Origin of the sequence: Castellaniella sp., assembly GCF_049671645.1 — a bacterium.
Taxonomy (GTDB): Bacteria; Pseudomonadota; Gammaproteobacteria; order Burkholderiales; family Burkholderiaceae_B; genus Castellaniella.
Genome location: NZ_JBATVG010000015.1, coordinates 55,658 through 248,386 on the forward strand (window position 1 = coordinate 55,658; position 192,729 = coordinate 248,386).

Here is a 192,729-nt window from a genome sequence, read left to right on the forward strand (position 1 = left end):
TGCGCCCGGCGCACCAGCCGGCCAGGGCGGTTGCCAGCCCCAGGGCTCCGATCAGCCCGGTGGCCGCCCGGAAGCTGCCTGTCCAGGCAAACAGGATCCCGATCAATAAGGGCCCGCTGGCCGCCAGGACATAACCCGTGGTCTGCGCCATGCTGGACAGGTGGGCGGCGACGTGCGCATCGCGCGAGCGCAGCACGATCAGCATCAGGGCCAGGGCGAACAAGCCTCCCTGGCCGATTCCCTGGACCACGGCCAGAGGCCAGATTGCCCATGACGGCCCGAGCACCATGCCGATCAGGGCCAGCGTGGCGATAGCCGTCAGCCAGACTGCCAGGCCGCGCTGGTCGCGGCCGCGCGCGGCCAGCAACGGCGCCAGCAGGCAGGACACCACCTGCAGCAGAATCGATACCGACGTGATCAGGCCGGCCTCGGTGCCGCTCAGGCCCCGATCACGCAACATGGGCGCCATCCAGCCCAGCACGCAATAAGCCAGGGCGGACTGCAGGCCCATGAATAGCGTCACGGCCCAGGCTAGGCGATCGCGGCGCAGGCCCTGCACAGGAAGGATGTGAGGCCTGCCCGCCTGACGGGCGCCGGCTTTCCAGGCGACGGGCGTCCAGGCCAGCAGCGCCAGCAGGGCGGGAATGGCCCAGACGGCCAAGCCGCCAGCCCAGCGTCCGGGCAGCAGGTGGGCCAGCGGCAGCGTGCTGGCCGCCGCCAGGGCGGCCCCGCCCACCAGGCTCATGGTGTAAAGGCCGGTCATCAGGGCGGCGCGATCGGAAAAATCCCGCTTGACCAGGCTGGGCAGCAGCACATTGCCCAGGGCGATGCCCGCCCCGCCCAAGGCCGTTCCCAGAAACAGGCCCGTCGTGTCCAGCACGCCGCGCAGGGCGGTGCCGATCGTGATCAGCAGCAGCACCAGCAGCAGTGTGCGCTCCACCCCGATGCGCTGGGCGCAGCGCGGCGCCAACGGGGCGAAGAGGCCCATGCAGAGCACGGGCAGCGTGGTCAGGTAGCCCGCGGCAGCGGCCGACAACCCGAGACCCAGCTGGATGTCGGGCAACAGCACGGCCGTGCTGGGAAATAGCGGACGCAGATTGGCGGCCAGCAACAGCAGGCTGGCGGCCACCAGCCAGCGCCCCGGGGAGGCTGCGTTGCCGGGACTCATGCGGGTCGGCGCCGCATATCGGGCAGGAAGAAAGCGGCGATGCCCAGCAGGGGCAGGAAAGCGCACAAGTGATAGACGAATGCGATGCTGGTGGCATCGGCCAGTCTGCCCAGCACGGCGGCGCCGATGCCCGCCATGCCGAAGGCCAGGCCGAAGAACAGGCCCGAGACGGTTCCGGTCTTGCCCGGCATGAGTTCCTGGGCGTAGACGACGATGGCCGGGAAGGCGGATGCGATCATGACCCCGGCGCAGAACACCAGGATCAGCGTCCATTGCAGGTTGACATAGGGCAGGGCCAGGGAAAAGGGCGCCGTGCCCAGGATGGAGCCCCAGATCACGCGCTTTCTGCCGATGCGATCGCCCACCGGGCCGCCCACCAGCGTGCCGGTGGCCACGCCCACCAGGAAGATGAACAGGGAATACTGCGCCTGCTGGATGCCCAGGCCGAAGCGGTCTATCAGGAAGAAGGTGAAATAGCTGTTGAGGCCGGCCAGATAGAAATACTTGCTGAAGATCAGCAGCATCAGGACAATCAGCGCCGCGCGCACCTGCCGGTCCGAAAGACCGTTGTCGGTCTTGCCCAGGGACTTGCGCCCCCGGTTGCTGGTCAGATTGGCGGCATACCAGCGGCTGACGCCCAGCAGGATGCAGATGCCCAGCAGGGCGGCCAGAGAGACCCAGGCCACGCTGCCCTGGCCGTGAGGCACGATCAGCAACGCAGCCAGCAACGGTCCGATGGACGAGCCGATATTGCCGCCAACCTGGAAGATCGATTGGGCCAGGCCGTGATGCCCGGCCGATGCCATGCGGGCCACGCGCGAGGATTCCGGATGGAAGACCGAGGAACCCGCACCCACCAGCGTGGCCGCCAGGACCACCAGCGGGAAGCTCCAGGCCTGCGACAGCAACAACAAGCCGCAGCAGGTGAAGCCCATGCCGATCGGCAGGGAATACGGCAGCGGGCGCCGATCCGTGAAGCGCCCGATCAGGGGTTGCAGCAGGGAAGAGGAGAACTGGAAGGCCAGCGTGATGACGCCGACCTGCGCGAAACTGAGGTCGAAGCGCCCCTGCAGCACCGGATAGATGGCCAGCAGCACTGACTGCATCATGTCGTTGAGCAGATGGGTCAGGCTGATGGCGCCCAGAACCGGAAAGGCAACCCCCGGTTGGGCTGCCGGGGGTTCGGGGCGAATCAGGGGCGCGGAGGCGGGAGCAAGCGTGTTTTTCATGAAAGGGTCCGAGCGACCGGGCGAGGGCGCACCTGCCTGATTGTACGCCCGGAGAGCGTTGCCGCGAGGATGCCTGCGTAGGGCCGGCGCGCGCGGCATGGAAGGCGCACACGCGATGCAGCGGCTGGCCGGCGCGGCCCGCCATTGTAGAATCACGGTGACTGCCGCTGGCATCGATCATGGGTTTCAATATGCATATTCCCGATGGATATCTGAGTCCGCTGACGTGTGTCGTGGGCTACGCGGCGGTCATACCGTTCTGGTGGCTGGCGCTCAGGAAGGTACAGCGACGCCTGACGACGCGCCTGGTGCCGACCATGGCGGTCTTCACCGCTTTTTCCTTTGTCGTCATGATGTTCAATCTGCCGATTCCGGGCGGCACGACGGCGCATGCGATCGGCATCGGCATCGCAACCATCGTGCTCGGGCCGTGGGCGGCCATGCTGGCGGTTTCCATGGCGCTGCTGATCCAGGCGCTGTTTTTCGGAGATGGCGGCATCACCACGTTTGCCTTCAACAGCCTCAACATGGCCGTGATCGGCGCGGGTGTCGCCTGGGCCGCCTACCGGTTGGGCACGCGCGGCGCGGCTTCGAATGCGCGCCGTGTCGCCGCCGCCGCAGTCGCGGGCTATCTGGCCATCAATGCCGCCGGCCTTGCAACCGCTGTCGAACTGGGTCTGCAGCCCTTGCTGTTCCACACCGCCGACGGCACGCCGTTGTATGCGCCATATCCGCTGCATGTGGCCATCCCCGCGATGGCCATCGCCCATCTGACGCTGGCCGGCGTCGCGGAACTGGTGGCCACGGCCGGCATCCTGGCATGGCTGCAGAAATCCAATCCGGAATGGCTGGAACTTGGCCTGCGGGCGCCTCGGGCGCCGCGCCGCGTCACGGTGCGTCGGTTGTGGCTTGGCCTTGCCGTCATGATGATCCTGACCCCGCTCGGTTTATTGGCGACGGCGACCGCCTGGGGCGAATGGGCCCCCGGGGATTTCGCGACGGAGCATGCCCTGATCACGGCGCAGTCGCTGAACCATGCGGCCCCGACGGTCGCCCCGGCCGGCATGGCGCGGCTGGCCTCGGTGTGGACTTCGCCGATACCGGATTACGCACCCGCCTTCATGCGCAGCGAGATGTTCGGTTATATGCTGTCGGCCGTTGTCGGCACCGGCCTGATCGTTCTTGTGTGGCTGCTGCTGGCGGCCCTGCTGGGGCGGCAACGCCGGCCCGCTCGTGATTAATGCCGGTCGCGGCGGCGGCACGCGGTATCGGCGCGGCCGGCTGGAGCAGCTCGCCGCAGGCCTGCTGGCCGCGATGGACCATGCCCGGCGCGCGGATCGGACGACGGCGCGCCGCGGCTTGCTGCAGGCGCTCGATGCGCGCATCAAGCTGCTGACACTGACCCTCATCATGCTGGCAGCGCTCGTCGCGCATCGTCTGCTGCCGATCTATGCGCTGCTGGGCCTGACGGTGCTGCTTGCCATCGCCTCGCGCGTGAGCGTGCCGCGGACGCTGTTGCGCGTCTGGCTCGGCGTCTGCCTGTTCACCGGTTTCATCGTCCTGCCCGCTCTGGTGCTGGTGCCCGGCGAGCCGCTCTGGACCCTGCCGGTCGGGCACCTGACCGTCACCCGGCAGGGGGTCTCGAATGCCCTGTTCGTGATGGGGCGAGCGCTCACCGCCAGCAGCTGCATGAGCCTGCTGGTGCTGACCACGCCCTGGCCGCTGATTCTGAAAGCGCTGCGCAGCTTTCGCGTGCCCGCCGTGGCCGTGATGATGCTGGGCATGGCCTACCGCTATCTGTTTCTCTTGTTGCAGAGCGCCCAGGAACTCTTCGTGGCGCGTCGCAGCCGTCAACTGGCGCCGCTGGACAGGCGCCAGGCGCGGCATTCGGCGATCATGACCATGGCGGTGCTCTTTGACCGCAGCGCGCGGCTCAGCAACGAAGTCTACCTGGCCATGCTGGCGCGCGGCTACCGTGGCGAGGATCGCATACTGACGGATTTCCGCACCCGGCCGCTCGACTGGTGGGCTCTGCTGACCGGCATCGCCATCGTTGCGGCCGCTTTCTACTGGGGACGCTGAATGCCTGCTGCGGATCTCTTTTCCCTGACTGACGTGCATTATGCGTATCGTGGCGTGACCGCGCTGGATGGCATCAGCCTGACCATCCCGGAAGGCCGTCGCAGCGTGCTGCTGGGCGCCAACGGCTCGGGCAAGTCGACGTTGCTGCGCGTGCTGGCCGCGCTGTATTTTGCCGAGCGCGGCGAAGCGAGGGCGTTTGGCCAGCCGCTGACGGAGGCGGCGTTTGCCGACGATGCGCAGGCCCTGGCCTTCCGGCGCCGGGTCGGCCTGGTCTTCCAGAATCCGGAAGTGCAGCTGTTCAATCCCACGGTATTCGATGAACTGGCATTCGGGCCGCTGCAGCTGGGCTGGGAAAAGCAGCGGGTGCGCGATGCCGTGGCGCAGACCCTGCAGGTCATGGAACTCGAACCCTTGCGCGACCGCTCGCCGCATCATCTGTCGGGCGGCGAGAAAAAACGTGTCGCGCTGGCATCCGTGCTCATTACCGATCCGGACGTATTGCTGCTGGACGAACCGTTGGGCGGGCTCGATCCGAAAAGCCAGAGCCAGATCATCGACCTGCTGGTCGGTTGGCGCGGCGGCGGCAAGACCGTGATCACCGCCACGCATGAACTGGGCCTCATCACCGACATCGCCGATGAGGCCTATGTGCTGCATCAAGGCACGCTCCTGGCCCGCGCCGCGCCAGCGGACGTCCTGGCCGACATGCCGCTGCTGACGCTTGCCCGGCTCGTGCATGCGCATCGTCACATCCACGCCGACGGCAGCGTGCACGCGCATCCGCACATCCACGGGCGCGAACATCCGCACCCGCTTTCGTCCGACGGGGACCGGGCCGGCTGAGCCATGCGCTTCGATTCCGCTGTATAACATGAAGAATCGCTCTGAATGGGCCGGGTGCCGGTGCGCACACAAAGGAGAAAAGCGTGTTTCTGAGTCGACATGAACAGGAAAAGCTGATGATCTACATGGCCGGCAAACTGGCGCTGGAACGCAAGGAACGCGGCTTGAAGCTCAATCTGCCCGAAGCGACCGCATTCATCACGGCCTACCTGCTGGAAGGCGCGCGCGCCGGGCAGAGCGTGGCCGACCTGATGGAGGCCGGACGCCACGTGCTCTCGCGCGACGACGTCATGGAAGGCGTGCCGGAAATGCTGGCGCAGGTGCAGGTCGAGGCGACCTTTCCCGATGGCACCAAGCTGGTCACTGTGACGGAGCCCCTGCAATGAGCACCGATGACGACCCCAAGCGCGACGAACCCAAGAGCGGCGGAACCGGGAGCGACGATCCGATCGGCGAAAACCCGTTCGAGAATCCGGATCTGGGCCCCGGCGGCGACCGCCACCCCGCGCAGCACCAGACCGACGACCCGGGCAAGGATTACCCGATGCCCGATCCGGACGCGGAGAGCCATCCTTCGTCCGGCGTGAGCGGCCCGTCGGTGCCGCGCCAGCCCGGCACCGGCATGCGCCAACCCTTGCGGCGCGAAAGCGAAGATCCGCTCACGCGGCACGATCCGCTCATCCCGGGCGAAATCCTGTACGGTCCGGAAGACCTCCAGATCAACGCCGGCAGGGCGGTGACGACGATGCGCGTGGTCAATACCGGCGATCGACCCATCCAGGTCGGTTCGCATTTTCATTTCGCGGAAGTCAATGCCGCGCTTGAATTCAACCGCAAGGCTGCCTGGGGCAAGCACTTGAATATTCTGTCCGGCGGCTCCGTCCGGTTCGAGCCCGGGGCCGACATCGAGGTGGAATTGGTGCCCATCACGGGCGAACGCATCGTCCGCGGCTTGCGCGGCCTGTGCAAGGGGAAGCTGGATGCCTAAAATCTCACGCGCGGAATACGTTGCTTCCTATGGCCCCACCACGGGCGATCGCATCCGGCTGGCCGACACCAACCTGGTCATCGAGGTGGAAAAAGATCTCACTTTCGGCGGCGACGAAATCGTCTTCGGCGGGGGCAAGGCAGCGCGCGAATCGATGGGCCAATCGCACCGGCCGCGTTCGGCCGGCACGCCGGACCTGGTCATCACCGGCGCCATCATCCTCGATCATTGGGGCATCATCAAGGCCGACATCGGTGTGCGCGACGGCAAGTTCGTCGCCATCGGCAAGGCAGGCAATCCGGAAACCATGGATGGCGTGCATCCGGACCTCGTGATCGGCCCGTCGACGGAAATCATGTCCGGCAACGGCCTCATCATGACGCCCGGCGCCATCGATTCCCACGTGCATTTCGTCGGGCCGGATATGTTCGAAACCGCGCTCCAGACCGGCATCACCACCGTCATCGGCGGCGGTTCGGGGCCGTCGGAAGGCTCCAAGGCCACGTTGGCCACGCCGGGCGCCTGGTGGCTTGCGCGCATGCTCGAAGGCATGGAACCCTGGCCGGTCAATGTGCTCTTCCTGGGACGCGGCAATTCCATGAACAAGGAATCTCTCTGGGAGCAGTTGCGCGCCGGCGCCGGCGGCTTCAAGGTGCATGAAGACTGGGGGGCGACCCCGGCCGTCATCGACATGGCGCTGACGGTAGCCGAGGAATCCGGCACGCAGGTAGCCATCCACTCGGATACGCTGAATGAGGCGGGCTTCGTGGAAGATCTGCTGAAAGCCGTCAGGGGCCGCTGTTTCCACGCCTACCACACAGAAGGCGCCGGAGGCGGCCACGCGCCCGACATCATCAAGATTGCCGGCGAATCCTACGTGCTGCCGGCCTCGACCAACCCGACCCGGCCTTTCACCCGCAATACCGTGGACGAGCACCTGGACATGGTGATGGTGGCGCATCACCTGAATCCGCGGGTGCCCAACGACCTGGCCTTCGCGGAAAGCCGCATCCGGGCCGGCACCATCGCGGCCGAGGACGTGCTGCAGGATATGGGCGCGCTGTCGATCATGTCTTCCGATGCCCGCGCCATGGGCCGCATCGGCGAAGTCGTCATGCGCACCTGGCAGACCGCGCATCGCATGAAGGAAATCCGGGGCAGCCTGCCCGGCGACGATGACCGCGCCGACAACCACCGCGCCCGCCGCTACGTCGCCAAATATTCGATCTGCCCGGCGGTCACGCACGGCATCGACCGGTACGTGGGCTCCATCGCCGTCGGCAAAATGGCCGATTTCGTGCTCTGGCAGCCGTCGCTGTTCGGGGTCCGCCCCGCCGCCGTATTCAAGGGCGGCATGGCGGCCATGGCCGCGCTGGGGGATCCGAACGCGTCCATCCCGACGCCGCAGCCGGTGCTGGAGCGGCTCGGGTTCAACTATGCCTCGCGCGCCACGGCATCGACCGCGGTGGCTTTCGTCGCGCAGGCGGCCATCGACGACGGCTTGCAGGACAGACTCGACATCAAGCGCCGCCTGGTGCCGATCGACAACTGCCGTGGCCGGCGCAAACAGGATCTGCCGGAAAACACGGCGTTGCCGAAAATCGAGGTGGATCCCGATACCTACGCCGTGCGCGTGGACGGCGAACTCATCGACCACGGGCCCACCAGTACCGTGCCGATGGGGCAGCGCTACTTCCTGTTCTAGGGGCGGCGGCATGAGTGCGATCGGCAGCCACGAATACATTGCGACGCAGGCGCTGCCGGCGTTGCTGCAGCTTGTCGATGGCCGCTTTCCCACTGGCGCCCATTCCCATTCGGGCGGCTTCGAAGCAGCGGCGAAGTACCAGGGCGTGGACGACATTTCTTCGCTGGAACGTTTTCTCGAAGGCCGATTGCACTCGGTCGGCTGGGTCTCGGCCTGTTTCGCCGCGACTGCCTGCGCGCACTTCGGGCGGCACTTGCAGGCTCGCGCGGCATGGCCGCGGCCGGATTCTCCAGCATTCGTCCAGCCCTTGGACGATGAATTTTCGGCGCGCACGCCATCGCCGACGCTGCGGACCGTCTCGCGGCGTCTGGGTCGCCAGTTGTTGCGCGTCGGGGCGGAAGTCTGGCCCGACCCGCTGCTGGCCGGACTGGGCCGCCTGGCGCAGGGGCTGCATCAGCCGCTGGCGCTGGGCGCGATCGCGGCGGTCACGCATCAGCAGCCGGTCCATGCCGCGCTCATCTCGTTGACCGAAAACCTGAATGGTCCGGCGATCGCCGCCGTGCGGCTGTTGGGCCTGGACGTCTTTCAGGTCAATGCGGTCATCGCGCGTCTCGGTTGCGACGTGGTGATGCCATTGGCGCACGAGGCCGCGCGTTGCGATCCTGCCGATTTTGCCGCGCTACCCTCGGCTGCGGGGTATTTGCTTGATATTGAAGCCGAGTTTCATGCCACTTGGACCTCTCGATTGTTTGCCAGCTGATTTTCAGCTCAAGGAGAATCTCATGAACGAACATGTCCACGATCACGATCATGCCCACGGGCATGCCCATGACCACGCGCATGGCCATCCGCACGAACATGCGCATCATCACAACGACCGTGAGCACGCCTACTGGCTCGAAAGCAGCCAGGAGGGCGCCAACACCATCGTCGCCAATCCCTCGCATATCCACTACGACGAACATGCGCCGCTGGGCATGGGCGCCGGCGCGCTGCGCATCGGCATTGCCGGTCCCGTGGGGGCCGGCAAGACGGCGACCGTGGCGGCCCTGGCCAGGGCGCTCGGGCGAGAGCTGGAACTGGCGGTCATCACCAACGACATCTACACCACCGAGGATGCCGATTTTCTGCTCAGGAACGGCGTGGTGAGCAAGGACCGCATCATCGCGGTCGAGACCGGAGGCTGCCCGCACACGGCGATACGCGATGATATTTCAAGCAATCTGGAAGCTGTCGAGACGCTGGAAGCGAAATTCCCCAAGCTCGACCTCATCCTGATCGAGAGCGGCGGCGACAACCTGACGGCCACCTTCAGCCGCGGCCTGGTGCATCAGCAGATCTTCCTCATCGATGTGGCCGGCGGCGACAAAGTGCCGCGCAAAGGCGGCCCGGGCACGGCCACTTCGGATCTTCTGGTGATCAACAAGACGGATCTTGCGCCCCACGTGGGCGCCGACCTGGCCGTCATGGAACGCGATGCCCGCGCCAAGCGCGGGGATCTGCCATTCATCTTCACTTCCCTGCGGGAACAGACCGGTATCGATCCCCTGGTCAACTGGGTGCGCGACAAAGTCGTGGCGCATCGGCGCACGGCAAGCCACGCCGCCTGATGCAGTCGCATGCATGGGTCAGCGTCCGCGCGCGGACGCTGACCGACGGCACACGCCGCAGCTTCATCGAAAAACTTCATTCCCATCAAGCCCTGGTGATGCGCGCTACCACCGAGACGGCGCCGGCGTGGGCATCGCCCTGGGGACTCCAGGGCGCCGTCGCCGCGCGCCTGGTGGCCGGAGCCGCCGGCCCGGTGGGGGGGGACGGCTGGCGCTGGGATATCGACGTCGGCTCCGATGCCGCTTTCCTGTTGGGCGCGGCCGGCGGCACGCTGGTGCTGCCCGGACCGCGCGGCGAAACGTCGAGCAGCGTCGTGAACGTGCGCGTGGCCGGCGGCGGCACGCTGATCTGGGAACCCGGGGTGCAGATCGCGGCCGCGGGCTGCCGGCACCAGGGCTTCATTCATGTGATGCTGGAGCAGGGCGCGCGCTTGTATCTGCGGGACGATGTCGTGCTGGGGCGCCACGCGGAGGAGCCGGGCGACTACCGTCAGCGCCTGCGCATCACTGTCGCGGGCCGGGCGATTTACGACCAGACCCTGGCCGTGGGCGATGCCGCGCCGGGCTGGGCAAGCGGCGCCGTCATGGGCGGCTATCGCACGCTGGGCTCGCTCGTGGTCATCGACCCGGAACAGACCCTCATCCGCCGGGGCGGTGCAGCCGTCAGTGACGCCATCCCCCACACGGCCGTGATGCCGCTTGACGAGCTCGGCATCGTGATCAGCAGCGTGGACCACACGCTGGTCGATCTGTTGCGCAAGCTCGACCGCGCTTTCGCCCACTGCCGCGAACCTCGGCCATCTGCGGCGGCCTCCATCAGACCCTACCTGGTGCCCGATCCGGCCAGGACCCGTCGGACGCCGGGCGCTCAGCTTATTTAAAGCTTGAATCGTCATAATGTTGGGTTCCCCTGATTTTCAGCAGAATCCCACCGTTTGATGTCCGAACCATCCCCCCTCACACCCGATCCCGTCACGCCCCGGCTTCAGGAGCAGAGCCAGTCCGGCGGGTTGCCGCTGGCGCCTGATCTGGCTCCCAGCCTGGCCCAGGCGCGGATGCCGCGCGACGTGACGCGCATGGATTGGCGCTTGCTGCGCATGATCGCGGTGTCGATCGGCCTGGGTTTCATCGCGGCGCTGGTGGCATGGGGCCTGATGAAACTGATCGGCTTGATCACGAATCTCAGTTTCTACGGCACATGGTCCACGGCCTTTTCCTCTCCGGCGGGCGCCGTCCCGCATCTGGGGGCCTGGGTGATCCTCGTGCCGGTCGCCGGCGGCCTGGTCGCCGGCATCATGGCGCGCTGGGGGTCCAAGGCGATCCGGGGTCATGGCATTCCGGAAGCCATGGAGCAGGTTCTGTTGAATGAATCCCGGATTCCGTCCCGCATCACCTGGCTCAAGCCACTGTCTTCCGCCGTCGTGATCGGGACCGGCGGACCGTTCGGCGCCGAAGGCCCCATCATCGCCACGGGGGGCGCCCTGGGCTCGTTAATCGGCCAGTTGATGAAAGTCACGGCCAGCGAACGCAAGGTGCTGTTGGCGGCAGGCGCGGCGGCGGGCATGGCGGCGGTGTTCGCGGCGCCGATTTCCGCAGTGGCTCTGGCGGTCGAGCTGCTGCTGTTCGAATTGCGAGGCCGCTCCCTGATCCCCGTGGCGCTGGCCTGTGTCACGGCCACCGGCATGCGGGACCTGCTGATGGGCTCCACCCCGGTCTTTTTGATGGATACGGTGACGACCCCGGGCGGGGGCGCGTTGACGGCCTATGTCCTGATGGGCGCCTTGATCGGGATCGTCAGCGTGGCCGTGACGCATCTGGTGTATGCCATCGAGGATGGCTTCGAGCGCCTGCCGATCCACTGGATGTGGTGGCCCGCGCTGGGGGCCGTGGTGGTGGGCCTGGTGGGTTGGGTCGCGCCGCTGACGCTGGGGGTCGGCTATACCAATATCGAAGATATCCTCAACGGCCACCTGGCCATGGGGGCGCTGGCCTGGCTGTGCCTGATGAAGTTCATTTCCTGGTCGATCTGTCTGGGCAGCGGCACGTCGGGCGGCACCCTGGCGCCTTTGTTCACCATCGGCGGGTCTCTGGGGGCGATGTTCGGTCTGGCGCTGGCGCATACCATGCCCTGGCTGGGCGTGGACCCGCGCATCGCCGCTCTGATCGGCATGGCGGCGCTGTTCGCGGGGGCGTCGCGCGCGTTGTTGACGACCGTGATCTTCGCGCTCGAAACCACGGGCCAGCCCGCCGGCCTGCTGCCGCTGCTGGGCGCCTGCACGGCCGCCTACCTGATTTCCGCCCTGATGATGCGCAATACCATCATGACGGAAAAGATCGCCCGCCGGGGCGTGCGGGTGCCGTCCGAATACAAGGCGGATTATCTGGAACAGATTCTGGTGGGGGCCGCCTGTACGCGGGACATGGTCACTTTGCGGGCCGATCAGACCATCGGCGAGATCCGGCGCTGGATCGCCCTGGGCGGCATCGAGGCCCAGCATCAGGGCTATCCTGTGCTGGATGCGCGAGGCCGGCCGCTTGGGGTTCTGACCCGGCGGGCCTTTTTCGATGCCCAGTGGTCGGATCAGGCGCGGCTGGGGGATCTGATCGTGCGCCCGCCCATCGTGATTTCCCCGGCCCACACCCTGCGGCAGGCCGCGGACCACATGGCGATCGAGAACGTGGGCCGGCTTCTGGTAGTGGCCCCCGCCGACCCGTCCCGGCTGTTGGGCATGCTGACCCGCGGCGACGTGATCGCCGCGCATACGCGCCGCATCCGGGAAAACGGCCGCCTGCGCCGCCAGATCAGCCTGCGCACCTGGCGGCACATGCGGGCGCGTCGACGCCGCGTCTCCAAGTAACGCCTTATTCGATATTCTGCGCCTGAATGGAGAGTAAAAAATAAAAATCCATTAAAATCAATAAATTATAAATAATTTATCACTTTATTTCTGTCATTGCCCACCGATATGCCCACCGTTTGGCTTCGATGTGTGTCAGTGACTAGCCAGTAGCGCCAACTGAACAGCATTGAACGCGCTCAGAGTCAACTTCTGAGTATAGGTGAGGAACGGCCATGGCTGCTTGTCACTTCAATGAGATGTCCCATTGGCTAGTCTCTTAGGGGCATCCTTGGACAAGCCCTCGTGCCGCATGCGTCAGGAGATTCGGGCGGCCTGTGGCGTTGATCGTTCTCGCGATAGTTACAGCTATCGGTGCGGGCTTGCCCTTGCGTTCCATCCCGAGCGACAGCGCCCACATTCTGCCTGGTTTGCTCGAAGGCTCATTAGGGAGACTCGGTTGAGTCCTTGCTGTGAGCTTGGAAAATTAATTGCTCAATCACACCGGTTTTGGTTCTTCCTTGTGCTCTTGCCAGTTCATCAAGTTGAAGCCGGGCTTCGTCAGATAAAGAAATATTAGTTTGCTTCTTTCCTTGGCGGTTTGCATAGGTCTGTTGAGCTTTGTACTTTTTCTTGATTTGATTTAGGTGATGAAGCTTTGCATCTGGCTGAAGGTTAGTACCGTCAAGAAATACCAAGACATCCATCAACTTGGAAAACTCTAGGGTGCTTCTGCACAGCTCCTCATGGTTTTCTTGATACCACTGCCAAGCAAGCTGGCATTTTTGCTTTTCTTTTCCAGGATCGGCATACCAACTGAATTTTTTATCTTCACGCTGATGCTGAACCCACCTCTTTCTCAAAATATCCAACATCTCTGCCTTACGCGGCAAGCTCTCGTCCCATTTATCAAATAATAAGATTAGTGTTTCCTTTGGCGTTATGCTTTCAGGGTAAAGCAGTGGAACATTAGGGACTTGGTGGCCAAAAAGCCGTATCAACCAATTCGGCTGGCGGCCTTTTTTCTCAACCCAATCAAATCCGGATTCTGGTATAAAAATAGGGCGTTTTAAATCGATCAAGAAGCCAGCGCCCTTAAGGCTATCTATTGCCTGTTTTATATCGTGTCGTATGTTCGACATATGGAAATCGGATGACCGCAGAGTGGTCCCGGGATGGTAAAAAGCCATTGCCCAAAGCCATATCGCCGTGCGGTTATCTACACCCCAATCTGGAAAAACAAAATCCAAACTATCGGATTTTTTTAGGTCTTTAAATTCCATAGTTTCGAAGCTACAAGTAGAAAGCTATCCAAATGTCAATGTGTGAAATTAGGTAAAATCTGATTTGGTTCTTAGAAGACCAAAGAAAAAATCACTCATTAGAATATCATAAAAATAGGAACTATGCTCAAATATATATGAATTTATATAAGAACTATGTATGATATATAAAATAACTATACAGAAACTATATAGGAACTATATGAAATTATTATGAATATTTCTGCGAATTTCATACAAATAACGTTTAAAAACAGCATCTTATTTCATTGTGCGTGCATAAGGTAATGGTTGGACATAATTATGTTGATCATCATTTCCACTTCAGATCAAGTAAATAATAACAAATTTCCGTTTAAATTAAGAGCGATATTTTTCATTCTCAATTAATAATGCAAACCAAAGCGCCAACTAAATAAGGTGCAAGATTAATATTAATCAAACCACTTCGTGTTGGCTTAGTAATAAAGGAGTGAAGCAAGGATAAATAATAAAAACCCAAGTACATTAATTTTAGTAAAAAATAATCAAAACCCATCCTCCTATGTGATCTAAAACCATATAGGAGTGAGAGATGCTTCAGAACACTTACAATTTAGAGTACCAAGACATTATTTTCAAAACCATCCAGAAAGCCCTTGAGGTTCACCCGAGAGTGATGGCAGTACGCATTGATCTGCGTTTTCCAATGATAGAGACTCAAGCTGAAACAGAGTCCGACGTGATTACCAGATTCTTCGCCTCAATAAAAGCCAAGATCAAGGCTGATCTAAAGAGAAAAGAAAAATCCTGGGGAAGGAGAGTGTCTTGCAACGTGCGCTATGTATGGGCACGAGAATATGGAACTATCAATGGCCGGAAACACTACCATGTCCTTCTACTATTGAACAAGGACGCCTACCATCTGCTCGGCCCCTATAGCTCCACCAAAGACACCTTGAGCGCCATAATTAAGCAAGCTTGGTGCAGTGCAACTCGGCTCACTCATCCTGACTTTCTTTCACTGGTTAATTTTGGAAGGGTTTTTTATCTAAACAAAAACAACGCCGACATCACACAAAAAACTAAAGAGGTGATGACTCACGCCAGCTATCTAGCGAAAAATATAACTAAGCGATATGGCGATGGTGAACGTTCTATCGGAAGTAGTTTTTAATTTTTATGGAACTGATTCATGTTGTGGAAGAGATGTCCGCCGCGTTCGGCTTGCATCGACTTCCTGCCTTTCAACGAGACAGGAAAACAACATGTCTACACCCGCTATGGGCAATTATGATTGCATCACGCCCACATCCAACAGAAAGCCACTTATCGAAGACCAGTTTGTCAGTATGGGCTTCGTAACCAAATACACAGGCCTAACAGACAAATGGTTCTACAAACTGATTCAAGAGGGTAAGTTCCCTCCGCCAGTAAAGTTTGGACGCCGTTCTCGATGGCTGAAAAGCGAACTGGAAGCCTGGATACTGGCGCGTATCCAGGCTTCCCGAGCTGCGTAGGCGATAGCTGGACGCCTACTACCTTGCCAGGTTCTTATAAAAACTTCCCTCGGTCTGGTTTTTCTACCTTTTTTACAGGTTTTTTTGACTTTGATAATGCCTAAGCTATTGCTGTCAGAGATTTATAACATATTTGATCAAAAAACAGCTTAGGAATAGGATTAATAATATAAATTGCTTCGGTAGGTTTTGTTTTTAAAATGAGAAGACAAATTCCCCTACGTCTGTTTCCACTTCGATTTCCTTTACATCATCAACTTTACAGTTGATGCTAAATCCCTGGTAGCTCTGTCCAAATTTAAGCTTCACGGTTCGCTCTATGTCTTTAGCTGTTCCCGGAGGCAAATTGCAATTTCCACGATTGATGATTACATTTTTAACAACAACATCATCGCTCGTGGCCTGAATGAAGAAAGCTAGATTTCCCCAGGATCTGTTGGGTTGGATTGAGACCTCCACATTGGGTTTGGAGGAGCACCCTAAAAGCGATAAAGTTGCTAAAAAAATGATCGCCTTTATGTATGAGTTCATAGTTTAATTACTCCTGATATAGCTTTCTGGAAAAATCCATGTGTTTAAAAAATTAAGAAAATAAGCCTCAACTATTGCCATGAAGCAGGTTTGAGCGGGATATCCTCCATGTCTTGCTGTACGGTGTCATCCAAGCATGTGAGCGTAGCAACATGCTTGCCTGCAACTTCGACATTGATTCCTGAGACAATCTCATGCTCATTACTCATTCTGCTCATAGATGTGAACACCTCATAGACGGTATCTCCATTTGGAATTTGCACGCTGTAGGTAATCTCACTCCCTCGTCCGTCCCACTGGAAGGTGCTCGCTTCGGAGCGAGGTACTGACAGAGAGAGTTCAGGGTAATGACCTTTTGTGCCGAAGCTGTATTGCAGGATGTCATCAGAGTCGCAGATCTCGACCGCTTTACCCTTGGTGGTTGTGCAGGCAAAGACGAGTTTGCTATTGAGGCAAGCCGTTGGAGCCTCTGAAGCAGGAGTAGCGGCAAGGCTCTCTTGCGCGGCCTGAAGCTCCACGGTTTTATTCGCCTCGTCTAAAGCATCTTGAAACATCGAATTCAAATCTTCTTTAGACAATCCTAGAGCCACCCCGTCCGCATGTGCTTGCTTCCGATGCGTTTCTCTTTGCTCTTGGATTGAACCCAAAACGGCCAAGATGAAAATCCCCAGGAGGACAAATTTGTACCATTTTGGAAATGGCTTGAGTTCCCCTTTTTTTATGAAATAAAAATTTCCAAAAAAGGACATCAAAATGATGGCGGGCATGAAGATGATGGTGCCGAGAGCGGCAAACCACCATTTTCGGTACCAGGGAACTTGGTCGTAGGAAATGTATTGAGTAGCCATAGCCACATCAGGTCCTTAGGTGTGATGAGTGATGCTGAAAAGCGGTTGTGAGTCAATGTAACCACAGCTTTATACATCTTAAAAGGTTGATTAACAACCTATAAAGCCCTTCATCTTGAAAGGGTGATACCAGACCATTCCAGTCGGAGGTGGAGGTGGTATGCCTGAGGCTGAGATGAAAAATTTGGCTGGATTGGTTGGCCGTGCGATTGCAAAGCGGCGTGTGGCCTGCGAACTGACCCAGGAGCAGGTCGCAGAGCACCTGAAGATTGGGGTTGAAGCGGTGTCGCGGATTGAACGTGGCGTTGTCCTGCCGACCGTGATCCGTTTAGGGGAGTTTGCTCAAATCTTCCAATGCGGTGTAGCTGATTTGGTTACGGAGACCAGTTCGCGGCCTACGGATCAGGCTCGGCATATCGAACGTCTATTGTCCGGGTTGGGGCATGAGGACCGTGCCATGATCCTGGAGATTGTGGAACGCCTGGCTACTCGCCTGGGGTAGCACGGTCGCTGCCCGAGTTCCGGGCGAAACCAGTATCGAGTGCCATGATGGTCGTCATGGTCCGGTCGGCCTCCGTGATGATCCAAATTTCGATGTCTTGAGCCAACGTATGGCGTGAACAGACCCGCATGCCCAGAAGCAGCGCGATGTCGTTTTGTAGGGCGTCTTGGGCTGGGATGTCCCCCCAGTCTCCATGAAGGTGCCGGTGCAGCAGAAGAACACCTTCGGTTGTCGTCGCCTCCAAGGCCGCGATGGCTGCGGTGGTGATCCGTACTTTGCCCAGCGTGAGTCGAGGCGTCAGGATAGCGGGAGCCGCGTGGTGTGACATGGTGATGCTCCAAAAATAAAGCCCAGCGGGTTTAGGCGCTGGGCTGATAGTCGGGTGATTGGGAGATGTTCTAAGCGGCGGCTTTCTCAGTCCTGTCCTTGAGTTTGTCCGCCAGTGAGCGGGGTTGGGGCTGTTTGTCATGGGGGATGGAGGCCGGCTCATCGCCAGGGGAGCCAGGAAAGAACTCCTCCGCGACTGTCGGCAGATCATCCTCGGTTTCCTCGAACGATCCGTTGCCAAAGCCCAGCCGGGCCGCTTCATCCAAGGCCGCCTGGTCGAAGCCTTGCGCCTGGCGCTCCGCGTCAGCCCGTCGTGTTTCCTGGATCGCCTCGTGCAGCGTCATGCCGTCGCGGATGACCAGATCGACGTAGTAGATCGGTGTGCGATAGCTTTGCGTGGTGGACTTGCCGCGCAGCTTCAAGTCCAGTGGTAGGGTTGCCAGCCGTCCGCCTGAAACCGCTGCGTAGTAGCGTAGGCGGGCGGCCAGGGTTCGGATCGAGTTATAGGAGGTCGTGCGGAAGATGAACACGCCCAGATCGTCCTCACCACCGATCTTCACGTACAGCCGTCCGTAGGGCTTGGTGTTGGCCTGTCGGCGGCAGCAGTCCTGGGTGGCCGCGCAGGTGATGGTTTCCATCCCTTGCGTGGTGCGGCGCTGGCAGGTCGTGCCGTCGCTGATCGCCATGGGCCTGCCCGTCTCGCGGTCGAACTGGACGTATTCGGCCCGCAGGTTCAGGTCCGGGTCGTTGAAAGGCAGCATGATTTGGATGGCGCGCAGCTTGGCCGCCTGAGTGCGTTTCAACTCGGCCTCGTGGGCTGGGTGCAGCATCCAGCCATCGTGGTTCTGGACCTGGGTGGTGAGGGTGAACTGATCGTCCTTCTCCGGCAGGCGCTTGCCGTTCTTTTCGACGACACGGCCTATGGAGATGCGCCCAACGATGGGCGGGGTGATGGCAAAGCCTTTGAGCATAATGAGGCTCCTGTAAACGAAAACGCCCGCCAGGGGCGGGCATGCAGGGGGAGTGGGTGGAGCTTGGCTGACAGGCCTACATCCGGCCAGTTTCTGCCAGAGACGTGCAGCCGTCGCGCCCGACGACGATGTGATCCAGCACCCGTACATCGACCAGGGCCAGGGCATCCTTCAGCCGTTTGGTGGTGTCAATGTCTGCTTGGCTGGGAATGGAGACACCAGACGGGTGGTTGTGGGCGAAGACCGCTGCCACTGCGTTGTGTGTCAGAGCAAGTTTGACGACTTCTCGCGGATAGACGGTCGAGGTATTGACCGTGCCTCGGAACAGTTCATGAAAGCCAATAACCCGTTGCAGGGTATCGAGCAGGATCACGGCAAAGACTTCGTGCTCGTAGTCCTGCATCAGGTTTTGCAGATAGTCTTTGGTGGGGCCTGGCATAGTCAGAAACCGGCCCTTGCTCAGGCTGTCATGTGAAAGCTGCCGCGCCATCGCCAGGATGTCGCCTTCGCTCATCACGGTGGAATCGAGGATGTACAGGCCGGGGATGTCGCTGGCTCTGAACTTCGGGTAGCGCATAGGGCCACCTCCTTCTGAAAGTGGAATAGAAAATGCCGCCAACGAGGGCGGCATGTCGCGTGGGGAGCCTGCCAAGGCGGGAGAGGGGGGCGGTCAGGCCAGTACCCGAAAGCGCCGCGAGCCGGGCCGTGTGCCGGCGTACTGCGCCGCCAGTTCGGGGTGGGCGAGTCGCAGCCGGTCCACGTCCAGGGATGTCGTGTCCTTGCTGCGTTTGAAGCTGATCCGCCCTGTCTCGAATTGAGCCGATTCAGCATTGCCCATGGCTTGCAGCAGGATCTGCTTCAGCTTTTCGGCGTGTGCTGCTCGGTCCTTGATGTCGGCCTGCAACAGGACGAAATCAGCGAAGGTCGCGGACAGCGTGCGGTCGTCGCTGAAGTCCACCGTGCCACCGTGGCCGGGATACAGGCAGCGCAAGGCACGATCCGCCGATTCCGAGCCATCCGCTGGGGGCGGCGTGTCCCGCACGACGTGATCCCAGAACTGGGCTTCAAGCTGGATCAGGCGGGCGATCAGCTCGTCGTCGCGCTCAATGCGATGCACGTCAAGCCGTTGGCCGCACAGCAGCACGGCCACGTCGGCGGCCCGCTTGCCGGTGACGGCCAATTGGTGCTGGACTTGAAGCTGGACGTATTCTGGGACGCCATCGCGCCAGAGCCGTGCGCCGAATTCCCCGACGGTCTTGCATTCCAGGATTTGCACACCGACGCCGCCGATGACCTCCCGGTCCAGGTTCGCCAGCATCCAGGGGTGCTGCGGATGCTGAAGAACCGCATTGACCTTGCGCACCTTGCGTCCGGTCTGCTGGGTGTAGCTGGCGGCGACAATCGGCTCCAGGAGCGTGCCCCAATACACGGGTTCAGTCGTGTCCTGGGGATCAGGCTTAGAGAGCGTCGCATCTCGTCCTGTCTTCTCCAGCCAAAGTTCTAGCGGGCTTTTGTAGGGTGAAAGTCCCACGGCTGCCGCAGCGTCCGAGCCGCCGATGCCCGTCTTGCGCACTTCCAGCCATTCGGCCCGCTTGATCTTGCGCGTATCGACCAGACGTAGCGCCGGGCGGCTGTCCGGCTGACGATTGGGTAATACCATGATGAAAACCTCCAGAAAGAACAATGCCCGGCAGCGCATGAGCGTCAGCCGGGCATTTATGCCGTGAAAAAGAGGGGAGTGCTATGCCACCAATTTGAGGGCTTCATCCCAGGCTTTCTGCTTGATGCTGGCCCCCTGGCCGAACCACGCAGCGTCCAGCCGGTGATCTGCGCTGCGGGAACGGCGGTGGTGATCCACGAACTCGGTCACGGCACCCAGCAGGCCCCAGGCGGTGCCAGCGGACGATCCGAACTCCGCCCCCATACCGTGCCCGTTATAGAGGCCCTGAACACTCTTGAGCGCCCGATTGTTGATGGCGGGTTGACTGGTATCGGCATTGGCCGGATAGGTCAGCACACGGCGCAGGAACGCTTCGGCGGCGGTGTCCGTGACCTTGCAGTCGGCCAGGGCCTTCATACGGACCATGAAGCTGTCCCAACTGGAGACCGCAATGCCCAACTGACGCTTCACACTGTCGGGGTCAAAAACGCTGCGATGTGAGACGCGCACCGCGCCTGCCCCATCACCAAGAGCGATCGCCAGGGTGTTGTTGCAGACGACCCGCACGGACGTGAATTGGGCCGTGGTCGAGAGCGTGCCGTCGCAGGCGGTAGCCAGCAGCAGATAGCCGTTGACCTCATCCCGACCCTTGAGAACAGCCTTCTGGCCAGTGCGGGCCAGCGCCCAGAGTTTGCGTCCGCCCTTGAGCACACCAGCGGTTTCCAGCTCGTAGCCGCCCGCTTCGGTGAGATCCTTGTAGAAGGACAGGATTTCCTCGGGCTGCACGACCTGGAAGCGGTCAGACACCACCGACAGCGGGGCCTTGGTGTCCGAGCGGTACAGCACCTTCTGGCCGGGGAAGGCGTGAATGGAGCCGAGGTGTTCGCCTTGGGCGATGTAGCGCACGTCACCGGCTTCGATGTGCCAGTGCATGCCCGCCTGCTGCGCCCAGACTTCGAGCGGTTGGCGGCGGGCCAGTTCATTGCCCAGGCCATGCCAGGGCGTGTGGCCGATGTAGGCCATGGATTCAACGAGATGCATATTTTGATCCTTGAGCGAAAGCGCAAAAACGCCCATGCCGACAGCCGTTAAAGCTGATGGCATGGGCGTTATGCGGGAAATAAGGGGATAGGACTACTGAGCGACAGATACGTGGAACGTATGACCACAGTTCTGGCACTCGCGGTTGTCGAGCACCAAGTCATCGAGTTGGCGACCAAGGGTGTAGCCGGTTGCGCAACCAGTGGCGCCGCCCAGCAGCATGCCCATGAGGCCGTCAGCTAGGCCGCTGATGAGGGAACCGATAGGCCCAGCCGCCAAGCTCTGGGTTGTGCCGGTTTCGGCACTGGTGATTACCGCTGCGGCACCGCCTGCGGCGCCCGCGATAGCGCCTATGATGCTGCCGGTTTTGCTGCCGTAGTCGCGGGTGGTGATGTGTTCGGATTTGCAGCGAGGGCAGGAAAGGGAAGGGGACATGTCAGCCTCGGGATGGGGAGAGGCAGGCAGGTGGGGCTGCCTGGAGCATCCGTGGGGAAGCTCCTGAGAGTGATATGTGGACGAAAAAATTTAGAATAGTGGTTTATGGTGGACTGAAGTCGACCAGACGCAGTCACTTGATATCGGTTTCTATAGGTCGCCGTTGGTAAGCTGCCTGCGCAACAGACGCCCAGTGCTTTGTCTTTTTTTTGCAAATTACTTCAACAATTGATGTATTATTGAACAATGAAAGAAGAAAACGCCGTCCGCTCGCTCTCCGCTCTGGCTAACGAATCCCGTTTGCGTGTATTTCGCGCCCTCGTCGTGGCTGGTCCCGAGGGTCTGACACCCAGTGCATTAGCTGAGCAACTGAGCATTGCTCCGAACGCACTGTCTTTTCATCTGAAGGAGCTTTTTCATGCCAACTTGGTGAGCCAAGAGCGGCAAGGGCGCAACGTAGTCTATCGCGCGGCATTTCCCGTCATGAACGATCTGCTGACGTATCTCACTGAGAACTGTTGCCAAGGCGCAGTCTGCGCTGCTGACACAGCTATTTCATGTCATTGTTAATAGGAACAGCATCATGAAACGCTTTCATGTACACGTGCACGTTGAGGATTTGGACAAGAACATCACTTTCTATTCCAAGCTGTTCGGAACCGCACCTTCTCGGGTGGAAAGCGACTACGCAAAGTGGATGCTGGACGACCCACGCGTCAATTTCGCAATTTCTACGCGCGGCCACCAGGCAGCCGGGCTGGATCACCTCGGTTTCCAGGTGGATGAGGCGGACGAACTGTCTGAGTTGAAACAGCGAGCTCAAGCGGCTGACATGACACTGCTTGACGAAGGCGAAACCACATGCTGCTACGCTCGCAGCGAAAAGCACTGGATTACTGATCCTCAAGGCATTGCCTGGGAGCACTTCCACTCCCTGAAAAACATACCTGTTTTCAACGAAGCGATGCCAGCTTCAGTCTCTCAAAGCGTAGCCTGCTGCGCCACTGCTTCATCCTCTAAATCCTGCTGCTAAACACCATGTCTGACAACAAAGCTCCGCTGAACGTTTTGTTCCTGTGCACCCACAACTCAGCTCGTAGCATCTTGGCCGAGGCCTTGCTCAACGATATGGGACAAGGCCGTTTCAAGGCCTATTCGGCAGGCAGTAGCCCGCGAGAGAGCCAGCAGCCTAACCCGCTGGGACTGCAAGTGCTTCAAGAAGCAGGAGTCTCGGTGGAAGGTCTGCGCAGCAAGAGCTGGGATGAGTTTGCCGTGCCTGACGCACCACTCATGGACCTCATCATCACTGTCTGCGATAACGCTGCAGGAGAGGTTTGCCCATTTTGGCCTGGCCATCCTGCTACAGCACATTGGGGCTATCCAGACCCCTCAGTAGGCGATGCACCTGACGAAACAAAGCTAGAAGCCTTCCGCCAAACCATGCACATGATCCGGCGCCGCCTGGAGTTGTTGGTGAACCTTCCTGCACAAAAGCTTGAGCAGACCGTGCTCCAGTCCACGGCACGCGAACTCTCGTCGCACTGAACCCCAATCCCCCATTTGCAACACCTGCCAGGGCTCAGAGCCCAAGCCTGGTTTGTTGCGCCAGACTTCAGCGACGCCCGCTTGCTGCGTGCAGCCCTGACATCGTATCAAAATATTTCCTAGGACTTATGCGGCATGTTGACGGCCATCCTGATTTTTATCTTCACACTGACGCTGGTCATTTGGCAACCGCGCGGACTTGGCATTGGCTGGAGCGCCATGATCGGTGCTGCTATCGCGCTGTTGCTGGGAGTCGTGCACTGGGCTGACATCCCAGTCGTCTGGAATATTGTCTGGAATGCCACAGCGACCTTTGTCGCCGTCATCATCATCAGCCTTTTGTTGGACGAGGCCGGATTCTTTGAATGGGCCGCCCTGCACTTCGCCCGCAGGGGAGGCGGTAGCGGGATCAAGCTGTTTGCTTTCATCGTGCTGCTGGGTGCCGCTGTATCGGCCCTGTTCGCCAATGACGGAGCGGCCCTGATACTCACGCCCATCGTGATGGCCATGCTGGTTGCACTGGGCTTCTCTCCTGCTGCAACACTAGCATTTATCATGGCTGCTGGCTTTATTGCTGACACGGCAAGCTTGCCCCTGATCGTCTCCAATCTGGTAAATATCGTGTCTGCCGATTTTTTCAAGATCGGTTTCAACGAATATGCGTCTGTGATGGTGCCAGTCAACATTGCCTCGGTCTTGGCCAGTCTCTGCGTACTGCTGCTGTTTTACCGACGCGATATTCCTGCTTCATACAACATCACTCAGCTCAAACATCCCTCAGTCGCGATCAAAGACCTAGCCACCTTCCGAGCCGGTTGGGTCGTGCTGGCTTTGCTTCTGGTCGGATTCTTCGCTCTGGAGCCCCTGGGCGTACCCGTCAGCGCTGTGGCTGCCGTAGGGGCCGCAATCCTACTGGCTGTTGCTGCACGTGGCCATGTCATCAGCACCAAGAAGGTGTTGCACGGTGCCCCATGGCAAATTGTGGTGTTCTCACTGGGGATGTACCTGGTGGTCTATGGGCTGCGCAACGCGGGGTTGACGGACTACATCGCTGTCCTGCTGAATCAATTTGCAGCTGGCGGTGTGTGGACCGCATCACTCGGCACAGGTGTTCTTTTTGCTGTGTTGTCCTCGATCATGAACAACATGCCCACAGTGTTGATTGGAGCTTTATCCATCGATGCTTCCACGGCCAGTGGGGCAATCAAGGAGGCCATGGTGTACGCCAATGTGATTGGCTGCGACCTGGGGCCCAAGATCACACCTATTGGCAGTCTGGCCACGCTCCTCTGGCTGCATGTGCTCAGCAAGAAAGGCACAACGATTGGCTGGGGCTATTACTTCAAAGTCGGCACCGTACTGACCGCGCCCGTGCTACTTGTCACTCTTGCCGCCCTGGCCTTGCGGCTCAGCGTGGTGTCTTAAATCTTCGTTATGAAAATCTAGCGCTATGAGCAACATCACGATTTACCACAACCCTGATTGCGGCACGTCTCGCAACGTTCTGGCTTTGATCCGCAATAGCGGAGAAGAGCCCACAATCATCGAATATCTCAAAACCCCTCCTGATCACGCCACGTTGGTGGGCTTGATCGAAACGATGGGCATACCAGTGCGCGATGTGTTGCGCCAAAAAGGTACGCCATATGACGAGCTTGGCCTGGGTGACCCCAAATGGACAGACGCACAGTTGGTTGACTTCATGCTTCAACACCCCGTCCTGATCAACCGACCGATAGTGGTCACCCACCGGGGAACTCGCTTGTGCCGTCCTTCGGAGGCCGTGTTGGACATCCTGCCGCAACCTCAACAGGCCGCATTCTCCAAGGAAGACGGGGAACCCGTCATTGATTCGCAAGGAAATCGAATTGGCAAGCACTGATCTACCGAGCCTGGACGAACAAGTATTTGAAAAACCCAGCTTAGAGGGCCTGTTACCAGCCCAACGTGCGACACATGCACCACGTATTTTGCTGTTGTATGGGTCGGTTCGTGATCGCTCCTACAGCCGTCTGTTGACTGAAGAAGCAGCACGACTGTTGCGCAAGATGGGGGCTGAGACCCGGATCTTCGACCCGAGAGGTCTGCCGCTGCCGGATGGTGCGCCTGATGATCATCCGAAGGTCAAGGAACTGCGCGAGCTTACCCAATGGGCCGAGGGCATGGTCTGGACATCCCCAGAGCGCCACGGTGCGATGACCGGTATCCTCAAAGCGCAGATCGACTGGATTCCTTTGTCCGTCGGAGCTGTGCGACCGACACAGGGCAAGACACTGGCGGTAATGCAGGTCTCGGGCGGCTCCCAATCCTTCAATGCCGTCAATCAGATGCGAGTGCTGGGCCGCTGGATGCGTATGATCACTATCCCCAATCAGTCATCCGTTGCCAAGGCATTCTTGGAGTTTGACGATGCAGGCCGAATGAAACCCTCTTCGTATTTCGAACGGGTAGTGGATGTGATGGAAGAGCTGGTCAAGTTCACTCTGCTCACTCGAGACTGTTCGGACTACCTAGTAGACCGCTACAGCGAGCGCCGCGAAAGCGCCGAAGAACTGTCCAAACGGGTCAATCAGCGCAGCATCTAAGCGACACACATGGCACTGAACCGCACACAAGTCACAGTCATGCTTGGAATCGCCCAGACATTGTCCTGGGCCTCTTCGTACTACTTGCTTGCGGTGTTGGCCAAGCCCATCGGTCAGTCAACAAGCACTTCATACTCGCTAGTGTTCGGAGCTTTTTCTGCTGCCCTGCTGGTGGCTGCGGCAGCAGGGCCTGTGGCTGGGTACTTTATTGATCGCTTCGGTGGAAGGCCAGTGCTCATCGCAAGCAACCTGGCTTTTTCCTTTGGCCTGCTGATCTTGAGCCAGGCAACGCAAACCATGCATATCTTTGCAGCATGGGTGGTCATAGGACTGGCCATGGGAAGCGGGCTCTACGAGGCCGCATTTGCCAGCGTGGTCCACTTATATGGCCAGAGTTCGAGGCCTGCCATTACCGGAATCACGCTTTTTGCTGGCTTTGCCAGCACAGTGGGTTGGCCACTTTCCAGCTATCTGGAGGGCCTGTATGACTGGCGGGTCGTATGCATGTTCTGGGCCGCATTGCATCTGGTGCTGGGCCTTCCGCTCAACGCCTTGCTATCGCGTGCCAGGCAAGACATCGGAGGTGCGACCGACGAGCAAGAGCCGCTTGAATCTGTGTCTCAAGATGGGAGGCGCGGAAGTATGAACCTCCCGCGAACCGCCTACCTGATGGCCTACGTTTTTGCGGCGTCTTGGTTCATCAGCACCGCCATGGCATCACACCTGCCACAGATTTTTCAGGCTAGTGGCGCGACTCTAGCAGCCTCTATTGCTGCCGCTGCATTGGTAGGCCCAGCTCAAGTCGCTGGTCGGGTGATGGAATACAGCTTCCTCAAAAAGGCACATCCATTGCTCTCTGCGCGTCTGGCAATTCTGGCCCATCCACTGGCCGCTATCTGCCTAGGCCTCGCCGGTGCACCAGCAGCCAGCATTTTTGCCATCCTGCACGGTCTGGGTAATGGCATTTTGACCATTGCCATAGGCACGCTACCGCTCAAAGTGTTCGGGTCTCAAGGATATGGGCAACGCCAGGGCTGGCTCATGGTCCCAGCCCGTATCGTGCAAGCAGGTTCCCCGTTTCTATTTGGTTTGGCGGTCGCAAATTGGGGAAGCCAAGCTCTGTGGCTGTCTTCCCTGCTCGCCATCAGTGCATTTGCCGCACTGTGGTCGATGCACGTAAGTCCGCATCGATGACCTGCGTCGGTTTTAGTCACTGGTCGCCGTTGGCCGAGCGTCGCCTCCAAGCCTCCGTCGCCTTCTCCTTCGCATAGTCGTAATCCAGATGGTGCTGATGGGTCTTCGGCCCAGGTATGATGCAATCTGCTTCCAAAAGCCTTATATCAATGATGCCAGCCTTTGAGCAAGCAACTCAAAGGCATCTCTTCTTTCGTCGAAGTAGTCATGGCGGTTATAGATACCCTCTACGCCTTTGAGCTTATGGTTGAGGCAGCGTTCAGCCACATGCCCAGGAACGCCTAGCGAAGCCAATAAACTTCGGCAAGTGCGCCGGAGGTCATGGACAGTGAAATGTTCAAAGTCCCCCATCTTGTTTTCAGGCTGCACTGCTTTTCCAGGCTCCCTGCCAAACAGTTTAGAGATGGCTCGGTTCAACGTGTCCTTGCCCATGTGAGGCATTTTGCTCGATCTCCTGTTTGGGAAAACATAGGCGGAACCGAAGGCGCGCACCTTCAGTTCGTTTAGCCACTCGATCGCCAAGTCTGGTAATGGGATGTCGATGGCCACGCCGGACTTGCTGCGTTCCTGAGGTAGGTACCAAATTTTTTTGTCCAAATCGAATTCACTCCACATGGCTTCAGTGAGTTCGCCTTTCCTGACTCCCAGTAAGACCAAAAGGGCACAAGCCAAGTAGTTGTCGCGGGTGAAGCTATCGGCTTCTTCTCTAAATTTCTTGAAGACGAACGCAAGCTCTTCGACAGTCAGCGCTCTGTCCCTGCTTTTTTCTATGCCGCCGGCATCATCTACCGAGAAGGCAAAAGCGGGGTTATAAGAAATGATGTCTAGTTTGATGCCATGGTTGAACAACTGCTTGCAGTACAGCAAAGCATCATTGGCAATGGTCGGCCTATTGCTTTCCGTGATGTTTCGCAAAATCTGCCTGATGTCGCGCCCCGTGACCGTTGTGGGCGGCATCTGTCCTATGACGGGTGAAATGTCTTTGGTGTAAACCCGAAAGGGGATGTGGTGGTGTTTCAGGCGCTTTTTGTTGCCTTCATGCCAGTCGGTAAAAAGGTCGTCTACGCAGTTGATGGAGCCATAATCGGCTCTTTTTTTTGCGATCAAAGGGTCTAGACCTTCGCGAAGCTGCTTCATCTTCAGAGCAGCTTCTATCCGGGCATCGGCAAGCGAGAGGTCGTTCACCTTGCCGAGCGTCATTTCCTTGCGCCGTGCATTGGACGTGTAGCGCAGCATCCAGTACGCACGACCTCTTTTCGGCACGACCAGGTACAGCCCGTTGCCGTCGGCGAAGCGCCCAGGTTCCCCCCTGATCTTGGCGCTGACTGCTTTGCTTGTCAGTTCTGTCATCACATACTCCAAATGCACCCACCAGGTATCTCAGCAGGGGCAGTCACATACCCACCATTATACCCACCGATTTTTAGTAGATAGTGGTGGGTATCAGTTGAGCTGTGTGGAGTGGAATTCCTGTAAAAACGTTGATTTTATTGAGATAATTGAGTTTCATTGATCTCTGTTTACATCACTCGATGTTCTGCGCCTGTTCGCGCATCTGCTCGATCAGCAACTTCAGATCGATGGCAGCCTGGGTGACGGTCAGGGCCGCCGCCTTGGAACCCAGCGTGTTGGCCTCGCGATTCATTTCCTGGAACAGGAAGTCCAGCCGCTTGCCGCTGCCACGCCGGGCCGATGGATGGTCGCCGCTCAGGATGTCGCGCAATTCCTGCAGGTGGGAGCGCAGGCGGGTGAGCTCCTCGGCCACGTCCACGCGCAGCCCGAACAGGCTCGCTTCCTGGGCGATGCGGGCGGTCAGTTCGGCGCCGCTGATGGCGGAAAAGCCTTCCGGGCTGGCGGCCAGCAGCGCTTCGCGCAGCCGCTGGGCGATACGGTCCTGATGCTGGCGGACCAGGTCGGGCAGCTCGGCCTCGACCAGATCGACAATGCGGACGATGTCGTCGGCCATCTGCAGCATGGCCTGGGCCAGCCGGGCGCCTTCGCGTTCGCGGGCGGCCTGGAATTCCTGCAAGGCCTGGACGCAGGCCTGTTCGCATAAAGGCAGCCAGATGTCCGCATCCAGTCCGTTGCGGGCCAGCCCTTCGCGCGGCAGCTCGGCCAGCGCGGGAGCGGGCAGATCGGGGATGTGGCGACGCGCCCAGGCCAGTTGCTCAGCCAGCGCCCGGACGGCCGCTTCGTCAAAAGGGCGCGGCGCATTCTGTTCCGTCAGCCCGTAGCTGAGCTTGACTTCGACCTTGCCGCGCAGCGCATGGCGGCCGACCAGATCCCGGATCGCCCCTTCCGCGAAGCGCAGGTCCTCAGGGACGCGCAGGCTCAGGTCCAGGAAACGGTTGTTGACGCTGCGCACTTCGACGGCCAGGGCGCCCTGCTCGGCTTCCAGGCGGCTTGCGCCATAGGCAGTCATGCTACGGATCATCGGGAGCCCTCGGGATTCTCTACAATAAGGGCGTCATTGTAGTCTGCTCCCCAGTCTGGAACCTCATTCATGTCCGAATCTTCCCTGTCCCTTGCGGCCGCCCGGCCGTCCGGGCGCGCCGTCGATGCGCTGCGCCCCGTTCAATTATTGACCGGCTACACGCGCCACGCCGAAGGGTCCGTGCTGGCCTGCATGGGCGACACCCGTGTCCTGTGCACAGCCAGCGTGCTGGAAAAAGTTCCACCCTTCCTGAAGGGCAAGGGGCAAGGCTGGGTGACGGCGGAATATGGCATGCTGCCGCGTGCCACGCATACCCGCGGCGACCGCGAGGCCGCCCGGGGCAAGCAAAGCGGCCGCACCCAGGAAATCCAGCGCCTGATCGGCCGCAGTCTGCGGGCGGTCTTCGACATGGCCGCCCTGGGCGAACGCACCCTGCAACTGGATTGCGACGTGCTGCAAGCCGATGGCGGCACACGCTGCGCCAGCATCACCGGCGCCTGGGTGGCCGCGGCCCTGGCCGTGCGCGGCCTGCAGGCCCGGGGCTTGTTGAAGGCCGATCCCTTGCGCGGCCAGGTGGCGGCCGTGTCCGTGGGCTTGGTCGGGGGCGCGGCCGTCCTGGATCTGGATTACGCCGAAGACTCCGGCTGCGATACCGACATGAACGTCGTCATGACCGATGCGGGGGATTTTGTCGAGGTCCAGGGCACGGGTGAGGGCGGCAGTTTCCGGCGTCGGCAGCTCGACGCCTTGCTGGACCTGGCCGACGGCGGCATCCGCCAGCTGATCCAGGCTCAATCCGCCGCCCTGGAGGCCGCCCGATGAACCAGGTGGTGCTTGCCTCCAACAACTCCGGCAAACTCAAGGAGTTCTCCGCCAGCCTGGCGGCGGCGGGCATCGAGATGGTGCCCCAGGGAACCCTTGGGGTGCCCGAGGCCGAAGAGCCCTTTGGCACCTTCGTCGAGAACGCGCTGACCAAGGCGCGGCATGCCAGCCGGATCACCGGTCTGCCCGCCCTGGCGGACGATTCCGGGCTGTGCGTCCGCGCCCTGGGTGGCGCCCCGGGCGTGCATTCCGCCCGTTATGCCGTGATGGCCGATGGCGCGCGCTCGGACGCGGCCAACAATGCCCGGCTGGTGGCCGACATGCAGGGACGGACGGATCGACGGGGCTGCTACGTGGCGGTCCTGGTGTACATTCGCAGCGCCGATGACCCGCGCCCCATCGTGGTCGAGGGCAGCTGGGAGGGTGAAGTCCTGGCGGAGCCCCGAGGCGCCAATGGCTTTGGCTATGATCCTTATTTCTACCTGCCGGACCTGGGCATGAGCGCCGCCGAGCTGCCGCTGGAACAGAAGAACCAGCTCAGCCACCGCGCGCGTGCCTTGCGCCAGTTGCTGCAGGCGCTGCGCGGCGAATACGCCGGCCCGCGGCAATCCTGAAGGTCTAGCCATGAAGAAACTGGTGCGTGTGCCCCAAGCCGAACCGGAAAACGATGGCCGCCCCGGGGTGCGCGGCCGTCCCGGCTTGGCGGCTCTGCCGCCGCTATCCGTCTACGTGCACGTGCCCTGGTGTGTGCACAAGTGCCCATACTGCGACTTCAATTCCCACGAGCGCAGCGGCGAAATTCCCGAACAGGATTACCTGCAAGCCCTGCAGGCGGATCTGGAACAGGCCCTGCCGGATGTCTGGGGGCGGCCGGTGTCCACCGTGTTTTTTGGCGGGGGCACCCCCAGCCTGCTGTCAGCCGACGCCGTCGATCAGATCATCAGTCTGCTGCGGGCCACGCTCAGTTTGGCGCCGGACGCGGAAATCACCCTGGAAGCCAATCCAGGCACCGCCGAGGCGGCCCGTTTCCAGGGCTACGCGCAGGCGGGCGTCAACCGGATTTCGCTGGGGATCCAGAGCTTCGATGACGACAAGCTCAAGCGCCTGGGCCGCATCCATGACGCCGCCCAGGCCCGGGCGGCCATTGGCATGGCCCAGCACGCCGTCGATCGCGTGAACCTGGACCTGATGTTCGCCTTGCCGGAGCAGACCCTGGCCCAATGCGAGCAGGACCTGCGCGAAGCCCTGGCTTTCCAGACCGGCCATCTGTCGCTGTACCACCTGACGATGGAACCCAATACGGTGTTCGCCAAGTATCCGCCCCGCTTGCCGGATGACGAACAGAGCGCCGTCATGCAGGATCGCGTGGCGGAATTGGCGCAATCCGCCGGCTTCGACCGCTACGAGGTATCCGCCTACGCGCAGCCCGGCCAGGCCTGCCTGCACAATCTGAACTACTGGCAGTTCGGCGATTATCTGGGCATCGGTCCGGGAGCGCATTCCAAGATCTCCTTTCAGAACCGCATCATCCGCCAGGCGCGCGCCCGCATGCCCGATGCCTGGATGCGGCTTGCCCGGGAACGCTCGGGCAAACACATTGTCGAACAGCGCGAACTGGGCCATGCCGACCTGGGCTTCGAATTCATGCTCAATGCCTTGCGCCTGAAGGACGGGGTCGAAGGCGGCCTGTTCATCGAACGCACCGGTCTGTCGCTCATGTCCATTCTGCCGGCCATGCGCCGGGCCGTCGATCGCGGCCTGTTGCTGCCCGGCCTGGAACGGGTCCAGGCGACCCCGCAGGGCTGGCGCTTCCTGAACGATCTGCAAATGGAATTTTTGCCCTGAACTGGTGCATCGTGCTCTAAAATGTGCACCTGTTTGGTGCGTTCGCTGCGGCTGTGCCGGTGCTCTGCCAATGCGGCGGGGCTCAGTGCCGTCCCATTGCGCGGATTCACCAGGATCTCAAAACCTGGCACGGCATTTGCTTAACAGTAATCGGCGGCATGGATGCCGTCGCATATGACAAAGCCTCAGGCTTGATTTTCTTCTTATCCTTTTGGCGCAGGAGCCTGTATGTCCACCCCTGAACACGTCGTCCAGATGATTGCCGAACGCGAAGTGGCGTTCGTGGATTTCCGCTTTACCGACACCCTGGGTCGGGAACACCATCTGACGGTCCCCGCCAGCCAGGTGGATGAAGACCGCATGGAATCAGGCGTGGCCTTCGACGGTTCTTCCTTGCCCGGCTGGAAGGGCATCGAGGCCTCGGACATGATCCTGGTTCCGGATGCCGCCACGGCGCGGATGGATCCCTTCCGCGAGGAAAGCACGTTGATCCTGACCTGCGACGTGGTTGAGCCGTCCGACCTGAAAGGCTATGACCGCGATCCGCGATCCCTGGCGCGCCGCGCCGAGGCCTATCTGAAATCCAGCGGCCTGGGCGATACCGCGTATTTCGGTCCGGAACCCGAGTTTTTCGTCTTCGACGGCGTCAGCTGGAATTCGGACATGGCGGGCAGCTTCGTCAAGATCCGTTCCAACGAAGGCGCCTGGTCCAATGCCGATGATGCGAACGGCACCAACCAGGGCTACCGCCCGGCCGTCAAGGGCGGCTACGTGCCGGTTCCGCCGATCGATTCCTTCGCCGACATGCGCTCCGAAATGTGCCTGTTGATGGAACAGATGGGCGTGCCCGTCGAAGTCCACCACCACGAGGTCGCGAACTGCGGCCAGCTGGAGATCGGCACACGCTTTTCCACGCTGGTGCAGCGCGCCGACTGGACTCAGATCATGAAATACGTGATCCGCAACGTCGCCCATGTCTATGGCAAGACCGCCACCTTCATGCCGAAACCGGTCGTGGGCGACAACGGTTCGGGCATGCACGTGCACCAGTCGATCTGGAAGGATGGCCAGAACCTGTTCGCCGGCAACGGCTACGGCGGGCTGTCGGAATTCGCGCTGTATTACATCGGCGGCATCATTCATCACGCCCGCGCCCTGAACGCCATCACCAACCCCGGCACGAACTCCTACAAGCGCCTGGTGCCGCACTACGAGGCCCCGGTGAAACTGGCATATTCCGCCCGCAACCGCTCGGCGTCGATCCGCATCCCCTATGTCAGCAACCCGAAGGCCCGTCGGGTGGAATCCCGCTTTCCCGACCCTCTGGCCAACCCCTACCTGGCGTTTTCGGCGCTGATGATGGCGGGCCTGGATGGCGTGCAGAACAAGATCCATCCGGGCGATCCCGCCGACAAGAACCTGTACGACCTGCCGCCGGAAGAAGACGCCAAGATCCCCACCGTCTGCTCTTCGCTGGAACAGGCTCTGGAAGCCCTGGATCGCGACCGCGAATTCCTGACGCGCGGCGGCGTGTTCAGCAACGACTTGCTGGACGCTTATCTGAACCTGAAGGAAAACGAACTCAACCGCTTGCGCGTGACGCCGCACCCGGTCGAATTCGACATGTACTACACCCTGTAAGGGGTTTTGCGTAAGGGGCTTTGGCGATGGATTCGTCCGGTTTCGAACTGCTGCAGACTGCGGTCCTGCTGCTCGACGAGTCCGGACGGATCGCCTACGCCAACGGCGCGGCGGAAGAACTGCTGCGGTCATCCCGGCGGCAACTGACCGGCCAGGCGCTGGATCCGTATCTCGGCGGCCTGACCAGCGTGCTCAAGACGCCGCTGTCCGGGCAGCCCTGGGCCTGCCTGATTGAAATCCCCGTGCACCAGGGGGCTCGTCTCGATGATCAGCAGCAGGCCCTGGCGGGCCAGGCCGCGCAGCGTGAAACCCTGCGCAATCTGGCCCACGAAGTCCGCAACCCGCTGGCCGGCCTGCGGGCGGCCGCCCAGTTGCTGGATATGGAACTGCCGCGCGACGACCTGCGCGATTACACCCGGGTCATCATCGAAGAAGCCGACCGCCTGGCGGATCTGGTCGATCGGCTGGTCTCGCCGCAACGCCAGGATATCGAGCCGCAGCGCTTCAACATCCACGAGATCTGCGAGCGGGCGCTGGCCCTGGTGGGGCTGGAATTCGGCGATCGGCTGTCTCTGGTGCGCGACTACGATACTTCGGTGCCCGATATCACCGCCGATCGGGATCGCCTGCTGCAAGCCTTGCTGAACGTGGTGCGCAATGGGGCCCAGGCCCTGACCGAGGCGTCGGACATCGCGTCGCCCACGCTGCGGCTGCGCACGCGCATCGTCCACCAACCGGTATTCCTGCGAACCCGGCACCGCATGGGGCTGATGATCACGGTGGCCGACAACGGCCCCGGCGTACCGGCCGCCCTGCAGGACAAGCTCTTCCATCCGCTGGTCACGGGGCGCGCTCAAGGCACGGGGCTGGGTCTGAATCTGGCGCAGGCGTGCCTGCAACTGCATGGCGGCGTGCTTGAATTCGACTCCGAGCCGGGGCATACCGAATTCCGCTTGCTGCTGCCTCTGGAGGCCGCATGAAACCCATCTGGATCCTGGACGACGAGCCCGGCATGCGCTGGGTGCTGGAACGCGCCCTGGACAAGGCGGGCTGGGCAGTCCGCTGTTTCGCCGATGGCGTGGCTTTGCTGGCGGCCCTGGACGAACTGGAAGGCGCCGGCGACCCGCGAACTCCGGCGGTGCTGGTCTCCGATGTGCGCATGCCCGGCGTGGATGGCTTCGGCGTCCTGGCGCGGGTCCGCGTGATCTTGCCCGATCTGCCCGTCATCCTGATGACAGCCTATACCGACCTGGAAACCACGGTGGCGGCCTTCTCACAGGGCGCCTTCGATTATCTGACCAAACCCTTCGATATCCAGGCCGCGGTGGCGCTGGTCGCCCGCGCAGCCAAATCGGCGCAAGCCGCGCCGGACCCGTCCGCCGGCTCCGTCCCGGCACAGGCCGGGCAGCCGGCGGCCGTTGCGCCGGCGCCGACGGATCCCGCCTGGACGGATGAAGGCACCATGCTGCCTTCCCGCTCGCCCGCCATGCAGGAGGTCTTTCGCGCCATCGGGCGTCTGGCCCAATCCAGCGCCACCGTGCTCATCACGGGTGAATCGGGCACCGGCAAGGAACTGGTGGCGCGGGCGCTGCACCAGCATAGCCGCCGGGCGGCGGGGCCGTTCGTGGCCGTCAACGCCGCCGCCATCCCTCGCGACCTGCTGGAAGCCGAGTTGTTCGGACACGAGCGCGGCGCCTTCACCGGCGCCGTGCAGATGCGCCGAGGGCGTTTCGAGGAGGCCGACGGCGGCACGCTGTTTCTGGACGAGATCGGCGACATGCCGGCTGAGTTGCAGACGCGGTTGCTGCGCGTGCTGGCCGAGAACAGTTTTTACCGGGTGGGCGGCAGCCGCGCCGTGCAGGTCGACGTGCGGATCGTGGCGGCGACCCATCAGCCCCTTGAAGATCGCGTGCAGGCAGGCCTGTTTCGCGCCGACCTGTTTCACCGGCTGAATGTGATCCGCCTGCGTTTGCCGCCCTTGCGGGCGCGGCGCGAGGACATCGAACGCCTGGCGCATCACTTCCTGGCCCGCAGCGCCTCCCAACTGGGCGTGCAGGTCCGATCCCTGGGACCGGATGCCTTGCTGGCCCTGCGACAGTTCAGCTACCCCGGCAATATCCGGCAGTTGGAAAACATCTGCCAATGGCTGACGGTCATGACTGCCAGTCCTCAGGTGCAAGCCCAGGACCTGCCTCCCGAAATCATGGCGGACGGCGGGGGCGCCGCCACGGCGCCCCTGGCGGACGCGCCGGCTGACTGGCGCGCGGCGCTGGCCGAGCGCGTGTCGCGCGGCTTGCGGCAACGCGATCCCGACCTGATGGAATCCTTGCGCAAGGATTTCGAGCGTGTGCTGTTGCGCCAAGCCCTGGCGCAGGCGGGCGGCCAGCGGGGGCGTGCCGCGCTGATGCTGGGCATCGGCCGCAATACCCTGACGCGCAAGTGCCAGGAACTGGACCTGGATGACCCTCAGCACAAGGCGGGGGACGCCTGAGGCGGGCCTGCGGATACTCAGGCCGCGGCGGCGGGCGCGCCGCGCAGGCAAGCCTGGTTGCGTTGGGCCAGCAATGCCTCGCGACGGATGAAGGACGAGATCTCGGGCGTCGCCGGGTGATGGTACGTTTCGTAGGGGGTGGCCCATTGGATGAGCCGGCCTTCCTGCAGGATGCCGATTCTGTCGGCCACGGCGAAAGCCTCCGCCTGGTTGTGGGTCACGACCAGAGCCGTGTGTCCGGCAGCCTTCAGCAAATCGCGCAGTTCGAACGCCAGCCGCTCCCGCGCGTCCACGTCCAGATTCGAAAAAGGCTCATCCAGCAGGAGCAGGGCAGGTTCCGGGGCCAGCGCCCTGGCCAGGGCGACGCGTTGTTGCTGGCCGCCTGACAGCTCGTGGGGGTAGCGCTCGTCCAGGCCGCTCATGCCGACCAGCGCCAGCATTTCGAGCACCCGCTGACGGCGCCGGGCAGGCGGCTGCCGGCGCAGGCCGAAGCCCACATTGGCGGCAATGTCCAGGTGCGGGAACAGTGCATAGTCCTGGAACATCATGCCCACGCGGCGGCGCTCGGGTGCGACGCAGGTGTTCCTGTCGGACAACAGGCAGCCATCCAGGCGGATCGTTCCGCGGTCCAGCGGCTCGAAACCGGCGATGGCCCGCAGCACGCTGGTCTTGCCGCAGCCGGAGGCGCCCAGCAGACAGGCGATCTGGCCGGTCTCCAGCGAGAGATCCAGGTCTCGCAGAATCGTGTTCCGGCCATGATCGGCGGCGTAGCTGAGGGAAATGTGATTGAGTTCCAGCATATCGTGGGGTCTCAGGAAGTCGGGCGGTCAAGCAGCCGGGCCAGAATGAGCACGGGGATCAGGCCTGCGGCGACGATGCCCAGGGCGGCGATGGCGCCTTCTTCATAGGTGCCGCGGGCCGCTTCGCCATACAGCCACGTTGCCAGCGTGTCGAAATTCAGGGGCCGCAGCAACAAGGTGGCGGGCAGCTCTTTCATGGCGTCGACGAACACCAGCAGCGCCGAGGCGATCAGGGCGGGCCGCAACAGCGGCAGGTGGACGCGTCGCAGCGTCCCGTGGACGTTTTCCCCGAGCAGTCGGGCGGCCTGCTCGAAAGAGGCCGGAATCCGCTCGAGTCCCGATTCCAGCGTGCCCACCGGAATGGTCAGGAACCGGATAACGTAGGCTAGCGCCAATGCGGCCGGCGTGCCCAGCAGGATCAGGCCGGCGGGGTCCAGGCCGGCAGCGGCGCGCAGCCAGGCCAGACCGTGTTCGGCCGCCATGACCGGAAACAGCAGGCCGATGGCCAGGACGGTGCCGGGCAGGGCGTAGCCCAGGGTCGCCAGCCGGGGCACGGCCCGCAACCACGATGGCGCGCGGCGCATGACGCGGCTGCTCCAGACCACGATCAGCCCGATGGCCAAGGCTGCGACGGTAGCTGCGGCGGAGACGCTCAGCGTCTGCCAGGCGGCGCGCAGCAGGGCGGATGAAGGCCATAGCCCGGATCCCAGGCGCTCCAGCGTCAGGGCCAGCAGGTAGCCGGCCGGTGCGACGAAGCCGATCAGGATCGGCGCCAGGCACAGTACGGTCGCCAGCCATCCGGCCGCGCCCCGCAGGCGGCGGGGGTGGATGGGAACGCTGCGCCGGCTGTCCGTGTAGCGCAGGCGGCGGCGCCCGTGGCGTTCGATGGCGATCAGGGCCGTCACCAGCGCCAGCGCCACCAGGGCGATCTGCGCGGCGCCCGCCAAGTCCGAACGAGTGACCCAGGTGGTGTAGATGGCCACCGTCAGCGTCTGGACGCCCAGGAATTCAGAGGCGCCGATGTCGTTCAGGGTTTCCAGCAAGACCAGGCACAGGCCGACGGCGATGGCGGGCCTTGCCATCGGCAGGGCCACGCGCCGGAAGGCGGCCCAGGGTCCGTGGCCGAGCAGTCGGGCGGCTTCCATCAGGTGGGCGGCCTGGCTGGCGAACATGCTGCGAGTCGTCAGGTAGACGTAGGGGTACAGCACGAAGGCCAGCAGGACGATGGCCCCGGGCAGCCCGCGCGCGTCGGGCAGGCGGAATTCCCGGGGGCTCGAGTAGCCCAGCAGGGCGCGGATGAGCTCCTGGATCGGCCCGATCGGGTGCAGGATGTCCAGGTAGGCGTAGGCGACGATGTAGGTCGGCACGGCCAGCGGCAGCAGCAAGCCCCAGGACAGGACGGCGCGCCCTGGAAAATCATGGGCCGTCACCAGCCATGCCGCCCCCACGCCCAGCGCGGCGGCCAGCAGGCCCACGCCGGCCAGCAGCAGCAAGGTCTGTCCCAGCGCACCCGGGAGCACGAACTGCAGCAGATGGCTCCAGTGGTCGCCGCTGCCCTGGGCTGCCTGGCCGACCAGCGCCAGAATCGGGGCCAGAACCGCCAGCGCGGCCGCCGTCATGCCGGCGTGCCACGGCCAGGCCCGGAAATCCGGCGCCGACACCGCGTGCGCCTACTGGCTCAGGCCAGCGCGATCGACCAGTTCGCTGGCCTGCTTGCGGTGGCGGGCGATTTCCGTCAGCGGCAGGGCATCGATCCGCAACGGCCCGAAGCTTTCGACAGTCGGGTCCAGTTTCACGCCGGCCTTGACCGGATATTCGTAGTTGGCCTGCGCATACAGACTCTGGGCCTTGTCGGACACCAGGTATTCCAGCAACTGGACGGCTTGCTCGCGATGCGGCGCATGCCGCGCCACCGATGCGCCGGAGATATTGACGTGGGTGCCTTGGGAGCCCTTGAACGTCGGCCGGATGACGCGGATCGCATCGCCCCAGCGGCGGGCGTCGGTATCCGGGGCGGCGTTTTTCATGTGGCCGGCGTAGTAGGCGTTGGCAATGCCGATGTCGCAGATCCCGCCGAGGATGTCGCGCGCCACATCCCGGTCGCCGCCGGTCGCGGCGCGGCCCAGATTGGCCTTCACGCCCCGCAGCCACTGCTCGGTCGCTGCCGCGCCGTCGTGAGCTATCATGGCGGCGATCAGCGCCGTGTTGTACGGATGCTGGCCGGAACGGATGCAGACCTTGCCCTTCCACCGCGGATCGGCCAGGTCTTCATAGTTCAGCGTCCGGACATCCAGATCCTTGGCGACGTAGGCGACCCGGTCGCGCAGCGACAAGGTGAACCACTGGCCGTCCTCGCCCCGCAGATTGGCGGGGATGGCGGCTTCCAGGGGAGCGGACCGGACGGCTTGGGTCACGCCGCCGTCGACCAGATCCAGCAGATTGCCGATATCCACGGTCATGAGGACGTCGGCGGGCGACTGGGCGCCTTCGGTGCGCACCCGCTCCAGCAGGCCGTCCTTGATGAAGACCGTATTGACCTTGATGCCCGTATCCTTGGAGAAGGCGGCCAACAGCGGCTCGACCAGCTTGGGCTCGCGCGTCGTGTAGAGGTTGACTTCAGACGCCAGGGCGGCGCCCCCGACCAGCAAGGGGAGAGCGGCGGCCCACAGGCCCAGCCGGCGGGCCAGGGAAAAAGAGCTGGAACGAGGTTTCATGGTCGCTGGATTCCGTAGATGAGAGAAAATTTGCGAATGAATGATAATGATTATCAAAATTAGCACGGAAAATTAGCATGTCAGCTAATTTTAAGCAAGCGGGACGCGTTACAATACGGGCCTGATCGGCCCCTATCGCCCGCGGGCGGCGCATGATCTTGCGCCACATCAAGAAAACTCTTGAACCCGCCGGGGGGCGTCTTTGCTTTTCACGGCGCGCGCCGTACTATTTCCTTCATCTGATCACCGAATTTCAATCGACCTTCGTCATGGCCGCCTTCATTTCCGAACAAGTCCTCAGCGTGCATCACTGGAACGACACCTTGTTTTCCTTCAAGACCACGCGCGACCCGGGCCTGCGTTTCCACAATGGCCATTTCGTGATGATCGGCCTCGAAGTCGAAGGCAAACCCCTGATGCGCGCCTACAGCATCGCCAGCGCCAATCACGAAGAAAACCTGGAATTCTTCAGCATCAAGGTCCCCAACGGCCCCCTGACTTCCCGCTTGCAGCATCTGCAGCCGGGCGATGCGGTGCTGGTCAGCAAAAAACCGGTCGGCACCCTGGTCGTCGATGACTTGAAACCGGGACGCCATCTGTACCTGTTCGCCACGGGCACCGGCCTGGCCCCGTTCATGAGCATCGTCAAGGACCCGGACGTCTATGATCGCTTCGACAAGATCATCCTGATGCACGGGGTGCGCTTCATCAGCGAACTGGCCTATGCGGATTACCTTGCCCGCGATCTGCCTCAGGATGAATTCCTGGGCGAACTGGTGCGCGACAAGCTGATCTATTACCCGACCGTCACGCGCGAGCCCTTTGCCCATCAGGGGCGCCTGACGACGCTGGTGGAGAACGGCCGGATCTTCCAGGACATCGGCCTGCCGCCCCTGGACCCGGCCGTCGACCGCGCCATGATCTGCGGCAGCCCGGCCATGCTGACGGACATCCGCGCCATGCTGGATGCCCGGGGCTTTGTCGTGTCCCCCGGAGTGGGCGAGGCGGGCGACTACGTCTTTGAACGCGCCTTCGCCGAAAAATAAACCGCCTTTTATTTTTTGCTATTGATCGGTAAACTCTGATAGTTGTGAAATTCATTCAGGGAAGTCCATCATGAGCAAGGAAATCGTTCACTCCGACTCGGCTCCGGCCGCCGTGGGTCCTTATTCCCAGGCCGTAGCCACGACGTCGAACCGGCTGGTCTTCCTGTCGGGGCAGATCGGCCTGGAACCCGGCACGGGCGAACTGGTATCGGAAAATTTCGAAGGGCAGGTGCGCCAGTCCTTCGCCAATATGCAGGCTGTCATCGAGGCGGCCGGCGGCTCATTGGACAATATCGTCAAATTGACGCTGTTCCTGACGGACCTCAGCAAGTTCGCCAGCGCCAACGCCATCATGGCGGAAATCATTCCCCAACCTTATCCGGCCCGTTCCACCATCGGCGTCGCCAGCCTGCCCAAGGGCGCCCAGTTCGAGGTCGAAGCCGTCCTGGCGCTCTGATCGCGCCGCCTCCGATGGCCCCAAGACCCTCGGCGGGCGCCGCTCGCGCGTCCGGACGTCCAGGCAAGCCGGCCGCCGGCAGCCAGCAGGCGCGTCTGTTCGAGCGCCTGGGTTTGCGCACTCCGGCGGATTTCATCGTGCATCTGCCGCTGCGCTACGAAGACGAAACCCGCGTCACGCCCGTGGCGCAGGCCCGGCCGGGGGCGCATGCCCTGTTCGAAGGCGACATCATCGACAGCGACATCCGGCTGCGTCCGCGCCGCGAGCTTCAGGCCACGCTGTCGGACGACACAGGGCGCATGCAACTGCGCTGGCTGCACGTCTATCCCGGCCAGCAGGCACGCCTGAAGCCGGGGCGCCGGGTGCGCATCCGGGGGGAAGTCCGCATGGGCTATCAAGGCCTGGAAATGGTCCACCCCCTGGTATCCGAGCCCGGCATGCCGCTGCCGGATACCCTGACGCCGGTCTATCCCACGACCCAGGGCCTGTCGCAGGCCAGCCTGCGCAAGGCGATCGCCCAGGCGCTGGATCAGGCCGATTTGCGCGATACTCTGCCCGATGCCGTGCGCCAGTCCTATGGCCTGGCGGATTTCGAAACGTCGCTGCGGCTGCTGCACCACCCCGGCCCGGACATTTCCCTGGACTCCTTGGCCGAACATGAACATCCGGCCTGGCGGCGCATCAAATTCGACGAATTGCTGGCCCAGCAGCTGGCCCTGGCCGACGCCCGGGCCAGCCGCCGCGCGCAGCACAGCCTGCCCCTGCGCGGGGACGGGCAGCTGGGTCGGCTGCTGCTCGCGGCCTTGCCCTTCAGCCCCACCGCCGCCCAGAACCGCGCCATGGCCGACATCCAGGCGGATCTGCGCTGCGCCCATCCCATGCATCGCCTGCTGCAAGGCGACGTAGGCAGCGGCAAGACCCTGGTCGCGGCCTGGGCCGCCGCGCAGGCGATCGATGCCGGCGCTCAGGTGGCCGTCATGGCGCCGACGGAAATCCTGGCGGAACAGCTCTGGCGCAAATTTTCCGAGTGGTTCGAACCCCTGGGGGTGTCGATCGCCTGGTTGACGGGGGCGTTGCCGGCCGCCCGGCGTCGCCAGGCGCTGCAGGACATCGCTTCGGGCCAGGCGCGGCTGGCCGTGGGCACCCAGGCGCTGATCCAGGACAAGGTCCAGTTCCAGGCCCTGGGGCTGGTGATCAGCGATGAACAGCACCGCTTCGGCGTCGGCCAGCGGCTGGCCCTGAGCCGCAAGGGAGACCAGGCGACGCACGTCCCTCATCAGCTCAGCATGAGCGCCACACCGATCCCGCGCACGCTGGCCATGGCCTTTTTCGCCGACATGGACGTCTCCGTGCTGGATGAGCTGCCGCCGGGGCGCACCCCCGTGCGCACCCGCCTGTTCTCCGATCAGCGCCGCGATGAAGTGCTGATGCGCGCGGCCGCCGCCGTGCGCGAAGGGCAGCAGGCCTACTGGGTCTGCCCGCTGGTCGAGGAAAGCGAGGCCCTGCAGCTGCAGACGGCCGTCGACACCTGGGAGCACCTGCGGGCCGAACTGCCGGATCTGCGCATCGGCTTGATGCACGGACGGTTGGCCGCCCAGGAGAAAACCGACACCATGGCGGCCTTTCGCCGCAACGAGCTGGACCTGCTGGTCAGCACCACCGTCATCGAAGTCGGGGTGGACGTGCCCAATGCCAGCCTGATGATCATCGAGCATGCCGAGCGCTTCGGGCTGGCGCAGCTGCATCAGCTGCGCGGCCGGGTGGGGCGCGGCGCCCGCGAATCCACCTGCGTGCTGCTGTACCAGCCGCCGCTGTCGGCCCTGGCCCGCGAGCGCCTGCGGGCCTTGTACGAAACCACGGACGGCTTCGAGATCGCGCAGCGGGATCTGGCCCAGCGCGGGCCGGGCGAGTTGCTGGGCGTGCGTCAATCCGGCCAGGCGCTGCTGCGCTTCGCGGATCTGAACGCGGACGAAGACCTGCTGGAACAGGCGCGGGCGGCGGCCAACTGGCTGTCCGCGGATTTCCCGGATCACGCCCGGGCGCACCAGCAGCGCTGGATGGCCGGCGCCATTCAATATCTGCGCAGTTAGACCAAGAATACCAAGGGGATCTGATGACTTTGACCGAATTGAAGTACATCGTCGCGGTGGCGCGGGAACGCCATTTCGGCCGGGCCGCCGAAGCCTGCTTCGTCAGCCAGCCTACGCTGTCCGTGGCGATCCGCAAGCTGGAAGAAGAGCTGGGGGTGGTGCTGTTCGAGCGGGGCGGGGCCGAAGTCGGCATCACGCCCATCGGATTGCGGGTGGTGACGCAGGCGCAGAAAGTGCTGGAAGAGGGCGCCAACCTGCGCGAGATCGCCCGACAGGGCCATGACCCGCTGGAGGGGCCGCTGAGAGTCGGCGTCATCTATACGATCGGCCCGTATCTGCTGCCGCACCTGGTGCCCGAACAGATCCGTCGAACGCCCCAGATGCCGCTGCTGCTGCAGGAAAACTACACGACGCGCCTGCTGGAGCTGCTGCGCCAGGGCGAGATCGATTGCGCCATTGTCGCCTTGCCCTTGCCGGAAACGGGCCTGGCGCAGTGCGCCCTGTACGACGAGCCTTTCTATGTGGCTCTGCCGCACGATCACCTCTGGGCGCGCGAAAAACACATCGCCTCGCAACGCCTGAAAGAAGAAACCATGTTGCTGCTGGGGGCCGGGCACTGTTTTCGCGATCAGGTGCTGGAGGTCTGTCCGGAGCTGTCCCGCTACTCGGCGTCCAGCGAAGGCATCCAGCGCACGTTCGAGGGCTCGTCCCTGGAAACCATCCGGCATATGGTGGCTGCCGGCATCGGCATCACCGTGATGCCCGCCAGCGCCCTGGGCATGCAGGGGGCCGAAAGCAAATTGCTGCGCTTCATTCCTTTTGCCCCGCCCGCGCCGGACCGGCGAGTCGTCCTGGTCTGGCGCAAGAGCTTTCCCAGGCTGGCCGCCATCGAGGCATTGGCGCAGGCCGTGCGGGGCAGCGGCATGCCCGGCGTCACGATGCTGGAGGAGCCCATCGCCGCCGCCATGACCGCCGATTGACACTGCGCAAGACCCGGGTTCCCTGAGGGAGCCCGAGGTGTCTGACGGCCTGTCGGCCGTGCTATGCTGGAACGGTCTTGTCTTAACGGAGCATTTCATGGCAAAAGCCGTCAAAAAGACCTCTTCCCCCAAAGCCCAGACGATCTCTTCCGGTCTGCCGATCGATATCGGCATTTCCGACAAGGACCGCGCCAGCGTTGCGGCCGAGCTCGCACATACCCTGGCTGATACGTACACGCTGTACCTGATGACGCACAACTTCCACTGGAATGTGACCGGCCCCATGTTCAGCACCCTGCATCAGCTGTTCATGACGCAGTACACGGAAACCTGGCAGGCCCTGGATGCCATTGCCGAACGCATCCGCGCCCTGGGTCACTATGCGCCCGGCACCTACGCCGAATACGCCCGTCTCAGCTCCATCCAGGAGCCCGCTTCGGTGCCCTCGGCGGAAGACATGCTGCGCCTGCTGGTGGCCGGCAACGAAGCCGTCGCCAAGACCGCCCGCAAGGCTTTCAAGCGCGCCGATGCGGTCAACGATCAGCCGACCGCCGATCTGCTGACCCAGCGCCTGGATATCCACGAAAAGAACGCCTGGATGTTGCGCAGTCTGCTGGCCTGATGGCCTCGATCCTGCCGGCGCGCACGTGCCGGCAGGCCCGCCGGCACTGGAATATCGGGAAAACCCCCGTATGCGGCATGATCCGCCCTGCGGGGGTTTCGTGTATTCTTTCTGGGTCTTTTACAGGAGGTTGTATGAACATTCGCTTGACGCCGATGGTCGCTGCTCTGGGGCTGGCTGCCGGCATAATGATGTCTTCCGCGGCGAACGCTGACACGATCAAGATCGCCATTGCGGGGCCCTATACCGGGGCGCTGACGCAGTACGGCGATATGGTCAAAGAAGGCGTGGACACGGCAATCGAAACCATCAACGCCAATGGCGGCGTGCTGGGCAAAAAACTCGAAGCCGTGGTGATGGACGATGCCTGCGAACCCAAACAGGGTCCGGTCGTCGCCAATCGCGTCGTCAATGAAAAGATCCACTATGTGGTCGGGCACGTCTGCTCGGGCGCCACGATTGCCGCGGCTCCGGTCTACAACAACGAAGGCGTCGTGATGGTGTCCCCGTCCGCGACTTCGCCCGCCGTGACCGACGGCAAGAACTACGACATGATCTTCCGCACCATCGGCCGCGATGACCAGCAAGGTCCCGCCGCCGCCGAATTCATCGTGCAAAAGATCAAGCCGAAGGCCGTTGCCGTGCTGCACGACAAACAGTCGTACGGTCAGGGCATCGCCACTGCCGTGAAGAACGACCTGGAAAAGGCCGGTGTCAAGGTCGTGCTGTTCGAAGGCATCAATGCCGGTGACAGCGATTACTCCGCCGTGATCACCAAACTGAAATCCTCGGGCGCCGACTTCGTCTATTACGGCGGCTACCACCCCGAAATGGGCCTGCTGCTGCGCCAGGGCGCCGAACAGGGCCTGCAGGCCAAGTTCATGGGCCCGGAAGGCGTGGGCAATCCTGACATCAACGCCATCGCCGGCCCGGCCGTCGAAGGCATGCTGGTGACGCTGCCGGCCGACTTCACGACCGATCCCGCCAACGCATCGGTGGTCAAGGCCTTCAAGGACAAGGGCCGCAACGCAGGCGGCGCGTTCCAGCTGACCGCCTATTCCGCTCTGGAAGCCATTGCCGCAGGCATCAAGGGCGTGGGCAAGGATGATCCGACCAAGGTCGCCGCCTGGCTGCATGCCAATTCGGTCAAGACCCCGATCGGCAACATCGCCTGGAACAAGCAGGGCGACCTGAAGTCCTTCAAGTTCGACGTGTTCACGTGGCACGCGGACGGCTCCAAGACGGTCTTCAAATAAACCTGTCTGACCGCACGGCAAACGGGATCCCGATCGGGATCCCGTTTTTCTTTGCCGAAGCGCGCGCCCGGTGGCTTTCGGTGTCGGTGATGACCGAGCCTGCCCTGAGGCGCAATCGAAGCAGAAATCCGCTCGTGGCAATGAGCGCCGACCGTCATGCGCCGTCCGGATTCACCGAACGGCGCGCTAGGCCTCGATCCGCCGGCCGGTGTCCGCGTCGAACCAATGGGCCGGATGCCGGCCGTCGGGCCCCAGGGTGATGGCGTCGCCATGGGTCAGGGGGTGATCGCGGGTTTCCGTCACGGCGCAGCGCAGGATCAGGGGCTGGTCCCCCCAGCGGGCGTGAATCAACTGCTCCGACCCCAGGATTTCGACCGTTTCCACCTGCCCCTGCAGGCCCGGAGCGCCCAGGCGCAGGTGTTCTGGGCGCAAGCCCAGGATCAATTGGGACCCGTTGGCGGAGCCGGGGGCCTGCACGGGCAGCGCCTGACCGTCCGGTCCCCGCACGCAGCCCTGGGCATCCGCGTCCACCCGCAGCAGGTTCATGGGAGGCGAACCGATGAAGCTGGCGACAAAGGTCGTGGCAGGGCGCTCGAAGACCTCGGCGGGCGTGCCGATCTGTTCGGGAATGCCCTGGTTCATGACGATCATGCGGTGGGCCAAGGTCATGGCTTCGACCTGGTCGTGGGTCACGTACAGGCTGGTGGTTTTCAGCCGCTGGTGCAGCTTCTGGATTTCCAGCCGCATCTGCACGCGCAGCTTCGCATCCAGATTCGACAAGGGTTCGTCGAACAGGAAGACGGAAGGCTCGCGCACGATGGCGCGACCCATGGCGACGCGCTGGCGCTGACCGCCGGACAATTGGCGGGGCCGGCGGTCCAGCAGGTGCTCCAGTTCCAGGATGCGGGCCGCATCCTGGACCCGGCGCTGGATCTCGGCCTTGTCCATGCGGCGGATCTTCAGGCCATAGGCCATGTTGTCGAAGACGCTCATGTGGGGGTAGAGCGCGTAATTCTGGAACACCATGGCGATATTGCGTTCGGCGGGCTCCAGCGTATTCACGACCCGGTCGCCGATGGCGATGTCCCCGTCCGTGACGGACTCCAGTCCGGCGACCATGCGCATCAGGGTGGATTTGCCGCAGCCCGACGGACCGACGATGACCACGAATTCCCCATCCTGGACTTCCATGTCGATGCCGTGGATGACCGCGACTCCGCCTGGATAGGTCTTGCGCACATTGCGAAAACTCAAGGTTGCCATGTAAACGTTTATCCTATTTTTCTGTATCGACCAGGCCCTTGACGAACCATTTCTGCATCAGGATGACCACCGCCGCGGGCGGGATCATGGCCAGCAGCGCCGTGGCCATGACCAGATTCCATTCCGTCACGCTGTCGCCGCCGGCGATCATGCGGCGGATGCCGACGACCACCGGATACATGTTTTCCTGGGTGGTGATGATCAGCGGCCACAGATACTGGTTCCAGCCGTAGATGAACTGGATGACGAACAAGGCGGCGATGCTGGTGCGCGACAAAGGGAACAGAATGTCCTTGAAAAACCGCATGGGGCCGGCGCCATCGATGCGGGCCGCCTCGACCAGTTCGTCGGGCACGGTCAAAAAGAATTGCCGGAACAGGAAGGTGGCCGTGGCCGATGCGATCAGCGGCAGTGTGAGGCCTGCGTAGCTGTTGAGCATGCCCAGGTTGGCCACCACGGCATAGGTGGGGGCGATGCGCACCTCCACGGGCAGCATCAGGGTGACGAAAATCATCCAGAAGCACAGCATGCGCAGCGGAAAGCGGAAATACACGACGGCAAAGGCCGACAGCATGGAAATGACGATCTTGCCGATGGCGATGGCCAGCGCCATGAAAGTGCTGATCCACAGCATGCGGCCCACCGGCGGCGTATTGACGGCGCCGCCGGTCAGGACAGCCCAGTAATTGCTGAAAAAATGGCTGCCGGGGATCAATGACATGGGCGCCTGGGCGACTTCCTGAGCGGTCTGGGTCGAGGCGACGAACGCCACATAGAGCGGAAAGGCGATGACGGCCACGCCCAGGATCAGTACGGCATGAGAGACCAGGTCCAGCAGGGGACGACGTTCGACCATGATATTCGTCCTTGTCAGTAGTTGACCTTGCGGTCCACGTAGCGGAACTGGATGGCGGTCAACGCGATCACGATCAGCATCAGGATCACGGACTGGGCGGCCGAAGATCCCAGGTCCAACCCCTTGAAACCCGCGTTGTAGACCTTGTAGACCAGGATGTCGGTCGCGTGGCCGGGCCCTCCCTGGGTGACGACGTCGATCACCGCGAAGGTGTCGAAGAAGGCATAGATGAAATTGATCACCAACAGAAAGAAACTGGTGGGTGACAACAAGGGAAACACGATGGACCAGAACCGGCGCGCCGGCCCAGCGCCGTCGATGGCGGCGGCCTCGATGAGGGATCGGGGGATGGACTGCAGCCCGGCCAGGAAGAACAGGAAGTTGTAGGACACCTGCTTCCAGATCGAAGCGAAGACGATCAGGATCATGGCGTCCTCGCCGTCCAGGCGGGGATTCCAGTGCAACCCCATCTGCACCAAGGCCACGGCCAGGATGCCGACGGACGGCGAAAACAGGAACAGCCACAGCACCCCCGCCACGGCGGCCGCCACGGCGTAGGGCCAGATCAATAAGGTTTTATAGATCGCGGCGCCTCGCACCACCCGGTCGGCCATGACTGCCAGCAACAGTGAAATGGCCAGGCCGCCGACCGCCACCATGGCGGAAAATCCGGCCGTCGTGCGAAACGAGGCCAGATAGTCCGCGCTGGAGAACAGGTCGGCGAAATTGGCCAGCCCCACGAACTGCGAGGACAGGCCAAAGGGGTCTTCGATCCGGAACGCCTGCCACATGGCCTGGCCGGCCGGCCAGAAGAAAAACACCAGCGTGATGATCAGCTGGGGGGCCAGCAGCAGCCAGGGCAGGGTCCGGTGGTGGAAGACGACGCGTTTTTCCATTGCTTATTTCACGCTCTTTTCAAAGCGTTGCAGCAAGGCGTTGCCCTCGGTGGTCATTTTCTTCAGGCCGGCTTCCGGCGCCATCTTGCCGGCGAAGATCTGTTCCATCGTGGCGTCCTCGATGTCGCGGATCTGCGGCAGATAACCGAGACGAATCCCGCGAGAGTTGGCCGTGGTGTCGGCATTGAGCTGCTGGACGGCGACCTCGGTGCCCGGATTCTTGTCGTAGAAACCGGACTTCTTGGTCAGCTCGTAGCCCGCCTTGGTCACAGGCACATAGCCCGTGCCTTGATGCCAGGCGGCCGATTGTTCCGGGTTGGACAGGTATTTGAAGAACTTGATCACGCCTTTGTAGGTGGCGTCGGATTTGCCCGAGAAGACCCACAGCGAGGCCCCGCCGATGATGGAGTTCTGCGGAGCGCCCTTGACGTCGGGATAGTAGGGCAGGGTAGACGTCCCGAAGGCGAACTGGCCGGTCTTGATGACCGATGCGCGCATGCCGCTGGAACCGGTGTACATGCCGCATTTGCCCGACGTGAACAGGGCGTTGCCTGCGTCGCCGCGGCCGCCATACGTGAATTCGCCGGCCTTGGCCATGTCGGCCAGGAAGGTGATGTGTTTCTTGAATAGCGGGCTGTCGAGCAGCAGCCGGGCATCCAGGCCGCCGAAGCCGTTGTCCTTGGAGGCGTAGGGCACGTTATGCCAGGCGGCGAAGTTTTCCAGCAGGACCCAGGACGGCCAGGCGGTGGAATAGCCGCATTCCATGCCGGCGGCGCGCAGTTTCTTGGCGGCGTCGGCGACTTCGGGCCAGGTCTTGGGCGGCGCATCGGGGTTCAGGCCGGCTTTCTTGAAGGCGTCCTTGTTGTAGTACAGCACGGGCGTGGAACTATTGAAGGGCATGGACACCAGCTTGCCTTGCGGTGACGAGTAGTAGCCCGCGACGGCGCCCAGAAAATCCTTGGGATCGATCGGATCGCCGACCTTTTCGGAGAGTTCCTGCACCGGCTTGATGGCGCCCTTGGCGTACATCATGGTGGCGGTGCCGACTTCGAAGACCTGAAGGATGTCGGGGGCGTTTCCCGCCCGGAACGCCGCGATGCCGGCGTTCATGGATTCGCCGTACGCGCCTTTGTAGACCGGGTGCACCACATAGTCAGACTGGCTGGCGTTGAAGGCCTGGGCGATAGCGTCCACGCGTTCGCCCAACGGGCCTTCCATGGAATGCCAGAAGGTGATGTCGGTGGCTGCCTGGGCGGCGCCGGCGCTGGCCAGCATGGCGGCCAGCACGGTCATGCGGGAAAGAGAAAATGCCATCAGAGTCTCCTGTGAATGCCTCCCCGAAACCTGCCGAGGTGGCGGCGGGAGGATTGTAGGCAGGTATTGTGACGACTTCGTGTCGGCTTTGACAATCCTTGTTTGCCACAATAAGCCTCGCCCGAAAGCCGCGTCCGGCCGATCGGTTGCCGGCTCTCGTCATGGATTTCAGGACACGTTCACGCCGGATTCAATTTCTGGAAACATGATCGTACAATGGTCCGCTATGGAAAAAGGACTCTCACTTGCATTGATCGGCGGCGGCAATATGGCCAACGCCCTGGCCAGCGGCCTGATCGGCCGGCGTTGCGCGGCGGCCGATGTCCACGTCATCGATCCGGGCGACGACACGCGCGCGCGCTGGGAGGCCCTGGGCACGACGACCGCCACGGCGCCGGATGCCAGGCTTTCGGGGTGCCGGGTCTGGTTCTTCGCCGTCAAGCCCCAGGTCATGGCTCAGGTCGTCCGGCAGTGCCGGCCCTGGCTGCAGCCCGGCACCCTGATCATCAGCATCGCGGCCGGCATCCCCGGGGAAGCGATTGCCCGCTGGCTGGGCGATGACGCCGGTCCCTATACGCGGGTGGTGCGCTGCATGCCCAATACCCCGGCGCTGATTGCCTGCGGCATGACCGGCATGGCGGCCCTGTCCGGCGTCGATGCCCAGGATCGCGCTCTGGCCGAAGAGCTGCTGCGGGCGGTGGGCGACGTCCTGTGGGTGGCCGATGACGCCGCGATCGACGCGGTCACAGCGGTATCGGGCAGCGGGCCGGCCTACGTATTCCTGTTTCTTGAAGCTTTGATGGCCGCCGGCGTCGACCAGGGGCTCACGCCCGAACAAGCGCGTCGACTGGCGCTGGCGACCTTTCACGGGGCGACCCAGCTGGCTACGCTTTCACCCGATTCGCCCGCCGTGCTGCGCGAACGGGTGACCTCGAAAGGCGGCACGACGGCAGCCGCCCTGGCCGTGTTTCAACAGCGCGGGCAGACCGACATTCTGCGCGACGCCGTCGCCGCCGCCGCCCGGCGGGCGGGTGAACTGGCCCGCGAATTTTCAGACTGAGCGTTCGCGCCGCCCGCCGATGGATCAAAACGGCATGCGGTCTGCCGCGTACGGTCAATTACACCTGGTCATCAGGGATTAACCGTAGTGACACCTCCGGACCAAATCGGCAGAATACGCGTGCCGCTCAGGGCGGAAGCAAAAACCAAAGCTTGGCGTCCCTGGCCCAAATGCCGGATCCGGCATTATCGTAGCCAGTGGCGCCTCTACCGGAGACATTCTCAATGAAGTTCATGTTGCGCATCACCCCCGCCATTCTGGCATTCGGCGCTTTGTCGCTGGCTGCTGGCGCCCATGCCGATACGCTGAAGATCGGCATTCCCCAGCCAATGACCGGCCCCAACACCCAATATGGCGATCAGATCCAGGCTGGTGCGCTCACCGCCATCGATGCGCTCAATGCCGCAGGCGGCATCAAGGGCATGAAAATCGAACCCCTGCTGATCGACGACGGCTGCGAACCCAAGCAGGCAGTGCCCGCGGCCAACCGGGTGGTCAATTCCGGCGCCAAGTTCGCCATTGCCCACGCCTGCTCGGGCACGACGGTGCCTGCCGTCAACGTCTACGAACAGGAAGGCATCGTCGCCATCACCCCGGGCGCCACCTCGCCGCTGGTGACGGACACGATCAAGCCGCATTTCTTCTTCCGCACGATCGGGCGCGACGACCAGCAAGGCCCGTTCGCCGCCGAATACATCACCAAAGAACTCAAGCCCAAGAAAGTCGCCATCCTGCACGACAAACAGACCTATGGTTCGGGCGTGGCCACCCAGGTGCAGAAGACCCTGGAAAAGAACGGCGTGAACATCGCCATGTTCGAGGGCATCAACGTGGGTGACAGCGATTATTCCGCCGTCATCTCCAAACTGAAGGCTCTGGGGCCCGATCTGATCTACTTCGGCGGCTACCACCCCGAACTGGGTCTGCTGCTGCGCCAGGCCCGCGAACAGGGTCTGGACACGCAGTTCATGGGTCCTGAAGGCGTAGCCAACAAGGACCTGGCCGCCATCGCCGGCCCGGCCGTCGACAAGCTGCTGGTGACGCTGCCCGCCGACTTCACCAAACGCAAGGGCAACGAGCAGATCCTGGAGAACTTCAAGACCTACAAGCGCAGCCCCGATGGCGCCTTTACCATGACGGCCTATGCCGCCATGCAGGTGTTGGCCGACAGCATCAACGCCGTGGGCGCCGATCCGACCAAGGTGGCCGACTACATGCACAGCCACAGCTTCGACACCGGTATCGGCAAGGTCGATTACGATGCCAAGGGCGACCTGAAGCATTTCGAGTTTGCCGTCTTCCGCTGGGACGCCAACGGCAATCTGACCCAGATCCAGCCCTAAGGGCTCGGCAGGCCCCGGCGATTGCCGGGGCTGTTTTCCTGGCCAGGCCGTCAGGCCTGGCCGTCATCCTGCACATCCCCTGCCCATTATGTCCGACTTGCTCCCCTTACTGACACAACAGCTGTTCAACGGCTTGTCGCTGGGCGCTATCTACGCGCTGATCGCGATTGGCTACACCATGGTCTACGGCATCATCGGCATGATCAATTTCGCCCACGGCGAAATCTACATGATCGGCGCCTACGTCGGCCTGGTGACTCTCTCGGCCATCGGTGTCAACAGCGGCTTGCCGCTGCCCATCATGATTCTGATCATGCTGATCATGGCCATCCTGGTCACTGCCGTATACGGCTACGCGGTCGAAAAGATCGCTTATGCTCCCTTGCGCAACAGCCCCCGGCTGGTGCCTCTGATTTCCGCCATCGGGATGTCGATCTTCCTGCAGAACTGGGTGGCCACAGGGCAGGGCGCCCGCGACATGGCCGTCCCGGCCCTGATCAACGGATCGGTCGATTTCACGATCGGCCTCAGTGATTTCACGGTGACCGCGCCGTATTCCCGCATCCTGATCATCGTCGTGACCATCCTGATGATGCTGGGCCTGACCCTCTTCATCAAGTATTCGCGCACCGGCCAGGCCTCGCGCGCCTGCTCCCAGGACCTGCATATGGCCAACCTGCTGGGGATCGACACCAGCCGGATCATTTCCTATACCTTCATGATCGGCGCCATGATGGCGGCGGTGGGCGGGGTGCTGATCGCCCTGGCCATCGGCAAGCTGAACCCCTTCATCGGGTTCATCGCCGGCATCAAGGCCTTTACCGCCGCCGTGCTCGGCGGTATCGGCAGCATTCCCGGCGCCATGCTGGGCGGTGTCCTGCTGGGATTGGCGGAAACCTTTGCCGCCGCGTTCATTTCCTCGCAGTACAAGGACATTGTCGCCTTCCTGCTGCTGGTCTTCATCCTGATGTTCCGTCCGACGGGGCTGTTGGGTAAACCCGAGGTGGAAAAAGTCTGATGAAGCACAACCTCAAGAACTCGTTGATCGCCGCCATCATGGCCGGCGTCATCATCGCGCCGGTCTATGGCCTGCAGATCCTGCGCCGCGGCCAGGAAACCTACCTGCAGCCCGACTGGAAAATGATCATCGGCGGCATGCTGCTGGTCTTTCTGGTCCAGATGCTGCGCCCCCTGGTCAAATTCAAGAAATCCAGCGGCACGCCGCGTTTCACGCTGCCCACGTTTTCCGATAAATCGCGGCACAAGGCCATCATCGTGCTGGTCCTTTTCGCCGTGGTCTGGCCTTTCTTCACCGGCCGCGCCCAGGTGGACATCGCCACGCTGGTGCTGATCTACGTGATGCTGGGCCTGGGGCTGAACATCGTGGTCGGCTTCGCCGGTCTGCTGGATCTGGGTTTCGTGGGCTTTTACGCGACCGGGGCGTATACCTATGCGCTGCTGTATCACTGGGCGGGCTGGGGCTTCTGGGAAGCCTTGCCGTTCGCCGGCATGGTCTCGGCGCTGTTCGGCTTCATCCTGGGCTTTCCCGTGCTGCGCCTGCGCGGCGATTACCTGGCGATCGTCACGTTGGGGTTCGGTGAAATCATCCGGCTGATGCTGATCAACCTGTATACCTTCACAGGCGGCCCGGACGGTATTTCCGGCATCCCCAAGCCGTCTTTCTTCGGTTATCAGATGGTGCGCCGTTCGCTGGATGGGTCTCCCACCTTCCATGAACTGATGGGCTGGTCCTTCAACAGCCAGGACGTGGTGACCTATCTGTACCTGATGGCCTTGGTGCTGGTGCTGTTCACGCTGTATTTCACCAGCCGCCTGATCCGCATGCCGATCGGCCGCGCCTGGGAAGCCTTGCGTGAAGACGAGATCGCCTGCCGTTCGCTGGGCCTGAACCCGCGCAACATCAAACTGTCCGCCTTCACCATGGGCGCGATGTTCGCGGGGTTCGGCGGGGCGTTTTTCGCCGCCCGCCAAGGTCTGGTCAATCCCGAATCCTTCACCTTCATCGAATCGGCCCTGATCCTGGCGATCGTGGTGCTGGGCGGCATGGGCTCCCAGCTGGGGGTCATCCTGGCGGCCGTGCTGTTGACGGTCGTGCCTGAGATCGCCCGCGAATTCGCCGAGTATCGCATGCTGATCTTCGGCCTGGTGATGGTGGTCATGATGGTGTGGCGCCCGCAGGGCCTGCTGCCGGTGAAACGTCCGCAAGTGGAATTGGAATCATGAGTGAATCTTTGCTGGAAGTCAGCGGACTGACCATGCGCTTCGGCGGCCTGCTGGCCGTCGACCAGGTGGCATTCGAGGTCCGGAAAAACGAAGTCTTTGCCATCATCGGCCCCAACGGCGCCGGCAAGACCACGGTGTTCAACTGCGTGGGGGGGTTCTACAAGCCCACCACCGGAAGCATCACGATGGACGGCAAGCCCATCACGGGTCTGCCCAGCCACAAGGTTGCCCGCCACGGGCTGGTGCGCACGTTCCAGAACGTGCGTCTCTTCAAGAACCTGACGGTGCTGGAAAACCTGCTGGTGGCTCAGCACACCTTGATGCAGACCGGGTTGATCCACGGCTTGCTGAAATTGCCTTCTTTCCGGCACTCTGAAGCCGACGCCAAGAAACGCGCCGTCCAGTGGCTGGATTTCATGGACATCCGCCAGTATGCCAACCGGGAGGCCGGCAACCTGGCCTATGGGCACCAACGGCGCCTGGAAATCGCCCGCTGCATGATCACCCAGCCGCGTCTGCTGATGCTGGATGAGCCCGCAGCCGGCCTGAATCCCCAGGAAAAGCGCGATCTGTCGGCGCTGATCGATCAGTTGCGCCGCGAATACGGCGTGGCGGTGCTGTTGATCGAGCACGACATGAGCCTGATCATGGGGGTCTCGGATCGCATCCTGGTCATGGAACACGGCAAGCCCATCACCACCGGCCTGCCTCAGGAGGTCCGCACGGATCCCCGCGTCATCAAAGCTTATCTGGGGGAATGACCGTGCTCAAACTGGAAAATGTCAGCACGTTTTATGGCGCCATCCAGGCGCTGGACGACGTCTCCGTCGAAGTCAATCAAGGCGAAATCGTCACACTGATCGGCGCCAATGGCGCGGGCAAGACCACCTTGTTGATGACGGTGTGCGGCAATCCCCGGGCGCGGTCCGGGCGCATCAGCTTCCTGGGCGACGACATCACCGAGCAGCCCACGCATACCGTCATGCAGCGCGGCATCGCCATCTCCCCGGAAGGCCGCCGCGTGTTTCCCGACCTGACGGTCGCGGAGAACCTGAACATGGGGGCCTTCTTCCTGGACAAGACCCAGACGGAAGAGAGCATGGACCACGTCTTCGATCTGTTCCCGCGCCTGAAGGAACGCGCCAGCCAACGGGCGGGCACCATGTCCGGCGGCGAACAGCAGATGCTGGCCATCGGCCGGGCGCTGATGACGCGCCCGAAGCTGCTGCTGCTCGACGAACCCACCCTGGGCCTGGCGCCGCTGATCATCGCGCAGATCTTCGACATCATCCGCACGATCCGGGAAGAGGGCGTCACGGTGTTTCTGGTCGAACAGAACGCCAACAAGGCGCTGCAAGTGGCCGATCGGGGCTATGTGCTGGAAACCGGCAAGGTCGTGCTGGCCGACACCGGGGCGAACCTGCTCAGCAACGACGAGGTCCGCAAGGCGTATCTGGGGGCTTGATCGCCGTGCGCATCAGGATGGGAAATTGCCCGGCTTGGCCGGGCAATTTTTTGGGCGGCGAGGGATGGGAACGCTTCCTCGCGTTGCGGCTTGCAAGGCGCTCCGATTCGGCAGGCATGCAATGGTTCGCAAGGACTGATTCAGGCGAGAGATCCCCCCACCTCGCGGCCTGCAGGCCGCTCAGATTGATCTGTATACAAAATCAGTCCGCAGGGACTGATTTTGAATCAGATCAATCCCTGTGCCTTCAGGGCGGCCTGGACGCCGGGGTCGGCCTGCAGGCGTTGCTGGAATTTACGTAGCTCTTCCATGCCGGGCAGGGTGATCTGCTTCGCATCGGCCCACATCAGCATGACGAACAGATACGGGTCGGCCACCGAGCGTTGGCCGGTCAGCCAATCGCGGCCTTTCAGGCGGTCGTTGGCGATGGCGAACAAGCTCTTCAGCTTTTCGCCGGCCTTGGCGGCCAGGGTCTTGCCCATGGTTTCATCTCCGCCGCTGTAGTAGGGGGCGTTGAACACCAGGTTGAAGGTGCGATGGATATCGGAATTGCACAGGCTGAGCCAGCGGCGGGTTTCCGCGCGGTCGCGCGGCGTGTCGCCCAGCAGTTTGGCTTCGGGATGCAGCTCGGCCAGATAGTCCAGGATGGCGGCGCTTTGCGTGAGCACGAAGTCGCCGTCCACCAGGGTCGGCACGGCGCCTGCCGGATTCAGTTTCAGGTAGGCGGGTTCCTTGGTCTGCTCGCGGGTCAGGCGTTCGGTCTCGTAGGGCTTGCCGATCCATTCCAGCGCAATATGCGTCACCAGCGGGCAGGCACCCGGAAAATAATAGAGTTTCATGGCACTTCCGAGTAGAAATAGGGTTCAGGATGTCAGGGCTGTTATACCACCGCCGTCCCGGCTTGGGGGGCTGGCTTAGAGTAGACTAGGGTTCTCTCAGTACGGAACATTCATTCAAAGGCCCCCATGGACCCTCTGCGCATCGTTTTCCTGGATCGAGACACCCTGCCTGCCTCCATCGATATCCCGGCGCCGGCAGTTCCGCACGAATGGGTGGTCCATGGGCGGACGGGCCCGGAACAGGTGGCGGAACGCATCCGGGATGCAGATATCGTCGTCGCCAACAAGGTCGTCCTGAACGCGGCCGTGCTGCAGCAGGCGCCCCGGCTGCGCATGGTGGCGCTGACCGCCACCGGCACGGACAACGTGGATCTGGATTTCTGCAACCAGCGCCGCATCATCGTGTCCAATGTGCGCGATTATGCCGTCCATACCGTGCCTGAACATGCGTTCGCCCTGATGCTGGCTCTGCGGCGCAACTTGCTGGCTTACCGCCAATCGGTGGCCGATGGGCGCTGGCACGAGAGCGGCCAGTTCTGCTATTTCGATTTCCCCGTGCGAGACCTGGCCGGATCCACGCTGGGCATCATCGGCCGAGGCGCCTTGGGCGAGGCCGTGGCGGAAATCGCCCGGGCGTTCGACATGCGGGTGCAGTTTGCCGCGCGGCGCGACGCCGGGTCGCCGGCCGAAGACTACACATCGTTCACCCACGTGCTGCGCACCAGCGACGTCATCAGCCTGCATTGCCCGCTGAATGCCCAGACCCGCGGCATGATCGGCGCGGCCGAATTCGCCCTGATGGACCGCAAACCCCTGCTGATCAATACGGCCCGGGGCGGCCTGGTCGACGAACGGGCGCTGGAACACGCTTTGCAGACCGGCCAGATCAGCGGCGCGGGGTTCGACGTCGCAACACAGGAGCCTCCCGCCCCGGACCACCCGATCATGCAATTGCTGCGCTTCCCGAACTTCATCCTGACGCCGCACGTGGCCTGGGCCAGCGAAGAGGCCATCCGCGCCATGGCCCATCAGGTGCGCGACAACATCGAGGCCTTTTGCCGCGATGCGCCGCGTAACGTGGTGGCCGGTTTCCATGGCTGAAGCGCTCAATGGGGGGCTGCGCCCAGGCGCTCGCCCCGTTTGTTTCCAAGATTGAATCGAAATCCATGTCTTTGCCTCTACGACTGGCCATCAACGGTTATGGCCGCATCGGGCGCTGCGTCCTGCGGGCCTGGATGGAATCGGCCGACCCCCACGCGATCCAGGTCGTCGGCATCAACGAGCCGGCCGACCTCGAATCCATGGCCTACCTGACCCGCTTCGATTCCACGCATGGAGTATTTCCGGGCGAGGTGCGGGCGCTGGATGGCGGTTTGCGCGTGCAAGGGCGCGACATCCCGGTCTTTCATGCCCGGGAGCCTGCCGACGTCCCCTGGGATACCCTGGGCCTGGATCTGCTGCTGGAATGTTCCGGCACATACGGCACGCGCGAGCGCCTGCAGGGTTTCCTGGATGCGGGCTGTCCGCGCCTGCTGGTATCCAACCCGGGCCATAGCGCCGGCGACGTGGACGCCACCATCGTCCATGGCATCAATGACGCCGACCTGCGCGCCGACCAGCGGATCGTCTCGGCGGCATCCTGCACGACCAACGCCATTGTGCCGGTGCTGGACCTGCTGGACCGTGACCTGGGGGTGCAAAGCGCCTTTTTGACCACATTGCATTCGGTCATGAACGACCAGCCGATGATCGACGGCTACCATCATTCCGATCTGCGGCGCACCCGTTCGGCCATGCAATCCATCGTCCCGGTCACGACCGGCCTGGCCCAGGGCGTGGAGCGCCTCTTGCCGCAGCTGGCCGGCCGCATCCAGGCCAAGGCGGTCCGGGTGCCGATTCTGAATGTTTCGGCCATCGACCTGAGCGTCAATCTGGCGCAGGCGACGTCCGTGGATGCCTTGAATGCCTTGCTGACGCAAGCAGCCCGGGCCTGCCCCCATCTGCTGGCCTGCACCCGCCAGCCGCATGCCTCCATCGACTTCAACCACGACCCGCATTCCGCCATCCTGGACCTGGGGCAGACACGCGTGAACAATGGGCATTTTGCCAATCTGCTGGTCTGGTTCGACAATGAATGGGGCTTTGCCAACCGGATGCTGGACATTGCCCGGGGCTGGGCGGACCTCTTCAGACCCGTGCATCAGAATTGAACGACCGCCCCTGCAAGCAGGCCGCGACAATGTGGGCAGCAAGCAGGCGTCACCCGCGTAGCGTGGGGGCATTTCCAGCTTTTTTCATCGAAACGATACAGGAGTTCGACATCATGGCTGACAGCCGCACCGAAACCGATTCCATGGGGGCGATCGAAGTCCCCGCCGCGCATTACTGGGGCGCCCAGACGCAGCGGTCCATTCAGAACTTCCCGATCGGAGTGGAGCGCTTCCGCTGGCAGGCCCCCATCATCCACGCACTGGGCGTGCTCAAAAAGGCAGCGGCCCAGGCCAACGCCGAGCTGGGCGAACTGCCGGCCGACATCGGCAATCTGGTCGTGCGAGCCGCCGATGAAGTCATCGAAGGCAAACTGAATGCGGAATTCCCCCTGGTGGTCTTCCAGACCGGCTCGGGCACGCAGTCCAACATGAACGCCAACGAGGTCATCGCCAATCGCGCGATCGAACTGGCGGGCGGAGCCATCGGCAGCAAAGCCCCCGTGCATCCCAACGACCACGTCAATCGCGGCCAGTCGTCCAACGACACGTTCCCGACCGCCATGCACATCGCCGTGGCCACCGAGCTGGCCCGGCACTTCTTTCCGGCGGTCGGCAAGCTGCGCGCGACGCTCGATGCCAAGGCCAAGGCCTACCAGAACATCGTCAAGACCGGCCGCACCCACCTGCAGGATGCCACGCCCATCACGCTGGGGCAGGAAATCAGCGCCTGGGTGGCTCAGCTGGACTTCGGTCTGGATGCGGTGCAGGCAGCCTTGCCCGGCGTGTACGATCTGGCGATCGGCGGCACCGCCGTCGGCACCGGCCTCAATGCCCACCCGCGCTTTGGCGAGCTGGCCGCCGCCCGCATCGCCGATATCACGGGGCTGCCATTCCGCAGCGCCGACAATAAATTCTTCGCCCTGTCGGCCCACGACGCCCTGGTCAGCCTGTCGGCGGCGCTGCGCACGCTGGCCGGCGCTCTGATGAAGATCGCCAACGACGTGCGCTGGCTGGCCAGCGGCCCGCGCTGCGGCATCGGCGAGCTGGTCATTCCGGAAAACGAACCCGGATCGTCCATCATGCCGGGCAAAGTCAATCCGACCCAATGCGAGGCCATGACCATGGTCTGCGTCCAGGTCTACGGCAACGATGCCGCGGTGGCCTTCGCAGGTTCCCAGGGCAATTTCCAGTTGAACGTCTACAAACCCGTCATGGTGCACAACGTGCTGGAAAGCATCGGCCTGCTGGCCGATGCCTGCCTGTCTTTCGACGAGCACTGCGCGGCCGGCATCGAACCCAACGCCGAGCGCATCGAACAGAATCTGGAAAAGAACCTGATGCTGGTCACGGCCTTGAATCGCCACATCGGCTACGACAAGGCGGCCGCCATCGCCAAAAAGGCCCACAAGGAACACAGCACCTTGCGCCAGGCGGCCTTGGCGCTGGGCTTCCTGACGGATGCGCAGTACGATGAATGGATCGTCCCTCTGGATATGACCCATCCCAGCAAAGGCTGAACCATGACCATCCCTGTGCAGATCAAACGCGCCTACGAATCGCCGGCCGAGAGCGACGGCCTGCGTGTGCTGGTGGATCGTTTGTGGCCCAGGGGTTTGTCCAAAGCGTCGTTTCAGCACGATTTGTGGTGCAAGGACCTGGCCCCCAGCACGGATCTGCGCACTTGGTTCGGGCACAAGCCCGAACGCTGGGAACAGTTCCGCCGCGATTACACGGCGGAACTGCAGGCCGATGCCGCCGGGCGCTTGATGGATGACATCCTGTCGGCGGCCCAGGGGCGGACCGTCACGTTGCTGTACGGCGCCCGGGATACCGAACATAATCAGGCGGTCGTGCTGGCCCGGGTGCTGGCGGATCACGCCCGGCGCCATTAGGGCAAGGGCTCGCGCCGCTGCGGCGCGGCCGCCTCTCATCATCGACTGCCGCGCGGGCGAAGCGGGCAGGGCAGGAGAACACATGCTGCTGGTTTATTTCGGGGCGCAATCGGCCTGGGCGCTGGGCTTGCTGGGCCTGGTGCTGCTGCTGGCCGCGCTCATCGCCATCCAGGCCCATCGCAGCCGGGCGCAGGGCGGCAATGAAGAACTGCCCGGCATGCTGGGCGAAGTCACCGAGTCGTCCGACGCCCGAGGGAAGTCCTGGGCGCTGGTGCGGGGTGAAATCTGGCAAGTCCAGTGCGACGTCCCGTTGCACCCGGGGCAGACCGTGCGTGTCGTGCGGGTCCGGGGCCTGACGCTGCAGGTGGAATTGGTGGCGGACCGCGACGTTTCCTTAGGAGAATCCACATGATGTTTCTGGATCTGGGCTCGGGCGTCAGCCTGCTCGTACTGATTTTTTTGCTGCTGATGCTGTTCAAGCTCTTTCATATTCTGCGCGAATACGAACGGGCCGTCATCTTCACGCTGGGCCGCTTCACAGGGGCGAAAGGTCCGGGCCTGATCATCGTCATTCCGTTCCTGCAGCAGATCGTGCGGGTGGACATGCGCGTGATCACGTTGGACATCCCGCCCCAGGATGTGATTTCCCGCGACAACGTCTCGGTGCAGGTCAATGCCGTAGTGTATTTCCGGGTGGTGGACCCCGGCAAGGCGATCATTCAGGTCGAACATTTCCTGGAGGCCACTAGCCAGCTGGCGCAGACTACGCTGCGGGCGGTGCTGGGCAAGCATGAACTCGACGAGATGCTGACCGAACGCGAAAAACTGAACCTGGACGTGCAGACGATCCTGGATGCCCAGACCGACGGCTGGGGCATCAAAGTCACCAACGTCGAGATCAAGCACATCGATCTGAACGAAACCATGGTGCGGGCCATGGCGCGTCAAGCCGAGGCCGAGCGCGACCGGCGCGCCAAGGTCATTCACGCGGAAGGCGAACGCCAAGCCGCGCAAGCGCTGGCTGAAGCCGCCCGCACACTGGCCCAGGAACCTTCTTCCATGCAGCTGCGATATCTGGAAACCCTGACCCAGGTGGCCGGGGACAAGTCATCCACGTTGGTGTTCCCGGTTCCGATCGACCTGCTGGCAGGGTTCATGGGGCAGCCGCGTCCGCTTCCGCCAGCAGCTGGCCAATCACAGCGCCCACCCGCAGATCATCCAGTTGACCAAAGTGGTGCAGGCGGATCCGGCCCTGTTCATCCAGAATGAACAGGGTGGGGGTGCCCTGCATGTGCCAGGCTTGCATGGTCATCGGAATGGGGTTGCCGCGAGGGTCCGGGCGGTCGATTCCCACGGGAAAATGAATGCGGTATTCATGCAGAAAGGCGCGCAGGGCGATTTCGCCCATGGCGGCGTGATGCTCGAAGACCGTGTGCAGCCCGACGACCTGCACCCGGCCCGGGGGGAATGCCTGGTGGATGGCTTTCGCCTGGGGGATGCCGTGCGACACGCAGCCCGGGCACAGCATCTGGAAAGCATGCACGACGACGACAGACCCCCGCAGTTCCTCCAGGGACAGGGGATTGTCGGTGTTCAGCCAGCTGGCCACATCCCACTCGGGGGCCGTATCGCCCGTGATCATCGCCGTTTCCTTCCGTTCTCCAGCCTTCATGATAGGCCTGCCCGCCGGGACAAGGGAAGACCTACAATGTGTGGCGATATTCCCGCGTTCCACCCAAAGCCATGATGTAATGAAGCCCCGCCCCGGAAGAGGCCCGGCCGTCGCTGCGCGGCTGGCCGGCGCCGGCAGTCCGGCGTGGATATTCGAATCTCTTTTTCGCATACTGGAGACACCGACTCATGAAACTGTCCGCACTGATGCTGTGCATTCCTTTGCTGGCCCTGGGCCAGGCCGCCCAGGCTGCTCCCGACTTCGCTCAGGTCAAAGACATTCTCACGAAGAACGCCTGTCTGGCATGCCATGCCGTCGACAAAAAAGTCATCGGGCCGGGCTACGATGAAGTGGCCGCCAGGCACAAGGGCCAGGCGGACGCCGCCGCCATCCTGACCAAGCACATCAAGGAAGGCAGCACCGGCAACTACGGTCCGATCCCGATGCCGCCGAACGCCGGCATTTCCGACGCGGACATCCGGACCGTGGTCGAATGGCTGGTCGCCGGCGCACCTCACTGATCAGCACTGGAGCACATGGGTGAACCCACACTACGATGTACTGATCATCGGCAGCGGCCTGGCCGGCCTGACCGTCGCACTGCATCTGGCCGCCGATAAAAAGGTCGCCGTCCTGTCGAAGAAGGCCTTGCTGGATGGCGCCAGCAATTGGGCGCAGGGCGGAATCGCCGCCGTGCTGGATTCCCAGGACAGCCATGACAAGCACATGGCCGACACCCAGGTGGCCGGAGCCGGCCTGTGCGACGCGCAGGCGACGCGGCACATTGTCGAACAAGGGCCATCCGCGATCGATTGGCTCATCAAACTGGGCGTGCCGTTCACCCCCGACCAGGGCGCCGAACTGGGCTTTCACCTGACCCGAGAGGGCGGCCACAGCCAGCGGCGCATCATCCATGCCGCCGACGAGACCGGCCACCTGGTGCAACTGACGCTGGAGCAGCAGGTGCGGGCGCACCGCAACATCACGCTGCTGGAATACCACTCCGGGGTGGAACTCATCACCAGCCGCATCCTCGAACCCCATGCGCCGGCCCTGCCGGATGCGCCCGCCCGCTGCCTGGGCGCCTACGTCTACGACGAGCGCAGCGACCAGGTGCGCACGATCCTGGCCGGGCAGGTGGTGCTGGCCACGGGGGGCGCGGGCAAGGTCTATCTGCACACCAGCAACCCCGATACTTCGACGGGCGACGGCATCGCCATGGCCTGGCGCGCGGGTTGCCGGGTGGCCAATATGGAATTCATGCAGTTCCATCCCACATGCATGTATCACCCCCAGGCCAAGTCCTTCCTGATTTCCGAGGCCGTGCGCGGCGAGGGCGGGGTATTGCGCCTGCCGTCCAGCGCCGGCGCCCAGGCCGGCGAACGCTTCATGCAGTGGCACGACGAGCGCCTGGAACTGGCTCCGCGCGACGTGGTCGCCCGCGCCATCGATTTTGAAATCAAGAAGCGCGGGCTGACCCATGTGGAACTGGACATCAGTCACCGGCCGCCTGAATTCATCCGCGAGCACTTCCCCACGATTCATGCCCGCTGCCTGGAGTTCGGCATCGACATGACGCGCGAACCGATCCCGGTCGTGCCGGCCATGCACTTCACCTGTGGCGGCGTGGTGATCGACCTGAACGGCCGCACCGACATCCCGGGCCTGTACGCCGTCGGCGAAACCGCCTATACCGGTCTGCACGGCGCCAACCGCCTGGCCAGCAATTCCCTGCTGGAATGTCTCGTGATCGGCCGGAATGCGGCGCACGATATCGATGATCAACCCCTTGCGCCCGACGCCATGACCGAGCAGGTGCCCGACTGGGACGACAGCCGGGCCCGCGACGGGTCGGAAGCCGTCCTGGTCACGCACGCCTGGGACGAAGTCCGACGCCTCATGTCCAATTACGTGGGGATCGTGCGCACGCAAAAGCGCCTGAATCGCGCCCGCCAGCGCATCAGCCTGCTGGAGCAGGAAATCGAGGCGTACTACCAGGAATACCGCGTCACCAGCGATCTTCTGGAATGCCGCAACCTGATCCAGGTTGCCGCCCTCGTCGTGAGGGCCGCCTTGTCGCGCAAGGAAAGCCGGGGGCTGCACTATTGCCAGGATTTCCCCTGGACGCTGCCGCGCGCGCTGCCTACCGTCATGACGCCGGAAGAAGGGTTCCGATGAAAACGGCCAGGCCCGCTGGGATGAGCGGGCCTGGATGCATGGGCGGCAAGAGTCGCGGCGCGTCCGCTGTCCGGAGACAGCGTCGCCTTAGACGATTCGCATCGAATAATCCACGGCCTGGATGTCCTTGGTCAGGCTGCCGACGGAAATCCGATCCACTCCGGTCAGGGCGATGGCCCGCACGGAGTCGTGCGTGATGCCGCCGGAAGCTTCCAGCAAGGCCCGCCCCCCGGTCAAGGCGACCGCGGCGCGCAGATCGTCCAGGGTGAAATTATCCAGCAGGACCGAAGCGGCTCCGGCGTCCAGGGCCTGACGCAGCTCATCCAGGTTTTCGACTTCGATCTGCACCGGCACGTCGTAGGGCAGGGCTTGCGCCGCCTTCAGCGCGGGCTGGATGCCGCCGGCCGCGGCAATGTGGTTTTCCTTGATGAGGACACCGTCGTACAGCGCCAGCCTCTGATTCTGGCCGCCTCCCACCCGGACCGCGTACTTCTGCCCCAGGCGCAGGCCGGGCAGGGTCTTGCGGGTATCCAGGATGGCGGCGCGGGTGCCGCTGGTCAGGTCCGCATAGCGGCGGGTGGCCGTCGCCACGCCGGAAAAAAGCTGCAGGAAATTCAAGGCCGTGCGCTCCGCCGTCAGCAGCGCGCGCGCGGGGCCGTGCAGCCGGCAGACGACGGAGCCCGGTTCCATCCAGTCGCCTTCCGCATACGCCCAATCCAGCAGGATCCGGTCGTCGACCCGATGCATGACGGCTTCGAACCAGGGGGCGCCGCACAACACGGCGGATTGGCGCACGATGACGCGGGCGGCCTCGACCTGCTGGTCGGGGATGAGCAGGCCCGTGACGTCGCCTGTGCCGATGTCTTCGGCCAGGGCCTGATCGATGTGAGCGTCGAACGCGGCCTGCAGGGCGGGGGAGAACGGCGCATGGGGATTGCGCAGGGTCGAGGGCGGGCGGCTGCTCATGCGGGGCCGACCTTGGCGAACAGCGCCTGTTCCCCGGCCAGATCGGGGCCGGGGCGCACCTGGCGGCGGCGCTCGGCGGCGAAATCGAGCATCCGGTCGATGCAGACCTTGGCCCGAAGGCCCAGGGCGGCATCCAGATGGACTTCGTTGTGGCTGAATTCCAGCGCGTCGGCAATGCCTTTCAGGGAATTCATGGCCATCCAGGGACAGTGGGCGCAGCTTTTGCAGGTCGCTGATTCGCCCGCGGTGGGCGCGGCGATGAAGGTTTTTCCGGGGGCGGCCAGCCGCATTTTGTGCAACAACCCCTGGTCGGTGGCGACGATGAAGGTCGTGGCGGGAAATTCCGTGACGGCGGCCAGCAGGCGCGAGGTGGAGCCGACGACGTCGGCCAGGGCGACCACCGGCGCAGGCGATTCCGGATGCGCCAGGATCAGGGCGCCGGGATGCTCCTTGCGCATGAGATCCAGCTCGATGCCCTTGAATTCGTCGTGCACGGTGCACGAGCCCTGCCACAGCACCATGTCTGCGCCGGTCTGGCGCTGGATGTACGACCCCAGGTGGCGGTCCGGCGCCCAAAGGATCTTTTTCCCCTGGCGGTGCAGTTCGGCGACGATGTCCAGGCCGATCGAGGAAGTCACCATCCAGTCGGCCTGAGCCTTGACCGCCGCGCTGGTGTTTGCATACACGACGACGGTGCGATCGGGATGCCGCGCCCGGAACTGGGCGAAGGCGATCGGGTCGCAGCCCAGGTCCAGCGAACAGGTGGCGTCCAGATCCGGCATCAGAATGCGTTTTTCAGGGCTGAGGATCTTGGCGGTTTCGCCCATGAAGCGCACCCCCGACACCACCAGGGTCCGAGCGGCATGATCGCGCCCGAAGCGGGCCATTTCAAGGGAGTCCGATACGCAGCCGCCGGTTTCCTCGGCCAGATCCTGGATGTCGGCATCCACGTAGTAGTGCGCCACCAGCACGGCGTTGCGCGACGCCAGCAGGGCGCGGATGCGGGCTTTCTGGAATTCGCGTTCTTCGGTGGAAACGGGCGGGTTGACCCGGGCCCAGGCTTGCGCCGGGCTGAGGGTTCCCCCGACCATGTCCGGCTGATCGAATTCAACGATTCGTGTACCTGAAGACATGATGAATGAGAGCTTGAAAAGACGGGGTAAAGCTAGGAATCATACGACAAAGCGATGGTACATGCCGGTAATGTCCTTATGACTCGCACCGGCCCCGCACGCCATATCCTCTTGCGCATATCAAGGATTAGGGATTTCCCCAGGGGAGTGTCTATACTGGTGATAGTCAACCGAATGCGGGTTCGCCATGACACTCTTCAAGCTGGAACAGTCTCCTGTCTTGTATTTCGCGGACTTCGTCCTGTATCCGGCTGCGATCATCAGCGGGGTGGGGGTGCTGCTGTGGCGGGGCGCGGGCCCCGCCTGGGCCCTGCTGCTGGCGGCGGTCCTCGGCTTTCTGGCCTGGAGCCTGATCGAGTACGGGCTGCATCGGTTCGTGCTGCATGGCCTGCAACCGTTCAAGCGCTGGCACGAAGAGCATCACCAGCGCCCCTTCGCCCTGATCGGCACATCCACGCTGGTCAGCCTGTCCTTGCTGGGCCTGCTGGGCTTCTTGCCGCTGTCGCGGCTCCTGGGCCCCTGGATCGGTCTGTCGGCGACTCTGGGAGTCGGGACGGGGTACCTGCTCTACGTCCTGGTTCATCACGCCACGCACCATTGGAAAGCCGAGCCCGGTTCCTGGATGCACGCGCGCAAACGCGATCATGCGCTCCATCACCGGCCCGGCGCCCACGGCTGGTACGGGGTGACGACGTCATTCTGGGATCGGGTATTCTTGACCGACCGGAACCGCTGATGAAGATTCCGCCAAATCCTTCGCCCTCACTGACCAGGAGCACGTTTCATGTCTGATTCCCTGATGCTGTATACCGATTCCCGCTTCATCAGCCCCTATGCCATGTCGGTATTCGTCGCGCTGGCGGAAAAGGGGGTGCTGTTTGAAATGACGCCGGTCGACCTGGGGCGGGGCGATCAGCGCGCGCCCGGGTATGTCGAGCTTTCCCTGACCGGCAAAGTGCCTGCATTGGTTCAGGGGGATTTCGCCCTGGCCGAGTCATCAGCCATCGTCGAGTACGTCGACGAGGCCTTCCAGGGCCCCGCGCTGTACCCGCGCGATGCGCGCCAACGGGCTCGCGCCCGCCAGATCCAGGCCTGGGTGCGCACGGATTTGGCCGCGCTGCGCCAGGAACGCTCATCCGAGATCCTGTTCAGCCGGCCGGCCCAGCCGTTGCCGGCCCTGACTCCGGCCGCGTCGCAAGCGGCGGAAAAACTCCTGTCGGTGGCCGGGCGGCTGGTGCCGCAGGCCGGCAAGCACTTGTTCGGCGCCTGGTGCATCGCCGATTTCGAGCTGGCCTTCATGCTGAATCGCCTGGTTTCGGGCGGCGACCCCGTCCCCCGGGTCCTGGAGGATTACGTCCACGAGCAATGGGGCCGGTCTTCCGTCCAGCGCTGGGTCGGCTTCCATGAACGGCAGCAGGCCTGAACGCCGTCGTCCAGGCACGCGGTTGAAAGGGGCGCATGGTTCATGCGCCATGCCCCCCGAAGGTATATTGCTTTGCATATCAATAATAAGAATATTTCATCGATAAAAGCATACTTTCCCGTCTTTTTATCCCTAAACTATTCAGCAGTCCGATATCGCATGGCAGCGGCACGCCAAGGGCTCCGGCCCCTCGCGCTCCCCACCCCCGCTGCTCGATAACGAGCCAGGAGACTGCATGAAATACCATCACCATGAATACGTGTCCCGCGACCCGCGGATACAGGACCCGGCAGGGACCGGCATCAACCGGCCGGACGATCCGCCCGACGAGGTCGATGTGCTGATTGTCGGAGCGGGACCGGCCGGCATGATCGCCGCCGCCCAGCTGTCGCAGTTCTCCGGCGTCAACACGCGCATCGTCGATCGCAGGGCTTCCCGACTGGAAGTGGGGCTGGCCGATGGCATGCAGAAGCGCAGTCTGGAGACCTTCGATGCCTTCGGCTTCGCCGAACCGCTGATGGCGGAAGCCTGCCATGTGACGGAAACGGCCTTCTGGAAACCGGACCCGGCGTCTCCTGAGCACATACACCGCGTCTCCCGCCTGGACGAGGACCCCAACAAGGTCAGCGAATATCCGCACCTGACGGTCAATCACGCCCGCGTGCTGGATTATTTCGCCGAATTCATGGCGCATTCGCCTACTCGGATGAAACCGGATTACGGCCTGGAATTCCAGGGACTGACCATCGCGCCGTCGGGCGATCACCCGGTCGAGGTCAAGCTGGCATACAGCGCAGGTCCGAAAGCAGGGCAGGAGCGCACGATCCGCGCCAAATACGTGATCGGCTCGGACGGCGCCCACAGCGGCGTGCGCAAGGCTCTGGGATGGCGGCTGCAGGGAGAATCCGCCAATCATGCCTGGGGCGTGATGGATATCCTCGCCGACACGAACTTTCCGGACATCCGCGTGAAATGCGCCATCCAGTCCGAATCCCACGGCAATATTCTGCTCATTCCGCGCGAGGGCGGGTTTCTGTTCCGCCTGTATGTCGATCTCGGGGATGTGGGGGCCGGCGACCAGGGCGCAATCCGCCGCACGCCCGTCGAGCAGACCATCGCCCGGGCGCAACAGATCTTCCACCCCTATCGCCTGGACGTCCGCCATGTGGCCTGGTACAGCGTCTACGAAGTCGGACACAGGCTGTGCGAGCGTTTCGACGATGTGCCGCAGGATCAGGTCGGACGCCGGATGCCCCGGGTGTTCATCGCCGGCGACGCAGCCCACACCCATAGCGCCAAGGCCGGGCAGGGGACCAATGCCTCCATGCAGGACGGCTTCAACCTGGGCTGGAAGCTGGGTCACGTCCTGGAAGGCAGAAGCCCGGAGACGCTGCTGGCGACCTATTCGGCCGAGCGGCAGAAAATCGGCCGGGACCTGATCGATCAGGACAAGCACTGGGCCGCCCAGATGGCCAAGGCTCCGGAGGATTTCGCCAGCCAGGCCGAGTTCGAGGAAGCCTATTTGCGGATCAACGAGTTCGCGCAGGGTTTCATGACCCGATACGAATCCTCCATGATCACCGCGACGGCGCAAGACCAGGCCCTGGCCACGGGATTCCCCATCGGCAAGCGCTTCTGGTCGGCCGAGGTGATGCGGGTCGCGGATGCCAATCGCCGCCATCTGGGCCACGAAGCCAAGGCCGATGGACGCTGGCGTCTGTACGTCTTCGCCGACGGCGCATCGCCGGGAGAGGACTCGCCGGCAGCTGCGCTGGGGCGTTGGCTGGCGCAGTCCCCCGAATCGCCGATTCTCCGGTTCACGCCGGCGGGGGCGGACGAAAACGCCAGGTTCGACATCAAGATCATCTATCAGCAGAACCACACGCAGATCGACATCGGTCAAGTTCCGGCCGTTTTCACACCTCGCATGGGCCCCTATCGCCTGGCGGATTATGAAAATATCTACGCGGCTCTGCCGGAGACTGATATCTTTGATCTGCGCGGAATCGACCGGCGCGGCGCGCTGATCATCGTGCGCCCTGACCAGTACGTCGCCAACGTGCTTCCCTTGGGCGCGACGGAGCGCCTGGCGGCATTCATCCGGGCCATTGCTTTACCCCAACGTTAAAACCAGAAAACAGGAGACAAATCATGAAATTCGGCATGAAGCTGGGAGCCGTCGCACTATCCATGAGCGCGGCGCTGAGCGTCGGCGCTGCCCAGGCGAAAGACCTTACGGTGGGCCTGGTCCTGTCGGTGTCGGGGCCGTTCGCCGACTACGGCAGGCAGATCCAGAACGGCATCCACCTGTATATGGCGGAACACGGCGACACGGTGGCGGGCCGCAAGATCAAATTGATCGTCAAGGACGATACCGGCATCGCGCCGGCGGTGGCCAAGCGCCAGGCGCAGGAACTGCTGATCAAGGACAAAGTCGACATCCTGGCGGGATTCGATCTGACGCCGAATGCTTTTTCCGTCGCCCCGCTGGCGACCGAGGCCAAGGTGCCGATGATCGTCATGAACGCGGCCACCTCGTCCATCACCGAAAAGTCGCCCTACATCGCCCGCGTGTCGATGACCTTGCCGCAAAGCTCCTGGGCCATGGCCCAGTGGGCCTACAAGAACGGCATTCATTCGGCCTACATCCTGGTGGCGGATTACGGCCCCGGCCACGATGCGCAGGAACAATTCAAGAAGACGTTCACGGCGCTGGGCGGCAAGATCATGGGCGAAGTCCGCACGCCCGTCAGCACGGCGGATTACTCGCCCTTTCTGCAGCGCGTGAAAGACATCAAGCCGGCGGCGCTCTTCTTCTTCGTGCCGCCGGGCAGCTCCATGGTCTCGCTGATCAAGAACTTCCGGGAACTGGGGCTGGACAAACTGGGCATCAAAGCCATGGGGCCGGGCGACATGACGGATGAAAATTCCCTGCCGGCGCTGGGCGACGCAGCCCTGGGCATGATCACGGCCTTTCATTATTCGGCCGCCCACGATTCGCCGCAAAACAAGGCGTTCGTGGCCGCCTACGCCAAGAGCTTCCCGGGCGACGCCCCGAATTTCATGTCCATCGGCGGCTACGACGGCATGCAGCTGATCTACAAGGCCCTGGAAAAGACCAACGGGGACGCCGGCGGCGATGCCTTCATGGCAGCGGTCAAAGGCATGAAATGGGAAAGCCCGCGTGGTCCGGTGGAGATCGATCCCAATACCCGCGACATCATCCAGAACGAATACATCCGCAAGCTGGAACGCGTCGACGGCACGCTGCAGAACGTCGAATTCGACACCTTCAAAGCGGTGAAAGACCCGGGAAAGCAGGGCTGATGACAGCACTGGCGCTCCATCCGGGAACGCGCATGGATACGGTCGCGACGAGCCATGGGATCTGACTGGACCGACCGCGTCCGCCTGCGCCACCTGAGGTTCCTGCTGAGCCTGGCGCAGACGCGCAACCTGAGCCATTCGGCCTCGGCCCTGCACACCACGCAGCCAGCCCTGTCCAAATGGCTCAAGGACCTGGAAGCCGATATCGGCCTGACGCTGTTCGACAGACACGCCCGCGGCCTCACGCCCACGCCGCACGGCCAGACCCTGATCGATCACGCCCGGCGCATCGAGGCGCAGCTGGATCGCGCCGCCGCCGACATGAAGATCCTCAGCGAAGGCGGGGCGGGGCACGTCGCACTGGGAGCTTCGGGGGTGGCCGCCACGGAAGCCGGGCCGTTGTCGGTTCTTGAGATGGCCGCCCGCATGCCGGAATTGCGCATCGATCTGGTGGAAGGCTCCATGGACCTGCTCCTGGGGCAGTTGGCGCAGGGAGATCTGGATATTGTCCTTGGCCGCACGGTCGAGGTGCCCGAAGACCTTCCTGCCTTCAATACGGAAGTTCTTTACACGGAGCCCGTCGATCTGGTGACGCGGTGCGACCACCCTCTGCTGCGACAAGCCGAGATCGGCTGGGGCGACGTCCAGCAATACCAATGGATCGTCTGGCCCAAAGGTTCGCCGATCCGCAAGGCGCTCGAAGACGCGCTGGCGGCTGCGGACCGCAGGCTGCCGTCGAACTATATCGAATCCAATTCCGTGATCGCCAATGTGACCCTGTTGAACAACAGCGATGTGATTGGCACAGCCTCGCATCGGTCCGCATTGATCCTGTCCGACATGAACATGTTGCGGATTCTGCCGCTCAGGCCGCAAGGGACCGGTTCGGTCTCGCTGTACTGGCGCAAAAACGAACGATTGCCGAAATCCGTGGAGCAGGCGCTGGACTGCATCCGCTGGGTGATCGAAACGGGCGAAAGCACCGCCCGCACAACGCCGGATACCGGAAGCGCTTCCTGAGCCTGGTTTCGTCCGGGTAGCGTTGATGCATTTTAGACTTTACATAATACACATTATGCGAATTAAAGAGTGGACGGAGGCGGCGGGACTCTGACCATTTCCCAGCCCGGGAACAGCTCCCGGAATCTCCCATTGATCGACCACGACCTCCGAACGGATCAAGGTAAGATGCTAAGTCTCCCCGTCCTTCCGCCAACACCGTCCATCGTCATGCGCATGAATCCCTCGACCCTGATCGGCATTGTCGCCAGCATCCTGCTGCTGGCCGTGGTGCTGGTGTTTTCCGCCGAAGATCCGCAACTGTTCATCGATTTGCCTGGGCTGGGCATCGTGCTGCTGGGCACGGCCGCGGCCACCTTCATCGCTTATCCGCTGCGCGAGGTCATGCGCGTCTTCGGCCTGATCCGCAGCGTCGTGCATCACGAACAGCTCCATGTCGAGCGCGACCTCGAAGACCTGGTCCAGGTTTCCAAGATCTGGATGCAAAGCGATATCCGGGCCGTCGAGCAGGCGCTGGAAAAAGTCTCCAACCCCTTTCTGCGCAGCGGCGTCCAACTGGTCATCGACAATGTCCCGGAACCGGACATCATGGACCTGCTGCAATGGCGCATCGCCCGCATGAAAGCGAAGGAACACGCCGAAGCGCAGTTGTTTCGCGTCATGGCGGGCTTCGCCCCGGCGTTCGGCATGGTCGGCACGCTGGTAGGCCTGGTCAATCTGCTGTTCCTGCTGGGAGACGGCGACATCACGGCCATCGGTCGCCAGATGGCGCTGGCCCTGATGACCACGTTCTACGGGGTGCTGCTGGCCAACCTGCTGTTCAAGCCCATTGCCGTCAAGCTCGAGCGCCGCACGGAACAACGGCTGGTGCTGATGAACACCATCATGCAGGGCATTTCCATGATGAGCCAGAAGCGCAGTCCCGCCCTGATGCGCGAAACGCTCAAGGCCTTCGTGGCCGACGTGCGCGATGAAATCAAGGACAGCGAAGCCGCGCCTCGCGCGGAACAGGCTTCATGAGATCCGGCCCGCTTGAACTGCAGCCTGCCCGCGAGTTCGCGCAGCGCATGCACGAACTGGAAGCCGAGCTGCAACGGGCCCGCCGGGCCCAGCGCCGGCTGAAAGCCGATCCGGACGCCCCCTCGCGCTGGGGGCTGGAAAGCCGCGCCCCCGCTCAGCAGGAGGAAGGCTGGTTCCTGACCTACCTGGACATGATGACCCTGTTGCTGGTCGCCATGATCGTCATGCTGGCGTTTTCCGGGGGCATGATGCGGCACGGCGGGGAAGCCGCGGCAAAGCTGGCGCTTCATCCGCCGCTGGCCGCGCATCCGGCGCCGGACGCGGGCGCTCCCGCGCCCCCCGCTCCGGCGACGCCTCCGGGAGTCGAGGACCGCCCGGACGACATTCCGGCGCCGGAGGCCGCATTCCCCTACCCGGCGGCCCCGGCGGATGCATTCGAACAGTCCGCCTATCCGTCCAAGGCCGTGGCCGCCCTAGCCTCCGCCTATCCGACGCCGATGGATCTGGCCCCCAAGCGCCCTGTCGAAGCGGCTCCTGCTCCCGCAGCCGCCGCGGCACCGCCGCAAGCGGACGCCGGCGCAACGGTTCCCCCCACCCCTCCGGCACCGGCAAGCCCGCTCGTCGCGCCTGTCGTCACCGCCACGCCGGCGGCAGCGCCAGGCCCGGCGGTCGCTCCCGCGGCAGCCACGCATCCGGCGGAGCCGCCCCCGGCTCCGGCCGACAAGCCTGCCAATGCGCAATCGGAAGGCCAGTCGCTGGCAGCCGCCCTGCCTCTGGACGAACTGGGCAGCGAGGTCGAAGTCATCGTCAACAAACGGTCGGTCAGCTTGCGGATCAATAGCGAGATTCTCTTTGGCACAGGCCAGGCCGACCTGAGCCCGCACGGCCTGGCCGTGCTCAAGCGCATGGCGGAAGTCCTGGGCAAGGGAGGCTACGACATCATGGTCGAAGGCCATACGGATTCCGTCCCCGTGCGCAATAATGGCCGCTACCCGTCCAATTGGGAGTTGTCCAGCGCCCGGGCGGGCAGCGTGGTGCGTTATTTCCAGGCCAATGGCATCGACAAGGCGCACCTGAAGGCGGTCGGCTATGCCGATACCCGGCCGATCGCCAGCAACCGGGACGCCGAAGGCCGCGCCCGCAATCGCCGTGTGGAACTGGTGATCGAGAAGCCCGAGCCCGTAGCCGCCGGGGGGACGAAAAAAGCCGCGCAGACGGACGCGCCGCCTGCGGCTCCAAGGCCTTAAGTCACCGTTTGGCCAACCCGGGTACGGGCTGCCGCACCCCTCGGGAAAGACACAGGGGCTAATCCCTGGAAAAAGCCCGGCCCTGGAAATCGACCGTGATCAGATTGCCATCCAGGGCCCCCATCCCCGGCGCGTTCAGGGGCATGCCGGGAGCGGCGACCCCCGGCACGGAGGTGTCGGCCAACAGCTTGCGGACGACGGATGCCGGGACATGGCCTTCCACGATCTGGCCGCTGGATTCGACCCGGGCCGTATGGCAGGAAGCCAGGGCCATGGGCACGCCCAGACGGGACTTGACGGCCGCCATGTCGGCCGACGGGACCTCGCGCACCTCGAATCCCTCGGCGCGCATATGTTCGGCCCAGCCATGGCAGCAGCCGCAGTTCGGATCCTGGTAGACGGTGATGGCCTCGCCCGCCGTGGCATTCAGGCTCGACAGGGTGCCGGCGGCCAGCAGCCCGGCCAATACGAGTGATTTCATGCGCATGATTCCGTGTGTGATGAATAGTGCCTGCTTGGACGCGGGCAGGATGGATTTGGTTCCCAACGCCCGGACTCAGGTCTGCTCGAAGCGGTCGTAGCGGCGCTCGGTGCGGATTTCTTCATGCTGCACGCCCGTCACGTGGGCGGCAGGCGGCCCCTGCAGCAGCCAGGACAGCATCTGATCCACGGCGCCATGGGACCCTTGCAGCAATATCTCGACGCGGCCATCCGGCAGATTGCGGACCCAGCCGCCCAGTTTCAGTCCGTGCGCCTGACGCACGGTGGCGGCTCGGAACCCGACCCCCTGCACCTTGCCTTGAATGAAAACTGACAGGGTTTCGACGGTATCTGTAGGATGCAACGGTTTCATGAATGGCAGGGACAGGTTCGGAACATGCCAGTATCCCATATCCGGCATCGGCGGCAGGCCGACGCGCGCTTGACAGTCAGCGGATCGTGAAAGCTGGGGCGGGGAAAGCATGTTGATCTCCTGAAAGCCCGAGGACGCCGGCTCCTAGAATGTAACTGTTCATCGTGCCGGGCGGGCAACCTGCTTCGCGCCGCGGTCTGCCGGGCCAACCCTGCCGGGGCGTCCTATCCCGGGTTTCCTCACAGCAAAGGTACCGCCATGGGCATCCGTTCCTTATCCATCCGCGCCAAGGTCGTTCTGGCTTCCGCCCTGACAGTCGCCGTGGCCATGGTCCTGCTGGCGACAGCCAACGTCCTGTCGGCTCAGCGGACCGTCAAGGATCTGGTCGGGTCTCAGACCAACAGCCTGATCAAAAGCAATGCGCGGGAAATCGAAAGCTGGGCCCGCGACAAGACCGACATCCTGTCGTCCCTGGCGCCGGTCGCATTGTCGGACCAGCCCGAACCCTATCTCCAGCAGGCTCAGAAATCCGGCCGCTTCGTGCAGACTTACGTGGGGCGGCAGGACAAGCGGATGGTCACGAATGTGCCGCTGAACCTGCCCAAGGACTACGACCCGACCACCCGTCCCTGGTATGCCGATGCCGCCAAGGCCGGCACGCCCATCCTGACCGCGCCCTATCAGGATGCGGCATCGGGCTCCCTGGTGCTCAGCGTGGCGGTGCCGCTGCAAAAAGACGGCAAGACCCAGGCGGTCATCGCGGGCGACATCGGCCTGGACGACATCATCGCCAGCACACGGGCCTTGCGCCCCACCGAAAACAGCTTCGCCTACCTGGTAGCGGGCGACGGCAAGATCATCGCCCACCCCGACCCGCAGCTGACCCTCAAGCCGGCCACCGATGTTTTCCCGCGCTACGACGTCCAGCGCCTGCAGGGGCTCGCCGAGCATCCGGGGGAATTGGGCGACACCATCAAAGCCGGCCCCGCCTACTGGCTGTCGGCCACCCGCATCCAGGGCACCGATTGGACACTCGTAGTGGCGCTCAGTCAGGACGATGTGCTGGCCGGGGTGCGCCAGATGCGTTTGCAGGCCGTGGTCACCGGGGTGTTGATGATCCTGGTGGCGGCGGCAGTGCTGGCGGCCCTGATGCGCGCCCTGCTGCGCCGGCTGGGCAGCTTGAAAGACGCGCTCCAGGATATCGCATCGGGCGAAGGCGACCTGACGCGACGCCTGGATCAATCCGGGCACGATGAGCTCGCCCAGGTCGGGGCGTCCTTCAACCAGTTCGTGGACAAAATTGCCGGCACCTTGCGCAGCATCCGCCAGACCACGGATTCCGTGCACATCGCATCCGACGAAATTGCGGCGGGCAATACCGACCTGGCCCGGCGCACGGAAGGCGCGGCGGCCAGCCTGCAGGAGACCTCCAGTTCCATGGAGGAACTGTCCAGCACGGTCAAGCAGACGGCCGATGCCGGCAATGCGGCCGTCGCTCTGGCCAACAGCGCCCGAGACGCGGCCAATCAGGGGGGTGCCCTGATGGGACAGGTGGTCGAAACCATGCAGGCCATCAACGACAACGCCAGCAAGATCGGCGATATCATCGGCGTGATCGACAGCATTGCCTTCCAGACCAATATCCTGGCCTTGAACGCCGCCGTCGAAGCCGCCCGCGCCGGCGAGCACGGCAAGGGGTTCGCTGTGGTGGCGTCCGAAGTGCGCGCCCTGGCCCAGCGCAGCGCCCAGTCAGCCCGTGAAATCAAGGCGCTGATCGGCACCAATGTCACCCAGGTATCCCACGGCGGCGAACAGGTCCGCCAGGCGGGCGACGCAATGGACAAGATCGTGGCGGAGGTCCAGCGCGTCACGGACATCATCAACGAGATCAAGGTCGCCACCAGCGAACAAAGCCTGGGCATCAGCCAGATCGAAATCGCCGTCCAGCAGCTGGACGGGTCCACACAGCAAAACGCCGCGCTGGTGCAGGAATCGGCGGCGGCTGCCGACAGCCTGCGGGACCAGGCGCAGACGCTGGCGCGGGCGGTGGCGGGGTTCAAGCTGGATGCCGATACCCATGCCGTGGTCCAGGGAACAGCCGGCCGGCCAGCCCTGCCGGCGCCACGGCAATAGGCGCGATCCCCCTTTTTCCGGATGGGTTTTTGCCGAAATCGGTCATATCGACATAGCCCATCCATCGTTCTGTTTCATAGGCCCGCTACCTAGAATGACGTCATTGTCCACCGCCTGTCCGGCGGCGCCACTGACCCATTCGAGGCCCTCATGAGCAACCCCCAGCCGTCCATCCGCAAACATGCCGTGGTGATCATCGGCGCCGGCACAGGCGGCGCCGCCGTAGCCGCCCGCCTGCGCCGCAACCAGCCCGATCTGGATATCGCGGTGATCGAACCTTCCCGCCACCATGATTACCAGCCGGCCTGGACCCTGGTGGGAGGCGGCGCCTATCGGGCAGAAGACACACGCCGCAATCTGCACGATTGCCTGCCCGACGGCGTGCCCCACATCGCCCAGCGCGTGACCCGCCTGCTGCCCGACGAGCGCCAGGTCGAGCTGGACGACGACAGCCGGGTGGCTTACGACTATCTGGTGGTGGCCGCCGGCATCCAGGTCAACTGGAACGCCATCGACGGACTGGAGGAATCCCTGGGCAAGAATGGCGTGACCAGCAACTACCGCTACGACCTGGCTCCCTACACCTGGGAGCTGGTGCGTCAGTTCCAGGGGGGGGCGGCCATTTTCACGCAACCCGCCGGCGCGGTGAAATGCCCGGGCGCGCCGCAAAAGGCGCTGTATCTGGCAGCCGACCATTTCCGCCGCCACGGGATCAAACCAGCCAGCCTGCAATTCCGCTCCGGCGGCGCCTCCGTGTTCGGCATTCCGTTCTATGCCCAGGCTCTCGACAAAGTCATGGCGTCCTATGGGGCCGATCCGCATTACGGCCAGACACTGGTGCAGGTGCGCGGCCAGGATCGCATCGCCGTCTTCGAGTCGCTGGTCGATGGCCAGGCCGTGCGCGAGGAGGTTCCCTACGATATTTTGCACGTGGTGCCGCCGCAAAGCGCCCCCGACTTCATCCGTCAAAGTCCTCTGGCCGACGCCAACGGCTGGCTGGAAGTCGACAAACACACCCTGCGCCACCCCCGCTATCCGAATGTCTTCGGCCTGGGAGACTGCACCTCGACGCCCAACAGCAAGACGGCCGCCGCCATCAAGAGCCAGGCGCCGGTGCTGGCCAGCAATCTGCTCGGCGCCCTGCGCGGCGCCGGCAATGTGGAATCCTACGACGGCTATGCCGCCTGCCCCCTGACCACGTCGCGGGGCAAGGTCCTGCTGGCGGAATTCACGTACGGCGGCACGATCACGCCCAGCCTGCCGCTGGACCCGCGCGTGCCCCGGCGCTTCTACTGGTGGCTGAAGCGGTCGTTCCTGCCCTGGTTCTACTGGAACATCCTGATCAAGGGCCGGGGCTTGCCGGTCACGCATAAATCCCGGGCGTTCCCGGCCGGCGCGCCATCGGTCCAGCCCTGATGCACGGCGGACAGGATACCGGCCGCGGCATGGCGGCCGCCCTTTTCGCGCGGCGTTAATGGTATCGTTTCCAGAAGCTGCCCCAGGCCTCCAGGCCTGGGCCTCATTCACACGTCCTCAACTCAGAAACGGAGACCCCATGTCCGCATCCTCCCCTCGTCTGGCCTTGGTGACCGGCGCCTCCGCCGGATTCGGGCGAGCCATCGCCGCAGCCCTGTGCAGAGACGGCTGGACGGTCATCGGGGCGGCCCGCCGTGAAGACCGCCTGCGGGATGTGCGACAGGAACTGGGCGCAAGCTTCCATCCCCTGGAACTGGACGTCACCTCGCCGGCCAGCGTCGAACGCGCGGCGCTCCAGGTGGAAAAGGAATTTCCGTCCGGCCTGGACCTGCTGGTCAACAACGCAGGGCTTGCGCTGGGGGTCAAACCGGCCCAGCAGGCCGACGTGCAGGACTGGGAATCCATGATCCAGACCAACGTCATGGGCCTGAGCCGCATGGTCCATCGCTTCCTGCCGGACATGGTGGCTCGCGACCGGGGCCATGTGGTGAATATCGGCTCCGTCGCCGGCAACTACGCCTATCCGGGCGGCAACGTCTACGGCGCCACCAAAGCATTCGTCAAACAGCTCAGCCTGGGCCTGAGGGCCGACCTGCACGGCACGCGCGTGCGGGTCACGAATATCGAACCCGGCCTGGTCGGGGGGACCGAATTTTCCAGGGTCCGCCTGCATGGGGATCAGGCCCGCGCAGCGGCTGTGTACGAAAACGTCGAGGCCCTCCAGCCCGAGGACATCGCGGAAGCGGTCGTCTGGGCCGCCAATCAACCCGCCCGGGTCAATATCAACATCATCGAAATCATGCCGGTTGCGCAAAGCCTCGTCGGCACCCGGCTGCACCGGACGTCCTGAGATCGATCTGGACCCAGGCCAGACTGTTCAACAGGCATCAGCATTTACCCTTAAGGGCGTCTGGCCTATTGGGATCGTTTCAGGGCTCAAGCAATGGATATGCGGCTCTTGAACCATTTCGCTGCTTTATGGACAGTCCGCTGGTCCTAAAACTTCACTGCATCTGGACCTAGTCTCCCTGGGCAACTATGGGCACCATGAATGAACGCACGGCATGCCGGATCTAGCCACCAGCCCGGCGCCCTGCCCTTCAAAAATCAAGGAGACTACTGTGAACCCATTGTTTCGCCCCATCCGCAAACTAGCGGCACTCAGTATCCTGGCGGGCGCGCTGGGCCTGAGCGGCAACGCGCTGGCCGCCACCAAAGTGGTCGTCGGCTATCAACAGATCGTCGGCCCCTTCGTCAGCGCCATCGCCGACGGCAGTTTCGACAAGGCATTGAAGGAAGTCGGGTACGAGATCGACTGGCGCCAGTTCAGCTCGGCCGGCGACATTTCCAGCGCTTTCGCATCCCGTGACGTCCCCATCGGGGTGCTGGGATCGACCGGCATCACGGCCGCCGTCACGCGCGGCGTCAATATGGAGCTGTTCTGGATTCTGGACAATATCGGCAAGTCGGAGGCGCTGATCGCCCGCAACGGGTCGGGGATTGAAAAGCCCAAGGACCTGGTGGGCAAGAAAGTCGGCGTGCCGTTCGTCTCGACGTCCCACTTCCACCTGCTGGTGGCGATGAACGACATCTGGCGCATCAAGGCCGGTGACGTCCAGATACTGAACATGCAGCCGCCTCAGATCGTGGCCGCCTGGCAGCGTGGCGACATCGACGCCGCCTATGTCTGGCCCCCCGCACTGACCGAAATCGAAAAGACCGGCCACAAGATCACCGATTCCGAGGAAATCGGCAAGCAGAGCGTACCGACGTTCGACGGCATCGTGGCCGACAAGGACTGGGCCGCCAAGAACCCGAAGTTCATGGCGGCATTCACCAAGGTCCTGGCCCAGGCCTACCAGGGATTCGACGCCCGCAAAGGCTCTCTGACGGCCGATTCGCCTGAAATCAAGGGCATCGTCAAGATGATCGGCGGCGCACCGGCCGACATCGCCAGCGCCATGAACCTGCTGCTGTTCCCGGATGCCAAGGAACAGTCCTCGTCCATGTGGCTGGGGGGCGGCAAGGATGCCGGCGCCGTCAAGGCGCTGACCGCCAGCGCCGCATTCCTGAAAGCGCAGCGTCAGATCAACGCGCCTTTGGGCGATTATGCCCCGTTCGTGAACGCCACCTACGCCGAAGCTGCCGCCAAGGCCAGCCAGTAAACGGCGGGCCGCCCGCAGCGGCGGCCTGATCACCCATGAGGGCCGGCATTCGCATCCGCCCTCATCCGGAAGGCCCGCCGTGTCCGGCGGCGCCTTCCGGGCAGTACAAGGAGACATCATCATGACTGCGCCAATGGGCAATCTCAGTATCCGCAACGCCAGTGTCACCTACCCGTCCCAGAGATTCGGCGGCGCCGTCACTGCCTTGAAAAACGTCAATCTGGAAATCGCGCCCGGCGACTTCGTCGTCGCCCTGGGCGCATCCGGCTGCGGCAAGACCACCTTGCTGAGCGTGCTGGCGGGTTTCCTGACCCCCACCGAGGGCGAGATTCTGCTGGGCGGCCAACCGGTGCTGGGCCCCGGTTCGGACCGTGGCGTCGTCTTCCAGAAGCACGCGCTTTTGCCATGGCTCAACGTCATCGACAACACGGAATTCGGCCTCAAGCTGCAAGGCGTGTCCAAGGCCAAGCGCCACGAAATCGCCGCCCGCAACCTGGAACTGGTCGGTCTGGCGGATTTCCACAAACACATGATCTACCAGTTGTCGGGCGGCATGCAGCAGCGCGTGGGCATCGCCCGGGCGCTGACCTGCAACCCCGCCATGCTGCTGATGGACGAACCCATGGCGGCTCTGGACGCGCTGTCGCGCGAAACCATCCAGGAACTGCTGCTGGATGTCTGGGACCATACGCACAAGATGTTCTTCTTCATCACGCACAGCGTGGAAGAGGCTCTGTTCCTGGGCTCCAAGCTGGTCGTCATGTCCCCGCGCCCCGGGCGGATCACCAATACGTACGATCTGGATTTCAACAAGCGCTTCCTGGAAACCCGGAATGCGCGGGCCATCAAGTCCAGCCCGGATTTCATCAAGATGCGCGAAACCGTGCTGGACATCATTTACGGCGACGAACGCGAGGCGGGTGAGCCGGCGGAGTATCAACGTGCCTGAAACCACCCTGAAGCTCACCCAACGGAGCCCCATCATGTTTTCATCCAGAACAAAAAAGCGGCGCTCGGCGCAGCCCGGCAAGGTCTACGGCGCGCCCGGCGCCGGCTACAGCGGCCACATCAGCACGATGACGGCGCTGTTTCTGATCGGACTCTGGTTCCTGGTCACCGGCATGGGCTGGATCAAACCGATCTTCCTGCCCTCGCCCGTCGCCGTCTACGACAAGTTCGTCGAGGCCGTCACCATCGGCGTGGCCAATTCCACGCTGGCTCAACACACGATGGCCAGCCTGGGCCGCGTCATGGGCGCTTTCTTCCTGGCGCTGGTCACGGCGGTTCCCATCGGGATCCTGATGGGCGTGAACCGGGTGATGCGCGGGCTCTTCGACCCGATCATCGAGTTCTACCGCCCCCTGCCCCCGCTGGCCTACCTGCCGTTGGTCATCATCTGGTTCGGCATCGGCGAATTTCCCAAGATCTTCCTGATCTTCCTGGCCATCTTCGCACCGATGGCGATCGCCGCGCGCGCCGGGGTCAAATCCGTATCGATCGAACAGATCCACGCAGCCTACGCCATGGGCGGCAGCAGCCGGCAGATCATCTATCACGTCATCCTGAGAGCCGCTTTGCCCGAGATCTTCACCGGCATGCGCATCGGCATCGGGGTGGGCTGGACGACGCTGGTGGCGGCCGAAATGGTGGCCTCCGCGCGCGGCCTGGGTTTCATGGTGCTCAATGCCGCCCAGTACCTGGCCAGCGATACGGTCATCATGGGCATTATCGTCATCGGCTTTTTCGCCCTGGTCTTCGATATGCTGTTGCGCTACCTGGAGCGCGTTATGATCCCCTGGAAAGGAAAAGTCTAAAGGTTCGCACGCATGTCAGAGATCGGCCCCGTCAGTTCGGTTCAATGGTCGGCGTTATTCGAACGCGTCAACGATTACAACCTCAGCTTGCAGGGCCGCATCCGGCAGATGCTGGTGTCCGCCATCCTGGGCGGACACTTGCCGCCCGGCGCCGCGGTGCCGTCCAGCCGGGAACTTGGCCGCGCCCTGGGCGTGGCGCGCAACACCGTCGTTTTCGCCTACCAGCAACTGGTGGTCGAGGGCTACCTGGAATCCCGGGAACGCAGCGGCCATTTCATTGCCCAGGACCTGCCCACGAACCAGCCGCCACCGCCCGAACAGCCTGCCGGCGCTCCCTCGCGCAGCCAGACGGACTGGGACAGGCGCCTGGTCTTTCACCCATCCCGCCAGCGCAACATCATCAAGCCCGCCAATTGGCAGAGCATGCGCTACCCGTTCATCTACGCGCAATTCGACGCCAAGCAATTCCCCACGGCGGAATGGCGCGAATGCTGCATGCGTGCGCTCTCCGTGCTCGACATCCGCGTCTGGGCGCCGGATCTGATCACCCACGACGACCAGACCCTGGTCGACGCGATCCGCAACCAGGTCCTGCCGCGGCGGGGCATCTGGGCCGAAGCCGATGAAATCGTCGTCACCGTGGGAGCCCAGCACGCCCTGTACCTGGTGGCCAATCTCCTGATTCACAGCCACACCGTGGTCGGCATCGAAGACCCGGGCTACCCTGACGCCCGCAATATTTTCGCTCATCGCACGGAACGCCTGGTGCCGTTGCCCGTCGACGACGACGGCCTGTGCCTGTCGCCCATGCTGCAGCACTGCGACTATCTGTTCGTCACGCCCAGTCATCAGTGCCCCACCAATGCGACGCTGTCCATGGAGCGCCGAGTCGCCCTGCTGGAACTGGCCCGGCGCACCGACAGCATCCTGATCGAAGACGACTACGAGACCGAAAACAGTTATGACGGCCACCACTCGCCCGCTCTCAAAAGCCTCGACAAGCATGGCCGGGTCCTGTACATCGGCAGCTTGTCCAAAAGCTTCGCGCCCGGCCTGCGCCTGGGCTATATCGTGGCGCCCCGCGAACTGGTGGTGGAATTGCGCGCCTTGCGCCGGTTGATGCTGCGCCACCCGCCAGCCTATCTGCAGCGGGCCTTCGCCCTCTTCATCTCCCTGGGACACTATCACGCCCTGCTGCGCCGCTTATCGCTGGTCTATGCCGAGCGCGCCCAGGCGCTGCAGGCCGCCATGCGCGAATTCCTGCCGCAATTCCACGGCAAGCCCATTCATGGCGGCTCTTCCTGGTGGGTTCAAGGCCCGGACGATGTCGATACGGAACGCCTGGCCCAGGCTGCGTTGCAGGCGGGCATCGTCATCGAACCCGGCCACGTATTTCATCACCATGCGCATTCCAGCGACCGCAGCCATATCCGGCTGGGCTTTTCATGCATCGACAAGGACACCATCCCCGAAGGGATCCGCGCCTTGGCGGACGTCCTGAAAGCGATGAAATAACGCTGAAAAGCCGGCGGGCCTTGCCGCCGAAGAGATCGGGCGATCCAGCTCCCGCCTACCGGGAGCGTCGCCCATGACGCCTCCCGGCCAGGGACTCATGCCTATGCCGGCAAATGAGGGCGCTGCTTGCGAAAGGCGTTCTTGAGGATGATCTTGCCGTCCTTGAAGACCAGCAGATCCACCATATTGGCTTCGATGCGCGAGCCGTCTGTGGTGGTGCCCGTGAAAGTCGATTCCATGATGCCCTGATCGCCGCTGGCCCAGCACCGGGCGTTGCGCCATGCGGCATCCGGAATTGTCTGCCAGGCCGCTTCGAAGGCCTTGCGCACGGCGACCATGCCTTCATGGCGGGCGCCGCAGGCCAGGGGGCCCGCCACGCCCTCGAAGACGCACTCTTCATGCATGAATGACATCAGGGCCTCGATGTCGTGGCGGTTCCACGCATCGCCGAAGGCCTCGATGGTGCTTTGCAGGTCTTGCTGGGTCATGTCCGGGTCTCCTGTGTGCATCGGGATTGCGCCACGCGCGCGCCCCTGTCTGATACCCATACGGTAGGAGAGGATGCTCTGGAGGTCTAGGACCAGAAGAGACGTTTTCATGGCACCAGATCGGCCTCCGGATGTTTCTATGTCTGCCTAGACATGAAACGCTACGTTCCGATTTCAGAAATTTAATTTGACTTTTAAAAATCCATCAGTAGAATCTCAATTACGCAATAACGAGATCTGTCATCTCGATATTTGGAATCAAGAGATTCTTCGCCCCCCTTTTTGCATCCGCATACCAGGAGACAACACAATGACGACCGATACGCGCAAAGCCGTTCAAGGCCTGCAGGCCATGACCCCGTCCGAAGCTTTCGTCGAAACCATGGTGGCCAACGGCGTCACCGAAATTTTTGGCATCATGGGCTCCGCTTTCATGGATGCCATGGATATCTTCGCTCCCGCCGGCATCAAGCTGATCCCGGTGGTGCATGAACAGGGCGCGGGCCACATGGCCGACGGCTACGCCCGCGTCAGCGGCCGCCATGGTGTCGTGATCGGCCAGAACGGCCCCGGCATCAGCAACTGCGTGACCTCGATCGCCGCCGCCTACTGGGCCCACACCCCCGTCGTCATCGTGACGCCGGAAGCCGGCACGACCGGCATCGGCCTGGGCGGCTTCCAGGAAGCCAAGCAACTGCCGATGTTCCAGGAATTCACCAAATACCAGGGACACGTGACCCATCCGGCCCGCATGGCCGAATACACGGCCCGCTGCTTCGACCGCGCCAAATCCGAAATGGGTCCCACGCAGTTGAACATTCCGCGTGACTATTTCTACGGCCAGATCAAGGCCGAAATTCCCCAGCCCCAGGAACTGGATCGCGGCCCCGGCGGCGAACGTTCCTTGTCCGAAGCCGCCAAGCTGCTGTCCGAAGCCCGTTTCCCCGTGATCATTTCCGGCGGCGGCGTGGTGATGGCCGATGGCGTCGAGGCCTGCAAGGCCTTGGCCGAACGCCTGGGCGCGCCGGTGGTCAACAGCTACCTGCACAATGACTCGTTCCCCGCCAGCCACCCGCTGTGGTGCGGCCCTCTGGGTTACCAGGGTTCGAAGGCGGCCATGAAATTGATCCAGGACGCCGACGTGGTGCTGGCGCTGGGCACGCGACTCGGACCCTTTGGCACCCTGCCCCAGCACGGCATGGACTACTGGCCCAAGGAAGCCAAGATCATCCAGATCGACGCGGACAGCAAGATGCTGGGCCTGGTCAAGAAAATCACGGTGGGCATCTGCGGCGACGCCAAGGCCGCCGCCGAGGACCTGACCCGACGCCTGAAGGCGATGACGCTGGCCTGCGACGCGACCAAGGCCGAGCGGTCGGCGCGCATCCAGGCGGAAAAGGACGCCTGGGAACAGGAACTGGATTCCTGGGCCAATGAAAAGGATCCCTTCAGCCTGGACATGATCGACGAAGCCAAGGGCGAAACCCCCTTCTCCGGCGGCACCTACCTGCACCCGCGCCAAGTGCTGCGCGAACTGGAAAAAGCCATGCCGGAAGACGTGATGGTGTCCACCGACATCGGCAACATCAACTCGGTGGCCAACAGCTACCTGCGCTTTGAAAAACCGCGCAGCTTCTTCGCGGCCATGAGCTGGGGCAATTGCGGCTACGCCTTCCCGACGATCATCGGCGCCAAGGTCGCCGCCCCCCATCGTCCGGCCATTTCCTACGCGGGCGACGGCGCCTGGGGCATGAGCATGTCGGAACTCCTGACCTGCGTGCGCCACAACATCCCCGTGACGGCCGTGGTCTTCCACAACCGCCAGTGGGGCGCGGAAAAGAAGAACCAGGTGGACTTCTACAACCGCCGTTTCGTGGCCGGCGAGCTGGACAACCCCAGCTTCGCGGAAATCGCCCGCGCCATGGGCGCCGAGGGTGTCACCGTGGATCGCCTGGAAGATGTCGGCCCGGCCCTGAAAAAGGCCATCGACGCGCAGATGAACGACGGCAAGACCACGGTCATCGAGATCATGTGCACCCGTGAACTGGGCGACCCGTTCCGCCGCGATGCCTTGTCCAAGCCGGTCCGCCTGCTGGAAAAGTATCGGGACTACACCTGATCGCCGCCCCGGGAGCCGACTCATGCAAACACTGAATGCCCTGCTGGACGCCGCGCGGCGCCAACCCATGCGGATCGTTCTGTGCGAAGGAGACGACCCCCGGGTGCTGCAGGCCGCCCGGCGGGCGGCCGACGACGGCATTGCGCAAGTTCTGCTCGTGGGGGCCGATCCGGCCCAGGCGGGCGGCGCGGTGCGATGCATCGATCCGCAGGCTTCGGGATGGCTGGAGGCGTTCGCCGACACGCTGTTCCAGCTGCGTCGCCATCGCGGCATGACGCAGGATCAGGCCCGGGAGGCCGCGTGCCAGCCGCTGGTCTTTGCCGCCCTGATGGTCCAGGCGGGCCAGGCCGACGGATCCGTCGCCGGCGCGGTGCATACCACGGCGGACGTCGTGCGCACCGCCATGCAGGTGCTGGGCAAACGCCCCGGCGTGGAGACGGTATCCAGCTTTTTCATCATGATGCGCGATGAACCGTTTCCGTCCGGAAGCCAGGCCATGATCTTTTCCGATTGCGGGCTGGTCATCGAACCGTCATCCGAAGAGCTGGCGGAAATCGCGCTGGCGTCCGCCCATAGCGCCCGCGTCTTGCTGGACATCGAGCCGCGCGTGGCCATGCTGTCGTTTTCCACACGCGGCAGCGCCCACCATGCCGAAGTGGACAAAGTCCGGCGGGCGACCGAAATCGTGCGGGACCGCGCGCCCGATCTGGCGGTCGAAGGCGAAATGCAGCTCGACACGGCCATCGTGCCCGACATCGCCGCCCGCAAATGGCCCGGATCGTCCGTGGCCGGACAGGCGAACGTGCTGATCTTCCCCAATCTGGCCGCCGGCAACATCGGCTACAAGCTCAGCGAACGCCTGGGCCGCGTCACCGCCCTGGGGCCGCTGTTGCAAGGCCTGAGCAGGCCGGCCAACGACTTGTCGCGCGGCTGTTCGGCCGATGACATTTATCAGGTGATCGCGGTCACGGCCGTTCAGGCCCAACATCAAGCCGCGTGATCCCGCCCCCTACCCTCGCAGCAGCATCAGCGTCATCGACTCGGGTTCGATGACCGTCGCCCCGGTGAAGGGGCGATCGTAGGACGCGACCAGATACAGGGTTGCGCCGAAGCCCAACGAAAACAAGGCCATGGCCAGGATCATGGGGCGGCGCTGGGTAGCATGCAGTTCATAGATGACGCAAGCAGCCACGAACAACAGCACCAGCACGGCGGTCCATTTGGTCGGCATGACCCGGGTATTGGCGACCAGCAAACGCTGGTTGCGGGCGGATTCGACCTGTTGGGCATAGCGGCGCAGGTCCTTGGCGGCCTGCCCCATGCCGATCTGGTCCGCGCCGGCATCCCTGGCCTGCACGTCGATCTGGACCGACGTCTGTTCCAGCGCGTCCAGCAGGCTCTCGGCCTTGCCGCTGGCTTCCCCGCGAGCCATCAACGGCCATTCCTCTTCAACCACCTCGCGGATGTAATCGTTCGTCAGGCCGGTCACCTGCTCTCTGAGTTCGGCCGGCAAGTGCGCGGCGGTGCGCAACACGTCGGCCACCGCGATGGCCTCTTCTTCCACCGCCGTGCGCCCCTTGGTTTCCTGCCGCCAGACGTCGGACGCGACGAAGGCGATCACCAGGCCGGTGGGCAGCAGGATGCCCGACAGCATGGTGTTGACCATATTGGTCTTCTGGCGGTTCGGCCAGGCGATGCGTACCGCCACCATGCATACCGCGGCGGCGGCTGCCGTCAGGCCGACAATGAAGATACAGGCAATGAAAAGCGACCAGTCCTGCAGGTCATACATGAAATCAAACATCCCGGCCCCTTGTCCTGGTGCGTATGGTAGATTCTGTTCATGCGGCCTCGCGCGAGGGCAGGCCACATTATCACCGAATTCAGGCCGCTCCCCCAGGGGCTGTCCCCGAAGTTTGCCGATGGACGACACCATGCCGATAAAGCCTACTCTGCGCACCCGATCCCGCTGGACGATCCTGGCCGGCACGCTGGCGCTGGCCGCCTGCGCCAGCGGCCCGCAGGACAACCTGTCGTTGATACCCGCCCAGCTGGACCAGCAGACGCAACAGAGCGGCCTGTTCGCCCAGCCCGTGAAATGGACTGCGCAGCGTCCGGGGTGTTCGGGGGAATGCCCGAAGCTGGTCGTGGATTCCCTGGCGTTCCCAGGGCATCCGCGCCTGACGGACTTGGTGGACCATGCCCTGGCCGCCATGACCTGGCTCGACACCCAGCGCCCCGCCCCTTACGACACGATCCGCAGTTATCAGGATTACTTCTGGAAGACGGCCGGTCCGCGGGACGAAACGGATTTGACGGCCCGCGCCCGCTATCGCAACAACCGCCTGACAGTCGTCGAACTGGATGTGGGCCAATACCGCACGGGCATGGCGCATGGCATGTCGGGGTCGCAGTTCCTGAACTGGGACAATCAGACCGAAAAGGCGCTGACCATCGATAACCTGCTGGCATCAGGAGCTCGTCCGGCCTTTGATGAGGCCCTGAAAAAGGCCCATGACCGCTGGCTGCGGGACCACGGCGACGCCGTCCAGAGCCTGGACAATTTTTCCCGCATGTGGCCGTTCGTATCCAGCGACAACATCGGCCTGACGGATCAGGGCGTCGTCGTCAAATACCAGCCGTACGAAATCGCCCCCTATGCCTGGGGACAGCCCGAACTCCTGATCCCCTACCCGCAATTGCAAGGCATCCTGCGCCCGGCCTTCCTGCCGCCCCAGCCCTGATGTCCCGCCTTGCGGGGGCGCCCCCGCAAGGCATACGCATATATCAACGCTGCATTATGCGCATCCTTCATATCGTTTGACGAAACGATTCGTTCGGTCCCGGGAAAGAACTCTTTAAGCTGAGGTCTCGATTCACCTGACGACGAGGCGCTTTCCATGCGATTCCGATTGCTGCTTTCCCTGGCAGTCACCTTGAGCCTGACGGGCGTGGCCCACGCCGCCGCCCTCACGCTGCTGAATGTCTCCTACGACCCCACGCGCGAACTGTATCAGGCCTACAACCAGGCGTTCGCCCGCTACTGGCAGGACAAGACCGGCGATCAGGTCACGATCCGCCAATCGCACGGCGGGTCCGGCAAACAGGCGCGGTCCGTCATCGACGGTCTGCAGGCCGACGTCGTGACGCTGGCGCTGGCGCCGGACATCGACGCGATCGCGGCGCATGGCGCCATCCGCCCGGATTGGCAATCGCGCCTGCCCGGAGGCAGCGCCCCCTACACGTCCACCATCGTATTCCTGGTGCGCAAAGGCAATCCGAAAGGCATCCACGACTGGAACGACCTGATCCGGCCCGGCGTTCAGGTCATCACGCCCAACCCCAAGACATCGGGCGGCGCCCGCTGGAACTACCTGGCCGCCTGGGGCTATGCGCTGCGCCAGCCGGGAGGCAGCGAAGCCACGGCACGGGCATTCGTCAGCCAGCTCTACCGCCATGTGCCGGTGCTGGATTCCGGCGCCCGAGGGGCGACCACGACCTTTGTCGAACGGGGCATCGGCGATGTCCTGCTGGCCTGGGAAAACGAGGCGCTGCTGGCGATTCAGGAACTCGGGCCGGACAAGGTCGACATCGTCGTGCCTTCCATCAGCATCCTGGCCGAACCGCCCGTCGCGGTGGTGGACAAGATCGTCGACGCTCGGGGCACCCGCGCGGTGGCGCAAGCCTATCTGGAATACCTGTATTCCGAAACGGGCCAGGAGATCGCCGCGCGCCATGGCTACCGGCCCACCTCGCAGGCGGTCGCCGAGCGGCATGCGCGGGAATTCCCGCCGGTATCGCTTTTCAGGCTGACCGACGTGGCCTCCAACTGGGCCGAGGCGCAGAAAACGCATTTTGCCGATGGCGGTCTGTTCGACCAGATTTATCTGCCGGGCGGACAGTAGGATCATGGCTGCTGCTCCATTCGCCCTGCCCGGTCCGGGCCGCCCGGTCCTGCCCGGCCGCAACCTGACGCTGGGCCTGACCCTGAGCTATCTGGGCCTGATCGTGCTGCTGCCTTTGTCGGCCATCCTGCTCAATGCCTCGACGCTGGGGGCCGAGGCATTCTGGCGGGCCGTCACCGCGCCCCGGGTCGTGGCCTCGTACCGGCTCAGCTTCGGCGCCGCCCTGGCTGCGGCGGCCGTCAACGTGATCTTCGGCGGCATCGTCGCCTGGGTGCTGGTGCGCTACCGTTTTCCCGGCAAGCGCCTGATCGACGCGCTGGTGGACCTGCCCTTCGCACTGCCCACCGCCGTGGCCGGCATCGCCCTGACCGCGCTGTATGCGCCCAATGGCTGGCTGGGCGGCCTGCTGGCGCCCCTGGGCATCCAGGTGGCCTTCAAGCCCCTGGGTGTCGTGGTCGCGCTGGTCTTCATCGGCCTGCCTTTTGTCGTGCGCACGGTCCAGCCGGTGCTGGAGGACATGGCCGCCGAATACGAAGAAGCGGCCAGCAGCCTGGGCGCCTCGCGCTGGCAGGTTTTCACCCGTGTCGTGTTCCCGACCATCCTGCCGGCCCTGCTGACCGGATTTGCCCTGGCGTTCGCCCGGGCGGCCGGGGAGTACGGCTCGGTCATTTTCATTGCCGGCAACATGCCCATGGTGTCCGAAATCACCCCCCTGCTGATCGTCACCAAGCTGGAACAGTACGACTACGCGGGCGCCACCGCCATTGCCCTGGTCATGCTGAGCATTTCCTTCGTCCTGCTGCTGGCCATCAACCTGCTGCAAGCCTGGGTGCGCAAGCGCTCGACCGGACGCACCGCCTGACAGGATACTCGTCCCCATGACTGCCATTGCCCTTCCCCATCCGACCGGTCTCGGCGCGACCGCGCAACTGAACGCCGAAGGCCGGCTCGTGCGCGGCATCCTGATGGGTGTCGCCTGCGTTTTTCTGACCTTGTTCCTGTTCATTCCGCTGCTGGCCGTCTTTCATGAGGCGCTGGCCAAGGGATGGGCGGCGTGTGTGGCCGCCATTGCCGATCCCGATGCGCTGGCGGCCATCCGACTCACGCTGACGGCGGCCGCCATCGCCGTCCCCTTGAATCTGGTGTTCGGCGTGTGCGCGGCCTGGGCGGTCACCCGCTTTGAATTTCGCGGCAAGCAACTGCTGATCACCTTGATCGACCTGCCCTTTTCGGTGTCCCCCGTCATTGCCGGACTGATCTACGTGCTGTTGTTCGGCGCTCAGGGCTGGTTCGGACCCTGGCTGCAGGCGCATGACATCCAGATCCTGTTCGCCGTGCCGGGCATCGTGCTGGCCACCATCTTCGTCACCGTGCCGTTCGTGGCCCGTGAACTGATTCCATTGATGCAGACCCAGGGCAGCGACGAGGAAGAAGCCGCCATCGTCCTGGGGGCATCGGGCTGGCAGGTGTTCTGGCACGTCACGCTGCCCAATATCCGATGGGGGCTTTTTTATGGCGTGATCCTGTGCAATGCCCGCGCCATGGGTGAATTCGGCGCGGTGTCGGTCGTCTCCGGCCATATCCGGGGGCTGACCAACACCCTGCCCCTGCACGTCGAGATCCTCTACAACGAATACAACTTCGCCGCCGCCTTCTCGGTGGCGTCCCTGCTGGCGTTGCTGGCGCTGCTGACGCTGGCCCTGCAATCCCTCGTTCAATGGCGACTGCGCGCCCAGACCGCCCGCGTCGCATCGGAGTCTCTCTCATGAGCATCGAAGTCCGTCACATCCACAAGCAATTCGGCGCGTTCACGGCGCTGGACGATGTATCCCTGGCCTTCCCGGACGGCCGGCTGACCGCCCTGCTGGGGCCTTCAGGCTGCGGCAAGACCACGTTGCTGCGCATCATCGCCGGGCTCGAGCACCCGGACCGGGGCCAAGTCCTGCTGGAGGGCCAGGATGCCTCCCGCACGCACGTGCGCCAACGCCAGGTCGGATTCGTCTTTCAACACTATGCATTGTTCAAGCATATGACGGTGTTCGAGAACGTGGCCTTCGGCCTGCGGGTCAAGCCGCGCCGGGAGCGCCCGAGCGAACGCCAGATCCGCGACAAGGTCATGGGGCTGCTGGAGCTGGTGCAACTGGCATGGCTGGCCGACCGCCGGCCCGCCGCCTTGTCGGGGGGACAGCGCCAGCGCATCGCTCTGGCTCGCGCCCTGGCGGTGGAGCCGCGCGTGCTGCTTCTCGACGAACCCTTTGGCGCCCTGGATGCCAAGGTCCGCAAGGAACTGCGGCGCTGGTTGCGCCGCCTGCATGACGAACTGCAGATGACCAGTCTGTTCGTCACGCACGATCAGGAAGAAGCGCTGGAAGTCGCCGATGAAGTCGTCATCATGAATCAGGGCCGGGTGGAACAGGCCGGGACTCCGCAAACGGTCTATGACCAGCCGGAAACCGCCTTCGTCTATGGTTTCCTGGGACATGTGAATCTGTTTCAAGGACGTGTGCGCGACGGCCGGCTGCACACCGGCGGCGCGGCTCTGGACATGCCGGGGCTGGACGGCGCAGCCGATGCGCCCGGCACCGCCTATGTCCGGCCGCATGACATCCAGATCGAGCCTTGGCCGCCCGCCGGCCAGCCGCCCGCGCACCGGAAGGGGCTGCTGGTCGATCTGCAGCGGGCCCATGCATTCGGGCCGCTGGCCCAGTTGGAGCTGCGGCGTGAAGACACACAGGAAATCATCGAGGTCGTCATGCCCAGCCAGGAATTCGACCGGATCCGCGCGCAAGGCCATCGGCGCTTCATCGCCCGGCCCCGTCACGCGCGGGTTTTCCTGAGTTAACGTCCCTGCGGGGTATCCTCGAAGCGCCCCAGGTCGAAATAGCGTGAAAAAGAGGATTTGTCGCCTCCGGTCCCGGCCTGGCCGGACCCGCCCGGAGCGGGCGCAGTTGCGGGCGCGGCACCCTGCCCGGCGGCATCGGGCGCGACGGGCGACGCCTGCACGTCCTGCGGGCCGGTGGTCTGACCCTGCCGGCGGCGCTGCTCCACCTGCTTCGCCACCGCCGTCAACTGCGCGGCCAGCCGCGTGTGGTTGCGCTTGAGCGCCCAGTCGGCTGCCGTTTCACGCGCCTCATTGAACATGGTCGGGTCCGCGCCCTGCGACAATAGAAGCTGCACGATGTCGGGCTTGCCCGACAGGGCGGCCATCATCAGGGGCGTGGTGCCGTCCGGCCCCGGGGCATTGACGATCGCGCCCCAGTCGATCAGCAGCCGGGCCGTATCGACCTGGCCCTTGGACGCCGCATAGTGCAGCGGCGTCCACCCCAGGCGGTTGACCTGGGCGCCGGCCTGGATCAGCCCGGCGGCCCGCTCGTTCTGCCCCAGGATGCACAAATACATCAGAGCGGTTTCGTCATGGGCGTTGGGTTGATCGACTTTCACACCCGGGGCGATCCGCAACACATCGAAGACACGCCAGGATTGTTCCCGGGCCGCCTGCGTCAGCGCCGGGTTGCCCAGGGAATTCACCGCATTGGGATCCACGCCGCGCAACAGCATGCTCTGGACGGTGGACACATCATCGCGGCGGATGGCGGACCACCAGTCCGCCGTCGGCGCCTGGCGGGCCTGGGCCGCGAAGGCGCACAGCAGGCCGCTCAGCAGGAACGCGGCCAGCCACAGCCCCGACAACCGGCGGCCTGAAAACGAACAGACCCGCCCGGCCGGGCTGGTCTCTCTGAAAGGCGCTATCTTGCAATGGGACCGCATGGCGGAAACCTCCGTCAGAAAATATCGGTGTGCCGGACAAAGATCCGCTGGCCGCCCGGACTCTTGCCTCGGGCGCGCGCCAGGCTCTATCGCTTGATTTTGTTGAACAACGCGAAGTAGTTGTCCGTCGTGCTCTGTTCGATGACGGACACCGGCACGCCGCGCAATTCAGCGATCTTTTCCGCCACGTGTATGACTTTGGACGGGTCGTTCAGCTTGCCGCGGTACGGCACCGGCGCCAGATAAGGGGAATCGGTTTCGATCAGCATGCGATCCAGCGGAACCTTGCGCGCAACGTCCTGCAGGGATGCGGCGTTCTTGAAGGTCACGATGCCGGAAAAGGAAATATAGAACCCCAGATCCATGGCGGCCCGGGCTACGTCCCACGATTCCGTGAAGCAATGCATCACGCCGCAGTCGGCCTGCTCCTCGCGCATCAGGCGGATGGTGTCGTCGGCCGCCGAGCGGGTATGGATGATCAGCGGCAGGCCCGTCCGGCGAGCGGCCCGGATGTGCACGCGAAAGCGGTCCCGCTGCCAGTCCAGCGGTTCGGGCAGTCGATAATAGTCCAGGCCGGTTTCACCGATGGCCACGACCTTGGGGTGAGCCGCCCGGGTCAGCAGATCGTCCAGCGTGGGCTCCACGGTATCGGCGTCTTCCGCATCATTATCCGGATGCACGCCGACCGAGGCATGCAGGTGGGGGTGCGCCTCCACCAGGGTCATCAGGCCCGGCCAGTCGCGCAGGTTGACGCTCACCACCAGCGCATGCTCGACCTGGTTGGCGCGCATGCGCGCCAACACATCGGGCAGCTGGGCGGTCAGGTCGGGGAAATTCAAGTGGCAGTGGGAATCGACGTACATACGGTGGCAACATCAAGGTTGGCGGCCTGGCGCAGGACGCACGGCCTGCAGCAGACGCTGGGCGGCATAATCGCCCAACAGTTTAGGGTTCAGGGGATGCTGGGCCAGGCGGCGCTGCTCCTGCAGCCATTGGCCGGCCTGGGCCAGGACCCTGGCATCCAGGGCGCGGGCAATCCGCTGTATGTCCCCGTCCTGTTCAGGATAATACCGCGCGGGCAGCTTGTGGGTGGCCATGCTCAGGTCCAGCCAGAGCCGCTGAAAACCATCCATCCAGACGACGGGCTCCAGCGCCACCAGAGCGTCGGCCAAAGGGGCGGATGCCCCGCCGCTGCCCGCCAGATCCAGAAACAGGCTGAGCCAGGCCGGAACGGACGGCTGCTGCGCCTGAGCCTGTTCCAGGGCCGACAGAGGGGCGCCGCCCGCCGCCGCCAGGCGCGTGGCGGCGTGATCCACCTTGTGCTGCTGCAGCCAGGCCAGCGCCTGCCCCGCGTCGGGGACCGGCAGCGGCAGACGCCGGCAGCGGGACACCAGCGTGGGCAGCAGCCGATCCGGCGCCTGGGCCACCAGCAGGAAAACCGTGTGCGCCGGAGGCTCTTCCAGGATCTTCAGCAAGGCATTGGCGGCGATGGTATTCAGCGATTCCGCGGGATACAGCAGCGCCACTCTCCAGCCGCCACGGTGCGTGGCGGTATTGAACCAGGGCAGCAGGCTGCGGATCTGCTCGATGCGGATGTCCTTCGACGGCTGCTTCTTGGCGCCCGATTCGTCGCCGTCCTCGAGGGCCGCGCCTTCGTGAGCCGCCACCGCGTCGGGGCGGATGCGGCGCAAATCCGGATGATTGCCGGCCTGCACCCAGCGGCAGGCCTGGCATTGACCGCAGGCCAGGCCCGATTGCGGAGATTCGCACAGCAGGCTGGCGGCGCCTGCAGCCGCGAAAGCCTGCTGGCCGATGCCCGGCAGGCCATGAATCAGCCAGGCATGCGCAAAACGATCCCGGGTCGCCAGCCAGTCGCGGGCCAGCGCCTGCTGCCAGGGCAGGAACTCGAATGCCGTCATGCGCGGCCTCTTGTTTCGCCGGAAACGGCGGCAGTGCCATAGGCCCGCAGCAAGTCCCGCAAGGCCGCCTCCAGACCGGTGCGGATGTCCGGAATGCTGCGACGGGCATCAATGAGGCGAAACCGCGTCGGGTCCTCGGCCGCCCGGGCGTGATAGGCTTGGCGGGTCCGTTCGAAAAACGCCGCGCCTTCCTGCTCGAAGCGATCCGCCGCCGCCCTGCCCTGCATCAGGCGCGCGCGCGCTGTTTCCAGCGGCACGTCGAACAGAAACGTGCAATCCGGCCCCTGCCCTTGCTGCACCCAGTCTTCCAGCACGCGAATGGCCGGCGCCCCCAGCTCGCGCCCGCCGCCCTGATAGGCGAAGGAGGCATCCGTATAGCGATCGCACAGCACCCACTGGCCGCGTTCCAGCGCCGGCAGGATACGGGTGCGCCAATGCTCGTTGCGGGCCGCGAACATCAGCAAGGTTTCGGTGCGCAATTCCATGGCCTGATGCAGCACCAGCTCGCGCAATTGTTCGCCCAGCGGCGTGCCGCCGGGTTCGCGGGTTTCCAGCAAGTCGACGCCGGCGCCGCGCAGCCAGTCGGCCATCCAGCCCGCATGCGTGCTTTTGCCGGCCCCGTCCAGGCCTTCCAGGGTGATGAAGCAGCCGCGCCGCGCCATAAGATCAGTTCCGCTTCAGGATGTATTTGCCGACCGCCTGGTTGTGCGCCGACAGGTTCTTGGAAAATTCGCTGGTGCCGTCGCCCCGGGAAACGAAATACAGAAAATCGTGCCGTTCCGGGTGGGTGGCGGCCATCAGGGCCGCCTTGCCGGGGTTGGCGATCGGGGTGGGCGGCAAGCCCGCCCGCGTATAGGTGTTCCAGGGCGTATCCTGCTCCAGGTCTTTCTTGCGCAGGCGGCCCTGGTAGCGATCGCCCATGCCGTAGATCACCGTGGGATCGGTCTGCAGCGGCATGCCGATGCGCAAGCGGTTGATGAAGACGCCGGCGATGCGGGCCCGGTCGCTGCCGTGGCCGGTTTCCTTTTCCACGATGGAGGCCAGAATCAGCGCCTGGTAGGGCGTTTCCAGCGGCAGGCCCTGGTCGCGTTCAGCCCACAGGCGATCCAGCGTCTGGCGGCCCGCCTGGGCGGCGCGGCGCAGGATATCCAGATCGGACGTTCCCGGCGCGAAGACATAGGTATCCGGATAGAACAGGCCTTCCAGGGACGCCTCGTCCAGCCCGAGCTTGCGCGCGATGGCGGCGTCATCCATGCCCTGCGTGTCGTGCCGCACCTGCGGGTCCGCATCCAGGGCCGTGCGCATCTGGGCGAATGTCCAGCCTTCGGGAAAGGTCAGCCGCGCCTGGGTCATATCGCCGTTGGCCATGCGTTCCAGCAACAGCCAGGGCGTATCCCCGGCGCGGGCCTCGTAGGCGCCGGCCTTGAGCAGTTTGTCGCGGCCGCTGAGCCGTGCCAGCCAGACGAAGGCATGGGGGTTGACCTCGATGCCGGCCGCCTGCATGGCCTGGGCGATCTGCCGCGGCGTGCTGCCCATGTCGATGATGTAGTCGACGACCGGCGTCTGCATGGGGACCGGCCGCTTCCAGCCCCACCAGGCCGCGCCGCCGATGCCGGCGCCGATCAGCGCCAAGCATACGATCAGCAGCCAGATGGACAGTCGCAATAGCTTTCTCATGGACGCCAGTTTAACTGGAACGCCACCGGAAGCGCCGGAAGGGATGTTACTTTTCGCAGCGCTTCAGGCCGCGCTCTCGCCGAGGATCAGACGATCCATCTCCGCCTTGGGCGTGTTGCAATATTCCCGCGCCAGCATCAGGTAGAACGCCAGCCCGATCAGCACCCAGCATCCCAGGGCGATCCAGGCGGGTGTTTCCAGGAAGGCGGGCGAACCCGGCACGAGCAGCAGGCCCAGCAGGCCGATGCTGCAGAGCATCCCCGCCAGGGTGATCAGCTTCTTGCCGGGGGCGACTTCCTTGCAGAAGGCCGGCGCCCGCTGCGCATCCGTCCATTTGAACAGCCGGTAGGCGACCGCGCAGTAGTAGATGAAGGCGATCGAAATGCCCACGGCGGACATGTCCACGACCCACAGCAGCACCGAGCGGCCGAACCAGGGCGCCAGCAGGCAGATCGAGCAGATGAACACGATGCTGGCATACGGCGTGCCGTGCTTGTCGTGAAGGCGGCAGAACACGGCAGGCAGCGCCTTGGCGCGGCTCATGGCGAACATCAGCCGGCTGCACGAGATATAGAAGCCGATCAGGCCCGTGAAGATGCCCATGCACAACGCCACCACCAGAGCGGTCAGGCCCGCGGCGCCCAGGACATCCTGAACCGCCTGCCCCGTGCCCCACACGTCATGGCGGCCCACCAGATCCATCCACGGCATGGCCAGGCCCGTCGCGACGATCATGATGGAATAATGAGCGGCCGCCACGGCCAGCGCGGCCAGGATCAGGAAGGTCGCTTTGGCGGGCGAGAAATTGAATTCTTCGGCGGCCTGAGGGACCGTGTCGAACCCGACATAGGCCCAGGGCGAGATGGCCACGATGGCCGCGATCGCGGACCACGACGGCAGGCCCGGCTTATAGAGCGGCAGCAGGTTGCTGAAGGAGGTCGAGGGCGCGGCCGACATGGCGACCGTCACCCCGGTCGCGGCGACGATCAGCAGGATGCAGAAATAGAATTGCGTCTGCGCCGTGGCGTCCGCCCCCCGGACATTCAACCAGGCAAACAGCACCAGAACGGCGCTGGCGATCAAGACCTCGACGAAATACACGTCCCAGCCGGCCATGTTGTAGAGCAGGCCCACTTTGACGGTGTCCGGCACCAGGAACTTGATCATCAGCCCGAAGGCCGAGGCATTGAGCGCCACGATGGCGGCATAGCCCAGGATCAGGAACCAGCCGCACAGGAAAGCATGCTTGCGGCCGAACGCCAGGTAGGCATAGGTGAACGCGCCGCCGGTGATCGGGTACGCCTTCACCAGAAAGCCGGTGCTCAGGCCGACCAGGCTGAGGATCAGGCCACCGATCCACAGTCCGATGATGACCCCCAGGGGGCCTGCCATGTTCATCCATTCCACCGGCAGCACGAAACTGCCCCAGCCGATGGCCGAGCCGAAGGCGATGGCCCAGACCCAATGGGGCTTGAAAGTTTTCTCGAGGGTGACTCTACCCGACACGATTGTCTCCTGGAAATATCATTTTTTTATTATTGTGGTTTCAATAATAGAAATTCAAAGCTCAGTCTATGGGATTTCCCATGAAGCGCGTAGGACCACCGCCGGGCTATCGTAGGAACCAGACGCGCGGCGGGCGAAAGCGGAGCCTTCTACGAAAAAGGACTGCCCCCCGGGGCAGTCCTTTTCGGCCACGGCGCTCACGCGCCTTCCGAGACTCGATCAGAGCACCTCGTCTCTCAGGTAGTAGTACTTGTAGAACATCGCCTGCCCCAGGCGGCGGAACGGCGCGAAGAGATGGCCTTGCAGGGGCGAGTTGTAGATCGGCAGATCCCATTGCGGACCGTTCTTGCCGACGACGCGCTCGGCCAGGCGCCGACCCGCCTGGGCGGAAAACGACACACCGTTGCCGCCATAGCCGATGGCATAGTAGATCTGCTGGCCGGGGTCCGGCTGCGTGATCCGCGGCATCATGTCGTGGCTGACATCCACCCAGCCCCACCAGGAATACGCGATCGGCACGTCCTTCAGCGTCGGGAACTTGCGCGCAAGGCCCTGTTTGAGCAGATCCAGGTGCCTGGGGTTTTCCGCGTCCGCGCCCTTGAGCGCGCTGCGGCTGCCAATCTGCATCGAGCCGTCGGGCAGCAGGCGATAGTAAAAGCGCAGCGTGCGGGTGTCCGTGATGAACGTCGTGCTTTTCAGGCCGGCCTCATCCCGTTCCTGCTGTGTCAGCGGGCGCGTCACCATCGAATTCGACAGGATCGGCATGATCTTGTTGCTGAGCAGCGGGTGCAGGCCCTGGGGCGTGTAGCCGCCCGTCGCCACGGCAACGCGGCGCGCGCGCACCGTGCCGCCCGGCGTGCGCAGGTGGTGGACGCCGCCGATGGTCTCCCAGCCATGGACCGGACTGCCGGTATAGATCTTGACGCCCAGTTCACGCAGGCGCTTCAGATAGCCGAAGGCCAGCTTCAGCGGATGGATGCCGACGCCTTCGGGTTCGTGCAGCGCACCGGCCGCTTCGCGGTCCATGGCATAGCGTTCCCACAGCTCTTCGCGGCTCAGCATCCGGGTGTCGTAGCCGAACTGCTCGCGCATGACGCGACACAGGTTTTCAAGGAACGCCATCTTCTTGGGACGATGCGCCGTGTACAGGTGGCCGCCGGGCTGGGCGTCGCAGGGAAACCGCGCCACCAGGCTCTTCCAGTAGTCGAAGCCTTCATGGATTTCCGCATCCAGGCGTTTGGCGGTTTCCAGGCCCCAGCGCTCGATCCACTGCGTTCGGTACAGGCGCCCCGATGCGTTCTGCCCCTGGCCGCCATTGCGGCTGGTGCACCCCCACGATTCCTGATTGGCTTCCAGGATGATGGGGATGACGCCGTGCTCTTCGGCCAGGTTCAAAGCCGTCACCAGTCCGGTGAAGCCCGAGCCGATGATCACGACATCCGCATCCATATCCTGGGTGACCGGGCCGTCGTCGGGCGGCGGGTCCCCCGCCGTCCCCACCCAATACGTGGGTGCGTATTGCTGGTTGCGGCCCGAGGGCGAGACCAGCGGGTCGTAGCGCGGATCGTAGGGGCTGGAGGCCCGCGGTGCCGCTGCCGACGAGCGCTCTTGCGCGCCGCCCAGTGAAGCTGAAGTCAAAGTAGCCATGATGTCTCCGGACAATAAAGGCCCAGCGCGAGCGGTTCAGGCTTGTGCAGGCAGATTGGGGCGCTGTTTGCGAAACGCGTTCTTGACCAGGATCTTGCCGTCCTTGAAGACCAGCAGGTCCACCATATTGGCTTCGATCCTGGACCCATCGGCCGCCGTCCCGGTAAACGTGGATTCCATGACGCCGCGATCCCCGGACACCCAGCAGCGGGCATCGCGCCAGGCGGCATCCGGAATCGTCTGCCAAGCGGATTCAAAGGCCTTGCGCACCGCCACCGGGCCCTCGTGCCGCGCGCCGCAGACCTGGGGGCCCGCCACGCCCTCGAAGACACAGTCTTCGTGCATGAAGGACATCAGGGCGTCGATGTCATGGCGGTTCCAGGCCTCACCGAAAGCCTCGAGGATGGAAAGCAGTTGATCCTGCGTCATGGGGAAAGTCTCCTGTTGATGTCGCGCCGGCCCGATGATCGGGGCCGCAGCGTCGATGTCCATACAGTAGGAGAACGCCGGGAACTGGTCTAGGGCCAGTGGCTACGTTTCTCTGGCACCAGATCGCCCGGCGGCGCCGGGCCGCCCCGCCCCGCGTCCGGCCAGCGTCCGGATCAGGGACAGCAGCGCCTGCATGCTCACGCCGCTTTCCAGGTCCAGTCCGATCGAATGCGGGTAGTAGCCGCTCAGATCCTGATTGACGCCGATGCCCAGGATCTCGATGCCGCGTTCACGCGTGTAATGGCGGACCATCCGGCGCAAGTGGGCGTCCAGGAAGCCGGGCGGATTGACCAGGATGCTGGCGCTGTCCATCGGGCCGCCATCGGACACCACCCAGAGAATCCTGCGCTGGCTGTCCGGCTGCGCCAGCAAGCGCTCGCAGGCCCACTGCACGGCCTCGCCATCGATGCCTTCGCGAAACAGATCGGGTTTCATGACGGCCGTCAGGCCGAGCCGGCCTTCCCGGCGCGGCATGGTCCGAGACCAGAAAACCAAGTGCTGCACTTCATTCAGGCGGCCCGGGTGCGCGGGCCGCCGCCCGCCGGCCTGCCATTCACGCGCCGGCCGGCCGCCGTTCCAGGCGCCGGTGGTGAAGCCCAGCAACTCGAACGGCACGCCGGCGCGCTCGAAGACGCGTCCCAGCAAGTCCATCAGCAAGGCCAGTTGCGGGCCGTGATGCCGCATCGACCCCGAACAATCGAGGAGCAGCGAAATCCGGGCCTGCGCCACAGGCACATCTTGCTCGCGAAAGAATATCTGGTGGTCGTGGGGCGAACTGATCAGACGCGCCAGCCGGCGGCCGTCGATCAAGCCCTCATCCTGGCCGAACAGGCGGCCTTCCGGCTGGGGCCTGAACAGGGCCCGCTGCAGGGCCTGGGCCAGGCGGGGCAAAGACCACGGCAGCCGGGCGATCTGCCGGTCCAGGCGCTGGCGGTATTCCTGCAACAACGCCGGACGCACCAGATCGACGGCCTGCCGGACACGGTCATGGCGCCGGCTCCAGATCGCATACGCAGCATCATCGGCCGCAACGGCGGCCAGGCTGCCCGAAGCCCGGCCGCCCGTCTCGTTCTCGTCCGCGTCCGGGGGCAGCAGCGCCACGGAAAAATCCAGGTGCCGTTTCGGAGGGCGCCTCTTTTCCCGCCCGATCAGGTCCTGGAACCACCTCGCCAGATCCACCGCCAGGGCTGCCGCGACGGGGGCATAGGCGGCCTGGTCCGCGCGCAGCCGGCGCAAGCGGGACAGCGGCCCGGCCAGCACGGGGCCCATCCGGTAACGGGCGGATTCTGTCAGGTCTTCCAGGCGTTCCGGGATCGGTTCATCGAACAACCGGCTCCTGGCCATCAGGGCGAGGCACAGCAGATGCTGGCCCGGGCGGGTTTCGACCAGGCCAGCCCCCTGGAACAGGAACAGCCAGCGTTCGAAGCGCCAGCGCAGATTGCAGCGCATGCCAGGCCAGCGATCGGGAGCCAGCGCCTCTACACGCCACTGTTCCAGCCATTCGAAGATCAGTTCGGCGACGGGATCCTGCCCGGGGCTCAGGTCTCGGTGCAAGCACGCGTCGGAATGCAGCAGGCGCAGGGCCAGGGCATCGGCCAGCGCCCGATAGGCCGGAGGATCGTCCAGGCCTGGCTGCATCTGCAGATGCGGCGCTCCATCCGGCAGGGGATGATCGCCGTTCCAGGGTCGGCCCGCCTCGAAATGGACCTGCGGCTGGCAGGCCAGCGCCCGCACCAGGGCCGCGGCACGGGCTTCCAGCGCATGGCGGCGGACCCAATCGCGTGCGTCAGGCGCTGCCATGAGGCGCGGACGCGCTGGCGGCGACGGCCAGTTCCTCGTCGAAACAGCGCTGATAGTATTCCGCCACGATGTCCTGCTCCGATGGATCGCACTTGTTCAGGAACGCGTAGCGGAAAGCCCGGGCGGTCGACGAGAAGATCTGCAGGTTTTCCGCCCAGGAAATCAAGGTTCGCGGCGACATCAGCGTGGACAGATCGCCGCTCTGGAAGCCTGCCCGGGTCAGGGTCGCGACTTCAACCATGGCGGCGATCAGGCGGCGCCCTTCGGGGTTGTTCAGCGCAGGCACCTGCACGGCTACGATCTCGGTCTCCGCCTCGGGGCTCAGATAATTCAAGGCCGCCACGATATTCCAGCGGTCCAGCTGCGCATGGTTCAGGCGCTGGACACCGTAATACAGGCCGCTGGTGTCCCCCAGCCCCACGCTGTTGGCGGTGGCGAACAGGCGAAAGCCCGAATGCGGCGCGATGACCCGGTTCTGATCCAGCAGCGTGAAATGCCCATCGCGCTCCAGAATGCGCTGCAGGACGAACATGACCTCGGGTCGGCCGGCATCGTATTCGTCCAGCACCAGCGCCATGGGCCGCTGCAGCGCCCAGGGCAGGATGCCTTCTTTGAATTCGGTGATCTGCTGGCCGTCCCGCAGCACGATCGCATCGCGGCCGACCAGATCCAGGCGGCTGATGTGGCCGTCCAGATTGACCCGGATGCAAGGCCAGTTCAGGCGGGCGGCCACTTGCTCGATGTGCGTGGACTTGCCCGTCCCGTGCATGCCCTGGATCAGTACCCGGCGATTGCAGGAGAACCCCGCCAGGATGGCCAGTGTCGTATCGGGATCGAAGCGGTAGTTCGGGTCGACGGCGGGCACGTAATCACTGGATTCGGTGAATGCCATGACCTCCAGATCGCTGTCCAGGCCAAAGCATTCGCGCACGGACAGATGCTTCGTCTCCCGGTCGGTGTCCACCACGCGTTTCATGACGCTTTCTCTTGGCGCAGCGCCGGCGCGGACCGTTCCGGATAGCTGCAGGCTTCGATGCCCGCGAGCGCATCGGCCGCGCGACGCAGGGCGGGCAGACTGGCGCTGATGCGCTGCCCCTGGAATCGCAGCGTCGGCGCCTGGATGGCGACAGCCAGGTTCGATTTTCCGGACGGCACCGGCACCCGCACGGCGATGCAGGTCAGGCCGGGCAGGAACTCCTCGTTGTCCATGGCATAGCCATCCGCGGCGGCCTGCTGCAATTCGGTTTCCAGTGCGCGCGGATCCGTGATCGTCATCTCCGTGTACTTTTCAAGCGTGCCCGGCACCAGCAGGCGCTTGCGCTGGGAAGGCGTCATTTGCGCCAGGAAAAGCTTTCCGCTGGCCGAGCAATGCACCGGCACCCGCGACCCCGGATGCAGATAGAAGCGCAAAGGGGCCGGCGTTTCCACCCGATCCAGGTACAGGACCTCGCTGCCGGCGCAACTGGTGATATTGCAGCTTTCGCCGACTTCGGCCACCAGCGCGCGCAGCACGTTGCGCCGGGCGCCGTGCACAGTATTGTTCAGCAGCAGGTTTTCCGCGATCCGCCGCAACCGCGCGGCGGTGCTGTAATGACGACCGTCGCCGTCGCGCTGGATCATCCCGGCGCTATCGAGCTGCTGCAGCATGCGATGCAGCGTAGGCTTGGGCAGCCCCAGTTCCTCAACCAGGCTCTGGAGTGAAAAATACTGGTTTTTTTCCGCAATCACTTCCAGGAGCGCAAACAGACGGATGGCAGGAGTATCGCCATCCAGTTTGTTGGACACTGGAACAAGTTCGACTGGACTCATGAGGCGTCACGCTTTATATTTCAATAACAGGAACTTATTGTACCGATTTTAATATTTTTAGCTAGGTTTATCATGCATATCGGAATTGCGGGCGCGGGCGTACTCGGGCGGCTGCTGGCCTGGCGCTTAAGTCGCGCGGGCCATCGGGTGGCCGTCTACGATCCGGCCGCCGGACCGTTGGCCAGGGGCGCCGCCGGCTGGACGGCGGCGGGGATGCTCTCGCCTTCGGCCGAACTGGAATGCGCCGACCTGCAGGTCTTCCAGGATGGGCTGGATTCGATCGGCCAGTGGTCGGATATCGTGGCCGCGCTGCCCGGCGCTCCCGATTTCGACTGCCACGGCAGCCTGCTGCTGGCCCACCGGGGCGACGGGGGCGCCGCCCGCCGACTGGTGGACCTGATCGAACGCAAGGCGCCCGAAGGACACCGTCCGCAGCCACTGGCCCCGGCCGCCCTGGCCAGACTGGAACCGGACATCCACGGCCCTTCGCTGGCCTGGTTCCTGCCCCATGAAGGCGCCATCAATCCCTTGCAGCTCATGCCGGCCTTGCACGCGGGCGCCTTGGGCGTGGACTGGCATTGGCAACAGCCGGTGGACGAGGTCGGCGGGGGATTTCTCGCCGTCGGCGGCGAACGCCACGCTTTCGATCACGTATTCGACGCGCGCGGCCTGGGCCAGCGGCCCGCCGACGGTCCGGCGCAGGGGTGCGCGGACGTGCGCGGGGTGCGCGGCGAAATTTTCCTGGTGCGCGCGCCGGACGTCAGGCTGAGCCGGCCCGTGCGCCTGCTGCACCCGCGCCACCGCGTCTACATCGTGCCGCGCCGCGATCATCATTTCGTCATCGGCGCCACCGAAATCGAAAGCGAGGACCGTTCCCCCGTTTCGCTGCGCAGCACGGTGGAGCTGCTGGCCGCCGCGCACAGCGTGCTGCCCGGCCTCGCCGAGGCGCGCCTCGTGCACGCCGACACCAATCTGCGGCCCGCGCTGCGCGACAATCTGCCTCTGATCGAACACGCGGCGGGGCTGACCCGCATCAACGGGCTGTTTCGCCACGGCTGGATGATCGCGCCGGCCATGACCGCGCGCGCCATCCACCAGGCCGGCATTTCCCTTTCCCTCTCAGGAGCCTCTGCGGCATGAACACCATCTCCATCTACTTCAATGGCGAGTCCCGGTCCGTCCCCGACGGCACGACCCTGCGACAGGCCCTGGAGCTGCTGGCACAGGATCGCGACGCCTTGCAGCCCGCGTCGATCGCCACCGCGCTGAACGGCAGCCACGTCGCCCGCGCCCTGCGGGACCAGACCTCGCTGGCAGCGGGGGATCACATCACCACATTCGCACCCATTGTCGGAGGCTGAACTCATGAGCTGGACCATCGCCGACACAGTGCTCGACAGCCGTTTCTTTCTCGGCACGGCCGCCTACCCTTCCCCCCAGGTCATGATGGATGCCGTGCGCGCCTCCGGCGCGCAGGTCGTCACGGTCGGTCTCAAGCGCCAGGCGGCCGCTGGGACCGGCGGCGGGCAGCCCTTCTTTTCGATGCTCAGGGACCTGGGCTGTCACCTGCTGCCCAATACGGCGGGCTGCGGCACAGCGGCCGAGGCCGTCTCGCTGGCCCATATGGCGCGGGAACTCTTCGACACGTCCTGGATCAAGCTGGAAGTGATCGGGGACGAACATACGCTCCAGCCCGACGTCTTCGAGCTGGTCTCCGCCGCCGACACCCTGACGCGCGACGGCTTCCAGGTCTTCCCTTATTGCACCGACGACCTGATCGTCTGCCAGCGCCTGCTGGACGCGGGCTGCCCCGTGCTGATGCCCTGGGCGGCGCCCATCGGCTCCGGCCAGGGCCTGATTCACCTGTCGGCCTTGCGCACCTTGCGGGAACGGCTGCCCGACACGCCCTTGATCGTCGATGCCGGCATCGGTTCGCCCATGGATGCCGTCCACGCCATGGAACTGGGGTTCGACGCCGTGCTGCTGAATTCAGCGGTCTCGCGCGCCCTGGATCCGGTGCGCATGGCGCAAGCGTTCAAACTGGGCATCCAGGCCGGACGGCTGGCCTGGGAAGCCGGCATCATGGCGGAACAGGACATGGCGGTCGCCACCACGCCGGTATCGGGCCGGCCCTTCGTGCTGGCCTGAGGCCGCACTCGGAAGGGGCCACGGCCCGCTCCCGGGCTATGGCCCCTTCCGAGCTCCGGATCAAGCGGGCTGCAACTGGCGCGAGACCGACCGGCCGATCAACCAGGCGCTGAAGGCCGAGACCACGCCCGCAAAAATCGTATAGGCCACAATCAGCCAGGGCTGGCCATCGTTGAGTCCCAAAAGGGCCGTGGCGATCATGGGAGTGATGCCCGAGGCGAATATCCCGGAAAATTGATAGACGAAGGAAATGCCTGTATAGCGCACCCGGGTATCGAAAAGTTCGCAAAACAGCGCTGCCTCGGGACCATAAACGCTGGCGTAGAAAATACCGAACGGGATGATGATCGACAACCAGACCACCAGCACATGATCCGAATATTGCGTCATCAGCCAGAACGCGGGCAGCGCGGAGATACCCGTCACCAACGACCCCCAGAAATAAGTGCGCGTCCGGCCGATACGATCTGACAAGGCACCGAATATGGGGATGAAGACACACATCACCACGGCAGCAACCATGACGCCTGTGAGTGCGTCCGTACGGTGCAGATTCAGGGTATTGGTCAAATAGCTGATGGAAAAGACAGCAAAAATATTGAAGAACACGCCATCGATATACCGCGCCCCCATGCCTTTGATGATGTTGCCCGGATAGCGTTTCATCATATCGACGAAGGGTATCCTGGACTCTTCGTTGGCTTGCTTCACCCGGGTGAACTCGGGAGTTTCGCGAATGGTCAGGCGGATATACAGGCCCACGAATACCAGACCTGCCGATAGCACGAAACCAACCCGCCACCCCCAGTCGGAAAATGCCTCGTCGCTCAGCGTGGCTGACAGCAGCGCCACCACGCCGGCGGCCAGGCACAGGCCCACCGATAGCCCGATCTGCGGCAAGGAAGCGTACAGCCCACGCTTGCGCGGCGGCGCATACTCGAAGGTCATCAGCACCGCGCCGCCCCACTCCCCACCCAGGCCCAGGCCCTGCAGCACCCGACAGACCAGCAGCAGGATAGGCGCCCAGATGCCGATGGACTCGTAGTTCGGAATGAGGGCGATCAGGAACGTCGACACTCCCATCAGGATCAGCGTGAACACCAGCATGCTTTTCCGCCCGATGCGATCGCCGAAATGGCCGAATATGATGCCTCCGAAAGGCCGAGCCAGGAAGCCCACGGCAAAAGTGGCGTAGGCCAGCATGGTGCCCACCAGGGGATCGTGGGACGGGAAGTATTGCTTGTTGAAAATCAGGCCGGCGACGACGCCGTACAGGAAAAAGTCATACCACTCGATCGTTGCGCCGATGAGCGAAGAAGCAACGACCTTGCGGATTGCAGACAGTGGAGCATTGGACATGGTTTGTCTCCCGGGAATGGAGCCGTTCTTGGTGACGGCTCTCGATTTCTGATTGTCGGAAAACCGGCCTTGGGGACCGGATAAAGCAGTGCCTCGCAAGTCAGGCGATCCGGGCGTCCTCCAGGATGAAGTCGGATGCGCGCTCTGCGACCATCACGGTGGGCACGTTGGTGTTGCCGGACACGATCGTCGGCATGACGGAGGCATCCACCACGCGCAAGCCTTCGATGCCATGCACACGCAGGCGCGCGTCCACGACGGCGTCACGGTCTGTGGCAGGCCCCATCCTGGCGGTGCCGACCGGATGGAAGATCGTGGCGCCGTGTTCGCGGCAGAAGTGCAGGATCTCGTCATCGCTGCGCACTTCGTCACCCGGCCTGAACTCGCGCTTCATCAGGCTGCTGAGCGGCGCCGCGGCTGCCAGGCGGCGGGCATATTTCACGCCGGCGACAGCCGAGCGCCTGTCCCGCTCGGTGTCCAGGTAGTTGGAGTGGATGGCGGGCGCCTGCAGGGGGTCGGCCGACTGGATCCGGATCGACCCGCGCGATTCCGGGCGCAACTGACACATGGAATAGGTGCACCCCGAGAAGTCATGCACCGCGCCGCCCGCCATATCAGCTGACAATGTCCCGAAATGCAGCTGCGTGTCCGCCGTCGGGCTGTCCGGCAAAGCACGATAGAAGGCTGCGCCCTGGTTGATGCCGATCGCCAGCGGCCCGCTACGGAACAGCAGCCACTGCAGGCCCATGCCCGCCTTGCCCCACAATGTGCGCAACTGATCGTTGGTGGTGATGGGCCTGGAGACCTCATAGATCAGGCGGATCTGCAAATGGTCCTGGAGGTTGGCGCCTACCCCGGGCAAATCCTTGACAACGCCGATGCCGTGCTCGCTCAACAGCGCCCCCGGGCCGATGCCCGAGAGCTGCAGGAGCTGCGGCGACTGAACGGCGCCGGCAGAAACGATCACCTCGCGCGCCGCGCGCAACGCCCGTTCCTGGCCGCCTTTGCGGTATGTCACGCCTCGCGCTCGCCGGCCCTCCATGACCAGCCCCGTCACCTGAGCGTCGGTTTCGATACGCAGATTGCTTCGCCCGCGCGCCGGATCCAGATAGGCGACGGCGGTCGAGCAGCGCTTGCCTGCGCGGGTGGTCAGCTGGTAGTAGCCGATTCCTTCGTTGTCGCCCTCGTTGAAATCGCTCCGCCGTTCCAGGCCCAGCTCACCGCCAGCGTCGATCAGCGCCTCGACCAGCGGATGCGGAGTCTTGATGGAGGTGGCGCTCAAAGGCCCCTGCGCCCCCCGGGTGGGGCCTGCGCCCAGGTCATTGGATTCCAGCTTGCGGAAATACGGCAGGCATTGTTCCCAATTCCAGCCCGGATTGCCCAACGCGCCCCAGTGATCGTAGTCCTGCCGCTGTCCGCGGATGTAGATCAGGCCGTTAATGGAGCTGCAGCCCCCCAGCGTGCGCCCACGCGGCCAGTAGATCCGTCGGCCCAGCATATTGTCGTCCGGGTCGGTGTAGAAGCCCCAATTCAGGGTCTCATTGAACATGGTCTTGCCATATCCGATGGGGATATGAATCCAAGGATTGCGGTCCCTGGGCCCTGCTTCGAACAGACAAACGGAGTATTTCCCGTTTTCGCTCAAGCGGTTGGCCAGGACACAGCCTGCTGATCCTGCTCCCACCACGATGTAGTCAACGGTATTGGACATATGGGTTCCAGTCATGCGCGAATCAAACCGGCATCCATCATAGGTACAATTTTTCAAGGTTCCGGATAAACTGATACCCTGTTTCACCAGCAGAACATTAAGTTCCAAAATCACCCCAATGGTGAACACCACAATGGCGAACACGATGACCGGCGCTCCGACCCGTTACCTCCGGGAACTCCGCGTGCTGGAGCAACTGGCCCATACCCAGCATTCACAGACACTGTCCATGCTGGCCCAGCGCCTGGATCTGCCCAAGACCTCGCTGATGCGCCTCCTGGCAACGCTGGTGGAGGCGGGTTTCGTCATCAAGGCGCCGGGTGAACAGGGTTTCCTGCCCGGGCCACGGGCAGCACGGTTGGCGGTCTCCATCCTGAGCACCCCGTACTTCTCCCGATCCGCGCGCGCCATCCTGTCGCAACTAGTGGGGGCCACCGGGGAAAGCTGCAACCTGACGGCCCTGGAAGGCGACAGCATGCGCTATCTGGAACGGGTGGAAACACACCATCCCCTGCGCCTGAGCATGGAGGTCGGAGCCCACGTTCCGCTGCACTGCACCGCCACAGGCAAGCTCATGCTCGCCTTCATGGACGACGCCGCGCGTCAAGCCGTGCTGGATCGGATCACGCTGGCCAGCCACACGCCCAGGACGCTGACGCAGCGCGATGTCCTGGAACAGGACTTGGCGATCACCCGCCAGCGGGGCATCGGCATCGACCACGAGGAATTCATCCTGGGCATGGTGGCCGTGGCCGTTCCGGTGTTCGATGGCAAGGGGCGCATGATTGCCGCCATCGCCAGCCACGGCCCGACCGCCCGGGTCTTGCTGCCGTTCCTGCTCAACCAGATCCCCAGGATGCGGGACGCCGCCGAGCGCATGGAAAAGGTCTTTGCGGATACCGCCCTCTCGCCAACCCCGCCCGCTCACGACTGAGAATCCATGGACCCGCACCTGCCCGCCATCGTGGCGATCCTGTTCGGCGCAACCTTCATCCGTTCCGCCTTCGGTTTCGGCGAAGCGCTGATCGCAGTCCCTCTGCTCGCGTTCGTCATCCCCATCGAAGAAGCCGCGCCGGTGGTCGTGCTGATCTCCATCACGATCGCGGCGCTCATCATCGCCCAGGACTGGCGCCAGATTCACATCGCCAGCGCCGGCAAGCTGTTCCTGGCGACGGTGGTCGGCACACCGCTGGGTTTATGGCTGCTGACCGCCGTGGACGGCGCCATCGTCACCGCGCTGCTGGCGACCGTCATCATCCTCTTTTCCACGTATTGCCTGCTGCGCCGCACACAGGCCGAATTGAAAAACGACCGTTATGCCTGGGGCTTCGGCTTCCTGGCCGGCATCCTGGGGGGCGCCTACGGCATGAGCGGCCCTCCTCTGGTGATCTACGGTACTTTGCGGCGTTGGTCGCCCCAGCACTTCCGGGCCACGCTGCAGGGATATTTCCTGCCGGCCAGCATCCTGACCCTGCTCGGATATGGGATGACGGGCCTCTGGACCGGTTCCGTCACGTACTATTACCTCTGGGCCGCGCCGCCCGCCGTGCTGGCCAGCTTTCTGGGCCGCGCCGTGAACCGCCGCATGAAAGGCCCGGCCTTTCTGCGCTGGGTACACCTCGGCCTGATCGCCATCGGCGCCCTGCTGCTGGCCCGGACACTGGGATGACACGCGTCCGCGCTATCATGGGCGCCAGTTCGATGTGGACTTTGTGGGATTCACCATGGAAATTTTCGCCGCCGACGGCCTTCAGCCACTGCCCGAGTGCGCTCTCGTGCGCATCGAGGGGCCCGACGCCCTGTCGTTCCTGCATGGACAGCTCACCCATGCCATCACCGGCCTGAGCGGCGATCGGGCGGCGCCGGCCGCCTACTGCACGGCTCAGGGCCGCCTGCTGGCCAATGGCGTGCTGTGGCGGGCACAGGATGATTGCGTCATCTGGATGGTCGCGCGGGATCTGGCCGACGGCCTGATCCGACGCTTGCGCATGTTCGTGCTGCGCACCAAGGTCACGATCAGCCTGGACGAAGCCATGCAGATCGCCGGCGCCTGGGGCGCCGGCGCCATCCCGGCCTCGCTGCACGCGGCGCCGGCCTGGACGCGGGCCTCGACCGGGGGCGCCGACTGGATCATGGCGCCGATGTCCCGGGCGCAGCGGCCTGTGGCCTGGCGACTGGCCGATGCCGCCGTTCCGGATGAAGCCGGCGCGGCCCCGGGCGCCTGGCCCGCCCAGCGGCTGGCCGGCGGCTGGCCCTGGATCCAGGCGGCATCCCAGGATCTGTTCCTGCCGGCATCCCTGGACATGGACCTCAACGGCACCATCGATTTCACCAAGGGTTGCTACCCCGGTCAGGAAGTCATCGCCCGCAGCCACTACCGGGGCACGGTCAAGCGCCGCCTGGCGTGCGGAACCGCAGCCTGGACGTCGGGCGCTCCCGCGCCGGGCCCCGCAACGGACCTGTATCCCGCCGGAGAGGCGGGAGGTCGGCCTTCAGGCCGCGTGATCGAATCGGCGGTCCACCGGGGCCTGCTGCACGTGGCGGCCGAAATCACGCTGTCGGACCTGCCGGCCATGCGCTATGCCGTGGGCGCGCCGGACGGCGCGGTATTGGACCTGCGCGCGCCGTCCGAGGCCGCCTGACCCGCAGGCCAGGCGGAGCGCGCCGTTCAGCGCGATTGGTGGTAGAGCTTCAGGATGCTGGAAAAATCCAGCTTTCCATTTCCCTGAGTGCTGTGCAGGGCGTACAGATTGCGGGCCAGCTCGCCCAGAGGGGTCGTAGCGCGCGACTGCATGGAGGCCTCCGCCGCCAGCCCCAGGTCCTTGAGCATCAGATCCACGCCGAAGCCGCCCTCGTAATCGTGCGAAGCGGGCGCATGGTCCATGACGCCGGGCCAGGGATTGTAGAGTTCCGTCGCCCAGTTGCGCCCGGAGCTTTTGGCGATGATGTCCGACAGGGTTTTCGGGTCCAGGCCATTGGCCACACCCAGGGCCAGGGCTTCAGCCGTGCCGGCCATCTGGATGCCCAACAGCATGTTGTTGCAGATCTTCGCCACCTGCCCCGCCCCTGCGTCGCCGGCATGAAAGATGTTCTTGCCCATGACCTGCAGATACGGCCTGGCCGATTCCAGATCGGCATCCGCGCCGCCGACGATGAAGGTCAAGGTCCCTGCCACAGCCCCGCCCGTGCCGCCCGACACCGGCGCATCCAGCATGCGGATGCCGCATGCGGCCGCGGCCGCCGAGACCTTGCGGGCCGATTCCGGGGCGATCGTGCTGCATTCCAGCACCAGGGTCCCTTTGGCGATCGACTTCAACAGGCCCTTGTCCCCCAGATACAGCCCTTCGACGTGACGGCTGGCCGGCAGCATGGTGACGACCAGGTCGACTCCCGCCACAGCCTCGGCCGCCGTCGCGACTGCCGTGGCCCCGGCCTGAGTGGCGGCCTTCAGGGCTGCGGGCACCAGATCAAAGACCTTCAGGGCATGGCCCGCCTTCAGCAGGTTCTGCGCCATCGGGCCGCCCATGTGGCCCAGGCCGATGAAACCAATCGTGCTGCTCATTGTGTGTCTCCTTGAAATTATTGTGGGGATTCGGTGAGAAGTGTCAGCCCCTGAGATCCGCCAGCGGATGCGCCTGCCCCGCAGGCCAGGGCTGCGCCAGGAAGCGCCTGACCCAGTCCGTCGTTGCCTGTTCCAGGGTGGCGGGCCGCCAGCGGGGGGACTTGTCCTTGTCGATCAGCAACGCGCGGATGCCCTCGCGGAAATCGGGTTCGGCGCAGCAGTGCAGCGACGCGACGTATTCCATGCGGAAGGTGTCCGCCAGAGACTGGCAGCGGGCCCGGCCCAGCAGGGTATGGCTCAGCCTTGCCGAACCCGGCGAACCAGCCAGGAACGTCGCGGCGGCGCGCGCCAGCCAGGGATCGGCGTGGCGCTTCCAGGCCGCGATGGCGGCAGCGATCTGCAGCAGATCGGAGCGGCCGCAGGCGCGGCGGATTTCAGTCGAATGTCGCTGCAAGGGGCCCGGTTCCGGAGTGTCCAGCGACAGGGCATCCAGCACCGTATCGACCTGCGCCGCGTGTTGGGCTGCGGCGCCGGACCAATCGACCGCGGCCAAGGCGTCGATCAGCGCATCGAAGCCATCCGCCGCGCAGACCCGATCCGCCAGGCCATAATGCAGACAGTCCGAGGCGCCCAGCTGGGCGCCCGTGAACGCCAGGAATTCGCCGATGCCGCGTGGCAGGCGGCTGAGCATCCAGGTCCCGGCTACGTCGGGATACAAGCCGATCGTGACCTCCGGCATGGCGAAGCGCGTGGTTTCCGTGACCAGGCGATGGCTGGCTCCCAGCATCAGTCCCACGCCCCCGCCCATGACAATGCCGTTGCCCCAGCACAGCACCGGCTTGGCGTATCGGTGGATCTGGTAATCGAGCCGATATTCGGTTTCAAAGAAACTGCGGGCATGGACGTTGGCCCAGGCGTCCGCCGGGGGACTGTCGAGCATGCTGTGGTAGAGCGCGTGCAGGTCGCCGCCCGCGCAAAACGCCTTGTCCCCCGCGCCATGCAATACGACGGCAGCGATCCGTTCGTCGTCGGCCCAGTCCTGCAGGCGGTCGTCCAGCAGGCGGCTCATGGCCAGGGACAGGCCATTGAGTGTCTGTGGACTGTTCAAGGTCGCCACGCCGATGCGTCGGCCATTGCGGCCGGCCACTTCCTGGAAAAGAACGGGGTCCGGCTGGAGTTCCGGGACAGTCTCGGCGGAATCGGGGGCGCTCATCGCAGATCAGCCTCTTGGGTCAGGATGTGGCGCGCCACGATGACGCGCATGATTTCATTGGTGCCTTCCAGGATCTGATGCACGCGGGTGTCGCGCACCAGCCGTTCCAGCGGGTAGTCTTTCAGGTAGCCATAGCCGCCGTGGATCTGCTGCGCATCCAGGCAGGACTGGAAGCACAGATCCGTGGCGAAACGCTTGGCCATGGCGCAATAGGCGCTGGCCTGGGGATCGCCTTCATCCAGCTTGCTGGCGGCCAGCCGCACCATCTGGCGCGAAGCCACGACATTGGCCAGCAGGTCCGCCAGTTTGAACTGCAGCGCCTGGAAGTCCGCCAGGGGCCGGCCGAACTGGCGCCGTTCGCCCATGTAGCGCCGGGCGGCTTCATAAGCCCCCTGGGCGGCGCCCACCGAGCACGTCGCGATGTTGATGCGCCCGCCGTCCAGGCCCTTCATGGCGAAACGAAAGCCCTCGCCCTCTTCGCCCAGGCGGTTTTCCACCGGCACCCGGACGTTTTCGAACGTGATGGGGCGCGTGGACTGGCTGTTCCAGCCCATCTTGTTTTCCTTGCGGCCGTAGGTGATGCCGGCGGCATCGGCCGGCACGACCAATGCGGAAATGCCGCGCGCGCCCTCGCCGCCCGTGCGGGCCATGACGACCAGCACATCGGTGTCGCCCGCACCCGAAATAAAGGCCTTGGCGCCGTTCAGCACATAGTGGCCGCCCTCGCGCCGCGCGCTGGTGACGAGCGATGCAGCGTCCGACCCCGAGCCCGGCTCAGTCAGGCAGTAGGAGGCGAGTTTTTCGCCGCTGGCCAGCAGCGGCCCCCAATGATCGCGCACGGCGGGCTGCGCCCAGCTGCCGATCATCCAGGTAGCCATATTGTGGATGGTGATGAACGCCGTGGTGGATGGATCCACCGCCGACATTTCCTCGAACACCAGGGTGGCGTCCAGGCGCGGCAGGCCCAGCCCGCCGATGGATTCCGGCGCATACATGGCGCAGAATCCCAATTCCCCGGCCTTGGCGAAGGCTTCGCGCGGAAAGATGTGTTCCTCGTCCCACCGGGCTGCGTGCGGGGCCAGTTCCCCCTGGGCGAATTCGCGGGCAGCCTGTGCAAAGGCCTGTTGTTCTTCGCTGAGGCGAAAATCCATGGTGTATGTCTCCGGATCTAGGGTGATCGCTGCCGCAAGGCGCGGGTAACGCCATCCGGCGCGGCCGGTCCTGGTCAAGGCCGGCCGCCGCGTCGCAGGCCTACTTTAGCACTTGGCGGCAGCGCCTGTTCGAATAGACTCACCTTAAATCAGCCCGGCCGGCATGGCTGTCAATCGGGCGACAATCCGCAGGACCGGCATCCGGACACACGCCTTCAAAAACCTTCCAGGACCGTCTTGCCGCACGCCCGGCCGCTTTCCTGCAGGGCGTGCGCCTGCTTCAGATTGTCGGCATTGATGGGATGCACGCGCTGCGTCAGCGTGCTGCGGATGCGGCCGGCATCCGCCAAGCGGGCGACTTCGTCCAGCACGCGGCCTTGCTCGCTCATGTCCGACGTGCCGAACAAAGAGCGGGTGAACATGAACTCCCAGTGAACCGATACGGACTTGCGCTTGAATCCACGGATGTCCAGAGCGTCCGGATCGTCGATCAGTCCGAAGCGTCCCTGCGGAGCGATCAGCTCGGCCACGTCGGCCAGGTGTTGACCGGTGGCGGTCGTCGAAAACACGAAGGCCGGATCGCCCAGGCCCAGCGCGCGCAACTGCGCCGCCAACGGCTGGCGGTGGTTCACGACATGATCGGCCCCCAAGGACCGCACCCACTCCCGGGTTTCGGGACGGGACGCCGTGGCGATGACCGTCAGGTCAGTCAGCGCCTTGAGCAACTGGATGGCGATGGAACCCACGCCCCCCGCGCCCCCGATGATCAGGACCGCATGCGCGGCGCCGGGCACCGGCCGGCGCACATCCAGGCGGTCGAAAAGCATTTCCCAGGCCGTCAGCGCCGTCAAGGGCAGCGCGGCGGCCTGGGCGTGATCCAGCGTCGCCGGCTTGCGTCCGACGATCCGCTCATCCACCGCATGGAATTCGCTGTTGGTGCCCGGCCGTGTCAAAGCACCCGCGTAAAAAACCTCGTCTCCTGGCTTGAAGCGGCTGACCTCGGAACCGACCGCAAGCACGCGACCGGAGGCATCCCAGCCCAGGACCTTCCAATCGGCGCCCTCGGGTTCCGCGCGCTGCCGGATCTTGGTATCCACCGGGTTGACGGAAACAGCCGCGATCTCCACCAGCAGGTCATGGCCTGCGAGGCCGGGTCGGTCCAACTCGATATCCACAAGCGCATCCGGCCTGTCAATGGGGCCGGTCTGGCGATATCCGATGGCTTTCATGAGGACTCCTGCTTGTCTGGAAATGAACATACCTGCAGAATACTTTCATTCACCATTCTGTCTCTACGCACAAATTCAGCCCATAGTGACAAAAAGGATACTACGGTGGCCAAATCCAAACATTCACGCTTTGATTGCAGCCCCGGATGCGCGGTCGAAGCCGCCATCGGCCTCATCGAGGGCAAATGGAAATCCGTCGTGCTGTTCCATCTGCTGGGCGGGACGCTGCGTTTCAGCGAGCTTCGCCGCCAGATCGCCAATGTCTCGCCCCGCATGCTGACGCGCCAGTTGCGGGAACTGGAGGAAGACGGCCTCATCGAACGGACGGTCTACGCGCAGGTGCCGCCCAGGGTGGACTATTGCCTGTCCCCCCTGGGGCGCAGCATGGAACCCATCCTGCAGGCGCTGAAGGCCTGGGGGGACGAACACACCGGCCTGTACGGCAAGCCGCTGATGCCGGATCAACGCCCTGTCAAAGAAGCGCGTGCCGCACCGTGAGGGGGCTTTCCGGGGACAGACCGTCCCCGGCTATCCGGGCCGCTTGCCCTCGCCCCGCCGATGAACGGCCCGGCGGCGGCGCGACTCCAGGGGATCGAACACCAGGGGGCGGCAAAGCTCGATGCGGTCGTTTTCATGCAGCACGCGCTGCGGGCCGCAGCGTTCTCCGTACACGCCCATCGCCAATGGCACGTCGGTGAATTCCGGAAACTCCCGGGCGAAGTCGCTCAGAGCGACGGCCTGCCCCGCCGTGACGCCTTCGGGGACATCGAGGCTCTGACGCCAAAGGCGCGTGGACGCGGCAAAGGCAAGCGACACGCGCATCTCAGCCCCCATAGACCGCGTGAGCGCGCTGCGTGAATGAATCGATGAAACTGGTGGCGATGCGGTTGAACACCGGCCCGACCACGGCCGACAGGGCGCGGCTGGAAAAAGCGTATTCCATGGTGTAGAGGACTTTGCAACCGTCTTCGCCCAGGGGCTGGAAGGCCCAGTGCCCCGTCAGATTGGAAAACGGCCCGTCCACCAGGTGAAAAACGATCTTGTTCGGATAATCGTGGTCGTTGCGCGTGGTGAAGCTCTGGCGGATGCCGGCGAAATGAATCTGCACCGTGGCCTGCATGCCCTGTTCGTTCTGCCACTGCACAGTGGCCCCGCCGCACCAGGGCATGAACTCGGGGTAACGCGCGACATCGGCCACCAGATCGAACATCTGGGCGCAACTGAAGGGGACGAGGACGGAGCGTTGAATCGAATGCATCGGCAAGACGGGCGGTTAGGCTAGAATGAAGGGATTTTATCAGTGCCAGCGCCCTTTTCGCGAAAGACCGGATCCATGAGTATTGTAGAAAACCGCAAAGCCACCCACGATTACTTCATCGAGGAGCGCTTCGAGGCCGGACTGGTCCTGGAGGGCTGGGAGGTCAAGGCGATCCGCGCCGGCCATGTCCAATTGAAAGAAGCCTATGTCATCGTGCGCGACGGCGCCCTGTGGATCCTGGGCATGCACGTCAGTCCCCTGCCGACCGCGTCCACCCACATCCATCCCAACGCCACCCGCACGCGCAAACTGCTGCTGCACGCCCAGGAAATCAGCAAGCTGATCGGCAAGGTCGAACAGCGCGGCTATGCGCTGGTGCCGCTGAACCTGCACTACAAGGGCGGGCGCATCAAGCTGGATTTCGGCCTGGGACGCGGCAAGAAACTGCACGACAAGCGCGACACCCAGCGCGACAAGGACTGGGCGCGTGAGAAAGAACGCCTGATGAAGCACGACACCCGCGGCAAGCAGAGCGACTGACCCGCCATTGATCCCGAGCGCCCGACGCCAAGGCAACGGCGCCGGCCGACAATATCTGCTGTCTGAAAATCCCCCTTTCCCCAGGTTAATTCAATGAACTACACCGAAATCTACCGATTTCGCGTGTTCTTCAGAACACCTTCTGCGTGATAAATTCAGAAAATAATAATTACTTTTATAAAAAAACACGCATCATCGCGTCTCACCTTTGTAACAAACCAGTCTCAGTCATCGGTTCGTGGAAGGATATATGCGCAAAAATCTGCCGGTCACAGGGGAAATCCACAATTACCCCGCTCACCTCACCCTGATTTCCATCACGGACATCAAGGGCAGGATCACTTACTGCAACAGCGATTTCATCAGTGTCAGCGGCTACACCAAAGAGGAACTGCTGGGCCAGCCGCACAATATCCTGCGCCATCCCGACATGCCGGAGGAGGCTTTCCGGGACTTCTGGGCAACGATCCAGTCGGGAGAGCCCTGGAGCGCCCTGATCAAGAACCGCCGCAAGAACGGGGACGCTTATTGGGTCCGGGCCAATGCCACACCGGTGCGAAACGGCGATCGGATCGTCGGCTATCTCTCTGTGCGAACGCTGCCGGAGGTCTCCGAAATCGAGGCGGCGGAACAGCTTTTCTCGATCATGCGCAGGGAAGCCGAACGCGGGCGCCTGCGGCACCGCTTCCAGGGCGGACTCGTCCATCGGACCGGGCTGCTCCCCGCGTTTATCAAGCGCCTCAGCCCCGGGCGACAGGGAACGGCCCTGCTGCTCGGGCTGCTGGCCGCAGCCGGCCCCGTGGGGGCTGCATTTCTCGGGCTCCCGACCTGGAGTTTGCCGATTGCCGGGCTGCTGACTGCCCTATTGGCCTGGCTGGGCATATCCCGATGTTTCATCGCGCCGGCCGACCGAGTGGCGGAAGTCGCCCGTCATCTGGCCAGCGGAGACCTGTCGGAATTCATTTCCGTCCAGCGGTTCCAGGATGCGCGCCACCTGATGCTGCCGATCAACCAACTGGCCCTGATCATCCGCACAGTCATCTGGGATATCCGGCAATTCCTGTCGAACGATGCTCATGAAGTGGCCAAGCACAGCCAGGACATGGTGGCACGCACGGAACAGCAGGCCGCCGGCCTGTCCAAGTCCGCCACAGCGATCGACCAGATCGGCGGCACGGTCCGGCAGACGTCGGATATGACGAAGACCGGCACGCGGATCGCGGGCGAAACGGTGGACACCGTGCGACGCAGTCAAGCAGCGGTCGAGGCACTGTCGGAAACGATGCAGCAGATCAGCGAGTCCTCTCAGAACATCAGCGATTTCGTCCAGGTGATCGAATCGGTCGCCTTCCAGACCAATATCCTGGCTCTCAATGCCGCCACTGAAGCCGCGCGCGCCGGCGAGCATGGCCGGGGATTCGCGGTGGTCGCATCAGAGGTCCGCGCCCTTTCCCAGCGCACGACCGATGCTGCCCGGGAAGTGCGGCAGTTGATCGAAGAATCCCGCACCCGGGTCGAACACGGCAAACAGGGTATGGAACAGACCCGGGCGCGCATGAACGATGTGGCGGGGGCCGTCGAACGCCAGGGCCAGATCCTGGCGGAGATCGACCTGGCGGCTCAGGAGCAGGCCGCGGGAATCGCGGAAGCCAGCCAGGCCCTGCACACGCTGGACCAGATCACGCAAAGCAATGCGTCCATGGCCGATGGGCTCGCGCAGCTGTCCGAAAAGATGAGCCTCAACTCCAGGGCATCGCTGGACAACGTCCGGGTGTTCAGGCTGACATCCTCTGACCAGACGCATGCCGAGGTCGACGCGGTGGCGCTGCGGCGGATGAGCAAGGCGGATGCGCTGACGCCCGCTTGAACGGCACGCGAAGGCGGTCGGCAAGCCGGATCCGGTCCCGACCGCCGCCGCGCGGCGATCCACGCGCTAGGCGCGGATCGTGAAACCCTCGATCTCCAGCAGCTGCGCCTTGCGGCTCAGGCCGCCGCCGTAGCCGTTCAGGGTGCCGTTGCGTGCCAGGATGCGGTGGCAGGGAATGATGATGCTGATGGGGTTGCTGCCCACGGCGGTCCCCACCGCGCGGCCATGCCCCGCCCCCAGCCCGGCGCGCTCGCCCAGCTCGCCATAGGACAAGGTCGCCCCGCAGGGCACGTCCAGCAGCGCCTGCCAGATCCGTTTCTGGAACGCCGTGCCCTGGGGGTCCAGGGACACGCCAAACACCTTGCGACCGCCGCGCCAATACTCGTCCAGCTCCCGGAGGGTCTGTTCCAGAACGACCAGGGCACCGGCCGGCGTGTCGGCCTGCAGCAGCCGCAGCGCCGCCGGCTGACTGGCTGGCGTGGCGTCGATCCCTATCAGCGCATCCGCAGGGAACAGTTCACCCGTGGCGGACGCCGAATCCGCGCGGATGGCTCTCAGGCTACGCGCCGCCCTGCCCCGCACGACGCCTGCGGATGGCCGGGAGACGATCTCCGACTCGGACACGGCCGCCAGGCCCGGCAGGTGCGGACAATCCCGCTGATCGGTGAAATACAGACCCGTCAGGCAATGCTCGTGGGCCGACAGCAGGATATCGCCCAGCGGGGATGAAAGAAGCGCGTGAAACAGCATGATGGAAAACTCGGCAGGTGATGACGCAACGGCCCGCAGGCCCTGAACAAACCAGGCATGGGAGAGCCTCTGGGCCGGGCCGGCGCGCCTGGACGCTTCCAGTTTAACGACCCGCATGAAAAACACCCCAAAAGCCTGGATCGGTGTCCAGCTTTTGGGGTGCGCTTCACCTGCCGATCCGGCTGCGCCGGCCATGTTCGGCCGGCGGGCTGGCGCCAGGGGCGCCAGCCTCGATCAAGCCGCGACCTTGGTATCGGCCAGCCGCTGCCAGGTATCGACCACCGTGTCCGGGTTCAAGGACATGGACAGGATGCCTTCGTCGCGCAGCCACTGGGCCAGGTCGGGATGATCGCTGGGGCCCTGGCCGCAGATGCCGACGTACTTGCCGGCCTTCAGGCAGGCCTGGATGGCGCGGCGCAGCATGAACTGCACGGCCGGGTCGCGTTCGTCGAAATCGGCCGCCAGCAGTTCCATGCCGGAATCCCGGTCCAGCCCCAGGGTCAGCTGGGTCATGTCATTGGAGCCGATGGAAAACCCGTCGAAGAATTGCAGGAACTCGTCGGCCAGGATGGCATTGGTGGGGACCTCGCACATCATGATCAGGCGCAGGCCATTGTCGCCGCGCTTCAGGCCGTGCGACGCCAGCAGTTCCACCACGCGCTGCGCCTGTCCGAGCGTGCGCACGAACGGCACCATGATTTCCACGTTGGTCAGGCCCATCTCGTCGCGGACCTTCTTCAAGGCCTCGCATTCCATGCGGAAGCACTCGGCGAAGTCCTCCGAGACGTAGCGCGACGCGCCGCGAAAGCCCAGCATGGGGTTTTCTTCCTCGGGTTCGTAGCGCGAACCGCCCACCAGCTTGCGGTATTCATTGGACTTGAAGTCCGACAGGCGCACGATGACGGGCTTCGGATAGAAAGCGGCGCCGATGGTGGCGATGCCTTCGGCCAGCTTTTCCACGAAGAAGGCGCGCGGGCTGGCATAGCCCCGGGCAGCCGATTCCACGGCCTTTTTCAGGTCGCCGTCGACATTGGGGTAGTCCAGGATCGCCTTGGGGTGGACGTTGATGTTGTTGTTGATGATGAATTCCAGGCGGGCCAACCCCACGCCCCCATTGGGAATCTGGGAGAAATCGAAGGCCAGCTGCGGATTGCCGACGTTCATCATGACCTTCAGGCCGATGTCGGGCATTTCGCCCCAGCGGACTTCCTCGATCTCGGTCTCGATCAGGCCGTCGTAGATGTGGCCTTCGTCGCCTTCGGCGCAGGACACGGTGACCTCGCGCCCATTGGCCAGCACGTCGGTGGCGTCGGCGCAGCCGACGACCGCGGGAATGCCCAGTTCACGCGCGATGATGGCCGCGTGGCAGGTGCGCCCGCCCCGATTGGTGACGATGGCCGAGGCCAGTTTCATGACCGGTTCCCAGTTGGGATCGGTCATGTCGGTAACCAGGATGTCGCCTGCCCGGACCTTGTCCATTTCCGAGGCATCGGCGACCACCCGCACGGTGCCCGAACCGATCTTCTGGCCGATGGCCCGGCCGCGCACCAGGACTTCGCCCGTGGCTTTCAGGCGATAGCGTTCCTGCACGTCATGGTGTCCTTGCTGGGACTTCACGGTCTCCGGGCGGGCCTGCAGGATGTAGAGCTTGCCGTCGATGCCGTCACGCCCCCATTCGATGTCCATGGGACGCTGGTAGTGCTTTTCAATGATGGTCGCGTACTGCGCCAGTTCGATGATCTCGTCATCGGTCAGGGAATAGCGATTGCGTTCGGAAGCCGGGACCTCCACCGTGCGCACGGCATGGCCCGAGACGCGCTGCTCGTCGAATTCCATCTTGATGAGCTTCGAACCGATGCGGCGGCTGATGACGGGATAGTGGCCGGCCGCCAGCGTGGGTTTGAACACATAGAATTCATCCGGGTTCACGGCCCCCTGGACCACGGTTTCACCCAGGCCATAGGAAGACGTGACGAAGACGACGTCCTTGAAGCCGGACTCCGTATCCAGCGTGAACATCACGCCGGCGCTGCCCTTGTCGGAACGCACCATGCGCTGAATGCCGGCCGACAGGGCGACCTCGGCATGCGCGTAGCCTTTGTGCACGCGATAGGAAATCGCGCGGTCGTTGTACAGGGACGCGAACACGTGACGGATCTTTTCCAGCACGTCGTCGATGCCGACCACGTTCAGGTAGGTTTCCTGCTGGCCGGCAAAGGACGCATCGGGCAGGTCTTCGGCGGTGGCGGACGAGCGCACGGCAAAGGAACCCTTGCCATCGGCATCCAATTGGGCGAAGGCGCTGCGGATGGCCTCTTCGAAGGCGGCCGGGAACGGCGTGTCGATCACCCACTGGCGGATTTCCGCCCCGGCGGCAGCCAGTTCACGCACGTCGTCGGCGTTCAAGGTGTCCAGGCGCGCCTTGATGCGGGCATCCAGCCCGGTGGAATTCAGGAAATCACGGAAGGCATCGGCGGTGGTCGCGAAGCCGCCCGGCACACGGACCCCGGCGCCGGCCAACTGGCTGATCATTTCACCGAGAGAAGCGTTCTTACCCCCTACCGAGTCCACATCCGACATGCGGAGCTGCTCGAACGATACAACGTAAGACATGATGTCACCTTTGAGATAGAAAAAGCGTGTTTGCGGGACGCACGCCGCCCCCGGGAAAGGCGCCCCGGGAGCGCGAACCACGCGACAGCGGCTGCCCTGGAAGAGCGCCCCGCCGCCTGCGGCCGGCATGCGTCCGGCAAACCAGCCTTGCCTGACCATCAGGTGACTGGTAACCTTCGCGGATTGTACCGTTTCTAAGGCTTGGTGGTTCAAAATCCATGATCGATCCCGTCATCGAACGCCCCGTGTTCATCGTCTCGGACAGTACCGGGATTACCGCTGAGACCTTCAGCCACGCGGTTCTGTCGCAATTCGAGGAAATCGCCTTCCAGGCGGTGCGTCTGCCCTTCATCGACTCGGTTGAAAAGGCCGACGCCGCCGCGCGGCGCATCAGCCAACGGGCGGATCAGGGCGGACAGCCGCCGCTGGTGTTCAGCACGCTGGTCGATCCGGAAATCGCCGACCGCATCCGCGAGGCCCCCTGCATTTTCCTGGATCTGTTCGGCGCCTTCGTGCAGCGCCTGGAAGGCGTGCTGGGCGTGAAATCCAGCCGCTCGGTGGGCCGGTCGCACACCAACGGGCTGTCCAAGCAGTACAACAACCGCATCGAGGCCATCAATTTCAGCCTGGCCCACGACGATGGCCAGTACATCCAGGGGCTGGAGCAGGCCGACGTCATCCTGGTGGGGGTGTCGCGCTGCGGCAAAACGCCCACCAGCCTGTACCTGGCCATGCAGTACGCGGTCAAGGCGGCCAACTACCCCCTGATCCCGGAGGACTTCGACCGCGGCGCCCTGCCCGCCACGCTGCTGCCGTTCCGGCGCAAGCTGTTCGGCCTGTCGATCCAGCCTGAACGCCTGGCCGAGGTGCGCAACGAACGCCGGCCCAACAGCACCTACGCGTCCCTGAAGCAATGCCGCCAGGAAGTCGCCGACGCCGAGCGCCTGATGCGTATGGAAAACATTCCATGGCTGTCCACCACGACGCGCTCCATCGAGGAAATCTCCACCAAGATCCTGGACGAGGTCGGGCTGGATCGCACCACCTACTGAACCAGGCCGCGGATTCAGCCTGCCTGCTGCCGGCGCTGCTCGAACAGGCAGATGGCCGCGGCGGCCGCGACGTTCAGGGACTCGACCCCCGCCGACTGGGGAATGTGCACGCGCCAATCGGCAACCTGCAACAGGTCCGCCGCGACACCCCGTCCCTCGTTGCCGAACAGCCAGGCGCAAGGCTGCCGCAGATCCTGCCGATACACGGACTGCGCCTGTTCCAGGGTGGTGGCGGCCAATGGAATGCGCAGGCGCTCGCGCAGGGCCTGCAAATCCGCGCGCTCATGAATCCGCAGGGCGAAATGGGCGCCCTGCCCGCTGCGCAGCACCTTTGGCGACCAGGCCGCCGCGCAGCCTGCGGACAGATAGGCGGCGCCCAGGCCGGCGGCGGCGGCCGTGCGCAGCAAAGTCCCCAGATTGCCCGGGTCCTGCACCCGGTCCAGCCACAGGCAGCCTTCCGAGATCTGTTCCGGCAAGGCCGCCAGGGGCGGCTCCACCAGGAAAAAGACGGCATGGCCGTGTTCCACCTGGGATAACACCCGGGCGAGATGATCTTCGAGCACGATACGGCGCGTGGATTCACAGTCCCGCCACAGCGGCTTGATCCAGCCCGGAGACTGCGCCTGGATCGCCTCGCTGACGATCAGGGCCTGAGGCGGGCCATTGTGTTCCAGCCAGGCGCGGCACAGGTGCTCGCCTTCGAGGATGACGCGGCTTTCATGGCGGCCGGGGCGCCCCTGGGCCAGGCGCAACCAGAGCCGGTAATCCGGATTGTCGCGCGAAGCGATGTGCCGCACGGGCGCCGCGATGCTCATGCCTGCTTATCCTGTAGAAGCCGCCGGACGGGGGCGAAGCTGCGGCGGTGCGCCGGGCAGGGACCGAATTGCACCAGGCGCTCCAGATGCAGCGCCGTGCCGTAACCCTTGTGCTGGTCAAAAGCATAGTGCGGGTACTGCGCGTGCAAAGCCAGGCAGCAGGCATCCCGAGCGGTCTTGGCCAGAATCGAGGCGGCTGAAATGGCGGGTTCCAGGGCATCGCCGCCAATCACCGCGCGGGCGGGACACGGCAGTCCGGTCGGCAAGCGATTGCCGTCCACGAGAATCAGTTGCGGCGGGCGCGCAAGCGCGTCGCACGCCTGGCGCATGGCCAGCAGCGTCGCCCGCAGAATATTCAGGCGGTCGATCGTCTCGACATCCGCCTGGGCAACGGCCCAGGCCAGCGCCCGTTCCCGGATCTGCGCGGCCAGGATCTCCCGGCGCCGGGCGCTGAGTTTCTTCGAATCTGCCAGGCCCGCGATGGGGCGGTCCGGATCCAGGATGACGGCGGCGGCGAACACCGGCCCCGCCAGCGGCCCCCTGCCCGCCTCGTCCACCCCCGCGATCCAGTCCGGCAAAGGCGGGGTGACTGCAAACAGATCAGGTTGCTCGGTCATGGCAGACCCGCAAAATGGCTTCGGCGGCCAGCCCCGGAGTATCCCGGTCCAGCGTCTCATGCAGGGCGGCAAAGCGCCGCGCGACCCGTGCGCCATGATCCTGGTCGCTCAGCGCCACCCAGGTCTGTTCCGCCAGCGCTTCGGGTGTGGCGGCCTCCTGCAGCAGTTCGGGCACGACGAACTCCCGTTCCAGGATGTTGGGCAAGCCCACCCAGGGCAGGCTGGGCGCATCCTGGCCGGATTTCCAGGCCATGATGCGCCGCATCCAGGGGCTGATGACATAGGAAATGACCAACGGTCTCTTGAACAGGGCGGCTTCCAGCGTCGCGGTGCCGCTGGCGACCAGCACGGCGTCGGCGGCTTCCATCGCATGCCAGGCGACCGGCCATTCCGCCGAATCCAGCCCATCCGGGCGTGGCGCGGCGCCAGGCGCGTCCGGCAGGCCCGCCACCACCCGGCATCCCGATACCGGGTATTGCGCCAGAATGGCCTCGAACTGGGCCCGGCGCCGGGCATTGACGACTGGCACGACGACTTGCAGGTCCGGGTCCTGGCGGCGCAGGATCTGCGCCGCCTGCAGGAACCGGGGCGCCAGCAGGCGCAATTCGGATTCCCGGCTGCCCGGCATCAATGCCAGGACGCGGCGGGCCGGGTCCAGATTCAGCGCCGCCCGGGCCGCGGCGCGGTCTGGCGTCTTGGGGATCAATTCCGCCAGAGGATGCCCCACATACGTGACGGGGACGCCCTGTTCGCGATAGAGATCGACCTCGAAGGGGAACAGCACCAGCATGTGCGACACCGCTCGGCGGATCTGATGGATGCGCTCGAAACGCCAGGCCCAGATCGACGGGCCGACGAAATGGACGGTGGGGATGCCGGCCGCCCGCAGTTTTTCTTCCAGCCGCAGATTGAAATCCGGCGCGTCGACCCCGACGAACACATCGGGACGCTCAGTCAGGACGCGTCGCCGCGTGTCGCGCCAGGTGCGGATGAGGCGCGGCGCCTGCCGCAGCGCATCGACGTAGCCAAAGACCGACAGGGCATCCATCGGATGCCAGGCATGAAAACCCGCGTGAGCCATCGCCGGCCCGCCGATGCCCGCCGCCGTCGCAGAAGGATCCCGTGCCCGCAGCCCCCGTATCACACGGGCGGCCAGCAGATCCCCGGAAGGTTCGCCGGCGACGATGGCGGCGCGAACCCCGCCGCCCGTCATGACAGGCCCCGGCGACCCCGCCGCGCCAGATTGCCCGCGGGGCCGGGCCGGCTGAGTGCGGTCATGGACGCGCGATGCCCCGATTGGACGCCCGCAGGAAATCCAGCAGCGTCTGCACGGCGGGGGCCTCGGCCGGGTGGTCCGCCTGCAGGGCAGCCAGGGCCTGGATCGCCTGTTCGACATCCAGTTGGCGCCGATACAGGATCTTGTAGGCTTCTTTCAGCACCTGCACGTCGGCGGGGGTGAAGCCGCGCCGGCTCAGGCCTTCGGAATTGATGCCGATCGGCCGGAAGGAATCCCCGGCGCCGATCATGTAGGGCGGGACGTCCTGGCGCACGGAGCTGGTGCCGCCGATCATGGCATGCGCCCCGATGCGGACGAACTGGTGCACGGCCGACAGCCCGCCCACGATCGCCCAGTCGTCGATATGGATGTGTCCGGCCAGCTGGACGCTGTTGGCCATGACGATGTGGCTGCCCAACTGGCAATCATGGGCGATGTGCACATAGGCCATGATCCAGTTGTCGTTACCCAGGCGGGTGGCGCCCACATCCTGCACCGTACCGGTATTGACCGTCACGTATTCGCGAAAGGTGTTGCCGACGCCGATTTCCAGCGTGGTGGGCTCGCCCTGATATTTTTTGTCCTGCGGGATACCGCCGATCGAGCAGAACCGGTAGAAATGGTTGTCCGGCCCGATGGTGGTGTGCCCGTCGATCACGCAATGCGGCCCGACGCGAGTGCCGGCGCCGATGCGGACGTGTTCCCCGATGATGCTGTAGGGGCCGACGCTGACGCCGTCATCCAGTATGGCTCCGGGCTCGACGATGGCCGTCGGGTGGATCTGCGCCACCGCCATTATTCTTCCAGGATGCGCACCGCGCACATGATCTTGGCTTCCGCCGCGATCTGGTCGCCGACCTTGGCCACGGCCGTGTATTTGCAGATCGAACGGCTGAGCTTGTCAGCCGAGACTTCCATGCGCAACTGATCGCCCGGCACGACGGGCCGGCGGAACCGCGCCCCGTCCACGCCCACCAGGTAATAGGCGATCTTGGTGCTGGCCAGGTTGGGCGCGCCGGCGTCGGCAAAGGAAAACAAGGCGGCGGCCTGGGCCAATGCTTCGATGATGAGCACGCCGGGCATCACCGGGTGGTGCGCGAAATGCCCCTGGAAAAACGGTTCGTTGTACGTGACATTTTTGATGGCGACGATGCTCTTGCCCGGGTCCATTTCCAGGACGCGGTCCACGAGCAGCATCGGCTGCCGGTGCGGCAGCCGTTCCATGATGTCTTTGATATCGAGTTCCATTATTGTGTGTCCTGCTTGTTGTTCGTCGGCCCAGCCGGGCTGGCCGCTTGCCGCTCCGCAGCGCGGATGCGTTTGCGCAGCTGGGCCAACTGGCCGATGACTGCTGCATTGTGCTGCCACGCGCCGTGTTCCGCCACAGGGAAGACCCCGGTATAGCGGCCCGCCTTGAGAATATCGGATGTCACCGCCGTGCCGCCGGAAATATGGACATCGTCGCCCAGCGTCAGATGCCCGCCGAACATGGCCGCCCCCCCGATCACGCAACGCTGGCCCATGGTGGTGGAACCGGCCACCCCGACGCAGGCTGCCATGGCCGTATGATCCCCGATGCGGCAATTATGACCGATCATGATCTGGTTATCGAGCTTGACCCCATGACCCAGCACGGTGTCATCCACCGCGCCCCGGTCCACCGTGGTATTGGCGCCGATCTCCACGTCGTCACCGATCCGCACGCCGCCCAACTGGGCGATTTTGGCCCAGGCGCCCGGGGTGCGGGGATCCGGCGCGAAACCGAAGCCGTCGGCGCCCAGCACCACGCCGGCATGCAGAATGGCCCGATCCCCCACGTGGACGCCGTGATAGAGCGTCACGCGAGCGTGCAAGAGGCCATCGCGCCCGATACTGCAATCGGGCCCGATCACGCAGCCTGCCCCGATGCGGGTCCCGGCCCCGATACGCGTGCCGGATTCGATGACCGCGAGAGGCCCGACGTGAACGCCGTCTTCGAGGATGGCATCATCGGCGATCACGGCGCTGGGATGAATGCCCCTGGGCAGATCCGCCAGCCGGTGCCGGTCGAACCATTGCGCCAACAACGCGTACATGAGATACGGCTGGCTGCACAGTACCGGCACCCAGCTCGGGGGCTCCGGATGCGCAGCCTGATATGCCGCCCAATCCTCGGCGCGGAGGATCACCGCGGCCGCCTGGCACTGATCCAGTTGCCCCTGGAGGCGCGGATTGGATAGAAAACTGATTTCAGTCGCGCCGGCCGTATTCAGGGACCCGATCCCCGCGATCGGCAAGGCGTTCGCATCCGCTGCGCCGGTGATGGTGCATCCCAGCCCGACCGAGTCGGCAGCCTGCAACAGCTGTGGCAACACAGGGGCCCGCTGGGGCGCAAGCAACACCGGCATAGGAAATCAGCCGCCCAGAGCTTTGATGACCTGATCGGTGATGTCCACGCGCGGGCTGACCGTCACGGCGTCCTGGATGATCAGGTCGTAGTTCTGCTGTTCGGCAATTTTCTTGATGGCGGCGTCGGCCTTTTCCACGATCGAGGAGAATTCCTCGTTGCGGCGACGATTGAAGTCCTCCTGGAATTCACGACGCTTGCGTTGCAGATCGGAATCCATGTCCTGCAGCTGGCGCTGACGCTTGACGCGTTCGGCCTCGGCCAGCACGGGAGCGTCCTTGTCCAGCTTTTGCGCCTGGGCCCGCAGGTTGTCGGACAGTTTCTGCAGATCCTGGTCGCGTTTCTTGAATTCGGCCTCGATTTTTGCCTGAGCGGCCTTGGCAGGTTTAGAGTCGCGCAGGATGCGTTCGGTGCTGACGAAACCGATCTTGGTGCTCTGGGCGTAGGCCGGGACGACGAACAGCGCCCCCAGGCCGATCGCAGCAGCCACGGCCAAGGCGCGATGACTGGATACGGCGCGCTGCGCCAACGTTGAAACATTCAAACCTGAAAGAATCATGATGATAAAACCACCTGCCAGGAAGGCTGCGATAAAAAAGAACTATTGTGCCATTAAACGATCGGAATCAGAAACCTGTACCGATCTGGAATTGGAAGACCTGCTTCTGATCGCCTTCTTTGGCGTTCAGCGCCCGGCCGAAGGACAGCTGCAAGGGGCCCAGGGGGGATTCCCAGGACAGGCCCAGACCGGCGGAATACTTCCAGCCGCAGGGGTCGGCCACCTGCCCGTACTGCCCTTGCGAGCACGGTGAGCCGTCGGTCGTGGAAATCTGCCCGACGTCGGAGAACATGAACCAGCGCAAGGTGCGATCGCGCGAAGCCCCCGGGAACGGCAGATACAGCTGGACATTGCCGACGATGCGCTTGGATCCGCCCAGATAGGTATCGGTCAGCGAGTCGCGCGGGCCGAGCGAGGCGCCTTCGTAGCCGCGCACCGAGCCGATGCCGCCGGCATACATGTTCTTGATCACGGGGAAGGCCTTGCCGCTGCTGCCATAGGTCTTGGCCCAATCCATCTGACCGTTAAAGGCCAGCGTGAAGGCGCGGCCCAGCGGCAGGTAATACTGCTGCTGGCCGGACAATTTGTAGTAGCGCAGGTCCAGGGTGGAAACATCGGCCGACAGCCGGGTATAGCTGCCCCGGTGGGGCGCCAGCGCGCTGTCGCGGGTGTCCTTGGCCCAGCCCAGGCTGAAGATGCCGGCATTGGTGGTTTCACCATACTGGTCCGCGAAATTCTGGTAGGCCAGCGGGGCCGGGTTGGTGCCGCTGCGGCGGATATCATGGAGCGAGTTGCGCTCGAAGGTCACCCCGGCGAAGATCCGGTCGACTTCCGAAATCGGCACGCCGAAGTTCAGGCCCAGGCCCATGGATTCGACGGTATACCAGCCCAGGGAACCGCTGTCGGCCACGTCGTACGGCGTGGTGCGGCGGTAGTACAGGGACGTGGTCTTGCTGATGCCGTCCTGGGTCCAGTAGGGATTGGTGTGCGACAGCACGGCCGCGCGATTGGTCTTGCTGGTGTTGACGTTCAGCGACAGGGAATTGCCGCTGCCGAAGACGTTGTCCTGGCTGATGCCGGCCGACAGCATCAGCTTGTCGGTGCTGCCGTAGCCCACGCCCAGGTTGACCATGCCGGTGGGCTTTTCCTTGACGTTCACATCGACGTCGACTTCATCGGGGGAGCCCGGCACCGGATCGGTCTTGACATCGACCTCGCTGAAATAGCCCAGGCGATCGACGCGTTCCTTCGAGGTCTTGATGCTGGAGGCGTCGTACCAGGCGGCTTCCTGCTGGCGCATTTCCCGGCGCACGACCTCGTCGCGGGTGCGGGTGTTGCCGCCGACGTTGATGCGGCGCACATAGACGCGGCGCCCCGGATCGACGTAGAAGGTCAGCTTGGCGACATGGGTGTCATGATCCAGGGCCGGACTGGGGTTGACGTTGGCAAAGGCATAGCCCAACGATCCCAGGTAATCGGTGATGGACTTGGCAACCGCATTGGTCTTTTCGGCCGAGAAGGTCTCGCCTTCCTTGACCGTGACCAGGGGCTTGAGCTTGTCGTCCAGGCCCAGCAGATCACCGGCCATGTCGACCTGGCCCAGTTTGTAGGGATCGCCCTCATGCACCGTCATGGTGATGTAGATGTTCTTGCGATCGGGAGAGATCGTGACCTGCGGCGGCTCCATGGAAAATTCCAGGTAGCCGCGATCCAGGTAGTAGGAACGGATGCGTTCGACGTCGCCTTCCAGCTTTTCGCGCGAATATTTATTGGTACCCGTGTACCAAGTCATGATCCCGCCCGTGGTCAGTTCCATCTGGTCTTCCAGCGTGCCGGAAGAAAAGGCCTTGTTGCCGATGAATTCGATCTTGTCGATGGTGGCGACGCCGCCCTCGAAGATATCGAAGCTGATCCCCACGCGGTTGCGCGGCAGCGGCGTGATCACAGGACTGATCTGCACGCCGTATTTGCCCTTCGACAAATATTGCTGCTTCAATTCGAAGACGGCGCGGTCCAGCATGGCCTGGTCGAAGATGCGCCCCTGGCCGAAACCCACTTGGGACAGGGATTTCGTCAACGCCTTCACGTCGAATTCGCGCAGGCCGTTGAAATTGATCGAGGCGATGGTCGGACGTTCCTTGACGGAGACGACCAGCACGTCGCCCCGGGAATCGATCTTGACGTCGCTGAAGAAACCCGTCCCGTACAGCTTCTGGATGGCGGTGGCGGCTTCCTCTTCAGTGAAAGTTTGGCCGATCTTCACAGGCAGATAGGTGAAGATCGTGCCAGGATCCACCCGTTCAATGCCTTGAACCTGGATGTCGCGCACGACAAAAGGCGTGAAGGCAGCCGCCATGGCCGGCGCCAGCAGGGCAGCCAGCACCAGGGGAATGGCGCGCTTGATGAGACGAGAGTTCCGGAGAGACGACATCCTGGCAATCCTTTTCAGCCGTGGCAGGGACATGGGACAAGTGATGCGCGATTGTAAGTCACAATCCGATCACCTGAAAAGCCGCGAAAAATCATTGAACAAGGCGAGAAACATCAGACTGAATACCAAACCCATTCCGACCCGCAATCCCAGGTCGCGCACACGGTCGGATACCGGGCGCCCGCCGCGCAGCGCCTCGATCAGATAGAACAGCAGATGGCCGCCGTCCAGCATGGGTATGGGCAGCAGATTCAGCACCCCGATGCTGATGCTGATCAGGGCCAGGAAGCGCAGATAGGCCTCCAGGCCGATGCGGGCCGTCTGGCCGGCATACTCAGCGATCGTGACCGGGCCGCTGATGTTGCGCCAGGACACTGCGCCCACCACCATCCGGCCCATCATGCGGACCGTGAAGAGGCTCATGTCCCAGGTGTGGCGCACCCCTGACCACAGGCTGTCCAGCGGCCCCAGGCGCACCAGCACCAGGGGCTGGCGCGCTTCGATGAGCGCGCCGATCCGGCCCACGGTCTGCCCCGCATCGTCCACGGCCGCCGGTGTCAGGGTGAGCTCCAGCGGAGTGGACTGCCGGTCCACCCGCAGCGCCAGCGTCTGGCCGGGGCGTTCCCGCACGATCCGCACGAACGCCTGCACCGAAGGCCGTTCCTGCCCCGCCGCGGCCAGCACGACGTCGCCGGCCTGCAGGCCGGCCTGCCGGGCGACGCCATCCGCATTCACCGTGCCGATGACCGCCTGGGGCGCCTGCAAGGCCAGCCCGGCCTGGGCCAGGGGATCGGGGCCATCCGGCCCGAAATCGTGGGCGCTCAACCGCAACGAGGCCTGCCGGGTGGCGCCGTGCGGCGGTGTCTGTACCGTCAGCATCACCTGCCCGCCCTTGGCCAAGGGTTCCAGCAACTGCCAGCGCGCCTGCGTCCAGGAATCGACCGCCTGCCCATTGACGGCTGTCAGGTGGTCGCCCGCTTGCACGCCTGCCTGGGCGGCGGGCGTGCCAGCCGCCGGAGCCGCCAGGATGGCGGCGGGTTCCTGGACGCCCCACAGGCTCAGCAAGGTATAGATGAAAGCCGCCAGCAGCAGATTGGCCAGCGGCCCGGCGGCCACGACCGCCACCCGTCGCGACAAAGGCTGGGCATTGAAGGCGGCCCGCTGCGTGGCCGCGTCCGCGCCGGGCGGCGCATCGTCCAGCATCTTCACGTAGCCGCCCAGGGGAATGGCCGATAACGCCCACTCGGTGCCGCGCCGGTCATGGCGCCGCAGCAGGATCGGCCCGAAACCCACGGAAAACCGCAGGATGCGCACGCCGCACCGGCGAGCCACCCAATAGTGGCCCAGCTCGTGGAATGTCACCAGCAGGCCCAAGGCCAGGATGAACGCAAACAGGGTGAACAGCATGGGGAATCAGCTCAAAGCGGCCTGGCAGTAGCGGGTCGCCAGCCGGCGGGTATCCGCGTCCAGATTCAGGACTTCGTCCAGCGAAGCCGGTGTGCGGACGCCCGAACGGACGGAATCGCCCAGGCAGCGTTCGATGATGGCCGGGATCTGAGTGTAGCGGATGCGTCCGTGCAGGAAACCGTCCACGGCGACCTCGTTGGCCGCGTTCAGGGTGATGCAGGCGCCCTGCCCCTGTTTCAGGGCATCCAGCGACAAGCGCAGACAGGGAAAGCGGCGCAGATCTGGTGGTTCGAAATCCAGGCGCCCCAGGCGGGTGAGTTCCAGCAAGCCCACGCCGCTATCGATGCGGTCGGGGTAACCCAGGCCGAACGCGATGGGCGTGCGCATGTCGGGCTGGCCCAATTGCGCCAGGATGGACCCGTCGGCGTATTCGACCATGGAATGCACCACGCTCTGCGGATGGATCACGACCTGGATGCGTTCCAGCGGCATGGCAAACAGCCAATGGGCCTCGATGACCTCGAGGCCCTTGTTCAGCATGGTGGCGGAATCAACGGAGATCTTGCGTCCCATGCGCCAGTTGGGATGCGCGCAGGCCTGTTCGGGGGTGACGTGATCCAGTTCTTCCAGCGCCGTGCAGCGAAAGGGGCCGCCCGATGCAGTCAGCAACAGGCGGCGCACGCCGGGCGCCGCCTGACTGGGCGCCCGGGCGCGATCCTTTGACTGCGGCAGGCACTGAAAGATGGCATTGTGCTCGCTGTCGATGGGCAGCAGCTCCGCTCCTGCCTCCCTGACGGCCTGCATGAACAGAGCGCCGGCCGCGACCAGGGCCTCTTTGTTGGCCAGCAGCACTCGTTTTCCGGCCCGGGCCGCCGCCAGGGCGCCCGGCAGGCCCGCCGCCCCCACGATGGCGGCCATCACCGCGGTGACCTCGGGATCGGCCGCCGTATCGGCCAACGCCTGCGCCCCTTGCCGGATTTCGGGCAAGGCGCGCCCCGCGGGCCAGGCGGCCAGAAAACGCCGGCGCGCGGCATCGTCGGGCACAATCACGACCCGCGCATCATGGGCGGCGGCCTGGGCCGCCAGGGATTCGATACGACTATGGGCGCTCAGCGCGTAGACCGACAGGCGGTCCGGATGGCGGGCGACGACGTCCAGGGTACTGACCCCGATGGACCCCGTGGAACCCAGAATGCACAGTCGTTGAACAGCAGGCATGGACTTATCCGAGCAACAGCAAAAGAATGGCGGCCGGCGCCACCGGCAGCACGGCATCGATCCGATCGTACACCCCGCCGTGTCCGGGCAGAAGCTGGCTGGAGTCCTTGACGCCCGCGCGGCGCTTCAGCAGGGACTCGAACAGATCGCCCAGGATGGACCAGGCAGCCAGCGCGATGCCGGCCAGCGCCAGGGACGGCCAGCCCAGGCGCGGTAGCAGCAAGGCCCCATAACTGCCGGGCCACCAGAGGGCCGTGGCCAGCAGCCAGACCGTAGCGGCCAGCACCCCTCCCGCCGCGCCTTCCCAGGTCTTTCCGGGGCTGACGCGCGGGGCCAGTTTATGGCGCCCCAGGCTGCGGCCGGCAAAATAGGCGGCAATGTCGGCGCACCAGATCAGTGCCCACAAGCTGATGAGCGCTGCCGCGCCATGCTGCAGAAATATCCAGGACAGCGCATACCAGGTGGCGATCAGCGTCAACGCCCCGGCCAGCGCCAAACCGGCGGACGGGCAACGGGCGGGAACCTGGGCCCGCACCACCATCCAGGGCGCTGGAATGAGCCAGAACACGAGGGCCAGCGGCAGCAGGACCGTCTGGAACACGCGGTGGGCATCGGGCTGGCCATCGACCAGCAGGCGCGACACAACGCCCAGGATACAGACGAACAGCACGGCGGCCCCGCCGCGCGCCACGGGATGCGGCCACACCAGCCGCCACCATTCCCACAGGGCGCAGCCCGCCATCAGTGTCAACAGCGCCAGCATGGGCCAGGGCGTGGCCGCCGAGACGGCGCCTGCGACGATCAACAGCAGGACGATCGCGGTGAGAACTCGTTGACGCAGCATGCAAGCCCCTCAGGTCTGCGTGCGCAGTTGTTCGCTGGTGCGACCAAAGCGCCGTTCACGGTCACGATACCAGGCAAACGCCTGATCGATGTCCGCAGCCCCGAAATCGGGCCAATAACAGGGTGTGAAATACAGTTCGGTATAAGCCAGTTGCCAGATCAGGAAGTTGGAAATGCGCTGTTCGCCGCCAGTGCGGATGAACAGGTCGGGTTCGGGCGCATAGGCCATGGCCAACCGGGCGCTGAGGGCGTCCTCGTCCAATTGTTCGGGATGATCGGCCAGATCGGGGCGGTCCGCCAGCAAGGCCCGCGTGGCCTGCAGAATGTCCCAGCGCCCGCCATAGTTGGCGGCGATGGTCAGCACCAGGGAAGACTGATCGGCGGTGCGCGCCTCGGCGTCGCGGATCAGATCCCTCAGCTTGCGATCGAAGGGCGCCAGGTCGCCCACGATGCGCAGACGCACGCCCTGGGCGATCAGCTTGTCGACTTCTTTTTCCAGCGTGCGCACGAACAGCTTCATCAGCAACGACACTTCCTGGGCCGGCCGGCGCCAGTTCTCGGAGCTGAAGGCGAACAGCGTCAAGTACTCGACGCCCCGGCGCCCGCAGGCCTCGACGGCGCGGCGCACGGCCTGCACGCCGCGCACGTGGCCCGCCGTGCGCGGCAGCATGCGCTGCGTGGCCCAGCGGCCGTTGCCATCCATGATGATGGCCACGTGCCGGGGGATCTGTCCGGTCGCGGGAATGCTGCGCGTGGAGCTGGCCTGGGTCATGCCGCTGAGATCGGTCTGGGGACGGCGATCAGACCGTCATGATCTCGGCTTCTTTCTGGGAGACGAGCTTGTCGATGTCGGCCACGTAGCGGTCGGTGAGTTTCTGGATATCGTCCTGGCCGCGGCGTTCGTCGTCTTCGGAAATGTCTTTGTCCTTGAGGAGCTTTTTCAGCGCGTCGTTGGCGTCGCGGCGCAGATTGCGCACGGCGACCTTGGCGTCTTCGCCCTCGCCTCGCACGACCTTGGTCAGGTCGCGGCGGCGCTCTTCGGTCAGGGCCGGCATGGGCACGCGGATGTTGTCGCCCATGGCGATGGGATTCAGGCCCAGATCGGATTCGCGGATGGCCTTGTCCACGGCCGCGGCCATGGTTTTTTCCCAGACCTGGACGCTCAGGGTGCGGGCGTCGATGACGGAGACATTGGCCACCTGGCTGATCGGCACGGGCGAACCGTAGTATTCCACCTGAACGTGATCCAGGATACCCGCATGCGCGCGGCCGGTACGGATCTTGCCCAGACTGGTCTTCAGGGATTCGATGGTTTTACCCATGCGCTCGTCGGTCGAGCGTCGAATGTCGGAAAGGCTCATGAGGGTTCCTATACCTGAACCAGGGTGCCTTCGTCCTCGCCGCAGACGACGCGACGCAAAGCCCCGGGTTTGTTGATCGAAAAAACCTTGATTGGCAGTTTCTGGTCGCGGCACAAGGCAAAGGCGGTCGCATCCATGACTTCCAGGCGGCGCACGATGGCCTCGTCGAAACTGATGCGTGAATAGCGGGTGGCGTTCGGGTCCTTATTGGGGTCGGCGCTGTAGATGCCGTCGACCTTGGTGGCCTTGAGGACCATTTCAGCGCCGATTTCCGCGCCCCGCAAGGCGGCCGCGGTGTCGGTCGTGAAGAAAGGATTGCCGGTACCGGCCGCAAAAATCACGACTTTGCCTTCTTCCAGGTAACGCAGCGCCTTGGGACGGATGTAGCGTTCAACCACCTGGTCGATGTTCAGGGCCGACTGCACGCGAGCGTCCACGCCATGATTCTTCAAGGCGTCCTGCAGAGCCAGGCCGTTCATGACGGTGGCCAGCATGCCCATGTAATCGGCCGTGGCGCGATCCATGCCCTGCGCGCCCGGCGCCACGCCCCGGAAAATATTGCCGCCGCCGATCACGACGGCCAATTGGACTCCGAGAGACACGATGCCGTGAATTTCTTCGGTCATGCGAAGAATGGTCGCGCGGTTGATGCCGAAGGCATCACCCCCCATCAGCGCCTCTCCCGACAATTTCAGAAGGACGCGCTTGTAGGCTGGATTTGACATGCACCAGGTTCCTGGAAGGACGAAACGGAAAAAACGTGTGGAGCAGACGTGCGACGGCACCGCGCACGCAGCGCGATGCCATCGTACCTGAATCGGAAGAAATCAGGAACCGCTGGCGGCAGCGGCGACTTCGGCGGCGAAGTCTTCGGATTTCTTCTCGATGCCCTCGCCCACCACGAACAGCGCGTAGCGATTGATGCGGGCGCTCTTTTCCTTGAGCATCTGCTCGACGGACTGCTTGTCGTTCTTCACGAAGGGCTGCGACAGCAGCGTGACTTCCTTGAGGAACTTCTGCACGGCGCCTTCGACCATCTTCGTGACGATCTCGGCCGGCTTGCCGGATTCGGCGGCCTTTTGTTCGGCAACCGAGCGTTCGGCGGCGATCAGGGCCGGATCCACGCCGCCCGCGTCCAGGGCGCGGGGCTTGGTGGCGGCGATGTGCATGGCCAGGTCCTTGCCGATTTCGTCGGCGCCGGCAAAGTCCACCAGCACGCCGATGCGACCGCCGTGCACGTAGCTGTTCAGGCCGTCCACCGTTTCAAAGCGCTGGAAGCGGCGCACCGACATGTTCTCGCCGATCTTGCCGATCAGGGCCGTGCGGGTGGTTTCGACGGTGCCTTCGCCCATGGCGCATTGACCAAGCGCGGCGACATCGGCGGGATTGTGCTCGGAGACCAAGCGGGCCAGATCGTTGACGAAGCCGATGAAATCATCGTTCTTGGCGACGAAGTCGGTTTCGCAGTTGACCTCGACCAGGGCGCCGGTCTTGCCGTCGGCCGCGATGTACAGGCCGATCAGGCCTTCGGCCGTGACGCGGTTGGCAGCCTTGGAGGCCTTGCTGCCGAGCTTGACGCGCAGCAGTTCCTCAGCGCGGGCCAGATCGCCCTCGGCTTCCGTCAGGGCCTTCTTGCATTCCATCATGGGCGCGTCGGTCTTTTCGCGCAATTCCTTGACCATGGCAGCGGTGATTTGAGCCATTCGATTCTCCTGTTCGATCAATGCAGATACCGGCTGGTGCCGGTATCGGACTGGTTGGCGCGGGGCGAACCCGCGCCAGAGGGGGACGAGGGGCGAGGATTTATTCCTCGTGCTGATCCTGCTCGACCTCGATGAATTCCTCGCCTTCGGCCAGTTCTTCGACCAGGCCATTGAGGCTTTGCTCACGGCCGGCCAGGACAGCGTCAGCCATGCCGCGGGCATACAGCGCGATCGCTTTGCTGGAGTCGTCGTTGCCGGGGATGATGTAATCGATGCCTTCGGGCGAGTGGTTGGTATCCACCACGCCGACCACCGGAATCCCCAAGGTGCGGGCTTCGGCCACGGCGATCTTGTGGTAGCCCACGTCGATGACGAACAACGCCTCGGGCAGGGTGTTCATGTCCTTGATGCCGCCGATCGACTTGTTCAGCTTGGCCAGTTCGCGTTCGAACATGAGCGCTTCTTTTTTGCTCATGTGTTCGGTGGCGCCTTCGGCCTGCTGGGCTTCCATCTCTTTCAGACGCTTGATGGACGTCTTGACCGTCTTGAAGTTGGTCATCATGCCGCCCAGCCAGCGGCTGTCGACGTAGGGCATGCCGCAGCGCTGGGCTTCGGCAGCCACCAGTTCGCGGGCGGAACGCTTCGTGCCGACGAACAGCACGTTGCCGCCGCGCGCGGCCACCTGGCGCACGAACTGCGTGGCTTCCAGGTACTTTTCAACCGTGCGTTCCAGGTTGACGATGTGGATCTTGTTGCGCTGGCCGAAAATGTATTCGGCCATTTTCGGGTTCCAGTAACGGGTCTGGTGGCCAAAGTGCACACCAGCTTCCAGCATTTCACGCATGAGGCTCATGGTAAGGATCTCCAAAGGGTTTGGTCTTGTACATGGCCAGCATCCGGGGCTAACATGTTCCGCAACCGAAACGCATTCCCCAAACACCCATGGTAGGCCATGCACGCTATTTACAGCGAAGCCTATAATTCTACTATTCTTCCTACACTTTCAGCAAGCTTCTCCCATGATTCCATTGATCACAGACCCCCAGGAACTCGACCAGATGCGCGCCGCATGCCAAGCGGCTGCCAGCATCCTGGACTATCTGGAACCCCATGTGCGCCCCGGCGTCACCACCGGGGAACTCGAGCGTCTGTGCATGGACTATCTGACCAACGTGCTGAAGGTGAAGTCCGCCACGGTGGGCTATGCGCCGCCGGGCTACCCTCCCTACCCGGCCTCGATCTGCATCTCGGTCAATCATGTCATCTGCCATGGCATCCCCGGCGACAAGGTCCTGAAGAACGGCGACATCCTGAACATGGACATCACCATCATCAAGGACGGGTGGTTCGGCGACACCAGCCGCATGTATTACGTCGGCGAGCCCACCATCCTGGGCCGGCGCCTGGCGGAAACCACCTACGAATGCATGTGGCTGGGCATCGAGCAGGTGCGCCCCGGCGCCACCCTGGGCGACGTCGGCCACGCCATCCAGCAGCACGCTGAAAAAGCGGGCTTTTCGGTCGTGCGCGAATACTGCGGCCACGGAGTCGGCCGACGCTTCCACCAGGACCCTCAGGTGCTGCACTACGGCAAACCCGGCACGGGACTGCGGCTGGAACCCGGCATGATCTTCACCATCGAACCCATGATCAATGCCGGCCGCCGGGAAATCCGCACCCTGGCCGATCAATGGACGGTCGTCACGCGCGACCACAGCCTGTCGGCGCAATGGGAGCACAGCATCCTGGTGACGGACCAGGGCTACGAAGTGCTGACCGTCTCGCCCGGCATGCCCGCGCCTCCCGCGTTTGCGAAAGCCGCCGCCTCTGCATGATCCCCTCGTCGCAGGACGGTGTCACGGCTTTGCGCGGCCACCTGCAGGCGCGTCGCGCTGAAGCCATTGCGGCCTACCGCCGGCATCTGCGCCCGGAACTTCTGCTGACGACCCTGCGCCGGATCGCGGACGAGCAAGTCCGCGAACTGCTGAAGATCCACCCCGTTCCCCAGGGCGCCTGCGTAGCCGCCGTGGGGGGCTACGGGCGTGGCGAGCTCTATCCCGGGTCCGACCTGGACATCCTGATCCTGCTGGAGCACAGCCCCGATGCCGATGACCGCAATCGCATCGAGACGCTGATCGCCGCCCTGTGGGACGTCGGGCTGGAGCCCGGCCACAGCGTGCGCACCGTGACGCAATGCCGCCACGAAGCCGCCGCCGACATCACGGTTCAGACCGCCTTGCTGGAAACGCGCTGGTTGGCGGGCAGCCGGGGGCTGTTCCAGCAATTCCGCGCCCGGATGCAAGAAGACCTGGATCCGCGCGAATTCTATCTGGCCAAGCGGACCGAGATGCAGCAGCGCCACGCCCGCCACCAGGACACGCCCTATGCGCTGGAACCCAACTGCAAGGAGGCTCCCGGCGGCCTGCGCGATCTCCAGGTGCTGCTGTGGCTGGCGCGGGCCGCGGGCCTGGGCGCCAGCTGGAAGGCGGTCGCCCGGACGGACCTGCTGACACCGGCCGAATTCCGGTCCCTGCGACGGGCCGAGCGCGCATTCAAGCGCCTTCGCATCGAACTGCACCTGCTGGCGGGGCGACGGGAGGATCGGGTGCTCTTCGACCTGCAGCCTCGCCTGGCGCACATCTATGGCTTCACCGATCAGCCCCATCGCCGTGCCAGCGAGCTGCTGATGCAACGCTACTACTGGGCCGCGCGAGTGGTCTGCCAGGTGAACCGCCTATTGATGCAAAGCCTGGAAGAACATCTGTTTCCCCAGCCGCAGACCCATGCCGTGGCGCTGGACGACGATTTCTGCGTGCGCCGCGATCATCTGGCGCTGCAGCGCCCCGACGCGTTCGAGCGCAACCCTGCCCTGCTGCTGCGCGTCTTCCTGGTGATGCAGCAACACCCGGAACTGCAGGGCATGGCGGCGGGCACGCTGCGCGCCATGTGGCATGCGCGCCGGCGCATCGATCTGCAATTCCGCGACAACCCGGTCAACCGCCGGCAGTTCCTGCAGATCCTGCAACAGCCGCGCGGCATTGTCCACGCCTTGCGCGACATGACGATGTGGAACATCCTGCCGCGCTATCTGCCCGTCTTTCGCCGCATCGTCGGGCAGATGCAGCACGACCTGTTTCATGCGTACACCGTGGACCAGCACATTCTGATGGTGATCCGCAATCTGCGCCGCTTCACCATGCCGGAACACGCCCAGGAATATCCCCTGGCCAGCCAGCTGATCGCCGATCTGGACGAACACTGGCTGCTGTACGTGGCCGCCTTGTTCCACGACATTGCAAAGGGCCGGGGGGGCGACCACTCCCAACTGGGCGCCGCCGAGGTCCGCCGCTTCGCCCGTCAGCATCAATTGCCGCGAGAGCAGGCCGACCTGCTGGAATTTCTGGTGCGCGAGCACCTGACGCTCTCTCAGGTGGCGCAGAAACGCGACCTGAGCGATCCGCGCGTCATCCACGAATTCGCCACCCGGGTGGGCACGCAACGCCGCCTGGCCGCCCTGTACCTGCTGACCGTGGCCGACATCCGGGGCACCAGCCCGCGCGTCTGGAATGCCTGGAAGGGCAAGCTGCTGGACGATCTGTACCATCAGACCCTGGCCGCGCTGGGCGGCGCCCGCCCGGACACCGGCACCATCCTGGCCTTGCGCAAGGATGCCGCAGCCGCCGAGATCCGCCGTATCGGTCTGCGCGACGAAAGCCGGGACGCCTTCTGGTCGCAACTGGACGTGGCCTACTTCCTGCGCCACGATGCCAATGAAATCGCCTGGCACACGCGCCACCTGTACCACTGTTTCCAGGGACCGGACCCCGTGGTGCGGGCCCGGGTCCTGGGGCAAAGCGAGGCGCTGCAGATCCTGGCCTATGCGCCCGACCGCGCAGACCTGTTCATGGACATCTGCACCTACTTCGATCGGCACGGGCTGAGCATCCAGGATGCCCGCATCCACACGACACGCCAAGGCTGGGCCTTGGACAGCTTCATCGTGCTGCTGCCCGACGGCGACCGTGACTACCGGGCCCACGCCAGCCTGATCGAACACGAACTGAGAACGGCCCTGGCGGCGCCTCCAGGCGCCCAATCGCCCGCTGCCGCCGTACGGCTGGGGTCGCGGCGCTCGCGGGTCTTTCCCATCATACCCAGCATCGCCTTGCAGGCGGACGAACAGGGCGGCACCTGGCGCCTGTCCGTCACCACTGCGGACCGCGTAGGTCTGTTGCGCGATCTGGCCCGGGTATTCACCCGCCACGGCGTCAACCTGAAGATGGCGAAGATCATGACCCTGGGAGACCGGGTCGAGGATATTTTCATCCTGCAAGGCGCTATCCTGGAACAGGCGCGCGGCCAGCTGCAGTTCGAGCGTCATGTCTTCGATGCCCTGGCGGTCGAAACCGACAAGGCATCCGTCCCCGGATCCACTCCGGCCACTCCACTCATTGAACCATCATGAGAACCCAGCAATCCGATTACATCCTGAGAGCCGTTTCCCTGCTATGCGTGGCGGCGGTGGGCGTCGCCCTGATTTCGCAATATGGCTTCAACATGCGGCCCTGCGCCTGGTGCGTGCTGCAGCGCCTGATCCTGCTGGCCATCGCGGCCGTCTGCGGCCTGGCCGGCACCGGCTGGGGCTCGGCCCTGGCCCGGCGGGCAGGCGCCGCGCTGGGAGCCGCGCTGGGTGTCGGCGGCATGGCCGCCGCCTGGTACCAGTATTCCGTCGCCAGCAACGCATTTTCCTGCGCCCAGACCTTCGCCGACCGCTTCATCTCCGGCTCCGGCCTGGATGCCGCCTTGCCCTGGCTGTTCGGCATTTATGCCAGTTGCGCGGATGCCCGCGTCAGCCTGCTGGGGATCGAATATGCCCTGTGGGGACTGATGCTGTTCGCGATCAGCACGATACTGTGCGTGTGGGTTTTGGTCCGGGCGCGGCGGGCTTGAACGCCCGCGGGCGGGGCCAGGACGACCGATCGGGGGAACCCCCATCGGCCTCCCGCCCGCGTGAACGTGGATTCAGCTATCGTCCGAAAGGGCGGGCGTCATCGCACCGGATCGGATCGGCAGGCCTCGCGTCTGGCTCAGGCGCTCCAGATAGGCGGCATCGATGTCGCCCGTCACATAGCGGCCGCTGAAGCACGATGACTCGAAGGCCCGCAGGGCCGGGTTCAGGTCGCGCAGCGACTGCTCCAGATCCTCCAGGTCCTGGTAGACCAGGCTGTCGGCGCCGATTTCATGGGCGATCTGATCCGTGTCGCGGCCCGTGGCGATCAATTCAGCCTGGGTCGGCATGTCGATGCCATAGACGTTCGGGTACCGCACGGCCGGGGCGGCCGACGCAAAATAGACTTTGTTAGCCCCGGCCGCCCGGGCCATGTCCACGATTTCCCGGCTGGTCGTGCCGCGCACGATGGAGTCGTCCACCAGCAGCACGTTCTTGCCCCGGAACTCCAGATCGATCGCGCTGAGTTTCTGGCGCACGGACTTCTTGCGCACCGCCTGGCCGGGCATGATGAACGTTCGCCCGATATAGCGGTTTTTGATGAAGCCCTCGCGGTAGTTCAGCCCCAGCTGCGAGGCCAGCTGCATGGCTGAAGGCCGGGATGAATCCGGAATCGGCATCACCACGTCCACATCGCCCAGCCGCAAGGTCTTGGCGACCTTGTCGGCCAGGTATTCCCCCATGTGCAAGCGGGCGTCATAGATGGAGATCCCATCCATGACCGAGTCCGGGCGGGCGAAATAGACGTATTCGAACACACAGGGAGTCTGCGCGGCATCGGGATCTCCGCACAGTTCGTGGCTGACGTCGCCGTCCTCGGTGATCACCAGCGCTTCCCCGGGAGCGACATCGCGCACCAGGGTGAAGCCGCTGCCCGTCAGGGCCACCGATTCAGAGGCGAGCATCCACTCGGGGCCCGCATCCGTATCGTGGCGCCCCAGGCACAGCGGGCGGATGCCGTGCGGATCGCGGAAAGCCACCAGGCCGAAGCTGCTGATGCGGGCAATGACGGCGTAGGCGCCCTTGGCCCGGCGGTGCACCGCCCTCACCGCCTGGAAGACCGCATTGGCATCCAGGGTGACGCCGTTGGACGCCTGCTGCAGCTCATGGGCGAAAACGTTCAACAGGACTTCGGAATCCGAATTGGTGTTGATGTGGCGCCGGTCATGCTTGAACAGGGCCTCGCGCAGTTCGCGCCAGTTGGTCAGGTTGCCATTGTGCACGAAGGTGATGCCGAACGGCGCATTGACGTAAAACGGCTGGGCCTCGTCCACGCTGGCGCTGGACCCGGCCGTGGGATAGCGCACCTGCCCCACCCCGCTGTTGCCGGGCAAGGCTCGCATGTTGCGGGTACGGAAGACGTCGCGCACCAGGCCATGGGCCTTGTGCATACTGAAGAACTGGTCGTGCGCCGTGGCGATGCCGGCGGCATCCTGGCCCCGGTGCTGCAGCAGCAGCAGACTGTCGTAAATCAGCTGATTGACCGGGCTGGTGCCCATGACGCCGACGATTCCACACATGGTTGAGTTCCGAACTAATAAGGAAGTAGCTGCGCCACATCGGCGGGCAGCAGAAATTTGACTTGCTGAAAACCCCTGGTCAGCGCCGCCGACGTGCGGGCCTGTTGCCACCAGGGCTCGCGGGGCAGCTCGGTGTAGCCGGCCAGGCCGACCAGCGCCAGCACCAGCACCAGGCCGCGCACCGCGCCGAACACGGCCCCCAGGCCATGATCGGCAGGGGTCAGGCCGGTGCGGTCCACGAGCGCGCCCAGGGCCATATTCAGAAGCCCGACCGCCAGCAACGCCAATATGAACACCGCCCCATAGGCAGCCAGCGTGCGCAGCAGGCCGTTTTCGATCAGGGTATCGAGCCACAGCGATGCCGTCGGCCCCCACCAGATGGCGGCGACGAAAGCCGCCACATAGGCGACCAGCGACAGGACTTCCCGCAGGAAGCCGCGCAGCAGGCCGATCAGGCTGGACACCACCACGATCGTCAGGACGATATAGTCGAAACTGGTCACTTGTCGGAGATCAGGCCATTCTGATAACCCAGCGCCCGCAAGCGGGCCTGGGCCGCCTGCGCGGCCTCGTGCGATCCGAACGGCCCCACGCGCAGGCGGTAAACCGTGCGTCCGCCGGATTGCCCGCGTTCGACGTAGGCATCCGTCACCCCCGACTGGCGCAGGCTGTCGCGGCGGTTCTGGGCATCCTGTTCGGTCGTGTAGGCCGCCACTTGCAGGTAGTAGCGCCCCTGCCCGGACGCCGCTGCCGCGTTGCCGCGCGGAGTGGACGGCGACTTGCCCGACAGCAGGGCCAATGCCACAGAGCCGTCATCGGTGCGTTCGCTGGATTTGGCGCTGGGCTTGGCCGGTTTTTCCGCTTCGACGGGCGCCTTGGACACTGCGGGGGGCGCGGCCGGCTGAGCTGGAGGTTTGGGTGTCGCCGGTGTTTCCGGGGCCGCGGGCGGCACCGTGGCAGGCGGCGCAGCGGCCGCTTGCTGCCCATTTTGGGCGCCATTGGCGAGTGTTCCTCCGGGGGTCTCGACAGCCCCCCCGGACTGCCCGTTGCCTTGGGCCGGAGCGCCTTCGGCGGGTGAAGCCGTGGCAGGCGCGGTGGTTTCCGCAGGCGTCGGGGCGCTGGAAGGCGGCGGCAAGCCCGCAGGCGTGGCGGGCACCACCACGGGAGCATGCGTGTCGTCCGGCACGGGCTCGTCAAACAGCCAGGGCACCACGATGAAGGCGGCCAGCACCAAGGCCAGCGCGCCAATCAGGCGACGGCGCGCCTTGCTGCGCAGTTCTTTCAGCTGAACCTCGCTGGTGCCACCGGAACGCGTCGTGCGTTTCCCCGTGTCAGTCCCATGACGAAAAAGCATCGTGCAGCTTACCCGTTAGCAAGGGCGGGCGACGTTCCCGCCCGGTCAAGAGAGGACGTCCCTGCCTTCCTGGCGCAGGACCTGAAGTACCGGGCCGACCGTCGCAAATGACCCGAACACGAGAATTCTATCATTGTCGCCTGCCAGCTTCCGGGCTTCGGCAAAGGCTTGTTCCGGACTGTCAAATGTGGAAACCTGTACATCCTGCGCCGGCACGGCCTGCCGGGGAGTCGCCCGCACACCGGGCTTCTGATCGCCGCGCTTGATCTCCGCCGCCTGGGCGACAAAGGGATCCACAGGGGCCGTATCGCCGGTGATGCGATGCACGATATCCGCCAGTTCCTGGCCGGTGGTCCCGCGCGGCCCGCCCAGCGTCGCGCACAACCAGCGATCCACCCGTCGCGACAGGCGCGACAACGTGGTTCCGATATCCTTGTCGTGCAGCATGCCGACAACGGCATAGGTATGCGGATAGTGCCCCATGCTGTCCAGATTCTGCCCCAGGGTGGCGGCCGCATGAGGGTTGTGGCCGACGTCCAGGATCGTGGCCGGCAGCCCCGGCAGGATCTGCATGCGTCCGGGCAGGCTGACGTGCAGCAGGCCCTGGCGCACGTTCTGCTGCGTGACCACCAGCCGATCGCGCAGATTTTCCAGAGCGGCCAGAGCGGCCGATGCGTTCAGCAGCTGGTTGGCGCCGCGCAGGGCAGGATAGCCCAGAGCATTGCGACGCTGGCTGCGTCCCCCATAGGCCCATTGCTGGCGATCGCCGGAATAGTTGAAATCGATGCCGAAGCGCCACAGGTTCGCGCCAATTTCAGCGGCGTAGTCGATGACGGTCTGGGGCGGCACGGGATCGGCGCAGATCGCCGGTTTGCCGGGACGGAAGATGTGCGCCTTTTCCCAACCGATGGCCTCGCGGGTATTGCCCAGATAGGCCATGTGGTCCAGGTCCACGCTGGTCAGGATGGCGCAGTCCGTGTCGATCAGATTGACGGCATCCAGGCGCCCGCCCAATCCGACTTCCAGCACGACTACCTCCAGATTCGAAGCCTGGAACAGCAGCAAGGCAGCCAGCGTCGTCATCTCGAAATAGGTCAGCGTGGTATCGCCGCGGGCGGCCTCGATGCGTTCCATCTGCGCAACGATCTCGGCATCCGAGGCTTCCTGGCCATTGATGCGTATGCGTTCGTTGAAGCGCAGCAGGTGCGGCGAGGTGTATTGCCCGACCCGATAACCCGCATCCAGCAAGATGGCCTCCAGCATGGCGCAGGTGGAACCCTTGCCATTGGTGCCCGCCACGGTGATCTTGACGCAATCCAGCGACAATTCCAGGCGCTGGGCCACGGTCCGGATGCGATCCAGACCCAGATCAATGGCTTTGGGATGCAGGGTTTCCAGATAGGCCAGCCAGTCGGCCAGCGCAGCGCCATGGGCGGGAGCAATCGATGACATGAGAATGACAATCACAAAGAAAACGGCAGGTGCCGATATTAGCACCTACCGCTGAGAAGAACGCCGGACACCCCCACTGCCTGTACTGCCAGCCACCAAGGGATCCGGCTGCCGGGATGGGCCCGGACACAGGACAGCCCCTGCGGCCTGACCCGCGCCTGACGAATCCGAGCGGCATGCTGGCCGCGAGGTGGACAGCAAGCGGCCGCAGGCCGCGCAGCGTGGGGGCCCTTTTACTTCTTCCGCGCCGGCGGCACATCCGTGCAGTGACCGTCGGCGACCTCAGCGGCCATGCCGATGGACTCGCCCAGGGTCGGGTGCGGGTGGATGGTCTTGCCGATATCCACGGAATCCGCGCCCATTTCGATGGCCAGGGCCACTTCGCTGATCAGATCGCCCGCGTGGGTGCCGACGATGCCGCCACCCAGGATGCGGCCGGTCTCGGCGTCGAACAGCAGCTTGGTGAACCCTTCGTCGCGGCCATTGGCAATGGCCCGGCCGGACGCCTGCCAGGGGAACAGGCCTTTCTTCAGGGCGACGCCCTGCTTCTTGGCTTCTTCCTCGGTCAAGCCGACCCAGGCGACTTCCGGGTCCGTGTAGGCGACGGACGGAATCACGCGGGCGTCGAAATAGGCCTTTTCACCCGCAATGACTTCAGCGGCGACGTGCGCTTCGTGCACGGCCTTGTGGGCCAGCATCGGTTGGCCCACGATGTCGCCGATGGCGTAGATGTGCGGCACATTGGTGCGCATCTGCTTGTCGACTTCGATGAAGCCCCGGTCGCTGACCGACACCCCGGCGTTTTCCGCGCCGATCTTCTTGCCATTGGGCGCGCGGCCCACGGCTTGCAGGACCAGATCGTAACGCTGGGGTTCCTTCGGCGCGGCCTCGCCTTCGAAGGTGACCCAGATGCCATCGTCCTTGGCCTCGGCGGCTACCGTCTTGGTCTTGAGCATGGAGTGATCGAAACGCCGGGCGTTCATCTTGTCCCAGACCTTGACCAGGTCGCGGTCGGCGCCCGTCATCAGCGTCGGCAGCATTTCCACGACATCCAGGCGGGCGCCCAGCGCGGAATAGACCGTACCCATTTCCAGGCCGATGATGCCCCCGCCGATGATCAGCATCCGCTGGGGGATGGACTTGAGCGCCAGCGCCCCGGTGGAATCGACGATGCGCGGATCGTCCGGCAGGAACGGCAGCTTCACGGACTGGCTGCCGGCGGCGATGATGGCCGAGGCGAACTTCACCGTGGTCTTGCTGCCGTCGTCCTTGGTCACCGTCAGGTGATGCGGATCGGCGAAGGCGCCGACGCCCTGGATGACAGTGACCTTGCGGGCCTTGGCCATGCCCGCCAGGCCGCCGGTCAGCTTGCCGACCACGCTATCCTTGTAGCCGCGCAAGGCATCCAGGTCGATCTTGGGCTCGCCGAAGCTGATGCCGTGTTCCGACAGGGATTTGGCCTCTTCCAGCACGCCCACGGTATGCAGCAGCGCCTTGGAGGGAATGCAGCCCACATTCAGGCAGACCCCGCCCAGCGTGGCGTAGCGCTCGACCAGAAGGACTTTCAGCCCCAGGTCGGCGGCGCGGAAGGCGGCCGAATAACCGCCGGGTCCGGCGCCCAGGACCAGCACATCGCACTCGGCGTCCGCCGATCCGGTGTACTGGGCGGGCGCGGGGCCCGCCAGGGGAGCGCTCGGAGCTGCAGGGGCAGCCGCGGGTGCGGCCGCAGCAGCGGCAGGCGCGACGGGCGCGGATGCGGCATCCGCCGCAGCCTTGTCGCCGCCGCCCTGGGATTCGACACGCAGGATGGCGGTGCCCTGCGCGACCTTATCGCCGACCTTGATGAGGATTTCCTTGACCACCCCGCCCTGATCGGCCGGGATTTCCATGGAGGCCTTGTCGGACTCCACCGTGATCAGGCTTTGCTCGGGCGCGATGGTATCGCCCACGGCCACCAGGATTTCGATCACGTCGACCTGATCGAAGTCGCCGATGTCCGGAACGTTGATGTCAGTCAGACTCATGCGTGCCCCCTTACAGGATGATGCGGCGGAAGTCCGCCAGCAGGCCGGCCAGATAGGCGTTGAAGCGCGCGGCGGCGGCCCCGTCGATCACGCGGTGATCGTAGGACAGCGACAACGGCAGCATCAGGCGCGGCTGGAAGGCCGCACCGTCCCAGACAGGCTGCATGGCAGAGCGCGACACCCCCAGGATGGCCACTTCCGGCGCATTGATGATGGGCGTGAAGTCGGTGCCGCCGATGCCGCCCAGCGACGAAATCGAGAAGCAGCCGCCTTGCATCTGAGCCGGTGACAATTTGCCGTCGCGGGCCTGGGCCGCCAGTTCGGCGGTCTCGGCGGCCAGTTGCAGCACGCCTTTCTTGTCGGCGTCGCGAATCACCGGCACAACCAGCCCGTTGGGCGTGTCGGCGGCGAAACCCACGTGGTAGTAATGCTTCAGCACCAGGGTGTCGCCATCCAGGGACGCATTGAATTCCGGGAATTTCTTCAAGGCAGCCACGACCGCCTTGATCAGGAAGGCCAGCATGGTGACTTTGACGCCGGCCTTCTTGTTTTCCGCGTTCAACTGCTGGCGCAAGGCTTCCAGGTCGGTGATATCGGCCACGTCGTTGTTGGTGACGTGCGGAATCATGACCCAGTTGCGATGCAGATTGGCGCCGGAGATCTTCTTGATGCGCGACAGCGGCTTGGACTCGATCTCGCCGAATTTGGCGAAATCGACCTTGGGCCAGCCCAGCACGCTGAAGCCTTCGCCGGCCGGCAGCGTCGAGCCCACCGGACTGGCGCCGCCCGTGGCCAGGGCCTGTTTGACGTAGGCCCGCACATCGTCGGCGGTGATGCGGTTCTTCGGCCCCGTGCCACCGACCTGAGCCAGGTTGACCCCCAGTTCGCGGGCGAAATGCCGCACCGACGGCGACGCGTGCGGCAGGTTGCGCAAGGGCACGTCGGCCTCCGCGAACGCGGCTGTCGGCGAGGCGCGGTCCGGCGCGCTGGACGCCATGGCCGGCGCGGATGCCGGCGCAGGTGCAGGTGCAGGTGCAGGCGCCGGCGCGGCCTCGGCCTTGGCGGCCGGAGCCGGTTCGGAGGCCGGCTGGGCCTGCGCCTTGTCCGCCTTGGGGGCGTCGTCGGCAGGCTTGTCGGCTGCGGCGCCGCTTTCGGCGGCCTCCACTTCCAGGATCACGGACCCTTCCGCAACCTTGTCGCCCACCTTGATTTTGATGGTCTTGACCACCCCGCCCTGCGAGGCGGGAATTTCCATGGAGGCCTTGTCGGACTCCACGGTGATCAGGCTTTGCTCGGCCTGAATCGTATCGCCCACGGCGACCAGGACCTCGATGACATCGACATGGTCGAAATCGCCGATGTCGGGGACTTTGATTTCCACGATACTCATGTTCCTCATCCTCCTCAGGCGTGGTGCGGGTTGGCCTTGTCGGACTCAATCCCGTATTTGGCAATGGCTTCGGCGCATTTCTTGATGTCGATCGTGCCCTCGTCGGCCAGGCTGCGCAGCGCGGCCAGGACGATGAAGTGACGGTCGATCTCGAAGTGCTTGCGCAGCTCGGAGCGGAAGTCGGAACGGCCGTAGCCGTCGGTGCCCAGGACCTTGAAGTGGCGTCCATCGGGGATGAAGGGACGGATCATGTCGCCATAGGCCTTGATGTAGTCGGTCGAGACGACGATCGGACCCTGGGTGCCCTTCAACTGCTGGGTCACGTAGGCTTCCTGGGCCGGCTCTGTCGGATGCAGCAGGTTGTGACGCTCGACATCCAGGCCGTTGCGGCGCAATTCGGTGAAGCTGGTGGCGCTCCAGACGTCGGAAGTCACGCCCCAGTCCTTTTCCAGCAGTTCCTGGGCCGCCATGACTTCGCGCAGGATCGTGCCCGAACCCATCAGCTGCACATGGGTCTTGGCCGGTTTGGCGCTGGATTGCAGCTTGTACATGCCGCGCAGGATGCCGTCCTCGTCGCCGGCCTTCAGGCCGGGGTGGGGATAGTTCTCGTTCATCACAGTGATGTAGAAGAACACGTCTTCCTGGTCGTGCATCATGCGCTGCAGGCCGCTGCGGATGATGACCGCGACTTCGTGGGCGAAGGCCGGATCGTAGGCCACGCAATTGGGGATCAGGGACGCCTGGATGTGGCTGTGGCCGTCTTCGTGCTGCAGGCCTTCGCCGTTCAAGGTCGTTCGCCCCGCCGTGCCGCCCAGCACGAAACCGCGCGCCAGCATGTCGCCCGCCGCCCAGGCATGGTCGCCAAAGCGCTGGAACCCGAACATCGAGTAATAGATGAAGAACGGGATCATGATGGTGTTGCTGACGGAATACGACGTCGCCGCCGCAACCCAGGAGCTGAAACCGCCCGCTTCGTTGATGCCTTCCTGCAGCAGCTGGCCGTTTTCCGCCTCGCGGTAGTACATCACCTGGCCCTTGTCGACAGGCACGTACTTCTGGCCTTCGGGAGCGTAGATCCCGATCTGGCGGAACAGGCCTTCCATCCCGAAGGTACGCGACTCATCGACCAGGATGGGCACCACTCGAGGAGCGAGGTCCTTGTCGCGCAGGATCTGGTTGAGCACTCGCACAAAGGCCTGGGTGGTGGAGATTTCCCGGCCTTCCGCCGTGGGTTCGAGCACGGCCTTGAAGGTTTCGAGCGCCGGCACCGGCAGGGACTGATCGGCCTTCGCGCGGCGGTGCGGCAGATAACCGCCCAGCGCCTTGCGGTGTTCGTGCAGGTATTTCATTTCCGGCGAGTCCTCGGCCGGCTTGAAATACGGAATCTGATCGACCTGATCATCGGGGATGGGGATATTGAAACGATCGCGGAATTCGCGCACCGAATCGACGTCCAGTTTCTTTTGCTGGTGGGTCGGGTTCTTCGCCTGACCGACGTGGCCCATGCCATAGCCCTTGATGGTCTTGGCCAGGATCACGGACGGCTGGCCCTTGTGGCCGGCAGCGGCGGCGAAGGCCGCGTAGACCTTGTGCGGATCGTGACCGCCGCGGTTCAGACGCCAGACGTCCTCGTCGCTCATGCGGCTGACCATCTCCAGCACCTTGGGGTGCTTGCCGAAGAATTTCTCGCGCACGAACTTGCCGTCGTTGGCCTTGTAGGCCTGGTATTCGCCGTCCACGGTTTCTTCCATGATGCGGCGCAGCAGGCCTTCCTTGTCTCGGGCGAACAGGGGATCCCAGTAACCGCCCCAGATCAGCTTCAGCACGTTCCAGCCGTTACCGCGGAAGGCGCCTTCCAGTTCCTGGATGATCTTGCCGTTGCCGCGCACCGGGCCGTCCAGACGCTGCAGGTTGCAGTTGACGATGAAGATCAGGTTGTCGAGTTTTTCGCGCGAGGCCAGGCCGATGGCGGCCAGGGTATCGGGTTCGTCGATTTCGCCGTCACCCACGAAGACCCAGACCTTGCGTTCGGCCGTATTGGCCAGGCCGCGGGCATGGAGGTATTTCAGGAAGCGGGCCTGATAGATGGCCATCATGGGCCCCAGGCCCATGGACACCGTGGAAAACTGCCAGAAGCCGGGCATCAGCTTCGGGTGCGGGTAGGAAGACAGGCCCTTGCCCTTGCCGCCGACTTCCTGGCGGAAATAGTTCAGGTTTTCTTCCGTCAGACGGCCTTCGAGGAAGGCGCGCGAATACATGCCCGGAGACGAGTGACCCTGGAAATACACCAGGTCGCCGCCGTGGTCGGGGGATTCTGCGTGCCAGAAATGATTCTGGCCGCATTCGATCATGGTCGCCAGCGACGCGAAAGAGGCAATGTGGCCGCCCAGGCTGCCGCCATCGGCGGGCTCGACCTTGTTGGCCTTGACCACCATGGCCATGGCGTTCCAGCGGATGTAGGAGCGGATGCGCTCTTCCAGCACCATGTTGCCGGGGTGCGGAGGCTCCAGCCCCGGAGGAATCGTATTCACATATGCCGTATTCAGGGAATACGGGATATGCGCGCCGGAACGGCGGGCGAGATCGATCAGGCTTTCGATCAGGAAGTGGGCGCGTTCAGCGCCTTCCCGATCCAGCACGGCTTCGAGCGCGTCGAGCCATTCCTGGGTTTCCTGCCGATCGGGATCCGCCACGGCGGCCTGAGCTTGTTCAAGAGAGGACATGAGGAGTGTCTCCTGTGTGGTTCGAGGGCGCGACCACACATCGCGCCTGCCAGAAATTACGCCGGATGTTGAGGGTGTCCTGCACACGAATGCATCCAGGAGTCCGGCACCTGTGCCCATTCTAGGAAAGACCCCGGTTCCGCACAAGCGAAATTTCACCTCGTGGTATGAATTTTTATTATGTGAAAAATTGAATAGTGATTTCGCGTCTAAAATGGCGCAATCGCAAGACCATCATGGCCATGGCAAACCCGAACCGCAAGTCCCTGATTCCGACGACATTCTATGAGCACGCCCGCCATAGCCGTCGTCTGTACTGGCTGACGCCGGCGATCGTGCTGGTGCTGTACCTGTGCGTCATGGGGGCGTTCATCTGGCTGCAGCGCCTGCAAAGCGACAGCGTGATGTTCGTCACCATCGACCAGGAAACCCGGCAGCAGCGGCTGATGATGGTGGTCTTCGCCCTGTCGCTGGTGATTGTCTTCAGTTTGCTGGCCCTGTGGCGCTACACCCGCTTTCGCACCCAGGCCGAAGCCGCCCTGATCGCGGAGACCGGCTTTCGCCGCGCCATGGAAAACTCCATGTCCACCGGGATGCGGGTCTTCGACATGCAGGGCCGCATCGCCTACGTGAACCCGGCATTCTGCCGGATGATCGGCTGGAACGAGGCCGACCTGATCGGCCGCACCGCCCCCTTTCCCTACTGGCTGCCCGGACGCCACGACCATCATCGCGAAACACTGGCCCAATTGCTGTCGGGCCGCACCCCCAGCAGCGGCCTGGAAATCGAAGCCCAGCGCCGCGACGGTTCCCGCTTCACCGCCCGCATGTACGTGTCGCCGCTGCGCGACCCCAACGGCGAACAGATCGGCTGGATGACGTCCATGACCGACATCACCGAACCCAAACGCATCCGCGAGGCCCTGACCGCCGCGCATGAACGCTTCATGACCGTGCTGGAGGGCCTGGACGACGCCATTTCCGTGGTTGCGGACACCCCTGAAGGCCTGGAACTGCTGTTCGCCAACCGCACCTACCGGCGCCTGTTCGGCGCCCAGACCAGCGGCCACGCGCAGTTGCTGGGCGGACGCCTGGGCCGATTCACCGACGAGACCATGGAACTGTTCTCGCCCACGGCCGAACGCTGGTTCGAGGTTCATCACCGCATGCTGGCCTGGACGGATTCCCGGCGCGTCCGCCTCCAGGTGGCTCGCGACATCACCGAACGACGCAAGCACGAGGAAGAATCCCGCGTGCAACAGGAAAAGGCGCAGCTGACCAGCCGCCTGACCACCATGGGAGAGATGGCCTCGTCCCTGGCGCACGAACTGAATCAGCCCCTGACGGCCATCAGCAACTACAACATGGCCGCCGTGGCCATGGTGAAGTCCGGCAAAGCGCCCACGGAATCGCTGCTGCAGGCGCTGGAAAAGGCATCCCAGCAGGCCGAGCGGGCCGGGAAGATCATCAGCCGCATCCGTGAATTCGTCAAACGCAGCGAGCCGCGCCGCCAGGCGGTGGGGCTCGCCCGCATTGTGGAAAATGCCGTGGGCTTCGCCGACATCGACGCCCGGAAACGGCAGATCGACATCGTCCAGAGCCTGCCCGACCCCATGCCCGAGGTATTGGCCGATCCCATCCTGATCGAACAGGTGCTGCTGAATCTGCTGAAGAACGGCGTCGAAGCCATGGAGCACAGCGAATACCGCAGCCTGCACGTGAACATCACCGATCAGGACCCGCAGATCGAAATCGCCGTGATCGACCGGGGCCATGGCCTGCGCAATCCGGAACGCCTGTTCGAGCCTTTTTACAGCACCAAATCAGAAGGCCTTGGCATGGGCCTGAATATCTGCCGTACCATTATCGAATCACATCACGGGCGCCTCTGGGCCAGCCCGAACCCTGAAGGCGGTACCATATTCCGCTTCACCCTGCCCAAGGCGCCTTCGAGCGCACAAGCAGAATCCACGGAGGAAACGCACGCATGACCGACCCTCAAGTCTCCAGCATCATCTATATCGTCGATGACGACGAGGCTGTCCGTGACTCCTTGCGCTGGCTGCTCGAAGCCAACGGTTACGCCGTACGCAGTTTCGCGGGCGCCGAGGAATTCCTGGACTCCTACAACCCGGACCAGACCGCCGTCCTGATCGCCGACGTGCGCATGCCGGGCATGAGCGGCCTGGAACTGCAGGAAACCCTGATCGCGCGCAAGGCCCCCCTGCCCATCGTCTTCATCACCGGTCACGGCGATGTGCCCATGGCCGTTTCCACCATGAAAAAGGGCGCCGTCGACTTCCTGGAAAAGCCGTTCAACGAAGCGGACCTGCGGCGCATCGTCGCCGGCATGCTGGCCCAGGCCACGGACCGTGTGCGGGAAGCCCAGGCGCAACGCGACCAGCAAGCGGTGCTGGGGCGCCTGACGGCCCGCGAACAGCAGGTGCTGGAGCGCATCGTGGCCGGCCGCCTGAACAAGCAGATCGCCGGCGACCTCAACATCAGCATCAAGACGGTCGAGGCCCACCGCGCCAACATCATGGAGAAGCTGGAAGTCACCACCGTGGCCGATCTGATGAAAATCGCCCTGACCCGGACCGAGGAAGCCGGATCATGAGCGCTCGCATCATCGACGGCAAGGCCTTGTCGGCGCGCGTCCGCGCGGATGTGACGCGACAGGTCCAGGCGCTCGGACAGCGGGGCGTCACGCCGGGACTGGCCGTAGTGCTGGTGGGCGAAAACCCCGCCTCGCAAGTCTACGTGCGCAACAAGGCGGCGGCCTGCGAAGCCGCCGGCATGCTGTCGCGCGTCATCCCGCTGGGCGAGGACACCCCCGAAGGCGAACTGCTGGACGTCATCGAGGCGCTGAACGCGGACCCCGCCATCCACGGCATTCTGGTGCAATTGCCGCTGCCCGGCCACATCGACACGGGCCTGGTCATCGAAACCATCAGCGCGGCGAAGGACGTGGACGGCTTTCACGTCAGCAACGCCGGTCTGCTGATGACCGGCCGGCCTCTGTTCCGGCCGTGCACGCCCTATGGCGTCATGAAGATGCTGGAATCCGAAAACGTGCCGCTGCGCGGCGCCGAGGCCGTCATCGTCGGGGCCAGCAACATCGTCGGCAAGCCCATGGCCATGCTCCTGCTGGCGGCCGGCGCGACCGTGACCCTATGCAATTCCAAGACCCGCGACCTGGCCGCCCAGACGCGACGCGCCGACGTGCTGGTGGTCGCCACCGGCAAACCCGGCATCGTCCAGGGCGACATGGTCAAGCCCGGCGCCGTGGTCATCGACGTGGGCATCAACCGCCTGCCCTCGGGCAAGCTGACCGGCGACGTGGATTTCGAATCCGCCGCTCAGGTGGCCGCCGCGATCACGCCGGTGCCGGGCGGCGTGGGTCCCATGACCATCGCCATGCTGCTGGTCAATACCCTCGAAGCCGCCGAACGCACGCTACAGACTTGAAATCGGGGGCTTGCGCCCCCATGTGCCGCCCATGACATCCGCACTGATTGCCGCAAAAAATCCCCTCCTCGCACCGGCCGAGGCTTTCATCGACTACAGCGCCGTGCGCCCCGCTCACATCGAGCCGGCCATCAGCGCGTTGATCGCCGACACTCGCGCCGCCATCAGCGAGGCGGCCGACTGCCCGGAAGCGCCCGATTGGGAAAACCTGGTCGAGGCCATCGAAGATCCCTCCGAACGCCTGCACCGCGCCTGGTCGATCGCCGGCCACCTGAACGGCGTGGTCAACACGCCGGAACTGCGGGCGGCCTACAACGCCTGCCTGCCGCTGATGAGCGAATTTTCCACCTGGGTGGGCCTGCACCGGGGCTTGTATGAGCGCTATCGGGCGCTGGCGGCCGGCCCGGCCTACGCCGGCCTGTCCCCCACCCGGCGGCGCATCGTCGATCTGGCCCTGCGCGACTTCCGCCTAAGCGGCGTGGAACTCCAGGGGCCGGCCCGCGACACCTACGCCCGCAATGCCGACCTGCAGGCCCAGGTGTCGCAGAAGTTCTCCGAAAACGTCATGGACGCCACCGACGGCTGGTCCCTGCTGATCACGGACGAGACCCGCCTGAAAGGCCTGCCCGACAACGTCATCGCCAGCGCCCGTCAACTGGCGCAAGCGGCAGGCGAAGACGGCTGGAAGCTGACGCTGCACATGCCCTGCTATCTGCCGATCATGCAACATGCCCGGGATCGCGATCTGCGCCTGGCGGTGTACCGCGCCTACGGCACCCGCGCCTCCGACCAGGGCGACCAGGCCTTCGATAATTCCGAATCCATCGAATCGCTGCTGGCGCTGCGAGCCGAAGAAGCCACCCTGCTGGGGCAAGCCGATTTCGCCGCCCTGCGCCTGGAAACCCGCATGGCCGACAGCGCCCCCCAAGTGCTGGGCTTTCTGCGCGAACTGGCCGCCAAAGCCCGCCCCAGCGCCCAGCGCGACCTGGAAGAACTGCGCCGCTTCGCCGCGCAGCACCTGGGACTGAGCACGCTGGAACCCTGGGACATCGCCTATGCCTCCGAGCGGCTGCGTGAACAACGCTATGCCTATTCGGACGAGGAACTGCGCCCGTACTTCACCGAAACCCAGGTGCTCAAAGGCCTGTTCCAGGTGATCCAGACCCTGTTCGGCGTGCGCCTGCAAGCCTGCGACGCCCCGGCCTGGCATCCCGACGCCCGCATCTATCAGGTGCTGGATGCTCAGGGCCAGGAACTGGGCCGCCTGGGCATGGACCTGTACGCCCGCCCCGGCAAGCAGGGCGGCGCCTGGGTGGACAGCGAACGCAGCCGCCGCCGCCATGGCGATGCCCTGCACCGGCCGCTGGCCTGGCTGACCTGCAATTTCTCGGCCCCCCACGACGGCCGCGAAGCCCTGCTGACCCACGACGAAGTCATCACGCTGTTCCACGAAAGCGGCCATGCCATGCACACCCTGCTCTCGCGGGTGGATGAGCCCGCCGCGGCGGCATTTGCCGCCGTGGAATGGGATGCCATCGAACTGCCTTCGCAGTTCATGGAGAATTTCTGCTGGGAATGGGAAGTGCTCAGGTCCCTGACCCGTCACGTCGATACGGGCGAGTCGCTGCCCCGCGCCCTATATGACAAGCTGACCGCCGCCCGCAATTTCCAGAGCGGCCTGCAGACCTTGCGCCAGGTGGAATTCTCGCTCTTCGACATGCTGATCCACACGCAGGACCACGGCCTGTCGATCAGCGCCGTGCTCGATACCCTGGATCAGGTGCGCCAGGAAGTCGCGCTCCTGATCCCACCGGCCTGGCATCGGTTTCCGCATGCCTTCTCGCACCTGTTCGCCGGGGGCTACGGGGCCGGGTATTACAGCTACAAATGGGCCGAGGTCCTGTCCGCCGATGCCTTCGCAGCCTTCGAGGAACATGCCCAGGCCCAAGCGGATGGCACCCGCAATGTGTTCGATCCCGACACCTGCCGCCGCTACCTGGACGAAATCATCGCCGTGGGCGGTGCCCGCCCGGCGGCGGATTCCTTCCGGGCTTTCCGGGGTCGGGACCCATCGCTCGAACCCCTGCTGCGCCACAGCGGGCTGGTCGAGGAGGCGTGAAAATGCCGCCCGTCTCGCAGGCCGCGCGCCGCTCTGATCCGACGGATGCGGACCGGTCCGCAGACGCTGCGCCGCGATCGGGCGCGTCCCGACGCCATGCGGGCCATGGCCGGCGCCTGATGGCCGGGCTGGTCCTGTGGGCATGCGGCCTGGGCGTGGCGCTGGCGGCCGTTCATCCGGTGCGCGGTTTCCTGCCCGACCTGAAGTTCACGCTGCAGGGCGCGGGCAATGTCACCGTCACCCAGCAGGCCTTTGCCGGCAAGATCGTGCTGATGTTCTTCGGCTACGCCAGCTGCCCGGACATCTGTCCGACCACCATGGCGCAGTTGGCGCAGGTGACGGAGTCCCTGGGACCCAAGGCCGACCAGGTCCGCATCCTGTTCGTCAGCGTGGACCCGCACCGGGACACCCCCGACGTGCTGCAAACCTACGTGGACCAGTTCGACCGCCATGCCATCGGCCTGACGGGCGACGAATCCGCCATAGCGGCCCTGGCCCGCCGCTACCGGGTGGCCTACCAGATCGAGCGCCCCGATTCCGCCGCGCCGAACGCCCCCTACGAAGTCTCCCACAGCCGGGGCATCTACGCCTTCGACCAGCAAGGCAAGGCGGTCTGGCTGGCGTCCGACAGCGAATCCCAGGAAGATCTGCTGGCCGCCCTGCGGCCGATGCTGCAATAACGAGCCCCGGCAGCGTCGCCGGGGCCTCGCGGCGCCCGCCCCGGGCAATCAGCCCCCCAGGGAAAGCGCAGGAACCTCTCAGCCCCCCTGCTTGGCCACATCGCGCAAGGCCGTGCGGATGCCTTCCTCGATCGTGGGATGGTAGAACGGCAGCTTCAGCATCTGCGGCACCGTCAGTTCCATCTGCAGAGCCCAGGCCAGCAAATGCGCCACATGCTCGGCATCCGGGCCGACCATTTCCGCGCCGACGAAACGCTGGTCGGCACGCCGCATGTACACATGCAGCAGGCCCTGATTGCGCAACATGACGCGCGAACGGCCCTGACGAGTCCAGTCGACCGCGCCGATCGCCATGGTGTCGGGATCGTACGCGCCGAAACCGCCGCCCACCTGCATGATCTGCGGATTGCTGAAGACCACGGCCATTGGGGCCCGACGCGGCTGCGGCTGCACGTCGGGCCAGGCCGCCGCGTTGCGACCGGCCGCGCGGCCGTCGTCCGAGGATTCGTGCTGGATTTCGTGCCGGCCGGTCACGTCGCCCGCCAGGAACACAGGCTGTCCGCGCACCTGCAGCGTGGCCGGGTCGATGACGGGCATGCCGCGGTCATTCAGAGGCAGGCTGGTGCGTTCCAGATGCAGGGAGTCCAGCACAGGCCTGCGCCCCGCCGTCAGCAGCACGCGGTCGAAATGCTCCCGGGTTTCCGGGCCATCGCCGACCGACCAGCTCACCAGCGCCTGATCGCCCTCGCGCCGCACCGATTTGACCTGGGCGTTGCGCACCAGATTCAGTTCGGGGGCCAACGCATCCACCGCCGCCTGGCGCACCGCCGGGTCCGCCAGACGGGCGAAACTGCCCGAGCGGTTCAACAGCCGCACCCGCACTCCCAGCCGCGCCAGGGCCAGGCCCAATTCAACCCCGATCACTCCCGACCCGATCAGCAGCACACTGCGGGGCAGGTCCCGCCAATCGAACACATCGTCGTTGACGACGGCCAGCTCTCCCAAGGGCTGGTAGATCTCGGGCACCACGGGCTGGGTGCCCGTCGCGATGATGATGCGGGAAGCATGGATCTCATGCCCCTGATCGCTCTGCAACACGCCATCGCGCAGAAATTCCACCCGGGCATCCAGCCGGTGCTCGGGCGGCATGGCCTGGACGTCGTCCACGACAAAACCGACGAAACGATCGCGTTCACGTCTCACGCGGTCCATGACGGCCACGCCATCCACCCGGGGAGCGCCCGCCGCCGTGATGCCGAAACCCGGCGCATGGCGGATCGCGGCAGCGGCCTCGGCGGCGGCGATCAGCAGCTTGGACGGCATGCAGCCCACCCGCGCGCACATGGTGCCGTGCGGGCCCCCTTCGATCAACAAGGGCTTCAGCCCCGCTTTCACCACCTCGCGGTAGGCCGGCAGGCCCGCCGAACCCGCGCCGATGATTGCGACGTCACAATCGATGCGTATGCTCATGACGCCCCCTTCACGCGAGCTGAGCGTCGTAGCCTTCGTCGGCGATGGCCGCCCGCAATGCGGCCGCATCCGCCGGCGACTCGATCACGACCCGATGCGTGTCCAGGTCCGTGGAGACCGCAGCGCCGGGAGCGATCGCCTGCACTGCCTGGGTAATCGTCTGCACACAATGGTTGCAGGTCATGTCGGACACGATGAATTCGGTTTTCATGGAAGACTCCGGGAAAGGGATAAAGGCATGTTAAACCCTGACAGGGTGGTAAGCTCAAGGCCCTTGACATTACCATAAGGTCAAGCTTGATCATACAATCATCCTCATGATCAGGAACCCGATATGAACACGCTCCCTTCTCTTGCCGACCTCGATCTGGACGTCGAAGGCATGACCTGCGCATCCTGCGTGCGCCGCGTGGAAACCGCATTGAAGGCGGTCCCCGGCGTGGCGGACGCCAGCGTCAATCTGGCGCTGCGCCGGGCCCACGTCACCCTGGCGCCCGTCGGCGCCGACCCTCAGGCCCTGATTGCCGCCGTGGCCAAACGCGGCTATACGGCCCAGGTGCTCGACACTTCCCGTCCGGCCTCGGAAGAAGACGTGATCGCGGAGGATGCCCGGGCCGGCCAACGCTTCGCCTGGGCGCTGGTTCTGACCCTGCCCGTCTTCATCCTGGAAATGGGCGGCCACCTGATTCCCGCACTGCACCATCTGATCCAGGATCTGTTTCCCGGGCAGGCCCTGGCCTGGCTGGAATTCGCCCTGACGACCGCCGTGCTGGCCGGCCCCGGACGCAGTTTCTTCACACGCGGCGCCAAGGCGCTGGCGCACGGCGGACCGGACATGAACACGCTGGTGGCGCTGGGCGCCGGCAGCGCCTGGCTGTATTCCACCGGCGTCACCTGGGCGCCCGCCCTCTTCCCTGCGGAATCCAGGCACCTGTATTTCGAGGCCGCCGCCGTGGTCGCCACCCTGATCCTGCTGGGTCGCTGGCTGGAATCGCGGGCCAAGGGCCGGGCGGGCTCCGCCATCCGCCAACTGGTCGGTCTGCAGCCGCGCACGGCCTGGGTGCGCCGGGGCGAGGACTGGGCCGAACTGCCTATCGACAGTCTGGCCAGCGGCGACGATATCCGCGTCCGCCCCGGGGAAAAGATCCCGGTGGACGGCGTGGTGATGGAAGGCGAATCCTGGGTGGACGAATCCATGATCACCGGCGAACCCCTGCCCGCCAGCCGGCGCGTGGGCGATCGCCTGATAGGCGGCACCCTGAACACCCAGGGCAGCCTGGTCCTGCGCGCCACGGAAGTCGGCGCGCAGACCGTGCTCGCCCAGATCATCCGCCTGGTCGAGCAGGCGCAATCCGGCAAGCTGCCTGTGCAGCAACGGATCGACCAGGTGACGGCCTGGTTCGTGCCGGCCGTCATGGCGCTGGCGGCCCTGGCCTTCGCCGCCTGGTGGATCTGGGGGCCGGCGCCCGCCCTCGCCCACGCGCTGGTGGCGGGCGTCGCCGTGCTGATCATCGCCTGTCCCTGCGCCATGGGCCTGGCGACCCCCATCTCGATTCTGGTCGCCACCAGCCGGGCCGCAGGCCTGGGCATCCTGTTCCGGCAGGGCGAGGCGCTGCAGCGCCTGCGCGACGTGCGCATCGTCGCCTTCGACAAGACCGGCACCCTGACGCTGGGCCGCCCCGCCCTGACCGATCTGCTGCCGTTGGACGGCAGCGACCCGGAAGGCTGGCTGGCCACCCTGGCCGCGGTCCAGACCGGGTCCGAGCATCCCATCGCCCACGCCATCCGGACGGCCGCCCGGGACAAGGCGCTGCGCATCCCTGACGCCGAGCAATTCAAGGCCATCACCGGGGCGGGCGTGCAAGCGCAGGTCGAGGGGCGTGATTATCTGATGGGGTCCCTGCGCCTGATGCAGGACGCCGCCGTCACGGTCCCCGACGCCGCGCTGACACAGATGCAATCCCTGGCGCAATCGGGCAAGACCCCCTTCCTGGTGGCCCGCGACGGGCGCCTGGCGGCCATCGTCGCCGTGGCCGACACCCTGCGCCCATCGGCCCGCCCGCTGATCGAGCAACTGCATGCGCAGGGGCTGAAGACCGCCCTGATCACGGGCGACCATGCGGCCGCAGCCCAGGCCGTGGCGCGGGATCTGGGGATCGACATCGTCCACGCCCAGACCCTGCCGGAACACAAGGCCGAACGGCTGCGCGAACTGCAACGATCCATCGGGCCGCTGGCCTTCGTCGGCGACGGCATCAACGACGCCCCGGCCCTGGCCACCGCCGATGCGGGTATCGCCATGGGACACGGAACCGATGTGGCCATCGAATCGGCCGACGTGGTGCTGATGAACGAGGATCTGACGTCCGTGGCCCGCGCCATCACGCTCTCCCACAAGACGCTGCGCAACATCAGCCAGAACCTGTTCTGGGCCTTTGCCTACAATGCGGCCCTGATTCCCGTGGCGGCCGGCGCCCTGTATCCTTGGACAGGTCTGCAGCTTTCGCCCATGCTGGGCGCGGGGGCGATGGCCTTGTCCAGCGTCTTCGTCGTCGCCAATGCGCTGCGGCTGAAAACGCAATCCTTGAACATTCGCCGGGAGAACCGCCGATGAACACTCTGCACACCATCGGCGAAGCCGCCGCCCGCACAGGCCTGACGCCCAAGATGATCCGCTACTACGAAAGCCAGGCGCTGTTCTCGCCCCAGGGGCGCAGCGACGCAGGCTACCGCCTGTACGACGAAGCCGACCTGCACGCCCTGAGATTCATCCGCAGCGCCCGGGAACTGGGGTTCTCGCTGGCCCAGATCGCGGATCTGACCGACCTGTGGCGCGACCGCCACCGCGCCAGCGCGGAAGTCAAACGGCTGGCGATGGCCCATATCGACGAACTGGAAACCAAGGCCGCCGTCCTGCAAAGCATGGCCGCAACCCTGCGGACCCTGGCGCGCCATTGCCATGGCGATGAACGCCCCGAATGCCCGATTCTGGAAGGGCTTGCGGCCCAGGCCCAGCCGCCTGCCGGACCGCCCTCCGGCCGCAGACGATAACGCAGGCCGGCCCGCCCTGAGCGTCAGACCGCTGCCTGATCCATGCGCCATGCCCGCACAAAAGCCCGGTGATCCGGACGCTGCGCGGGGTGCGGCGCGTCGATGGGAGTCCCGATGGCCAGATAACCCATGAAGTGTTCGTCCAGGGGGTCGAATCCCAGGGCCTCGCCCATGCCGTCCAGGTAGGTGCCCATGCCGGTGCTCCAGAAGCCATGCAGCCCCAGCGCATGCGCGGCATTGAGCATGTTCATCACGGCCGCCGCCACGGACAGGCGGCTTTCTTCCACGCGGATGCGGCCGTTGGGATCCGGCCGGCAGGCCAGCAAAATCACCAATGGAACCCGGGCCAGCCACTTGCGTGCATTCGCGACCTTGTGTTCCGGCAGGGGTTTGCCTTCAGCCTGGGCGATGCGCACGGCGACATCCACCAGGGCCGGCACGTCGGCGCCCTGTGCCAGGGCGAACCGCCAGGGATGCACCGCGCCATGATCGGGCGCCCGCATGGCGGCCTGCAGGATCAGGTCCAGCTGCGCGTCGCTTGGGCCGGGAGACTGCACGAATTTGACCGATTGACGGCTCAGAAGGGTTTCCATCACAGACGACATGGACGCTCCAATGAGAGGCCCACCCCAGTTGATGGGCCTTGAGGAAATACAGGAAAGCCGCCGCCCGGACAGGCGGCGCCACCCGAACGGGATACTAGCGGCTGGCCGCCTGGGTGATCAGAGCCTTCATCTGCCGGATGGCAGGCTCCCAGCCGTCAAAGACGGCCTGCGCCACAATGGCATGACCGATGTTCAGTTCGCGAATGCCGGGCAAGGCGGCGATCGCCTGCACATTGTCATAGTGCAGGCCGTGGCCCGCATTGACTCGCAGGCCCTCGCCCACGCCCACGGCGATCGCTGCCCGCAGACGTTCCAGTTGCGCCGCGCGATGCGCCTCGTCCGGCGCATCGGCGAACGCGCCCGTATGCAGTTCGACCACCTGGGCGCCGGCCCGCACGGCAGCGGCGATCTGGTCGGCCTCGGGGTCGATGAACAGCGATACCCGGATGCCCGCGTCATGCAGGCGGGACACCGCCGCATGCACCTCGTCGAAGCGGCCCAGCACGTCCAGGCCGCCTTCGGTGGTCAATTCGCGACGATTTTCCGGCACCAGGCACACGTCCTGCGGCTGCAGCCGGCAGGCGATGTCCAGCATCTCAGGCGTGATGGCGCATTCCAGGTTCATGCGGGTGCGCAAGGCAGGACGGATCGCCCAGACGTCGGCATCCTGGATGTGCCGCCGGTCTTCCCGCAGATGCAGCGTGATCAGGTCGGCACCGGCGTCTTCGGCCCGCAGCGCCGCCTGCAGGGGATCCGGATAGCGTGTCAGCCGCTGCTGGCGCAGCGTGGCCACGTGATCGATATTGACACCCAGTTCCATCAGCCTTCCTTTGTCGGCAGATCCTCGGGGGACCACCCTCCGCCCAGCGCCTTGTAGAGTTCAACACGGTTGGCCAGCGCCGCAGCCCCCAACTGGATGAATTGCTGCTGCACACCGTATAAATTGACCTGCGCGGTCTGCACCTGCAGATAGCTGTCCACCCCGGTTTCATAGCGGATTTCCGCCAGCTTCAAGGTCCGCAGGGCCGACGACTCGGTATCGCGCACCGCATCGAGCTGGCGGCTGTAAGTCGCCTCGCCCGCCAGGCCGTCGGCGACTTCGCGAAAAGCGGTCTGGATGGTCTTTTCGTAGGTGGCTACGGCGATGTTGTCGCGCGCCTTGGCCAGATCCAGATTGCCCCTCACCCCGCCGGAAAACAGCGGCACCTGGATCTGCGGCGAAAACTGCCAGTAGCGCTGGCTGCCGCTGAACAGAGCCCCCAGCTCGGGGCTGGCAAAGCCCAGCAGTCCGGTCAGGGTGATCCGCGGGAAGAAGGCCGCCCGTGCCGCGCCGATCTGGGCATTGGCTGCTTTCAGACCGTTTTCGGCGCCGATGATGTCGGGTCGGCGTTCCAGCAATTGAGACGGCAGCCCGGCCGGGATGGCCTGCAGCAGTTGGCCGCTGCCGAACGCCAGCGGCGCCGGCAGGTCGGTGGGCACCGGCGCGCCCAGGATCAGCTGCAGGGCATTGGTCGCCTGGGCCATGGCGCGCTCGGCCGCCACCAGATCGGCCCGAACCGAATCCAGCTGGGACTGCGCCTGCGCCAGATCCAGGTCCGAGGCCACACCGACGTCAAAGCGCACCTTCACCAGATCCAGGGAACCCTGCCGCGCCTGCAGGGTCTTGTCCATCAGCTCATGCAGGGCCTGCGCGGTGCGCAGATTGAAATAGGATTCGGCGGTCTGCGCGATCAGCCCCAGCTGCACGGTGCGGCGGGCCTGCTCCGTGGACAGGAACTGCTGGTACGCGGCCTCGCTGAGATTGCGCACCCGTCCGAAGAAATCCAACTCGAAGGTCGTCATACCGACGCCGGCGACGAAGCTGCGATTGACCGCCGGACTGTTCGCGCCGCCATTGCGCATGTTCTCCGGCTGATGGGTCGCCTGTTCCGTGCCTTGCGCCCCGATCGTGGGCAGGCGGTCGCTCTGGGCGATGCCGAACTGGGCGCGTGCTTCCTCGACGCGTTCCACGGCAATGCGCAAATCGCGATTATTGTGCAGGGCCAATTCAATCAGCGCCTGCAGCCGGGGATCATGAAACACATCGCGCCAGGCGGGCAGCGCCGCCGGGCTGGCGGCATCCGCCGTCAGCGGGAATTGATCGGGCACCGGCGCCACCGGCCGGTGATACGCAGGGGCCAGGGAGCAGGCCCCCAGGGCCAGGCACAGGGCCGTCATGGCCCCCAGGCGGCTTTGTCGCATCCAGGACGTCATGTGCGGTCTCCGCTGGATTCTTCCGCCGCCGGAATGTGCGGCGCCTGGTGGCCCAGGAGTTTCGGTTTGGTCTTGAACAATTTCAGAATCACCACAAAGAAGGTCGGCACGAAAATCACGGCCAGCGGCGTGGCCGCCAGCATCCCGCCCAACACGCCCAGGCCCACGGCGTTCTGGCTGGCGGCGCCTGCGCCGCTGGCCAGCACCAGGGGCACCACACCCAGGATGAACGCGAAGGAAGTCATCAGGATAGGTCGGAAACGCAGGCGAGCGGCTTCGATGGCGGCTTCCTTCAGGCCCGCCCCGCTGGCGTAGAGGTCCTTGGCGAATTCGACGATCAGGATGGCGTTCTTCGCCGCCAGGCCGATCACGGTCACCATCCCGACCATGAAGTACACATCGTTGTCCTTGCCCATCAGGCTGCTGAGCAGCACGGCCCCCAGCATGCCCAGCGGCACGGCCAGCATCACCGACAGCGGGATGGCCCAGCTTTCATACAGGGCGGCCAGCACCATGAAGACCACCAGAATCGACAGACCCATCAGGATCGTGGACTGGCTGCCCGCCTGGATTTCCTGGTAGGACAGGCCGGTCCATTCGTAGCCCAGGCCTGGCGGCAGCTGGGTGATCAGGCGTTCCATTTCGGCCATGGCCTGGCCCGTGGAATGGCCCGGCGCCGCCGAACCGCCGATGCGGATGGATTCATAGCCGTTGTAGCGCACGACCTGAACCGGGCCCCGGGTCCATTCCAGGGACACGAACGAGGATAGCGGCACCATGTCGCCATTGGCGTTGCGGGCATTGAGCCGCAAGATGTCGTCCGGATTCATCCGGGCGCTCTGATCCGCCTGGACCCAGACGTTCTGCACCCAGCCCTGGTTGGTGAACTTGCCGATGTAGGACGAGCCGATCGCCGTGGAAATCAGCTGGGCCGCTTCGGAGAAATCCACGCCCAGGGCGGCCGCCTTGGCCCGGTCGATGTTCACCTTCAGCTGCGGCCCGGCGCCCAGCCCCGTGACGCGTGTGCCGCTCAGGATGGGGCTTTGCGAGGCCAGCTGCAGCAGTTGCTGAGTGGCTTTTTCCAGGGCATCGCTGCCCACGCCGCTGCGGTCTTCCAGGCGCAGGTCGAACCCGGAAGCATTGCCCAGAGAGGAAATGGCGGGCGGCGTGATGGAAATCACCATGGAATCCGGCAGCCCGAACAGCAGCTTGCCCATGGCGGTGCCGGAAATCGCCTGCGCCGAATCGCCCGGCCCCTTGCGCTCCGAGAAGTCCTTCAGAGGCACGAAGGCGATGGCCGCGTTCAGGCCGTTGCCGTTGAAGCTGAAACCCTGGACGGCGATGATGTTGGCCACCTGCGGCAGGGCCATGAAGTATTTTTCGACCTTGTCGATGACTTCCAGCGTGCGGTTGGACGAGGAACCCGAGGGCAGTTCGATGTTGGCGATCACGTAGCCCTGGTCCTCTTCAGGCAGGAACGACGTGGGCAGGCGCAGGAACATCCAGCCCAGCACGCCCACCAGCACAGCGAACACCAGCATCATGCGCACGGCGCGCTTCAGGCTGCGGGTGACCCAGTGGGTATAGCCCTGCGTGGTGCGCTCGAAACCGCGGTTGAACCAGCCGAAGAAACCGCCCTTGGTGGCGTGGTGCCCCTTGGGGACGGGCTTGAGCAGGGTGGCGCACAGCGCCGGCGTGAAGCTGAGCGCCAGCAGCGCCGAGAACAGGATGGACACCGCCATGGCCACGGAGAACTGGCGGTAGATCACCCCCACGGATCCGGACATGAAGGCCAGCGGCAGAAACACCGTGGTCAGCACCAGCGTGATCCCGACGATGGCGCCGCTGATCTGCGGCATGGCTTTTTTCGTGGCTTCTTTGGGCGGCAGGCCCTCTTCCGCCATGATGCGCTCGACGTTCTCCACCACCACGATGGCATCGTCCACCAGGATCCCAATGGCCAGCACCATGGCGAACATGGTCAGCACATTGATGGAGAACCCCAGGGCCAGCATCACGGTGAAGGCCCCCATCATCGCCACCGGCACCACCAGCGCCGGGATCAGCGTGTAGCGCACGTTCTGCAGGAACACGAACATCACCACGAACACCAGCACCATGGCCTCCAGCAGGGTGTGGACCACCTGCTCGATGGAGAGATTGATGTAGGGCGAAGTGTCGTACGGAATCTGGTAGGTGATGTTGTCCGGGAAGAACTTGGACAGCTCGGCCATCTTGGCCTTGGCCAGCTTGGCCGTTTCCAGGGCGTTGGCCGTGGGCGTCAGCGACAGCGCGAAGGCCGCCGTCGCCTTGCCGTTCAGGCGGGCGCCGAACTGATAGTTGTCCGAGCCCAGTTCGACCCGGGCGACGTCGCGGATGCGCACCGAGGAGCCGTCCGGATTGGCCCGCAGCACGATGTTGCCGAACTCTTCCGGCGTGGTGAGCTGACCGTTGACGATCAGGGGCGCCACCGTGCGCTGCGATTCGGGGTTCGGGGGCGACCCCAGCTGACCGCCGGAAATCACCAGGTTCTGGGATGCCAGGGCGCTGTTGACCTGGGACATGCTCAGGCCATAGCCGACCAGTTTTTGCGGATCGACCCAGATGCGCATGGCGCGGCTGGCGGCGAAGAGCTGGAACTGGCCCACGCCCTTGATCCGCGACATCGGGTTCTGGATGTTGCGCGTGATGTAGTCGGCCAGGGCGTACTGGTCGACGGAGCCATCCTTGGACGACAAGGTGACCACCATCAGGAAGCCGGAGCTCGACTGGGTGACTTTCAGGCCCTGCTGCGTCACGGCCGCGGGCAGTTTGGCCGTGGCGTTGGACAGGCGGTTCTGGACGTCCACCTGGGCCAGGTCGGCGTTCGTGCCCGGAGCGAAGGTCACGGTGACCTGAGCCTGCCCGTTGGAATCGCTGACGGACTCGTAATACAGCAGGCCCTTGGCGCCGTTCAGCTCGTTTTCGATGACGCTGGCCACGCTGGTGGAGACCTCGGACGCAGAGGCGCCCGGGTAGGTGGCGCTGATGGTCACCGTGGGCGGAGCGACGTCGGGATACTGCGACACCGCCATATTGGGAATGGCCAGGATGCCGGCCAGCGCGATGGCCAGCGCGACTACCCAGGCGAAGATCGGCCGTTCAATGAAAAACTGTGGCATGAGAGCTCGCGTGAAAACCGGATAAAAGGCGGTCGGACCGGCGATCAGCCGGCCTTGGCCTGGGAAGCTGCATCAGCGGCGGGTTTTTGATCCGGGGAAGCGCCCCCGGACGGGCCGGCGGCCGGCGCCGGCGCGCCGGGCTGCGCCCCGGATTTTGCATCCGCCGGCTGTTTCCAGGGCATGGGCTGCACCGGCGCCCCCGGACGGATCTTCTGGAAGCCTTCGACGACGACCTGGTCGCCCGCCTGGACGCCGTCATATACGATATAGCCATGACCGGAGCGCGGCCCGACCTGCACCGGCGTGAACACGGCCTTGCCGTCTTTCACCGTCACGATGGTGCTGTTGCCGTCGGCCGTGCGCTGAACGGCTTGTTCCGGCACCACCAGCGCCTTGGGGTCGACCCCCTGGGCCAGGCGCACCCGGACATAGAGACCAGGCAGCAGAATCTGTTCCGGATTGGGGAACAAGGCCCGCAGATTGACCTGGCCGGTGCCGGGATCGACGGCTACCCCCGAAAAGAGCAGCTTGCCTTCGTGGCGGTAGACGCTGTCGTTGTCCAGCAGGACTTCCGCCCGGGTATTGCCCTGCGCATCCGGCTTCACCACGCCATCGGCGATCTGGCGCCGCAAGGCGGAAATCTGCGCCACCGGCTGGGTAATGTCGACGTAGACCTGATCCAGGCGATGAACCGTGGCCAGCTGGGTGGCCGAGGACGCGCTGACCAGCGCCCCGACCGTCACCAGCGACTTGCCGATCTGCCCATCGATGGGCGAGGTCACCCGGGTATAGCCCAGATCGATGTTCGCGGATTCCAGGGTGGCCTTGGCGGCGGCGACGGTAGCCTCGGTCTGGCGGGCCTGGGCCACGGCATTGTCGTAATCCTGCTGACTGACCGCATGCTGCTGGATCAGTTTGCCAAAGCGCTGCGCCTGCAGTTTGGCGGTCGTCGCCGCCGCCTGGGCATTCTTCAACTGGGCCGCGGCCTGATCCCGGGCGGCCTGGTAGGGCGCCGGGTCGATGGTGAACAGCAACTGCCCTGCCTTGACGCGGCTACCCTGCTCGAACTCGATGCCTTGAACGATGCCCGTGACCCGCGCGCGGATTTCCGCGTCCTCGATGGCCTGGACGCGGCCGGGGAGTTCGGTGTTGACGACGGCCTCTTGAGGCTGCAGCTCGACTACGCTGACGGGGACCTTCATGCCCTGCATGTCCTGTTGGGGTTTGTCGCCGCAGGCGGCCAATGTCAGCAGCAGCGCCAGCGCCAGGGGCCGCAGTGTCCGACCAGCGGGCAGTTGCAGAAAGGCCATAAGAAAACTCCCGAATTGGTTATTTTTGGGTAGAAGAGAAAATGTGGGATCAATCCGATCGGGTCGCTTGCCGCAAGACAGCATCGCGCCGCGACAAAGCAATCCAAAAGTATAAGAGGAAACCCCAGGAGCCAGAAGGAAAATCTGACGCCTGGGAGTCACATGACATCCCCTGCGAAGCGGTCCACCAGAATGCCGATCCGTTTCACCAGCACATCCAGCGGGGGCCGATCAACGAACAGGCCTTCCAGGGACAGCAGGAAAACCCGGGCGATATCCGCATCGCCCAGCACCTGGGCGACGGGTTCCAGCGTGCCCTCGCGGTGCTTCCAGGCGACCTTGGGCCGCAGGCGCTCGTAGACATCCTGGAATTCGCCGGCCATCGGAGCCGACGCCCATTCCGACCAGGAGTCCAGCGCCAGACGCTGGCAGACGCGCTGCAGGCGTGCGCGACGGGTTCCGGCCTGCCGGGCGGCCTGGTTCGCGGATTGGACGCGAGACAGTATCCAGTCGTCAAAGACCTGGATGAAGATGTCTTCCTTGTCCTTGAACATGCGGTACAGCAGCGTGCGGGAGATGACCGCGCGGCGCGCGATGTCTTCCAGGCTGGTGCGGGCAAAACCGAAATTCAGGAAGCACCAGCGCGCCGCATCCAGAATGCGGGTGCGACGCTCAGCCAGGAATTCCGGAGTCAGTTTTTGCGACATCCGGCTATTTTGACAAAAACAGTACTTTTTGTCAAAGAAAATATCCCCCACCTCGTCGCTTGCAAGCGGCTCGGATTCGACAGGCATGAAAGGGTCATCAATGACCCGGTCTCAAGCCGTCGCAGCTCCCCCACCTCGCCGCTTGCAAGCGGCTCGGATTCGACAGGCATGAAAGGGTCATCAATGACCCGATCTCAAGCCGTCGCAGCCCCCCCACCTCGCCACTTGCAAGCGGCTCGGATTCGACAGGCATGAAAGGGTCATCAATGACCCGGTCTCAAGCCGTCGCAGCTCCCCCACCTCGCCGCTTGCAAGCGGCTCGGATTCGACAGACATGAAAGGGTCATCAATGACCCTTTCATGTCCAGTCTCATCCCAACAGCAAGGTGTCGTCGGAGAGTTCTTCGCCGCGCACCCGTTCGAACATGACCAGGAGGTCGGGGACCTCCAGGCCGCGGCGGGTGTCGCCCGATACATCCAGCACGACACGGCCCTGGTGCAGCATGACCGTGCGGTCGCCCACGTCCAGCGCCTGGCGCATGCTGTGCGTGACCATCATCGTGGTCAGGCCGTGTTCGGCCACGATGCGGGCCGTGAGGTCCAGCACGAACTGCGCCGTGCGCGGGTCCAGCGCGGCGGTGTGCTCGTCCAGCAGCAGGATACGCGAAGGCCGCAGCGCCGCCATCAGCAGACTGACCGCCTGGCGCTGCCCTCCCGACAACAGGCCGATGCGATCGGTCAGGCGGTTTTCCAGCCCCAGGCCCAGCATCGCCAGGCGTTCCCGGAACAACACGCGCATTTCCTCGCGCACCGCCTGGCGCAGGCTGCGGAACTGCCCCCGGCCCAAAGCCAGGGACATGTTTTCCTCGATCGTCAGGTTTTCGCAGGTGCCCGCCATCGGGTCCTGGAAGACACGGGCGACCTTGCGTGCCCGGTCCCAGACCGGCTGGCGGGTCACGTCTTCGCCATCGATCAGGATGACGCCGCTATCGATGGTCTGTTCGCCCGAAATGGCATTCAGGAAGGTGGACTTCCCCGCCCCATTGGAACCAATGACCGTGACGAACTGGCCCGCCGGAATTTCCAGGGACATCCCGCGCAGCGCCTGGGTTTCGATAGGAGTGCCGGGGTTGAAGGTCAGGTGCAGGTTCTGTGCGCTCAACATGGCTCATGCCCTCTTTTTCGACAGGCGCTGTTTGACCAGCGGGATGACCAGCGCCACCGTCACCAGCACGGCGGTGACCAGATTCAGGTCCTGAGCCTTCAGGCCGATGAAATCGGCATTCAGCGCCAACGCGATGAAAAACCGGTACAGCACGGCGCCGATCACCACCGCCAGTGTCGCCACCACCAGGCGGCGGGTCGGCAGGATGGATTCCCCGATAATGACGGCCGCCAGGCCGATGACGATGGTGCCGATGCCCATGGAGATGTCCGCGCCGCCCTGCGATTGGGCGAACAACGCCCCTGCCAGGCCGCACAGGGCATTGGAAATCGCCATGCCCAGCAGGATCATGCGCCCGGTATGAATGCCCTGGGCGCGGGCCATGCGCGGGTTGGACCCGGTCGAGCGCATGGCCAGGCCCACCTGCGTGGCGAAGAACCAGTCCAGCAACAATTTGACGGCCACCACCAGCGCCAGCAGGATCAGCGGGCGGGCGATGAAGTCCTCGACCCCGTCCGGCTGCAGCATGGTGAAGACGGTGGGATCGGTGATCAGCGGCACGTTGGGCGCATCCATGACGCGCAGATTGATCGAATACAAGGCGATCATCATCAGGATGCTGGCCAGCAGATCCATGATCTTGAGACTGACGTTCAACCACCCTGTGATCATGCCCGCGAACCCGGCTGCCAAAGTTGCAATCAGCGTCGCCAGGAAAGGATCCATGCCGTGGTGAATCAGGATGGCCGCCGTCGCCCCGCCCAGGGGAAAACTGCCGTCCACAGTCAGATCGGGGAAATTGAGGACGCGAAACGAAATCAGGACGCCCAGGGCGACCAGACCGAAGATCAATCCGATCTCGAAGGCGCCCCACATCGAATAAATAGACATGGAATTCTCTGAAAAACCGGCTGGATGAGTCAGGACATAACGCAGTCCCTGCGGACGGCACTATGCCTGACGAATCCGAACCGCTTGCAAGCGGTGAGGTGGACAGCCCGATGCGCCGGCGACGGGGGCCTGTGGAAGATTATTTGATGATTTGCGCGGCGGACTTGATGAAGGCGTCGGACAGTGTCACGCCCTGTTTCTGAGCCGCGCCGGGATTGACGAACAACTGCTGTTTGACGCTGGTCTCCGAGGCGATGTCGCCCGGCTTCTCGCCCTTGAGGATGCGCACCACGACAGCGCCGGTCTGCAGGCCCAGATCGTGATAATTGACGCCCAGGGCGGCGATGGCGCCACGCTTCACGCTGTCGGTATCCGCGGCGATCAGGGGGATCTTGGCCGAGTTGCCGACCTTGACCAGGGATTCATAGGCCGACACCACGTTGTTGTCGGTATTGGTATAGATCACGTCGACCTTGCCCACCAGGCTGCGGGCGGCGGCGCCCACGTCCACCGTGCGGGCCGCCGTGGCTTCCACGAGGCTCATGCCCGATTTGGGCAGCAATTCACGCATCTGCTTGACCACGACGACCGAATTGGCCTCGCCCGGGTTGTAGACCATGCCGACCTTTTTGGCATTGGGCACGACTTTCTTGATCAGCTCGATCTGCTTGTCCATCGACAAGGCATCGGACACCCCGGTGACGTTGGTGCCCGACGGGCCCCAGCCGGGCACCAGTTGGGCCGCGACCGGATCCGTCACAGCCGAATAAACGACCGGAATGGTTTTGGTGGCCGCGACCACCGCCTGAGCGGAGGGTGTGGCGATGGCCACGATCACGTCGGGCTTGTCGCCCACGTATTTGCGAGCGATCTGGGCGGCAATGGCCGTATTGCCCTGCGCCGTCTGGAATTGCCATTTCAGTCCCTTGGCCTCGGTGTAGCCGGCCTTGGTCAGGGCTTCACGCACGCCGTCCTTGACGGAATCCAGGGCGGGATGCTCGACGATGGACGTCACGGCCACGGATTGCGCCAGGGCTGGCGCGGTTGCCAGCGCGCCCAGCACGGCGGCGGCGCCCGCGAGCGAGCGAAGGACGGGATGCAGATTCATGAAGAAGCTCCTTTGAATGGGGGCGATGCCGGATCGTGTCCGGATCGAGCAATGCGGCGTCCAGTCTACCCGCCGACATCAATCTTTTCTGCAAGGGATATCCCTGCGGCGGCAATGATTGTAGCTTGGACACGAAATCATGGGATAGAAGAGGCATTGAATGCCAAGAAATATAAAAATTAGGAAATTATCATCCAAAAAATTGCAAACACCCTGCCTCAGCGCCCTCAAAGCTCCGCTCCATCCGACGATTGATACCATAGGGCCGGCACGCGGGGCGAGGGCCGGTTCAACGGTTTCTCAACGGACCCGACGTTTTTCCAGCTTGCGCGCCAGGGTGCGGCGGTGCATGCCCAGCCGGCGGGCCGTCTCCGAGATATTGAAATTGGTCGCCGCCAGCACCTCATGGATGCGTTCCCATTCGAGCGTCTTGATCGACGCCTGGCGCGGCGCCAGGGCGGCCTCGACATCGCCCTCGGTCCGGGCGAAGGCGCGTTCGATGTCGTCCGTGTTCGAGGGCTTGGCCAGGTAATGGCAGGCGCCGAGCTTGACCGCCTCGACGGCGGTGGCGATGCTGGCGAAGCCGGTCAGCACCACAATCAGCATCCCGGGCGTGTGCGCGTGCAACCTGCGCACGCAGGCCAGGCCCGAGGCCTCGCCCTGCAGTTTCAGGTCCACGACGGCATAGCCGGGCATGTGACCCTGCGCGAGCAGCTCTTCGACGGATTCCAGGCTGTCGGCGCGCAGCACGCGGTAGTCGCGGCGCTCGAACGAGCGCGCCAGGGAATGCGACAGCGATTCATCATCCTCGACCACGAGCAGCAGTCGCCGCGCATCGGCGCCTGTGTCATTCGGCGGGTTCATCGGCATCCTCCGGCGTCAGGGCGGACAAGGGAAAGCGGATCGTGACGCAGGCGCCGCCTTCGGGCAGGTTGCTCGCGCTCAGGGTGCCGCTCAGGGATCGGGCCACCTGGTGCGACAGGAACAGGCCCAGCCCCCTGCCCGGCTGCCCCTTGGTGGACCGGTAGGGTCTGCCCAGCGAATGCAGGACATCCTGGACGAAGCCGGGCCCCTGGTCGCGGACCTCCAGCGTGAGTTGACCGTTGTCCAGGGCGGCGGTGAGCCGCTGCAAAGTGGGCGAGGCCTCCAGGGCGTTGTTCAGGACATTGAACACCATCTGCCGCAGGCCCTGGTCGGCGATCACCACCGCATCGGTGTCGATCCGGCGGCTGTAACGCAGACGGGCCGCCGGGTGCGCCTGCCGCCATTGCGTCACCAGCCCGTCGAGGAAAGTAATCACGGTGGTGCGCGTCAGCGCCTCGCCGCGCACTTCGCCGGCCGACATCAGAATGCCGCTCAGGATGGTCTTGCAGCGCTGCACCTGCGCCTGCATATCCCGCACGTCCTGCCTCAGCTCGGGGTCGGCGGTCACTGCGGGCGCGTGCGCCCAGTCGCCCAGGATCACGTCCAGGGTCGCCAGAGGCGTGCCCAGTTCGTGGGCCGCGCCCGATGCCAGCAGGCCCATGTGGACGATGTGTTCTTCTTCGGAGGCGCGTTGGCGCAGCGCCGCCAGGCGCGCGTCGCGCGTGCGCACGTTGTGGGTGATCCGAGTGATGAAGGCCGCCAGCAGGGCGGCATTCAGGGCGAAGCAGACCAGCATCCCCAGCACGAAGGGGCTGTCCAGTCCGCCGCCCAGATCCAGCGGCAGGGTGTAGCCGTGATGGCGGGTCAATACCAGTCCGGCGAACGCGGCCGAGGTCGCGCCCGCCATCAGCCAGGTCGTGCGCCGCCGCAGCAGGACGGCGGCCAGCGCCACCTGCAAGAGGTAGAGGAAGATGAACGGGTTGGTGGCGCCGCCGCTCAGGTAGAGCTGGGCGGTCAGCGCCATGACGTCGACGAGCAGCGCCAGGAACAGTTCGATCTGACTCACGGGCAGGTGCCACTTCAGGCGCAGCTGGCTGAAGCAGTTGTAGATGATCAGCAGAACCACCACCAGCGCCATGTCGAACAGCGGCAGCGCCAGAGAGAATCCATCCACGGCCACGACGATGGCCAGCACCTGGCCCAGCACCGCGATCCAGCGCAACTGGACCAGCAGGCGCAGGTTCTGCCGGCCCGCCACGTGCGAGCCATCCGGCAACTCCGGCCGGCGCCCGGTCATGTCGCCCCCTGGGCGCGACGACGGCGCCACTCCTGGCGGGCGCCGTAGGCCATGGCTGCCGCCGTCATGGCCGCCAGGGCGTACCAGGTGAGCGCATAGCTGAGATGTTCGTCGCGGAAATGCACGATCGTCAGACCGGGCACGGGCCACCGGACGGGCTGCGTGGCGTCGTCATCGGCGGCGGCGTCCGCCGACTGGTCGATGAAATACGGCGCGACGGACGGCAGGCTCAGGGACCCGGCCATGGCGGACACGTCGCGGGAATACCAGCGGCCCTCGGCCGGCGCATTGCTTCGCAGGAAGCCGCCGCCCGGCTGCGACAGACGCAACAGGCCTTCGATCCGGACCGGACCGGTTGGCCGGACCGCGCCCCGGCGGGCGGGATCCCGATGCGCGGCGTCGACGAAACCGCGATTGACGAAGACGATGCTGCCGTCGTCGCGCCGCAGGGGCGTCATGACCCAGAAGCCCGCGCCCAGGCGGGTATTGGCCTGGACCAGAATCTCGCGATCCAGCAGGACGCCCCGCACCGCGACCCGGCGGTACTCGTCGCGGTCGGCCCTCAGGCCGGCCCAGGCATCCGGCCCGGGCGCGGAAACGGGCGGCGCGCGCAGCAGGCCGTCCACCCGGGAGATGAGCGCGTGCTTCCAATGCATCCGATGAACCTGCCAAGTGCCCAGCGCGACGAAACCGCCCAGCGCCGCAGCCAGGAGGACGGTCCAGAGGACGAGCCATCCCGTGGGCAGCGGGCGTGAGGGGCGTTGGGACACGGTGGGCGAAAGGAAGTGGAACCGGAGGACGACGGGCGCGACAGGCCGGGGCGGGGCCGCGTCCGCGCGGGACCTACATCGACGGCATGTCGTGCAGGTGCCCCGGCATCATGTTGACGTTCAGATGGTACATCACCCACAACGACCCCGCCAAAGCAATGGCGACGATGATGACGGTGAAGATCAGCGCCAGAAGAGTCCAGCCGCCCTCGGAGCGGGAGTTCATGTGCAGGAAGTACACCATATGCACGACCATCTGCACGGCGCCGATCAGCAGGATCGCCAGCGCAGTGGCGCCGGACCCCTCCAGGACGCCGTCCATGACCAGCCAGAACGGGATCACGGTCAGGATCACCGACAGGACGAAGCCCGTCATGTAGCCCCGGAACGTGCTGGGCGCGTGGCCGCCCTCTCCGACGTGGGCCGCGTCATGCCCCGGCGCGATGTGGTCCTTGCTCATGGCAGCACTCCCATCAGATAGACAAAGGTGAAGACGCCGATCCAGACTACGTCCAGGAAGTGCCAGAACATCGACAGGCACATCAGGCGGCGGCGGTTCTCGGGGATCAGGCCATGGCGGCCGAGCTGGAACAGCAGCGTGACGAGCCACACGATCCCGAAGGTCACGTGCAGGCCGTGGGTGCCGACCAGCGTGAAGAAGGACGAAAGAAAGGCGCTGCGCCACGGGCCGGCGCCAAGCTCGATCAGCTGGTGGAATTCGTGCAATTCCAGCCCCAGGAACGCCAACCCGAACAGGCCGGTCACGATCAGCCAGGCCAGCGTCCCGCGCAGCCGGCCGCGCTGCGATTCCAGCATGGCGAAGCCGTAGGTGATCGACGAGAACAGCAGCATGGCCGTATTCACCGCCACCAGCGGCAGATCGAAAAGATCCGCGCCCGTCGGACCGCCGGCGTACGCCCTGCCCTGCACGCCGTACACGGCGAACAGGCAGGCGAAGATCAGGCAGTCGCTCATCAGGTAGATCCAGAAACCGAGCAGCGTGCCGTTTTCCGGATGATGCGGTTCCCGCACGAGGAAGTCGGGAGCGGCGGCCGGGCCGCCGGCCGATTGGGGATGCAGGATATGGGTATCAGACATGGCGGGCCAACTGCAGAGTGCGGGCTTCCTCCGCGCGCGTCACGTCCGAGGCCAGGACGTGGGTGTCGCGGTGGTAGTTGAAGGTATGGCGGATGGCGGCGGCGATCAGGGCCGCGAAGGACGCGATCACCAGCGCCCACATGTGCCAGATCAGGGCAAAGCCGAGGACGGAGCTCAGCACGGCCAGCGTGAAGCCTGCGGCGGTGTTCTTCGGCATGTGGATGTCGACAAAGCCGCTCTCGGGCCGGCGATAGCCCGCCTGCTTCATGTGCCACCAGGCATCGCGCTCATGGATGCACGGCGTGAAGGCGAAGTTGTAGTCCGGCGGCGGCGACGAGGTGGACCATTCCAATGTGCGGCCGTCCCAGGGATCGCCCGTGTGGTCGCGCAATGCCTCGCGGTCGCGCCAGCTGACGTAGATCTGCACCAGGAAGAAGGCGATGCCCAGCGCGATCAGGAAGGCGCCGACCGCGGCGACCTGGAACCAGATCTGCAGCGAGGGATCCTCGAAATGACTCAGGCGGCGGGTGACGCCCATCAGGCCCAGGATATAGAGCGGCATGAAAGCGACCCAGAATCCCACGACCCAGCACCAGAACGACCATTTGCCCCAGAACACGTTCAGGCGGAAGCCGAAGGCCTTCGGGAACCAGTAGTTGATCGCGGCGAACAGGCCGAACACCACCCCGCCGATGATGACGTTGTGGAAGTGCGCGATCAGGAACAGGCTGTTGTGCAGCACGAAGTCGGCCGGCGGCACGGCCAGCAGCACGCCCGTCATGCCGCCGATCACGAAGGTGATCATGAAGGCCACCGTCCACATCATGGGCAGCTCGAAGCGGATGCGGCCCCGGTACATGGTGAACAGCCAGTTGAAGATCTTCGCCCCCGTGGGGATCGAGATGATCATCGTCGTGATGCCGAAGAAGGAGTTCACGCTGGCGCCCGAGCCCATGGTGAAGAAGTGGTGCAGCCAGACCAGATAGGACAGCACCGTGATCACGATGGTCGCATACACCATGGAGGTATAGCCGAACAGGCGCTTGCCGCAGTACGTGGAGGTGATCTCGGAGAACACGCCGAACAGCGGCAGAATCAGGATGTAGACCTCAGGGTGGCCCCAGATCCAGATCAGGTTCACGTACATCATCGGATTGCCGCCCAGATCGTTGGTGAAAAACTGGGTGCCCAGGTACCGGTCCATGCCCAGCAGCGCGAGCGTGGCCGTCAGCACCGGGAAGGTGATGATGATGAGGATATTGGTGCACAGCGCGGTCCAGGTGAAGACCGGCATCTTCATGAGCTTCATGCCCGGCGCGCGCATCTTGATGATGGTGACCGCCAGATTGATCCCCGACAGCAGCGTGCCCACCCCGGCGACCTGCAGAGCCCAGATGTAGTAGTCCACCCCCACGTCGGGACTGAACGCCAGGCCCGAGAGCGGCGGATAGGCCAGCCAGCCGGTGCGGGCGAACTCGCCCACGAACAGCGACATCATCACCAGGATGGCGCCGCCGGTGGTCATCCAGAAGCTGAAGTTGTTCAGGAACGGAAAGGCCACGTCGCGCGCGCCGATCTGCAGCGGCACGATGTAGTTCATCAGGCCGGTGATGAACGGCATGGCCACGAAGAAGATCATGATCACGCCGTGCGCGGTGAAGATCTGGTCGTAATGGTGCGGCGGCAGGTAGCCCAGCGCGTCGCCGAAGGACACCGCCTGCTGCAGGCGCATCATGGCCGCGTCGGCGAAGCCGCGCAGCAGCATCACCACGCCCAGCACCATGTACATGATGCCGATCTTCTTGTGATCGATGCTGACGACCCAGTCGCGCCACAGGGGTCCCCACAGACGGTAGCGGGTCATCAGGGCCAGGACGGCCAGCCCGATCACGGCCACGCCGGCAAAGGTGGCCACCAGGATCGGCTCGTGGTAGGGAATGGCTTCCAGGCTGAGCCGGCCCAGGATCCAGGTTCGCAAATCCATCTTTACTTCTCCATAGGCTGCATGAGCTCGCTCATGCAGGTCGAACCGGGCCGCACGCAGCGATTCAGGATCAGGCGGTACAGGTCGGGATCGACGGCCGCCCAGCGGCGCACCGGGTCGTTCTCGCTGGGCCGCTCAAGATTCAGGTAGCCCGCGCGGTCCAGGACGCCGCCGGCGGCGCGGTTCTTTTCCACCCACGCATCGAAGCCGGCCTGGTCCAGGCCATGGAAGCGGAAATGCATGCCGGAAAAGCCGGCGCCGCTGTAGTTCGCCGACATGCCCTCGTATTCCCCGGGGGCGTTGATCACCGCGTGCAGCATGGTCTGCATGCCCGGCATCGCGTAGATCTGGCCGGCCAGGGCGGGAATGAAGAAGGAATTCATCACCGAAGAAGCCGTGATCTTGAAGCGGATCGGCCGGTCTACCGGCGCGGCCAGCTCATTGACGGTGGCGAAGCCATATTCCGGATAGATGAACAACCACTTCCAGTCCAGCGCCACGACCTCGACGGTGAGCGGCTCGACATGGGCGGCCAGGGGCTTGTCCGCCGAGATCCGGCTCAGCGGACGGTAGGGATCGAGCAGGTGGGTGCTGACCCAGGTGACGCTGCCCAGCGCGATGATGATCAGCAGCGGCACCGACCAGATCACCAGTTCCAGACGGGTGGAATGATCCCAATCGGCGTCATAGCGCGCCTTGCGGTTGGTCGCCCGGTAGCGCCAGGCGAACAGGATCGTGGCGACGATCACCGGCAGGATGACGATCAGCATCAGGCCGGTCGCCGTGTAGATCAGGTTGCGCTGCTGCAACGCCACGTCGCCCGACGGGTTCAGCAGCACGGCATCGCAGCCGCTCAGCAGCAGGGCCGAGCCGGCGCCCAGCAGTATTTTCAGGATCTTGTCGTGCCTCATTGCCGTATGTGCCGATTCCAGGTGTATTCAAGCGAAGGCCATTACTATAGATTTGAAAAGTCGAGGTGAAAATTGGACATTTTGACTCATGCCCCTTCGGATGACAGGGGTACTTCGGGTAATGTCCAATGGCGAACCCTGCCGTCGGCATGGGATTCTACGAGCGGAGCCGCCTGCGCGCGGGCGGCTCGTATCGCAGACCAGGAGGACCCGATGACCGCACATATCCTCAATACCCGTTCGCCCGGACCGCGCGCCCGGGACGACGACCAGGCCAGAACCGCCCGCCACGCCGAGGGCCACCCGTCCGTCTCCCCGGGCGACATCGCCGTCGGCGTGATCATTGGCCGCACGTCGGAATACTTCGATTTCTTCACCTACGGAATCGCGTCGGTGATCGTGTTTCCCCAGGTGTTCTTTCCGTTCGCGGATCCCCTCACCGGCACGCTGTACGCCTTTGCCGTCTTCGCCCTGGCATTTGTCGCCCGACCCTTCGGCACGACGCTCTTCATGCACGTGCAGAAGCACTGGGGCCGGGGGGTGAAACTGACGGCGGCGCTGTTCCTGCTGGGCACGGCCACGGCGGGCATCGCCTTCCTGCCCGCGCACGACACCCTGGGCGCGCACGCCATCGTCCTGCTGGCGCTCTTGCGCTGCCTGCAAGGCGTCGCCTGGGGCGGCTCCTGGGACGGCCTGCCCTCTTTGCTGGCCCTGAACGCGCCCGCCCGGCAACGCGGCTGGTACGCCATGCTCGGGCAACTGTCGGCGCCCTTCGGTTTCCTGGTGGCCGGCGCCCTGTTCCTGTACCTGTACACCCGCCTGGAACCCGCGGACTTCCTCGGCTGGGGCTGGCGATTCCCGTTCTTCGTGGCCTTCGCCATCAACGTCGTAGGCCTGTTCGCCCGCCTGCGGCTGGTGATGGACAATGACTTCTCGAGCCTGCTGGAAGAACGCGAACTGCGCCCGATCGGCACGCGGGAAATGGTCCGCACCCAGGGGCGGCACATCGTCACAGGCGCCTTCGCCTCGTTGGCCAGCTACGCCCTGTTCCACCTGGTCACGCTGTTTCCGCTGTCCTGGCTGGTGCTGCGGCACCAAAGGACCGTATCCCAAGTGCTGATGATCGAGCTCGTGGGCGCTGCCGTCGCCCTGGGGGCCATGCTGTATTCCGGATATCTGGCCAATCGCATCGGCCGGCGCCATACGCTGGGCCTGGTCGCCGCGCTGATCGGCGTGTTCGCTCTAGCCTCGCCCTGGCTGCTGGGCGGCGGCGCGGCAAGCCAGGACGCCTTCATCCTGATCGGCTTCGCCCTGCTGGGCCTGTCCTATGGCCAGTCCTCGGGCACCGCCACGGCCAACTTCCTGCCGGCCTGCCGCTACACGGGCGCCGCCTTGACCGCCGATCTGGCCTGGCTGGTAGGCGCGGCCTTCGCGCCGCTGGTCGCCCTGGGCGTCTCGGACCGCTACGGCCTGGGCGGAATCAGCCTGTACCTGCTGTCGGGCGCAATCTGTACCCTGGCGGCCCTGGCCGTCAACCGCTCGGCCCGGCGCGCCGCCACCTGACGCCGGGCCGCGCAGGACGGACGATTCAGGCCATGCGCGCGGCGTCGGCGGCGCTCACCGCGCGCATGAAGGCCTCGATTCTGGCGACGTCCTTGAGCCCGGGCGCGGTTTCCACCCCGCTGCTGACATCCACCGCGAAGGGGTGCCAGCGGGCAATATCATGGCCGACCGTCCCGGCCGTCAGCCCGCCGGACAGCACCAGGGCAGGCGCATCATCGCCGCGCGGCACCTGCGACAGCAAATCGGCATCGAGGCGCTGGCCGCTGCCGCCATACGCAGGGCTGTAGCTGTCGAACAGCCAGCCGCTGGCGTCGTCATAGGCCTGGCAGGCCGCGCCCAGGGCGGCCGCCGTATCCAGGCCGGGAGCGCCGACACGAAAGGCCTTCAGGTAACGGGCGCCGAACTGCCGGCAGAAATCGGCGGATTCATCGCCATGAAACTGCAGGAGATCGGGCCGCACGGCGTCCAGCACCCGGCGGACGTCGTCCGCCGGCGGGTTGACGAACAGGGCCACCACGGAGACGAAGGCCGGCGCCTGAGCCCGCAGCTCGGCCGCCTGCGCCAGGGTCACGCACCGCCGGCTGGCGGGATAGAACACCAGGCCGATGGCATCCGCCCCGGCCCGCACCGCCGCCCGCGCATCGGCCGGGCGAGTCAGGCCGCAGATCTTGACGCGCGTGCGGTCCGACGACATCACTGGAAGCCTCCGCCCGCGTCACCGGACCCATAGGTATCCTGGCCATAGGCGCTGTCCTGGCCAAAGGTCACGGAATCCGGATTGATCGTTGGCGCCGCGCTCTTGTAATGCGTGACCATCCCCGGGAAGCTGAGCACCGCGATCACCATCAGGACCTGGATGACGATGAAAGGAATCGAACCCCAGTAGATCTGCGCCGTCGTGACCTTGCGGATCAGCTTGCCGGTCACCCGGTCGTGATAGTCCTCCTTCGGGGCCACCGAACGCAGATAGAACAGCGCGAAGCCGAAAGGCGGATGCACGAAGGACGTTTGCATATTGACGGCCAGCAGCACGCCGAACCAGATCAGATCGATGCCCATCTTGTCGGCCACCGGCCCCAGCAGCGGCACGATGATGAAGGCCAGCTCGAAGAAATCCAGGAAGAACGCCAGGAAGAAGGTGATCAGGCTGACCACGATCAGGAAGCCCAGTTCCCCGCCCGGGACATGCAGCAGCAGTTGTTCGACCCAGATGTCGCCGTTGATGCCCCGGAAGCTGAGACTGAAGATCGTCGAACCCACCAGGATGAAAATGACGAAACACGTCAGCCGGGCCGTGCTTTCCATGGCCTGGCGCAACTGCGACATGGAAAACCGCCTGCGCGACACCGCCATGATCAAGGCCCCGACGGCCCCCATGGCGCCGCCTTCTGTGGGCGTGGCCACCCCGATGAAAATCGTGCCCAGCACCAGGAAGATCAGGGCCAGCGGCGGAATCATGACGAACACGACCTGTTCCGCCAGGGACGAGAGCCAGCCCAGGCGCAGCAGTTTGTTGCCCAAGGCCATCGCCAGCGCGGCCACCCCCCAGATCAGCAGGATGATGACGACCCGCTCGTCCACGGGAATGTCGGCATGGGAACGAAAATAATACTGGGACCCCCAATGCGCCACAGCGGCGGCGATCACCGTCAGGACCACCAGGGAGCGCAGGCCTCGGCGGCCGCGCGCGTCCACTTCGCCCCGGGCCTCCGGCGGCAGCGCCGGGGCATAGCTGGGCCGGAGAAAAGCCACGACAAACACATACACCATGTAGGCGCCCGCCAGCAGCAGGCCCGGCAGCATGGCCCCCCGGTACATGTCGCCGATGGAGCGGCCCAGCTGATCGGCCAGCACGATCAGCACCAGGGACGGCGGAATGATCTGCGACAAGGTGCCCGAGGCGGCGATCACGCCCGCGGCCAGGCGCCGGTCGTAGCCGTAGCGCAGCATGATGGGAAGGGAAATCAGCCCCATGGAAATCACCGAGGCCGAGACCACCCCCGTGGTCGCCGCCAGCAGGGCGCCGACGAAGACCACCGCGATCGCCAGGCCCCCGCGCAGCGGACCGAACAGTCGGCCCACAGTGTCCAGAAGGTCCTCAGCCATGCCTGACCGTTCGAGGATCAGGCCCATGAAGGTGAAAAACGGCACGGCCAGCAAGGAATCATTGCTCACGATGCCGAAGATCCGCTGGGGCAAGGCCTGGAACAGCAGCGGACTCATCAGGTTCAGATCAATGGCCACCAGACCATACACCACGCCGGTCGCCGCCAGGGAAAAGGCCACCGGAAAGCCGAACAGCAGGAATACGATCAGGTTGAAAAACATGATCGGGGCGAGATTATTGACTAGAAACTCCATGATCAACGTCCCCGCGCCGATTCAACTGACTGGCCGGCCTGCTGCTGGGCCAGGATATCCTCGACGAGGGCTTCCTCGTCGCTCTTGCCGCTGGACACCTGCATGGGATTGGCGCACCGGCCTCGCAAGAACCCGATGCATTTGATCAGATGCGACAGCCCCGCCAGGACCAGCAGGGCGAAACCCACCGGAATGAGCAGCTTGGCCGGCCAGCGGATCAGGCCTTCCGTGTTCGAGGACAGTTCGTGCGTGATGTAGGATTCCCAGAAAAACGGGATCGACAACCACAGCACAAGACAGGCCGCCGGCATGAGAAAAAACACAACGCCGAAGATCTCGATACCGACCTGGGCGCGTTCAGGAAGCTTCTGCGACAGCACATCCACCCGGACATGTTCATTGCGCAAGAAGGTATAACCGGCCGCAAGCAGGAAGATCGCGCCGAACAGATACCACTGCAATTCCAGCCAGGCGTTGGAACTGAGGCTGAAGAGCTTGCGCATCACGGCGTTGCCCGCGCTGATCACAGCCACGATCAGGACCAGCCAGGTCACCGCGCGGCCCACCCACGTGTTCAGGGCGTCTATCCACCCCGCCATTCTTAGAAGAATTCTCATTGGTCGCCCACAGAACACAAAACCACCCGGTCGCCCGACAGTGGAATATCCGTGCCAGGCCGGCCCGATGACTGGATCCGAGCGCCTGACACACGTTGCAAAGTGTTCAATTCTATCCGATGGGATGGGGCGTCCACCATGGTAATGACCCGAAAAAGACAGGAAGTCGGCGGTTACAAACACCGAGCCTGCGGCAGCAGGCCCACATGATGCAGCAAGGCATCGGCGGGAGCCCGGATGGGGAGATGCGGCGCCTGGGGATACGCCACATGCGCGAGATACAGGCCATCGGGCATGAAGGTCGGCGCGGCCAGGCGGCGATCTCTTGCCGCCAGCAGATCGCCCGCCCATGCGGGCGGCTGTCGGCCACGCCCGATCATCAGCAAAGTGCCCATGAGATTGCGCACCATATGATGCAAAAACGCATTGGCGCGGAATTCAAAAATCAGGAAATCCCCCCGGCGCTCGATATCCAGGGTCTGCAAGGTGCGCACCGGGCTGGCCGCCTGGCATTCGGCGGACCGGAAGGCGCTGAAATCATGTTCGCCCACCAATATCCCGGCGGCTTCCCGCATGGCCTGGTCGTCCAGAGGGTCATGCACCCAGCCGATGCGGCCGTGCAGGATGGGGGAGCGCACCGGAGCGCTGCGCAAGACGTAGAAATACGTACGGACCCGGGCATCGAAGCGGGCATGGAAATCCGCAGCGACGGGCTGCGCCCATTGCACCGACACGCTGGCCGGCAAATGCGCATTCACCCCTCGCACCCAGGACTCATCGCGCCGGACGGCGTCGGTGTCCAGATGCACGACCTGCTGCAAGGCATGGACGCCGGTGTCCGTGCGGCCGGCGCAGATGGTGGCGACCGAGGGCACGTCCAGGAAGGCGGACAAGGCGGCTTCCAGGACATCCTGCACCGTGCGCCCCCCCGGCTGGGTCTGCCAGCCATGCCAGCCCGAGCCGTCGTAGCTGACCCCCAGTGCGATCCGAGACACCTGCCCCTACGCTTTGGAGGAAGGCTGAGCCGTGTCCTGAGGCGGCAAGTCCAGGTCGACGCCCTGCAGCTTTTCGCGCACCATGGCTTCGGTGATCTGCGGGCTTTCGTCCGCGTCGTCACGAGTGGCATTGGCACGCCGCAGCAGCCAGGCAATGATGAAGACGATCACGGCCAGCAACGCCGTCATCACCCCGAGCAAATGATCTTGAATCCAGGACACCCTGTGTTCAGCCTGTTTGGAAGGTTTCAGTTCAGCGGCCTCGGTGGCGGAGGGCGCCTGGGGAGTCAGGGCCGAGGTCAGATCGGCGGCGCCGGGCTTGGCGCCCGCCGCGCCCTGGGCGAGCCCGCCGACAGCCGCCGAAGCGGCAGCATCGCCCTGGGGCGACGACGATGATCCGTTCCCCTGGGCCGCGCCGCCAGCCTGGGCCCCGGAAGCGCCGGAGGCCGCTGCAGCATCGGAGGACGGATGGGCCGCGGCTTGCGCCGCGCCGTTCCCCGCCGTGGAATCGGCAGCCGTTTCGCCAGAAGATCCGGCCTGGGCGGCCGCTTCGTGGCTGGCCTCGCTGATGGCGGAGGCGATCTGCTGGATGGACTGGCCAATCGCCTGGGCGCCCTGAGCAGCCGCCGCGCGGGCGGCCTTGCCCTGTGATTGCAGGGCCTCATTCAGGTGCTGGACATTGTCCTGCAACTGCCCGACCCGGGATTCGGCGTCCTGCAAGGCATGGCCCTGGGCCGTGCGGGCATCCGCAGCATCGGACTTCCCGCCTTGGGAAAGCTGGACGCGGTCCCCCGCCCCCGCGTCCGCCTGCGATGAAGGGGCGGCGGACGCGGCCGAGACCGTGCCGCTGGAAGCCTGCCCCGTCACGCCGGGAGCGGCGGCGGCCTGCCGCCCCCGCAAGAGGGCGAATGCGGCCGTCTGGGCCTGGAACTGCCGGCGCGCCTCGGCGTCGGAGACCGACAGCATGTCGTCCACCGAAGGCACTGCCAGCGAGGCCCCTGCCCGCACGAGATTGATGTTGCTGTGGATGAATGCCTGCGGATTGGCGCGCTGCAGGGCCATCATCAACTGATAGATCGATACGCCATCCACCGCATGCCGGCGGGCGATGCCGAACATGGTGTCGCCCGAGCGCACGGCGATGGCGCCTGCCGGCATGCGCCGGACGCTGGATGGCGCGGCCGCCGCCCGTCAGGTAGAACCCCCAGG

183 protein-coding genes (1 of these 183 running past the window's edge) are annotated in these 192,729 nt (G+C 64.3%); 88 read left to right on the plus strand and 95 right to left on the minus strand.

Annotated elements, in window-relative coordinates; genetic code table 11:
• Window positions 1-1,168: the 5' portion of a CynX/NimT family MFS transporter gene (locus tag WBG56_RS06580; protein WP_424266483.1), read on the minus strand. Its footprint begins 65 nt before the window's first position; the window shows 1,168 of its 1,233 coding nt (coding positions 1-1,168); its start codon is at window positions 1,166-1,168; its stop codon lies beyond the left edge, outside the window.
• On the minus strand, window positions 1,165-2,397 hold the full coding sequence (locus WBG56_RS06585) for an MFS transporter (RefSeq protein ID WP_424266485.1): 1,233 nt from the start codon (window positions 2,395-2,397) through the stop codon (window positions 1,165-1,167). The genes WBG56_RS06580 and WBG56_RS06585 overlap by 4 nt, the downstream gene beginning before the upstream one ends.
• Before the next feature lie 191 nt (window positions 2,398-2,588).
• On the opposite strand from WBG56_RS06585, the gene cbiM reads away from it, so the two are divergent.
• From cbiM to WBG56_RS06635, 10 genes are all read left to right on the plus strand, one after another.
• A complete protein-coding gene (cbiM, locus tag WBG56_RS06590; protein WP_424266487.1) occupies window positions 2,589-3,638 on the plus strand; it encodes a cobalt transporter CbiM in 1,050 nt (349 codons plus the stop codon).
• Window positions 3,631-4,479: a cobalt ECF transporter T component CbiQ gene (gene cbiQ, locus WBG56_RS06595; RefSeq protein WP_424266489.1), complete on the plus strand. Its 849-nt coding sequence runs from the start codon at window positions 3,631-3,633 to the stop codon at window positions 4,477-4,479. Before cbiM ends, cbiQ begins: the two co-directional genes overlap by 8 nt.
• A complete protein-coding gene (locus WBG56_RS06600) occupies window positions 4,480-5,322 on the plus strand; it encodes an energy-coupling factor ABC transporter ATP-binding protein (RefSeq protein ID WP_424266491.1) in 843 nt (280 codons plus the stop codon). It abuts the gene before it with no gap.
• Between the two features lie 83 nt (window positions 5,323-5,405).
• Window positions 5,406-5,708: an urease subunit gamma gene (ureA, locus tag WBG56_RS06605; protein WP_424266493.1), complete on the plus strand. Its 303-nt coding sequence runs from the start codon at window positions 5,406-5,408 to the stop codon at window positions 5,706-5,708.
• Window positions 5,709-5,944: 236 nt separating this feature from the next.
• Window positions 5,945-6,310, plus strand: a complete 366-nt coding sequence (locus WBG56_RS06610) for an urease subunit beta (protein WP_424266828.1) — start codon at window positions 5,945-5,947, stop codon at window positions 6,308-6,310.
• The gene (locus WBG56_RS06615; RefSeq protein WP_424266495.1) at window positions 6,303-8,015 is read left to right on the plus strand and encodes an urease subunit alpha; all 1,713 of its coding nucleotides are present in this window, start codon (window positions 6,303-6,305) and stop codon (window positions 8,013-8,015) included. The genes WBG56_RS06610 and WBG56_RS06615 overlap by 8 nt, the downstream gene beginning before the upstream one ends.
• Window positions 8,016-8,025: 10 nt before the next feature.
• Complete coding sequence (locus tag WBG56_RS06620; RefSeq protein WP_424266497.1) at window positions 8,026-8,775, plus strand: urease accessory protein UreF; 750 nt, start codon at window positions 8,026-8,028, stop codon at window positions 8,773-8,775.
• 22 nt (window positions 8,776-8,797) lie between these two features.
• Window positions 8,798-9,625, plus strand: a complete 828-nt coding sequence (ureG, locus tag WBG56_RS06625; RefSeq protein WP_424266499.1) for an urease accessory protein UreG — start codon at window positions 8,798-8,800, stop codon at window positions 9,623-9,625.
• The gene (locus WBG56_RS06630; protein ID WP_424266501.1) at window positions 9,625-10,506 is read left to right on the plus strand and encodes an urease accessory protein UreD; all 882 of its coding nucleotides are present in this window, start codon (window positions 9,625-9,627) and stop codon (window positions 10,504-10,506) included. The genes ureG and WBG56_RS06630 overlap by 1 nt, the downstream gene beginning before the upstream one ends.
• 57 nt (window positions 10,507-10,563) lie before the next feature.
• The gene (locus tag WBG56_RS06635) at window positions 10,564-12,483 is read left to right on the plus strand and encodes a chloride channel protein (protein WP_424266503.1); all 1,920 of its coding nucleotides are present in this window, start codon (window positions 10,564-10,566) and stop codon (window positions 12,481-12,483) included.
• Between the two features lie 425 nt (window positions 12,484-12,908).
• On the opposite strand, the gene WBG56_RS06640 is transcribed toward WBG56_RS06635, so the two are convergent.
• A complete protein-coding gene (locus WBG56_RS06640; RefSeq protein WP_424266505.1) occupies window positions 12,909-13,745 on the minus strand; it encodes a CopG family transcriptional regulator in 837 nt (278 codons plus the stop codon).
• 574 nt (window positions 13,746-14,319) lie between these two features.
• Between WBG56_RS06640 and WBG56_RS06645 the strand changes: the two genes are divergently transcribed.
• Window positions 14,320-14,901 (plus strand): inovirus Gp2 family protein, encoded by a 582-nt coding sequence (locus tag WBG56_RS06645; RefSeq protein WP_424266507.1) that lies wholly within the window; start codon window positions 14,320-14,322, stop codon window positions 14,899-14,901.
• A 91-nt stretch (window positions 14,902-14,992) separates the two neighbouring features.
• Window positions 14,993-15,244, plus strand: coding sequence for a helix-turn-helix transcriptional regulator (locus WBG56_RS06650; RefSeq protein ID WP_424266509.1), 252 nt, complete (start codon window positions 14,993-14,995; stop codon window positions 15,242-15,244).
• A 195-nt stretch (window positions 15,245-15,439) separates the two neighbouring features.
• Here WBG56_RS06650 and WBG56_RS06655 read toward each other — a convergent pair whose 3' ends face one another.
• Window positions 15,440-15,775 carry a hypothetical protein gene (locus WBG56_RS06655; protein ID WP_424266511.1) on the minus strand — a complete coding sequence of 112 codons (336 nt, stop codon included), beginning with the start codon at window positions 15,773-15,775 and terminating at the stop codon, window positions 15,440-15,442.
• A 71-nt stretch (window positions 15,776-15,846) separates the two neighbouring features.
• Window positions 15,847-16,623 (minus strand): hypothetical protein, encoded by a 777-nt coding sequence (locus WBG56_RS06660; RefSeq protein WP_424266512.1) that lies wholly within the window; start codon window positions 16,621-16,623, stop codon window positions 15,847-15,849.
• A 160-nt stretch (window positions 16,624-16,783) separates the two neighbouring features.
• On the opposite strand from WBG56_RS06660, the gene WBG56_RS06665 reads away from it, so the two are divergent.
• Window positions 16,784-17,125 (plus strand): helix-turn-helix domain-containing protein, encoded by a 342-nt coding sequence (locus WBG56_RS06665; RefSeq protein ID WP_424266514.1) that lies wholly within the window; start codon window positions 16,784-16,786, stop codon window positions 17,123-17,125.
• On the opposite strand, the gene WBG56_RS06670 is transcribed toward WBG56_RS06665, so the two are convergent.
• The 6 genes from WBG56_RS06670 to WBG56_RS06695 all read right to left on the minus strand — a co-directional run bounded on the left by WBG56_RS06670 (window position 17,109) and on the right by WBG56_RS06695 (window position 21,559).
• Window positions 17,109-17,453: a hypothetical protein gene (locus WBG56_RS06670; RefSeq protein ID WP_424266516.1), complete on the minus strand. Its 345-nt coding sequence runs from the start codon at window positions 17,451-17,453 to the stop codon at window positions 17,109-17,111. The two genes, WBG56_RS06665 and WBG56_RS06670, sit on opposite strands and share 17 nt — an antisense overlap.
• 70 nt (window positions 17,454-17,523) lie before the next feature.
• Entirely contained in the window at window positions 17,524-18,423 is a 900-nt protein-coding gene (locus WBG56_RS06675; protein WP_424266518.1) for a hypothetical protein, read from the minus strand.
• A gap of 76 nt (window positions 18,424-18,499) precedes the next feature.
• Window positions 18,500-19,000 (minus strand): JAB domain-containing protein, encoded by a 501-nt coding sequence (locus WBG56_RS06680; protein ID WP_424266520.1) that lies wholly within the window; start codon window positions 18,998-19,000, stop codon window positions 18,500-18,502.
• A 93-nt stretch (window positions 19,001-19,093) separates the two neighbouring features.
• On the minus strand, window positions 19,094-20,083 hold the full coding sequence (locus WBG56_RS06685) for a YqaJ viral recombinase family protein (protein WP_424266522.1): 990 nt from the start codon (window positions 20,081-20,083) through the stop codon (window positions 19,094-19,096).
• 81 nt (window positions 20,084-20,164) lie between these two features.
• Window positions 20,165-21,124 (minus strand): DUF932 domain-containing protein, encoded by a 960-nt coding sequence (locus tag WBG56_RS06690; RefSeq protein WP_424266524.1) that lies wholly within the window; start codon window positions 21,122-21,124, stop codon window positions 20,165-20,167.
• 93 nt (window positions 21,125-21,217) lie between these two features.
• Window positions 21,218-21,559 carry a hypothetical protein gene (locus tag WBG56_RS06695; protein WP_424266526.1) on the minus strand — a complete coding sequence of 114 codons (342 nt, stop codon included), beginning with the start codon at window positions 21,557-21,559 and terminating at the stop codon, window positions 21,218-21,220.
• Window positions 21,560-21,805: 246 nt separating this feature from the next.
• Here WBG56_RS06695 and WBG56_RS06700 point away from each other — a divergent pair, with 246 nt between their 5' ends.
• The 7 genes from WBG56_RS06700 to WBG56_RS06730 all read left to right on the plus strand — a co-directional run bounded on the left by WBG56_RS06700 (window position 21,806) and on the right by WBG56_RS06730 (window position 26,883).
• Entirely contained in the window at window positions 21,806-22,129 is a 324-nt protein-coding gene (locus tag WBG56_RS06700) for an ArsR/SmtB family transcription factor (protein WP_424266528.1), read from the plus strand.
• Window positions 22,130-22,142: 13 nt separating this feature from the next.
• Complete coding sequence (locus WBG56_RS06705; RefSeq protein ID WP_424266530.1) at window positions 22,143-22,592, plus strand: ArsI/CadI family heavy metal resistance metalloenzyme; 450 nt, start codon at window positions 22,143-22,145, stop codon at window positions 22,590-22,592.
• 5 nt (window positions 22,593-22,597) lie between these two features.
• The gene (locus tag WBG56_RS06710; RefSeq protein WP_424266532.1) at window positions 22,598-23,104 is read left to right on the plus strand and encodes an arsenate reductase ArsC; all 507 of its coding nucleotides are present in this window, start codon (window positions 22,598-22,600) and stop codon (window positions 23,102-23,104) included.
• A gap of 135 nt (window positions 23,105-23,239) precedes the next feature.
• Window positions 23,240-24,529, plus strand: coding sequence for an arsenic transporter (locus tag WBG56_RS06715; protein WP_424266534.1), 1,290 nt, complete (start codon window positions 23,240-23,242; stop codon window positions 24,527-24,529).
• Between the two features lie 25 nt (window positions 24,530-24,554).
• Window positions 24,555-24,986, plus strand: a complete 432-nt coding sequence (gene arsC, locus WBG56_RS06720; protein WP_424266536.1) for an arsenate reductase (glutaredoxin) — start codon at window positions 24,555-24,557, stop codon at window positions 24,984-24,986.
• The gene (arsH, locus tag WBG56_RS06725) at window positions 24,973-25,689 is read left to right on the plus strand and encodes an arsenical resistance protein ArsH (protein WP_424266830.1); all 717 of its coding nucleotides are present in this window, start codon (window positions 24,973-24,975) and stop codon (window positions 25,687-25,689) included. The genes arsC and arsH overlap by 14 nt, the downstream gene beginning before the upstream one ends.
• Before the next feature lie 9 nt (window positions 25,690-25,698).
• The gene (locus WBG56_RS06730) at window positions 25,699-26,883 is read left to right on the plus strand and encodes an MFS transporter (RefSeq protein ID WP_424266538.1); all 1,185 of its coding nucleotides are present in this window, start codon (window positions 25,699-25,701) and stop codon (window positions 26,881-26,883) included.
• Window positions 26,884-27,024: 141 nt separating this feature from the next.
• On the opposite strand, the gene WBG56_RS06735 is transcribed toward WBG56_RS06730, so the two are convergent.
• Together WBG56_RS06735 and WBG56_RS06740 are read right to left on the minus strand one after the other, a co-directional pair.
• A complete protein-coding gene (locus WBG56_RS06735) occupies window positions 27,025-28,233 on the minus strand; it encodes a tyrosine-type recombinase/integrase (protein WP_424266540.1) in 1,209 nt (402 codons plus the stop codon).
• A 175-nt stretch (window positions 28,234-28,408) separates the two neighbouring features.
• Window positions 28,409-29,317, minus strand: coding sequence for a YicC/YloC family endoribonuclease (locus WBG56_RS06740; protein ID WP_424266542.1), 909 nt, complete (start codon window positions 29,315-29,317; stop codon window positions 28,409-28,411).
• Between the two features lie 69 nt (window positions 29,318-29,386).
• Here WBG56_RS06740 and rph point away from each other — a divergent pair, with 69 nt between their 5' ends.
• From rph to ntrC, 6 genes are all read left to right on the plus strand, one after another.
• On the plus strand, window positions 29,387-30,139 hold the full coding sequence (gene rph / locus WBG56_RS06745; RefSeq protein ID WP_424266544.1) for a ribonuclease PH: 753 nt from the start codon (window positions 29,387-29,389) through the stop codon (window positions 30,137-30,139).
• On the plus strand, window positions 30,136-30,753 hold the full coding sequence (gene rdgB, locus WBG56_RS06750) for an RdgB/HAM1 family non-canonical purine NTP pyrophosphatase (protein ID WP_424266546.1): 618 nt from the start codon (window positions 30,136-30,138) through the stop codon (window positions 30,751-30,753). Before rph ends, rdgB begins: the two co-directional genes overlap by 4 nt.
• Window positions 30,754-30,763: 10 nt before the next feature.
• Entirely contained in the window at window positions 30,764-31,984 is a 1,221-nt protein-coding gene (gene hemW / locus WBG56_RS06755) for a radical SAM family heme chaperone HemW (protein ID WP_424266548.1), read from the plus strand.
• Window positions 31,985-32,212: 228 nt separating this feature from the next.
• Window positions 32,213-33,625, plus strand: a complete 1,413-nt coding sequence (gene glnA, locus WBG56_RS06760; protein ID WP_424266550.1) for a type I glutamate--ammonia ligase — start codon at window positions 32,213-32,215, stop codon at window positions 33,623-33,625.
• A gap of 26 nt (window positions 33,626-33,651) precedes the next feature.
• Window positions 33,652-34,605, plus strand: a complete 954-nt coding sequence (gene glnL, locus WBG56_RS06765) for a nitrogen regulation protein NR(II) (protein WP_424266552.1) — start codon at window positions 33,652-33,654, stop codon at window positions 34,603-34,605.
• Window positions 34,602-36,116 (plus strand): nitrogen regulation protein NR(I), encoded by a 1,515-nt coding sequence (gene ntrC / locus WBG56_RS06770; RefSeq protein WP_424266554.1) that lies wholly within the window; start codon window positions 34,602-34,604, stop codon window positions 36,114-36,116. Before glnL ends, ntrC begins: the two co-directional genes overlap by 4 nt.
• Window positions 36,117-36,133: 17 nt before the next feature.
• Here ntrC and WBG56_RS06775 read toward each other — a convergent pair whose 3' ends face one another.
• Genes WBG56_RS06775 through WBG56_RS06785 form a run of 3 tightly spaced genes read right to left on the minus strand, consistent with a single transcriptional unit; the run spans window position 36,134 to window position 39,630 of the window.
• Window positions 36,134-36,916, minus strand: a complete 783-nt coding sequence (locus WBG56_RS06775; RefSeq protein ID WP_424266556.1) for an ABC transporter ATP-binding protein — start codon at window positions 36,914-36,916, stop codon at window positions 36,134-36,136.
• Between the two features lie 11 nt (window positions 36,917-36,927).
• Window positions 36,928-38,535, minus strand: coding sequence for an ABC transporter permease (locus tag WBG56_RS06780; RefSeq protein ID WP_424266832.1), 1,608 nt, complete (start codon window positions 38,533-38,535; stop codon window positions 36,928-36,930).
• Between the two features lie 51 nt (window positions 38,536-38,586).
• Window positions 38,587-39,630, minus strand: a complete 1,044-nt coding sequence (locus WBG56_RS06785; RefSeq protein WP_424266558.1) for an extracellular solute-binding protein — start codon at window positions 39,628-39,630, stop codon at window positions 38,587-38,589.
• A gap of 269 nt (window positions 39,631-39,899) precedes the next feature.
• On the opposite strand from WBG56_RS06785, the gene WBG56_RS06790 reads away from it, so the two are divergent.
• The 6 genes from WBG56_RS06790 (at window position 39,900) to WBG56_RS06815 (ending at window position 46,081) form a co-directional block, all read left to right on the plus strand.
• On the plus strand, window positions 39,900-40,676 hold the full coding sequence (locus WBG56_RS06790; protein ID WP_424266560.1) for a ferredoxin--NADP reductase: 777 nt from the start codon (window positions 39,900-39,902) through the stop codon (window positions 40,674-40,676).
• Window positions 40,677-40,746: 70 nt separating this feature from the next.
• A complete protein-coding gene (locus WBG56_RS06795; RefSeq protein ID WP_424266562.1) occupies window positions 40,747-41,133 on the plus strand; it encodes a Rid family detoxifying hydrolase in 387 nt (128 codons plus the stop codon).
• Between the two features lie 14 nt (window positions 41,134-41,147).
• Window positions 41,148-43,223: an ATP-dependent DNA helicase RecG gene (gene recG, locus WBG56_RS06800; protein WP_424266564.1), complete on the plus strand. Its 2,076-nt coding sequence runs from the start codon at window positions 41,148-41,150 to the stop codon at window positions 43,221-43,223.
• Between the two features lie 23 nt (window positions 43,224-43,246).
• Window positions 43,247-44,203 carry a LysR substrate-binding domain-containing protein gene (locus tag WBG56_RS06805; RefSeq protein ID WP_424266566.1) on the plus strand — a complete coding sequence of 319 codons (957 nt, stop codon included), beginning with the start codon at window positions 43,247-43,249 and terminating at the stop codon, window positions 44,201-44,203.
• 97 nt (window positions 44,204-44,300) lie between these two features.
• Window positions 44,301-44,825, plus strand: coding sequence for a Dps family protein (locus tag WBG56_RS06810; protein ID WP_424266568.1), 525 nt, complete (start codon window positions 44,301-44,303; stop codon window positions 44,823-44,825).
• Between the two features lie 134 nt (window positions 44,826-44,959).
• Window positions 44,960-46,081, plus strand: a complete 1,122-nt coding sequence (locus WBG56_RS06815; protein WP_424266570.1) for a branched-chain amino acid ABC transporter substrate-binding protein — start codon at window positions 44,960-44,962, stop codon at window positions 46,079-46,081.
• A 186-nt stretch (window positions 46,082-46,267) separates the two neighbouring features.
• On the opposite strand, the gene WBG56_RS06820 is transcribed toward WBG56_RS06815, so the two are convergent.
• The 4 genes from WBG56_RS06820 to ugpB are packed head-to-tail and all read right to left on the minus strand — an operon-like array spanning window position 46,268 to window position 50,410.
• Window positions 46,268-47,344, minus strand: a complete 1,077-nt coding sequence (locus WBG56_RS06820; protein WP_424266572.1) for a sn-glycerol-3-phosphate import ATP-binding protein UgpC — start codon at window positions 47,342-47,344, stop codon at window positions 46,268-46,270.
• 13 nt (window positions 47,345-47,357) lie between these two features.
• A complete protein-coding gene (ugpE, locus tag WBG56_RS06825) occupies window positions 47,358-48,200 on the minus strand; it encodes a sn-glycerol-3-phosphate ABC transporter permease UgpE (protein WP_424266574.1) in 843 nt (280 codons plus the stop codon).
• A gap of 14 nt (window positions 48,201-48,214) precedes the next feature.
• Complete coding sequence (gene ugpA, locus WBG56_RS06830) at window positions 48,215-49,096, minus strand: sn-glycerol-3-phosphate ABC transporter permease UgpA (protein ID WP_424266576.1); 882 nt, start codon at window positions 49,094-49,096, stop codon at window positions 48,215-48,217.
• 3 nt (window positions 49,097-49,099) lie between these two features.
• The gene (gene ugpB / locus WBG56_RS06835; RefSeq protein ID WP_424266578.1) at window positions 49,100-50,410 is read right to left on the minus strand and encodes a sn-glycerol-3-phosphate ABC transporter substrate-binding protein UgpB; all 1,311 of its coding nucleotides are present in this window, start codon (window positions 50,408-50,410) and stop codon (window positions 49,100-49,102) included.
• Between the two features lie 226 nt (window positions 50,411-50,636).
• Between ugpB and proC the strand changes: the two genes are divergently transcribed.
• The 6 genes from proC to WBG56_RS06865 all read left to right on the plus strand — a co-directional run bounded on the left by proC (window position 50,637) and on the right by WBG56_RS06865 (window position 56,522).
• Window positions 50,637-51,470 carry a pyrroline-5-carboxylate reductase gene (gene proC, locus WBG56_RS06840; protein ID WP_424266580.1) on the plus strand — a complete coding sequence of 278 codons (834 nt, stop codon included), beginning with the start codon at window positions 50,637-50,639 and terminating at the stop codon, window positions 51,468-51,470.
• 224 nt (window positions 51,471-51,694) lie between these two features.
• Window positions 51,695-52,813, plus strand: a complete 1,119-nt coding sequence (locus WBG56_RS06845; RefSeq protein WP_424266582.1) for a high-affinity branched-chain amino acid ABC transporter substrate-binding protein — start codon at window positions 51,695-51,697, stop codon at window positions 52,811-52,813.
• An 88-nt stretch (window positions 52,814-52,901) separates the two neighbouring features.
• Complete coding sequence (gene livH, locus WBG56_RS06850; protein ID WP_424266584.1) at window positions 52,902-53,831, plus strand: high-affinity branched-chain amino acid ABC transporter permease LivH; 930 nt, start codon at window positions 52,902-52,904, stop codon at window positions 53,829-53,831.
• Window positions 53,831-55,057, plus strand: a complete 1,227-nt coding sequence (locus WBG56_RS06855; RefSeq protein WP_424266586.1) for a high-affinity branched-chain amino acid ABC transporter permease LivM — start codon at window positions 53,831-53,833, stop codon at window positions 55,055-55,057. Before livH ends, WBG56_RS06855 begins: the two co-directional genes overlap by 1 nt.
• Entirely contained in the window at window positions 55,054-55,818 is a 765-nt protein-coding gene (livG, locus tag WBG56_RS06860) for a high-affinity branched-chain amino acid ABC transporter ATP-binding protein LivG (protein ID WP_424266588.1), read from the plus strand. The genes WBG56_RS06855 and livG overlap by 4 nt, the downstream gene beginning before the upstream one ends.
• Before the next feature lie 2 nt (window positions 55,819-55,820).
• Window positions 55,821-56,522: an ABC transporter ATP-binding protein gene (locus tag WBG56_RS06865; RefSeq protein WP_424266590.1), complete on the plus strand. Its 702-nt coding sequence runs from the start codon at window positions 55,821-55,823 to the stop codon at window positions 56,520-56,522.
• Between the two features lie 227 nt (window positions 56,523-56,749).
• Here the strand turns inward: WBG56_RS06865 and WBG56_RS06870 are convergent, their stop codons facing one another.
• On the minus strand, window positions 56,750-57,361 hold the full coding sequence (locus tag WBG56_RS06870; RefSeq protein ID WP_424266592.1) for a glutathione S-transferase family protein: 612 nt from the start codon (window positions 57,359-57,361) through the stop codon (window positions 56,750-56,752).
• 126 nt (window positions 57,362-57,487) lie between these two features.
• On the opposite strand from WBG56_RS06870, the gene WBG56_RS06875 reads away from it, so the two are divergent.
• From WBG56_RS06875 to WBG56_RS06900, 6 genes are all read left to right on the plus strand, one after another.
• On the plus strand, window positions 57,488-58,462 hold the full coding sequence (locus tag WBG56_RS06875; RefSeq protein ID WP_424266594.1) for a D-2-hydroxyacid dehydrogenase: 975 nt from the start codon (window positions 57,488-57,490) through the stop codon (window positions 58,460-58,462).
• 65 nt (window positions 58,463-58,527) lie between these two features.
• Window positions 58,528-59,571 carry a type I glyceraldehyde-3-phosphate dehydrogenase gene (locus tag WBG56_RS06880; protein ID WP_424266596.1) on the plus strand — a complete coding sequence of 348 codons (1,044 nt, stop codon included), beginning with the start codon at window positions 58,528-58,530 and terminating at the stop codon, window positions 59,569-59,571.
• 113 nt (window positions 59,572-59,684) lie between these two features.
• On the plus strand, window positions 59,685-61,088 hold the full coding sequence (fumC, locus tag WBG56_RS06885) for a class II fumarate hydratase (protein WP_424266598.1): 1,404 nt from the start codon (window positions 59,685-59,687) through the stop codon (window positions 61,086-61,088).
• 3 nt (window positions 61,089-61,091) lie between these two features.
• Window positions 61,092-61,463, plus strand: a complete 372-nt coding sequence (locus WBG56_RS06890; RefSeq protein ID WP_424266600.1) for a DUF488 domain-containing protein — start codon at window positions 61,092-61,094, stop codon at window positions 61,461-61,463.
• A gap of 82 nt (window positions 61,464-61,545) precedes the next feature.
• Window positions 61,546-61,875 (plus strand): NfeD family protein, encoded by a 330-nt coding sequence (locus WBG56_RS06895; RefSeq protein WP_424266602.1) that lies wholly within the window; start codon window positions 61,546-61,548, stop codon window positions 61,873-61,875.
• A complete protein-coding gene (locus WBG56_RS06900; protein WP_424266834.1) occupies window positions 61,875-62,732 on the plus strand; it encodes a slipin family protein in 858 nt (285 codons plus the stop codon). The genes WBG56_RS06895 and WBG56_RS06900 overlap by 1 nt, the downstream gene beginning before the upstream one ends.
• On the opposite strand, the gene WBG56_RS06905 is transcribed toward WBG56_RS06900, so the two are convergent.
• Window positions 62,617-63,105 (minus strand): redoxin domain-containing protein, encoded by a 489-nt coding sequence (locus tag WBG56_RS06905; protein WP_424266604.1) that lies wholly within the window; start codon window positions 63,103-63,105, stop codon window positions 62,617-62,619. The two genes, WBG56_RS06900 and WBG56_RS06905, sit on opposite strands and share 116 nt — an antisense overlap.
• A gap of 218 nt (window positions 63,106-63,323) precedes the next feature.
• Between WBG56_RS06905 and WBG56_RS06910 the strand changes: the two genes are divergently transcribed.
• Both WBG56_RS06910 and nadB read left to right on the plus strand, forming a co-directional pair.
• Window positions 63,324-63,656, plus strand: coding sequence for a c-type cytochrome (locus WBG56_RS06910; protein WP_424266606.1), 333 nt, complete (start codon window positions 63,324-63,326; stop codon window positions 63,654-63,656).
• Window positions 63,657-63,675: 19 nt separating this feature from the next.
• The gene (nadB, locus tag WBG56_RS06915; protein WP_424266608.1) at window positions 63,676-65,313 is read left to right on the plus strand and encodes an L-aspartate oxidase; all 1,638 of its coding nucleotides are present in this window, start codon (window positions 63,676-63,678) and stop codon (window positions 65,311-65,313) included.
• 87 nt (window positions 65,314-65,400) lie between these two features.
• Here the strand turns inward: nadB and nadC are convergent, their stop codons facing one another.
• Both nadC and nadA read right to left on the minus strand, forming a co-directional pair.
• A complete protein-coding gene (gene nadC / locus WBG56_RS06920) occupies window positions 65,401-66,279 on the minus strand; it encodes a carboxylating nicotinate-nucleotide diphosphorylase (RefSeq protein ID WP_424266610.1) in 879 nt (292 codons plus the stop codon).
• Window positions 66,276-67,412 (minus strand): quinolinate synthase NadA, encoded by a 1,137-nt coding sequence (gene nadA / locus WBG56_RS06925; protein WP_424266613.1) that lies wholly within the window; start codon window positions 67,410-67,412, stop codon window positions 66,276-66,278. Before nadA ends, nadC begins: the two co-directional genes overlap by 4 nt.
• Window positions 67,413-67,599: 187 nt before the next feature.
• Between nadA and WBG56_RS06930 the strand changes: the two genes are divergently transcribed.
• From WBG56_RS06930 to WBG56_RS06960, 7 genes are all read left to right on the plus strand, one after another.
• Window positions 67,600-68,148 carry a sterol desaturase family protein gene (locus tag WBG56_RS06930; protein WP_424266615.1) on the plus strand — a complete coding sequence of 183 codons (549 nt, stop codon included), beginning with the start codon at window positions 67,600-67,602 and terminating at the stop codon, window positions 68,146-68,148.
• A 48-nt stretch (window positions 68,149-68,196) separates the two neighbouring features.
• The gene (gene yfcF / locus WBG56_RS06935) at window positions 68,197-68,835 is read left to right on the plus strand and encodes a glutathione transferase (RefSeq protein WP_424266617.1); all 639 of its coding nucleotides are present in this window, start codon (window positions 68,197-68,199) and stop codon (window positions 68,833-68,835) included.
• Window positions 68,836-69,070: 235 nt separating this feature from the next.
• On the plus strand, window positions 69,071-70,963 hold the full coding sequence (locus WBG56_RS06940; RefSeq protein ID WP_424266619.1) for an FAD-dependent monooxygenase: 1,893 nt from the start codon (window positions 69,071-69,073) through the stop codon (window positions 70,961-70,963).
• A 23-nt stretch (window positions 70,964-70,986) separates the two neighbouring features.
• Window positions 70,987-72,162: an ABC transporter substrate-binding protein gene (locus tag WBG56_RS06945; protein WP_424266621.1), complete on the plus strand. Its 1,176-nt coding sequence runs from the start codon at window positions 70,987-70,989 to the stop codon at window positions 72,160-72,162.
• A gap of 54 nt (window positions 72,163-72,216) precedes the next feature.
• Entirely contained in the window at window positions 72,217-73,182 is a 966-nt protein-coding gene (locus WBG56_RS06950; RefSeq protein ID WP_424266623.1) for a LysR family transcriptional regulator, read from the plus strand.
• A gap of 216 nt (window positions 73,183-73,398) precedes the next feature.
• Window positions 73,399-74,202, plus strand: coding sequence for a motility protein A (locus WBG56_RS06955; RefSeq protein ID WP_424266625.1), 804 nt, complete (start codon window positions 73,399-73,401; stop codon window positions 74,200-74,202).
• Window positions 74,199-75,449 carry an OmpA family protein gene (locus WBG56_RS06960; RefSeq protein ID WP_424266627.1) on the plus strand — a complete coding sequence of 417 codons (1,251 nt, stop codon included), beginning with the start codon at window positions 74,199-74,201 and terminating at the stop codon, window positions 75,447-75,449. Before WBG56_RS06955 ends, WBG56_RS06960 begins: the two co-directional genes overlap by 4 nt.
• A 58-nt stretch (window positions 75,450-75,507) precedes the next feature.
• Here the strand turns inward: WBG56_RS06960 and WBG56_RS06965 are convergent, their stop codons facing one another.
• Both WBG56_RS06965 and WBG56_RS06970 read right to left on the minus strand, forming a co-directional pair.
• Entirely contained in the window at window positions 75,508-75,930 is a 423-nt protein-coding gene (locus tag WBG56_RS06965; protein ID WP_424266629.1) for a DUF411 domain-containing protein, read from the minus strand.
• A gap of 75 nt (window positions 75,931-76,005) precedes the next feature.
• Window positions 76,006-76,302 carry an acylphosphatase gene (locus tag WBG56_RS06970; protein WP_424266631.1) on the minus strand — a complete coding sequence of 99 codons (297 nt, stop codon included), beginning with the start codon at window positions 76,300-76,302 and terminating at the stop codon, window positions 76,006-76,008.
• A 258-nt stretch (window positions 76,303-76,560) separates the two neighbouring features.
• Here WBG56_RS06970 and WBG56_RS06975 point away from each other — a divergent pair, with 258 nt between their 5' ends.
• From WBG56_RS06975 to WBG56_RS07005, 7 genes are all read left to right on the plus strand, one after another.
• Window positions 76,561-78,435 carry a methyl-accepting chemotaxis protein gene (locus WBG56_RS06975; protein ID WP_424266633.1) on the plus strand — a complete coding sequence of 625 codons (1,875 nt, stop codon included), beginning with the start codon at window positions 76,561-76,563 and terminating at the stop codon, window positions 78,433-78,435.
• A gap of 150 nt (window positions 78,436-78,585) precedes the next feature.
• The gene (locus WBG56_RS06980) at window positions 78,586-79,851 is read left to right on the plus strand and encodes an NAD(P)/FAD-dependent oxidoreductase (RefSeq protein ID WP_424266635.1); all 1,266 of its coding nucleotides are present in this window, start codon (window positions 78,586-78,588) and stop codon (window positions 79,849-79,851) included.
• Between the two features lie 139 nt (window positions 79,852-79,990).
• The gene (locus WBG56_RS06985) at window positions 79,991-80,761 is read left to right on the plus strand and encodes an SDR family NAD(P)-dependent oxidoreductase (RefSeq protein WP_424266637.1); all 771 of its coding nucleotides are present in this window, start codon (window positions 79,991-79,993) and stop codon (window positions 80,759-80,761) included.
• A gap of 271 nt (window positions 80,762-81,032) precedes the next feature.
• Window positions 81,033-82,076, plus strand: a complete 1,044-nt coding sequence (gene tauA, locus WBG56_RS06990; RefSeq protein ID WP_424266639.1) for a taurine ABC transporter substrate-binding protein — start codon at window positions 81,033-81,035, stop codon at window positions 82,074-82,076.
• Window positions 82,077-82,209: 133 nt separating this feature from the next.
• Window positions 82,210-83,025: a taurine ABC transporter ATP-binding protein gene (locus WBG56_RS06995; protein ID WP_424266836.1), complete on the plus strand. Its 816-nt coding sequence runs from the start codon at window positions 82,210-82,212 to the stop codon at window positions 83,023-83,025.
• A 34-nt stretch (window positions 83,026-83,059) separates the two neighbouring features.
• Window positions 83,060-83,890, plus strand: coding sequence for an ABC transporter permease subunit (locus WBG56_RS07000; protein WP_424266838.1), 831 nt, complete (start codon window positions 83,060-83,062; stop codon window positions 83,888-83,890).
• Between the two features lie 12 nt (window positions 83,891-83,902).
• On the plus strand, window positions 83,903-85,405 hold the full coding sequence (locus tag WBG56_RS07005) for a PLP-dependent aminotransferase family protein (protein WP_424266641.1): 1,503 nt from the start codon (window positions 83,903-83,905) through the stop codon (window positions 85,403-85,405).
• 101 nt (window positions 85,406-85,506) lie between these two features.
• Here the strand turns inward: WBG56_RS07005 and WBG56_RS07010 are convergent, their stop codons facing one another.
• Complete coding sequence (locus WBG56_RS07010; protein ID WP_424266643.1) at window positions 85,507-85,893, minus strand: nuclear transport factor 2 family protein; 387 nt, start codon at window positions 85,891-85,893, stop codon at window positions 85,507-85,509.
• A 310-nt stretch (window positions 85,894-86,203) separates the two neighbouring features.
• Here WBG56_RS07010 and xsc point away from each other — a divergent pair, with 310 nt between their 5' ends.
• On the plus strand, window positions 86,204-88,012 hold the full coding sequence (gene xsc, locus WBG56_RS07015; protein ID WP_424266645.1) for a sulfoacetaldehyde acetyltransferase: 1,809 nt from the start codon (window positions 86,204-86,206) through the stop codon (window positions 88,010-88,012).
• A 22-nt stretch (window positions 88,013-88,034) separates the two neighbouring features.
• The gene (pta, locus tag WBG56_RS07020) at window positions 88,035-89,012 is read left to right on the plus strand and encodes a phosphate acetyltransferase (RefSeq protein WP_424266647.1); all 978 of its coding nucleotides are present in this window, start codon (window positions 88,035-88,037) and stop codon (window positions 89,010-89,012) included.
• Between the two features lie 9 nt (window positions 89,013-89,021).
• Here the strand turns inward: pta and WBG56_RS07025 are convergent, their stop codons facing one another.
• Complete coding sequence (locus WBG56_RS07025) at window positions 89,022-89,816, minus strand: hypothetical protein (protein ID WP_424266649.1); 795 nt, start codon at window positions 89,814-89,816, stop codon at window positions 89,022-89,024.
• 130 nt (window positions 89,817-89,946) lie between these two features.
• Between WBG56_RS07025 and WBG56_RS07030 the strand changes: the two genes are divergently transcribed.
• From WBG56_RS07030 to WBG56_RS07050, 5 genes are all read left to right on the plus strand, one after another.
• A complete protein-coding gene (locus WBG56_RS07030; RefSeq protein ID WP_424266651.1) occupies window positions 89,947-90,756 on the plus strand; it encodes an RsiV family protein in 810 nt (269 codons plus the stop codon).
• A 156-nt stretch (window positions 90,757-90,912) separates the two neighbouring features.
• Complete coding sequence (locus WBG56_RS07035) at window positions 90,913-91,917, plus strand: sulfate ABC transporter substrate-binding protein (RefSeq protein ID WP_424266653.1); 1,005 nt, start codon at window positions 90,913-90,915, stop codon at window positions 91,915-91,917.
• Window positions 91,918-91,921: 4 nt separating this feature from the next.
• Window positions 91,922-92,779: a sulfate ABC transporter permease subunit CysT gene (gene cysT / locus WBG56_RS07040; RefSeq protein WP_424266655.1), complete on the plus strand. Its 858-nt coding sequence runs from the start codon at window positions 91,922-91,924 to the stop codon at window positions 92,777-92,779.
• A 16-nt stretch (window positions 92,780-92,795) separates the two neighbouring features.
• Window positions 92,796-93,686 carry a sulfate ABC transporter permease subunit CysW gene (cysW, locus tag WBG56_RS07045; RefSeq protein ID WP_424266657.1) on the plus strand — a complete coding sequence of 297 codons (891 nt, stop codon included), beginning with the start codon at window positions 92,796-92,798 and terminating at the stop codon, window positions 93,684-93,686.
• The gene (locus WBG56_RS07050; protein ID WP_424266659.1) at window positions 93,683-94,759 is read left to right on the plus strand and encodes a sulfate/molybdate ABC transporter ATP-binding protein; all 1,077 of its coding nucleotides are present in this window, start codon (window positions 93,683-93,685) and stop codon (window positions 94,757-94,759) included. The genes cysW and WBG56_RS07050 overlap by 4 nt, the downstream gene beginning before the upstream one ends.
• Here WBG56_RS07050 and WBG56_RS07055 read toward each other — a convergent pair.
• The 11 genes from WBG56_RS07055 to WBG56_RS07105 all read right to left on the minus strand — a co-directional run bounded on the left by WBG56_RS07055 (window position 94,756) and on the right by WBG56_RS07105 (window position 106,532).
• Window positions 94,756-95,685 (minus strand): ankyrin repeat domain-containing protein, encoded by a 930-nt coding sequence (locus WBG56_RS07055; protein WP_424266661.1) that lies wholly within the window; start codon window positions 95,683-95,685, stop codon window positions 94,756-94,758. The genes WBG56_RS07050 and WBG56_RS07055 overlap by 4 nt on opposite strands.
• Before the next feature lie 86 nt (window positions 95,686-95,771).
• Entirely contained in the window at window positions 95,772-96,548 is a 777-nt protein-coding gene (locus WBG56_RS07060; protein ID WP_424266663.1) for a TatD family hydrolase, read from the minus strand.
• 12 nt (window positions 96,549-96,560) lie between these two features.
• The gene (gene holB, locus WBG56_RS07065; RefSeq protein WP_424266665.1) at window positions 96,561-97,604 is read right to left on the minus strand and encodes a DNA polymerase III subunit delta'; all 1,044 of its coding nucleotides are present in this window, start codon (window positions 97,602-97,604) and stop codon (window positions 96,561-96,563) included.
• Window positions 97,601-98,266: a dTMP kinase gene (gene tmk, locus WBG56_RS07070; protein WP_424266667.1), complete on the minus strand. Its 666-nt coding sequence runs from the start codon at window positions 98,264-98,266 to the stop codon at window positions 97,601-97,603. The genes holB and tmk overlap by 4 nt, the downstream gene beginning before the upstream one ends.
• Before the next feature lie 4 nt (window positions 98,267-98,270).
• Window positions 98,271-99,281, minus strand: coding sequence for an endolytic transglycosylase MltG (mltG, locus tag WBG56_RS07075; protein WP_424266669.1), 1,011 nt, complete (start codon window positions 99,279-99,281; stop codon window positions 98,271-98,273).
• A 63-nt stretch (window positions 99,282-99,344) separates the two neighbouring features.
• On the minus strand, window positions 99,345-100,787 hold the full coding sequence (locus tag WBG56_RS07080) for an APC family permease (protein ID WP_424266671.1): 1,443 nt from the start codon (window positions 100,785-100,787) through the stop codon (window positions 99,345-99,347).
• 219 nt (window positions 100,788-101,006) lie between these two features.
• Complete coding sequence (locus WBG56_RS07085; RefSeq protein WP_424266673.1) at window positions 101,007-102,434, minus strand: NAD(P)/FAD-dependent oxidoreductase; 1,428 nt, start codon at window positions 102,432-102,434, stop codon at window positions 101,007-101,009.
• A 36-nt stretch (window positions 102,435-102,470) separates the two neighbouring features.
• Window positions 102,471-102,863, minus strand: coding sequence for a nuclear transport factor 2 family protein (locus WBG56_RS07090; protein WP_424266675.1), 393 nt, complete (start codon window positions 102,861-102,863; stop codon window positions 102,471-102,473).
• A 102-nt stretch (window positions 102,864-102,965) separates the two neighbouring features.
• Entirely contained in the window at window positions 102,966-104,723 is a 1,758-nt protein-coding gene (locus tag WBG56_RS07095; protein ID WP_424266677.1) for a cobaltochelatase CobT-related protein, read from the minus strand.
• Window positions 104,710-105,699: an AAA family ATPase gene (locus WBG56_RS07100; protein WP_424266679.1), complete on the minus strand. Its 990-nt coding sequence runs from the start codon at window positions 105,697-105,699 to the stop codon at window positions 104,710-104,712. The genes WBG56_RS07095 and WBG56_RS07100 overlap by 14 nt, the downstream gene beginning before the upstream one ends.
• Window positions 105,696-106,532, minus strand: coding sequence for an IclR family transcriptional regulator (locus WBG56_RS07105; protein WP_424266681.1), 837 nt, complete (start codon window positions 106,530-106,532; stop codon window positions 105,696-105,698). Before WBG56_RS07105 ends, WBG56_RS07100 begins: the two co-directional genes overlap by 4 nt.
• Window positions 106,533-106,604: 72 nt before the next feature.
• Between WBG56_RS07105 and WBG56_RS07110 the strand changes: the two genes are divergently transcribed.
• The 3 genes from WBG56_RS07110 to WBG56_RS07120 are packed head-to-tail and all read left to right on the plus strand — an operon-like array spanning window position 106,605 to window position 108,680.
• On the plus strand, window positions 106,605-107,672 hold the full coding sequence (locus WBG56_RS07110) for an FAD-dependent oxidoreductase (protein WP_424266683.1): 1,068 nt from the start codon (window positions 106,605-106,607) through the stop codon (window positions 107,670-107,672).
• Entirely contained in the window at window positions 107,669-107,893 is a 225-nt protein-coding gene (gene thiS / locus WBG56_RS07115; RefSeq protein WP_424266685.1) for a sulfur carrier protein ThiS, read from the plus strand. The genes WBG56_RS07110 and thiS overlap by 4 nt, the downstream gene beginning before the upstream one ends.
• Before the next feature lie 4 nt (window positions 107,894-107,897).
• A complete protein-coding gene (locus WBG56_RS07120) occupies window positions 107,898-108,680 on the plus strand; it encodes a thiazole synthase (RefSeq protein ID WP_424266687.1) in 783 nt (260 codons plus the stop codon).
• 60 nt (window positions 108,681-108,740) lie between these two features.
• Here WBG56_RS07120 and WBG56_RS07125 read toward each other — a convergent pair whose 3' ends face one another.
• Window positions 108,741-110,039 carry an MFS transporter gene (locus WBG56_RS07125; RefSeq protein ID WP_424266689.1) on the minus strand — a complete coding sequence of 433 codons (1,299 nt, stop codon included), beginning with the start codon at window positions 110,037-110,039 and terminating at the stop codon, window positions 108,741-108,743.
• Between the two features lie 100 nt (window positions 110,040-110,139).
• Complete coding sequence (locus WBG56_RS07130) at window positions 110,140-111,750, minus strand: GMC family oxidoreductase (RefSeq protein WP_424266691.1); 1,611 nt, start codon at window positions 111,748-111,750, stop codon at window positions 110,140-110,142.
• A 133-nt stretch (window positions 111,751-111,883) separates the two neighbouring features.
• On the opposite strand from WBG56_RS07130, the gene WBG56_RS07135 reads away from it, so the two are divergent.
• From WBG56_RS07135 to WBG56_RS07145, 3 genes are read left to right on the plus strand one after another with little or no spacing between them, the layout of a single operon-like run.
• Window positions 111,884-112,684 (plus strand): IclR family transcriptional regulator, encoded by an 801-nt coding sequence (locus WBG56_RS07135; RefSeq protein ID WP_424266693.1) that lies wholly within the window; start codon window positions 111,884-111,886, stop codon window positions 112,682-112,684.
• Between the two features lie 6 nt (window positions 112,685-112,690).
• Window positions 112,691-113,419, plus strand: a complete 729-nt coding sequence (locus tag WBG56_RS07140; protein ID WP_424266695.1) for a sulfite exporter TauE/SafE family protein — start codon at window positions 112,691-112,693, stop codon at window positions 113,417-113,419.
• A gap of 55 nt (window positions 113,420-113,474) precedes the next feature.
• The gene (locus WBG56_RS07145) at window positions 113,475-114,392 is read left to right on the plus strand and encodes a YgfZ/GcvT domain-containing protein (protein ID WP_424266697.1); all 918 of its coding nucleotides are present in this window, start codon (window positions 113,475-113,477) and stop codon (window positions 114,390-114,392) included.
• 26 nt (window positions 114,393-114,418) lie between these two features.
• On the opposite strand, the gene mmsB is transcribed toward WBG56_RS07145, so the two are convergent.
• From mmsB to WBG56_RS07165, 4 genes are all read right to left on the minus strand, one after another.
• Entirely contained in the window at window positions 114,419-115,312 is an 894-nt protein-coding gene (mmsB, locus tag WBG56_RS07150; protein ID WP_424266699.1) for a 3-hydroxyisobutyrate dehydrogenase, read from the minus strand.
• A gap of 43 nt (window positions 115,313-115,355) precedes the next feature.
• Window positions 115,356-116,525: an enoyl-CoA hydratase/isomerase family protein gene (locus WBG56_RS07155; protein WP_424266701.1), complete on the minus strand. Its 1,170-nt coding sequence runs from the start codon at window positions 116,523-116,525 to the stop codon at window positions 115,356-115,358.
• Window positions 116,522-117,676, minus strand: a complete 1,155-nt coding sequence (locus WBG56_RS07160) for an acyl-CoA dehydrogenase family protein (protein WP_424266703.1) — start codon at window positions 117,674-117,676, stop codon at window positions 116,522-116,524. The genes WBG56_RS07155 and WBG56_RS07160 overlap by 4 nt, the downstream gene beginning before the upstream one ends.
• Before the next feature lie 215 nt (window positions 117,677-117,891).
• On the minus strand, window positions 117,892-118,905 hold the full coding sequence (locus tag WBG56_RS07165; RefSeq protein WP_424266705.1) for a zinc-binding alcohol dehydrogenase family protein: 1,014 nt from the start codon (window positions 118,903-118,905) through the stop codon (window positions 117,892-117,894).
• A gap of 105 nt (window positions 118,906-119,010) precedes the next feature.
• On the opposite strand from WBG56_RS07165, the gene WBG56_RS07170 reads away from it, so the two are divergent.
• On the plus strand, window positions 119,011-119,403 hold the full coding sequence (locus WBG56_RS07170) for a winged helix-turn-helix transcriptional regulator (protein WP_424266707.1): 393 nt from the start codon (window positions 119,011-119,013) through the stop codon (window positions 119,401-119,403).
• 30 nt (window positions 119,404-119,433) lie between these two features.
• Here WBG56_RS07170 and WBG56_RS07175 read toward each other — a convergent pair whose 3' ends face one another.
• Both WBG56_RS07175 and WBG56_RS07180 read right to left on the minus strand, forming a co-directional pair.
• A complete protein-coding gene (locus WBG56_RS07175) occupies window positions 119,434-119,721 on the minus strand; it encodes an RnfH family protein (protein WP_424266709.1) in 288 nt (95 codons plus the stop codon).
• Between the two features lie 7 nt (window positions 119,722-119,728).
• A complete protein-coding gene (locus tag WBG56_RS07180) occupies window positions 119,729-120,163 on the minus strand; it encodes a type II toxin-antitoxin system RatA family toxin (RefSeq protein WP_424266711.1) in 435 nt (144 codons plus the stop codon).
• A gap of 42 nt (window positions 120,164-120,205) precedes the next feature.
• On the opposite strand from WBG56_RS07180, the gene smpB reads away from it, so the two are divergent.
• Together smpB and WBG56_RS07190 are read left to right on the plus strand one after the other, a co-directional pair.
• Window positions 120,206-120,703: an SsrA-binding protein SmpB gene (gene smpB, locus WBG56_RS07185; RefSeq protein WP_424266713.1), complete on the plus strand. Its 498-nt coding sequence runs from the start codon at window positions 120,206-120,208 to the stop codon at window positions 120,701-120,703.
• Window positions 120,704-120,953: 250 nt separating this feature from the next.
• Window positions 120,954-122,570 (plus strand): methyl-accepting chemotaxis protein, encoded by a 1,617-nt coding sequence (locus WBG56_RS07190; protein ID WP_424266715.1) that lies wholly within the window; start codon window positions 120,954-120,956, stop codon window positions 122,568-122,570.
• Between the two features lie 66 nt (window positions 122,571-122,636).
• Here WBG56_RS07190 and WBG56_RS07195 read toward each other — a convergent pair whose 3' ends face one another.
• Complete coding sequence (locus tag WBG56_RS07195; RefSeq protein WP_424266717.1) at window positions 122,637-123,437, minus strand: methylated-DNA--[protein]-cysteine S-methyltransferase; 801 nt, start codon at window positions 123,435-123,437, stop codon at window positions 122,637-122,639.
• Between the two features lie 117 nt (window positions 123,438-123,554).
• Window positions 123,555-125,933: a phosphoenolpyruvate synthase gene (gene ppsA, locus WBG56_RS07200; RefSeq protein WP_424266719.1), complete on the minus strand. Its 2,379-nt coding sequence runs from the start codon at window positions 125,931-125,933 to the stop codon at window positions 123,555-123,557.
• A gap of 218 nt (window positions 125,934-126,151) precedes the next feature.
• Here ppsA and ppsR point away from each other — a divergent pair, with 218 nt between their 5' ends.
• A complete protein-coding gene (gene ppsR, locus WBG56_RS07205; RefSeq protein ID WP_424266721.1) occupies window positions 126,152-126,985 on the plus strand; it encodes a posphoenolpyruvate synthetase regulatory kinase/phosphorylase PpsR in 834 nt (277 codons plus the stop codon).
• A 14-nt stretch (window positions 126,986-126,999) separates the two neighbouring features.
• On the opposite strand, the gene WBG56_RS07210 is transcribed toward ppsR, so the two are convergent.
• From WBG56_RS07210 to rpsB, 16 genes are all read right to left on the minus strand, one after another.
• Window positions 127,000-127,782: a TrmH family RNA methyltransferase gene (locus WBG56_RS07210; RefSeq protein ID WP_424266840.1), complete on the minus strand. Its 783-nt coding sequence runs from the start codon at window positions 127,780-127,782 to the stop codon at window positions 127,000-127,002.
• A gap of 14 nt (window positions 127,783-127,796) precedes the next feature.
• Window positions 127,797-128,417 carry a ribonuclease HII gene (gene rnhB / locus WBG56_RS07215; RefSeq protein WP_424266723.1) on the minus strand — a complete coding sequence of 207 codons (621 nt, stop codon included), beginning with the start codon at window positions 128,415-128,417 and terminating at the stop codon, window positions 127,797-127,799.
• Window positions 128,401-129,630, minus strand: a complete 1,230-nt coding sequence (lpxB, locus tag WBG56_RS07220; RefSeq protein ID WP_424266725.1) for a lipid-A-disaccharide synthase — start codon at window positions 129,628-129,630, stop codon at window positions 128,401-128,403. Before lpxB ends, rnhB begins: the two co-directional genes overlap by 17 nt.
• A 61-nt stretch (window positions 129,631-129,691) precedes the next feature.
• Window positions 129,692-130,489 (minus strand): acyl-ACP--UDP-N-acetylglucosamine O-acyltransferase, encoded by a 798-nt coding sequence (lpxA, locus tag WBG56_RS07225; RefSeq protein WP_424266727.1) that lies wholly within the window; start codon window positions 130,487-130,489, stop codon window positions 129,692-129,694.
• Window positions 130,489-130,941: a 3-hydroxyacyl-ACP dehydratase FabZ gene (gene fabZ, locus WBG56_RS07230; protein WP_291768721.1), complete on the minus strand. Its 453-nt coding sequence runs from the start codon at window positions 130,939-130,941 to the stop codon at window positions 130,489-130,491. The genes lpxA and fabZ overlap by 1 nt, the downstream gene beginning before the upstream one ends.
• Window positions 130,941-132,080 (minus strand): UDP-3-O-(3-hydroxymyristoyl)glucosamine N-acyltransferase, encoded by a 1,140-nt coding sequence (lpxD, locus tag WBG56_RS07235; protein WP_424266729.1) that lies wholly within the window; start codon window positions 132,078-132,080, stop codon window positions 130,941-130,943. The genes fabZ and lpxD overlap by 1 nt, the downstream gene beginning before the upstream one ends.
• A gap of 6 nt (window positions 132,081-132,086) precedes the next feature.
• Window positions 132,087-132,638, minus strand: coding sequence for an OmpH family outer membrane protein (locus WBG56_RS07240; protein ID WP_424266731.1), 552 nt, complete (start codon window positions 132,636-132,638; stop codon window positions 132,087-132,089).
• 67 nt (window positions 132,639-132,705) lie between these two features.
• Window positions 132,706-135,069, minus strand: a complete 2,364-nt coding sequence (gene bamA / locus WBG56_RS07245; protein WP_424266733.1) for an outer membrane protein assembly factor BamA — start codon at window positions 135,067-135,069, stop codon at window positions 132,706-132,708.
• Between the two features lie 69 nt (window positions 135,070-135,138).
• Window positions 135,139-136,476: an RIP metalloprotease RseP gene (gene rseP, locus WBG56_RS07250; protein WP_424266735.1), complete on the minus strand. Its 1,338-nt coding sequence runs from the start codon at window positions 136,474-136,476 to the stop codon at window positions 135,139-135,141.
• 6 nt (window positions 136,477-136,482) lie between these two features.
• The gene (locus WBG56_RS07255; protein ID WP_424266737.1) at window positions 136,483-137,694 is read right to left on the minus strand and encodes a 1-deoxy-D-xylulose-5-phosphate reductoisomerase; all 1,212 of its coding nucleotides are present in this window, start codon (window positions 137,692-137,694) and stop codon (window positions 136,483-136,485) included.
• A 4-nt stretch (window positions 137,695-137,698) separates the two neighbouring features.
• A complete protein-coding gene (locus WBG56_RS07260; RefSeq protein ID WP_424266739.1) occupies window positions 137,699-138,538 on the minus strand; it encodes a phosphatidate cytidylyltransferase in 840 nt (279 codons plus the stop codon).
• Window positions 138,539-138,547: 9 nt separating this feature from the next.
• Window positions 138,548-139,309, minus strand: a complete 762-nt coding sequence (gene uppS / locus WBG56_RS07265; RefSeq protein WP_424266741.1) for a polyprenyl diphosphate synthase — start codon at window positions 139,307-139,309, stop codon at window positions 138,548-138,550.
• 28 nt (window positions 139,310-139,337) lie between these two features.
• Complete coding sequence (gene frr / locus WBG56_RS07270) at window positions 139,338-139,898, minus strand: ribosome recycling factor (protein WP_424266743.1); 561 nt, start codon at window positions 139,896-139,898, stop codon at window positions 139,338-139,340.
• A gap of 8 nt (window positions 139,899-139,906) precedes the next feature.
• Window positions 139,907-140,623 carry a UMP kinase gene (pyrH, locus tag WBG56_RS07275; RefSeq protein ID WP_066455616.1) on the minus strand — a complete coding sequence of 239 codons (717 nt, stop codon included), beginning with the start codon at window positions 140,621-140,623 and terminating at the stop codon, window positions 139,907-139,909.
• A 102-nt stretch (window positions 140,624-140,725) separates the two neighbouring features.
• Window positions 140,726-141,601 carry a translation elongation factor Ts gene (gene tsf / locus WBG56_RS07280; RefSeq protein ID WP_424266745.1) on the minus strand — a complete coding sequence of 292 codons (876 nt, stop codon included), beginning with the start codon at window positions 141,599-141,601 and terminating at the stop codon, window positions 140,726-140,728.
• A gap of 100 nt (window positions 141,602-141,701) precedes the next feature.
• On the minus strand, window positions 141,702-142,454 hold the full coding sequence (rpsB, locus tag WBG56_RS07285; RefSeq protein ID WP_424266747.1) for a 30S ribosomal protein S2: 753 nt from the start codon (window positions 142,452-142,454) through the stop codon (window positions 141,702-141,704).
• Between the two features lie 169 nt (window positions 142,455-142,623).
• Between rpsB and map the strand changes: the two genes are divergently transcribed.
• Genes map through WBG56_RS07300 form a run of 3 tightly spaced genes read left to right on the plus strand, consistent with a single transcriptional unit; the run spans window position 142,624 to window position 146,551 of the window.
• Window positions 142,624-143,436 carry a type I methionyl aminopeptidase gene (gene map / locus WBG56_RS07290; protein WP_424266842.1) on the plus strand — a complete coding sequence of 271 codons (813 nt, stop codon included), beginning with the start codon at window positions 142,624-142,626 and terminating at the stop codon, window positions 143,434-143,436.
• Complete coding sequence (locus WBG56_RS07295) at window positions 143,433-146,066, plus strand: [protein-PII] uridylyltransferase (protein ID WP_424266749.1); 2,634 nt, start codon at window positions 143,433-143,435, stop codon at window positions 146,064-146,066. The genes map and WBG56_RS07295 overlap by 4 nt, the downstream gene beginning before the upstream one ends.
• Window positions 146,063-146,551, plus strand: coding sequence for a disulfide bond formation protein B (locus tag WBG56_RS07300; RefSeq protein WP_424266751.1), 489 nt, complete (start codon window positions 146,063-146,065; stop codon window positions 146,549-146,551). Before WBG56_RS07295 ends, WBG56_RS07300 begins: the two co-directional genes overlap by 4 nt.
• Before the next feature lie 72 nt (window positions 146,552-146,623).
• Here WBG56_RS07300 and purF read toward each other — a convergent pair whose 3' ends face one another.
• The 7 genes from purF to aceE all read right to left on the minus strand — a co-directional run bounded on the left by purF (window position 146,624) and on the right by aceE (window position 157,072).
• On the minus strand, window positions 146,624-148,129 hold the full coding sequence (gene purF / locus WBG56_RS07305) for an amidophosphoribosyltransferase (protein WP_424266753.1): 1,506 nt from the start codon (window positions 148,127-148,129) through the stop codon (window positions 146,624-146,626).
• A 14-nt stretch (window positions 148,130-148,143) separates the two neighbouring features.
• A complete protein-coding gene (locus tag WBG56_RS07310; protein WP_424266755.1) occupies window positions 148,144-148,632 on the minus strand; it encodes a CvpA family protein in 489 nt (162 codons plus the stop codon).
• Entirely contained in the window at window positions 148,629-149,483 is an 855-nt protein-coding gene (locus WBG56_RS07315) for an SPOR domain-containing protein (protein ID WP_424266757.1), read from the minus strand. The genes WBG56_RS07310 and WBG56_RS07315 overlap by 4 nt, the downstream gene beginning before the upstream one ends.
• Before the next feature lie 45 nt (window positions 149,484-149,528).
• Window positions 149,529-150,935 (minus strand): bifunctional tetrahydrofolate synthase/dihydrofolate synthase, encoded by a 1,407-nt coding sequence (gene folC / locus WBG56_RS07320; RefSeq protein WP_424266759.1) that lies wholly within the window; start codon window positions 150,933-150,935, stop codon window positions 149,529-149,531.
• 233 nt (window positions 150,936-151,168) lie between these two features.
• The gene (gene lpdA / locus WBG56_RS07325; RefSeq protein ID WP_424266761.1) at window positions 151,169-152,959 is read right to left on the minus strand and encodes a dihydrolipoyl dehydrogenase; all 1,791 of its coding nucleotides are present in this window, start codon (window positions 152,957-152,959) and stop codon (window positions 151,169-151,171) included.
• A gap of 10 nt (window positions 152,960-152,969) precedes the next feature.
• Window positions 152,970-154,349 (minus strand): dihydrolipoyllysine-residue acetyltransferase, encoded by a 1,380-nt coding sequence (aceF, locus tag WBG56_RS07330; protein ID WP_424266763.1) that lies wholly within the window; start codon window positions 154,347-154,349, stop codon window positions 152,970-152,972.
• Window positions 154,350-154,363: 14 nt separating this feature from the next.
• A complete protein-coding gene (gene aceE / locus WBG56_RS07335; RefSeq protein WP_424266765.1) occupies window positions 154,364-157,072 on the minus strand; it encodes a pyruvate dehydrogenase (acetyl-transferring), homodimeric type in 2,709 nt (902 codons plus the stop codon).
• 242 nt (window positions 157,073-157,314) lie between these two features.
• Between aceE and WBG56_RS07340 the strand changes: the two genes are divergently transcribed.
• The 5 genes from WBG56_RS07340 (at window position 157,315) to WBG56_RS07360 (ending at window position 163,339) form a co-directional block, all read left to right on the plus strand.
• Window positions 157,315-159,063: a PAS domain-containing sensor histidine kinase gene (locus tag WBG56_RS07340; protein WP_424266844.1), complete on the plus strand. Its 1,749-nt coding sequence runs from the start codon at window positions 157,315-157,317 to the stop codon at window positions 159,061-159,063.
• The gene (locus WBG56_RS07345; protein ID WP_424266767.1) at window positions 159,060-159,689 is read left to right on the plus strand and encodes a response regulator transcription factor; all 630 of its coding nucleotides are present in this window, start codon (window positions 159,060-159,062) and stop codon (window positions 159,687-159,689) included. Before WBG56_RS07340 ends, WBG56_RS07345 begins: the two co-directional genes overlap by 4 nt.
• Entirely contained in the window at window positions 159,686-160,540 is an 855-nt protein-coding gene (folD, locus tag WBG56_RS07350; protein WP_424266769.1) for a bifunctional methylenetetrahydrofolate dehydrogenase/methenyltetrahydrofolate cyclohydrolase FolD, read from the plus strand. Before WBG56_RS07345 ends, folD begins: the two co-directional genes overlap by 4 nt.
• 31 nt (window positions 160,541-160,571) lie before the next feature.
• Window positions 160,572-162,659 (plus strand): M3 family metallopeptidase, encoded by a 2,088-nt coding sequence (locus WBG56_RS07355; protein WP_424266771.1) that lies wholly within the window; start codon window positions 160,572-160,574, stop codon window positions 162,657-162,659.
• A gap of 119 nt (window positions 162,660-162,778) precedes the next feature.
• Window positions 162,779-163,339: an SCO family protein gene (locus WBG56_RS07360; protein WP_424266846.1), complete on the plus strand. Its 561-nt coding sequence runs from the start codon at window positions 162,779-162,781 to the stop codon at window positions 163,337-163,339.
• Window positions 163,340-163,417: 78 nt separating this feature from the next.
• On the opposite strand, the gene WBG56_RS07365 is transcribed toward WBG56_RS07360, so the two are convergent.
• Both WBG56_RS07365 and WBG56_RS07370 read right to left on the minus strand, forming a co-directional pair.
• Complete coding sequence (locus WBG56_RS07365; RefSeq protein ID WP_424266772.1) at window positions 163,418-164,809, minus strand: dihydrolipoyl dehydrogenase; 1,392 nt, start codon at window positions 164,807-164,809, stop codon at window positions 163,418-163,420.
• Window positions 164,810-164,819: 10 nt separating this feature from the next.
• On the minus strand, window positions 164,820-165,020 hold the full coding sequence (locus WBG56_RS07370) for a heavy-metal-associated domain-containing protein (RefSeq protein WP_424266774.1): 201 nt from the start codon (window positions 165,018-165,020) through the stop codon (window positions 164,820-164,822).
• Window positions 165,021-165,143: 123 nt separating this feature from the next.
• Between WBG56_RS07370 and WBG56_RS07375 the strand changes: the two genes are divergently transcribed.
• Window positions 165,144-167,423, plus strand: a complete 2,280-nt coding sequence (locus WBG56_RS07375) for a heavy metal translocating P-type ATPase (RefSeq protein WP_424266776.1) — start codon at window positions 165,144-165,146, stop codon at window positions 167,421-167,423.
• The gene (cueR, locus tag WBG56_RS07380; protein ID WP_424266778.1) at window positions 167,420-167,860 is read left to right on the plus strand and encodes a Cu(I)-responsive transcriptional regulator; all 441 of its coding nucleotides are present in this window, start codon (window positions 167,420-167,422) and stop codon (window positions 167,858-167,860) included. The genes WBG56_RS07375 and cueR overlap by 4 nt, the downstream gene beginning before the upstream one ends.
• A gap of 23 nt (window positions 167,861-167,883) precedes the next feature.
• Here the strand turns inward: cueR and WBG56_RS07385 are convergent, their stop codons facing one another.
• The 16 genes from WBG56_RS07385 to cyoA form a co-directional block, all read right to left on the minus strand.
• Complete coding sequence (locus WBG56_RS07385) at window positions 167,884-168,465, minus strand: nitroreductase family protein (RefSeq protein ID WP_424266780.1); 582 nt, start codon at window positions 168,463-168,465, stop codon at window positions 167,884-167,886.
• A 94-nt stretch (window positions 168,466-168,559) separates the two neighbouring features.
• Window positions 168,560-169,288 carry a pyridoxine 5'-phosphate synthase gene (pdxJ, locus tag WBG56_RS07390; protein WP_424266848.1) on the minus strand — a complete coding sequence of 243 codons (729 nt, stop codon included), beginning with the start codon at window positions 169,286-169,288 and terminating at the stop codon, window positions 168,560-168,562.
• Window positions 169,285-170,718, minus strand: a complete 1,434-nt coding sequence (locus WBG56_RS07395) for an efflux transporter outer membrane subunit (RefSeq protein WP_424266782.1) — start codon at window positions 170,716-170,718, stop codon at window positions 169,285-169,287. The genes pdxJ and WBG56_RS07395 overlap by 4 nt, the downstream gene beginning before the upstream one ends.
• The gene (locus tag WBG56_RS07400) at window positions 170,715-173,879 is read right to left on the minus strand and encodes a multidrug efflux RND transporter permease subunit (RefSeq protein WP_424266784.1); all 3,165 of its coding nucleotides are present in this window, start codon (window positions 173,877-173,879) and stop codon (window positions 170,715-170,717) included. The genes WBG56_RS07395 and WBG56_RS07400 overlap by 4 nt, the downstream gene beginning before the upstream one ends.
• 44 nt (window positions 173,880-173,923) lie before the next feature.
• Window positions 173,924-175,189, minus strand: a complete 1,266-nt coding sequence (locus WBG56_RS07405; protein ID WP_424266786.1) for an efflux RND transporter periplasmic adaptor subunit — start codon at window positions 175,187-175,189, stop codon at window positions 173,924-173,926.
• A gap of 158 nt (window positions 175,190-175,347) precedes the next feature.
• Complete coding sequence (locus tag WBG56_RS07410) at window positions 175,348-175,896, minus strand: TetR/AcrR family transcriptional regulator (protein ID WP_424266788.1); 549 nt, start codon at window positions 175,894-175,896, stop codon at window positions 175,348-175,350.
• A 370-nt stretch (window positions 175,897-176,266) separates the two neighbouring features.
• Window positions 176,267-177,061 carry an ABC transporter ATP-binding protein gene (locus tag WBG56_RS07415; RefSeq protein WP_424266790.1) on the minus strand — a complete coding sequence of 265 codons (795 nt, stop codon included), beginning with the start codon at window positions 177,059-177,061 and terminating at the stop codon, window positions 176,267-176,269.
• A 3-nt stretch (window positions 177,062-177,064) separates the two neighbouring features.
• A complete protein-coding gene (locus WBG56_RS07420) occupies window positions 177,065-177,952 on the minus strand; it encodes an ABC transporter permease (RefSeq protein WP_424266792.1) in 888 nt (295 codons plus the stop codon).
• Window positions 177,953-178,091: 139 nt separating this feature from the next.
• The gene (locus WBG56_RS07425) at window positions 178,092-179,060 is read right to left on the minus strand and encodes an ABC transporter substrate-binding protein (protein WP_424266794.1); all 969 of its coding nucleotides are present in this window, start codon (window positions 179,058-179,060) and stop codon (window positions 178,092-178,094) included.
• A gap of 300 nt (window positions 179,061-179,360) precedes the next feature.
• A complete protein-coding gene (locus WBG56_RS07430; protein WP_424266796.1) occupies window positions 179,361-179,924 on the minus strand; it encodes a response regulator transcription factor in 564 nt (187 codons plus the stop codon).
• Window positions 179,908-181,221 carry an ATP-binding protein gene (locus WBG56_RS07435; protein ID WP_424266798.1) on the minus strand — a complete coding sequence of 438 codons (1,314 nt, stop codon included), beginning with the start codon at window positions 181,219-181,221 and terminating at the stop codon, window positions 179,908-179,910. Before WBG56_RS07435 ends, WBG56_RS07430 begins: the two co-directional genes overlap by 17 nt.
• A complete protein-coding gene (locus WBG56_RS07440; protein WP_424266800.1) occupies window positions 181,218-181,991 on the minus strand; it encodes an SURF1 family protein in 774 nt (257 codons plus the stop codon). The genes WBG56_RS07435 and WBG56_RS07440 overlap by 4 nt, the downstream gene beginning before the upstream one ends.
• A 73-nt stretch (window positions 181,992-182,064) precedes the next feature.
• Complete coding sequence (gene cyoD / locus WBG56_RS07445) at window positions 182,065-182,451, minus strand: cytochrome o ubiquinol oxidase subunit IV (RefSeq protein WP_424266802.1); 387 nt, start codon at window positions 182,449-182,451, stop codon at window positions 182,065-182,067.
• Window positions 182,448-183,089 carry a cytochrome o ubiquinol oxidase subunit III gene (gene cyoC / locus WBG56_RS07450; protein WP_424266804.1) on the minus strand — a complete coding sequence of 214 codons (642 nt, stop codon included), beginning with the start codon at window positions 183,087-183,089 and terminating at the stop codon, window positions 182,448-182,450. Before cyoC ends, cyoD begins: the two co-directional genes overlap by 4 nt.
• Window positions 183,082-185,073, minus strand: coding sequence for a cytochrome o ubiquinol oxidase subunit I (gene cyoB / locus WBG56_RS07455; protein ID WP_424266806.1), 1,992 nt, complete (start codon window positions 185,071-185,073; stop codon window positions 183,082-183,084). The genes cyoC and cyoB overlap by 8 nt, the downstream gene beginning before the upstream one ends.
• A gap of 2 nt (window positions 185,074-185,075) precedes the next feature.
• Entirely contained in the window at window positions 185,076-185,984 is a 909-nt protein-coding gene (gene cyoA / locus WBG56_RS07460) for a ubiquinol oxidase subunit II (RefSeq protein WP_424266808.1), read from the minus strand.
• A gap of 213 nt (window positions 185,985-186,197) precedes the next feature.
• Between cyoA and WBG56_RS07465 the strand changes: the two genes are divergently transcribed.
• On the plus strand, window positions 186,198-187,547 hold the full coding sequence (locus WBG56_RS07465; protein WP_424266810.1) for an MFS transporter: 1,350 nt from the start codon (window positions 186,198-186,200) through the stop codon (window positions 187,545-187,547).
• Window positions 187,548-187,572: 25 nt separating this feature from the next.
• On the opposite strand, the gene WBG56_RS07470 is transcribed toward WBG56_RS07465, so the two are convergent.
• The 5 genes from WBG56_RS07470 to WBG56_RS07490 form a co-directional block, all read right to left on the minus strand.
• Window positions 187,573-188,241 carry a phosphoribosylanthranilate isomerase gene (locus WBG56_RS07470; RefSeq protein ID WP_424266812.1) on the minus strand — a complete coding sequence of 223 codons (669 nt, stop codon included), beginning with the start codon at window positions 188,239-188,241 and terminating at the stop codon, window positions 187,573-187,575.
• The gene (locus WBG56_RS07475) at window positions 188,241-189,908 is read right to left on the minus strand and encodes a TRAP transporter large permease (protein ID WP_424266814.1); all 1,668 of its coding nucleotides are present in this window, start codon (window positions 189,906-189,908) and stop codon (window positions 188,241-188,243) included. The genes WBG56_RS07470 and WBG56_RS07475 overlap by 1 nt, the downstream gene beginning before the upstream one ends.
• A 2-nt stretch (window positions 189,909-189,910) precedes the next feature.
• Entirely contained in the window at window positions 189,911-190,525 is a 615-nt protein-coding gene (locus WBG56_RS07480) for a TRAP transporter small permease subunit (RefSeq protein WP_424266816.1), read from the minus strand.
• Between the two features lie 173 nt (window positions 190,526-190,698).
• Window positions 190,699-191,520 carry a tRNA pseudouridine(38-40) synthase TruA gene (gene truA / locus WBG56_RS07485; RefSeq protein ID WP_424266818.1) on the minus strand — a complete coding sequence of 274 codons (822 nt, stop codon included), beginning with the start codon at window positions 191,518-191,520 and terminating at the stop codon, window positions 190,699-190,701.
• Window positions 191,521-191,526: 6 nt separating this feature from the next.
• A complete protein-coding gene (locus WBG56_RS07490; RefSeq protein ID WP_424266820.1) occupies window positions 191,527-192,678 on the minus strand; it encodes a FimV/HubP family polar landmark protein in 1,152 nt (383 codons plus the stop codon).
• Between the last annotated feature and the right edge of the window lie 51 nt (window positions 192,679-192,729).

Excerpts from the sequence above, each read along its gene's own strand:
- WBG56_RS06585 (WP_424266485.1), bottom strand. The coding sequence starts at position 2,397 with ATGAAAAACACGCTTGCTCCCGCCTCCGCGCCCCTGATTCGCCCCGAA.
- cbiM (WP_424266487.1), top strand. The coding sequence starts at position 2,589 with ATGCATATTCCCGATGGATATCTGAGTCCGCTGACGTGTGTCGTGGGC.
- WBG56_RS06600 (WP_424266491.1), top strand. The coding sequence starts at position 4,480 with ATGCCTGCTGCGGATCTCTTTTCCCTGACTGACGTGCATTATGCGTAT.
- WBG56_RS06610 (WP_424266828.1), top strand. The coding sequence starts at position 5,945 with ATGCGCCAACCCTTGCGGCGCGAAAGCGAAGATCCGCTCACGCGGCAC.
- WBG56_RS06615 (WP_424266495.1), top strand. The coding sequence starts at position 6,303 with ATGCCTAAAATCTCACGCGCGGAATACGTTGCTTCCTATGGCCCCACC.
- WBG56_RS06620 (WP_424266497.1), top strand. The coding sequence starts at position 8,026 with ATGAGTGCGATCGGCAGCCACGAATACATTGCGACGCAGGCGCTGCCG.
- ureG (WP_424266499.1), top strand. The coding sequence starts at position 8,798 with ATGAACGAACATGTCCACGATCACGATCATGCCCACGGGCATGCCCAT.
- WBG56_RS06630 (WP_424266501.1), top strand. The coding sequence starts at position 9,625 with ATGCAGTCGCATGCATGGGTCAGCGTCCGCGCGCGGACGCTGACCGAC.
- WBG56_RS06635 (WP_424266503.1), top strand. The coding sequence starts at position 10,564 with ATGTCCGAACCATCCCCCCTCACACCCGATCCCGTCACGCCCCGGCTT.
- WBG56_RS06640 (WP_424266505.1), bottom strand. The coding sequence starts at position 13,745 with ATGGAATTTAAAGACCTAAAAAAATCCGATAGTTTGGATTTTGTTTTT.
- WBG56_RS06645 (WP_424266507.1), top strand. The coding sequence starts at position 14,320 with ATGCTTCAGAACACTTACAATTTAGAGTACCAAGACATTATTTTCAAA.
- WBG56_RS06650 (WP_424266509.1), top strand. The coding sequence starts at position 14,993 with ATGTCTACACCCGCTATGGGCAATTATGATTGCATCACGCCCACATCC.
- WBG56_RS06655 (WP_424266511.1), bottom strand. The coding sequence starts at position 15,775 with ATGAACTCATACATAAAGGCGATCATTTTTTTAGCAACTTTATCGCTT.
- WBG56_RS06660 (WP_424266512.1), bottom strand. The coding sequence starts at position 16,623 with ATGGCTACTCAATACATTTCCTACGACCAAGTTCCCTGGTACCGAAAA.
- WBG56_RS06665 (WP_424266514.1), top strand. The coding sequence starts at position 16,784 with ATGCCTGAGGCTGAGATGAAAAATTTGGCTGGATTGGTTGGCCGTGCG.
- WBG56_RS06670 (WP_424266516.1), bottom strand. The coding sequence starts at position 17,453 with ATGTCACACCACGCGGCTCCCGCTATCCTGACGCCTCGACTCACGCTG.
- WBG56_RS06675 (WP_424266518.1), bottom strand. The coding sequence starts at position 18,423 with ATGCTCAAAGGCTTTGCCATCACCCCGCCCATCGTTGGGCGCATCTCC.
- WBG56_RS06680 (WP_424266520.1), bottom strand. The coding sequence starts at position 19,000 with ATGCGCTACCCGAAGTTCAGAGCCAGCGACATCCCCGGCCTGTACATC.
- WBG56_RS06685 (WP_424266522.1), bottom strand. The coding sequence starts at position 20,083 with ATGGTATTACCCAATCGTCAGCCGGACAGCCGCCCGGCGCTACGTCTG.
- WBG56_RS06690 (WP_424266524.1), bottom strand. The coding sequence starts at position 21,124 with ATGCATCTCGTTGAATCCATGGCCTACATCGGCCACACGCCCTGGCAT.
- WBG56_RS06695 (WP_424266526.1), bottom strand. The coding sequence starts at position 21,559 with ATGTCCCCTTCCCTTTCCTGCCCTCGCTGCAAATCCGAACACATCACC.
- WBG56_RS06700 (WP_424266528.1), top strand. The coding sequence starts at position 21,806 with ATGAAAGAAGAAAACGCCGTCCGCTCGCTCTCCGCTCTGGCTAACGAA.
- WBG56_RS06705 (WP_424266530.1), top strand. The coding sequence starts at position 22,143 with ATGAAACGCTTTCATGTACACGTGCACGTTGAGGATTTGGACAAGAAC.
- WBG56_RS06710 (WP_424266532.1), top strand. The coding sequence starts at position 22,598 with ATGTCTGACAACAAAGCTCCGCTGAACGTTTTGTTCCTGTGCACCCAC.
- WBG56_RS06715 (WP_424266534.1), top strand. The coding sequence starts at position 23,240 with ATGTTGACGGCCATCCTGATTTTTATCTTCACACTGACGCTGGTCATT.
- arsC (WP_424266536.1), top strand. The coding sequence starts at position 24,555 with ATGAGCAACATCACGATTTACCACAACCCTGATTGCGGCACGTCTCGC.
- WBG56_RS06730 (WP_424266538.1), top strand. The coding sequence starts at position 25,699 with ATGGCACTGAACCGCACACAAGTCACAGTCATGCTTGGAATCGCCCAG.
- WBG56_RS06735 (WP_424266540.1), bottom strand. The coding sequence starts at position 28,233 with ATGACAGAACTGACAAGCAAAGCAGTCAGCGCCAAGATCAGGGGGGAA.
- WBG56_RS06740 (WP_424266542.1), bottom strand. The coding sequence starts at position 29,317 with ATGATCCGTAGCATGACTGCCTATGGCGCAAGCCGCCTGGAAGCCGAG.
- rph (WP_424266544.1), top strand. The coding sequence starts at position 29,387 with ATGTCCGAATCTTCCCTGTCCCTTGCGGCCGCCCGGCCGTCCGGGCGC.
- rdgB (WP_424266546.1), top strand. The coding sequence starts at position 30,136 with ATGAACCAGGTGGTGCTTGCCTCCAACAACTCCGGCAAACTCAAGGAG.
- hemW (WP_424266548.1), top strand. The coding sequence starts at position 30,764 with ATGAAGAAACTGGTGCGTGTGCCCCAAGCCGAACCGGAAAACGATGGC.
- glnA (WP_424266550.1), top strand. The coding sequence starts at position 32,213 with ATGTCCACCCCTGAACACGTCGTCCAGATGATTGCCGAACGCGAAGTG.
- glnL (WP_424266552.1), top strand. The coding sequence starts at position 33,652 with ATGGATTCGTCCGGTTTCGAACTGCTGCAGACTGCGGTCCTGCTGCTC.
- ntrC (WP_424266554.1), top strand. The coding sequence starts at position 34,602 with ATGAAACCCATCTGGATCCTGGACGACGAGCCCGGCATGCGCTGGGTG.
- WBG56_RS06775 (WP_424266556.1), bottom strand. The coding sequence starts at position 36,916 with ATGCTGGAACTCAATCACATTTCCCTCAGCTACGCCGCCGATCATGGC.
- WBG56_RS06780 (WP_424266832.1), bottom strand. The coding sequence starts at position 38,535 with ATGACGGCGGCCGCGCTGGCGGTTCTGGCCCCGATTCTGGCGCTGGTC.
- WBG56_RS06785 (WP_424266558.1), bottom strand. The coding sequence starts at position 39,630 with ATGAAACCTCGTTCCAGCTCTTTTTCCCTGGCCCGCCGGCTGGGCCTG.
- WBG56_RS06790 (WP_424266560.1), top strand. The coding sequence starts at position 39,900 with ATGGCCGCCTTCATTTCCGAACAAGTCCTCAGCGTGCATCACTGGAAC.
- WBG56_RS06795 (WP_424266562.1), top strand. The coding sequence starts at position 40,747 with ATGAGCAAGGAAATCGTTCACTCCGACTCGGCTCCGGCCGCCGTGGGT.
- recG (WP_424266564.1), top strand. The coding sequence starts at position 41,148 with ATGGCCCCAAGACCCTCGGCGGGCGCCGCTCGCGCGTCCGGACGTCCA.
- WBG56_RS06805 (WP_424266566.1), top strand. The coding sequence starts at position 43,247 with ATGACTTTGACCGAATTGAAGTACATCGTCGCGGTGGCGCGGGAACGC.
- WBG56_RS06810 (WP_424266568.1), top strand. The coding sequence starts at position 44,301 with ATGGCAAAAGCCGTCAAAAAGACCTCTTCCCCCAAAGCCCAGACGATC.
- WBG56_RS06815 (WP_424266570.1), top strand. The coding sequence starts at position 44,960 with ATGAACATTCGCTTGACGCCGATGGTCGCTGCTCTGGGGCTGGCTGCC.
- WBG56_RS06820 (WP_424266572.1), bottom strand. The coding sequence starts at position 47,344 with ATGGCAACCTTGAGTTTTCGCAATGTGCGCAAGACCTATCCAGGCGGA.
- ugpE (WP_424266574.1), bottom strand. The coding sequence starts at position 48,200 with ATGGTCGAACGTCGTCCCCTGCTGGACCTGGTCTCTCATGCCGTACTG.
- ugpA (WP_424266576.1), bottom strand. The coding sequence starts at position 49,096 with ATGGAAAAACGCGTCGTCTTCCACCACCGGACCCTGCCCTGGCTGCTG.
- ugpB (WP_424266578.1), bottom strand. The coding sequence starts at position 50,410 with ATGGCATTTTCTCTTTCCCGCATGACCGTGCTGGCCGCCATGCTGGCC.
- proC (WP_424266580.1), top strand. The coding sequence starts at position 50,637 with ATGGAAAAAGGACTCTCACTTGCATTGATCGGCGGCGGCAATATGGCC.
- WBG56_RS06845 (WP_424266582.1), top strand. The coding sequence starts at position 51,695 with ATGAAGTTCATGTTGCGCATCACCCCCGCCATTCTGGCATTCGGCGCT.
- livH (WP_424266584.1), top strand. The coding sequence starts at position 52,902 with ATGTCCGACTTGCTCCCCTTACTGACACAACAGCTGTTCAACGGCTTG.
- WBG56_RS06855 (WP_424266586.1), top strand. The coding sequence starts at position 53,831 with ATGAAGCACAACCTCAAGAACTCGTTGATCGCCGCCATCATGGCCGGC.
- livG (WP_424266588.1), top strand. The coding sequence starts at position 55,054 with ATGAGTGAATCTTTGCTGGAAGTCAGCGGACTGACCATGCGCTTCGGC.
- WBG56_RS06870 (WP_424266592.1), bottom strand. The coding sequence starts at position 57,361 with ATGAAACTCTATTATTTTCCGGGTGCCTGCCCGCTGGTGACGCATATT.
- WBG56_RS06875 (WP_424266594.1), top strand. The coding sequence starts at position 57,488 with ATGGACCCTCTGCGCATCGTTTTCCTGGATCGAGACACCCTGCCTGCC.
- WBG56_RS06880 (WP_424266596.1), top strand. The coding sequence starts at position 58,528 with ATGTCTTTGCCTCTACGACTGGCCATCAACGGTTATGGCCGCATCGGG.
- fumC (WP_424266598.1), top strand. The coding sequence starts at position 59,685 with ATGGCTGACAGCCGCACCGAAACCGATTCCATGGGGGCGATCGAAGTC.
- WBG56_RS06890 (WP_424266600.1), top strand. The coding sequence starts at position 61,092 with ATGACCATCCCTGTGCAGATCAAACGCGCCTACGAATCGCCGGCCGAG.
- WBG56_RS06895 (WP_424266602.1), top strand. The coding sequence starts at position 61,546 with ATGCTGCTGGTTTATTTCGGGGCGCAATCGGCCTGGGCGCTGGGCTTG.
- WBG56_RS06900 (WP_424266834.1), top strand. The coding sequence starts at position 61,875 with ATGTTTCTGGATCTGGGCTCGGGCGTCAGCCTGCTCGTACTGATTTTT.
- WBG56_RS06905 (WP_424266604.1), bottom strand. The coding sequence starts at position 63,105 with ATGATCACGGGCGATACGGCCCCCGAGTGGGATGTGGCCAGCTGGCTG.
- WBG56_RS06910 (WP_424266606.1), top strand. The coding sequence starts at position 63,324 with ATGAAACTGTCCGCACTGATGCTGTGCATTCCTTTGCTGGCCCTGGGC.
- nadC (WP_424266610.1), bottom strand. The coding sequence starts at position 66,279 with ATGAGCAGCCGCCCGCCCTCGACCCTGCGCAATCCCCATGCGCCGTTC.
- nadA (WP_424266613.1), bottom strand. The coding sequence starts at position 67,412 with ATGTCTTCAGGTACACGAATCGTTGAATTCGATCAGCCGGACATGGTC.
- WBG56_RS06930 (WP_424266615.1), top strand. The coding sequence starts at position 67,600 with ATGACACTCTTCAAGCTGGAACAGTCTCCTGTCTTGTATTTCGCGGAC.
- yfcF (WP_424266617.1), top strand. The coding sequence starts at position 68,197 with ATGTCTGATTCCCTGATGCTGTATACCGATTCCCGCTTCATCAGCCCC.
- WBG56_RS06940 (WP_424266619.1), top strand. The coding sequence starts at position 69,071 with ATGAAATACCATCACCATGAATACGTGTCCCGCGACCCGCGGATACAG.
- WBG56_RS06945 (WP_424266621.1), top strand. The coding sequence starts at position 70,987 with ATGAAATTCGGCATGAAGCTGGGAGCCGTCGCACTATCCATGAGCGCG.
- WBG56_RS06950 (WP_424266623.1), top strand. The coding sequence starts at position 72,217 with ATGGGATCTGACTGGACCGACCGCGTCCGCCTGCGCCACCTGAGGTTC.
- WBG56_RS06955 (WP_424266625.1), top strand. The coding sequence starts at position 73,399 with ATGAATCCCTCGACCCTGATCGGCATTGTCGCCAGCATCCTGCTGCTG.
- WBG56_RS06960 (WP_424266627.1), top strand. The coding sequence starts at position 74,199 with ATGAGATCCGGCCCGCTTGAACTGCAGCCTGCCCGCGAGTTCGCGCAG.
- WBG56_RS06965 (WP_424266629.1), bottom strand. The coding sequence starts at position 75,930 with ATGAAATCACTCGTATTGGCCGGGCTGCTGGCCGCCGGCACCCTGTCG.
- WBG56_RS06970 (WP_424266631.1), bottom strand. The coding sequence starts at position 76,302 with ATGAAACCGTTGCATCCTACAGATACCGTCGAAACCCTGTCAGTTTTC.
- WBG56_RS06975 (WP_424266633.1), top strand. The coding sequence starts at position 76,561 with ATGGGCATCCGTTCCTTATCCATCCGCGCCAAGGTCGTTCTGGCTTCC.
- WBG56_RS06980 (WP_424266635.1), top strand. The coding sequence starts at position 78,586 with ATGAGCAACCCCCAGCCGTCCATCCGCAAACATGCCGTGGTGATCATC.
- WBG56_RS06985 (WP_424266637.1), top strand. The coding sequence starts at position 79,991 with ATGTCCGCATCCTCCCCTCGTCTGGCCTTGGTGACCGGCGCCTCCGCC.
- WBG56_RS06995 (WP_424266836.1), top strand. The coding sequence starts at position 82,210 with ATGGGCAATCTCAGTATCCGCAACGCCAGTGTCACCTACCCGTCCCAG.
- WBG56_RS07000 (WP_424266838.1), top strand. The coding sequence starts at position 83,060 with ATGTTTTCATCCAGAACAAAAAAGCGGCGCTCGGCGCAGCCCGGCAAG.
- WBG56_RS07005 (WP_424266641.1), top strand. The coding sequence starts at position 83,903 with ATGTCAGAGATCGGCCCCGTCAGTTCGGTTCAATGGTCGGCGTTATTC.
- WBG56_RS07010 (WP_424266643.1), bottom strand. The coding sequence starts at position 85,893 with ATGACCCAGCAAGACCTGCAAAGCACCATCGAGGCCTTCGGCGATGCG.
- xsc (WP_424266645.1), top strand. The coding sequence starts at position 86,204 with ATGACGACCGATACGCGCAAAGCCGTTCAAGGCCTGCAGGCCATGACC.
- pta (WP_424266647.1), top strand. The coding sequence starts at position 88,035 with ATGCAAACACTGAATGCCCTGCTGGACGCCGCGCGGCGCCAACCCATG.
- WBG56_RS07025 (WP_424266649.1), bottom strand. The coding sequence starts at position 89,816 with ATGTTTGATTTCATGTATGACCTGCAGGACTGGTCGCTTTTCATTGCC.
- WBG56_RS07030 (WP_424266651.1), top strand. The coding sequence starts at position 89,947 with ATGCCGATAAAGCCTACTCTGCGCACCCGATCCCGCTGGACGATCCTG.
- WBG56_RS07035 (WP_424266653.1), top strand. The coding sequence starts at position 90,913 with ATGCGATTCCGATTGCTGCTTTCCCTGGCAGTCACCTTGAGCCTGACG.
- cysT (WP_424266655.1), top strand. The coding sequence starts at position 91,922 with ATGGCTGCTGCTCCATTCGCCCTGCCCGGTCCGGGCCGCCCGGTCCTG.
- cysW (WP_424266657.1), top strand. The coding sequence starts at position 92,796 with ATGACTGCCATTGCCCTTCCCCATCCGACCGGTCTCGGCGCGACCGCG.
- WBG56_RS07050 (WP_424266659.1), top strand. The coding sequence starts at position 93,683 with ATGAGCATCGAAGTCCGTCACATCCACAAGCAATTCGGCGCGTTCACG.
- WBG56_RS07055 (WP_424266661.1), bottom strand. The coding sequence starts at position 95,685 with ATGCGGTCCCATTGCAAGATAGCGCCTTTCAGAGAGACCAGCCCGGCC.
- WBG56_RS07060 (WP_424266663.1), bottom strand. The coding sequence starts at position 96,548 with ATGTACGTCGATTCCCACTGCCACTTGAATTTCCCCGACCTGACCGCC.
- holB (WP_424266665.1), bottom strand. The coding sequence starts at position 97,604 with ATGACGGCATTCGAGTTCCTGCCCTGGCAGCAGGCGCTGGCCCGCGAC.
- tmk (WP_424266667.1), bottom strand. The coding sequence starts at position 98,266 with ATGGCGCGGCGCGGCTGCTTCATCACCCTGGAAGGCCTGGACGGGGCC.
- mltG (WP_424266669.1), bottom strand. The coding sequence starts at position 99,281 with ATGAGAAAGCTATTGCGACTGTCCATCTGGCTGCTGATCGTATGCTTG.
- WBG56_RS07085 (WP_424266673.1), bottom strand. The coding sequence starts at position 102,434 with ATGGCTACTTTGACTTCAGCTTCACTGGGCGGCGCGCAAGAGCGCTCG.
- WBG56_RS07090 (WP_424266675.1), bottom strand. The coding sequence starts at position 102,863 with ATGACGCAGGATCAACTGCTTTCCATCCTCGAGGCTTTCGGTGAGGCC.
- WBG56_RS07095 (WP_424266677.1), bottom strand. The coding sequence starts at position 104,723 with ATGGCAGCGCCTGACGCACGCGATTGGGTCCGCCGCCATGCGCTGGAA.
- WBG56_RS07100 (WP_424266679.1), bottom strand. The coding sequence starts at position 105,699 with ATGAAACGCGTGGTGGACACCGACCGGGAGACGAAGCATCTGTCCGTG.
- WBG56_RS07105 (WP_424266681.1), bottom strand. The coding sequence starts at position 106,532 with ATGAGTCCAGTCGAACTTGTTCCAGTGTCCAACAAACTGGATGGCGAT.
- WBG56_RS07110 (WP_424266683.1), top strand. The coding sequence starts at position 106,605 with ATGCATATCGGAATTGCGGGCGCGGGCGTACTCGGGCGGCTGCTGGCC.
- thiS (WP_424266685.1), top strand. The coding sequence starts at position 107,669 with ATGAACACCATCTCCATCTACTTCAATGGCGAGTCCCGGTCCGTCCCC.
- WBG56_RS07120 (WP_424266687.1), top strand. The coding sequence starts at position 107,898 with ATGAGCTGGACCATCGCCGACACAGTGCTCGACAGCCGTTTCTTTCTC.
- WBG56_RS07125 (WP_424266689.1), bottom strand. The coding sequence starts at position 110,039 with ATGTCCAATGCTCCACTGTCTGCAATCCGCAAGGTCGTTGCTTCTTCG.
- WBG56_RS07130 (WP_424266691.1), bottom strand. The coding sequence starts at position 111,750 with ATGTCCAATACCGTTGACTACATCGTGGTGGGAGCAGGATCAGCAGGC.
- WBG56_RS07135 (WP_424266693.1), top strand. The coding sequence starts at position 111,884 with ATGGCGAACACGATGACCGGCGCTCCGACCCGTTACCTCCGGGAACTC.
- WBG56_RS07140 (WP_424266695.1), top strand. The coding sequence starts at position 112,691 with ATGGACCCGCACCTGCCCGCCATCGTGGCGATCCTGTTCGGCGCAACC.
- WBG56_RS07145 (WP_424266697.1), top strand. The coding sequence starts at position 113,475 with ATGGAAATTTTCGCCGCCGACGGCCTTCAGCCACTGCCCGAGTGCGCT.
- mmsB (WP_424266699.1), bottom strand. The coding sequence starts at position 115,312 with ATGAGCAGCACGATTGGTTTCATCGGCCTGGGCCACATGGGCGGCCCG.
- WBG56_RS07155 (WP_424266701.1), bottom strand. The coding sequence starts at position 116,525 with ATGAGCGCCCCCGATTCCGCCGAGACTGTCCCGGAACTCCAGCCGGAC.
- WBG56_RS07160 (WP_424266703.1), bottom strand. The coding sequence starts at position 117,676 with ATGGATTTTCGCCTCAGCGAAGAACAACAGGCCTTTGCACAGGCTGCC.
- WBG56_RS07165 (WP_424266705.1), bottom strand. The coding sequence starts at position 118,905 with ATGAAAGCCATCGGATATCGCCAGACCGGCCCCATTGACAGGCCGGAT.
- WBG56_RS07180 (WP_424266711.1), bottom strand. The coding sequence starts at position 120,163 with ATGCATTCGATTCAACGCTCCGTCCTCGTCCCCTTCAGTTGCGCCCAG.
- WBG56_RS07190 (WP_424266715.1), top strand. The coding sequence starts at position 120,954 with ATGCGCAAAAATCTGCCGGTCACAGGGGAAATCCACAATTACCCCGCT.
- WBG56_RS07195 (WP_424266717.1), bottom strand. The coding sequence starts at position 123,437 with ATGCGGGTCGTTAAACTGGAAGCGTCCAGGCGCGCCGGCCCGGCCCAG.
- ppsA (WP_424266719.1), bottom strand. The coding sequence starts at position 125,933 with ATGTCTTACGTTGTATCGTTCGAGCAGCTCCGCATGTCGGATGTGGAC.
- ppsR (WP_424266721.1), top strand. The coding sequence starts at position 126,152 with ATGATCGATCCCGTCATCGAACGCCCCGTGTTCATCGTCTCGGACAGT.
- rnhB (WP_424266723.1), bottom strand. The coding sequence starts at position 128,417 with ATGACCGAGCAACCTGATCTGTTTGCAGTCACCCCGCCTTTGCCGGAC.
- lpxB (WP_424266725.1), bottom strand. The coding sequence starts at position 129,630 with ATGACGGGCGGCGGGGTTCGCGCCGCCATCGTCGCCGGCGAACCTTCC.
- lpxA (WP_424266727.1), bottom strand. The coding sequence starts at position 130,489 with ATGGCGGTGGCGCAGATCCACCCGACGGCCATCGTCGAGCCCGGAGCC.
- fabZ (WP_291768721.1), bottom strand. The coding sequence starts at position 130,941 with ATGGAACTCGATATCAAAGACATCATGGAACGGCTGCCGCACCGGCAG.
- lpxD (WP_424266729.1), bottom strand. The coding sequence starts at position 132,080 with ATGCCGGTGTTGCTTGCGCCCCAGCGGGCCCCTGTGTTGCCACAGCTG.
- WBG56_RS07240 (WP_424266731.1), bottom strand. The coding sequence starts at position 132,638 with ATGATTCTTTCAGGTTTGAATGTTTCAACGTTGGCGCAGCGCGCCGTA.
- bamA (WP_424266733.1), bottom strand. The coding sequence starts at position 135,069 with ATGTCGTCTCTCCGGAACTCTCGTCTCATCAAGCGCGCCATTCCCCTG.
- rseP (WP_424266735.1), bottom strand. The coding sequence starts at position 136,476 with ATGCTGTTCACCCTGTTTGCGTTCATCCTGGCCTTGGGCCTGCTGGTG.
- WBG56_RS07255 (WP_424266737.1), bottom strand. The coding sequence starts at position 137,694 with ATGCCTGCTGTTCAACGACTGTGCATTCTGGGTTCCACGGGGTCCATC.
- WBG56_RS07260 (WP_424266739.1), bottom strand. The coding sequence starts at position 138,538 with ATGCTGCGTCAACGAGTTCTCACCGCGATCGTCCTGCTGTTGATCGTC.
- uppS (WP_424266741.1), bottom strand. The coding sequence starts at position 139,309 with ATGACCCAGGCCAGCTCCACGCGCAGCATTCCCGCGACCGGACAGATC.
- frr (WP_424266743.1), bottom strand. The coding sequence starts at position 139,898 with ATGAGCCTTTCCGACATTCGACGCTCGACCGACGAGCGCATGGGTAAA.
- pyrH (WP_066455616.1), bottom strand. The coding sequence starts at position 140,623 with ATGTCAAATCCAGCCTACAAGCGCGTCCTTCTGAAATTGTCGGGAGAG.
- tsf (WP_424266745.1), bottom strand. The coding sequence starts at position 141,601 with ATGGCTCAAATCACCGCTGCCATGGTCAAGGAATTGCGCGAAAAGACC.
- rpsB (WP_424266747.1), bottom strand. The coding sequence starts at position 142,454 with ATGAGCCTCATGCGTGAAATGCTGGAAGCTGGTGTGCACTTTGGCCAC.
- WBG56_RS07295 (WP_424266749.1), top strand. The coding sequence starts at position 143,433 with ATGATCCCCTCGTCGCAGGACGGTGTCACGGCTTTGCGCGGCCACCTG.
- WBG56_RS07300 (WP_424266751.1), top strand. The coding sequence starts at position 146,063 with ATGAGAACCCAGCAATCCGATTACATCCTGAGAGCCGTTTCCCTGCTA.
- purF (WP_424266753.1), bottom strand. The coding sequence starts at position 148,129 with ATGTGTGGAATCGTCGGCGTCATGGGCACCAGCCCGGTCAATCAGCTG.
- WBG56_RS07315 (WP_424266757.1), bottom strand. The coding sequence starts at position 149,483 with ATGCTTTTTCGTCATGGGACTGACACGGGGAAACGCACGACGCGTTCC.
- folC (WP_424266759.1), bottom strand. The coding sequence starts at position 150,935 with ATGTCATCGATTGCTCCCGCCCATGGCGCTGCGCTGGCCGACTGGCTG.
- lpdA (WP_424266761.1), bottom strand. The coding sequence starts at position 152,959 with ATGAGTCTGACTGACATCAACGTTCCGGACATCGGCGACTTCGATCAG.
- aceF (WP_424266763.1), bottom strand. The coding sequence starts at position 154,349 with ATGAGTATCGTGGAAATCAAAGTCCCCGACATCGGCGATTTCGACCAT.
- aceE (WP_424266765.1), bottom strand. The coding sequence starts at position 157,072 with ATGTCCTCTCTTGAACAAGCTCAGGCCGCCGTGGCGGATCCCGATCGG.
- WBG56_RS07340 (WP_424266844.1), top strand. The coding sequence starts at position 157,315 with ATGGCAAACCCGAACCGCAAGTCCCTGATTCCGACGACATTCTATGAG.
- WBG56_RS07345 (WP_424266767.1), top strand. The coding sequence starts at position 159,060 with ATGACCGACCCTCAAGTCTCCAGCATCATCTATATCGTCGATGACGAC.
- folD (WP_424266769.1), top strand. The coding sequence starts at position 159,686 with ATGAGCGCTCGCATCATCGACGGCAAGGCCTTGTCGGCGCGCGTCCGC.
- WBG56_RS07355 (WP_424266771.1), top strand. The coding sequence starts at position 160,572 with ATGACATCCGCACTGATTGCCGCAAAAAATCCCCTCCTCGCACCGGCC.
- WBG56_RS07360 (WP_424266846.1), top strand. The coding sequence starts at position 162,779 with ATGGCCGGGCTGGTCCTGTGGGCATGCGGCCTGGGCGTGGCGCTGGCG.
- WBG56_RS07365 (WP_424266772.1), bottom strand. The coding sequence starts at position 164,809 with ATGAGCATACGCATCGATTGTGACGTCGCAATCATCGGCGCGGGTTCG.
- WBG56_RS07370 (WP_424266774.1), bottom strand. The coding sequence starts at position 165,020 with ATGAAAACCGAATTCATCGTGTCCGACATGACCTGCAACCATTGTGTG.
- WBG56_RS07375 (WP_424266776.1), top strand. The coding sequence starts at position 165,144 with ATGAACACGCTCCCTTCTCTTGCCGACCTCGATCTGGACGTCGAAGGC.
- cueR (WP_424266778.1), top strand. The coding sequence starts at position 167,420 with ATGAACACTCTGCACACCATCGGCGAAGCCGCCGCCCGCACAGGCCTG.
- WBG56_RS07385 (WP_424266780.1), bottom strand. The coding sequence starts at position 168,465 with ATGTCGTCTGTGATGGAAACCCTTCTGAGCCGTCAATCGGTCAAATTC.
- WBG56_RS07395 (WP_424266782.1), bottom strand. The coding sequence starts at position 170,718 with ATGACGTCCTGGATGCGACAAAGCCGCCTGGGGGCCATGACGGCCCTG.
- WBG56_RS07400 (WP_424266784.1), bottom strand. The coding sequence starts at position 173,879 with ATGCCACAGTTTTTCATTGAACGGCCGATCTTCGCCTGGGTAGTCGCG.
- WBG56_RS07405 (WP_424266786.1), bottom strand. The coding sequence starts at position 175,189 with ATGGCCTTTCTGCAACTGCCCGCTGGTCGGACACTGCGGCCCCTGGCG.
- WBG56_RS07410 (WP_424266788.1), bottom strand. The coding sequence starts at position 175,896 with ATGTCGCAAAAACTGACTCCGGAATTCCTGGCTGAGCGTCGCACCCGC.
- WBG56_RS07415 (WP_424266790.1), bottom strand. The coding sequence starts at position 177,061 with ATGTTGAGCGCACAGAACCTGCACCTGACCTTCAACCCCGGCACTCCT.
- WBG56_RS07420 (WP_424266792.1), bottom strand. The coding sequence starts at position 177,952 with ATGTCTATTTATTCGATGTGGGGCGCCTTCGAGATCGGATTGATCTTC.
- WBG56_RS07425 (WP_424266794.1), bottom strand. The coding sequence starts at position 179,060 with ATGAATCTGCATCCCGTCCTTCGCTCGCTCGCGGGCGCCGCCGCCGTG.
- WBG56_RS07430 (WP_424266796.1), bottom strand. The coding sequence starts at position 179,924 with ATGAACCCGCCGAATGACACAGGCGCCGATGCGCGGCGACTGCTGCTC.
- WBG56_RS07435 (WP_424266798.1), bottom strand. The coding sequence starts at position 181,221 with ATGACCGGGCGCCGGCCGGAGTTGCCGGATGGCTCGCACGTGGCGGGC.
- cyoD (WP_424266802.1), bottom strand. The coding sequence starts at position 182,451 with ATGAGCAAGGACCACATCGCGCCGGGGCATGACGCGGCCCACGTCGGA.
- cyoC (WP_424266804.1), bottom strand. The coding sequence starts at position 183,089 with ATGTCTGATACCCATATCCTGCATCCCCAATCGGCCGGCGGCCCGGCC.
- cyoB (WP_424266806.1), bottom strand. The coding sequence starts at position 185,073 with ATGGATTTGCGAACCTGGATCCTGGGCCGGCTCAGCCTGGAAGCCATT.
- cyoA (WP_424266808.1), bottom strand. The coding sequence starts at position 185,984 with ATGAGGCACGACAAGATCCTGAAAATACTGCTGGGCGCCGGCTCGGCC.
- WBG56_RS07465 (WP_424266810.1), top strand. The coding sequence starts at position 186,198 with ATGACCGCACATATCCTCAATACCCGTTCGCCCGGACCGCGCGCCCGG.
- WBG56_RS07470 (WP_424266812.1), bottom strand. The coding sequence starts at position 188,241 with ATGTCGTCGGACCGCACGCGCGTCAAGATCTGCGGCCTGACTCGCCCG.
- WBG56_RS07475 (WP_424266814.1), bottom strand. The coding sequence starts at position 189,908 with ATGGAGTTTCTAGTCAATAATCTCGCCCCGATCATGTTTTTCAACCTG.
- WBG56_RS07480 (WP_424266816.1), bottom strand. The coding sequence starts at position 190,525 with ATGAGAATTCTTCTAAGAATGGCGGGGTGGATAGACGCCCTGAACACG.
- WBG56_RS07490 (WP_424266820.1), bottom strand. The coding sequence starts at position 192,678 with ATGCCGGCAGGCGCCATCGCCGTGCGCTCGGGCGACACCATGTTCGGC.